Here is a 230,686-nt window from a genome sequence, read left to right as displayed (position 1 = left end):
GAGGCAATTGGCTATACGTCGCCGCTGACGAATGCACCGCTGTATCATGCGCGCGACATGGCGATTTTCTGCTACATCATCCATATCCTGCGTGACCTTCCCGAAGACATCAAAGGCCCCGACCGCCTCGTCACCATCCCGTCCGAAGTTTTGATTGCGGCCGATATTACAATTGGTGAAATTCGCAACGCTATCGGTCAGGGCCGATATAGCGATCTTGATCTTCTGGGCTCGATCCTGATGGAACATGCTTGGGAACATTTTGAAACCGGTCAGGCCCGCTCTGGCGAATTGCTGTCCGTTCTTGATGCTGACGAAGCCGACACCCTGTCGCGCCTGTTTACGGTTTATATCGAACTGGGTGGGGCGATGATGGAAAATGGATATGCCGCGTTTCTGTCGGACCGCGACGAGATTATGCAAATCACAGCCCAAAGCAGCCTGCCGGACGTTAACGAACAATAAGACGGGCTGTTGGCTCGAATTCACAAAGAGGCTCGACCTTCGAGCAAACCTCAACCATGATGTTTTTCGCCACAATTTAGCAAAATAACGGCCGCAACGAATTTGACTTTGCCAAACTCGTCCCAAATGTCGGAAACCAGACTAAAAGAGCCAAAATTCACGAAAAGACTTCCCTGCGGCCTCTCTCTCGTTCGCAAAAGAGGTTAATTGATGTTTCCGTTGCTAAAAAAGGTGGAATCCTGGATCCGCAACCAATGGGTCGATGCTACTGTTGGCTTCATATTACTGTTCACCGCCCTGAATGATACCGGCGACACACTTTTTGATGATGTCATGTCTGGAAATGTTGGCACATCACATGGCGTACTTGTTTTGGGGCTGGCCCACATCATTCGATCAGTCCCGCCAGTTTTGCGGAGCATCGGGCTCATTTTCTATCAAGAAAAAGCTGAATGACCACGGCAAACAAGCCGGAACGCTCCTGATCAGGCCTTTTGCGCCGACTTTGCTTCTGTCGAGCAATGCTGCACCGCTTTGGGATGCAAAAGAAAACCCCGCCAAATTGGCGAGGTTTATCATTTTGGTGTTCTGTGGTGCGACAGGGTTAACCGCGCAGGGCCGCAACACCCGGAAGAACCTTGCCTTCCAGCCACTCAAGGAAAGCACCGCCAGCCGTCGAGACATAGGAAAATGCCTGATCAGAATTGGCATGGCGCAGGGCTGCAACCGTATCACCACCGCCAGCAACCGAAAGAAGTTTGCCTTCCTTGGTCAGTTTGGCGGCATGCTGCGCAACCGAAACGGTTGCCGTGTCAAACGGGGTGATTTCAAACGCACCCAGAGGCCCGTTCCACACCAGCGTTTCGCACGATTCCAGACGCTTATTCAGGTCTTCGATCGTTTTTGGACCGGCATCAAGGATCATACCGTCATCCGCAACATCATTGATGTCAGAAACATCATGCGGCGCATTGGCAGCAAATTCCTTGGCCACAAGACCATCGACCGGCAACACAATCTCGCAATTGGCGGCTTCGGCCTTTTTGAAAATTTCGCGTGCTGTTTCAAGAAGATCATGCTCGCACAGCGATTTACCAACATTGACACCCTTGGCGGCCAGGAACGTATTGGCCATGCCGCCGCCAATCACCAACTGATCAACCTTGGCAACCAGATTGCCCAAAAGATCAAGTTTGGTCGAAATCTTGGCACCACCAACAATCGCCATCACAGGATGTTTCGGCGCTTCAAGCGCCTCGCTCAATGCTTCGAGTTCGACCTGCATCAAACGACCTGCATAAGACGGCAACGCGCGTGCCAGTCCCTCGGTTGAAGCATGTGCACGGTGCGCGCATGAAAAGGCATCATTGACATAAATATCGCCAAGCTTGGCCAGTTCGGCGGCAAATGCCGGATCGTTTTTTTCTTCTTCTGCGTGATAGCGCAGGTTTTCCAAAAGGGCGATCTCACCGTTTTCAAGACTGTTCACAACACCAGCTGCCATATCACCAATGCAATCATCAGCAAACTTCACCGGACGACCAAGTTGTTTGGCAAGTGCCTCTGCGACCGGTTTGAGCGACATTTCCGGTACACGTACACCTTTCGGACGGCCAAAATGGGTGATCACAACCAGTTTCGCACCGGCATCGGCCAGTTCGATCAGCCCGGGAACGGTTCGGTCGATACGGGTCGTATCCCCGACAACACCGTCTTTCATCGGGACGTTAAGATCAGCGCGCAGCAAAACGCGCTTGCCAGCGACATTGACACCGTCAAGCGTATTAAAGTCAGCCATTATCTGAACCTGCTTTTGAGTTTTACAAAAGACGGGATGGGGGATGTCCCGACATGGATTGGACCAAATCCTGATGCGCCCTGTTTTGCCCGATCAGCACAACCGACGCAAGGCCAGATGGGGTCCATAAGAATACCTGTCAAAAAACCGGCCTTCACAATTCGTGTGGGCCGGTTATCGAAACCTGATCAGTGATGGGCCAAAAGCGACGCATGCACAAAGCCCGAAAAACTGGTCGCAACCGGCCCGGTCATCAAAACATGATCATCGGGCAGCCATTCGATGGTTAAATTGCCACCATCCAGAATGATTTCGGTTTTGCGCCCGGTCAATCCACGTCGTGCCGCAGCAACACCGGCGGCACATGCCCCCGTGCCGCACGCGCGTGTCACACCGACACCGCGTTCCCAGACCCGCATGCGCAACTGGTTTTCACCAATGATGCTGCATACTTCGATGTTCGCCCGTTCCGGGAACATTTCATGATGCTCAAGAACCGGACCAAGCTTTTCAATATCAATCGCCTCGGCATCATCGACAAAGAAAACAGCGTGCGGATTACCAACATTTACCCCGACCGGGTCCGAAAGCGGCCCCAGCGACAGCGGAATATGGTTGCTATCAACCGCACTGCCCAACGGAATATCGCGCCAGTCCAGTTTGACCTGTCCCATATCAACCGTGATCTGCCCATCTGCCAAACCATTGGCATCAAGCAACCCAACCACGGTTTCGATGATCACGTCTTTGCGGCCAAGTTCACCCATCACAATATTGGCGACACAACGCGCCGCATTGCCACAGGCCTCGACCTCGCCGCCATCATTGTTGCGGATGCGCATAAACGCATCGGCCAGCTCGTCACGAGCGGGCTCAATAACAATCAACTGATCACAGCCAACACCGGTTTTACGATCCGCGATACGGGCAGCGGTTGCGTGATCAAGATCGAGCACAGCGGGATCACGTCGTCCGTCAAAGACAACGAAATCATTTCCAAGACCATGCATTTTGACAAAAGGAATACCGTTCATACCTGCCTTATAATCATGATTTCACCCTGCGTCCACATGCGGCTTATCACGACATATAAGCGCCCCACCTGTTGGTCAGGCAGAGATTGCCGGCTTGAAAGGTGTCGCTGGTGCGCAATAGCGTACTTTGCGCGGTGTGAAACCGGCCGCCTTGAAATAATCGCGTTGGCGTTTGTCCATTTCACCAAGCGAGACATAAACATTCCCACATTGATGTTCCGCTGCCAATCGGGTCATGGCTTCGCGCATGGCATCGAGCACATAGGGCCGTGAAACAATTTCCACCGTCATCACATTATCAAGATGAAGAACACGACCATCGGCCATGTCATCATGCACCTGATAGGAAAACAGCCCGTGGATATACCCACGCTCGTTAGCAACCACGATAATACCGCGCGACCGCAGCCAAAGAATGTCTTCGCATCCCTCGCCGGGCACGATCTCGGACGTGGGTGAACAACATTCGGCGACGAATTCACACCACCGATCAAACGTCAGATCAGCCTGCAACATCTGCACCAGCGGATACGTCATGTCGGCTGTGTGCGATGTAAGGGGACGTGCGTAATATGTTGCTGCCATGGCCCTAATCCTTGGGAATTTTCCCGATCATGGCGCAAATAATTCGGCCCAACCTTGATGTGCATCAACACCTTTGCCCGGCCAACCGCGCATAAACACTCTCAGCACTGAAGAGTCCTTAAATATGCAGGCCCATATTTTCTTATGATTGAGTAGCAGGAAGGTTTTAAGCGCATACATTGATGCACATCAATGGCGTGACCATCACAATCCCGCATAATCGCTCAAGACTTAAGAAAACCTCGCCTGTGACGATGTCGCCCATCCGGGACGACACCGTATGGGTGGGGCTTTTGGTGCAGGGGAATGGCAGCTTGTAAGCAGCATGCCGTTCACCGGGACAGATTGGAACCGGCCAGCCAAAGGTTGACCAGTTCCCCGAATACCTTGAACGGGAGTCGAGCATGAGCCAGGGGAGCATGGCACAGACAGCACCATCATCTGTTGCTGTTAATTACAATATGGACGTTGTGCGCTGGGGCGCACTGGCGACCGTATTTTGGGGTGTGATTGGTTTTTTGGTGGGCGATGTTCTCGCCTGGCAATTGGCGTTTCCGGCCCTCAACTTCGATATAGAATATCTCAACTTCGGGCGTTTGCGCCCGTTGCACACGTCTGCGGTGATTTTTGCCTTTGGCGGCAATGCGCTGTTGGCGACGTCATTCTATGTGGTTCAACGGACCTGCCGCGCCTCGCTTTATGGCGGAAAGGCGCTTCCGGCATTTGTATTCTGGGGATATCAGCTCTTTATCGTCATGGCGGCAATCGGCTATGTCACGGGCGTTACTCAGGGTCGTGAATATGCTGAACCAGAATGGTTTGTCGATCTTTGGCTGACCATCGTTTGGGTGTGCTATCTGGCTGTGTTTGTCGGCACGCTGCTCAAACGTCGCGAGCCGCATATTTATGTCGCGAACTGGTTCTATCTGGCATTCATCGTCACGATTGCGATGCTCCATCTGGGCAACAACCTTGCGATTCCGGTTTCGCTGTTTGGCACCAAATCCTATTCGATGTTTTCCGGCGTGCAGGATGCCTTGACCCAGTGGTGGTACGGCCATAACGCGGTTGGTTTCTTCCTGACGGCTGGCTTCCTTGGCATGATGTATTACTTCATCCCCAAACGTGCCGAACGTCCGGTCTATTCATACCGTCTGTCGATCATTCACTTCTGGGCGCTGATCTTCCTCTATATCTGGGCCGGTCCGCATCACTTGCATTACACCGCCCTTCCTGACTGGGCGCAGACCCTTGGCATGACCTTCTCGATCATGTTGTGGATGCCATCCTGGGGTGGAATGATCAACGGGTTGATGACCCTTTCAGGTGCATGGGACAAACTGCGCACTGATCCGGTCTTGCGGTTCATGGTGGCGGCTGTTGGCTTCTATGGCATGTCAACCTTCGAAGGTCCGGTTATGTCGATCAAGGCGGTTAACGGCCTGTCGCATTATACCGACTGGACCATTGGTCACGTGCATTCCGGCGCACTTGGCTGGGTCGCATTCGTATCCTTTGGGGCGATCTATCATTTGATCCCGGTCCTTTGGAACCGTGAACGCCTTTATTCCATGCGTCTTGTATCGCATCACTTCTGGCTCGGTACCATTGGCATCGTTCTTTACATCACCTCGATGTGGGTATCGGGGATCATGCAGGGTCTGATGTGGCGTGCTTACGATGAACTTGGCTTCCTTCAGTATTCCTTCATCGAAACGGTCGAGGCGATGCATCCCTACTACATCATTCGTGCAACCGGTGGGCTGCTGTTCCTGCTCGGCTCGTTCCTGATGGTCTGGAACGTTTACAAAACGATCCGTGGCGATCTGCGCAACGAAGCACCGATTGGCACACCCGCAACCGTTGCGGCCGAATAAGGGGGACGAAACATGCTTCTTAAGAAACACCATATTGTTGAAAAGAACGTCTTCGTTCTGATCCTTGGCATTTTCCTGACCATCATCATTGGCGGCATTGTCGAAATTGTGCCGCTGTTTACGATGGAACAGACCATTGAAAAAGTCGAAGGGGTGCGACCCTATTCGCCGCTCGAACAGGCGGGTCGCAACATCTATCTCCGCGAAGGGTGCTACAATTGCCATTCCCAGCAGATCCGTCCGTTCCGTGACGAGGTCGAACGCTATGGCCATTACAGCCTTGCGGCCGAATCGATGTATGACCATCCGTTCCAGTGGGGGTCAAAACGAACCGGTCCCGATCTGGCCCGTGTCGGTGCGAAATATTCCAATGCCTGGCATGTCGCCCATATGACCGATCCGCGTTCTGTGGTTCCGGAATCGATCATGCCGGGCTACCCGTTCCTTGCGAACCGTGCCTTGGAATTCGATGACGCCAAGGCGCATCTCGAAACGCTCAAAATGGTTGGGGTTCCCTATACCGACGAGATGATCGAGGCCGCCAAGGCAGACCTTTACCTGCAAGCAAGCGAGGACGCCGCCTATGACGACGATTTCCTTGCACGCTATCCGAAGGCGGCGACGGGTGATTTTGACGGAAATCCGCAAAAACTGACCGAGATGGATGCGCTGATTGCGTATCTGCAGGTGTTGGGCCGGATGGTCGACTTTACCACTTACAACCCGCAAATGAACCTGCGCTAGGGGAAGGAAAAGTCATGGAATTCTTTACGCAACTTGCTGACTTTTTCCGCCCTCTCTGGGGTTTGTGGCTGATGCTGCTGTTTAGCGCGATTATTGCCTGGGTCATGTGGCCAAGCAAAAAACGCAACAAAGACATGGAAGCGCATGCCCAGATTCCCTTGCGGGATCAGGATTAAGGGGAGAACAGAGCAATGCCGACAAACGTCGAAAAAGACCAAGTATCCGGGCGTGAAACAACCGGCCACGAATGGGATGGCATCAAGGAGCTGAATACGCCCCTGCCATCCTGGTGGGTTTACGTTTTCTGGGTCACCATCATCTGGTCTGTTGGCTATTGGGTTGTTTACCCATCATGGCCAACCGCGACCGACTATCTCAAGGGGACGTTTGGCACGACCAACCGCACCCAACTGCACGAAACCATGGCCAATGTTGCTGCCGAACGCGCCCCTTACATGGAACGTCTGGCTGCACTTGATGTCAGTGAAGTTGTCAATGATCCGGAACTTCTGAATTTCTCGATGGCCGGGGGTAAGGCAATCTTTGCTGATAACTGCGCGCCCTGTCATGGCACCGGTGGATCGGGCAATCCCGGTTTCCCGTCGCTTCAGGATGATGCATGGCTTTGGGGCGGTTCGCTTGATGCGATCAATGAAACGCTTCATGTCGGCATTCGCTGGGATGCAAACGAAGATACCCGCCTTAACGACATGCCTGCCTTTGGCCGTGATGGATTGCTTGAACGCGAAGACATCAACGACGTCGTGCAGTTTGTCATGGGCTATTCCAATCGGGCGACCGACGGGGATGCCGCCCAGCGTGGTGCGATTGTTTTTGAAGAAAACTGTGCTGCCTGTCATGGCGACAACGGCAAAGGTATTCAGGAACTCGGCGCGCCAAACCTAACCGACGCCATCTGGCTATATGGCGGCGATCAGGCAACCCTGACGGACACCGTGACAAATTCCAGGCGCGGCGTGATGCCGGCCTGGGGCGACCGACTGGACGAAGAAACCATCAAAATGCTGACCGTTTATGTCCACTCCCTTGGGGGTGGTCAGTAAGGCCCTCGCAAATAGAAAGCCCGTCGCCCCGTCACGTAAATGATCCTGTCAGCAATTGACGTGCATCATGGTGACAGCGGCGGGCTTTTTGTACTTTCAGTCTAAGATTTGAATAATTCGAGCCTGCCCCACAAAGCTGTCAGACACATCAAATGTGATGGCAGCGCCGCCGCAGAGCCCGGCTGGTGGTTCCACCACAGAGAGCAGTCGAAGTTGTGCGGCGTAAAATTCAGGTAGCGAACATGGCCATGTCCGATTTGCAGCATCCCGACCCCACCACGATCGCCACCGACGGTGAAGATGATCGTGACCAACCGCTTTATAAAACCCGCGACAAGGTCTACCCCAAACGTGTTTCCGGGTATTTCCGGAACCTCAAATGGTTTGCCCTGATTGCCCTTTTGGCAATCTACTGGGTTGTCCCGTGGCTGCGCTGGGATCGCGGGCCAACCGCCCCCGATCAGGCGGTTTTGATCGATATGGATCTGGGGCGCGCTTATTTCTTCTTTATCGAAATCTGGCCCCAGGAAGTCTATTACATCACCGGGCTTTTGATCCTGGCCGCCATCGGACTATTTTTGGCAACGTCACTGTTTGGTCGCATCTGGTGTGGCTATGGCTGCCCGCAAACAGTGTGGACCGATCTTTTCATGCTGGTCGAACGCCATATCCAAGGCGACCGCAATGCGCGTGTGCGTCTTGATAAATCAAAATGGACATTGGAAAAAATCTGGAAAATCGGCGCTACGCATTTGGCCTGGGTCGGCATTGCCATGGCAACCGGCGGCGCGTTTGTTTTGTATTTCAACGATGCGCCAACGGTTGTTGTCGATGTATTCACCGGCAATGCGTCTCTTGCGGTTTATGTCACCATCGCATCACTAACCTTTTCAACCTATCTTCTGGCTGGATGGGGCCGTGAGCAGGTCTGCACCTATATGTGCCCGTGGCCACGGTTCCAGTCTGCGATGCTCGATGATGAAAGCCTGATCGTCACCTACGAAGACTGGCGCGGCGAAACGCGCGGCCCGATCAAACGCAAAAACCTTGTCCGCGGCGAAGTCCCCGAAACCGGGCACTGCATTGATTGTCATGCCTGTGTCAATGTCTGCCCAACCGGAATTGATATTCGTGATGGTCTGCAGATGGAATGCATTGGCTGCGGGCTATGCATCGATGCCTGTAACGAGATGATGGACAAGGTCGGCTTCCCGCGCGATCTGGTCCGGTTTGAACTCGATCCAAAACACCCAGCTTCGCGCCGTGGGCAAAGCCACCCATACACGCCTCATACGTCCACGCACGATTTTCTATGCCGTCATTCTGACCCTTGTCGCATCGGTGATGATGTTTGGCTTGCTCAATCGTTCTGTCCTTGAGCTGAATGTCTTGCGTGATCGCAACCCGCTGTTTGTCCGTCTGTCGGACGGGGATGTACGCAACGGTTACACGATCAAGGTCCTGAACAAGGAACAGGCAACAAAAACCTATGCCCTGACGGTCACGGGCATCACCCCGACACAAATGCAGGTCATCGGACTTGAACCCAATCAGGACGGTAGTTTCGATCTTGATGTGGCACCCGACCGGGTGGGTAGTTTCCGCGTCTTTATTGCCGCTGCCCCCGACAGTCTGGACGGTGATGCAACCCCGTTTGAATTCAAAGTCACCGACCGAAAAGATGCCAATTCCATAACCTATGATACAGTATTTGCCGGCCCAAAGACCGCGCATTAGTGACACACCGCGTTCTTGGGCACAGGAGATAAACCCATGGCAACACAGATGACCTCACAATCGACAAACACAAACGGCCCGCGCAAATCGGACCGCTGGATCCCGTGGTACTTTGTTGGCGGTTTTGCTGTCATGCTGATTGCCAATATCTCGCTTATTACCTTTTCCATGACCAGCTGGAACGGGCTTGTCACCAAACACGCCTTTGAAGAAGGCAATAATTACAATGCCGCCATGTCCGGTGCAGCCCGCCAACAAGAACTTGGCTGGCGCAGCAAGCTATCGGTTGCAGGCGTCATAAACCAAAACGCGACCATTTCCGTACTGTTTCGCGATCGCGACTCCAATCCGATTACCGGGGCGAAAATGTCTGTCGTGCTGAACCGTTCAGACCGCGACGACCTTGATCAGACCGTACCGATGGTCGAAATCGCACCGGGCGAATATCGCGCCAGTGCCAATTTTCCGGTTTATGGCCGCTGGCAGTTGCGTACCATCGCACACGCCATGGGGGATGATTACCAAACAGTCGAGTATGTCGTCGTACAGCCATGAACCAATCTGCCACCTGTCGCCATTGCGGCGAACGCGTCACATCCATGTCCCCTGCCGCACCAGATTTTTGCTGCACGGGCTGTGAAGGTGCCTACGCGCTTTTGGGTGAATTGGGCCTGTCGTCCTATTACAAGCGCCGCGCGATTGATCCCAAAGCCAGGGCCCTTCGCCCGGACGAAGAGGATTTCGGCCATTTCGATTTCACCGATCTTGCCAGCACGGATGCCAACGGCACGCATCACCTGCATCTGATGGTGGATGGCATTCATTGTGCCGCCTGTGTCTGGCTGATTGAAACCCTTTTGCAACGAAATGCTTCCGTCGTGGCGGCACGGGTCAATATGACCACACGCCGGTTGCGCCTGTCTTGGACGGGCAAGATTGAAGATGTCGATGGCCTGCTGCGTCCTGTTCTTCAAATGGGCTACCGGGTTATTCCATTTGACCCGGCCGCCCTTGAACAGGCCACCCAGTCGCGTAACAAGGAACTGCTGCGCTGTCTCGCAGTTGCCGGTTTTGCCGCCAGCAACGTTATGCTGCTGTCTGTGTCTGTCTGGGCGGGATATTTTCAGGGCATGGGTGGGGCAACCCGTGATCTGTTTCATTGGATTTCCGCCCTGATTGCCGTGCCTGCTGCGACCTATGCCGGTATGCCGTTTTATCGGTCTGCCTTGGGGGCCATCCGCCATCGTCGGGTCAATATGGATGTACCAATCAGTCTGGGCGTGATCCTTACCTTGGGCATGAGCTTGGCACAAACCATTCAAAGCGCGCCACACGCCTATTATGATTCGGCCATTACACTTTTGTTCTTTTTGCTGATCGGGCGTTACCTTGATGGCCGTGCCCGCGGGCAGGCCAGATCCGCTGCCGAACATCTTTTATCCCTTGGCGCACGCTCAATCACAATCATTGAAGATAACGGCACCAGACGCCTTGTTTCTCCGGAAAAAGCAAAACCCGGTATGACCGTTCTGGTCGCGGCAGGCGAACGCATTGGCATTGACGGCGAAGTATCCGACGGCCAGTCAGATGTCGACACCAGTGTGATTACGGGCGAAAGCATCCCTGCCCAAATCAAGCCCGGCGCAACGGTTTTCGCCGGAACAACCAATATATCGGCCCCCTTGCGCATCCGTGTAACGGCAACAGGTAACAGCACGCTTCTGTCTGAAATCGTGCGCCTGATGGAAAATGCCGAACAGGGCCGGGCAAAATACGTCGCCATTGCCGACCGGGTGGCCAAGGCCTATGCCCCGGTGGTCCATCTATTGTCGCTCCTCACCTTTGTTGGCTGGTGGCTTGTGGGCGGCGTTACGTGGAATGACGCGCTGATGAATGCCATTGCAGTGTTGATCATCACCTGCCCCTGCGCACTGGCCTTGGCCGTCCCCGTGGTCCAAGTCATTGCCACGGGCCGCTTGCTCCGTGCCGGCATTCTTGTCAAATCGGCAACTGCACTGGAACGGCTGACAAAAATTACCGGGGTGATTTTCGATAAAACCGGCACACTGACCACCGGCAAACCCGAACTATATGGCACGGCTGATCCGGATGCATTGGCCCTTGCCGCCCAAATAGCTGCCAGCAGCAACCACCCGTTATCCCGTGCGCTGGTGCGCGCGGTCGGCGATGTTTCACCACTCAAAAATGTGGTTGAAAAGCCGGGTCTGGGTCTGGTGGTTGAAACACTTGCCGGTGAAATTCGTCTTGGCAGTTGACGTTTTTGCGATGTCGCCGAACAGGCCGATCTTCCCAGTGACATTTACGGACCTGAAATCTGGATGACGCAACCGGGCCAATCCCCGGTCCGCTTTGTGTTTCGCGATACCCCGCGCGCTGATGCCAGCGAGATCATCGAACATCTGCGCAACGACGGGTTTGACATCAGCCTTCTTTCCGGCGACCGCGAACAAACGGTGCGACAATTTGCCGAACGACTTGGCATTACCAAATGGCGTGCCCGCCTGACACCAACCGACAAGGCCGCCCATATTCAAAAACGACGTGACGCCGGTATGTTTGACCTGATGGTCGGTGACGGCATCAATGATGCCCCGGCCTTGGCGGCCGCCCACGCATCAATGTCCCCCGCCAGTGCGGCCGAAATTAGTCAGAATGCAGCTGACATTGTCTTTCAGGGCGACCGTCTTGGCACAGTGATCGAAGCCCTTGATATCGCGCGTAAAGCCGACCGGCTTGTCCGGCAAAATTTCGCCATCTCCTTTACCTATAACCTGATCACCATCCCGCTTGCGGTATCGGGATTGGTCACACCGTTGATTGCGGCAATTGCCATGTCATCGTCTTCGCTGGTGGTGATTGCCAATGCCTTACGCCTGCACGCAAATGGCAAACAAACCCGCAGTCCGTCGTACTCACAAACCTCGCCCGCCCCTCAACACGCCGGAGCCCCAATCACATGAGCAACCTTTTGCTGCTGATCCCGATTGCACTGTTTCTTGGCTTGCTTGGCTTGGGGGCATTTCTATGGGCGCTCAAATCCGGACAGTTCGACGATATGGAAGGGGCCGCCAATCGCATCCTGTTTGATGATGACGATGAAACCCCACCACATAAAAATCTCGATCAAACTACACAAGACAAGAGTTAGAATAGCTTGAAATATACCTGCCTAATCGCATAGATTGTCATTGCCTGAACGTCTTGGATTACGAGCAACGGAGTTTGCAATGGCAGTCCGCCCACAACTTTGCGAAGCCTGTTCTATTAAGGACCTGACGTTCTGCTCGTCTTTGCACGGATCAGAGCATGATCATTTGCGCCAAATTCTGACCCATGTTCAGTTTGACGGTCATAATACCATCTTCCACGAAGCCGAAGACGCTGACTATGTGTTCAACATCACGTCGGGCTCGGTAAAACTTTACAAGCTTCTTGGCGATGGCCGCCGTCAGATCACCGGTTTTCTGTTTGCCGGTGACTTTCTGGGTTTGGCACTCAATACAAATTACAGCTACACCGCCGAGGCGGTTGAGCCGGTAACCGCGTGCCGTTTTCCGCGTCAAAAGCTTGAAAAACTGTTTGATGACTTCCCGCAGCTTGAAAAACGCATGCTGGGAATGGCTGTCGATGAATTGGCTGCCGCACAGGACCAGATGCTTTTGCTCGGTCGTAAAACCGCCAAGGAAAAAGTAGCATCCTTCCTGTTAATGCTGGCCCGCCGTCAGGAACATCGCGGCGAAGACAGCGACATGATCAGCGTGCCCATGAGCCGTTCAGACATTGCCGATTATCTTGGCCTGACCATTGAAACCGTGTCGCGCACCCTGACCCAGCTGCGCAAGGAAGCCACGATTTCACTAAAAGACAACCGCCATATTGAAGCCGTCGGTCGCGAGATGCTCGAAGATCTTGCCGAAGGTCTGTAATTTTACTGTGCGCGTGCAACGCAATTTGTCCAAATCGGTCAATAACCTTCGAAAAGCACGGGTAAACATCGCTTAATTGCACGCTATTGGCCGAATTACTTATTTCGCGATTGCGAAAAAACATTTCCCGCAAATGGTCATCATATTGTAAACATGACCCCTCGCCTGACATAGATCGGGCAGCAAATTCCGGTAGGACCGGGGGAGAAACGTCATGAGTGCCACCAGCAAGAAGACGGGGCGGGTTTCCGTTCCACAACTCCGTGCCCGCAAGGGCCTTGAACCGATTGTCTGCCTGACGGCCTATACAACACCGATGGCTCAACGCCTTGATGAACATTGCGACCTGCTTTTGGTTGGCGATTCACTGGGCATGGTTGTTTACGGCATGGAAAGTACCCTTGCCGTCACCGTTAACATGATGGTCAACCATGGCAAAGCCGTCATGCGCGGATCACAAAACGCCTGCGTTGTTGTTGATCTGCCCTTTGGCAGCTATCAGGGTTCCAAGGAACAGGCGTTCCAGACAGCATCGCATATTCTGGCCGAGACCGGCTGTGCTGCGGTGAAGCTTGAAGGTGGGTCTGAAATGGCTGAAACCATCGAGTTTCTTAATGCACGCGGCGTTCCTGTCATGGCCCATATCGGCCTGATGCCCCAACAGGTCAATACCATGGGCGGGTTTAAAAGTCAGGGACGCGGCGATGATGCCGCCCAGAAAATGATCACCGATGCCAAGGCTGTTGCCAAGGCCGGTGCCTTTTGCGTCGTCGTCGAAGGAACGGTCGAAGGCGTCGCACGCCAGATCACCGAAACCATCGATATCCCGACCATCGGCATTGGAGCATCGGTTGCCTGTGACGGTCAGGTTTTGGTGACCGAAGATATCCTTGGGCTGTTTTCCGATTTCACCCCGAAATTCGTGAAACGCTATGCCAACCTTGGGGATTCCGTATCAGAAGCAGTTGGCAAATATGCCGAGGAAGTCCGTACCCGGAAATTCCCATCGGATGAACATTGCTTTGGCATTGCGAAAAAAGGTAACTTGCGCGCGGTTTAAGGGCTAAACCTGCCCATATGACCGCCGCAATTTCTGGAAATTTTCGGTTCGACGATAAAGATGTCCCTTACGACTGTTCACACTGTCGCTGATCTGCGCGCGACTGTCGCCAGTTGGCGCGCCGAAGGTCTTCGTGTTGCCTTGGTCCCGACCATGGGCGCGCTTCATGACGGCCATATCAGCCTGACGAAACTGGCCCTTGAACACGCTGACCGCGTGATCGTCAGCATCTTTGTCAATCCGACCCAGTTTTCCCCGGACGAGGATTTCGGTGCCTATCCACGCACCCTTCCTGATGATCAGAAATTGCTTGATGGCGCCGGGGTCGCCTTGTGTTTTGCGCCCTCGGTTGATGAAATGTACCCTGACGGCTTTGCCACCAAGGTGCATGTCGATGACGGCATGACCAACGTTTTATGTGGTGCGGCCCGGCCCGGCCACTTTGACGGGGTCGCCCAGATCGTCACCAAGCTTTTGCTGCAAGCCTTGCCTGATTGCGCAATTTTCGGCCAGAAGGACTATCAGCAACTGATGGTCATTCGCCGGTTTAGCGCCGACCTCAACATCCCGGTCGAGATCATAGGTGCAAAAATCCTGCGCGAAAAAGACGGCTTGGCCATGTCATCACGCAACCGATACCTGACACCCGATGAACGCGCGATTGCCCCGACACTGAACCGCGTTCTCGCCTCTATCACCGCTGCGGCGACCTCCGGGGCCGACATTGGCCCGCTTTTGGCCAAGGGGCGCGAAGATATTTTGTCGGCGGGTTTTGATCCGATTGACTATCTTGAAATCCGCGATGCGCAGACACTTGACCTTGTCACGCAAACCGTCACCAAACCGGCGCGAGTCTTCGTTGCCGCCCGTCTTGGCAAGGCCCGTTTGATTGACAATCACGCGATTGAGCCTTCTCATACTGCGGGTTAAACACCCGGTTGGGCTGGCAGAATCACTGATTGGGACGTAATTGACTCAAAAAGCGCGATGTTCTGCGCTTTTGCGCCCAATAGCGCTTGACTCCCGACAGCCGATCCCATAAACCCTGCCTACCAAAGGTCGCCCCAGAGGTGACTCCCCCAGTCCTCGAGTTTTCGAGCACTGGGTTTTAGTTTTTTGTGCGCACACGGTGGAAACACCAGCAACACAGACGGGATTTGGAATGTTTGAAGGACTAAGCGATCGCCTTGGCGGGGTTCTTGATAAGCTGCGCAAACGTGGCGCGCTCAAGGAATCCGACGTCAAGGAAGCCATGCGCGAAGTACGCGTCGCCTTGCTTGAGGCTGACGTGGCGCTGCCGGTCGTTAAAACCTTCATCTCCAATGCAACCGAACGTGCGATTGGCGCGGATGTTCTGCGCTCGGTCACACCGGGTCAGATGGTTGTTAAGATCGTCCATGACGAACTTAAAAACATGCTCGGCGAAGGCGAAGAGATAAATCTTGCTTCCACCCCGCCCGTTCCAATCTTGATGGTCGGTCTGCAGGGCTCGGGTAAAACCACCAGTTCCGCCAAAATCGCGCTGCACCTCACCAAAAAGCGCAATAAAAAAGTCCTTCTGGCATCACTCGATATTTACCGTCCAGCCGCCCAGCAGCAGCTGAAGGTTCTGGCCGACGATAATGGTTTGGGTATCCTTCCGATCGTTATGGGCGAAAAGCCGGTCTCGATTGCCAAGCGCGCCATGGATATGGGCCGCAAAGAAGGTTACGACGCGGTGATCCTTGATACCGCTGGTCGCCTGCATATCGACATGGAACTGATGAGCGAAGTCGCCCAGGTCCGTGATGCGGTCAACCCGGTTGAGACCCTGCTCGTCACCGATGCAATGACCGGTCAAGACTCGGTCAATGTCGCCAAGGAATTTGCCGAAAAAGTCGGCATCACCGGGATTGTTCTGACCCGTGTTGACGGCGATGCACGTGGTGGTGCAGCACTTTCGATGCGTCAGATTACCGGCTGCCCGATCAAGATGCTTGGTGTTGGCGAAAAAATCGACGAGATGGAGGCCTTCCATCCTGATCGTATTGCCAACCGCATTCTCGGCATGGGCGATGTTGTCAGCCTTGTTGAAAAAGCCGCTGAGAACATCAAGGCCGAAGACGCCGAAAAAATGGCCAAGAAGCTTCGTAAAGGTCAGTTTGACCTCAACGATCTTCTGTCCCAGCTCAAACAGCTTCAGAACATGGGTGATCTTTCGGGCATCATGGGAATGTTGCCGGGCATGGGCGCACTGAAAAAGCAGATGTCGCAGACCAAGCTCGATCCGAAACTTCTGCCCCACCAGGAAGCCATCATCCTGTCGATGACGCCCAAGGAACGTGAAAACCCGGCCCTGATCAAGGCATCACGCAAAAAGCGTATTGCCGCAGGTTGCGGACTATCCGTTCAGGATGTGAACAAGCTTCTGAAACAATACCAGACCATGTCCACCATGATCAAAAAGATGGGCAAGATGGGTAAAAAGGGTCTGTTTGGCGGCATGCCGAAAATGGACCCGGCAATGCTTGAAGGCGGGGACATGCCCGACCTGAATAATTTGCCAAAAGGATTAACCGGTAGCGGCGGCGGTTTACCGCCCGGCTTCCCGGGATTAGGGGGCGGCGGTGGCATGCCTCCTGGATTTCCGGGGTTCGGCAAGAAGAAATAGCCAGACCCCAGATACTCGAACGTGTTCCTGAAAGTGTTCGTACCGAATTCTGATCAGGAACCAAACCGGCCCGTAAAGCCGGCGCCCATAGACTAAATGAATAGGCCCCTCGGGGCCATGATGTAGAAGACTACAAACCCAAGCTGAAAGGAACTTATCCGAATGGCTGTTAAGATTCGTCTTTCCCGTGGCGGTGCCAAAAAGCGTCCGTACTACCGTATCGTAGTTGCTGACGTTCGTGCCCCGCGTGACGGCAGCTTCATCGAGCGTGTCGGTACTTACGACCCGATGCTCCCGAAGGATTCTGATACCCGCGTAACCTTCAAAGAAGAACGCATCAAATATTGGCTTTCAGTTGGCGCACAGCCGACCGAACGCGTTGCACGTTTCCTGGGCAAAGCTGGCCTGGCCGAAGCGTTCAAACCGACCGAACAGCCGCAGAAGTCTGCTCCAAAAGCGAAAGCTCAGGAACGTCTTCGCGAAAAAGCTGAAAAAGTTGAAGCTGCTGCTGCCGCTGCTGCGGAAGCCGCTGCCGAAGCAGCAGCACCTGCTGAAGAAGCTGCTGGCGAGTAATCGCTGAACGTACGCTTTGATCAGATACCGGAAACTTGTGAACCGAAATGGCTGATACCCGCAAATCCAAAAACGACGACGCTTATGTCTGCGTTGGCATGATCACCGCTCCACACGGGGTGCGTGGTGCTGTCCGCGTCAAAAGCTATACCGTTGACCCGGATAACCTTGTCGGTTACGGCCCGTTGTTCGATGCCAAGGGCCGCTTGAAATACAAGCTGTCCCCTGTCGGACATGTCCGCGACCAGTTGATCGCAAAGATCGAAGGTGTGGACGACCGGGACGCCGCCGAACGGCTGCGGGGAACCAAGCTACATGTACCGCGGACGGCACTGCCTGAAACGATAGACGAAGACGAATTTTATCTTGCTGACCTTGTTGGTCTGACGGCTTACCACATTGATGGTTCGCTGTTTGGCACCGTACGGGGTGTGGCTGATTTTGGCGCAGGCGATGTTATCGAAGTCGCGCTTGAAGAAGTCCGGGGCAAGGTTGTTGTTCTTCCGTTTACCAAGGAAGCTGTGCCAGAGGTGGTTCTGTCGGAACGCAAGCTGGTGGTAAATCCGCCCGAGGGGCTACTGCAAGATGAGGAAGGACCGGGCAATCGCGCACGTCGTCCGAACAAATCTCGCAAAGACTCTCAGGCCGACCGCGATTCTGATGCCGTCTCTGCTGATGCAGTAGGCGCGGAAAACGCGACCGGCAGCGGGAAGGAGGCCTGATCGATGTCTGTGTGGCAGGCAAAAGTTGCAACATTGTTCCCGGAAATGTTTCCGGGCGTTCTGGGTCAGTCCTTGGCTGGCCGGGCGCTCGAAAACGGGATCTGGTCGCTTGATGTCAAAGACATCCGCGATCATGCAACCGACCGCCACCGCACTGTAGACGACAATCCTTTTGGGGGCGGGGCCGGTATGGTCATGCGCCCGGATATTGTCAACGCCGCCCTGTCGGAATTGCGTGCATCTGCACCGCAGTTACCGCTGATTTACCTCAGCCCGCGGGGAAAAGTGCTGAACCAGAAACGTTGCCGTGAATTGGCAATGGGTCCGGGTGCCATCCTGCTTTGCGGTCGTTACGAAGGTATCGACCAACGGGTTCTGGATGCACATCAGGCCGAAGAGGTCAGCATCGGTGATTACATCCTCATGGGCGGCGAACTGCCGGCCATGGTCCTGATTGAATCGTGCATTCGCCTGATCGAGGGAACGGTCAATACGACCGCCTCCGTTGATGAGGAAAGCTTTGAAACCGGGTTGCTTGAATATCCGCATTACACGCGCCCGGCCAATTGGAACGGGCGTGACGTGCCGGAGATTTTGCTTTCCGGTCATCATGCCAAGGTACAAGCCTGGCGGCATGCTCAGGCAGAAGAAATTACCCGTGAGCGGCGACCCGACCTTTGGGACGCGTATGTTGCAAACGGGCACATCAAAGAGGGTTAAACCATGACCAATATCATCCAGCAGCTCGAGACCGAGCAGCTCGACAAAATCGCTGCAAAGCGCGAAGTCCCGGAATTCGACGCAGGTGATACCATTCGTGTACACCTGAAAGTCATTGAAGGTACCCGCGAGCGTATCCAGATGTTCGAAGGCGTATGCATTGCGCGTAAGAACCGCGGCCTGAACTCTTCCTTCACCGTGCGTAAAATCGCATCGGGCGAAGGTGTTGAGCGCGTATTCCAGAACTACTCCCCGGCCATCGACAAAATCGAAGTCGTTCGCCGCGGTGACGTTCGTCGCGCAAAACTTTACTACCTTCGTGGTCGTACCGGTAAATCTGCACGTATCGCCGAGCAGACCACCGGCCACAAAGGCAAACTGACCGCCGCAGAACGCACCAAAAACAAGAAGTAATTCTTGGCGTTCCGATGTGTCGGAAGAATAAGCGGGCTCACCTTCGGGTGGGCCCGTTTTATTTTGTCAGACCCACGGGCAAATCCGACCTGATGACGTGATCACCTGAAAGCCAAAGAGCCCCGGACCAGCTCACAAGTGATCAAGCACACAGAAATACATCCTATGCGTGCATTATACCGAATCGCATGATTTCCACCCGATTTCCCAATCCCGCAGAAACCATACGATATTTTCATCAGCTTTCATTATATCAGATATCCCTTATTTATCGCGATTCTGTCGCATTTAGCTACTATGGGATGCTGTTTTTCCCACGAATCCATTTAAGGGTGTGCCACACGGAAAAACACCCGCCCGGCGGCTTGCGATTTAAGGACCGAGGTGTATAAAGGCACTCCCGCGGCAAAAACGATCAAACCCGCGCGGTTCTGGATAATAATATTTCGCAAGCCGGGATAAACCCGGATGCCCGGAGGAACAGGCGACCAAGCGCGCCAAACCGTATCGCACCCCACGGGTGTTATTCGGTCGAAATCCCCGGTTTAATGTCCGATCTGCGCACCAAAGTCTGATCGTCGCTGCATATGAGATCGATTTTAAGAGGAGGTCGAGATGGGTGCGCCTAAAACCCTTTTTGACAAGATTTGGGAAAGCCATGTGGTCGACACGCAGGATGATGGAACCTGCCTGATTTATATTGACCGTCATCTTGTCCATGAAGTGACCAGCCCGCAGGCCTTTGAAGGCCTTCGTAATACCGGTCGCAAAGTGCGCCATCCTGAATTGACCCTTGCCGTGCCCGATCACAACGTTCCGACGTCTGATCGCTCCGAAGGCATCAAGGAAGAAGACAGCCGCATTCAGGTTGAAACCCTTGATAAAAATGCTGCCGACACCGGCATTCATTACTTCCCGATGTCTGACCTGCGTCAGGGCATTGTCCATATTGTCGGCCCCGAAGAAGGCTTCACCCTTCCTGGTGTGACAATGGTTTGCGGTGACTCGCACACCTCCACCCACGGTGCATTCGGCGCACTGGCCTTTGGCATCGGCACGTCCGAAGTCGAACATGTTCTCGCCACCCAGACGCTGGTTCAAAAACCGGCAAAGAACATGCTGGTCAAGGTCGAAGGCGATCTGCATCCGGGTGTGACCGCCAAGGACATCACCCTTGCCATCATCGGGCGCATCGGTACTGCTGGCGGTACCGGCTACGTCATCGAATATGCCGGTTCTGCCATCCGCGCCCTGTCGGTCGAAGGCCGCATGACGGTTTGCAACATGTCGATCGAAGGTGGCGCACGCGCTGGCCTGATCGCACCGGATGAAAAAACCTTTGAGTACATCAAAGGCCGTCCGATGGCGCCAAAGGGTGCCGCATACGAACAGGCCGTCGAATACTGGAAGACCCTGCCGTCTGACGAAGGTGCGCATTACGACAAGATTGTCGAACTTGATGCAGGCGATATCGTTCCGCAGGTCACTTGGGGCACCAGCCCGGAAGACGTCGTTCCGGTCACCGGCAAAGTCCCGGCTCCGACCGATGTTTCCGATCCGGGCAAACAAAAAGCCATTGCCCGTTCGCTGGAATACATGGGTCTGACTGCCGGAACGCCGATCGAAGACATCAAGATTGACCGTGTCTTTATCGGGTCGTGCACCAACGGTCGTATCGAAGATCTGCGTGCTGTTGCCGTTGTCGCGAAGGGCCGCAAGGTTTGCGAAACCGTCAACGCCATGATCGTCCCGGGTTCTGGTCTGGTCAAAGAACAGGCCGAGGCTGAAGGCCTGCATGAAATCTTTATCGAGGCTGGTTTTGACTGGCGTGAGCCGGGTTGTTCGATGTGTCTGGCGATGAACCCGGACCGTCTGGAACCGGGTGAGCGTTGTGCATCAACCTCGAACCGTAACTTCGAAGGCCGTCAGGGCCGTGGGGGTCGCACCCATCTGGTCAGCCCGGCGATGGCAGCAGCGGCTGCGATCACCGGTCATCTGACTGACATTCGTAAACTCGGTTAAAAACAGGTTCCCATGGCAGAACAAGCCCTCATCAATTTTCGTGAAAGCGCGCCCCGACTGGGACGCGCCCCGGTGCTCGAACATCTGTTGCCGCAACTAACGGGCATTAACCTGCCCGATTTTGTCGCACAGGAAATTGACGCAACCGAAGAATTGATCGAGGCACTTGGTCTCGCTTGGGAAACCGGAAGCAAGGGATAAGACAATGGATAAATTCACCACACTGACCGGCGTCGCCGCTCCGCTGCCGATGATCAATGTCGATACCGACATGATCATTCCCAAACAGTTTCTCAAAACCATCAAACGGTCCGGCCTTGGCAAGAACCTGTTTGATGAAATGCGCTTCGATAACAACGGCAACGAAATCCCTGATTTCGTTCTGAATAAGCCAGCCTATCGCAAAGCACAGATTCTGGTATCGGGTGACAACTTTGGCTGCGGCTCTTCGCGTGAACACGCCCCTTGGTCGCTGCTTGATTTTGGCATCCGCTGCGTAATCGCACCAAGCTTTGCCGACATTTTCTATAACAACTGCTTTAAGAACGGCATTCTTCCGATCCGTCTACCGCACGAAGATGTCAACAAGCTGATGTCCGATGCCGAACGTGGTTCCAACGCCACCGTGACCATTGACCTTGAAAAACAGGAAATCACCGGTCCGGACGGCGGCTGCATCAAGTTTGAAGTCGAAGCCTTCCGCAAGCATTGCCTGCTCAATGGCCTTGATGACATCGGACTGACCTTGCAAAAGGGCGACGCCATCAACGCATTCGAAGCCAAGCGTGCTGCAAGCCAGCCCTGGCTGTCGCTGTAATTCAAAAAGGGGTGGCAAGCCCGATGTTTGCCGCCCCTTTTTTATCTCTACGGGGTGAATGGCCCCGATATATTCTGGGAAGGATTCATTTATGACCATCACCAAAAAAGTATTGATGCTGCCGGGCGACGGTATCGGCCCGGAAGTCATGCGTCAGGTTCAGCGCGTCATGGACTGGATGGCGAAAAAGCGCGATGTCAATTTCGAAACCACCGAAGGCCTGATCGGCGGTGCTTCGATTGATGCGCATAACAATCCGCTGACCGACGAAACGCTTGCCAAAGCCATGGCCGCAGACGCCGTTCTGCTTGGCGCTGTTGGTGGTCCGAAATGGGATGATATTCCGTTTGATATCAAACCGGAACGCGGTCTTTTGAAAATCCGCAAGGAAATGGGCCTGTTTGCCAACCTGCGCCCCGCCCTTGTGTTTGATGCGCTTGTCGGTGCATCAACCCTTAAGGAAGACATCGTTAAGGGTCTTGATATCATGATCCTGCGCGAACTGACCGGCGGCATCTATTTCGGTCAGCCACGCGGCATCGAAGAACGCGATGGCGTTCGCTTTGGCTTTAACACGCTGGTCTATTCCGAACCCGAAGTCGAACGCATTGCACGCGTTGCTTTTGACATGGCGATGAAACGCAACAAGCGCATGTGTTCTGTTGATAAGGCCAACGTTCTCGAATCAACCGTTCTGTGGCGTGAAGTTGTCGAACGCGTTGCCAAAGACTTCCCGGAAGTCGAGGTCAGCCACATGTATGTCGATAACGCCGCCATGCAGCTGGTCCGCAATCCAAAACAGTTCGACGTGATGGTCACCACCAACATGTTCGGCGACATTCTGTCTGATTGTGCGGCCATGTTGACCGGATCGCTCGGTATGTTGCCATCCGCGTCCCTTGGTGCCGCCGATGATACCGGCGCGCGCAAAGCCCTTTACGAGCCGGTACACGGTTCCGCCCCGGACATCGCCGGGCAGGACATCGCCAACCCGCTGGCCACCATCCTGTCGTTTGCCATGATGCTGCGCTACTCGTTTGACATGGGTGATGATGCAACCATGATCGAAACCGCTGTTCAGAACGTGCTGAAAGGTGGTCTGCGCACCGCCGACATCATGCAGCCTGGCATGGCAAAAGTTTCGACCACGGTGATGGGCGAAGCCCTGATCAACGAACTCGACAAAATGGCCTGATCAACCGATCAAACTGCCACGATGATACCCACAGGCCGGGCTACTTTGTAGTCCGGCCTGTTTGCTGTCCTGTTCCTTAGGGTGGGTTGACACCGCATCGCGCACGCCAGAAGGTGTTGAAATACAATCATCCAAATAATGCATCTTCAAACGCACCCAGGCAGGGCCACATGAGCAAAACTAAAATCATTATTGGCGGCGTTGCTGTCGTTGCAATCGCGGCCACCGCTGCGCATTTCGCCGCCCCTTCTTTCTTTGAAAATCAGTTCCGCAGCTACCTGACCAATCCTAAATCAGAACTGCACGGCGAATTCGACAATTTCCAGCTATCGCTTTTTGGCGGTACCATATTCGCAACCGATGTGTCACTGCGCACCGCCGATGGCGTCAATCTGACCGGGGACGCGGTAAAATTCGTACAAGTCAACTGGCTGACCCTGCTTGGTGCCAATCCGTTTGACGACACGCTTGCCGGTATTGTCGCGGTCGATAACGGACAGATCGAAGACAAAGACGGGCGTCTATCGTCCCCGTCCCCGTTGTTAATTGATCTTCGCATGATCCAAAAGGATGGCGCCATTCACTACGCTGCCAAGGCCGCCGAACTGCCCGGAATTCACATCGAAGACGGTTTAGGCCGCACGGCAAAGGCCGATCTGATCGCGCTTGAGGATATTACCGAAAGCCGACTTGGGGGATTAACCTTACAAAACCTTAGTCTGGAGCTTCCGTCTGAAAAACAAAGCCTTTCTGTTGAAACAGCTTCATTTTCAGATTGCGACGTCACCCAATCGTTCGAAACAGCCTTCGACTTATCTGAAAAACCTTTCGATCTGTGCTCTGCCCTGTCAGGAACCGGCGTGCTGCTTGAACTGGCTGACAAAGAAAAAATCACCCTTGCCAGCTTTGGCTTTGATGGTCTGAGTTCATCTGGCGCACAGGCCATAAGCCTGACCGAAGTGACAGCCTCCAAAGACGACAAACCGCAAATCAGCTTTGGCGAAATTGCGCTGACCAATTTGAAACAATCCATTCGCTCTGACGCATTTGATAGCAACAATAAATTGGATGCCCGCGAATGGCAGCATCTGATTGATAACCTGTCGGTCGATGCTTTCTCTGTCACCGAAATGTCGAGTTCTCAGGACGAATTTACCACCAAACTTGGCAGCGTTACCGTCAACGGCCTGAAAGACGGCGAGGTTGCTAAACTGGCAGTTTCAGATTTTCAGTTCGACCTGATGGACCATGAAGACAAGCCGGTTTTCAAACTTGGCCATTTCGAAATATCGAAAGTGTCTTTAAACCGTATGCAACAAATTGCTGAAATGTACGGCACCCCGACAAGCAACGATCCGATGGCACAGATCGAAAAGGCTCAAAACCAGACACTTGGCGATCTTGGCGTTCTGCTGTCACCGATGGTCTATGAAAGCTTCCTGGTGTCCGACCTTTCGCTATCAGGCAACACTGATGCCAACAAGAACCTTAAGTTTGGCATTGATCGTGCGTCCGCCAGCATCGGTGATCCCGTCCGTTTTGACGGAAACGGCACCACCTTTGCCAAAAAGGGCCGCAGCGCCGTTCAGGGAATGTATATCGAACTACCCGACGCCTCACCGGTGAAAGACCTGATCGCCAGCATGACCGGCCTGGAAAACTTTGACCGTCTCAGCCTAAATGGCAAAATCAATGTCACGTGGGATGATCAAAGCGGTGTTTATACCTACGACATCGAAGAAACATCCATCGACGACATTGGCAGCATAAGTCTTTCGGCAAGTGTTGGTAATCTTACACCCGAAATCATGGGTGAACTGACTTCAACCCGCCTTGATCAGACCGAAAAACTACGCCAAATCGCCTTGACCAAAACAAGCTTCAACGGTGCCCGTCTTGAGGTTCAAGGCGAAAAACTGGTGAAAATATTCCTCAGGCTGGCGGCACAGGGCAATGGCCAAACCGCCGAGGACTTGCAACTGGTTGGCGCAATGGTCCTGATGCAGACGCAGGAAAAATTCGCGCAACATCCTCGTCTGTCAGACGCACTGACCGAGCTTGTCGATTGGTTTAGCAATCCACAGCACCTGATCATCACATTGGCACCCGATGCACCTGTTCCGTTTGGCGTGCTGGCGGCGGGCGGCATGCAACCACCTGCAACAGCCGATCTTTTGGGACTGACCATTCAGGCCAATGAAAACGCAAACTAGACTTTTACAAAGGCCGGGTTAAATCCCGGCCTTTGTATCTGGAACGGCAACGCCCACCTTATGACGGATCATCGGGGCAAAAAGCGCAAGTTTGTCAGGGTTGCGATGAACAAAAATATCAACCAGCAGACCATCGCGTTCTGATGCGCTGATTGCGGTGACAACCTCGGCCCCATCAGACATCAAAAGCCAGCATTCGTGTTGATTGGTCACATAATAAATTTGGGCATCCTCGCTGCGTTTACCCCAGACACCGGCAAAGAAGCGCGCAACGTTATCATTGCCAAAGACAGGATTAAGTGCGGCTGATGCCTTGCCCCCGCCATCGGAATGCATAATCACATCCGGGGCCAACTGGCTCATCAACTGTCCAACATCCCCCAGACTAAGGGCATTGATAAACGCCTCGATTTTCGACTGATCACAGGCTTTTGCCGCAACAAAGGGTGTCGGATCCCGATCATTTTCACGCGCCATCTTGCGCCGGGCACGAAACAGGATCTGACGGGTATTGTTGGCTGTGCGTTCAATCACCGGGGCAATGTCGTCATGGGTCCAGTCAAATACTTCGTGTAAAACAAGGGCAATCCGTTCAACCGGTGCCAGCCGTTCGAGCATCAGCAAATACGCCTGACCCAGACCATCCTGTTCGATTAGCATTTTTTCGGCTTGGGGTTGCTCGGGCGGCAACCACGGTTCGGGCAGCCATTGCCCGACGTATTTTTCACGTTGCCGTCGGGCGGACTTCAAAACATCCAGACAGATATTGCTGCAAACCCGCACCAGCCATCCGGTGGCATCGTTGATCACGTCATGATCCTGTGCACGCCATCGCAACCAGACGTCCTGTACCGCGTCCTCGGCATCGGCATGACTGCCCAGCATACGATAAGACAGGGCCATTAAACGGGGTCGATGTGCCTCGAAAATCTGATCTGCCATCTTGGGTCCATCAAACGCATGAAGCGATACGGGAAAATCCCGTATCGCCGATATGAATGTCATTTTGCCCGAAAGGGGACGGGGATGCAAAGGCGCAGGGTCACCCCCGTCCTCAGGATTTGCGCAAACGGATTTACGCAAACTCATGCTGCGCAATGCCCAACCGGTTCCAGGCATTCATGGTTGATATGATGCAGGTAAGTTCCGAAACTTCGTCTTCTTCGAAATGTTCAAGCAACGCACGGTGGCTTTGCGAAATACGCGACTGGCTCTCAACCTTGGTCAGGCATTCCGCCCAGTCAAGCGCCGCACGCTCCCCATCATCAAAGCCCTTTGAACTGCGCCACAGTGGCAGCATCGCAAGTTTGACCGGGTCGCCACCTTGCTCGCCATAGCTTTTTGAATGCATCCGGAGGCAATGAGCACATTCGTTGATGTGCGATACACGGCATTCGATCAAGCTGCGCAGTGCGGGCGAAATTTTCGCGTCTTCCGCAAGTTTGCTCGCAAGCTCAAACATGGCCTCAAACAGTTTCGGGCTGGTTTTGGGAAAGGTGAAACGGCTCATGATGGTTCTCCTTGAAAGCAGCAGTGAATTCGGCGGGCAAAATGCCCTTTCTGCAAACAAGGACGAAATAAGGGCGGGCCGTGTTACACAGCCCGCCCGATTATTTTCAAAAGGATCGATTTTTTCGAAACCTGACGCCTGTTGGCGTTAGATAACGCCTGCTTCTTTCAGCGCATCGGCCACCGCCTCATGCATCACCCATGTCCAGTCTTCACCGTCCGTCGGCTTCCCATCGGCAAGGGTAAAGATCGCGGCCAGATAATCGCTGACATCGCTGTCACACATTGGAAGTCCTGCGGCCTCGGATATCTTGCGGGCCAACCGGCCATATTTCTTATTGCCAATCCGCGCCCCAAAATGCCCCACCGTCTGGGCAAGCTTCAACCCGCTAATCTCACGCCCCGGTGCATTGGCATGGGCCCGCAGCATATCGCGTTCACAGCTCGACATCTCGATAGATGCAAGTGCGGTGACGTAATCTTCCACCTGACCAATATGGGGCGCATCACCGGCATTGATCTCAGCAGTGCGGTCCGTACCGTCGTCCCAGTTCAAAACTTTCAACATGCCGTTTCCTCCCGACAAAATGACCGGTTTAGAACCCTTTGCATGCGTCACATCTGACGTGCCGGTCGATCACGCGATGTGTATCTTTTTGGGCAACAATGCCATTTCTTGTTTTTGTCGCCTTTGGTGTTCCCCAATGTGTCGGTGTTCATCACCGATATTTTGCATATGGGGATTAAAATCAAACGGGGCGGGAAACTTTTGCTCCCCGCCCCGTCACATTACGCGTAGTCAAAACCCGGCTTGGTAAAGACAAACTGGCCAACCCGCATGCCACCGCCGCCCTCGGCCTCGTCAAAGGCATTGATGCAACCTGCCAGATAAAACTCCCACATCCGTTTGAACTCTGTGTCGTATTTTTCCGGATCAAGCTGATCGGCCACATCGCGAAACCGGTCGCGCCACGCCATCAGCGTCTGGGCATAGTTGCGCCCGGGATGGAAATGCGATGCGTCCACCATCAAACTGGCATGTTCGGCCGCTTCGATCACTTCATGCACTGCCGGTATATACCCGCCGGGGAAAATATATCGATCAATCCACGGCGAGGTAAATTCGGCACGTGGTTTGATGATCGTGTGGATCACCGCCCGACCACCCGTTTTCAGAAGCTCACCAACCTTTTCGAAATAGGTTTTGAACTGATGGCGGCCAACATGCTCAAACATGCCAACCGATACTACCCTGTCGTATTTTCCCGCATTGGCCTGGGAAAACACCCGGTAATCAAGCAGATGGTAGTCAAGGCCGCGACTGGCATTGTCGCCCAATTCCAGACGCTGTTGTTGCGCCCAGCTGTATTGTTCCGTTAACAGCGTAATACCGTGCACCTCGGCCCCGGTTTCACGCCGGATAAAACGGCTTAACCCGCCCCAGCCGCACCCGATATCAACCACCCGCAATCCGGGTTCATTGATGTTAAGCCGCTGGGTCGTCAGGCTCATTTTACGGTGCTGTGCTTCTTCAAGCGTTTGCGCACCATCATCCCAGAACGCACAGGAATACTGCATATCCGGATCAAGAAACCGGGTATAAAGATCATTGCCAATGTCATAGTGATGGCGCACCCGGCGTGATGCCGCCTTGATGCTGGTAAACTGGGCAATCTGGAATTTCAGGGCCTGCAGTTTTTCAATGAAACTGCCAAACCCGTTGGCGGAATGACCGCCTTCGAAATTCAGGCGCAACACTTTGATCAGATCTTCCAATTCGCCGGAAACAAGATCAAACCCACTGCGCATGAACGCTTCGCCAAAACCGGGATCGGGGCTTAACGCCATTTTCAGCGTATTGCCCCAGTCGGGTATGGTCATGGCGGCTTTTGGTTCCTGGCCGTCACCCAGAACCACCTCGTGTTTGTCATCAACGCGGAATATCAATGTTCCACGCGTCACATGTTCCCGGAAGAAATCGAGAACCTTTTTTTGTGTCCAATCCAAACTCATCGGGTACGTCATCGCCCTTCCTTCTTAAAAGTCGGAAAATTGATCGCCCCATGCGCGGTGCCACCCACGCATACGTACCTGTCCCTAGATCAGGCCAGACCCTAAATTAGGCAAAATCCTAAATCAGGATCATGTCTTAAAGACGTTCGGAAGGAAGCCAGAACATGACACCACATGACACGCACAACGCGTTACGCCCATGCCAAAAGCAGAAATCAACCAAGCAGGACGCCGAACGATTCTGATCTCGGGCTCAGTACGTGAACCCCGTAATAATTCTGCCAGAATTTTCTACGATCTCAAGTAGTAATCGTGGCTGCCCTGCCAAGGATACGCTTGCGCAATTGCCCCGAAAGCCTTACATCTCGCCGCAGATCATCGAAAACTATCCACAGGTATGTTTCTCGCGCCGTTTGCCCGGTCTTATGGTTTCCATAAGGTCAGCATTGGGGGCGCGACATGCCACACAGACTGAAAAGAGGCATCTGATGGGCTATAAAATCGCTGTTGTCGGTGCGACTGGTAATGTCGGGCGTGAAATGCTCAACACCCTTGCCGAGCGCAATTTCCCGGCTGACGAAATCTTTGCGCTGGCATCTTCAAAATCAATCGGCCGCACGGTTTCCTATGGCGATGACACCGATCTCAGCGTTCTGGATTCTGCGACCTTTGATTTTTCCAAGGTTGATATCGCGCTGTTTTCCGCTGGTGGCGAAGCGGCCAAGAAATTGGCGCCAAAGGCTGCCGAAGCCGGGTGTGTCGTGATTGACAATTCCAGCTACTGGCGCATGGAACCGGGCGTGCCACTCGTCGTGCCCGAGGTCAATGGCGCAGCACTTTCGGGCTACGCCAAAAAGAACATCATTGCCAACCCGAACTGCTCAACCATCCAGATGGTCATGGCGCTTAAGCCGCTGCAGGACATCGCCCCGATCAAACGCATCGTGGTGTTAACCTATCAGTCGGTATCGGGTGCGGGCCGGGCTGCAATGGACGAACTGTTCAATCAGACCAAGGGCATTTATGTGAACGATCTTCCGCAAAAGGAAGAATTCACCAAGCAGATCGCCTTTAACGTCATTCCCCATATCGATACCTTCATGGATGACGGTGCCACCCGTGAAGAATGGAAAATGGCGGTCGAGACGCGCAAAATCATGGCCCCGGCCGAAATTGCCGTTCACGCCACCTGTGTCCGTGTCCCGGTCTTTGTTGGTCATGGCGAAGCCGTGAACATCGAATTTGATGGCCCGATCACCGTCGAAGAAGCCCGCAAGGCAATGAAAGCCTTCCCCGGCGTTTCCGTGGTCGATTACCGTCAGGACGAAGGATATGTCACCCCGCAGGAAGTGCAGGGTGAGGACAATGTCTTTATCTCGCGCGTGCGCAAGGACCCGACAGTTGAAAACGGTCTGTCGCTGTGGTGTGTCGGGGATAACCTGCGCAAAGGGGCGGCCCTTAACGCGGTTCAGATCGCCGAAGCACTGGTCGCGGAATACCTGCCAAAGAAATAACGTTTCACGTCTTTCCACGATGCAAAACCCGCCTTCTCGAAGGCGGGTTTTGTCGTTTATGAAATCAAACATGCTGGTCAGATGCGCAAAAAGGCGCTAGGCAATCAGTCTAAGGGATGAAAAATTCCACCGCCTGCCCGGCACGTTACGAAGAAAAATAATTTCGGGGAAATCGGATGGTTAAACGCACACGCAAGGAAGCCGCACGTCTGGACGAAGCCGCCCGCGCGGGCTGGCTGTACTATTGTGCTGGCAATACACAGGACGAAATCGCCACCAAACTTGGCGTCTCGCGCCCGACCGCACAGCGTCTTGTGTCCGCTGCCGTCAGCGAAGGTCTGGTCAAGGTCCGCCTTGATCATCCGATTGCGCATTGCATGGAACTGGGCAAGGCGATTTGTGAAAAGTACGAACTTGCCGCCTGTGATGTTGTCCCGACCGACCCTGCCGCCCCCGAGGCGATGTTTGGCATGGCGCAGGCCGCAGCCACCTACCTTGAACGCGCCCTGCAATCACCCGATCCGCAAATCATAGCCCTGGGCACCGGGCGTGCCATGCGCGCCATGGTCGATGAGGTTGGCCGGATTGATGGCCGCCACCATAAGATCGTCTCGCTTGTCGGCACCATTGCCCATGATGGTGCTGCCAGTTTCTATGACGCGGTGATCGACCTTGCCGACCGCACCCGCGCACCGCATTATCCCTTGCCGATTCCGGTCATCATCGAAGATCCGCAAATGCGTCAACGCATGCAGCAACAGCCCCCGATGGATAATATCCTCAAACTCGCCGCCGAGGCCGACATTCGTTTTATCGGGGTCGGGCATCTTGGCGATGACGCGCCGCTTCATATTGACGGCTTCATCAGCAAGGATGAACTGACGTCGCTTCGCAAAAGTGGCGGCATTGGCGAAGTCATCAGTTGGTCATTTGATCAGGATGGCACCATCCTTGATCATGCGGTCAATCATTGCGTTACCAGTGCCCCGGCCCAGTCGCCGACCACCAATACCATCGCGGTTGCCAAGGGCACGAAAAAGGTCAAAGCGATTCGCGGTGCGATGCGTGGCAAACTGATCTCGACCCTGATCACCGACGAAGCCACCGCAGAATCTTTATTGCAGTAGCATCCGCAACAACCCCCGAAGAACCAAGACCGATCCCCCCTGTCAACCCGTTTGGCAGGGGTTGTTTTTGTGCACCGCAAGAACGATTTAATTTGACAAGAGACCCAGTAATTGAGTGAATGCTCACCACCTGAACAAATGATCAATACGAGCAAGAATTTGCTTACCGGGTACATAGTCCTTTAGGGAGGAAACATGAAACGCGTTATGGGAGCCGCGCTTTGCGCGCTACTAGCAGGCGGTGTTGCATTCACCGCCAATGCCGAAACCAAACTGACCATCGCAACCGTCAACAACGGTGACATGATCCGCATGCAGAAGCTGACGGATGATTTCACCTCACAGAATCCAGATATTTCGCTTGAGTGGGTCACCCTCGAAGAAAACACCCTGCGTCAGCGCGTCACCACCGACATCGCCACCAAGGGCGGTCAGTATGACATCATGACCATTGGCACCTACGAAGTGCCGATCTGGGCTGAAAAAGGCTGGCTGGCCCCGCTTGATAATCTCGGCGCCGACTATGACGTTGACGATCTGATGCCTGCCATCCGTGCGGCCGTCTCCAAGGATGATGCGCTTTATGCTGCACCGTTCTACGGCGAAAGCTCGATGATGATGTACCGCAAGGATCTGTTCGAAAAAGCCGGCATTGAAATCAACGGTCGCCTGACCTGGAATCAGACCCTTGATATCGCCAAAAAGCTGCATGACCCGGACAACGGCGTCTATGGCATCTGCCTGCGCGGCAAAGCCGGCTGGGGCGAAAACATGGCGCTGATCTCGACCATGGGCAATGCCTATGGCGCACGCTGGTTTGACGAAGAATGGAACCCGACCTTCGACGGGCCGGAATGGAAAGCCGCCCTGGACATGTATACCGATATCCTCGGCAATTACGGTCCTCCGGGTGCCACATCGAACGGGTTTAACGAAAACCTGTCGCTGTTCAACTCCGGTAAATGTGGCATGTGGATTGATGCAACCGTTGCAGCATCCTTTGTCACCAACCCCAAAGAATCCAAAGTTGCCGATCAGGTTGCCTTCACCGAGGCTCCTTGCGCTGTAACCTGCACCGGTGCCAACTGGCTCTGGGCTTGGAACCTTGGCATTCCGATGGGATCCCAGAACGTCGAAGCGGCTCAGAAATTCATCGCCTGGGCCACGTCCAAAGAATATCTCGAACTGGTTGCCTCCAAAGAAGGTTGGGCAAACGTTCCCCCGGGAACCCGTATTTCGCTGTACGAAAACCCGAAATATCTTGAGGCTGCACCCTTTGCAGACGAGACGCTTCTCGCCATCGACAGCGCAGATCCGATCAACTCGACCCTCAAACCGAAACCCTATGTTGGTGTTCAGTTCGCCGCGATCCCGGAATTCCAGGGTATCGGTACGACTGTAGGCCAGCAGTTCTTGGCAGCTCTTGCCGGTCAGTCCACGGTTGAAGAGGCCCTTTCGGCCGCACAAGCCAGCACCGACCGCACCATGCGCAAAGCCGGTTACTACTGATGCACTACAGGTCGGATTTCAGATCATCGCACATCATGAAATGATATCCGGCCTGACCTCCTTGACCTGATGAACTTGGGGTGGCGGCCACAGAGCAACCTGCTCTAACACCGCCACCCTCTTTCCATCCGGATCGGGACATCAACATCAATTTCGGGGAGCACATCATGTCAACACGTGCCTCGACCCTTACCGGGCGCATCATGTCCGCGCCATCGATCATCGTCCTGTTCTTATGGATGGCCGTCCCGCTGGGCATGACAATTTACTTTTCCTTCCTGCGCTACAATCTGTTGTCGCCAGGCACGGAAGAATGGATCGGCACTCTCAATTACGAATTTTTCCTGACCGACCCGGCGTTCTTTGCCTCCCTTGCAAACACGCTGCTGCTTGTCGGTTCGGTTCTGGTCATCACCGTGATTGGTGGCATCCTGCTGGGATTGCTGCTCGATCAACCGATTTTTGGGCGCGGCATCCTGCGACTTCTGGTGATTGCACCGTTCTTCATCATGCCGACCGTCAATGCACTGGTCTGGAAAAACCTTTTGATGGACCCGGTTTCGGGGATGTTTGCCTGGCTTGCCAGTTTACTTGGCCTGCCTGCAATTGACTGGTTTACCAATGCGCCGCTGACATCGATCATCATCATGGTGTCATGGCAATGGCTGCCCTTTGCCGTGCTGATCCTTCTGACCGCACTTCAGTCGCTTGACCGCGATCAAAAGGAAGCCGCCCAGATGGATGGTGCCGGTCCGGTATCGATCTTTTTCTATATCACCCTGCCTCACCTCAGCCGCGCGATTACTGTGGTTGTGCTGATTGAAACCATCTTCCTGCTGACTGTCTTTGCCGAAATCTTTGTCACCACAGGTGGTGGCCCGGGTCTGGCAACGACCAACATTGCCTTCCTTGTCTATACACAAGCACTGTTGCAGTACGACGTTGGCGGCGCATCAGCCGGCGGCATTGTCGCGGTCATTCTGGCCAATATCGTGGCGATCTTCCTGATCCGCCTCATCGGCAAGAACCTGGATAATTAGGGGCGCGATATGGAAAAGAAACAAACACCTCTTGGCTATATCAGCTTCTCGGCCTTTGCCTGGGTTGTCGGCCTTTTGATTTTCTTCCCGATCTTCTGGATGGTTTTAACCAGTTTCAAAAGCGAACTTGAAGCCGTCAGCATTCCGCCAAGCTTCATCTCCTTTGACTGGACGCTTGAAAACTATGTCGAGGTTCAGGAACGGTCGAACTATTTCAAGTTTGCCATGAACTCTGTCATTCTGGCGGTCGGCTCCACATTGGTTGGCTTGGTCTTTGCTGTCACCTGTGCATGGGCCATGGCCTTTAACCCGACCAAACGCACCAAGGACGCGCTTCTCTGGATGCTGTCGACCAAGATGATGCCCCCCGTTGGCGTTCTTGTGCCGATCTATCTGATGTTTCGCGACTGGGGGCTGCTTGATACCCGGTTCGGTCTGATCATGGTTCTGTTTTTGATGAACCTGCCGATCATGGTCTGGATGCTCTACACCTACTTTAAGGAAATCCCGACCGACATTCTCGAAGCCGCCCGCATGGATGGCGCAACCCTGCCCAAGGAAATCATCTTTGTGCTGTTGCCCATGGCCCTGCCCGGCATTGCATCGACCATGCTCTTGAATGTGATCCTTGCCTGGAACGAAGCCTTTTGGACACTCAATCTGACAACGTCCGATGCGGCACCGCTGACAGCTTTCATTGCCTCGTACTCAAGCCCCGAAGGGCTGTTCTGGGCAAAGCTTTCAGCCGCTTCAACTCTGGCAGTTGCACCAATTCTTGTCATTGGCTGGTTCTCGCAGAAACAGCTGGTTCGTGGTCTGACATTTGGCGCGGTCAAGTAACCGCTGCCCTATTGAAATCTAGAAAGAAGGAACACCGCAATGGGTGCTATCCGACTGGAGAAAGTCAAGAAAACCTTCGGAACGCTGGATGTGATTCCGGGTGTCGATCTTGACATCAATGATGGTGAGTTTGTCGTCTTTGTCGGCCCGTCGGGCTGTGGCAAATCAACCTTGCTGCGCCTGATTGCCGGGCTTGAAGATGTCACCGACGGTAAAATCATGATTGATGGTATCGACGTTGCCAACGAAGCCCCGGCCAAGCGCGGCCTGTCGATGGTCTTTCAGTCCTATGCGCTTTATCCGCATATGACCGTTTTTAACAACATTGCCTTTGGCCTGAAAATGGCCGGTGAAAGCAAGGAAGTTATCAACGAGAAAGTCCAGAGTGCGGCCAAAATCCTCAATCTGACCGACTATCTCGAACGGCGCCCCGGTGCCCTTTCGGGTGGTCAGCGTCAACGCGTTGCCATTGGCCGTGCGATTGTCCGGAACCCGGCGGCCTTCCTGTTTGATGAACCGTTATCGAACCTTGATGCCGCCCTTCGCGTCAACATGCGCCTTGAAATCACCGGTCTGCATCAGGACCTCAAAACCACGATGATCTATGTCACCCATGATCAGGTCGAAGCCATGACCATGGCCGACAAAATCGTCGTGTTGCAGGCGGGTCGTGTGGAGCAAGTCGGCAAACCGATGGACCTTTACAGCAAACCGGCCAACAAATTCGTCGCCGGTTTCATCGGCTCACCGAAAATGAACTTCCTGGGCGGCGAACTGGCGGCAAAACATGGTTGTCATGAAATCGGCGTTCGCCCTGAACACCTCGTGGTCAGCACCGAAAGCGGTGTGATCCCGGCCACGGTCAAAATCGCCGAACACTTGGGGGCGGAAACATACCTCCATGTGCAATCGGATGAATTTGGCGCGATGACGGTGCGGGCAACCGGCGAAATGCCACTGAGCGGGAATGACAAAATCTTCCTCACCCCGGAACAGGACCGCATCCATCGTTTTGACGCCCATGGTCTGGCCCTTGGATAATTTCTAAACCGTGCACACCGGGTCGCAATGCCACACACGCGTTGCGATCCCGCCTTACCAAATCAAGAAAACTGTGAGACCCAAATGTATCTTAAAAAGTTCGATCTTACCGGTCGCCGTGCCTATGTCACGGGCGGCGGTCGTGCAATCGGCCTGTCCTGCTGTGAAGCACTGGCAGAAGCAGGCGCACATGTCATCATTGGCGATATCAGCGAAGCTGTCGCCGAAGAAGGCCGTGATTACCTGAAATCCAAAGGGTACTCCGCCGACATCGACATCATGGATGTCACCAACACCGATCAGGTCCGCGCCAGTGCCGAAAAAATGGCCAAACAGGGTGGCATCGATATTCTTGTCAATAACGCCGGCATCGCACGGTCGGAAACCCCGGCCGAAGACGTTGCGGATGAACATTGGCTCAATGTCGTTGACGTCAATCTGAACGGCACATTCTGGTGCTGCCGCGAATTTGGCAAGCAGATGCTGGCCAAGAAAAATGGCGTCATCGTCAATGTCGGCTCGATGTCAGGCGTCATTGTCAACAAGCCACAGGAACAGGCCTATTATAACGCGTCCAAGGCGGCTGTGCATCAGTTGACCAAATCGCTGGCGGCTGAATGGGGCGGACGCGGCGTGCGTGTGAATGCGGTTGCACCGACCTATATCGCAACACCGTTAAATGAGTTCGTGAAATCCAAGCCGGAAATGTACGACGCATGGATTAATGGCACCCCGATGGCCCGCTTGGGCGAGACCGATGAAATCGGCTCGGTTGTGCTGTTCCTTGCCTCAGACGCATCCAGCTTGATGACCGGATCCATCGTTCTGGCTGATGGGGGTTACACCTGCTGGTAAGGCCAGGTGGAACTGTTGACTGTAATCTCCTGAAGCAAGGACCTGTACTCACCAAATTGACTGAAATGGCGTTGGAATAAACAAGATATGTAAGGATGGAGCCGCCAGCCGGGGCTTTCCCCCCGGCCAAGGGTTCAGACGCAACAGATCGCCTTTTATTCCAACGTCCTCTGGATCGGAGAGATTTGAACGGACTATGTCATCGCTTAACCTCGCAAGGTAAAGACCTTGCTTCGGCCAAGCTCTTCATATCCGACCAAATCTCTCGCGACCATTTAAGCCAATTTGGCGAGTACAGGTCCTCGTTGCAGTCAGGCTGGAATGATGGTTAAAACGGGGCGCGGTTGTGGGACCTGCGCCCCGTTTACCTTTTCAGGCCACGCGAACACTGGCCAGATACCGCGAAAACGCATTCGCGGGCATCACCACAACACCCGACAGGCCAAGGAACACCGACAGGCGTTCAAGATTGGCCATCAACGGCTCCGCCACATCACCTGCGGCAAAACCATCTTCAAGATACGCACTTTGCACCAAAAGCACCCCGGCTTGCCGGTCTGCTTTCAAATCGACACGCGCAACAAATTCGCCGTTTAACATAAACGGCAGGACGTAATAGCCGTACTGGCGCTTTTCGGCCGGAACATATATCTCGATCCGGTAGTTAAACCCGAAAATGCGTTCCACCCGGTCGCGTTCCCACATCACCGGATCAAATGGCACCATCAAGCATGTCGGCTTGGCCCGTGACCGTGGATTGACGTTCGGGCACATATAGCCCGGCTGCTTCCACCCCTGAACGTCCGCTGCCAACAACCGCCCTTCTTCGACAAGACGCACAAGGCATCCTTTCACGTCCGCTGTTGGCAGGCGGAAATACTTGCGCAGATCCGCCTCGGTCGCCACCCCCATCGCGGCAATCCCCTTGCAGATCAGATCACATTGCGCATCCTGCCTGTCGGGGGCGGCAAGATTGGCCGCATCGCCAATGATCCGTTCGGGCAAATCATAAACCCGCTCAAAACTGCTACGCCGCTTGCGCGACATGACCTGACCGCTCCAGAACAGATATTCCATCGCGGTTTTGGTATCCGACCATCCCCACCATGCCGAACTGTTGGCACGCTTGTCTTCAAGGTCACTCGCACCAATCGCACCTTCGCGCTCAATCCGGGCCAGAATGCCATTGATCAGATCGGGCTGTTCGCGCTGCATCCGGGCGATCCGCCCCCATGTCCCCTTGCCATTGCGCGCATCCTCCATCCGCCAGCGATACAGCGGGTAATCCTCAACCGGGATCATCGATGCTTCATGGCCCCAATATTCAAACAATTTGCGCTGCCGGTCCGTGCCCCAGACAACCTGATCAAGCAAGGCTGCGTCATACACCCCCAATCGGCTGAAAATCGGCATGTAATGCGCACGTGTCAAAACGTTGACACTATCGACCTGCAACATATTGGTTTGCCGGATCGCCTTGATGATCCGGCGTTTGGTCACCGGGCGATTGTCATTGCAATCAAACCCCTGCCCGACAAGCGCAAGGTTGCGCGCCTGCTTGATGGAAACGGCAACGGATTGCATCGGGATATGAACACTGTCATCTGGCATGGTTAAACATTCAAATTGGCAAATAAAAACAGCATGATGTTAGCATATCCCCCTGACAAATACGGCAGGAGGATTCCATATGTTTTCATGTATGATTTCTTGACGGGTCACACCGTCTGCCAAGTCTGCCAAGTCTGCCAAGGGTCTTTGCCCGGATGATCATCGCGCACACCGCAACACAGGACACGAACGCAAGATGGAAATCGAACAGATCATGATCCTGAGCGTCCTTGTCGGGACGGTTGCCCTGTTTTTATGGGGGCGTTGGCGTCATGACATGGTGGCGATGGCATCGTTATTGGCCTGCGTCGTCCTGGGGCTGGTGCCGACCGGCGATGCCTTTGTCGGGTTTGGCCATCCGGCCGTCATTACCGTGGCCTGCATTCTGATCCTGTCATCGGCCCTGCAAAAATCCGGGGCGGTCGATACATTAACCCGAACGGTTCTGCCGCAATCAGCCGGTCCCTTTGTCACCATGGCCGCCCTTAGTCTGCTGGCTGCCATCCTGTCGGCCTTTATGAACAATGTCGGGGCCTTGGCTTTGCTGATGCCAGTGGCGCTTCAAATTGCCCGAAAGCAGAATTTGCCCCCCGGAAAAATCCTGATGCCACTGGCCTTTGGCTCAATCTTGGGCGGCATGACCACCCTGATCGGGACGCCGCCCAACCTGATTGTTTCGGGCTTTCGCGCCGAACTGAACGGCTCGGGCTTTTCGATGTTTGATTTCAGCCCGGTTGGGATTGCGATTGCCGCATCCGGACTGGTGTTTGTCATTCTGCTGGGTCGATTTCTGGTCCCCACCCGCGAACGTGCCGGGGCCGAGGGATTTGAAACCGGCTCTTACCTGACCGAGGCCCGCATCACCGAGGGCAGCAAGGCCATCGGCATGCTGTTGCGCGACATCAACAATGAACTGGAAAAAACCGACGCACAGGTCATTGGGCTGATCCGCAATGAACGCCGTATCCCCGCGCCAAACCCCTTTCGCGAATTGCATCAGAACGACGTTCTTCTGATCGAAACCGAACCCGAAGGCCTCGCCGCTGCCCTTTCCGCTGTTGAGCTTACCCTTGAGGCCGAATGGAACGATGCGCAGGCCAAACTCAAGGCACTGGACAGCGACGAAGAAACCCTTTCCGACACCGAGACGTCCGACAACACAAAAACCGAAACCGCCGATGATACAGAAAACCCCTCTGATGCTGATCAGAATGATGCGCCCAAAGACGCCGATAAAACCGCCCTGCAATCGGATGATATTTCGCTGATTGAACTGGCTGTCCTGCCAAATTCCGCCTTTATCGGCCGGTCTGCGACCGACATACGGCTGCGCAACCGCTATGGCATCAACCTGCTCGCAGTTTCACGCCAGGGCCGCCGTTCGATGGCGCGTTTGCGCACCATGACGATGCAGGCCGGCGACGTTCTTTTGATGCAAGGCCCGCCAGAAGCCATCTATGACTTTGCCAGCCGGCTGGGCTGTGTGCCACTCGCCGAACGGTCCCTGCATCTGGCCGATAAGGCACAGGCGCTTAAAACCACCGTGATCATGGCCATCGCCATCCTGCTGGCCGCCTTTGGCATTCTACCCGCCGCCATTTCCTTTGCCCTTGGCGTTCTGGTCGCATTGCTGGTGCGCGTGGTATCACCCAGAACCCTGTATGATGCTGTGGACTGGCCGGTTGTCGTCCTGCTCGCGGCCCTCATACCCGTGGCCAATGCCATGGAAAGTACCGGCAGTGCCGATCTGATCGCGCGCTTCCTGCTGCAATCGGTGGCACAGGGCAACGCAACCATTGCCGTTGGCCTGATCCTCGTCGTCACCATGACCCTGTCGGACTTCATGAACAATGCCGCCACCGCGGCCGTGATGTGCCCGATTGCGATTGGCAGTGCCGCCCAGCTTGAGGCCAGCTCCGACCCGTTCCTGATGGCGGTCGCGATTGGCGCATCCTGCGCCTTCCTCACCCCGATCGGCCACCAGAACAACACACTCATCCTCGGCCCCGGCGGTTTCCGCTTTGGCGACTACTGGAAACTCGGCCTCCCGATTGAAATCATCGTGGTGGCGGTAGGTGTGCCGATGTTGCTGTGGGTTTGGCCGCTGTAAAGAATGGAATGTTACTTGAACCGCGTTAACACGGTTAGCTTAGGTAATGTTGACAAACTGGATTCCCTAAAGATCTGTAATGTGATTCAAGGTAACTTTTACGGAGGTTTCCTTGGCGCGATTGTTGATGGAAGAAGCGGAATGGGCGTTTTTTGAGCCTTTTCTCTTGGCGATACGTGGGCGTGGTGGCCGTCGAGCTTTAGATCATCGCCGCGTTCTGGACGCCATCTTCTGGATTGCGCGAACTGGTTCGCCGTGGCGGGATCTGCCCGAAGAATTCGGCAAATGGTCCAGTGTCTATCGTCAATTCAGAAGGTGGACGTTGGCGGGACTTTGGGAGTTGATGCTTGAAGCGCTTAATGAAAGTGGCTCCATGCCAGATCAGGTTCAAATGATCGATAGCACTGTGATCCGGGCTCATCACTTGGCCGCAGGCGCAAAAGGGGGACTCAAAAAGAAGGTTTTGGCCGCTCAAAAGGTGGCTTTACGACCAAGATCCACCTCATTGCCAACGCTCACGGACTGCCTGTCAGGGCGGAAATAACCGGCGGAGAAGTTTCTGATTTCAAGGGCTTCGATATTCTAGTGGATACTGACCTGCCGAAAGCCAAGGTTTTTCTGGCTGATAGAGGCTATGACAGCGACCATATTCGTAACGTGATCGATCTGCGGGGCGGCATCCCTGTTATTCCAGGTAAAACCAATCGAAAAGTGCCAATCGAGGTCGATGCTATAACCTATGCTTTGCGAAATCGCGTTGAGCGTTGCTTCAATAAGCTCAAATGCTCACGACGCTTGGCAACCCGGTACGATAAAACCGCAGAAAGCTATCTCGGCTTCATTCACATAAGTTCGGTTCGCTTGTGGCTCAGAAGTTTGTCAACATGACCTAGAGAGCAACAAAGGTTTAAGCGAAGCAACTTTAACATTCTGCCCGAAATTTTTTAGTCAAACGTCACCAGCTGTTGTCTCATTAGAGGGAATAGTTCCTCTTGCGGCATAACCTGCATTGCTTGCGGAACGATCTGATAGCTCACGACATGCTCACCTTGTGCTTTAGCCTGCATATAGGCTCTCACTTGCTCAAGACAAAGCAACCAAAAATCAAGCGCATTGTCTGTGGTCTCACAAATAGCATTGCCCAGACCTGATAACATTGATGCGTAATAAATAGTTCGCTCTGCGGTCATAGCGCTCTCGAGCGCCTGCTGAGCGATCAGATTGTTTCTAGCTCGAGCGTACTCGTTTAGCTCCTGAGTAAACGTCACAGCACGATGAACAAACAATGTTAATGCCGGCATATCTTTGCTTAAAGATGAATACTCCGAAAACGCTGGGGGATGCATAATGGAGGTTTCTGGCAGGGTCATGTAGAAATGAAGCATTGACTCGGAAAGAGTGACCAATTCGGAGACGCGCTTCGCACGTTCTTCACTCGGGGCTTCATGAATCTCATCGGATATTGCCTTTATCGCATCCACCTCCGGCTTCATATCCGCAATGAGATGTATCTTACTATTAGCCAGTGCTTCTATATTTGCACCAGCTGCCATAGTTAGACGATTGAGCGCATCAAGTGCTGATCTCCACTCATTTTTCTCTTGCTTAGAAAGCTGAGAACTCTGTTGCCAGTAGAAAGCTGCGATACCGAAAACGAAACCCATAGCGGAACCGATCATAGTTTGCAGCACACCTAACCAAAAATCGCCCGCCAATTTTCCCACTCCCGCATAGTAGTAGATTTGTTCTACATGGCTTCGTGCTTCAATCTCATATCGAGAACACAGCATGAAGCATGCTTCAGAATACCCAAAGCCGTTTTGTACTTCGCCACTGGTAACTGCAGAATTTCGAATACACTAAATAGCACTATTCGGGTTGGATCTTCTTTTAATTCCAAAGCATTCGAAGGCTGACAATCTGCTAGAAAAAACTGCCGATCACCTGATACCAAAAGCAAAAGGCGGCCCACTGAGCCTGTGTGAAAACAGGCTTCCCAAGCGTTGTCTGATTTGAGAAACTGCCCGGAGGATGAATTTCGGGCAGTTTTTTTATGTCAGGCTTTATCGAAGGAACCAGTCGCGAACAGGGAACACTTTTCCCGGACCGGCTTGATGATCTTGTTGCCGATGACAATGGGGTGCGGGTGATTGATGCCTTTGTCTCGGCCCTTGATCTACAGGCACTGGGTTTTGTCCGGGTGCAGCCAAAGGCGACAGGTCGTCCGGGCTATCATCCTTGCGTTCTTCTGAAATTGTATCTGTATGGCTATCTGAACCGTTTGCGTTCGAGCCGGGGGCTGGAACGCGAATGCCACCGCAATATCGAACTTTTGTGGCTGCTGGACCGTTTGGCCCCTGATTTCAAGACGATTGCCGATTTCCGCCGAACGAACCGGGAGGGGATAGGCCGGGTTTGTCGCAGTCTTGTGCTGTTTCTGCGCGGGGAAGGGCTGATCGCGGGTCAGTGCCTGGCCGTGGACGGATCGAAATTCCAGGCAGATACCAGTCCGCAAAAAGTCTGGACGAAGTCACAGCTTCAAAAGCGGATCGCCGATATTGACCGGCAAATATCGGACTATCTCGCAGAGATGGACGCCATTGACCATAGCCAGAATGCTACGGATGGCCCGTCGGACACCCCGTCGGACGTCCCGGGCGGCACAGGAGGTAAAACAGGTGATGTGCGTGCAACCCTTGCAAAGTTGCGCGCGCAGAAAGCCGATCTGGCCCAGTCGGTGCTTCTGATGGACGAGATGGGACAGACACAGGTGGTTATCGGAGATGGGGATGCCCGGATCATGCGATCAGGCAAAGGCCGGATTGTCGGCTACAATCTTCAGTCTGCGGTCGATGATGCCCACGGGCTGATCGCTCATCATGAAGTGACACAGGCGACATCGGACCAGAATGAATTGCATCGGGTCGCCAAAGCAGCAAAGGACGTGCTTGAGCGCACAAAGATAGATATTCTGGCCGATGCGGGCTATGCCGATGCAGAGCAGATCGCGGCCTGTGACGAAGATGGCATCACCGCTTTTGTTCCCCATCCTCGCTCACGTAACACGCATGGTGATTTCTTTGAAAAGTCCGACTTCGACTGGGATGCAGCCAAGCAGCATTATATCTGTCCGGCAGGAAATGTCCTGTCCTTCGAGAATGCCTCGCGCAAGAACCAGAGCGCCAATTACGTGGCCGATCCGAAGGATTGCGCCGCCTGTGCGCACAAATCCCGTTGCACCAAAGTCAACCGGCGACGGGTCAGCCGCCATTTGCTTGAGGGGCCCCTCGAGCAAACGGCCCAACGCATGGCGGACCATCCCGAGGCGATGACACGACGAAAATCCCTTGTCGAACATCCGTTTGGCATTCTCAAACACATGATGGGAACACCGAGGTTCCTGTGCCGGGGCTTGCCTGCGGTCAAGGCAGAAATGGCCTTATCCGTCACAGCTTTCAATCTCAAGCGCGCCATCAACATCCTCGGGGCAAAAAACATCTTCGAAAGGCTCTTGCTCGCCCCCGTATGAGGAAAACACACACAGTTTATGAAAAACCCCGCTACAGGAGCAGCGGGGTTTTGACACAGGCTCCACTGGACCGCCTTTTGCATTCGCTTATCTCCGAGAGCTTAGCCGCCAAACCCAAGCTTCGGCACCGCAACGCCATTGGCACGGCAGGCCGAAATCAGGGTGTTGTTGAGCAAGCACGCGATGGTCATCGGGCCGACACCGCCCGGCACCGGGGTAATCGCCCCGGCCACCTTGGACGCGGTTGCAAACTCGACATCGCCGACCAGTTTCATTTTGCCAGCATCGCCTTCAACCCGGTTGGTACCAACATCAATCACCGTCGCACCCGGTGCGATCCAGTCGCCCTTGATCATGTTCGGGCGAGCCATCTCGCTGTAATCGTGGAGAACATACGATCAAAGACACCCATTCTGCACCAGCTTACAAAGCGACGATAGATCATCTTATGTGGTCAGCATTCCCGCGAGGCACTACTCCAGCGAATACCGTTGCAAATAACAGGGATGATCCGGAAAACAACCCCAGTCATTAACATGCGAAACCCGGACGCTATGGCAAGCAGGCCTCAATATGTAGCAAGTTAGAACAGAAGAGCTAAAGCGTTTTGCTTTTAATATGGCACATATCCGGCAGCCCTGAAGAAGTTCCAGCATTCAATCTGTTGATAGAGGTCACAGATATTTCCGATTGCAGAGATGAGGTCTCCGTAGGTTCTGGCGCCTATCCGCCGGAGATGAGATTTCAGCTTTGAGAAGGCCAGTTCAATAGGATTGAGGTCGGGACTATAAGGCGGAAGGAAAAGAAACCAACAGCCTTGAGCTTTAAGGGTTGCAGCGGCACGCGGGCTTTTATGAGTACTGAGATTATCGAGAACAACGATGGTTCGCGGTTCGAGCAAGGGAGCAAGTTGAGTTTCAATGTAGGTATCAAATGCTGGACCATTCATCGCACCTTCTATGATCCAGGGCGCAATTAAAGCATCGCTGGTCAAGCCTGCGATAAACGTTTGCGTCCGCCATTTACCGAAGGGAGCCGGGCCATAGAGCCTCTCGCCGACGGGGGATCTGCCGCGCAACCGTGTCAGATTGGTTTTGACCGAGGTTTCGTCAATGAACACCAGTCGGTGCGGTTCATGTCGCATGCGAGGTTGGCGTCCGTTAATCCACAATCGCCTGTCTCTGACAATATCGGCACGTTCGCGCTCAATGGCGATCAGGCCTTTTTTTATATGAATAGTTGGCTCGTTTGAGGGCACGATGGATCGAGGAGAGGTGTACAGAAACGCCTTTATCCTCTCGCAACGCATCTGCCAACTCTTGCAAGGTGATATCTGGTTCGCTCTGAAGCCGCCCTATCATAAACGCCATATGTGCAGCCAGTTTTCCGACTGTACCAGGCATACGACCTTGTGGTTTTGGCCCGATCTTGCCGCCATCTCGAGAAGCAGCAGCAAAACGCACCGCTGTGCTCGGGGACACCCCAAAGACAACCGCCGCCGCCCGTGCCGAATGCCCCTGTTTCACGTAGCTTACAATCCGTTCGCGAAGATCCACTGAATAAGGTTTGCCCATCAAACACCTCCTACTGGAAGTGAATCACATAAAATCAAAAAGGGGAATACCCTCTCTGATTCCTATAAAAGACAAAACGCTTTAAAATAGATCCCCCATAGAGTGCTCGTCAGCAATCAGAGGAAACCACTTTCAACCAAAACGTAGACACAAATTTGACAGGTCCTGCAGCTAACTTTCCAAACACCTACTTATCGAGACTTACTCTGCTCACCGAGCGCAACCGTCCGACTAAACCATAAAGTCTTATTCTCACAAGGAAATGACACGTCTCTTTATTTCAAGGTAATCGACGGATGATCAATTTCAGTTCACGAGCCCAGCTTGCAATATTTTTGCCCCAAAGTAACGTTCCCCTGCAAATGTCCAATGATTATCATCATCATACAAAATACTTTTATCCTCATCGAGAACAGTGCATTCTTTTTTTTGCTTACTGCAGAGTAAAGAATAGAAATCAAAAAACCTTATTCCTTCTTTTTGAGCAGCCTTCTCAAGTAGCATATTCATGTATTTATGGTCGGACCTATCCAAACTATACATTTGTTTATTAATATCAGAAGAACCATTTTTAATAATAAACATAGTAGGCGGATCAAAAGGAAGGCGATTTATTCCAAATAAAATAATTTCAGATTTTTTTGCATGAGCACGATAAAAGGAGACTATGTTAGGTATTCTATCAACTTGGTTATCTCTCTCATCTTTTCCGAGCGCACTGGCAATGATTACAATATCTGCATTTTTTAAAAATTTTGATTTTTTAACAACTGCTTTGCTTGACGCACAACTTTCGCTAATATGCTGTGTATCTATTCCGAGAAATTTACGGGCGAAGGTAGGTTTAAAATAACTTCTAGAAAAGCATTTCTCGTCTAGATACATGTGATGTATATTATAGTTTTCAATACTGTTACTATTTAGTGCTAGAGCATTAAATACATCTCGTGAATGACTATCCCCAACAATTGCTATATTTTTTTTACCATTTATTTCCATATTTTGGTTTAAAACATTTTTCTCTTTATAGTAGGCGTCACTTAACTCTGTATTAGCTTCCATTTCTCTTTTTAGATTTTCTACTTTACTGTTAGAGAAACGCCAGTCCCAGCCGCCTGTTTTATACGCATGGAAAGAAATTCCAGCTAGAAAGACAAATGTAACGCACGTTATGGGGGCAAATTTTTTATAAAAAACATGCTTCTTTTGTCGTCTGAATGGTTTTTCAATACCGTAATACATGCCAATAGCAGAGATCATCGAGAAGACAAAAATCACATAATTCAGATAAGCCACATCACCAAGAGCAAGATAGTTTGCGTATACAAAAATAGGCCAGTGAACTAAGTACAAAGAATAACTTATCAAGCCAATCCCAACGAACAATCGGTTACTTAATATTTTCCCACTAATATTAGGATTATTACTATATATAACCAATGATGCCCCAATAGTGGGAATCAACGCTAAGTACGATGGGATCTCCATTTGAGTGTCAAACATGATCAATGCAGAAATAATAAACGCGATCCCTAATATAAATACAGCTTCCAAAACCCATTTACTTACACGAAATTGTGGAACAAAAACAAGAATCACACCAAGGAAAAACTCGTAAACACGGAATGGTGTGAAATAGAAACTAGATTTACTTTCTGAAAACAAGGATGCCATAATAACTGACAAAAAAAACAAGGTTATTATTGAGATAACTACAAAAAAATCTGCCTTTTCCTTCTTCACAGTCATGCAGCCGATCAATACAGCTGGCCAGATAATATAAAACTGTTCTTCGACCCCCAAAGACCATGTATGAAGGAGAGGTTGAAATTGAGATGAAATGCCAAAATAATCTGAGACGCCGATAAAGAAAAAATTTGATATTGAAAATAGTCCATACAACAATGAACCATTCATCTGTTCATAATGATTGGGTGATAGAATAAAAAAACCAGAAAAAATTGTTGCTACCATAGTAAATAGAAGCGCAGGTAAAAGCCTTCTAGCCCGGCGGATATAAAAAGAACGAAAAGAGAATCTTCCTTCTGATTTTTTCTTATAAATTATAAGAGTTATTAAATACCCACTGATTACAAAGAAAACATCAACCCCAATGAACCCACCACTGAAACCACTGAATCCCAAGTGAAAAAATACGACACTTAGAACAGATAAGGCACGAAGCCCGTCAATATCCGCCCGGTATTCAGGGAAATTTGAAGTCTTCACAGGATTTTCCTATAATCACATTGTTAAAATATTATTAAAAATATAGAGAAAATTGTTTTCTAGCAATAATTTTGTGCTATAGAAGCTAATATTTTAGCGAGCGAGGCACGTTAGAGAGGACATTTTCTCTGAGAAACGGCCCGAAGAACATTCTGATGATTTCAAAATAGCATCCGGATATTTAGCCACGACTAGGCTCAGGACCTATTAATTTGAAAGCATCGAGGTGACGGTCGATTTACCAGTGTTGCAGTAGGTTTTGCTTAGCTATCAAAACCAAGCTTCGGCACCGCAACGCCATTGGCACGGCAGGCCGATATCAGGGTGTTATTGAGCAAGCACGCGATGGTCATCGGGCCGACACCGCCCGGTACCGGGGTGATCGCACCGGCCACCTTGGACGCGGTTGCAAACTCGACATCGCCGACCAGTTTCATTTTGCCCGCATCGCCTTCGATCCGGTTGATGCCAACATCAATCACCGTGGCCCCCGGTGCGATCCAGTCGCCCTTGATCATGTTCGGGCGGCCCACAGCCGCAATCACGATATCGGCCCGGCGGACTTCATCGGGCAAATCGCGGGTGCGCGAATGGGCAATGGTGACGGTGCAGCTTTCTTTAAGCAACAGTTGCGCCATTGGTTTGCCGACGATGTTTGACCGTCCGACAACCACGGCGCGTTTGCCCGACAGATCGCCCAGCGTGTCTTTGAGCAACATCAGGCAGCCATACGGCGTGCAGGGCGCAAAACCTTCGCCGCCCGTTGCCAGCGCCCCGGCATTGACCACATGAAACCCATCCACATCCTTGGCCGGATCGATGGCGGCCAAAATGGCCTGCTCGTCAATATGATCAGGAACCGGCAACTGACACAGGATGCCATGCACATTCGGATCGGCATTCAGTTTGGCAATCAGCGCCAGAAGATCTGCCTGCGGGGTATCGGGGGACAGTTTGTGTTCATAGGAATTCATGCCGCATTCAAGGGTCTGTTTGCCCTTGTTGCGCACATAGACCTGACTGGCCGGGTCTTCACCAACCAGAATCACGGCCAGACCGGGGGTAACGCCGTGATCGGCTTTCAGCTTGGTTACTTCGGAAGTAATGTCTTCGCGCAGTTTGGCTGCGAAGGCTTTGCCGTCGATGATTTTTGCGTCACTCATCTGTCTGTCCGCCCCGTAAGTTGGGATATTTGCACCATCAGCTCGTCGGGATCGCCGTCTATCCGCAGCTTTTTGTTACGATCAGTCAGCCCGGAGACGATCCTGATCGAGGACTTAGGACATTTGGCCGCTTTTGCCAAAAGTTTTATCAGCGCCTGATTGGCTTTGCCGTTTTCCGGCACGGCGGTCACTGACACCCTAAGCTGCATTTGTCCGCTGGCGTCGGCCACCACATCACCAATCGCGTTGCGCGATGCCTTGGGTGTCAAACGGACAAACAGACTTATCCCTGTTTGATCAGAACCTATCACGCAGACAGCATCAGACATTGTCTAAATGAGACGAATGAATAGGCGAAATGAGACATCAATAGCCGACAAGCGCCATCCGGACATCGGTCTGGATCAGCATATTGGCAAATTGCAGCACCAAAATCAGGATGATCGGCGAAATATCAATACCGCCAAGATCGGGAATGATGCGCCGGATCGGCCGCAATGCGGGCTCGGTCACCCGGTACAGGAAATCACCGACCATATAGACAAACTTGTTGCTGGTATTGATCACATTAAACGCGACAAGCCACGACAGAATTGCCGACCCGATCAGCATGAAAATGTAGATACCCACAACCGTATCAATAAGCCAAAAAATCGCCAGCATTGCTGCTCCTTACCTGCCGCCGGGGGTGATGTGCAAAATCGGCCCCGAAATTATGTTTTTACGCAGCAAAACCTAGTCGGCAATGCCCCACAACGCAAGCGCAGAGCATTGATTTAACCGCCTATTGAGCCGATTTTGCCCGGTTTGTGATCGCAATCACGATGCGGCACACCCCAAATTTCCGCCTCACCCTATTCCTCATACTATTTAAAACGCCCAAATCGAGACCTGTGCATACATAAAACTGTCAGGAGATGTCAGTCTGCCTGTGATCATTCCTTGCCCATGCCGTCACTTCGCGCCACAACAGATCACTGGATCATCGGGAAAGGCAAAACATGACCAACAGCGTGCAAAACAGCGAAAAAAAACGATGCGGCTGGGCGCTAAGCCATGCCGATAAACCGTTTTACGTCGAATATCACGACGCCGAATGGGGTGTGCCCGTGCATGACGACCGGCTGTTTTTTGAAATGCTGATCCTTGAAGGGGCGCAGGCCGGGTTAAGCTGGCTGACCATTTTGGCCCGGCGTGAAACATATCGGGCCGCATTCGATGATTTCGATGTCCATAAGATCGCGGTTTATGACGCGGCGAAGCAAGAAGCCCTTTTGGCCGATCCGGGGATTATTCGAAATAAATTAAAAATAGCCGCGACTATTCAAAATGCGCGAATATTCATCGCCATCCAGAAAGAGTTCGGCAGCTTCGATTCCTACGTCTGGAATTTCGTCGGTGGCACCCCGATCATCAACCATTGGCCGACCATGGGCGACGTTCCAGTCTCCACCGATCTCAGCGACGCACTGTCCAAAGACCTTAAAAAACGCGGCATGAAATTCGTCGGCACCACCATCATCTATGCATTCCTGCAAGCCACCGGCCTTGTCATGGACCATACAGTTGACTGTTACCGGCACAAAGAACTGGTAAAATAGTCCTCTGTTCGGATGTCCCAAGGCCTGCTATAGCCTTGGTATGACAACGGTAATGCACATCATCAATGAACTTGATGCCGGGGGCGCAGAACGCGTTCTTACCCGGATTGCCTGCCATAATGTCCAAACAGGCGGCCCCAAACAAATCGTCGTCTCGCTGATGGGTGAAGGCGTTTATGGCACGGATTTGCGTGCCAACGGGATTGATCTGCACTGCCTTGGCATGACGTCAGGTCTGCGTGACCTACCCGGGGCAATCGTCAAACTTTCTGGCCTGATGCGCCGCGAAAAACCCGACGCCATCATGTCCTGGCTGTATCATTCCGACTTCATCAGTACGCTTGCGGCCATGCTTTCAGGACGCGGCACCAAACGGCTGGCATGGAATATCCGTTGCGCAGAAATGGACCTTGCGCAATATGGCCGGTCAACCCAAATTGTGCTGACGCTTTTGGCAAGGCTTTCGAGGTTTCCAGCCATTGTGGCCGCTAACTCCCATGCCGGGCAGCGTCATCATATTACATGTGGATATCACCCAAAAAAGTGGGCGTTTCTGCCCAACGGGTTTGATATCGATGAATGGCAACCCGACCCGGATGCAAAAACACGGCTGTGTAAAGAACTTGGCATCGCGCCGAGCAAACACGTGGTTGGCATGGTCGCACGCAAGGACCCGGCAAAGGATCATGCTACGCTGTTTGAGGCCATAAAGCATGTCCGCGAACAGGGACATGATATTCATCTGGTTCTTGTCGGTGGGGAGACTGAAACCCTGACTGTCCCGACCGACCTCAACGACCATGTAACCGCCCTTGGCTTGCGCCGCGATGTGGCCCAACTCGTGCCTGCATTTAACATCGCGGTTTTGTCATCAAGCTTTGGCGAAGGGTTTCCAAATGTCATTGGCGAAGCCATGGCATGTGGTGTGCCCGCCATTGGCAATGATGTCGGCGATGTGGCCGCCATTCTGGGCGGCACAGGCAAAACTGTTCCGTTGCATGCGCCCGAAAAACTCGCCACTGCGATTGTCGAGCTGCTGTCAGAAGACAGCGACAGCAAAACCTTCCGCAAGGCCACAACGCGCCAGCGCATTATCGATCATTACAGCCTTGCCGCGATGAACGAGCGTTACCTTGCCCTTTGGGATGGATTGGCAGGAAAGCGCGACTTGCCGGATTTTGATTTTCCAGAATAATCAGGCCATCTTGGTTGAGCCGCGTACCAGAAGGCCGGTTTCGAGGATGATGGTGCGACCGGTGTCTTCGCCAAGGGCCATTTCAGCGGCCAAGCGGCCCTTTTCGACCGAATCCTGACGTACTGATGACAATGGCGGGTCGGTGCGTTCACCGGCCACAATGCCGTCAATTCCGATGACTTTAAGGTCATCAGGTACCTTGCGGCCCAACTCGCGCGCAGCATCCAGCGCACCAATCGCAATCACATCGGACATGGCGAGAATACCGTCGATTTCAGGATGCTGAACCAGCATCTCAACCGTCATTTTGGCACTGTGTTCGGAATGGTTGTCACATTCGACATGGATGATGTCGGTCGGGACAATGCCCGCCGAGTGCAGGGCATCGTGATAGCCCGCCATCCGTTCACGCACGACACGGTGGCTTGCCGCACCGACACGGTTGGCATTCATCGGGCCGAAATGATCATGTTCGGTTGCCTGTAACGACAGAATGGCAAATTTGCGCGCCCCGCAATCGAGTAAATGGGTGGCAGCCGTTTTCGCCGCCGCATGATCGTCAAGCAATACGGTCCCCGCCGCACCGGCTATGTCGGTATCAATGCTGATCAGCGGCTGGTTGCGGCGCTGGATGGCGGAAATGATGTCGTTATTGTCCGAATAGCAATGCACCAAAAAGGCATCGACCGCGGCATTATTCACCGCGGCAATCGCCTGCTGCGGGTTTTCGGCCGAAATGATCATGACATTGATGCCATGGCGCGCACATTCGCGCCCGATCCCACGTAGCAGCTCAATCGCCACCGGATCGGAAAAGGCATATTCAAGATTATCGGGAAACACAACGCCAAGCGCCCCGGCCTTCCCCGTGCGCAACATCCGCGCCATGACATGCGGCCCGCGATAGCCAAGATCCTTGGCCGCAGCAAAAATGCGGTCGCGGACTTCGCTGCGGACAAGATCAGGTTTGCCAAACGCATTGGACGCCGTTCCTTGCGAAACCCCGGCCGCCTTGGCGACATCCAGAAGTTTTACGCGTTTTGCAGCCATTGCGTTTTGCTCTCCCAGTCCCTGCGTTTTTAAACTGCCCCGCCCAACGGCAACGACGGCAGATGTTTTTTCCTTAAAACCACTATAGCCAGAAGCGTCACTGTCTTGCCACAAGACATTGACGTTACAGAAAACCGCCCTTGGTTTTAACGGCTTTCGGGGCTGGTATTGCGGAAGGTCAGATTAATCCGTGGCCCAACCTGTTTGGCGGTTTTGGGCAGTTGATGCAGCCAGCAATGCTGGGTTTCGCCGCCCATGATCAGGGCTGAATTATGAGGCAGATCAATGCTGATGCGATCCCCGGTTTTCTTGTGACGCAGATGAAAACGGCGTTCCTCGCCAAAGGACAGGCTGGCGATTACCGGGTTCTGGCCCAGAACATCTTCGTCATCGGCATGCCAGGATACACTGTCGCGGCCATCGCGATACTGGTTGAGCAGCACCGTGTTAAAGGCCGTACCGGCAAGGTTTTCGGCCAGATCACGCAACGGGGCGACCTTTGCTGGAAAAGGGGATGCCGGGTGATACACACCGCTGTAACGATAGGCGACTTCGCCAAACCAAGCGGTCAGGCGTGGAACGGGGATTTCCTTACCAGCCATCCGGGCGGTTTCCTGTTGCCAGACAATTCCGCTGAGCAGCCGGTCAAAGGTCCGGTCGGCATCGTCATCAGGCATAATGCCGCGCAACAGCAAAACCTGCCCGTCAAAGGGTAGCAGATTGCGTGGTGGCTCGTTGGCAAACAGATCGCCGGTCATGATCATCCCCGGAAGTCATTCTGACAAACACCTAGGACGAACGTGGGTGAAACTCAAGACACAGTTCACTGATATAGTCGTTTCCACAGTGACTTGGCACACATCAGTTCAGACCCTAGCCGTTCACCAGATCTATCCCTTCCTGATCGGCATACCGTTCGACATCCTCAACGCTTAGGCCAACCGCGCTATAAAGATTGATGGTTTCAAGTTCGAGGTCGGTTTCCGCATCCGCAAGAGATTGCTGTGACGTTGTCAGGCTGCGTTGAGAATCAAGCACATCAAGAAAGTTCGAAAGCCCCTGAACGTAGCGTACCCGCGATTGTTCAAACGCATCGCTGTGATAGCGCACCGATGCAATCAGCGAATCACGTTGCTGCACGGCACCGACATAACCGTAAATCGCACTTTCGACTTCTTCAATCGCGGCCAACAGCGTCTTGCGATAGGTCAGAAAGGCCTGCTCGGCTTCTTCTTCGGCCACGGTTATGTTGGATCGGCGCAGCCCACCATCATAGAGCGTCGCATCAATCAGTGCGCCAATGGCTGCCATTGCAGTGCGTATAATCGGACCGGTGCCATACCCCGTCACGCCAAAGGCCAAAGAGCCATCGAGTGAGAGTTCAGGATAAAGGGTCGCGGTTTCGACCCCGATTTGCGCCGTGGCGGAAATCAAGGCCAGTTCGGCAGCACGCACATCGGGACGGCGGCGCAAAAGATCGGCTGGAATACCAATCGGCGGTGCACTTTGAAATTCCGGCAAGGGTGACACATCAAGCAACACATCACGATGGGTTCCCGGCTGCGCACCAACCAGAATGGAAATTGCATTGATTGACCGGTCTATGTCGGTTTGAAGAGCGGGCAAACTTGATTCTATATCGGACACTTCGGCACGCGCACGCGATAGATCAAGTTCGGACGCAAGACCGGTTTGCTGGCGGACCTGTACGATGTTGCTGGTCTGGCGTTGCAGATCAAGTGAGCTTCGCAACAGTTCCTGACGTTTTTGAGATCCGCGCAGTTCGATATAGTTGCGGATAATATCGCCGATCATCACGCGATAGACATCCTCGCGCAAATAAACCTGTTCAAGATAATCGGCCTCGGCAGCCTGTTCTTCGCGGGCTTCGCCACCCCAAACATCCGCCGTCCAGGAAAGGTCAATCCCCGCCCCGTATCCAAGATCATCAACCCGATTGCCATCTATCCGGCTGGACGTTCTGCGTTCAGCCGATCCATCGACGCTGGCACCGACTTCAAGACCATTTTCCCCGCGCACACCACGCGCGGTTGCTGCCGCTGCACGAATGCGGCTGATCGCGATCTTAAGATCAATATTGTTGGTGATACCTTCTTTGATCAGGGCATCCAAAACCGGATCGGTTGTGGTTTCCCACCAGCGGGCCTGATCGGCAGGGTTATTGGCGATAACCGGAATTTCCGGGGTATAGGCAGCGATCAGATCAAATTTCGGTGCGGCATAATCTGGCCCCACCGATTGGCACCCGGCCAACCCGATCAACATGACAGCGCAAGAAAGTGCCGAAAGTCGTTTCACCTGCATGTTATTTCGCACTTCCCTGAATCTTGCTGTCGTCCATTTCGCCGGTATCAGGAATGGCTTCGGCCGCACGCAACTGACTTTGCAACTTAAGCCCACCGTCCGCACGCGCGGAGACCAGTGGTGCCAGCAGCAGATATAGAACCGGGGTCAGAAACAGCGTAAAGACCGTGGCAAACCCAAGCCCGCCGAACACAACCCAGCCAATTGCCGCCCGGGCCTCGGCCCCAGCCCCCGACCCCAGCACCAGTGGCAACCCGCCAAGAACTGTTGAAATCATTGTCATCATGATTGGCCGCAACCGTACCATGGCCGCATCATGCACAGCATCACGGACCGATTTCCCGGAATCGCGGAGCTGATCGGCAAATTCGACAACCAGAATACCGTTTTTGGCCATCAGGCCGACCAGCATCACAAGCCCGATCTGGCTGTAAATATTGATTGATGTTCCACTTAAGCCCAACGCAAAGATCGCGGCGGCCAGACCAAATGGAACTGTCAGGACAACCACCAAAGCGGACATGAAACTTTCAAACTGGGCAGCAAGCACCAGCAACACCACCAGCACAGCAATCAGGAAAGTCAGCTGTACATCATTGTTGGTTTCGCCAAGGGTCGCAGCATCGCCGGTCATCAACACCCCGATCCCGGGGGAGAGAACCTTGTCGGCGGCTACGTTCACATCATCGACCGCCTGTTGCAAGGTATAGCCGGGTGCAAGATTGGCCGAGACCATCACAGCGCGCTGCTGACCTTCGCGTTCGAGCTCCGATGCGACCGCTTCTTCGCTTAAACTGATCACGGACGATAGCGGCAATACCCGTCCGTCCGTCCCGGTTACAAACAGATTTTCAAGATCGGACGGATCGTTGATGCTGCCAAGGCTTGAACGCAGCTTAACCGGAACGTTCTGGTCATCGACGTTGATTTCGGTAACTTCATATCCCTCGATCATCGTGCGCAGCGTCACATTGAGGCTTTCAACCGGAATGCCAAGGTCAAATGCCCGCTCGCGGTCGATATTGACCAGAAGCTGTGGCTGGGTCGTCTGATAGGAGATCCGTATCCCCAGCAAGTTGGGATAGTTTTCCTCGAATTCGCGCTGCATGTCGCGCGCCTGTGCGGCAAGCACGCGATAGCTGGTTCCGGTCAGGGCAAATTCCAGCCCCTCGCCACTGCCGCCGCGCAGACCAAGGCTGTTGGGCTGATAGACAAAGGCCTGCACACCGGGAAGAGCATTAAGCTGATCCTGGATTGTGGCGGTAATGTCCTGCTGGCTGCGGTCGCGTTCATCCCACGGAACCAATGGCGCAATGACCAAGGCCCGATTGGGGTCCCACAACCCAACAATGGTGTAAATATTATAGGCATCCCCGGACTCAACGACCGGACGCAAAATACTTTCAACCGTCTCAACCTGACGGTCCATGTAATCAATGCCGACCCCGTCGGGCCCGCGCAGCGATACAAGAATACGCCCACGGTCTTCGTCGGGCAGCAATTCCTTGGTGACGCTGTTGTAGACACCAAATGCCATTGTCCCGACAAGAATACAGCCGATCAGCGTGATATAGGGAAACCGCAAAACCCATTCGAGAATGCTTTTGTAAATATCGGCAAAGAAATAACCGACCCTTTCCAGCATATTGGGTTTGGCATTCGCATCCCCGTCATGCGGATCAATATGTTTCAGACGCGACGCCAGCATGGGACACAGGGTCAAGGCGACAAAAGAAGACACCGCCACCGAAAATGCCAACACAAAGCCAAATTCCCGGAACAGACTTCCGGCGGTACTTGGCAGGAAGGAAATCGGCAGGAAAACCGAGATCAGGGTCAATGTGGTGGCAATCACCGCAAAGAACACCTGACGTGAGCCAAGAACAGCCGCCGCCATCGACCCCAGCCCCTGATGTCGGCGGCGTTGAATGTTTTCAAGCACCACAATCGCATCATCCACAATCATGCCGGTGGCCAGAACAAGGGCCAGCAAGGTCAGGATATTGATCGAAAAGCCCATCGCCCAGATGGCCGCAACCGTGCCAATTAGCGCGATTGGAATGGTCACCGTCGGGATCAGGGTTGCGGTAAAGGAGCGCAAAAACAGATACAGCACCCCAATCACAATCACGATGGCAAGGGCGAGACTGTAGACCACCTCGCTTAAGGCACCTTCGATAAACACCGCATCATCAGAATTCACGAAGACATCGACATCATCATATTGCGCGTTCAGTTTTTCTGCTGCTTCGCGGATACCGTTTGAAATTGCGATGGTGTTTGATTGCGCCTGACGGGTGACACCCAGACCGATAACGGTGCGTCCATCAAGTCGGACATAGGAGGTCGCATCATCCGGGCCGTAATAGACATCGGCAACATCACCAAGCCGGATGCTGTCGCGGACCATCATCTGGTTCAGGCGCCCAACTTCCCAGACAGAGGCGTCGGCGCGGACAAACAGCTTTTGATCATTTGATTCAAAACTGCCCGCTGGAATATCGAACTGTGCCGTTTCCAAAACATCGGCCACGTCCTGAACCGACAGGCCATAGCTTGCCAGACGCAGTGGATCGACCCGGACATGAAGGACACGTTCACGGTCACCATTTATCGAAATTTCGGCAACGCCGGGGACGGCCAGCAAAGCAGGCTCAATCTGGTCTTCAACGATATTGGCGAGTTCTTCCTCGGTCAGACTTTTGCTGACCACGGCAAGGCGCATGATGGCACTGGCATCGGCGTCGGCCTTGACCACGCGAACGTCTTCGACGTTATCAGGCAGGCTGCGTGAAGCGCGACTGACGGCTTCGCGGATGTCATTGGCCGCATCATTGACCTCAACATCAGGATAGAACCGCACACGGACGCGCGCGCTGCCTTCTTCACTGTTGGAGCTGATTTCCTTAACACCGCTGACCCGTGATGCGGCAGCTTCGAGGATGCCGGTGACTTCCGAGTCCACCGTTTCGGGGGATGCCCCGTCATATGTGGCATAGACGGTTACAGTTGGTTGATCGACATTTGGCAGTTCACGGATTTCAACACCCAGCATGGCGGCAAGTCCGGCCAGAATGATCAACATCGCCGCGACGATGATTAAAACCGGGCGCCGGATGCTGAGCGACGCAAGATCATTATGGTTTTGATTGCCGGTTTCCATCGTCATGGTCAGGAACCTTCACCAATGCCATCGCGGGTGGCAACACCCGTATCGTTGTTGTCGCGGATGACAGTCGCAACCTTGCGACCGGGACGCAGGCGAAGGACACCTTCGACAACGATCAGATCGCCTTTTTCGATATCGCCATCCACAAGGATGCGCCCACTGGTCCGTTTGACAACGCGGACGGGTACGCGCGACACCGCATCATCCTTGATCCGCCAGATATAGGTTCCCTCGTCCCCCCAAAGGACCGAGATTTCGGGCACGGACGGGTATCTTTTGCCTTCGATATCGACATAAACCGCAAACGACATCCCGGCCAAAAGACGACCTTTTGGGTTGGGCACGCGGGCACGGACACTAAACGTCCGGCTGACCGGGTCAATGCGGCTGCCGATGGACTCAACCGTTCCTTCGAACAGCTCGCCCGGCAGGCTCCATGTTTCAACCCGGACCTTTTGGCCCGGCCTTACATTGTCAAACCGCGTTTCGGCGACTTCGAAATCAACCAGAATGCTTTCGATGTTATCAAGGGTGACGATCACGGTTGAACTGTCAACGCGGTCGCCTGCCTCAATTTCAGAAATACCGACGATGCCGTCAAACGGGGCCAAAATGGTGCGATCAGCCAGATTGACTTCGGCCTGATCGAGTTGAATTTTGGCTTCGGCCAATGCAGTGCGCGCCGTATCGACCTCGCTGTCGGCGACAGCCCCAAGGGGGCGGGCCTGTTCGTAACGGCCAAGAAGCTGCTGGGCATCTTTTACCTGTACGGCGGCAAGATTGCGCGCAAGGCGTTCGCGATCCGAATCAAGGATGACAAGAACCTGATCCTTGGTCACTTTATCACCAGCGCGAAACAGAACGTCTGACACTTCGCCCGACACCGCAGGATAGATCGTCACACCCAGTGCTGATTTGCCTGTTCCGACGGCCTGAACAACGGTTGTTTCATCCATCAGACTGGCATATTCGGCAATCACCGGAAGGCCGCGATCCCCGCCTTTTTCGCGCGCCTGCGGGGCTTGCTCACCGGGGGTGACAAGCGCCATGATGTCGTCTTTGGCAAAAATATATGCAGTTGCTGCCATCGCGATGATTGCCACACCTGCGATCAGAAGCGTTGTCTTACGCGTCATCACATCCATACTTCCAAGTCGGGGCAGGTTTCACCTACCACCCTGAGAGGCCTGTTCCCGTCCGGGAAACATTTTGTATTTCAATTCTTTACCCGGCACGGGTGATTGTTTTTTAGTGAAATACATTATGGGGCAAAAGCTACTGCAACCCGTCGGCCAGAACCACACAAAAAGTGTATCAGAAACGTCGCAGTTTGTATCAAGACACCAACAAAACCAGACGTTTCACAGCCATTCAATTTGCAAACGTAAACCGGCCTGCATACACGGTACGGTATGCAGGCCGGTTTCGTTCACAAAGAAACGATCAAATCGCCAGAAATTGTAGCTGTGCGGGGGTGCTTAAGCAGCCCCTAACATGCTTGATTGAGGAAAGCGCACAAGGTTGCCTGCGTCCCAGTTCTGCGTATCTGATGACGTTTGGTCCTTGTCCGGTCCGTCTTCGGTCGTATCCTCGTCACTTCCGGCAGAGGCCACCGCCCGATCCAGCGATGCGGTCAGTTCCGTGACATTTCGTTCAACCTCGTCAGCACGGCGGGTTAGATCGACGCTGAGTTTGCGGGTGGCTTCGATGTCGTTCGAGACTTCAAAGATGGCCGAACTGACGTTATGGGCCGCATCCCCGGCAAGGGCGATCGCGCCTGTGATTTCTTCGGTTTCAAGGCGTTGTTGTTCGACGTCACCGGCGACCTCATCGGAAATCGACATCATGTCGCGCACAGTCACACCGACGTCTTCCATGGATGCCACACACCGATCAGTTACAGCCCCCATGGCATTGACGTGTTCGGTGATCTGTTCGGTGGCCTTTTCGGTTTGCCCGGCAAGGTTTTTGACCTCGGCGGCGACCACCGCGAACCCTTTGCCGGCATCACCCGCACGGGCAGCCTCAATCGTCGCATTAAGGGCCAGAAGATTGGTTTGGCCGGCAATACCGCGGATCAGATCGACAATCTGTTCGATGCTGGTGGCGACTTCGCGTAGGTCATCGACCGCCTTTGCCGATTGCTGGGTCAACCCAACCGCATTTTGGGCAATACCGCGTTGACGTTCAACCCGGTTGGCGATCGAGCCGATGGCATTGGTCAGGCGCACGGCAGCATCGCCAATCGCGGTCGCATGCGACTGGCTTTGTTCGGCGGCATCGGTTGCGGTTTCGGTCTGGGTGGTGACACGTTCGGCGGCGGCTGCGACCTCGGTCACGGCTTCGCGCATGCGGGTGACCTGATGGCTGACCGATTGGACCAGACCGGTGGTTTCGCCTTCGATGGTGTTGGCCATCGCGCCAAGCGAGGATCTGCGTTTTTCTTCTTCGATGCGTTGCAGGGTAATGCGTTCTTCGGCCATGGTTTCAATCTTGAGCGCATTGTCGCGGAAGATCGAAACAGTGCGGGCCATGGCGCCAAACTCATCACGCCGGTTGATATCGACAAGATCAATATCGGTGTCGTTTTCACTTAAGCGGGTCATATCGCCGTTCACACGCTTAAGCGGACGCAGGATGCTCATGGTGATGCCAAACGCCAGTGTCAGCGCGATCAGCACGCCAATCGCCGCAACAATGATGTTGGTCAGTGCCGAATTGGTTGAGTCCGCATGAGCGGCATCGACCAGTGCGGCCTGACGGGCCATGGCTTCTTCGCGGATGTTCTGGGTGATGGCCTGTACACCGCGCACGGCCGTTTTAAAGTCATCCATTGATTGACGGAAACCGCCGATGGAGCCTTCAAGCTGATTGGCCCCTTGTTTGAGCAAATCATTGTCGCGTACGGCATAGGAGAACAGCTTTTTCTCGTTACGCTTAAGCCCGCCAAAGGCCGATTTGATTTCTTCCTGAAGGTCGGTGAGCTCGGAGGTTTTGGCGCGTGCGGCCTCAAGGGCCTCGGGCGTGCGCACAATGGGGTATTGCAGGCTATTGACGATGGCAGCCAGATTAAACACGCCCAGTTTATCGCCATATTTTTCAGCCATCACCGGATCGCGCTTGGCGATGAATTCTTCGAGTTTGGCCGCTGATTGTCCAAGCTGACTGGCACCCAGCAACATGGTATCGGACGCAGCCGTCAGGTTTTCGGCACGCAGGACAAGGGGTTCAAGCGTTGCGATGTAATCAGCCGTCAGGCTTTCGAGCGCGTCGGCACGATCCCCATTTCCGGCATCACGCAAAGCATCAACCAGTGTCGCGCCGCTTTGTTCGGCAGCAGCGCGAATGGTGGCGATGCCTTCGCGGTCCTGAATATCCACCGTTTGAGCAAACAGCAGGACCTGATTGGACAGGCGTTCAAGTTTGAGGGCGTAGTCATTGGCGAGGCCGACAAGGTTTGTGCTTTTGGCGATGCGATCAGCATGAGCGCCAAACCCCAGAAGATAGGTTGAGGACAGCGCGCTTAAGCCCACAAGCAGGACAACCAGAACAAAGAAACCGGCAAAGATGCGCGATCCGATGCGAATACGATCAAGGAACATGAGATATCCAAACAGATATATGAAGCGTTTGGCGCGATCCTTACCCCGTGCAGCCGGACCGTTTTGTAACACTTAGATGAAATCAGCATTCATCCAGTGTTTTTTGGTCGTGACGATGTTTTTGCAAACTCACATCAACAATAATTGCCCGATAAGATGTTCAAATGAACCTTTCCTATACAGAGATAGGGGGTCTTCCTGACCATTTGGAAAAGCCATAATCACACCAACTTGCCGTGACATTCCGCCCAATGGTGCGAATCGGCGATTTGGAATGCCAGATACGGATGTTGATCGCGCACGCGACACATGATGGGACAAGACAGATTAAAGGCCCTAACAGGCGGCTGATTGTCGCCATGACAATATTGTCCAAGCTGGAATGTTGTTTTAGCGATATAGTTGGCAAATGCATCAGGCTCCGCAACATGGCCGGGCAGAAGGCCGTTTATCAACGGTCGCGACGCGCCCGCGCAAAACAGCCCCCGAGACTGCCCGCCACTGGCGGGTGGCTGATGGCATTGATTTGTTTGAAGCTGATTACAAGCACTTCACCTTTCCCAAGCACAGCCATGATTACTATGCGTTTGGCACCATCCTGAACGGGGCGGAACGGTTCATGACGCGCGGGACAAACTATGTCGCATCGCGCGGGCAGCTTTTGATGATGAACCCGATGCAGGTCCATGATGGTGGCCCGGCGTCAGATGACGGTTATCATTACCAGATCATGTTTATCGCCCCGGAAATCTTTGGCAATCTGGTCAGTGAGATCTCGCCCAAGGATGTTGGTCTGCCATTTTTTAGCAATTGCGTGGCCAACGACCCGGATTTGCATTTGCAGCTTCAGGGGCTCCATCGCATGTTCCGGCCCGAATTTGAACAGACCACAAGCCTTTTGGAACGCGACAGCCAGATGCTTTATAGTGCGGCGCGTCTGGCACTGCGTCATGCGGATGCGCCCCCCTATGTCTATCACCCTGGATCGGAAGACAAACGCGTCAAGGCGGTGATTGACTATATGGCCGCCCATCTGGATGCCAACATATCGCTTGATGAACTGGCCATCTTGACCGGACTGAGCCGGTTTCACCTGCTGCGGGTATTTCGTGCGGCCACCGGCCAGCCACCGCATGCCTATTTCAACCACATGCGGTTGCGCCGCGCCAAACGGATGCTGTTTGACGGATCATCCATTGCCGATGCGGCAGCGGCCACCGGGTTTTCTGACCAAAGCCACTTGAACCGGCATTTCAAAGGCATGTGGGGCGTCAGTCCGGGGGCGTTTATTGCCAATCTTGATCAGACATCGTCCAAAATCCCGAAATAGCTTTCCGGCCGACGGTCGCGCAAATATGGAAATTCCTTGCGTGATTTTTCAAGTGCATCAAAGTCGAGATCGGCAATAATCAGGCAATCCTGATCGCCCGCACGGGCCAGATCGGACCACGGCGCACAAATCACACTTTTGCCGACATAATTCAATTCACCTTCCTGATCGCAGCGGTTGGCATAGGCCAGAAACAGCTGATTTTCCATCGCACGGACCGGCACCATCATTTCTGCAATCCGGTCAAACGGCGCCATCTGGGCGGTTGGTACCAGTAAAAGATCACATCCCTTAAGTGCGATGCTGCGCACCAATTCAGGAAATTCAACGTCATAGCAGATCAGCAACGCGACTTTGATGCCATTCCAGTCAATCACCAGCGGCATGTTGTTGCCCGGCGCAAAACAGGTGCGATCAAGCTCACCAAACAGCTGAATTTTCCGATGGAGCAACCGCCGTTTGCCGGTTTTGTCAAACAGGGCACAGGCATTGTAATTGCGCCCATCCTCGCCCAACTCGCCAAAGCCAACCACAATCGCAATGCCAATGTCCCGGGCCATATCGGCAACCGCCGACAGGCTTTCGCCCGACAACCGTTCGGATTGCTGGATTATCTGTTCGCGCCCGATGTTATAGCCGGTCAGATACATTTCCGGCGCAATGATCAACTCGGCCCCGGCATCGCGGGCCTCACGCGCACGTTGCGCAAGGCACGCAATCCGGGTCGGTTTATCAATGACTGCGTCAGAGCCTGACTGATAAACCGCGATTTTCATTGATTACGCCCCCGCCTTGCGCCGTTTGATCGCATCGGTGACAAGGCAAAGTTCCTCAAACAGAACTTGTGCACCGGCATGGGCGGTATTGGTGGTGGCGTCATATTGCGGGGCGACTTCGACCACGTCTGCCCCGACAAAATCAAGCCCCCGAAGACCGCGCAAAATCGCCAGTGCTTCACGTGATGTCAGACCACCGATCTCCGGCGTACCAGTCCCCGGCGCAAAGGATGGATCAAGGCAATCGACATCAAAGGACAGATAAACCGGACCATCGCCAATGACTTCGCGCGCCTTGGCAATGACGGCCTCAACCCCCATTTGCGGCACTTCTTCAGCGTGGATGACGGTCATGCCGCTGTCATAGGAAAATTCCCACAGATATTCCGCGCCACCACGAATGCCGATCTGGATCGTGCGTTCAGGGTCGAGTACCCCGTCCATAACCGATTGGCGGAACGGGCCGCCATGATGGAATTTAGCCCCTTCGTATTCGCCGCTGGTATCGCAATGGGCATCAAGATGGATCATGCCAACCGGACGATCCTTGCCCACCGCACGCTGGATCGAATAGGTGATGGAATGATCGCCGCCAATGGCAATCGGGATCACACCGGCATCAACGATTTTGGTAAAGTAATCCTCGATATCCTGATGGCAGCTTTCCAGCGAAAAACGGCTGCGAAACGGTACATCCCCAATATCGGCAACCTTGCATTGGGCACCGGGCACCATGCGCAACACATGCTCATACGGGCCAATGCGTTCGATATTACGCACCGCACGCGGGCCAAGCCGCGCCCCTGCCCGGTTGGTCACCCCCAAATCCATCGGCACCCCGACAAGTGCAACATCAAGACCGGCAAAGTCATTCTTGGCCGCGTCCGGCGCAAAGGGTGCATCAAGAAATGTCGGCACACCGGCAAACGGCCATTTGCGTTCGCCACTGGCGGAAAACTGGGTTTCGGCCACTTCCTTGAAGTGCGGGTCGAACATATCGCCGCCTTTGGCGTTGCCGTATTTTTCGCGCAGTTTTGCGAGTTTTTCAGTGTTGACCATGGTGGCCTCCTTGATCCGTATCGGACGTTATTGTTTATTGGGATGCGTGCATATTAACTGTCATCATCATGGCGCCACGCGCCAAGCAGGCGCGGCAAATCACCAAACCGGGCAATCAGGCCAAACACCACCACCGCGATGGCGACAAACAGAACGGTGACCGACGCCATGGTTGGCGTGTAGCCATACCGTAAGGAATTGAAAATCTTGATCGGCAGGGTTTCGACCGTGAAACCGACCGCCATATAGGCAACAATGTATTCATTGAGCGACAGCACGAACGCAAACGCCATGCCCGATATGATGTACGGCAGGATCAATGGCAGGATGATGGTGCGCAAAATGGTACGGTCATCGGCCCCCATGGTTGCGGCGGCTTCGACCAGACTGTCATCGACGGCCTCAAACCCCAGTGTCAGGGTCACCAGAGGCAAAGTCACAAAGAAAATCCCGTGGCTGATCACAACCGTCCATGCCTGACCATAGGCCCCGGCCGTGGTCCAGAAACTTAAAAACCCAAGGGCGGTAATCACCGGCGGCAAGATAAAGGGCGCCAACCCAAGAACCTGAACAATCCGGGCCCACGGGGCATGAAACCGCCACAGGAACCACGCCAGCGGAAAGGCAACCACCACCGCCAGACTGGACGCCCCAACTGCAACACCGACACTGTTGAAAAGCGCACTGCGCCAACTGTCTTCAGTAAAAATCTGCGCGTACCAGTCAAGCGAGAAGCCTTCTGGCGGGAACGACAGCGATTTGCGTTCATTAAACGAAACCCCGGCCACCACCGCCAAGGGGGCCGCCATAAACAGTGCAATCGTTCCAAGGAACAGCCGCAGGATAAAGGTGTTGATCATGCGGCGTTCTCCTTCTTGCCATAAAGAAGCGAGATCGCCACCAGCGACAGGCTGACCAGGACAAGAAACACCGCCATTGCGGCTGCAAACGGCATGTTCGATTGATAGATCGCCTGATCAGTGATCAGAACCGACAGCGTCCAGTGCGATGGTTTGCCCAACAGCTGCGGCAACAGATAACAGCCAAGTGCAAAGACAAACACCATGATCAGTGTCGAGACGATGCTGTTGCGCAAGGCTGGCACAACCACATTGAGGAAGCTGCGCACCGGCCCCGACCCCAGTGTCCGGGCGACTTCGACCAAGGATGGATCAAGACGCGACAGGGCCGGAAACAGCACAAGAACGGTGTAGGGAAACGTTTGATACACCATGCCTGTCATGACAGCACCGAAACTGGGCGATAACGACATGGGTTTATCGAGAATCCCAACCGCGACCAACAGGTTGCTTATGCCCGCTGTGCGCGACAGAAGCGTTGACCAGCCAAAGCCGATCAGAACTTCTGAAAGCGATAAGACCGACAGCAAAAACACCAGCCAGACCACCTGAGTGCGGCGGGCCATCCGGGTCAGGATATAGGTAAACGGGAAGGCCAGCAGAACGGAAACGACCGCAACCAGTGCCGCCAACCCGATCGAAAAACCCAAAATCCCGCCAAAGAACGATGTCAGGAACCGGGCATAGTTATCAAACACGAATGCCGGTTCATAAAAGGCCCCCTGAACGCGTTGGAAAAAGGACACCGCGATCATGATGCCAAACGGGATCACAAAGAAAACCATCAACATCCCTGCCGGAAAGCCGATAGTGGCGTAATCGGAAAACGTGCGCGGTTTGATTTTCATGCGTCCCCCAGCACCACACAGGCGTCTTTGGGGAAATGCACCGAAACGGCGTCACCCGCGGCAATGTCGGGACGGTCCGACGGGGTGGTTATCGCTGTGATCTGCTGACCGGCGACCGACAAATACATCTCGATACTCGCGCCGAGGTCACGGATGTAAGACACCTCACCGGCCAAACATCCCGGTATATTGTCTCCACTACCAGCTGTTACCCGGATGTTTTCCGGTCGCACCGACACTGTCACATCCCCGCTAGCGGGCAGGTCATCGGCCAGCAATGTGCCCCCGGCCACGGCGAGTTTCCCCGAACCACTGATACGCCCGGAGATTAAATTGGTTGAGCCGATAAAATCGGCGACGAAGGCATCCTTGGGTTTGCGGTAAATTTCGACCGGCGGGGCAACCTGATGGACTTTACCCTGAGACATGACGACGACAAGATCGGCCATAGTCATGGCTTCGCGCTGGTCATGGGTAACAACAATGGTCGTGATACCCAGTTTTTGTTGCAGTTGCTTAAGCTCAATCTGCATGCTTTCGCGCAGCTTGGCGTCAAGGGCCGAGAGCGGCTCATCCAGCAGAAACAGTTTTGGCTCCAGCGCCAAAGCCCTGGCAATGGCCACCCGTTGTTTTTGTCCGCCAGAAAGTTTTGAAACCGGACGACCCGCCATATCAGGCAACTGAACCAGATCAAGCAATCGCTTGACCGCTGCCAAGCAGTCAGCCTTGGACACACCCCGAATGCGCAGCGGATAGGCGATGTTTTCGCCAACCGTCAAATGCGGGAAAAGGGCCAAGTTCTGGAACACCATCCCGAAATCGCGTTTGTGGGTTGGAATGCGCGTCACATCATCCCCATCCAGCAAGATACGACCCGCTGTCGCGGCGTCGAGCCCGGCAATCATCCGAAGCAAGGTTGTCTTGCCACAGCCCGACGGACCCAACAGACAAACAAACTTGCCCTGCGGGATTGTAAGACTGGTTTCGTGAACGGCGGTGAATTCGCCGAACTTTTTAACAATGGACTCAAAGACCAGACCGGACATTGGCGATCCTGTATGTGACGAAAGACGGGGCAACTAGGAAAATGTCAGACAGCATGCCGGTGCAAGACCATGCACAGTGCAACAGGTGACATGCTGCCTGACAAAATCAGCGATACGCGCGCCGAACCTGTGTCAGGTTCAGCTTACGATCAGTTCGGTCCATTTCTGCGACAGCCAGTCAGCACGCTGCTGATACATGTCGTACCGCGGAATTATCGGTTCGATTTCCGAAGAAACAGATGCGAATTCAGCATCGGTAAGGCTGGTTTTCGCCCGCGCCACGGTTGGAGAGGTCCCGACCTTGCGTGACAGAAGTGTTTGAATTTCTGGCTGGCTCATGAAATCGATAAAGACATGTGCCAGATCAAGCTTTTCGGATGCCTTGGAAACGGCCCAACTGCCGGAATCGTTGATGCCACCTTCTTTGGGGAAGGTCGAACGCACCGGATACCCATCCGCCGCGGCAAGACCGGCAACATCGTGGTAATACTGACCCATCGGGATTTCACCCGATTTAAGTGCCTGTTCAAACTGGGCTTCGTCCCGGTACCAGAGCTGGACGTTGTCCTTGAGCTCGGCCAGCTTATCCATGACCTTCATGATACCTTCTTCGGTGTCGAGGATTTCCTGACCCCCGAAATAGGTCTTGGCCGTCACATCAAGCAGGAAGGAATTTGTCACCAGTGCGAGCAATCCAAGCTGCCCGGCGCGGTCAGGCTTCCAAAGCTCTTCCCAGCTGGATGGTGCCTGTGCAATCACATCGGAGTTGGAAACAAGGGTGATGTACCAGGTTACGGCACCAACGCCACAAACGCTGCCATCGTCATATTTATTAATGAAGGACGGCATGACGTTTTCGATATTCGGCATTTTTGCCGGATCAAGTTTTGCCCAGATGCCTGCGGCCGAACCACGCAGCATACTAACTTGCGAAATCATCGACACATCAGCAGGTGCCTGACCTGCACGGGCCGCCTGTTCGAGCTGAACCAACCATGCCTCACCTGTCGGTTGGGCAATTGATTCAACCGAAATACCGGTCGCCTTGGTGAATTCCGGAAAGATGTGTTTATCGAAACTGTCTTTGAAATAGCCGCCATACGCACCGATTTTCAGGCTTTTTTCCTGTGCGCGCACAATACCGGGGAAACCGGCAATACCCGCCATCGCCACCGCCGAACCGCCTGCAATCCCGGCTAAAACAGAACGGCGACTGATGCCCTTTTTGATGTCGTCCATGTGATCCACCTCTGATATTTTTGAACGCTGATTGGGCGCCCGTTTTTGATTTTTCCCGTCGTCGTTTTCCAAATCCGCGACGTCGTATCAGCAGCAGATCAAATTGCGGATGATTGAAAAATCACGTATTGCTGAAACTTACTTTGGGAATCTTCAAAGTAATGCAAATGGAGCACCCACCACATGGCAATGGACCAAACCGATCTGAAGCTGCTTCGGATCTTCCTGACGATTGTCGAAGTGGGGGGATTTGCCGCCGCACAAAGTGAACTCAACCTGTCGCTTTCAACGATTTCAAGTTATGTCACCACCCTTGAAACCCGGCTTGGCTTCACGCTTTGCAAACGCGGGCGCAGTGGATTTTCGCTAACCCGTGAAGGTCAGATTGTCTTTGAGGAAGCCCACCGCCTGTTTAAATCGGTTGGGCAATATGAAACCAAGATGCGGTCACTGCGCGACAAACTCAACGGCACATTGACCATTGGCCTGACTGACAACACCATCACCGATCCCGGTGCGCGCAAGATTGAAAAAACCATTGCGCGTTTTGTTAAGCAGGCCCCGGATGTGACGTTGAATGTTGTGACCTATCCGCCCAATGATTTGTTGCGTGAAATTGTCACCGGGGCGGTTCAGGTCGGCATTTGTGCCTTTCCGAAAACCGTACTGGGGTTAAGTTACGTCTCACTCTATCCTGAAATGCACCGGTTTTATTGCAGTTCCGACCATCCGCTATTTAACCAATCCGATGACGGAATTGATATCGACGAAGTAAGACGATATCGCATTGTTGGGCGCAAATTCTGGCTCGGTCGGGACCTTAAGGATTTTGCCATCGCCAAGCCGCATGCGATGGTTTCCGACATGGAGGCCGAAGCACGCCTGATCCTGTCAGGTGCGTTTTTGGGATATCTGCCCGAACATTATGCCAAACAGTTCGTTGAGACAGGCCGCATGCGCCCGATCCGCCCGGATCAATTTTATGTCGAGGCAACCTTTCAGGCCAGCTTTGACGACAGCAAGCAACTTGATCCGGTGGCCGAGCTGTTCCTTGATATCCTGATTGATGATTTTGGCGCCAAACGCGATTGAGCATTGCGTAACAGCAATATTGTCCAATATTTCCCGTTTGATTTCCCCCATGATCGGTGCAGGCTCCTCGCCCACCACATAAGCGTCAGGTCAACTGACACACAAATGAACAAAATTTGGAAACGTTGGAAATGTCACGCCCCACACCTGCCCCACCCCCAACAACGATGGGGCACTTCGCCCCAGAAACCATAAGGCGCGGTGCAATCGCCTGTTTGCCGCTTCTGCCCAGCACCATCATTTTTGGTGCGGTGCTTGGTGTGCTTGCGTCCCAGCGCGGATTGTCACTTGGTGAACTTTTGTTCATGAGCCTGACGGTGTTTGCCGGATCAGCACAATTTGTGTCGGTCGATCTGTGGCGTGAAACGGTGCCTGCGGCGACAATCATCATCGCAACGGCGGTGATCAATATGCGCTATATCCTGATCGGCGCGTCGCTGCGCCCAGTGTTTCGCGGCCGTCCACTGTGGGTCAAGGTGTGCGGCATGCATATGGTCGCCGATGAAAACTGGGCCGTCACCATGACCCAGGAAAACCTTGCCAATCCGGGATTTTTGCTTGGTGGTGGTATCTTCCTTGGGGTCGTTTGGGCGACGGGCAACAGTGTTGGTTACCTTTTGGGCGGCGGCATTCCCGACCCGGAAGTTTATGCGCTTGATTTTGCCTTCACCGCTGTTTTCGCAGCCCTGACCATTGGCATGTGGAAAGGCAAGGTCGATTTACTGCCATGGGTGGCAGCCGCCATCGGGTCGATCATCGGGCATTACCTTTTGCCCGGCACATGGTCGATTTTGGCTGGTGCCGGGGCCGGGGTTGTCACCGCCGCCCTGACATGGCGCGATGATATGGATGACACCAGCCCCGAGGCCGAATATGCCGTTGATGGCCGACAAGCCTATGGTGCGCCCGAAGGCACGCTTAACCCGGAGGTTGGCAAATGAACAGCTTTCCTGATTTGACCAGCTTTAGCCTTGAGTCTGTCCTGACCATCCTTGGCATGGCTGCCGTTACATATGGCATGCGTCTGGGGGGCCTTATGATGGCCGATCGTTTACCCCAACATGGCCGCTGGGCACATGTTCTTGAACGGTTGCCCGGTGCGGTTTTGATTTCCGTCTGGGTGCCAAGTGCGCTTTCGGCCGGTGCAATTGGCATTGCCGGGGCTGCTGCCACCGTGATCACCATGGCACTGGCCCGCAATCTGTTTGCCGCCATGGCGGTTGGGATGATTTTGGTGGGGGTTGGGCGGTATTTTATCGGTCATTAGAACGGACTGATCAGACTGATTGACAGGCCAACCGATCCAGTTTCAAGGCGGCAAAAATCCGTTCGAACAATCGGTTGGCCAACCTGCGGATCGTCCGGTTTTCAAATGCCACATAAAGCATTGCCGAAAATCCAAACGTTCCGACAACGGCCGCGCCAATGGCAGCAGCATCGCCAAATCCCGCACCTGTGAGGCCGCGAATAATCAAAAGTCCGATATTCTGGTGCAATAAGTACCAACTATATGAAACCAGCCCAAGCGGCCAGAGGGCACTAAACACTGGCAATTTGCGTGATGCGATGACCGCCATCCCCGCCAGCAATACCACAGCAGCATAGGGCATCACTCCATCATAAGCACCTGTGGCAAAGCTTGCCACAAAGCCCGCAGACGCAATGGCATAATAGCGTTTTCCTGTCACCGTATTGGCATGGGCGAAAAACAGCGCAGCCCCAATCAGAAACAGGATGATGTGTTCAGGCCGAATGATAAGGTCAAAATGATCAATTCCGATCCACCGCAATCCCAGACCAACGACAAATAGTCCTGCCATCCCGGTCAGGACAAAATCTGAGCGGCGGCTGATGCACAGCAACAGTCCATAGATGCAGTAGAATTTCAGCTCTACAATCAGGCTCCAATACACGCCGTCCACTGGCGGAAAGCCCACCGCATTCAAAAACACCAAATTTCCGGCTGCCTGAAGGGCACTGACTTCCTTGCCCGGCAGGCCAATTGTGCTCACCAACGCAAAGGTCAGGATCACACCAGCAACATAGGCTGGATAAATCCGCCCGAAACGCCGGCCCCAAAATGTTGCAAGCGATACGGCCCGCGATGCCGTCATGGCAATACAATACCCACTGATGACAAAAAACAGGTCAACGCCCAACCAGCCAAATTCAAACATTGGCGGGATTGAAAGCCCGGTATAATCGTTGGGCCATCGTCCCAGATAATGAAAAGCCACAACCATCAAAACAGCAATGGCGCGCAACCCATCGATTGCCGCCATTCTGTTTTGTTCAGTCTGACCGGGCATTTTCATGCCTAGGTGACAACCATATTCTGTTCGCGGGTGGATTCGAACCGCAGGTTCGGCCAGTCGCGTTGTGCGGTTTCAAGATGCCAAGCGTTACGCGCGATGAAAACCAGCGTTTCGTCGTGATCTTCAAACAACGCCGACTGATTGGTATCGCGGAATTTTTTGATTTCGAGCGGGTCATCGCCCATCACCCAACGTGCGGCATAGGCCGGGGTTTGTTCGAAATGCACCTTGATGCCGTATTCCGCCGAAATGCGTTCCTTGAGAACTTCAAACTGAAGTTGCCCAACCACGCCAACAATCCAGTCGGCCCCCATCATCGGTTTAAACACCTGCGATGCGCCTTCTTCGGCGAGCTGTTCAAGGGCACGCTGAAGATGTTTGCCCTTCAGCGGATCATCAAGGCGGACCTTTTGCAGCAATTCCGGTGCAAAGGCCGGAACACCGCGGAAGCGAAGGTCTTCGCCTTCGGTCAGGGTATCGCCAATGCGCAAGGTGCCGTGGTTTGGAATGCCGATGATATCGCCCGGCCAGGCTTCTTCGGCAATGTCACGTTCATTGGCAAAGAACAGCATCGGGTTATGCACCGCCATCTGTTTGCCTGCACGCACATGTTTCAACTTCATGCCACGTTTGAAATGACCGGAACACAGACGGATGAAGGCAATGCGGTCGCGATGGTTCGGGTCGATATTGGCCTGAACCTTAAATACAAAGCCCGACACCTTGGTTTCAGACGACTCAACCGTTCGCGTGGCGGCTTCTTGCGGGCGCGGGGTCGGCGCATTTTCGCCAATACCGCGCAGCAATTCACGCACACCAAAGTTGTTAATCGCCGAACCAAAGAATACCGGGGTCAGATGCCCTTCGCGGTAGCTTTCAAGATCAAACTCCGGGCACATCGCGCGGACCATTTCGATGTCTTCGCGCAGCTGTGCGACGAGGTAATCTGGGACCAACTCATCAAGTTTCGGATCATTCAGACCATTGATCTGGATCGAATCCTTAACAACATTACCGCCCTTTTCCATGAACAGGATGCGGTCATTGATCAGATCGTAGCAGCCCTTAAAATCACGGCCCGAGCCAATCGGCCAGGTGACCGGCGACACATCAAGGGCGAGATCCTGTTCGATCTGGTCGATCAGTTCAAAGAAATCACGGGTTTCACGGTCGATTTTGTTCACAAACGTCGTGATTGGCACATCGCGCATCCGGCAAACTTCAAACAGTTTGCGCGTCTGGGTTTCAATCCCCTTGGCGGCATCGATGACCATGACGGCGGAATCAACTGCGGTCAGAACCCGATAGGTATCTTCGGAAAAATCTTCGTGGCCCGGCGTATCAAGCAGGTTGTAGATGTTATCTTCAAACTCGAACGTCATCACGGCCGAAGACACGGAAATACCACGGTCCTGTTCGATCTTCATAAAGTCCGAACGTGCGCCGCGCTGTTCCTTTTTCGCCTTAACCGCACCGGCCATCTGAATCGCACCCCCGAAAAGCAACAGCTTTTCCGTCAGGGTCGTTTTACCCGCATCCGGGTGCGAAATGATGGCGAAGGTACGGCGACGCGATACCTGATGGTCAATCGTCGACATTCTTGATCCACTAATACTGATTTCGATTTGGCGCGCACTGTACCGATTTTTTGCCTGCGCGCCATCCCGAAATCGTCATGACGGGTATGAATTCTGCCCGTCACGACCGGTTCAGTGCACAATCTGGAACACCAGCCCGACAGCGAATGACCCGATCAGGGCATAGGCAAGATACAGCGCGAAAACCGGTTTCTTGACGAGTGCGAAGACCGCAATCGCAGCAGGAAGGGAGGATACACCACCCGCAACCAGAAATGCCATACCGGCACCGGCCTGCATACCCTGTCCGATTAATCCACCGACCAGCGGCAGAGCGGCATACCCGTTCAGGTAAGCAGGAACACCGACAAGGGTCGCAATCAGGACGGGCAGAACGCCATCCCCGCCAACAGCAGCCGAAACTGTTTCAGCAGGAATATAGGTAACCATCAGGCTTTCCAACAGAAACGCCAGAGCCAGCCACTTACCCAGAAACAGGGTAGTTTTGATGGCATCCCGGCGAAATCTGTCCGTACGGTCCGGTTCCTGCCAGAAACGCCATACCGGCGGCGTCGGGGACCGCATCTTACCCCCGCCGCAGCCACCGTTTCCAATCCCTTCGCGCAAGGGGTCGGTCAGGAAACCAAGCCGGGTCAGCCAAAGCGTGGCAAAGCCGCCAATCAAGCCAAGTGCAATCGCAGCAAGCAATTTTCCGACCGCAAATTCCATCCCAATGGTGCCGACAGTCAGCATGAACATTGCCGGATCAATCACCGGGGAAGCCAACCAGAACGCCATCACCGGCGCCAATGGAACGCCCATCGACAACAGGGCAGCAATCAACGGGATCACACCGCACGAACAGAAGGGCGACAATGCGCCAAATGCAGACGCCATCAGGACCATTTTCACAGGATGACCACTGAAAGCGCGCGCAATCAGGCTATCTGCCCCGGTTGCACCTGCCCAAGCGGCAATCATCACCGACAACAGCAGGAACGGCGCAACCGACGCGAGCTGCTGCCCGGTAAAGACCAGACTGCCGGGTAATTGAGCAGGCACGACCACGGTCAGTGCCAACAATATTGCGGCAATGGTGACCCAAACCCGGTCAAGGGACCTGCCGGTTTGGGCAAACCGGCGAAGTTTCAATGCAATATCTGTCATATCCATATCCCTAGTATATTAGTTATGTTTAGGCAAAAAAGGGGATGGCTCAGACCACCTCTTCCTCCTTCCCGACATCAACCCCGATACAACATTCATCAATCAGTGTTCCCAGCACGTTGCGCACTGCCAGGATCTCGGCGTGATTAACGACCTCGCGACCGTGTTTTTCCTGCCGAACCAGCCCAACCTGAACAAGCGCACCCAAATGGTGGGCCAATGTCGAGGCCGGAAGACCAGTATGGCGACCGATTTCACCGATATTCAATCCGGTTTCTCCCGCCCGCACCAGCAGACGGAAAATGCTCAGACGGGCCGAATGGCCCAATGCGGCCAGGATAGGGGCAATGTCTGTTTCCTTCATGCCGCCAATTATAACTATATTTCTAGTTATTTAAAGATATTTTTCCCTCTCCATCAAGATGCTGATAATATTGAACATTCTGAAGGATCACGTCCCAGAACCCACTTTGAAACAGAATTGTCACTTGTCAGATAACAATTGTGTCGATATTTCTAGACATATGGACACAAATAATGCAATTGCCGCCCTTGGGGCTCTGGCACAGGAACACAGACTTTCGGCTTTTCGCTTGCTTGCCCAAATGGGTGAAACCGGCATGGCTGCAGGCGAACTTGCCCGCAAGGTCGGCATTCCGCACAACACCATGTCGTCGCATCTGGCAACATTGAGCAATGCAGGATTAATCAGCGCAACCCGTGAAGGTCGATCCATGATCTATCGCATCGTGCCCGAAGTGATGCGCGGCCTGCTTGGGTTCCTGACAGATGATTGCTGCCATGGTCGTCCGGAATTATGTGGACTGACCGCCCCCTCCAAGGACTGCTGTTAATTCATTCTTTCCCTGCAAAGGACAAAGCGACATGTCTGGTGGAACCTATAACGTACTTTTTCTGTGCCGAGCCAATTCCGCGCGCAGCATCATGGCCGAAGCCATCCTGAAAAAAGAGGGGCATGACCACTTTTTCGGGTTTAGCGCAGGTTCCCACCCGCGTGGCGAAATTCATCCCTATACATCAGATCTTCTGCAATCGCTTGATCATGACCCGTCAGAATTTTCATCCAAGGAAATGGAAGTTTATTCCCAGAAAAACGAAGTCAAATTCGATTTCGTTTTTACCGTGTGTGACACCATGAATAACGAGGATTGCCCGATCTTTCCGGGATCGCCGATGACTGCCCACTGGGGTGTTCCTGACCCGGCAGCCGTTACCGGCACCGAAGCCGAAAAGCGTCTGGCCTTTGCCGATGCCTATCGGATGTTGCGCAATCGTATTTCGATTTTTACCAGTCTTCCGTTCCAGTCACTCGATCGGCTGTCATTGCAGCACAAGCTCGATGAAATCGGCCAGACCACATCAAGCGAGGACGCATGACCACCAAAGAAGATACCCCGATGAACCTGTTTGAACGCTACTTAACCGTCTGGGTTGCGGCGAGCATCGTGGTTGGGATTGCCCTTGGTGAAATGCTCCCTGACCTGTTTCAGACCATTGGCAATCTGACCGCCTATGAAATCAATCTGCCGGTCACCATCCTGATCTGGTTGATGATTGTGCCGATGTTGATGAAGGTTGATTTCAAGGCCCTTCATGAAGTCGGCACGCAATGGCGTGGCATTGGCGTCACCCTTGGGGTGAACTGGCTGATCAAGCCCTTTACCATGGCCGCCCTTGGCTGGTTATTTATCGGGGTTCTGTTCCGCCCACTTCTGCCAGAAGCCGAAATTGAAAGTTATATCGCCGGTCTGATCTTGTTAGGTGCGGCCCCCTGTACGGCCATGGTGTTTGTCTGGTCCAACCTGACCAAGGGGGATGCGAATTTCACGCTCAGCCAGGTTGCACTGAATGACACCATCATGATTTTCGCCTTTGCACCGATTGTCGCACTTTTGCTGGGGATTTCAGCGATCACCATCCCGTGGGAAACGCTGACCATCTCTGTCGTTGCCTTCATCGTGATCCCGGTCATCGTTGGTCAGTTTTTGCGACAATTCGTCATATCAAAGGGCGTAACTGCGTTCGAGAAATTTGACGCACAGCTCAAACCTGTTTCGATGATCGCTCTTCTGACGACACTGGTTTTGCTATTTGCCTTTCAGGGACAGCAGATCCTTGCCCAGCCCGTGATTATTGTGCTGCTGGCGGTCCCGATCATTCTGCAAACCTATTTCATTGCTGCAATTGCCTATGTCGCCAACAAGGTTCTGGGCGTTGAGCATAAAATTGCGGCCCCATCAGCGATGATTGGCGCATCCAACTTCTTTGAACTGGCTGTTGCCACCGCCATTGGTTTGTTCGGGTTCTCATCGGGTGCGGCATTGGCCACCGTGGTTGGCGTGCTTGTCGAAGTGCCGGTGATGCTGTCGCTTGTCGCGATTGCCAACCGGTCACGTCATTGGTTTGCGGATGCAAAAACCACCACACCCCAAACTTCCGAGGTTTCAAAATGACCAGGAAAATGCGCATTGGTATCAATGGATTTGGCCGCATGGGCCGCCTGGCTCTGCGCGCTGGTTTCGGGCATCCGGACCTTGAATTTGTCCATATCAACGAAATCAATGGCGGGGCGGAAACCGCCGTCCATCTTCTGGAATTTGATTCCGTGCATGGCCGCTGGAGCAACCGGGTGGCGTGCATTGACGACCATGTAGTAATTGATCAAACCCACAAGATATCGTTTAGCGACGCCGCCGCACCGGGTGATACAGACTGGGCCGCATTTGGCTGTGACATTGTTTTGGAATGCACCGGAAAGTTCAAAACGCCAGAGACCATCCAGCCCTATTTCGATCAGGGGATCAAAAAGGTCATCGTTGCCGCCCCGGTCAAGGAAGGTGCGCTTAATATTGTCTATGGCGTGAATGACGATCTGTATGATCCGGCACAGCATGACCTTTTGACGGCGGCAAGTTGCACGACCAACTGTCTTGCACCGGTGGTCAAGGTCATTCACGAAAATCTTGGCATTGTGCATGGTTCAATCACGACCATTCATGATGTCACCAACACCCAGACCATTGTCGATTTACCACACAAGGATTTGCGCCGTGCGCGGTCCTGCCTGCAGTCACTGATCCCGACCAGCACCGGATCAGCAACCGCCATCACGATGATTTACCCCGAACTTAAGGGCAAATTGAATGGCCTTGCGGTGCGTGTACCACTTTTGAATGCATCGCTTACCGATTGCGTGTTTGAAGTGGCCCACGACACCGATGTTGAAACGGTGAACCGCTTGATGCGCGACGCATCGGAAACCTATCTGGCGGGCATTCTCGGCTATGAAGAACGCCCGCTTGTCAGTGCTGATTACCTCAATGATTCGCGGTCTTCGATCATTGATGCCGGATCAACCATGGTGATCGACAAACGTCAGGTCAAAGTTCTGGCGTGGTATGACAATGAATGGGGATATGTCTGCCGCATGGTCGATCTTGCCGCCAAAGTTGCCCAAAGCATGCCCAGCCATAGCACCAGTGGAGCATAAAATGTCATCCGCGATCCGAAATTATGCACTGGTTACGGGTGCCTATTGGGGTTTCACCCTAACCGACGGTGCATTGCGAATGCTGGTTCTGTTGCATTTTTACGCACTGGGCTATTCGGCATTCGAGATCGCGCTTTTGTTTGTTCTCTATGAATTTGCCGGAATCATCACCAATCTGGTGGGTGGGTGGCTGGCACAGGCGCGTGGATTGCGCTTTACACTATTTGCCGGATTGATCTTGCAAATCGCATCGCTAACCGCACTGTCGTTTACCAACCCTGACTGGCTTCCTGCTGTTTCGGTCGCCTATGTCATGGGACTTCAGGCGGCATCGGGCGTTGCCAAGGATCTAACCAAAATGTCGAGCAAGTCGGCAATCAAGGTTCTTGTCCCGACCGAGGCAAAAGGTGCGCTGTTTCGCTGGGTAGCACTTTTGACCGGATCGAAAAACGCGTTGAAGGGCGTTGGCTTCTTTTTGGGCGGCGCGCTTTTATCGTGGTTGGGATTTTCGGGGGCGCTTTTGGCCATGGCTGCCGGACTTTGCATCACGCTGATTGCCGTTGCTCTATCTCTTGGCGCGGAAATGTCGGGTCCGACCAACGCCCTCAAACCCAAATTTCGCGACGTCTTTTCCCCGGACCGCAAGATCAACATTCTTTCAGCTGCACGTTTGTTTTTGTTTGGCTCACGCGATATCTGGTTCGTTGTCGGTTTACCGGTATTTTTGGCGGCTGAACTTGGCTGGAGCCACATTGAAGTCGGGACCTATATGGCAGCATGGGTGATCGGGTATGGTTTCATCCAGGCAATTGCCCCCAAGATGCTCCGCGCACAAAACCATGAACCCGATGGCCGAACCGCACGGCTGTGGATTGTTGCCCTGATCGCTGTCACGGTCGCGATTGCAAGTGCCGTTCAACAAGGTTTCGCTCCGGAATTTGCGGTTCTGGCCGGGCTCTTGGTCTTCGGGGTTGTCTTTGCGGTAAATTCATCGCTGCATTCCTATTTAATTCTGGCCTATGCCGATGGCGACAAGGTCGCGATGAATGTCGGGTTTTACTATATGTCCAATGCCATGGGACGCCTTGTCGGAACGATCCTGTCCGGGGCGGCTTACTTTTATGGCGGGCTGGTTGGATGTCTTGTGACCTCAATTGCGTTTTTAACCATCAGTTGGATCATCAGTGTTGCTCTACCGAGCCATCAGACACCCGCACCGCAGAGTTGAATAAAAATCTTCTTCGCAGATGCAAGATAAGCATATGAAAAGACTCATTTTCCAAATTCATCGAAATTTCATCATACAAAAACCCGTGACAAGACACTGCATATAGGGGTACGATTCCAATTAACGGTCAAGAACTAGACCGCAGGAGGAGTTCCCGAGTGCCGCGAGAAAGCGTCTTAAAACGAGAATTTTCGCCCCCCGGATCGCACATGCAACATGATGTGTCCGGCGGAAACTCCTGCCGCCACTTCCATCTGAATATGAAAATTGATTGCGCGCCCTTCCATGATGGAACGGCGCGTTTTGCTTTTTTGGCACAATTGATGAGGTGATCGTAATGGGTAAACGCGCAGCACGCCGTCGTAATCGTCCGCAACAGTCAGACAACAATGTCCATGACCTGTTTGATGAAAAAAACGCCGATTGGCACCCTCTCGAAACTTCCGAAGAGAAAGGACAACGCGACCAAAGTTTCCGTCGTCACATCCGGCCAAAAAGTGAAAACCAAGCAGCCCTGATGACGGCAATCGATGACTTTAACCTTGTGCTGGCACTTGGCCCTGCGGGAACGGGCAAAACCTATATCGCGGTATCCAAAGCAGTTGAAGCACTTGATAAAGGCGAAATCGGCCGCATCGTTCTGGCCCGCCCGGCAGTTGAGGCGGGCGAAAACATCGGGTTCCTGCCCGGTGATGTTGAAGCCAAAATGGCACCTTATCTGCGCCCGCTTTATGACGCGCTGAATGATCGTCTCGGCACCAAACGGCTTCGCACCTATATCTCGGACGGCACAATTGAAATCGCCCCGATCGGCTACATGCGTGGCCGGACACTCAACAATGCCTTCGTCGTGATTGATGAGGCACAAAACTGCACATACGGGCAGCTTAAGATGCTGGTGACCCGCCTTGGCTGGAATGCAACCATGATCCTGACCGGCGACCCGGACCAGACCGACCTTTTGCCGGAAATGTCGGGCCTGTCGGAAATGTCAGACCGTCTGGAAAATGTCGAAGACATTGCCTGCGTTCGACTGCGTGACAAGGACATTGTCCGTCACCCACTGGTCGCAAGCATGTTGACCGTTCTTTAACAAGATCCGACGCAGCAAACCAAAGAAGAAAAGGCGGGCCCGAAAGGGTCCGCCACTTTTTTGGAGAATATCAGACCGGCTTTATCGGCCCATCGCAGCAATTTCACCGCTGTTTGATACCGGAATGCCATCCTGCCCGGCGCGTTTTGCGCGACCGGTGTGCCAAAATTCAGGGTCTTCGGTATATCCACTGAACTCATCAAGGTGGATGTCTTCGGGGGGTTCCGGGTGGATGGTGATATCAAGATCGGGATATTCCGCGCGGATGCTGTCCATCACCTGATGGCAAATGGTGTGCGATTCGCGCATCAACATGCCGCCATCCATGATTAGTTCAATCTCGGCAAAGCGATGTACACCTGATGAACGGGTCCGCAGACGGTGAATGCCGATCACGGATGCATTTTTCATCGTCAGGTCAATGATCCGCTGACTATCGGATTCGGGCAGTTCCGCATCCATCAGAACCTTGATCGAATGTCTGCCCACCTTGATCGCCGATACGACAAGGAACCCGGCAACCAGAACACCAATCACCGGGTCGGCCCACAGGAAGCCCGACATGCCCAGAACAAGGGCAAGAATCACCGCCGCATTGGCCAGAATGTCGCTGGTATATTGCAACGAATCGGCTTCAACCGCGACCGAGCCCGAAACGCGGGCTGCCTTGCGCTGGAGCAATACCAGCCCAAAAGTCATGACCATCGATACCGCCATCATCCAGATGCCTTCGGTGGCAAAGCGAATCGGCTGGGGTTCGAACACGCGCGAAGATGCTTCGGCAACGACAAAAACCGCAGCCCCAATCATAAAGGCACATTGAAAAAGTCCGGCAAGCGGTTCGGCCTTGCCATGACCAAAGCGATGATCATGGTCGGCCGGACGCCACGCGGATCGCACAGCCATGAAGTTAACAACAGCGGTGCCAACATCAAGCATGCTGTCGACCATTGATGACAGGAGGCTAACAGAATCGGTCAGGAACCAGCCAACGGCCTTAATCCCGATCAGTGTTGCAGCAATTACAATGGAGGCCGTCGTTGCACGACGCGCCCACATTTCTTTTTGTGCAATGTCAATGACGGGACATTGACTCATATAAACTGACCTTTAGCATTCAATTTCCGCAGCCTAACAGGCATTTTATAGCCTGTTTGGACGCAATATGTAATGTCTATTGCCATATTTTCCGAGGTCACTGTGCCGCAAATAGCGCATATTTGATATTCCGCAAGGTTTCCAAGCCACATTCAAGCGATTATATCTCGCGTTCAGGCACATAAAACACAACCATAGGCCAACTGATGATTGTAGAGATCGGACATTACGCGCTGATACTGTCCCTTGTGATGGCAGTTGCCCAGTTGACCATCCCGTTTATCGCGGCATCACGCCGTGATCCAGTGTTGTTAATGGTTGCCCCGCGTCTGGCCATCACATGTTTTGCACTCGTCGCGGCAAGCTTTGTTGCGCTGACCTATGCCTATGTGACCTCCGACTTTTCTGTTTTGAACGTTCTGGCCAACAGCCATACGTCCAAACCAATGATCTATAAAATCACCGGAGTCTGGGCCAATCACGAAGGGTCGATGTTGCTTTGGGTGATGATCCTGACCCTGTTTGGCGGCGCGGTTGCCGCCTTTGGCCGGAATTTACCGCCGACATTGCTTGCGCGTGTTCTGGGCGTTATGGGGCTGATCGCGGCCGGGTTTATTTTATTCATCGTTCTGACCTCCAACCCGTTTGAGCGCGTTTTGAACCCGCCGCTTGATGGGGAAGGCATGAACCCGCTTTTGCAAGATCCGGGCATCGCCATCCATCCGCCCTTCCTGTATCTCGGCTATGTCGGGTTTTCGGTGGCCTTTGCCTTTGCCGTTGCCGCCCTTATTGAAGGCCGGGTTGATCCGGCGTGGGCGCGCTGGGTACGGCCGTGGACACTGGCGGCATGGGTCTTCCTGACCGCAGGTATTGGTCTTGGATCGTGGTGGGCCTATTACGAGCTTGGCTGGGGCGGCTGGTGGTTCTGGGACCCGGTCGAAAACGCATCCTTCATGCCATGGTTGGCTGGAACCGCGTTGCTGCATTCCGCCATCGTTGTTGAAAAGCGCGATGCGTTGAAAAGCTGGACGATCTTTCTGGCAATTCTGGCGTTTTCCTTCTCGCTGCTTGGCACCTTCCTTGTGCGGTCGGGTGCGCTGACATCGGTGCATGCCTTTGCCACCGACCCAACGCGCGGCGTGTTTATCCTGTTCTTGCTGTGTATCGCCGTTGGGGGGTCGTTAACCCTTTATGCGTGGCGGGCACCGACCCTTAAGGGGGGCGGGTTGTTTCAGCCGATTTCGCGCGAAGGGGCCTTGATTTTCAACAACGTGTTGCTGTCGATTGCCGCGGCCATGGTGTTGCTTGGCACGTTGTATCCGCTGTTGCTCGAAACCCTTACCGGTGAAAAGATTTCGGTTGGCGCGCCGTTCTTTAATGCGACATTCGTTCCGATCATGACGCCGGTGATTATTGCCATGGCATTTGGTCCGATGATGCCATGGAAACGGGCCGATCTGTTTGCCGTGATGGGCAAACTCAAGATTGCCTTGTCGGTTGCTGCCGTGGTCGTACTGGTTACGCTTTGGCTTTCGGGTGGTCCGGCCTTTGCGCTGTTTGGCATGGGGTTGGCCGCGTGGTTGTTTGTTGGCTCCATCCTTGAATGGGCGGGACGGATCAAACTGTTCCGGGCACCTTTTGCCACCAGTCTGCGCCGCATGCGCGATTTGCCGCGCTCTGCCCATGGCACCATGCTGGCCCATGCCGGGGTCGCGATTGTGGTTGCGGGGATCACCGGATCACAGGCATGGACGCAAGAATCGGTGCAATCGCTTGGCATTGGGGAAAGTGCCCATATTGCCGATCATCGCTTTACACTGTCTGATATTCGCGAATATCAGGGACCGAACTTTGTCGCCCGTGAAGCCACGGTGACCATTACCACACCGGGCGAACGCACCATCACCCTGACCCCGGAAAAGCGTGTTTACACCGTCGAAGGCATGCCAACCACTGAGGCCGGAATCCGGTCCGGATTTACCGGTGATATCTATGCCGTGATCGGTGATCAGGATGAAAGTGGCAAATGGATCACCCGGTTTTACGTAAAACCGATGATCCCATGGATGTGGGCCGGTGGCCTTGTCATGGTGTTTGGCGGATTGATGTCATTGTCTGACCGGCGCTATCGCATTGGTGCGCCGGTCCGATCCCACAAAGCATCCCCCAAACCAGCCCCCGCAGAATAAGCGTCACGACAGGAAATATTTATGACCATCGCAGTTGTTCTTGGCGCAGTTACCCTGCTGGTGGCGGGTTTTGTCTTGTGGCCGATCTGGATAAACAGAAAACAGACCCAGTCCGTTCGCAGTGACGCGAAAGAAAATCCGAGCGACACGAACATCGACAGCAAACCGGATACTGCACCCGACATACTCGGGGCTGATGATGAGATTCAGCGCGATCTGGCAGTTTATCAGGATCAGCTGTCTGAAATTGATCGCGATATCGATCGTGGTGTTCTCACGACCGAGCAGGCCAGTGCGGCACGCATCGAAGTGCAACGACGTATCCTGAACGCAGATCAGCGCATAAAGAAACAATCCGCCGCCCAGATAAACATCAAAGGATCGCCCCGCCTGCGTCCATTGATTGCCGGGCTCGTCGCACTGTTTTTGATCGGCGGGGTTGGACTTTATCTTGATCTTGGCAGCCCTGCCTTGCCCGATCGCCCGATTGCCAGTCGAACGGCAGAAATCAATGCTGTCCGTCAGGCCGAGGCCATGGACCAGGACAGAAACGACGTCCTTAACCGGGCCGTAAGCGATCTTTCGCAAAAGCTTCTGGAAAACCCGGACAACATTCAAGGATGGGAATTGCTCGGTGCCAGCCTGATGGCGCTTGGCCGACCGGCGGAGGCCCAAACCGCCTTTCTTGAAGCGGTCAAGCTTTCAGGCCGGGATGGTGATTATCTGGCGATGTATGCCGAAAGTGTCATTCGCGCCGATAACGGCCAGATTAATGCCATCGCACGCGGCGCGTTGACCGAGGCGGCACAGACAGATAGCACCGACCCCAGAATTCAGTATTATCTTGGCCTTGGCGATATTCAGGACGGCAATTACCCCGCGGCCATTGACCGGTGGGTCGTCCTTGCCAACAACGCACCAGCCGATGCGGGATGGCTTCCAATGGTGGTATCGCGCATACAAGATGCCGCATTGGCGCAAGGCATTGATATTGAAGGACGGCTTGATGTCAAACCATCTCCCCCGATGATGGCCGGGCCAACCGAGGATGACGTCAAAGCTGCCGAGGAAATGACGCCGCAAGAACGTCAGGAAATGATCGCCTCCATGGTCAACAATCTGGCCGAACGCCTTGAAGCCGAGCCAGAAAATCCGGAAGGCTGGGCGCGTCTGATACGGGCCTATAGCGTGATCGGGGACATGGATGCAGCGCAGGCCGCCTATACCCGCGCGACCACCCAATTTGCGGACCGTTCGGAACTGGTTGCACGCTTCACAACACTGGCAGACGAGCTTGGCCTTCGCACCAACTAGCGGTTTATGAGGGGGTACAATTTGATCATAAAAATTTTCAAATCCCCCTTCTAACCGCCCTTAATGGATATTATGTATCATACTCACGAATAGGGATTTATACCCATACAGCACCCAAGCGCATTGATTTTCGCGTAAAAATGTGAGAATGAAACTTAACACCAGCCCCAACCTAAATTAGGCACTGCACATACATGAGCCAATTATTGCCAGAAACTGGTGGTTTTTAGTTGTTTCATTGACTAAAAAAACAATCGTAATATGCCGTAGAGATGGGATTTTCTTTGAAAAAACCCCTCCAAAAGGATAATCGGGACAATGTCACCTGCGACAAGCGGTAAGGCAAATAACCTGCTTCTGATTGAAGACAATCCGGGCGACGCACGGCTTGTTCGCGAAGCACTAAGGGAATTCAAACACCCGGTCGAATTGCACCACGTTAAGGATGCAATGACAGCGCTGCAATTCCTGCAACAAGACGGCCCATACCGCAATGCCCCGCGCCCACGGCTCATCCTGCTTGATCTGAATATGCCGCGTAAAGACGGGCGCGAAATGCTGCACGATATCCGCAATGATCCAAACTCTGCGTCCATCCCTGTGATCGTACTCACAACATCCGGGGCGGAACACGATGTCAACCTATGTTATGCTGCTGGCGCAAACTGCTATTTGCGCAAACCTGTCGATGTGACAGAGTTCATTGATCTTATGAAAATGATCGAATCATTCTGGCTGGGACTTGCCTTAACCCCCACGCCGTAAACCACGCGTGCCAGCGAGACTGCCTTGTCCCTGCAGACTTCTCAATATTCCCGACATATCCCGGCAAGCTTACGCTTTTGCTTTCGCGAGTTGCGCCACCCCGGCGTCGGGCTTTGGTCGTTATTCGCGACATTGGTCTTTGCCATCACGGTTCTTGCTGTTTGCACCAACCTGACCCAGACCATCCGCGATGCCACCTTGCAATCGGCTCAGCAAACCATCGGCGGGGATATTTCACTGCGGCTGTTTCACCGCGCACCAACCCCGGAAGAAATTTCTTTTCTTGAACGTTTTGGTCAGCTTAGCCTGACGGCAGAACAACGGATCATGGTTGCCTCCGAAAACGAAGGCACGTCAATCCTTGCCGAGATGAAGGCAGTTGACAGCACATATCCGCTGTATGGTGATCTGGTGCTGTCGTCAAATTCATCGATCAAGACGACACTCGCGGTGCAAGATGGTATGCCCGGTACGATCGTCGCCAGCAGCCTCCTAGACACATTGCATCTGCGCCTTGGTGATCAGGTTACGCTTGGCGGGCAGGCTTTCATCATTCGCGATGTGATCAAAACCGAACCTGAACGCAGCTTCCGGATTTTCTCACTCGGCCCGCGGATCATCATTTCAAGTAACGCCTTTCAGACTACCAACCTTGGCACGACACAAAGCCAAGTTTACTGGTATGCGCGGCTGCGCCTTGATCCAAACAAACACGCCCAAAGCGGTCAGATCATTGAGGCAATAGAAACAAAATTCCCCGATGCAGGATGGCGAATTGTCAATGCAGCCAATGGAATTCCGGGGATTGAGCGCATCAATGATTTCGCGATGGCGTTTGTCAGTTTGATTGGCATTGCCATCTTTGTGATTTGCGCAACGGCGATGCAAAATGCCCTGCGTGCTGATCTTGACCAACGCCAGCCGCGCTTTGCCGTGTTGCGCAGCATGGGTGCAACACGCCAACAGGTGTTAGGTGCCATTGCCGCGCAGATCGGGTGCGTTACCATCATCGCCTTGGTCACTGGCGGCGTGCTTTCGCTGATGATTGAATATTTTGCTGTGCCTGTTTTTGCAAATATGGCGGAGCTTGATATTGCGGTTTCTATGCCCGCATCCCTAATCCGCTTTGGCGCAGTGGCGTTGTTTGTTGTCCTTCTCATCACTCTGATATCCATAAGCCCGCTAACCAAGGCCAGCATCACATCGCCAAGCGCATTGTTTCGCCATCAGGTGGCGCGACACATGGCATCGCCCCAAACCAGCACCAAACCCCGTCAAACAGCGATTAGCGCACTGCTTTATGGCGGCATCCTCACTGCACTGCTGTCGATTTCCACCAAACTAATCGGGTTTGGCTGGTTTTCGGTTGTCCTGATCGTTGGACTGATCTGTTGCCTGATGCTTTTTGCGGTGATTTCTGTCGGGCTACGTCGGGGCTGCCGATATCTTTCGACCCGACCTTACAACCTGCTGCCGTCAGTTCGATTGGCGTTGCGCAATATTGCGAGGCCCGGCGCGCCGACATTGACCGTCATGACATCCATCGGGCTGTCCGTGACCTGCCTGATGGCGGTCGTTTTATTTGCTATTCAGGCTGGCCATCATCTGACGTCAACACTGCCAAGTGACACACCTGATCTGGTGTTTTTTGATCTGCCGCCAGAAGACGGACCGTCTTTTCGCGCGACAGCAGAAGCCATGGCAGCGGTCACTGGCGTTGATCAAATGCCGTTTATGCATGGACGGGTCACCCATATCAATCAAACCCCGATCAGCCAGATTAATGTTCCCCGGCGATACCAGTGGTTCGTACGGGGTGACCGTGGTCTTTCATGGACAGATCATCCGCATAAGGCAGCACAGGACAATCGCTTAGTCACAGGTGAATGGTGGCGCACGGGGCATGATGCAGGGCGTCTCGCATCACTGGATGCGGATATAGCGCATACCCTTGGCATTACCGTCGGCGATCAGATCACCCTTAATATGCTGGGCAAACCACAACAGGTCACGATTGCAAATCTTCGTAAGATCGACTGGACACGTCTTGCGCTTGATTTCCCGATCGTCCTCTCACCACCGACGAAACCAATACCGCACGGGTTGATCAGTACCCTTGACCTGAGAAAGGTCGCCGATACCGGGCTAGACAAAGCCAAGACAGTCGCATCTGTTCAAAGCGCGCTACAGCAACAGTTTCCAAATGTGCCGACGATCCGGGTGCAAGACGTTCTTGTTAAGCTTGAAACGCTTTTTGATCAGGTGGTCATCACGATGATGGCGTTGACCCTACTCGCAACGGCGGGGGCATGTCTGGTGGTGGTCAGTGGCCTTATTGCGCTACGCCAAGGCACGGCACAGGAACTTGCAATGCTGCGTGCCCTTGGTGTGCGACCGCGTCAAATAAACAGTATTGCCGCATGGGAAACCGGCATTTCGGTGGCTGGCAGTGGCTTTGTCGGCATTTTACTGGGCGGGGGGATCGCGACGTTGGCTGCACATGCCATTGGGGCAGAGGTCATTGCGTTTCCGGGCATGGCGGCAGGGGGTGCTATGCTAATGGTCACGCTGCTCGGCTTTGGTGCCGGGGGGCTTTTGCAACGTTTGGCGCTGCGCAGGCAACAAGGTTGGCGCGGTTAATCAACCGCCCGCTTATCTTGCAATGCTCATTACGAGCACCAACAAACAAAAAGGCCGCCTGCAAAAACAGGCGGCCTTTTTAAAATCGTAGAACCGACGCTTAGTTCGACAGGGCAGAAATCTGTGCCCGCGCAATTTCGAGCTCACGCTCGGCATTGGCTTTGTCGTGTGCCGTGCTGGCGGCCTTAAGAGCAGCATCTGCTGCTTCAAGACGTGCCTGCGCGTCGTCGGCTTTCAAATCGGAAACCGCAACCGCTTCTTCCGCCAGAATGGTGCAACGCTCGGGATTAACCTCTGCAACACCACCTGCGACGAAGATACGCTCGGAAACCTTACCACCTGCATAGATGTCGATGACACCCGGACGAATGGTCGAGATCATTGGTGCATGCTTTGGCAGCACACCAAAATTCCCTTCCATGCCCGGAACAACGACCATCTCGACCGGCTCGGATTTGAGCAGGGCAGACGGCGAAACAAGTTCCAGTACAGTCGTATCAGTCATGACAATCCTCGCTCCTTAGCCGGAGGGGGACCGAAACTGCCTTAGGCAGCTTCGGCCATCTTCTTGGCTTTTTCGATGGCTTCTTCGATGGTGCCAACCATGTAGAATGCCTGTTCAGGCATATGGTCGTATTCACCAGCGCAGATCGCCGCGAAAGCTTTGATGGTGTCTTCGAGCTGAACAAACACGCCCGGGCTACCAGTAAAGACTTCTGCAACGTGGAAAGGCTGCGAAAGGAAACGCTGGATTTTACGGGCACGTGCCACGACCAGTTTGTCTTCTTCCGAAAGCTCGTCCATGCCAAGGATGGCGATGATGTCCTGAAGACCTTTGTAGGTCTGCAGAATACGCTGAACTTCACGTGCGGTTTCGTAGTGTTCCTTGCCAATGACACCCGGATCGAGTGCACGCGAGGTAGAATCGAGCGGATCAACTGCCGGATAGATGCCGAGCTCGGCAATCTGACGGTTGAGCGTCGTAGTCGCGTCAAGGTGAGCAAACGAAGTTGCAGGTGCCGGATCGGTCAAGTCATCGGCCGGTACGTAAATTGCCTGAACCGAGGTAATAGAACCTTTTTTGGTCGAGGTAATACGTTCCTGCAGCGCACCCATGTCGGTTGCCAGCGTCGGCTGATAACCCACAGCAGACGGGATACGACCGAGAAGGGCTGACACTTCCGAACCAGCCTGGGTAAAGCGGAAGATGTTATCCACGAAGAACAGAACGTCCTGGCCTTCTTCGTCACGGAAGTATTCCGCCAAAGTCAGACCGGTCAGAGCAACACGTGCACGTGCTCCCGGGGGTTCGTTCATCTGGCCATAAACCAGTGCAGCTTTTGAATCGCCTTCGAGATTGATAACGCCTGATTCCATCATCTCGTGATAGAGGTCGTTACCTTCACGGGTACGTTCGCCAACACCGGCAAAGACCGAATAACCACCATGGCCTTTGGCCACGTTGTTGATCAGTTCCATGATAAGGACGGTTTTACCAACGCCCGCACCACCGAACAGACCAATTTTACCACCCTTGGTGTACGGTGCGATAAGGTCGATGACCTTAATGCCGGTAACCAGGATTTCGGTGTCGGTTGACTGATCGATGAAAGCCGGAGCTTCGCGGTGGATCGGGGACCGTTTCTTGGTGTTCACCGGACCACGTTCATCAACCGGCTCGCCGATCACGTTCAGGATACGACCCAGGGTTTCCGGACCAACCGGAACCGAGATCGCGTCACCGGTATCGGTGACTTCCTGACCGCGCTGCAGACCTTCGGTGGTGTCCATCGCGATCGTACGGACCGCGCTTTCACCAAGATGCTGTGCAACTTCAAGAACCAGACGCTGACCGTTGTTGTCAACATGCAGCGCATTCAGAATGGGAGGCAGTTCGCCGTCGAATTTAACGTCAACGACGGCGCCCATTACCTGGGAAATTTTCCCCGCCTTCTTGTTCGCCATAGGTATTGTCTCCTGCTCGGACAAAACTATCCGTTAACTTCCTGCGACCCGCTTACAAAGCCTCGGCGCCGGAAATGATTTCAATCAGTTCATTGGTGATCTGAGCCTGACGTGAGCGGTTGTATTGGATGCTCAGTCGGTCGATCATGTCGCCGGCATTGCGGGTTGCGTTATCCATCGCGGACATACGCGCACCGTGCTCGGATGCACTGCTTTCCAGCATGGCACCGAAAATCTGGACGCCAACATTACGCGGCAGCAAATCAGCCAAGATTGCTTCTTCGGACGGCTCATACTCATAAACCGCAGAAGAACCAGTGACTTCTTCTTCCTGCTCTTCAACATCTGCTCCCGCGAACGGAACCAGCTGCTGCGCTGTAACAACTTGCGAAATAGCCGACACGAACTTGTTGTAGAAGATCGTGCAGACGTCAAATTCGCCTTCTTCGTAAAGCGCCAGAACCTTGTCAGCAACTTCGGAAGCCGAAGAGAAATTAATCCCCTTCTTACCTTCGATGCCGATATACCGGGCGACGATGTCGCCACCAAATTCACGCTTAAGCGCATCTGCGCCTTTACGGCCAACACAGATCAGCTTCACGGTTTTGCCTTCGGCCTTAAGGGCACGAATTTTAAGACGTGATGCTTTTACGATCGATGCGTTGAAACCACCGCAAAGGCCGCGGTCCGCGGTGAAGACGACGAGCAGATGCACGTCATCCTTACCAGTACCGGCCAGAAGCTTTGGTGCCCCTTGCACTCCACCTACCGCAGCTGCGAGGCGGCCCAGCATCGTCCCCATGCGATCAGCATAGGGACGCGCTGCTTCCGCTGCATCCTGCGAACGGCGGAGCTTGGAGGCAGCCACCATCTTCATCGCCGAAGTAATTTTCTTCGTCGATTTGACGCTGGCAATGCGCGAGCGCAGATCCTTCAAACTAGCCATTGCGTTTCCTCCTTCGCCTAAAGTTCAAACTTACGCGAAGGTTTTCGCGAACTTGCTGAGGAACGCTTTAAGCTTGGTTTCGCTGTCATCAGACAGAACCTTCTCGGTGCGGATCGCATCAAGGATGTCAGCGCCACTCGAACGGATGTCCGACAGGAACTGCTCTTCGAAGGCGCGAATCTTGTTGATTGCAACACCGTCAAGGTAGCCTTTAACACCAGCGTAGATCACCACAACCTGCTCTTCGACTTTAAGCGGCGAGTACTGCGGCTGCTTGAGCAGCTCGGTCAGACGTGCGCCACGGGCCAGAAGTTTCTGGGTTGCCGGATCAAGATCCGATGCGAACTGTGCGAATGCTTCCATCTCACGATACTGAGCGAGTTCCAGCTTGATCGAGCCAGCAACCTGCTTCATCGCTTTGATCTGTGCGGACGAACCAACACGCGAAACCGACAGACCAACGTTCACAGCCGGGCGTACACCCTTATAGAACAGGTCGGTTTCAAGGAAGATCTGACCATCGGTGATCGAAATCACGTTGGTCGGAATAAACGCGGAAACGTCGTTGCCCTGGGTTTCAATAACCGGAAGTGCGGTCAGCGAGCCAGCGCCGTTTTCGTCGTTCATTTTCGCAGCACGTTCGAGCAAACGAGAGTGCAGATAGAAAACGTCACCCGGGAATGCTTCACGTCCCGGCGGACGGCGCAGCAGGAGCGACATCTGACGATATGCAACTGCCTGTTTGGACAGATCATCGTAGAAGATCGTTGCGTGCATGCCGTTGTCACGGAAGTACTCGCCCATTGCGCAAGCAACGAACGGTGCAAGGAACTGCATCGGTGCCGGATCAGAAGCGGTCGCAGCAACAATGATGGTGTTTTCCATCGCGCCACGTTCTTCAAGGACCTTAACAACCTGTGCAACGGTCGAACGTTTCTGACCAACAGCAACATAGATGCAGAACATCTTTTCGCTGTCGTTTTTCGCAGCATCGTTCACCGGCTTCTGGTTCAGAATGGTGTCGATGATGATGGCGGTTTTACCGGTCTGACGGTCACCAATGATCAGCTCACGCTGGCCACGGCCAATCGGGATCAGGGAGTCAATTGACTTGATACCGGTCTGTACTGGCTCGTGAACCGATTTACGCGGGATGATGCCCGGTGCTTTGACGTCAGCAAGGCGACGTTCTTTTGCACCCAGATCACCTTTGCCGTCGATCGGGTTACCCAGTGCGTCAACGACGCGACCGAGAAGTTCTTTACCAACCGGAACGTCAACGATGGCGCCAGTACGTTTAACCTGGTCACCTTCCTTGATCGTACGGTCAGAACCGAAGATCACGACACCAACGTTGTCTTCTTCGAGGTTAAGGGCCATGCCCTTAATACCACCTGGGAAGTCAACAAGCTCACCAGCCTGAACATTGTCCAGACCGTAAACACGGGCAATACCATCACCGACGGACAGAACCTGACCGACTTCGGCGACTTCGGCATCAGCACCAAAATTGGCAATCTGATCCTTAAGAATAGCGGAGATTTCCGCGGCGCGGATTTCCATCACGCAACCCCTTTCATAGCGAGCTCGAGCTTCTGAAGTTTAGTCCGAAGCGAGGCATCAAAAACCCGGGAGCCGACCTTGACGATAAGACCGCCAAGAACCGCCGGATCAATTTTAAGGTCCACTTTTACAGTGGCGCCGACAACTTCTTTGAGAGCGCCGGTAACGGCTTCGATTTGCTCTTTCTTCAGCTCGGCTGCCGAGGTCACCTGAGCGGTCACTTCGCCATTATGAGCTGAGAGCATGGAAAGGTAGGAATTGATTACGCCCGGCAGGACAAACAGACGACGCTTCTGACATAGAAGCCCAACTGTCTTCTTGGTCACCTCGGAAACACCGAGCTTATCAAGAAGAGCAGCCATCGCCTTGGCCTGCATATCCCGGGAAATCACGGGACTACGGAGAACATTCCGGAGCTCATCGCTTGTTGCGATGGCTTGGTCGAGCAATTCAAGATCACTTTTGACAGCATCAAGCTGCTTGGCGGATTTGGCCAAGTCAAATAGTGCTGTGGCATAGCGCCCTTGGAGCCCGGTCGCGGCAGTATTTTGGGACACCGGTGAAAGCCCTCAATTCTGGTTATGAGAACAACTCGGATACGTATAAAAAAATGGTTCCACGAAAGGGTTTCCTTCCGAGAAGCGAGCGTTTGGTATCACATGTCCTTTGCATGGGCAACCCCCGCGCAACCCCATTTGGACGGACTTTCTCATTCTTGCCTAAAGTTGTGGCAAAACCGCGCCTAATCACTGACGTTTCGCGACTTCTTACGACTATTTTATAACAAGCCGTTTCCCGCACTCCGTGGATTTCCTCTTGGCAAAATCGCTTTTTAGGTACAATTCCCCCGACTTTCTGATGGGGGCTCCCGACATCCGCCTTACTTAAAAGGTCAGATTCCCCCAAAAATGTGTAATCGACTTCACATTTTAACGGGCAAAGCGTCTGTTTTGCGGATCGAGGTCCTTCCTCCGGGATCAAAATGAAGACGCCCAGATGAATAGGCCAACTGGTTTGCGGCCTCGCCGACCACGTCCACCGGAATACAAATGCCGTTAGCTTGGCCATCCCGAAAGACCTTCGCGTTCATTCACCTCAATATAAGACGGCAGCGCGCAGATGTGATTGATGTAGCTGCGCAGCACCGGTCGGGCAGTCGCAGTACATCCCATATGACGCGACCACCGCATTAACATGATCGCGAACATGTCAACCGTGCCAAATGTCGGCCCCATCAAATATGTTTGGCCCCGCAAAAGCCGTGCTTCGAAATCGTCCCACACCGAACTGATCCGTTTTTCAGCCAATGCTTTGACCGCAGCGGCCCCTTTGGGGTCGCCATCCTTGGCCGCATATAGCCAGTCACGCATCGCTGGCATCAATGTATTGGCAATATAAAGTGTCAGCTGCAACCATTCGGCGCGTTGCGCGGTTTCTGGTTCTGGCAACAAGCCCGACCCCGGATGCCGTTCGGCCAGCAACATCATCAAGGCAACGGATTCACCGTATGGTGTTTCATCTACGACAAGGGTCGGTACTCGACCCGTCGGATTGAGACGCAGATAGTCCTGATTGCGTTGCTGATTGCTGTCAATGTCTACCAGTACCGCCTCAAACGGCATATCCAGCTCAATTAACATCCAGTGCACTGCCATGCTCGCAGCACCCGGTGCATAAAAAAGCGTGTAACTCATAATGTCTGCCTGAAGGTGATAAGGAAGGTTGGGCTCAGATATGTGACCCGGTACCGTCACCCTTTTGCACCCATGTCCGCGACCGATTGATCGCCATTTTTCCGGCGACCTCCTGATCAAGATCAAGGCCAAACTGATCGGCAAGCCGATAGAGTAGAATTAAGACGTCGGCAGCTTCCTTGCCAATCTCGGCGTGATCTTGCACGACAACGGCTTCTTTAAGCTCTTCCATCTCAAGCATTGCACGATCAACCAGTGAGACCGGTGCGCTGACCGGACCAAACGTTGCTTCGGCCCAGTCGCACATGCTGCGCTGCGTTTCTGCCTTCGATGAATTTGTTTTGTAATTATTCACAAGAATTCATCCCATATAAAGTAAGTTGGCTGACGATGCTTTTAGCATGATTAATGAGAAGCACATGATCCATAGGCAGGACAGCAAAACCCATTGGCCGCTTCGCCGGGCGGTGCAGCTGCTTGCCGTCATCGCGGGATTGATCATGGCCCAAATACCCGCACACGCCCGCACGCTGCTGATTGAAGGACTATCAGAGCCGCCGCTTAAATGGCTTTCGGGTAAGAACCCACGCGGCATTGATGTCGATATCATGCGCGAAGTCTTGCGCGAAATGGACATCAAGGATTACGAGTTCCGCTTTGTCGATAGCGGCAAACGGCTGCTTCACAATGCCAGGCTCGGTTACTCCGACATCGTTCTGACACTGTCACAGAATGACGAACGGTCAGCCTATCTGCTGTACCCTGATGAAAATCATCTGCTGCTGGATTGGCGCTTTGCCATTCGCGCCGACGACGTGCGCACCATTCACTTTGATCAATATTCCGATTTGCGCGCCTATCGGGTTGGGGCCGCTGCGGGCTATTCATATACCCCGACATTTTGGAATTCAGATCTGGATATCGAAACGGTTGCCCGAAATGACCTTTTAATTCCCATGCTGCTCGAGAACCGGTTTGATATTGTCCCGGTCAATTATCTCAGTACTATCTATGAGACGATCCAAAACGGATCCCGCACCAAAATCGCCTTTTTGAACAATCCACTTCGGCGGGCTGCTTATTACAATCCGTTTTCGCGCGCATCCGACTATCCGGACAAAGAGGTCTTTCTGGCTCAGTATGACGAAATCCTGCGTGACATGCGCCATGATGGCAGGCTGCTGACGATCTTTCGTCGATATCTTGGCCCGGACGGGGTCAACTGGTGGAAATCGCAATACGGCAACTAGGCAACCGTAATAGAAGACATCTCCCCACATTAAGTCCCGGCTACATGAAGCTATAGGGATCGATGTCAACCTGCACGCGCACACTGCCGGGTGTTTTGACCTTCGACAGCCACTCATGGATCAATGCCTGCATTTTCACCGTTTTATCCGCACGGATCAAAAAGCGCCGGCGATAGCGCCCACGCAGCAAGGATAACGGGGCGGGGGCAGGCCCCAGTACCATCAAACCATCCCCGCGCGGGGCCGCACGCCCGATCCGCCATGCGGCTTCATCGACTTCGTTTTCTTTTTTGCCACTTATAATAAGTGCTGCCAGTCGCCCATGTGGCGGCATGCCATGGGTCATGCGTTGCGATAGCTCAACCTCGTTAAAGGCATTGCGATCACCCGCGGCAATTGCCTTGATCACGCGGTTGGCCGGATCGGCGGTTTGCAGCATCACCGTACCCGGACGATCGCCCCGTCCGGCACGCCCTGCCACCTGGGTTAGCAACTGATAGCTGCGTTCGGCTGCGCGCAAATCCCCACCCGCCAAGCCTAGGTCCGCATCAACCACCCCAACCAAGGTGAGCATCGGAAAGTGATACCCCTTGGCCAAAATCTGGGTGCCGATCAAAAGATCAACCTCGTGATTGTGAACCCTTTGGACCAGCTCGGCTGCCGCCTTTGGCCCCATGATATTGTCCGATGTCGCAACCTCGATCCGGATATTGGGGAATGTTTCGACCGCTTCTTCATAAAGCCGCTCAACCCCCGGCCCACAGGGCGCAAGCTTGCCCTCCGCGCCACAGGCCGGGCAGGCATCAGGTGCCTTTGCCTGATATCCGCAATGGTGACATTGCAATTTGCCCCATGCACGATGCTCCACCAGCCAAGCGGTGCAGTTGGGGCATTGGAACCGATGCCCACAAGCCCGGCATAGGGTCAACGGCGCATAGCCACGCCGGTTCAAAAACAGCATCGCCTGTTCGCCATTGGCGAATGTTTCCGCCAATCGCTTTTTTAAGGTCGGCGTAATCCAGCGCAGACGTTCAGGTTTGTCTTGGCGAATGTCGATGACTTCAACACTTGGCAAAACGGCCGCCCCATGACGGCTGCCCAGTTCGACCCGGTAATAGCGCCCCGCATCAACATTGGCCAAGGTTTCAAGCGACGGGGTTGCCGATGCCAGAACAATCGGAATATTGCCCAGATGCGCACGGGTGACTGCCATGTCGCGGGCGTGATAAATCACTCCGTCTTCCTGCTTAAACGCATGTTCGTGTTCTTCGTCGACCACAATAAGGACAAGATCGCGAAAGGGCAGGAAAAGTGCCGACCGCGCACCAACAACCAGTTGCACAGAACCATCTGCCACCGCGCGCCATGTATCACGACGGCGCGCCTGACCGACTTCGGAATGCCAAAGGGCCGGGACAACGCCAAACCGGTCGCGGAAACGTTGCAACCATTGGGCCGACAGGGCGATTTCCGGCAGCAGAACAACCACCTGCTTACCTTCGGCCAAGGCCGCACGGATCGGTTCAAAATAAACTTCGGTTTTGCCCGACCCTGTGATGCCATCAAGCAATGTGCAGGAAAATCCCCCCGCATCGACCCGGTCACATAATGCATCGGCCGCGATCGTTTGTTCATCGGACAGGTTCGGGCGCGGGATGGACAAATCAGGCAGATCAAATGGCGATGGTGGTTTGACCATCAGGCGTCGCACAGCCCCAGCTTCGACCAGCCCCTTAATCACGCTTGCCCCGGCCCCGGTTTCGCGCAGGATATCCCCTTGCTCCATCGCCGGATTTTCACCCAGAAACGCCAGAACACGTTTGCGCGGCGGGGTCATGCGCAAACCTGATGCGTCGAAATCGGCGTTCAGCGTAAAACGGAAAATCGGTTTGGGTTGTTCCAGCGCGTCAGGCACGCTCATGGCCATGCGCAGCACCGCGCCTTGGGGTGCCATGGTATAGGCCGACACCCAGTCAATGAACTTCCGGGTGACGTCGGGCATGGGCTCGGCGGGAAGAACACCATAAATTTCGCGCAGCTTACTTGGTTCGACGTCGCCCTTGGCTTCGCCCCAGACCACCCCGCGCTGAGTTTGACGGCCGAGCGGGATTTCCACAAAATCGCCAAATTGCACCGATATGCCTTCGGGCACGATGTAGTCATACGGCCCGGCAAGCGGCAACGGCGGAAGCACACTTATGGTCTGGGCAGTCACCTGAAAGGCCGGATCATCAGCAAACAGATTTCCAGATGTGGCCTTTGCCGCGCTCATATATTATAAACCCCGTCGGAATGCCTTTCGGGCTGCTCGAAAAAACACCCTCGATGGCCCATGGCATAATAGAAAACGGTCCCACAGCTTGGATCTGGAACCGTCCATTGGATGGAGCCCGAACCTAGCAGCTAACCGCATCATCGAACAACGATCTTCAAACGACGATCTTCAAAAGGTCCGAATAGGAAATCCAATGAAGTTTTTCATCGATACTGCTGACATTGACGCAATCCGCGAAATCGCCATGTCTGGCCTCGTGGATGGTGTCACCACCAACCCCTCGCTGGTAGCAAAAACAGGCCGACCGTTTCTCGAACTGATCAAGGAAATTTGTGACGTCGTCAACGGCCCGGTCAGCGCAGAAGTTGCTGCGACCGATTACGGCACCATGGTCGCAGAAGGCCGCAAGCTGGCAAAGATCGCCGACAATGTCGTCGTCAAACTGCCGCTGACCTCTGATGGCCTTAAAGCTTGCCGTACCTTTACCGACGAAGGCATTAAAACCAACGTTACACTTTGCTTCTCGGTTGGTCAGGCCATTCTGGCGGCCAAAGCCGGTGCAACCTATGTTTCGCCGTTCGTTGGCCGTCTGGATGATATTTCGTCCGATGGTATGCAACTGATTGCTGACATCGTTGACGTTTATGGCAACTACCCGAACTGGACCACCGAAGTCCTCGTTGCTTCGGCACGTGGCCCGCAGCATGTTGTCGAACTCGGCCCGTCTTGGTGCCGATGTTGTCACCATCCCGCCGCAGGTTCTGACCCAGTTGACCAAGCATCCGCTGACCGACAAGGGCCTTGAAACGTTCCTTGCTGACTGGGAAAAAACTGGCCAGTCGATTCTGTAATCTGGCCTGTCATCCGCCTGTTATCAGGTCATTGTCCTGATGGGCGGATAAAAGCCGACATTGCGTTCGGTTTTTAACATGCATTTAACCCGGCTGCCCGCATTGTGGCAGCCGGGTTTTTTATTTCTCACTGTACAAGCCGGAACCGATGGAAAAGACAGCACTGCGCGCCGACGATGTCGCGACCTTTCTCGCCGAACATCCTGATTTCTTCACTTCGCGCCCTGACTTGCTTGAAAGTCTTGCGTTGCCTGTCCGGGAAATGGGATCAGGTGTCGCCGATATGCAGCAATATGTCGTCGCGCGGTTGCGCGATGAACGCGAAAAGCTGCGCGGTGCCACCAGCGAACTGATCAATATTTCCAAATCCAACCTTGAAACCCAAAGCCGCATCCACCGCGCTGTTTTGGCCATTTTGAATGCACGCGGGTTTGAAACCTTTGTCGAAGCACTTCAGGACCTTGTGCCCGAACTGCTTGATCTTGATGCCATCGCATTGTGCTTTGAAGAATGCGACGAAGCGCCGGTGCCAAGCTGTGATGGCCGCGTGCGCCGCCTTGTTAAAGGGGCGGTTGATCAGGTTCTGGGCGACGAGCAGGACGTCTGGCTTTTGCCCGACGATGCCGGGGATGAGGCCATTTTTGGCCCGAAAGCATCCGAAATACGGTCGGCTGCCATTGTGCGACTTGCGCCGTTTTATGGCGATCCGGTTGGCATTGTTGCCTTTGGCGTTAAAGAGCCGGGATATTTCAGCCCGGCACAGGCCAATGACCTGATCATGTTTTTGGCGTCCGTGATTGAATTTGGTGTGCGTCGATGGCTCACCCAAACGGTTTAACCGCCCTCACCCTCCCGAGCGATGTGCGCGAAGCCATCGCAGATTGGCGCACGTGGCTTTCTGATGAGCGACGTGCGTCCGATCACACGACCGAAAACTATCTGGCCGATCTTTATGCTTTTCTCGGCTTTATCGGTGGCCATCTTGGCGATGTCCCAGACCTGAAGGCGCTTCTGCGCTTAAACCCGCGTGATTTTCGAAGCTGGCTGGCGCGCCGCAGCATGGATGGCATGGCCAAAACATCCACCGCCCGCGCCCTGTCATCGTTACGCAATTTCTATCGGTTTCTTGATCGGTCAGGACGCGGACAGAATGCCGCCGTCAGTTCCATCCGCAATCCACGCCTACCCCAAACAGCCCCCAAACCACTGTCACCGGTCGATGCGTTGGCCGTTCTTGAAAATGCGGGTGTCTGGCAAGATGAACCATGGCTTGCCAAGCGTAACCTTGCACTTTTCACGCTTTTATACGGCTGTGGCTTGCGTATTTCCGAAGCCCTTGATCTGAACGCCAATCAAAGCCCAACAGGGGACTCGATGGTCATCACGGGCAAAGGCAACAAACAACGCCTTGTCCCGGTTTTGCCGATTATCCGCGATGCGATTGAAGATTACCTGCGTGCTTGTCCCTATGCACCGCATGGCAATGACGCACTTTTTGTCGGCGCGCGTGGCAAACGATTGGTCGCCCAGGTCGCCCAACGCGAAATGCGCAAGGTTCGCGATCTTTTACAATTGCCTGATACCGCAACTCCGCATGCGCTCCGCCATTCCTTTGCCACCCATCTTTTGGCAGGCGGCGGTGATTTACGCACCATTCAGGATCTTTTGGGTCACGCATCGCTTTCAACGACCCAACGCTATACGGCCGTGGATAGTGAACAATTGATGGCGGTCTACAACGGCACCCATCCACGCGCCCGGCGATAATTTCGGCACATTATCGTCGAATGGAAACCATCCTACTTCCGATGCGTTGGGACAATCATCACACAAAGCAGCAAGGACACCTTATGGCCCTAAACCCGATGAAACTATTTCGAACTCGCCGCTTTGATGCCAGTCCCAAACACCGGTCGGTCTACAGCGCCTATGAGATTGCCTATTCAGTGATCGACCTTCTGGCGGCGGTTTTATTCATTGTTGGCAGTATCCTGTTTTTGGATGACGCAACAGTTTACGCAGGCACGTGGCTATTTATCATTGGTTCGGTGTTTTTTGCAGCACGTCCAGCCGTAAGGCTGGCGCGCGAACTTCATCTTGCCGGGCTTGATGATAACGATGAAAGCCAAGGCTCCCATAAAAACATCCCTGCCAAAACCGCGACGGATCAGGCCCGCAACCCCGCCGGGTAGAAGGGTGAAGACGCTGAACGACCTGATTTGGGAAAAATTCACTTCGTCTTGCCGTTCTTTCCCCCTTACACTGCGCGCAAACAGTTAAAATACCCGGAGAAAAATCATGATCCTGCGATCCAGCGACCCGTCGCCTTTTGGCCGGAAAGTCAAAATTGTTGCCAAGATGCTTGGTGTTTACGACCAATTGTCGGTCGAACTGTCAAACACCAACGATCCGGCCGACAGCCTTCGCACGCAGAACCCGCTGGGGAAAATCCCGATCCTTATTCTCGATGATGGTCGCAAGATTTTTGATTCACGTGTGATTTGTGAATACTTGGATGCGCAGGCCGATGGCGTGACCCTGCATCCGACCGAAAGTGATGCCCGCTGGGATGCCCTTACCTTACAGGCACTGGGCGACGGCATTATTGATGCCTCAATCCTGCAGGTCTATGAAACCCGCATGCGTACCGAAGACAAACGCGATGACGGCTGGATGTCCTATCAGGCGGACAAGGTCAAACGTGCACTGGATCAAATTGACGCAAACCCACCGGCATTTGGTGCTGACCTTCATATCGGCCATGTCGGCATTGCCTGCGCATTGGGGTATCTTGACCTGCGATTTGACGGAAAATGGCGACAAACATACGGCAACCTCGTCACATGGCTGGATGAATTCCGGTCGCGAGTGCCTGCATTTGATGCGACCCAGTTCAAAGGCTGACTTTGCAAATCAACGCCGGGCGTCATGGCGCTCGGCGTTTTTAGTGCCACATACGACCCATTGACCATCTTGATCCAACAAGCCCCGGAGATCCGATTAAATGTCACGTCTAAACAGTGTTATCCGCCGCCTGCAGGCCCAACGCGATTGCCTGAATGCAGCGGCTGAAATGATCAAGGATCAGGACGGGATCGTGCTAGAAGTTGGCCTGGGTAATGGTCGCACATTCGATCATTTGCGCGAAATCATGCCAGACCGGGAAATCTTTGTGTTTGACCGGCAAATTGCCGCACACCCGAAATGCATTCCCGATGATGACCATCTTTTCCTTGGCGATATTTTTGAAACACTGCCAATGGCCGTAGAGCGTTTCAAAGGCAAAGTTGCCCTTGTGCATTCCGATGTTGGCACCGGGGACGAAGACCTGAACGCCAAGATCGCAGCCTTTATCGGCCAGACCCTGCCGACGGCCCTTATGACTGGTGCCATTGTTGCGTCTGATCAGAAAATTGATGTGCCCAACACCATCGCAGAACCGCTGCCCGAAGGGGTCCCTAAAGACCGCTATTTCTTCCGCCGGTATCAAGGTTAATCCTTTAATGGGGGCATGACAGATCAAATGGACAAGTATCAGCTCTTTGAGCAATTGCATCTGCGTACCGGGGCGTTTGTCATCCCCAACCCATGGGATGCAGGGTCCGCCCGCATCCTTGCCGCACTTGGGTATGAAGCATTGGCAACCTCCAGCGCCGGGCTGGCCTTTTCCATTGGCCAACAAGATTCTGCGGCATGTATTTCACGCGAAGCCATCTTGCAGAATGCACAAGATATCGTCAACGCAACCAACTTGCCTGTTTCCGCCGACTTGGAAAACGGTTTTGGTCCTGATCCAGAATCCTGCGCAAAGACGATTTCACTCGCAGCAAAAGCCGGACTTGTCGGTGGTTCAATCGAAGACGCAACAGGTGATCCCAACAACCCGATTTTTGATTTCAACCTTGCTGTAGAACGCATTGCCGCCGCCGTCGAAGAATCCCGTAAACATCCTTTTATGTTAACCGCGCGCGCAGAAAACTTCCTGCATGGTAAACACGATCTGGATGATACAATTCTTCGTCTTCAGGCCTTCGAAAAGGCCGGCGCAGATGTTCTTTATGCACCGGGTCTGCCTGATATCGCGGCAATACGCACGGTTTGTGCATCTGTCACCCGCCCGGTTAATGTTGTGATGGGGCTTTCCGGTCCGACCTACAGCGTCAGCGAACTAGAACAGGCAGGCGTTAAACGCATCAGTGTTGGCGGGTCCTTTGCCCGGGCGGCACTTGGCGGCCTCATGCGTGCCGCGCGCGAGGTAAAAGACCATGGGACTTTTACTTACGCCAAAGATGCGCTGTCTTCGTCAGAAGCTGAAAAATACATATTTACCCCACCCAAAAATTGAATAACCCCTTCCTCCACACGGGGCATAGCGTTCAAGGCAAACAATGAGCACTCCAGAAACACTTTCGCCAAGCGGTTCACAAATTTCCGAAGCCGAGGCCTTCCTTGCCAAATATCCTGATGTTGAGGCCATCGACATCATCCTGACCGATTTTCACGGCATTGGCCGGGGAAAGACAATCCGGCGTCATGAACTTGAATCCATTTATAAATCCGGACGCGGATTGCCAAGTTCAATCTTTGGACAGGATGTGACCGGCGAGGATGTTGATGATTGCGGGTTGGTGCAAACTGGCGGAGGCGGTGACGGTCGGTGCTGGCCTGTACCCGGGACGCTTGGTTATTTACCCCATACGGGGCGCGGGCAACTTTTGATCAGCATGTATGACGAAGACCGCACGCCGCATGATGTGGACCCGCGCAATGTATTTGCAGCACAGGTAACCCGTGCCCGGAAACTCGGCTTCACCCCGATGGGGGCGTTTGAGCTGGAATTTTATTTGGTTGATCACGAAGCCGACGCAGACGGGCTTTATCACCCGGCGTCCTATGCCCTGACCAAACGCCGCAGCACCTTGCGCAACACCATGTCAGTCGATGAAATTGATGAGATGTCACCGCTGTTTGATGCGATATATGAAGGGGCAAAGCATCTTGATCTGACACTCGAAACCCTGATTTCGGAATATGGCCCCGGCCAGTATGAAATGACGATCCGCTATCGCAATCTGATGCGGGCGGCTGATGACGTCATCATTGCCAAACGCCTGATCCGCACCGTCGCGCGCCGGTTTGGCACAGAAGCCGTGTTTATGCCAAAACCGTTTGGCACTGAAGCCGGATCGGGCATGCATTTGCATCTGTCACTGGCCGATGATACGGGCAATAACCTGTTTGCCGATCAGGCGGATGGATCGTTAAGCCCGCTTATGCTGAATGCAATTGGCGGCATTCGCGGCACGATTGGCGAGACGATGTTGCTTTTGGCCCCGTTCATGAATTCATGGCGCCGGTTTGCGTCGGCGATGTATTCACCAGCATCCGATGACTGGGGTGTTGAAAACCGCACTGTGGCATTACGAGTTCCCGGCACGCCGGGCAAAACCCGCCATTTTGAACATCGCATTGCCGGTGTGGATGCCAACCCGTATCTGGTGGCAGCCGTCACGCTGGGCGCAGCCCTTGACGGTATTGAAAGTAAAATCGATCCGGGCACGCCATGTACCGATGAAATCGGTCAGGCCAAAGCCCCAAATGACCTGCCGCGACACTGGCTGGACGCGATTGATCAGTTTGGCGCCTCTGACTTCAACAAGCGTACGCTTGGCCCACGCTTCCATACCGCCTTTACCAAAATCAAGCAGGCGGAATATGAACATATGGCACTTAAGGTATCAGCCGCAGAATGGGAATATTACGGATTTTCGATCTAACCTAATGTTCCCAGAAAGATAGATCTGTCCCCATTTCCCATTTTGGGTGTCTTTGCGATGCGATCATCAGTAGCTCAGGTTCAAACCGAGCGCCCTGCTAAGGAAGAATGTAACGAACCCCAGGCATAGTAGTGCTAGCACGAAGATTGCGGCAACTTTGGCACCCGCGAGCATTACCGCGCGCGTCCCGCCCTTCTCGCCTTGATCGTAATGCCACTTGATGGCGAAGAACATGGCCGTCAGCAGTGCGACAACTTTAAACGTACCAAAGACGATAGGGACCCAATCCATATTAAAGACTCTCATGTGCATCAGCTTGATGCGTTATGATCTCATCTTGGGCAAACGTATATTTCTCATTCTGCAACGCTGATATGTAACAGCAGGAGGCAGCTTTCTGGCCTGTGTGTTTGGTTCGGGAATGACCACCGAGGGACGATTCCGAAAGGCCACGGGAACGAGAAATGCGAACTGAAGACTGAGGCGGGAGTGGTAATACTACGGTTTTACGATTTGACCACCGTTCCGGTCAGGGTGCCCTGACCGGGAACAGGATCATCGGGAAACCCGATTAAAAGACGCGCTTGGCCCGGGTGTTTGATCCTCTGGCCGAAAAGGCGACTTTGGGGCGGGCATCGATCATTTTCTGATCACGCAAATACGCCACTTCCAGATCACGGGGATCGACGGTCATAAGACGTGCGTCGTCGGAGCGATCCGAATTGGTGTTCAAATGCATCTGTGTGGAAACCCACTGCCACGTCGGGTATGTGACTTTTTCGTCCTGCATTTCTTCGGTCATGACTTTATAAGACCCGGCAGGCAGAACTTCGGCCAGACCGCGCAAGCTAAACGGTCTTACAAAATTCAGAATTTTAGATGTTGTACGGTTTGTCAAAGTAGCTCCTACCGCGCAAAAGCGCGTTGGTTAGAAAAAACGGAAATAATTATTTCCGTCATTAATCAGGCGGGATTTCATTTCAGCCATGTGCAAGTCCGCGTCACCTTTTAGGTGCTTTAAAAAGGATGCTTTATTCCGCGACGATCAAAATAAAAATATCTTCTCACATGTGAAATACTAAAAAAATATCCAGTATTCACTATATGAATATTTATCGATATTTTACAACGAACATATTTTTATATTTTGTTGCGTTGCGAAATTTATCAACGTTTCTGCCGAAAAGCCCAAATACATCCCAAGCACCAGAACAATGCAAACAGGGCCATGCACCTTTTAAAGTTCGGGAATCCGTGCGCGACGCCCCATTTCCTTGCTATCGCGGTCTAATGGCGATATTCAGGTTTCAAACTGTCATTAACTTGCAATGCCGGGCCCCACTTCTTATCTCCGGCTTGCAACAGGCGAGATGAGACGACGCCATGAATGAAATGATTACAATTGCCGAAGCTTCGGTGGACGCAATGTCGGAAATGCAGATTGATCCGACTTTGGATCTTGAGGCGGAAATTGCCCGCCTTAAGAAAGAAAAGAACGCGATTATTCTGGCCCATTACTACCAGGATGGGGAAATTCAGGATCTTGCCGATTTTGTCGGCGATAGCCTTGATCTGTCGCGCAAGGCCGCCGAAACCGATGCAGATGTCATCGTGTTTTGTGGCGTGCGCTTCATGGCCGAGGTTGCCAAGATTCTGAGCCCGAATAAAACCGTTCTGCTACCCGATTCCAAAGCGGGTTGCTCGCTCGAAGACTCGTGCCAGCCAGAGCCGTTCCGCAAGTTCCGCGAACAGCATCCCGATCATGTGTCGATCACCTATATCAACTGCTCGGCCGAGGTAAAGGCAGCATCGGACATTATCGTGACCTCGTCCAATGCCGCCGAGATCATTGATCAAATCCCGGCGGACAAACCGATCCTTTGGGCGCCTGACCGCCATCTTGGGGCATATCTTGCCAAGAAGACCGGGCGTGACATGACGCTGTGGAATGGATCATGCATCGTGCATGAACAGTTTTCAGAACGCGAACTGATCCGTTTGCAAACGCAAAACCCGGACGCCAAGGTTGCCGCCCACCCGGAATGCCATGATGGCATTCTCAAACATGCCGATCATATCGGGTCCACCCGTGCCATTCTGGAATATGTGATCAACGGTCCGGATCAGAAATATCTGATCGCGACTGAGCCACACATCATCCACCAGATGGAAAAAGCCGCCCCGCACAAGGAATTCATTCCGGTACCGGGTGCCGACGGATCGTGTGCGTGCAACAATTGCCCGTTCATGGAGCTTAATACGCTTGAAAAACTGTATCTGTGTCTGGTCAACAATGGCCCGCAGATCGTCATGCCGGAACATTTGCGCGTCGCAGCCGTCAAACCGCTTGAACGGATGCTGGAAATGTCAAAAGGCATTCCGCTGAAAAAAGACGACGCGGCCTAAGCCGAACCCTTTCACAGCCCCGCACATTTTGCGGGGCTGTTTTCATTCCCACACGACTTCAAAACGGCTGCCCATCATGACCGTCCTGACCCAAGCTGAAATTTCAGAATTCATCGACCGCGCCTTTGCCGAAGACATCGGCCCCGGTGACATCACATCGGATAATGTCGTACCCGAAAATGCGCGCCTGCGTGTCGCGCTTGAAACCCGCGAAGATATCGTCGTCGCAGGGCTTGATATTGCGCTGGACTGTTTTCGTAAACTGGTCCCGGATGCCAAAATCACAAAACACTGCGAAGACGGCGATGCCATCAAGGCAAAGGACGTTTTGGCTGTCGTTGAGGGCAATGCCCGTGGCATCCTGACGGCGGAGCGCACAGCTCTTAACACCCTGCAGCACCTGTCTGGAATTGCCACCACCACGCGCAGCTATGTTGTTGCTATGGGTGACACGACGACAAAGCTGCTTGATACCCGCAAAACATTGCCGGGCTGGCGCAAGCTTGAAAAATATGCAACCCGTATGGGTGGGGCCCAGAACCACCGCATGGGGCTTTATGACGGGGTGATGATCAAGGACAACCATATCGGCGTTGTCGGATCGATTACCAAATGTGTTGAGGCCGCACGGGCCGCCAACCTGCCGAAAATCGAAGTCGAATGCGACACGCTTGATCAGGTCCACGAAGCAGCGAATGCCGGGGCAGACATCATCCTTCTTGATAACATGGGCCCGGATATGCTGCGCAAAGCCGTTACGATTGTCGATGGCCGCTGCAAGACCGAAGCATCGGGCGGTGTGAACCTACAAACCATTGGCGCCATTGCCGCCACCGGGGTTGATTATGTATCGGTCGGTCGGATCACCCAATCGGCCCCGGCGGTTGATATCGGACTTGATGTCGCGATCCTGTAAATCACGCGAGATGCTGGAATGACAAAACCGGACATCGTTAAAGTCATTGAAACGGCAAACTGGATTTTGCGCGACGGGGCAAAAATCCTGTCGGTACGCAGTAATGGTCGGGATCGGTTTTACCTGCCGGGTGGCAAAATTGATCCGGGCGAAACCGCACGGGATGCGATCATGCGCGAAATCAACGAAGAACTTGGCGTTGATCTAATCCCCGAAACCATCCGCGAACTCGGCACCTTTGCCGGACAGGGCCACAAACAGCCCGACGGGGCAATTGTGCGCATGACATGCTTTGTCGCCGACTATCACGGCACACTTTCCCCGGCACGCGAAATTGCCGAGCTGCGCTGGCTCACCCCGCGTGAACGGAATCTCATGGCACCAATGGGCCAAAAGATCACCGCTGCACTGTTTGATATCTAGGTTTTCAACCTGACAAGCCAAGCGCGCCCACTAACGCGGCGCATCGCCGTCGGGTTCTCCGCCCGCATCGGGGATTGACCGACCAGCCGCATCGGCATCGCGCGAAACATCCTTTGCCGCAGATGGCGGGGTGGCCTTCTTTTCAGCCCCTTCGCCAATCTCGCCCGTATCATTGCCGCCATCCGATGATGGCGTTAACGGCGCAGGCTCATCACGTTTTGGGGCCTCAGGTTCGGACTTCTTGCGTCCTTGGCCAGCTTCGCGGATGGCGTCGGTTAATTTGTCGATATCACGCAGATTAAGATCACGTTGCGGGAACGGCACCTCGACACCTTCGTCGCGGAACCGCTGCACCAGTTCAAAGCGGATCGAACTGGCAACCGCAAGGACATCACCAATATCGCGCAAGAAGTAACGCAGTTCGAAATCAAGCGAACTGTGCCCGAAATCCATAAACACCACCTGTGGTGCCGGATAACTCAGGATTTCACGGCGCTTGTCAGCCATTTCCAAAAGGATTTCACGGACCTTCTCGACATCCGAGCCGTAGGACACCCCAATCTTGATGATCCCACGCCCTGACCGCTCCTTAAGCGTCCAGTTCAGAACACGGTTGGAAATCAATTCAGAGTTCGGGATCACGATGGAGGATCGGTCAAAGGTTTCGATCTCGGTCGCGCGCACCCGGATGTCTTTGACAAACCCTTGATCAGCCCCAACCACAATCCAGTCACCGACCTTGATCGGGCGTTCGACCAGCAAGATAAGGCCAGACACAAAGTTATTTACGATACTTTGCATGCCAAAACCGATACCGACCGAAATCGCACCGGCAATGATCGCAAGATTGGATAAATCCATGCCAGCCGCCGAAATCGCCATCAGTACCGCAAGGCAAATACCGGCATAGCCAAAGATCGCCGAGACAGAATGCTGCAAACCCTGATCAAGCTTGGTGTTGGGCAAAACCCGTGTTGAAAGCATCCGCTGGAAAAACCGCATCAGCCCCAGCACGATGACAAACATCAGAACCGCCAGCAGGATGGCACGTAGCGAGAAGTTGATCCCGCCGACCTGAATGCCGATAAATGCCTGCTCACCAGCACTGAGCAAATCAACCCAGGCAATGTCAGTAAAGACCATCACGGCCGCGGGAATTGCAATGGTGACCATCACGACATCAATCATCACCCGGAGCCAGAAATACAGCGTGCCGTGAACCGTATCGGGTGCCGTGTCATCAACGGTTTCTTCCGGCTTAACCAGATAGGTGTGCATCAAGGCCCGGAAAAGTCCGCGCAGCAGCCAGTAACAGGTCAGAAACGCCGACGCCAACATCAGGTTTTCAAGGATGAAGCGGGCCAGCGCGACATAGCCAAGAACCATCAGGACAGGCAAAAGGATCGCGACTGATTTCATGCCCCGACGACTGCGCCGCTCCAGCTTGGCCCAAAATTCATGCCGCACGCGTTCGTCATGCACCCAAAACACACCAAGCGAGCAAACATACAGCAGGATCGAAATGATCAGGACGTTGGTAATACTCTGAATCAATGCGACATTTAACGAGGTGCCCAATGTGGTCGCACCCTGAAGCAAGATCATGTCCACCGCGAAGATCAATGCAATCGCAAGTGATGAAATCCCGACAACCCGCGCACCGCGTTTGGTCGTCCCTGACCGACGCAAGGTTGGGGCAAACGGCGAATGCACACTGCGTACCGCAGCGCCGACAAACAACAGGAACAAGGCGGCAGCAAAACATTGATGGACAAAATCGCCCATGCTGCCTTTAAGCAGGGCCTCCTGAGAATCAAGAATGCTGTAGGCAATCAAAAGCGCAATGCCCGGCACCAGTGCGGTAAAGACAAAACGCGTACCCGACACCAGCGCAATCCGGTCTTCTTTGGGCGTTTCTTTCCAGCGCGAGGGGATGTATCGCAGGACGATCACTTCCCCGCCGATCAATGCCGCCAGCACGATCATCGCCAGAAAAACCAGCCCCGGTGCAATCTCGCTCAGTTCATCGGCAACTTTGCCGTCAAGTTCCAGATTGGCATAGCGGGCCTGAACCATGCTTGGAAAGGCCAGAACTTCGCCGCCAGATTCCAGCCAAACCGACGGATCAAGCGGCAGATCTACCCGGCCAAGAATTCGGCGGGTAAACCGTTCACGCGCCAAACTTGCCAAACGATCTGACAATTCAGCGGCCTGAAAATCGATCAATTCGATCTGTTTGATCAGTCCGCTTACTTTTGCAATGTCCTGATTAAGCCGGTCGCGTTCATGCGCAACTGCGGGGACTTCATCCTGCCCTTCGGCAGGGGGATCGCCCAGCTTACCCTTGGCGGCCTGAAAACGTTTCAGGCGGTCGGCGGCCAGCCCCCGTAGAGCCGTTGTCGCATTTAGGATCTGCTCGGTTGTTTTTCGGCCATCCGCAATAACACGGCCAGCAACTTCACTGCTATCAAGGCTATCTTCAAGTTCACCAAGCTGGCCGTCCCATTCCGCAATGCGTTTCTGGGCATTTTCCAGTTCAATTTTTTGAACCGCTTCCTGTCCCGGACGGTTGCCCTCGCCTGTGTCGGCATTCTGAGCCTGCAGTTCGGCGGTTGCCGCAAATGCAAAAATGCAAACAACAAACCCGACACATAAACGACGCATTAAACTCATGCCTGATGTTCCATCATGATTTTTGACCAACGGCATTTGACCGTTTTTCCCAATTTGTAAACAGGTTACACTGAAGCCCATAACGAATCACGAAACGTTTCGTTCCCGGTCACGACCAACCACCATTCAATGTTCCACGCCATACCCCGCGAAGGAAAACAAGATGACCACATCGGGCCTGATCAACGCATTCGATATCGCCTCAAATGGAACAGGCGTGGCGATGGGCTGGGAAGACATTTCAACCAGAATTCCCAGTCTCGACGATGGTCATTATCTTTGGGTTCATCTCGACTGGATGACCGATGGCGTTCATGATTGGCTGATGAATATTGCCGGAATCGACCCGACGATTGCCACCAACCTGGCCACACGTGGCACACGTCCGTCTGTGTTCTTCTACGATCATGGTTTTTCCATGAACCTGCGCGGGGTGAACCTGAATGCGGAAAACGATCCGGCGGACATGATTTCGGTGCGTTTCTGGTTGTCGGGAAACATCGTCATCACACTGCGCAACCAGTCGCTCAAGGCCTTTGACGATATCCGCACTGCAATTGCGGCTGGCAAAGCCCCCCATAGCCCCGATGATTTCATTCTCACGGTTGCCGAGCGGCTGGCGTATCGGGTTGAAAATGTCGTACGTGGCCTGGAAGAAAACGTCGAAGCGATTGAGGATGACCAGGAAGGTGTGACCGAGGGCAAAACATTGCCACTGCGCATGCGCGGCTCAGACATTCGCAACCAGCTATCCCGACTGCGACGACATCTGGCACCGCAACGTGATGCGCTTGTTATGTTTGTCGAACAGAAACCAAGCTGGGCCGACAAACGGTTTAAACGCCGTGCGCGTGCGCTGACCGACAAAACAATGCGACTGGTCGAAGATTTCGATTCCTTGCGCGAACGCATTCAGATCGTGAATGAAAACCTGATGGCGCTTGAAACCGAACGGATGAACAGGACCATGTATTGGTTGACCGTCATTGCCGGGCTTTTCCTGCCGATCAGTTTTGTGACCGGGTTGCTTGGCATCAATGTTGGCGGGATCCCGGCGGCAGACAGCCCGTGGGGATTTGCGACAGTCGCCGTTATTCTGGCCGCGATTGTTGGATTTGAAATCTGGCTGTTTAAAAAAATGCGCCTGATTTAACGACGAAAACCAGGGCCGCCACGCACAGAACGCCAAACAGTCCTGCAAAGCAGCTTGTTGCAATGCGGCACTGCTTGGCGCTATGACTTTGCCAACGCCCGCGTTTTTTTTCACTGTAATCGAGATATGTTGATGACTGACGGCCCACTTTCACGTTACCGCGCGAAAATCACCAATGGTGAGCTGTCCCATGACCCGATGCAGGAACTCTGCGCGGAAAAACTACAGAGCCTCAAAAACGCCCTGTCAAACTATGAACCGGCAACCGGATCAGGGGGCTGGCGCGAACGGTTTGGCCTGACGCGCCGCCGCGATGAACCCACCCCGCCGTCCGGGCTTTATATCTACGGCGAAGTCGGGCGGGGCAAATCCATGCTGATGGATCTGTTCTATGAAACCATCGACATTGAACAAAAACGCCGCGTTCATTTTCATGACTTCATGCAAGACGTCCATAACCGCATGCACCGGTATCGTCAGCAAAAGAAAGAAGATGACGCTGACGCCGACCCCATCCCGCCGATCGCAAAAGATCTGGCAAATGACGCGTGGCTGTTGTGTTTCGATGAAATGCAGGTCACCGATATTACCGATGCGATGATTCTCGGTCGTCTGTTTGAACATCTGTTCGAACATGGTGTGGTGATCGTTACCACATCAAACCGGCAACCTGATGACCTTTATAAAGATGGCCTGCAGCGTCAGAATTTCTTGCCGTTTATTGAGATGATCAAGCAGAAGCTTGATGTCCTAGAACTGGCCAGCGCGACCGATTATCGCATGCGCAACCTGACGGCGGCGGACGTTTTCGTCTATCCGATATCGCACGATGATGCCCTGCCCAAAATCGACGCGATGTTCACCACCCTGACCGAAGGTGCACGCGTCGCCCCCGATAGCCTGACCGTCAAAGGTCGCAAGATCGAAATCTCGGCCGTCGGGGCCGGTGTTGCCAAGTTCAGCTTTGAAGAACTGTGTACGCGGCCGCTTGGGCCGGGCGACTACATTGCACTGGCAACCCATTTCCATACCATTGTCATCGACTTTATCCCGAAATTGCCTGATGCGCGCCGGGACTGGGCAAAGCGTTTTGGCACCCTGATCGACGCGATGTATGAACATAAAACCAAATTGATCTGTGCGATTGAATGCGACCCCACCGAGATTTATACCGATGGCGATTATTCGTTTGAATTTCAGCGCACTGTGTCGCGGATGACCGAAATGCGCAGCCAGGAATACCTCGATATGGCGCATCTGACCTGATCTGGCGCGCTTGGCAATCACACATGCGCACAGGTGCAAAGTTGATGAGCAGCATCCCCTGCTTTACCGGACAGTTTCATTGGGCAGTTCCACGGGGAAATCACAACGGACTAGCCAGCCCCGCGCCATGATCGGACACCATATTTTCGTATGGGAAAAACGACTCCACCCACCTGAGTTTAAAACGATTGCAATTATTCGCCACGCAGTAGCTTTTCGGGCGGCGATTCTTGCGTGAGCACGATCACAAACGCACAAATGCGCAAAATTCACCGAACGCGCGATTTTTCGAATACAGCATCACCGCATGGCAGATAGCAGTTTCATGCAATGCTACGCGGATCAGAACATCATCTCGCGCCCGAATTCGCGGCAAAAGCCCGCACTGCCTTTCCTTTAGGCATCGCGCAATCGCAAACTGGCTTTGGTTTTGCTGCATATTCTGCCTTGTTCGCAATTGCAGCATGACCGGTTTTTGAGCGTTTAGACCATAGTTGCAACAAACCGGGAACCGGCGGTTTTCCTCGTAAAAACAGCGGCGTTTCCCCTTGTAAATCAGGACAAATCAGTTTACGACACTTGATGTTTACGAACGAATATTTCGCGTTCGCAGGTTTAAATTTTCAATCGCGCTCCCAACTTGAGTTTCGACCCCCAGGAAGTGCAATAGGGAAGAAGGTAACGGAATGGCCCGCAACAAGATCGCGCTCGTCGGTGCTGGCAATATTGGTGGCACGCTTGCTCACCTCGTCGGACTGAAAGAGCTTGGCGACGTCGTCCTTTTCGACATCGTTGATGGCATGCCACAGGGCAAGTCGCTCGACATTGCTGAATCCTCCCCCGTTGACATGTTTGATGCCGACCTCAAGGGTACCAGTGACTACAAAGACATTGCAGGCGCGGATGTCGTCATCGTCACCGCAGGTGTCGCCCGCAAGCCGGGCATGAGCCGTGATGATCTCATCGGCATCAACACCAAAGTCATGACCCAGGTTGGTCAGGGCATCAAGGAACATGCTCCAAACGCATTCGTCATTGTCATCACCAACCCGCTTGATGCGATGGTTTGGGTGATGCAGCAGGCAACTGGCTTCGATCCGAAGAAAGTTGTTGGCATGGCAGGCGTTCTGGATTCAGCACGCTTCCGTTACTTCCTCGCAGAAGAATTCAAAGTATCGGTCAAGGACGTCACCGCGTTCGTTCTTGGCGGTCACGGCGACACCATGGTCCCGTCGATCCGCTATTCGACCGTTGCAGGCATCCCAGTTCCTGACCTGATCAAAATGGGTTGGACCACGCAGGAAAAGATCGACGAGATCGTTCAGCGTACCCGTGATGGTGGTGCCGAAATCGTTGCCCTTCTGAAAACAGGCTCTGCATTCTATGCCCCGGCGGCTTCGGCAATCGCGATGGCAGAAAGCTACCTGAAAGATCAGAAACGCGTCATGCCGGTTGCTGCTTATCTGAGCGGTGAATACGGCGTTGATGGTATTTACGTTGGTGTCCCGGTTGTTCTGGGCGCTGGCGGTGTCGAACGCATCGTCGAGATCAATCTCGACGAGTCCGAAAAGGCAAACTTCGAGAGTTCCGTGGCAGCTGTCCGCGGCCTCGTCGAAGCTGCCAAGGGCATGCTCTAAGAACGCGAAGCGGGCTGGTCACTGACCGGCCCGTTTTTCAATCATTGTTGTTTTTCAAACTTCAATGATCGCGGGCCTCGCAATAAAGTCCCTCCCGCAAGTTACGGGGACATTGAAATCCCGATTTCTGACCCACAGGAAATCGTACGGAAGGCAAGAAAGCGACCTAACATGAATATTCATGAGTACCAGGCGAAAGAAATTCTTCGCAAATACGGTGTGACCGTGCCGAACGGCAAAGTCGCCTACACCGCCGAAGAAGCCACTGAAGCTGCCCAGTCACAGGCTGGTCCGGTTTATGTGGTTAAATCACAGATCCATGCAGGTGGCCGCGGTAAGGGCACCTTCAAGGAAGAAAAAGCCGGCGACAAAGGCGGCGTTCGCGTTGTCAAAAGCGTCGAAGAAGTCGGCACCAACGCTGAACAGATGCTCGGTTCGACCCTGGTTACCCACCAGACCGGTCCGGACGGCAAAGAAGTCAAACGCGTTTACATCGAAGAAGGCTGCGATATCGCACGCGAACTGTATCTTTCGGTTCTCGTCGACCGCGCCTCCTCACGCGTGATCTTCATGGCATCCACCGAAGGTGGCATGGACATTGAAGAAGTTGCAGAAGCAACCCCGGAAAAGATCGTCACCGTTGACATCGACCCGGCTGCTGGCTTCTCGGGCTTCCATGGCCGTAAACTGGCGTTTGCGCTTGGTCTTGAAGGCAAGCAGGTTTCCAAAGCTGTCAAGTTCATGTCAGCAATGTACCAGTGCTTCCTCGATACCGATGCTGCAATGGTTGAAATCAACCCGCTGGTCGTGACCGGCGATGGTGACATCATTGCGCTTGATTGCAAAATGAGCTTCGACGACAACGCGCTGTTCCGTCATCAGGACATCGAAGATCTGCGCGACGAAGACGAAGAAAACCCCGCCGAACTTGAAGCTGCCAAGCACAGCCTCAACTACATCAAGCTTGATGGCACCATCGGCTGCATGGTCAATGGCGCAGGCCTTGCCATGGCAACCATGGACATCATCAAACTTTATGGTGGTGCACCGGCAAACTTCCTCGACGTTGGTGGCGGCGCAACCAAAGAACGTGTTACCACGGCCTTCAAACTGATCTTGTCTGATCCGAATGTCGAAGGCATTCTGGTCAACATCTTTGGTGGCATCATGCGGTGTGACGTGATTGCAGACGGCGTTGTGGCAGCAGCCCGCGAAGTCAGCCTGAACGTCCCGCTGGTTGTTCGCCTCGAAGGTACCAATGTCGAACTTGGCAAGAAGATTCTCGAAGAATCGGGTCTGCCGATTGTTTCGGCCGATAACCTTGCCGATGCCGCCGAGAAGGTGGTCAAAGCTGTGAAGGAGGCCGCGTAACTATGGCTGTTCTCGTCGATAAAAACACCAAAGTTATCTGCCAGGGTTTCACTGGTTCGCAGGGTACCTTCCACAGCGAACAGGCTATTGCCTATGGCACGAAAATGGTTGGCGGTGTTACCCCGGGTAAAGGCGGCACCAAGCACCTTGACCTGCCGGTTTTCAACACCGTTGCCGAAGCGAAACACGTTACCGAAGCAAATGCCTCGGTCATCTATGTTCCGCCGCCCTTTGCTGCTGATGCAATTCTTGAAGCCATCGATGCGAAAATCGAACTGGCTGTCTGCATCACCGAAGGCATTCCGGTTGCCGACATGGTCCGCGTCAAGCGTGCGCTAGAAGGTTCTTCGACCCGCCTGATCGGTCCGAACTGCCCGGGTGTCATCACCCCGGATGAATGCAAAATCGGCATTATGCCCGGTCACATTCACCGCCGCGGTAAAATCGGTATCGTGTCGCGTTCAGGGACCCTCACCTACGAAGCAGTTGCTCAGACCACGGCCGCTGGCCTGGGTCAGTCAACCTGTATCGGTATTGGTGGTGACCCGGTCAACGGCACCAACTTCATTGATTGCCTCGACCTGTTCCTGCGGGATCCGGAAACCGAAGGCATCATCATGATTGGTGAGATCGGTGGTACTGCAGAAGAAGAAGCATGTGAGTTCCTGAAAGCTTCGGCTGTCAAGAAACCGGTTGCTGGCTTCATCGCGGGTGTTACCGCACCTCCGGGTAAACGCATGGGCCATGCCGGTGCGATCATCTCCGGCGGTCAGGGCACTGCGGATGCGAAAATGGAAGCAATGCGCAGTGCTGGCGTACTTGTAGCTGATTTGCCTGCGAGCCTCGGTTCGACCATGCTCAAGGCGTTGAAGGGCTAATCTGGGTAGTCAGAGGAAAGGCAAGGGGGGGCGTGGTCCTTCTTGGGGACCATGCCTTCCAAGACCACAAATGAAACCTCAAGATCTCGACACGATTCTGAACGAGTTGAACGCAACCTACATCGCTGAACTTTATGCGCGCTATACGGAAAGCCCGACTGCGGTTGACCAAAGCTGGGCAGAGTTCTTTGACGGGTTGCAGGACGACGCCTCCGCACTCCTCGCAGAAATGCGTGGGCCAAGCTGGCAACCACGGGAAACCACGGTTGTCGGCGGCATGGAGGGATACGACGTCTCACAAGGGTATGCCGAACGTCCGGTCCAAGCGGCCTATGCGCCGGCAGCCTATTCCGCACCTGCTGGTGGGTCGGTTAATTCCGACGCCATTCGTGCGGCAGCCAATGACTCTATTCGCGCACTGATGCTGATCCGATCCTTCCGTGTGCGCGGACATCTGGAAGCAAATCTTGATCCGCTGGGCCTTGCCCCGCGTGAACCACATCCGGAACTTGATCCCAAGACCTATGGCTTTACCGAGGCCGATCTGGACCGTCCGATTTTCATTGCCAATGTACTTGGCCTTGAGACCGCGACAATCCGTCAGATCGTATCGATGGCACGCAAAACCTATTGCGGGTCGATCGGTATTGAATTCATGCACATTCAGGAACCTGACCAGAAAGCATGGATTCAGCAGCGTATCGAAAGCATCGGCAACCAGACGCAGTTTACTGCACGTGGCAAGGAAGCCATCCTTGACCGCCTGATTGCTGCCGAAGGGTTCGAAAACTATCTGCACACCAAATATGTCGGTACCAAGCGTTTTGGTATTGATGGTGGTGAATCCCTGATGCCGGCAATGGAACAGATCCTCAAACGCGGGAGCCAGCTTGGCATTCGCGAGGTTGTGTTCGGTATGCCGCACCGTGGTCGCCTGAACGTTCTTGCCAACGTTATGAGCAAGCCGTTCCGTGCGATTTTCTCGGAATTCATGGGCAATCCGTCCAAGCCGGACGACGTGATGGGCTCGGGGGATGTTAAATATCACCTTGGGACATCTGCCGACCGCGAATTTGATGGCAATGTTGTTCACCTCTCGTTGACGGCGAACCCGTCACACCTTGAGGCGGTCAACACGGTTGTCCTTGGTAAAGTCCGCGCTAAACAGTCCCAGCGTAAAGACACCGAACGTGAGCAGGTTATGGGTATCCTCCTGCATGGCGATGCGGCCTTTGCCGGTCAGGGGCTTGTTGCTGAAACCTTCGATCTGTCGCACCTCAAAGGCTATCGTACCGGCGGTACGATCCACTTTGTGGTCAATAACCAGATTGGTTTCACAACCAAACCAACAGATTCACGTTCTTCGCCTTATTGCTCGGACATTGCCAAAGTCGTTCAGGCTCCGATCCTGCACGTCAATGGCGACGATCCCGAAGCAGTGGTCCATGCGGCACGTATCGCGACTGAATTCCGTCAGGAGTTCAAACAGGACGTCGTCATCGACATGTTCTGCTATCGCCGCTTTGGCCATAACGAAAGTGACGAACCGGCATTCACCCAGCCTAAGATGTATGACGTGATCGGCAAACATCCGACCACCAAGGACATCTATGCCAAACAGCTGATCAAGGAAGGTCTTCTGACCGAAGATCGCATCAAGGAACTGGATAAATCATTCCAGGATTATCTTGATGACGAATTCAAGGCGTCGGAAAACTACCGTCCGAACAAGGCTGACTGGCTTGAAGGTAAATGGTCGGGTCTTGCATCCTCGCACGGCGAAGATGCGGACTGGTCCGGTGATACCGGCGTTGCCGACGATCTGCTGGCCGAAGTTGGTCGTGCATTGTCGACCGCCCCTGCTGATTACGACATCAACCGCAAAATCCTTCGTCAGTTGAAGGCAAAAGCCAAGATGTTTGAAACCGGCGAAGGTATCGACTGGGCAACTGCCGAAGCCATGGCATTCGGAACTTTGATGTGCGAAGGCACACCGGTTCGTCTGTCTGGTCAGGATTGCCAGCGCGGGACATTCTCGCAACGTCATGCCAAGCTGATTGATCAGACCAACGAAGCAAAATACACCCCGCTCAATAACATCCGCACCGGTCAGGCCGAGCTTGAGGTTCTCAACTCGCCGCTGTCCGAAGCAGGTGTTCTTGGCTTTGAATATGGCATCACCCTTGCAGAACCGCATTCATTGGTTCTCTGGGAAGCCCAGTTCGGTGATTTTGCCAACGGCGCACAGGTCATCATTGACCAGTTCATCAGCTCGGGCGAAGCCAAATGGCTGCGTATGTCGGGTCTGGTGATGCTTCTGCCGCACGGTTACGAGGGCCAGGGTCCGGAACATAGTTCCGCACGTCTGGAACGTTACCTGCAGCTTTGTGGTGAAAATAACATGCAGGTGGCGAACGTCACGACACCGGCAAACTATTACCACATCCTGCGCCGTCAGATCCGCCGTTCGTTCCGTAAACCGTTGATCCTGATGACGCCGAAATCGCTTCTGCGTCACAAACAGGCTGTATCCTCGCTGTCCGAATTCGGCACGGGGACCAAATTCCTGCCGGTGATCAGCGAAAGCGGAAAAATGGTCGCTGACAGCAAGGTCAAACGTGTCGTTCTGTCGTCGGGTAAGGTCTATTACGATCTTCTCGCCGAACGTGAAAACCGTGGCATCGAAGATGTTGCGCTTGTGCGTGTTGAACAGCTTTATCCGTGGCCGGAACAAGAACTTGCCACGGAACTGGCCAAATATCCGAATGCTGATGTTGTCTGGTGTCAGGAAGAATCCGAAAACATGGGTTCGTGGTACTACGTTGATCGTCGTATCGAAGGCACACTTGCCAGCATCAAACACAAGACGGGTCGTCCCGTCTATGTCGGTCGTGCAGCATCCGCTTCGCCGGCAACGGGTCTTCTTAAGGCTCACTTGCGTGAACAGGCCGAACTTGTCGATGCGGCATTAAGCGTCAAATAACTTTACCGGACGGGCGAGCAATCGCCCGTCCGATACGTTCATTTAGAATTCATTCGCATCACGGCAGGCCCACACTGCCTGATTGAAAAAACGGTCGAGGAAAAAATGGCGACTGAAGTTAAAGTTCCCGCACTGGGCGAGTCTGTATCCGAAGCCACAGTGGCGAAATGGTACAAAAAAGTTGGTGATGCTGTTGCAGCCGATGAACCGATTGTCGAACTTGAAACCGACAAAGTGACGGTTGAAGTCAACTCACCGGTTGCCGGCGCGATTGCCGAACTGGTTGTTGGCGAAGGCGACGAGGTTGAAGTTGGCGCCCTGATCGCCATGATCACCGAAGGCGCTGAAGGTTCGGCTGCGGCGGAACCAGCCAAGGACGAGGCACCAGCCGAGAAAAAAGAAGAAGCACCGGCGAAGAAAGAAGAAGCCAAACCGGCTCCTGCTGCTGCGCCTGCTTCGACGACCGCATCAAACAGCGACCACCCGTTGGCCCCTGCTGTTCGTAAACTGGTCGAAGACAAAAATCTTGATCCGTCAAAAATTCCGGCTTCGGGTAAAGACGGTCGCCTGACCAAGGGCGATGTTCTGAACTTCCTTGAAGGCGGCGGATCGGCTTCGCGTTCTGCAGCCCCGGCGGCGGCTCCTGCCCCGGCGGCACCGAAGCCTGAGCGTGACCTGCGCGACGGTGAAGAACGTGTCAAAATGTCCAAGCTGCGCCAGACCATCGCGCGCCGCTTGAAAGAAGCCCAGAACACCGCGGCCATGCTGACCACTTATAACGAAGTGGACATGACCAACCTTCTGGCATGCCGTAACAAATACAAAGAAGGCTTCGAGAAGAAACACGGTGTGAAGCTTGGCTTCATGTCCTTCTTCATCAAAGCCTGCACCACGGCACTCAAAGAATGGCCTGCTGTTAATGCCGAAATCGACGGCACCAGCTTCATCTATAAAAACTACTGCGATATCGGCGTTGCTGTCGGCACCCCGCAGGGTCTTGTTGTTCCGGTTATCCGTTCGGCAGAAGAAAAGAACTTTGCTGATCTGGAAAGCACCATTGTCGATTTCGGCAAGCGTGCGCGTGACGGCAAACTCGGCATGGATGAAATGAGCGGCGGTTCGTTCACCATCTCGAACGGTGGTGTGTTTGGATCGCTTCTGTCGTCCCCGATCCTCAATGCACCGCAGTCGGGTATCCTTGGCATGCATAAAACCCAGATGCGCCCGGTCGCAATCGACGGCAAAGTCGAAATTCGTCCGATGATGTATCTGGCACTGTCCTATGACCACCGTGTCATTGACGGCCGCGAAGCGGTTTCGTTCCTGGTACGCGTCAAGGAATGCATCGAGAACCCAGAACGCATCCTGCTCGACATCTGATCAGACAAAAGGATCAAAGAACTCATGAGTGAGAACTACGACGTTGTCGTGATCGGTGGCGGTCCTGGCGGTTACGTTTGCGCCATCCGCGCCGCACAGCTTGGTCTTAAGGTTGCCTGCGTTGAAAAACGCGGCACCCTTGGCGGCACCTGCTTGAATGTAGGGTGCATTCCATCCAAAGCCCTGCTGCATTCCTCGCACCTGTTTGAGGAAGCAACCGAGCATTTCGATACCCATGGCATCGAAGTCAGCAAGCCGAAGGTCAACATCGAAAAGATGATGGCCCGTAAGGACAAGGTTGTTGACGGAAATGTCAAAGGCATCGAGTTCCTGTTCAAAAAGAACAAGATTACCTATGTCAAAGGTGCTGGCGAAATTACGTCGCCGACCACCGTTAAGGTTGCTCTTCTCGATGGTGGCGAAGAAACCATCACCGCCAAGAACATCGTGATCGCCACGGGTTCGGAAGTTACCCCGTTGCCAGGTGTTGAAATCGATGAGAAAAACATCGTTTCGTCGACCGGTGCACTGGTTCTTCCGAAAGTGCCGAAAAAGATGGTTGTCATCGGTGCTGGCGTGATCGGGCTTGAGCTTGGTTCTGTCTGGCGTCGTCTTGGTACCGAAGTGACCGTGATCGAATTCCTTGATCGTATCCTGCCGGGCATGGATGGTGAGTTGGTCAAACAGACACAGCGCATCTTTGCCAAACAGGGTCTTGAATTCAAACTGGGCCACAAGGTTACCGGTGCGAAATCAACCAAGTCTGGTGTGACTTTGACTGTTGAACCATCCAAGGGTGGCGACGCAGAAGAAATCAAAACCGATGTCGTTCTGGTCGCGATTGGTCGCCGTCCGTTTATCACTGGCCTTGGTCTTGATAAAGCTGGCGTCGAGCTTGACGAACGTGGTCGGGTTAAAACCGACGAACACTTCCAGACCAATGTTGGTGGCATCTTTGCCATCGGCGATGCAATCGCCGGTCCGATGCTGGCTCATAAGGCCGAAGAAGACGGTGTTGCACTTGCCGAAATGCTGGCAGGCGAAGAAGGCCATGTCGATTACGGCAAGGTCCCGGGTGTTGTTTACACCTGGCCGGAAGTTGCAGCCGTTGGCAAAACCGAAGAGCAGCTGAAGGAAGAAGGCGTTGACTATAAAGTCGGCAAATTCCCCTTCACCGCCAATGGCCGCGCCAAGGCTATGGAAAGCACGGAAGGTTTCGTCAAAATCCTGGAAGACAAGAAAACGCACCGTGTTGTCGGCGCGCATATTGTCGGCCCGGCTGCTGGTGACCTGATTGCCGAAGTGGTTCTGGCGATGGAATACGGCGCATCCGCCGAAGACATCGCACGTACTTGCCACGCCCACCCGGCTCTTGGCGAATCCGTCAAGGAAGCGGCGCTGGACGCGGACAAACGCGCAATCCACATGTAATCTATCCGTCATCGGATGATCGAAACGGTCGCCCTTGCGGGCGGCCGTTTTATTTTGTCTGATGGATAAATTGGCCCTGCCAAACACTGGCTTATTTTGTATGATGATTTAACTTTTCCAGCCTGAGGATCGCATCCCATGACTTTATCGATCGGACTTGTTGCCCACGACCGTCGAAAACGCGAAATGGCAGATTGGCTGGAAACCCATAAGGCACAGTTCGCGGGCTCACGGATTTTTGCAACCGGCACCACGGGTCGCGTTCTTCAGGAACGGTTTCCCGATCTTGATATTGTCGCATTGAAAAGCGGGCCTTTTGGCGGGGATCAGCAACTTGGATCGATGATTGCACATGGCGAATTGCAAGCAATGTTCTTTTTCACCGACCCGATGACGCCCCAACCCCATGATGTCGATGTGCGCGCTTTGATCCGGCTTGCCAACATGTATGAAGTTCCGATTGCGTGTAACCGCAGTACAGCCGACCTTCTGATCAGCAATCCGAATTTTGAAGAAATCTGCGAACAATATCGCGGTCATTCCCCAGAACAGGCCTTTGCCGATTACACAAATCGTAAGGTCTGATTGATTCCAACAGATTTTCGCAAAGCGCCGCGCCACCCGCTGCACAACAGCAAACAACTGTGACCGCCCCATGCAAGTCGCCTATGAACTGATCGCCGCCATCTTTCCGATCTTTGCCGCCATTCTGGTTGGGGCGGCACTAAAACGCTATCTGATCACCGGGGCGGATATCTGGGCCGGAATTGATCGGCTGACCTATTATCTATTGCTGCCGTCGCTTTTGATTGTCGAGATTTACCGGGCGGATTTCTCGAGCGGTAATGCTGGTACAGCTGTTACCGTCACTCTGTTTGCGACCCTTGGTCTGTCAGCAGTATTGTTGCTGTTGCGCCCCGTGATTACACGCAATACGCCGCTGTTCACGTCGATTTTCCAAGGATCAGTTCGCTATAACAGCTATGTGCTTCTCGCTGTTGCCGATGCGTTTTACGGCAGTGCGGGGCTTGCACTGGCCATTGTCTTTATCGCGGTGATGGTGATTGCCACCAATATGCTCGGCGTTGTGGTTCTAAGCGCGTTTAGCGGGGGCAAAAGCAACCTGAAACGCATCTTGGGCGGGATTGTCAAAAACCCGATCATTCTGGCTGCCGGGGCCGGGGCCCTCCTGAATATCAGTGATATTCACGTGCCGGTTCCAATCGAGAATACGGCGGCTCTGTTCAAGACCGCAGCCTTGCCGCTTAGCCTGCTGTCCGTTGGGGCCGGCTTGCGCTTTGTGCTGGACAAGCAGGCGTTAGGCGCAATTGCATTGGCCACCACCATCAAGCTTGCCGTCCTGCCGGTGATTACCGGCGTTTGCCTGTATCTGGCCGGTATAGATGGCATGGTTCTGGCCATGGGGGTTCTGTACGCCGGGATGCCGTGTGCTGGGAATGCCTATATCCTCGCACGTCAGCTGAATGGCGACCCTGATGCCATGGCGTCCATCATCACGCTTGAGACGTTACTCTCCGCCTTCAGCGTCGCTGTCATCGCCGGTGTATTGAGCATCAATTGAGGCCGCATGCGCGGCATACTCGCCGTCATAGCCACACGCCGCCAAACCAGCCCGCATCAATTCCGGCGGTGGGGCATCGACAATCACCGGATCACGTTCCACATGGAACGGCACGATGATCTGACGCGACAGCAGCATAAGCGTTGGGGGTTCACCAAAGATTGGCGGTTCATCCCCACGACCATAAAACGGGTCGCCAATCACCGGATGACCGATGTGGTCGAGGTGGACGCGCAGCTGATGGGTACGCCCGGTATGGGGTACAAGTTCCAACCATGTGATATCGGCCCCATCGGCATCCTTGCCCCGCCCCAGCACCTTGTACTCGGTCTTTGACGGTTGGCCGTCTTCGTGGACCAGCATGGTCCAGCCGCTTTCATCGTTGGTTTTCCCAATCGGGGCATCAATGAAACCATGATCATCGGCCAGCGCACCACGCACCACCGCCCAATAGGATTTACCGATCAGTTTCTCGGTAAACAGGCGGGTGATTTTTTTCGATGATTTTGGATGACGGCACAGCAACAGGCAGCCCGCCGTATCACGGTCCAGCCGATGGGCCAAAGTTGGTTCGGGCTGAATGCCAAATTTCAAATCAGGCAAATAGGCATCGACATGGAAATAGGTCTTCGGCCCACCATGAGACGCCAGTCCCGGCGGCTTGTTCAACACAATGATGTTTGAATCACGATGCAATACATGCGCGATGAGGTCTTCGGCGATCGGGTGAAGCATGGCGTGGCCTTTCATATCTGCCCCTGCTTACCCCATCCAGACATTTGCAGCAATGATCATGACGTTTGATCCACACTCCCCTGATGTGCGTAACAAGAAGAGATCACCAATACCGTGTGACACCAACATTTGTCGGGAAACGCCATGATTGCGGTCCGAAAAACTTTGCCTGCCTCTTTGACTGTTGCCACGATCAGTCTCCTGACCGGGCTGCTGATCAGCGCCAATGCCCGTGCTGATGACATTGCCGGGCCAAACGCAACAGGGAAGGTTGCGGAAATCTCGGCACTGACGTCTGCATTTGACAGTCCACAGACCTGTCGGAACTTTGACCCGATTGAGCGCTACGGCAATGAACTGCGGTTTCAAATCAGACGTAATGATTCCCCGGTCGGCAGTCACATCGTCCAATTCCATCGCGGCACCGACGGCATTCAGGTCGTCGCCCAAAGTAACATCGATATCTCGTTCCTTGGCTTTAACGCATACAGTTTCCGCTACCGATCTGAAAGCCTGTGGCAGGATGGCAAACTTGCAGCACTTTCGGTAAAGGTTGACGATGATGGCGAACAGACAACAATCAACGCGAAACAAGACAACGGACAGTTGCTGGTAACCGGCCCTGACGGTGAAAAGGATCTTCCCGCCGGGATTTTCCCAACAGACCACTGGAACTGTGGTGTTTTAAACAGCACATCTGTTCTCAACACGCTGACCGGCAATGCCAACGATGTGACAATTCAGGCCAAAGACCGCGAACAATTGCGCACGACCAGCGGGACGCTCATGGCAACGCATTTCACCTATAGCGGCGATCTCATCACCAACGCGTGGTATGATCAGGACGGGCGCTGGGTCGGGTTGCAGTTTGAGGCAAATGATGGATCGACCATCATCTATCGCTGTATGAATTGTATGACCAGAACCGGACAAAAGGATCGGGGATGATAAAAAGCTTCAAAACCATCTGGATTGTCGGCGCATCTGCTGGCATTGGCGCGACCTTGGCGGAAAAGTTCCAGAATTCCCCAACAGATTCCGACCAAAAGGTCATTGTTTCGGCACGAAATGCAGAACTCCTTGCAAAAACTGGCCGACGGCAAACCTGACATGAAAGCCGTGCCACTAGACATCACGGACGTCGATGCAGTCAAGGCGACCGTGGAGGCAATCGAAGATGAGTTTGGTCTGCCCGACTTGGTCGTTCTGGCAGCGGGCATCTATTCGCCTATGGCGGTTGACGCATTTAGTGCGGCAACCATCCGGGATCATGTTGAAACCAACTATATGGGCATCGTGAATTGTCTGGAGCCGTTACTGGCCAAAATGCGTGCCCGCAAATCGGGTGAAATTGCGGTTATGGCATCTGTTGCCGGATATCGTGGGCTGCCAAATGCCGGGGCCTATGGCCCGACCAAGGCGGCATTGATCAATTTATGTGAAACACTGCATGCCGAGCTGGAGGGAAGTGGCGTTTTATTGCGTCTGGTCAATCCGGGTTTTGTCAAAACGCGCCTGACCGAAAAGAATGATTTCGACATGCCTCATTTACAAACACCGCAGCAGGCCGCCGATTTCATGTATCGTGAGCTCTGTGAAAACAATGATTTTGAAATCGCCTTTCCACCGGCTTTTGTGCGTCAGTTAAAACTTGCGCGTATTTTGCCCTATCGGATCTATTTCAAACTGATGCGCAAAATGGTGAAAAAATGACCGACACAACCGACCGTCAACGCCACCTAGTCGCGGCCTATAGTGCCTATTATGAAAATCTGTCACCTGATACTGTCGATCAGTTATCAAGCATGGTGACGGCCGATTTCGCGTTCACAGATCCATTTACGACCGTGATCGGCCCCGACAAGGTTTGTGCCTATTTGGCCAAAACCTTTAGCGAAACCGAAAACCCGAAATTTGACGTCACGCACACGGCCTTTGACGGCGACATGGCCTTTCTGCGCTGGACATTCAGCGCAAGAATGCCGGTGATTGGTCAGTGGGACATTACCGGGATGACAGCGCTAACATTCAATGAAGACAAGAGCTTACTAACATCGCATGTCGATCATTGGGATGCCTCGCAAAATTTCTATGCCAAAATCCCGGTACTGGGCTGGTTTATTCGGCGGCTTGCACGGCGGGTTGCGGCTTTGTAAAGAACAGCGTTACTTCGCCGATCTCAAACCCCCACTTTTTCACCCGGGCGCGGTTCACCAGAACGCCGTCGGGCTGCAAGAACATCCAGTCATCAAAACTGACCCGCCACGCCCCGTCACCGACTTTTAAATCCATGTCATATGACCAGTTAAGCGCATTGCCATACTGACTGCCGATGGCATCGCCAATAATGTCGTCAGCCTGACCCTGATAGGAATGATCGCCTGTTTTGCGAATGGTCCAGACGCGCCGGTCTTTTTCGCCGTCGTCATAGAGAAACCGCTCGTCGAGTGTCAGAACATCGTTTTCGATGGTCCCGGTGATGTCAACGGTAAATTGACGGCGCAATTTCCCAAACCGATCCTCAAAAATCCCCCAGGCCCGGCTTTCGCCTTCGAAATAGTCGAACACATCGAAGCGGGGTTGTTTTTGCGCAAAGTCCTGCGGTTTCATCGACCCACATCCGGTTAGCACCACGATAAAAAACAGCACCATAGAATTTCGCAGCATCAGCTTGCTCCTGTTGTTTTTAAAGACCCAAGATCAAACGTTGCGGCGTAACAGGCGCCGACGAATGGCAACCTGATGTGATGCGTCCAACGGAAAACCCCACATCATCCCGATTGCTCCTGCTTTCAATACGATAGGGATCACCGCATAGATCAGCACCAGAACAATCAATGCCAAAGAATTATCAGAACGCCCCTCGGTCAAACCAAACGCCCCCAAAATGGGCAGGGCAATGCCCGCAGCCAACGCCATGGCAAGCTTGTTGGTCATATTCCAAAGTGCGAACAAAAGGGCCGTGCGGCGCTTACCAAACCGGAAGCGATCCCAGTCATCAACATCCGCCTGAATGGCGGGTGGCAAGGCAAGATCTGCCCCCAATGCCGCACCGGTAAAAATACAAATCACGGCAAAGCCAATCGCATCACCGGCATCAAGCATAGGGACAAACATAAACGCCACGATCGCAAGCACCATAGCCGCACACCAGATGCGGTGTTTCCCCATCCGGGCGGCCAAGACCACCCACAGCGGAATGGAAAAGATGGCAGCAGCAAAATAAAGCAGGATCAGAAGGTTTTCGGTTTCCTGATCAAGTTTGAGGTAGTAGCGCACAAAAAGCGGGAAGCAGACCGCAGGCAACCCGGCCGCCAGACCATTGATCATCCATGCAGACAAAAGACGTACGAACAAACCGTTCTGACGCAGGCTTCTGATGCCAAGGCGCACTGTAGCCTGAAGGCTGTCAGGGTTGCCGCCATCAGATGTTCTATGCTGCGCAACACGGTCAGGAACCCGCCAGATCATAAGGGCAATAAAGATCGCCCCAAGAATGATTGTCACGATGGCAAGCGTTTCTATTTCACCCGCCCGACTGGAATGGGTCATCACAACGGGTATTCCGCCTGCAAGGACAATGCCCAGCAATCCCGCCCCTTCGCGCATGGCGGTTATCGAGGTCCGTTTTTTATAATCTCCGGAAAGATCCGCCCCCCATGCAAGATAGGGCACCTGAAACAAAGTCCAGCCAAGAAACAGGATGCTGGCCCATAAGAACAAGTAACCCGCACTCGGGCTTGGCGGCGGTGTAAACAGGAACCAAAGCCCGATGCCCGCAACCACCGCACCAATACCGACCCATATTTTACGTTGGCCACTACGGTCCGAAAGCCACCCCGCCAGCGGATCTGTCATCATGTCGATAATGCGCACCAACAACAAAACAGCGCCCGTGATGCCAAGCCCAAGACCAAGATCGTCGCCATAGTAGCTTGGCAACAACACATACGCCGGAATTGTCGGCACGGCCGCCGCCATCGCCGGAAGTGCATATAAAACCGATGAAAGTCTGCTGGTATCAGGATGGGGCATTGTTGGGGTGCTCAATCACAAACAAACCAACGTTGATCGAACCCTGCTCGAACCCGGTTTCGCAGTAGGCGAGGTAATATTCCCACATGCGTTTGAACCGCTCGTCAAACCCCTGTTTGGAGATATCCTGCCATGCGTGTTGGAAACGGCGCTGCCATTCCGCCAAGGTGCGGGCATAGGACTGGCCAAAGAATTCAGAATGTTGCAAATACAGACCGGCATCATTCACCGCTTTTACCAGTGCGGTCGGGGACGGCAACATGCCGCCGGGGAAGATATAGCGCTGAATGAAATCAGCCCCCTTGCGATAGGTTTCAAACCGGTCATCATCAATTGTGATGATCTGCAAAACCGCCTTGCCGCCGGGGCGCAATCGTTTTCGGATCATGTCGAAATAGTTTGGCCAGTGTTCTTCGCCTACGGCCTCGAACATCTCAATCGAAACGATTTTATCGAATTTTCCGTCCTGCTCGCGGTAGTCGCGCAGGACAATGTTTGTGCGATCATTAAGCCCCTGCATCAAAAGACGGCGGCGGGCATAGGCATGCTGTTCGTTCGATAAGGTCAAACCGGTCACATTGCAGCGGTATTTCGCCGCTGCCAGTTCGGCAAACCCACCCCAGCCGCATCCAACTTCAAGTACAGTTTCACCCGGTTGAAGACGTGCCAAATCGCAAATACGTTCGTATTTCGCATCCTGGGATGCTTCAAGCGTCACGTCGGATTTCGTGCAATAGCCAGACGAATAGGTCATGCCCGGATCAAGCCACGCCTCATAAAACCGGTTGCCCAGATCGTAGTGATAGGAAATGTTGCGTTTTGAGCCTTCAAGCGTGTTGCTGTTGCGTAAATGGCCTAGGCGGGCAATCGTACGCGACAAGAAACCACCCGCGAGCCGGGCCTGAACGATGGCCTCATTGAGCATCGCAACACGCATCAGACGGGTAATGTCCGGGCTGCTCCAGCCACCATCCATGTAAGCTTCGGCAAAGGCAACGTCCCCACCCGTTGCCAACCGGCGCAGAGCATCCCAACGGTGGACCTGAATAACGGCCTGAAGGTCGGTTTTCTGTTCGCCGGTAAAATGCAGACTTTCGCCATCTGGCAAAATGGTCGTCAGTCGACCGTAATGCAGATGCGCAAGAACATGGCGTAGCATCGATTTCAAAATACTGCGACTGCCCGTCATGCTGCCAAGCATCGGGACGAGACGATCACGCAGGGGATTACCAAAAACAGAAGCAGTACGATTGCGGTTGGGCATTTCTTGTTATCTCTTTCCTGCTTGGGCCGCCTTCGTCCCAGTTGCCAGCACGTATGTCACCGGATGTGATGGTGGGGCTGGTCGTTTGTGGAATGTCATCCCTTTGCGCCACAGAAGGAGGGCCTCCCAATGGATTCCCGCGACAACTTTTAATGTCATCAGCGGATAACGGATGAACGCTCCTAATAGTTTACGGTCAGACAATTCATTTCGATCACCCGCAAACACCGCATTTAGAAACGCCCCCTTGGCATCGGTTTCGCGAATGCCCAGCGCCACATTGTCGCCCGGCATACGAATGCGGAAATGATAATCGGCCTCCATATCGATAAAGGGCGATACATAAAATCCCTTGGCACAGGACTGACGAAGCACACCTTTTTTATCGATATCGTTTTCCCCGACCGGGATCAGATAGCTATGACGATCACCAAAGGTGTTTGACACTTCATAGATCACCGCCCCCACCGATCCATCAGACCGGTGACAAAAGTAAACAGACAGCGGATTAAACACGAACCCCAGCAATCGCGGATAACACAGCAACTCGATCTTGTGCGCGCAATCGCCCAGATCATTGGCGGTTAAAACCGTCTCAAGCCGGGTACGCAAATCGGTTTTTGCGCCTGCTGCTATGCCGCCGCCTTTGATGCTGCCATGATCGCTATCGTGAAATGAAAACAGGTTGAACCGATTGCGGCTGAACAATCGAAGTCGTGCCGCGATATCGTCGATTTCATCAAGATCAAGCAGGAAGGAAAACACCCGATACCGCAATTTATGCTTTTTGGGGCGCAGGCGATGATGGGTGACGACACCCTCATATAAGGCAGAGGCGAATTTTTGCGTCATGCGGCCTCGCTGCCTTCCACAGGGGCACGTTCGGTAACGTGAATGCGCCCGCTTTCATTTTCGACCGTCCATGGTCGGCGGACGTTACCAAGGGCCTCGGCAACCGCAAGGCCCGACTGAAGGCCATCTTCATGGAAGCCATAGCCAAAGTAACTGCCGCAATACCAGATGTTATCCACCCCCTGTATCGACCAAAGGTCTTTCTGGGCGGCCATCGCACCGGCATCAAACAACGGATGATCATACAGGAAAGACCGGATGACACTTCCGTCACGCGGATGCTGGGCCGGGTTCAGTGTGACGAAAAGCGGTTTTGCATCATCAAGGTGTTGCAAACGGTTCATCCAATAGGTCACGCAGACTTTTTGTTCACCATCCTGTTCTTCAGCCAGATAGTTCCAGCTTGACCAAACCTTGTGATTTTTTGGCATCAGGCTTTCATCATCATGCAGGATCGCCAGATTGCGTTCGTACTTGAAGGCCGACAGCAACCCACGCACCCGAGGGTCCGGGGCATCTTGCAGTGCCAGCGCCTGGTCGCCGTGGCAGGCCAGAACAACGTGGTCATATTCATCACGTTTGCCGTATCGGTCTTCGACATATGCCCCGCCCGATGCGGTGCGCCCGACCTTTGCAATCCCACGATCAAGAACAACACCGCCGGAAATACCCGCCGTCATGCGTTTTACATATTCACGCGATCCACCAATAACCGTACGCCATTGCGGTCGGTCCTTGATTTGCAGAAGCCCGTGATTTTGGCAAAACCGAACAAAAGCCGCGAGCGGATAGGCCATCATGGTATCAACCGGGGTTGACCAGATCGCGGCCCCCATTGGCAAAAGGTGATCGTTGATGAAGGACTGCGAGTACTTATTGTCACGCAGATAATCGCCAAGACTGGTTGCTTCTGCGGTGCCATCCTTGAGCGCGGCCGGGGCTTCACGGTAAAACCGTAAAATGTCACGCACCATTTTCCAGAAACGCGGGCGCAGAATGTTGCGTTTTTGCGCAAACAGGGCGGCCAAATCTGCCCCGCCATATTCAAGGCCACCATTATCCATGGAGGCGGCAAACGACATATCGGTTTCTGTCGTTTTCACATCAAGATAATCAAACAATGCGCAAAGATTGGGATAGCAACGGGTGTTATAAACAATAAAACCGGTATCAACCGGCGTATCCCCGGCATCAACAGTGTTGGAATGGCCGCCGGGGCGGTCGTCCTTTTCATATAACGTCACATTGTGGGACTGGCTTAACAGCCACGCGGCGGAAAGCCCGGATATACCCGACCCGACAACCGCTATATTTAGTTTCCCCGACGTGACGTTGTTCATATGCGTTTGGCCCGCTTGCAGTGTTATAATTAAAACTACATATAATTACGCAAGACACCAAGTTCTGGATCACTTGTGCGTTTGCCTCAACCAAGTTTGTAAGTGACTGGCAAAAACATATAATTAGCAGTGATCCGATAGTTCACGGCCGTCGTAAGATTTTGCATGATGAACATGATCTTGGCGCGGCCCCAAGGGGGACCAGAAACCAGAATGAGCGGCACCTTTACCAAACGCCCCGGTCCGGTTGACCCGGTCGAGGCAAAGAAATGTGCCGATTGGATCGTTTCCGTTGCGGCAACACGGAACCGGGAGGCGTTTGCGCGTCTGTTTGCGCATTTTGCCCCACGGGTTAAGGCGTATATGTTCCGGTTTGGTGGCAATTCTGAAACCGCCGAAGAACTGGCACAGGAAGCAATGATGCAGGTTTGGCGTAAAGCACATCTGTTTGATCCTTCAAAGGCCGCCGCAAGTACATGGATCTTCACAATCGCCAGGAACCTTCGCATTGACAGGTTCCGGCAACGCAAACATATCGAGGTTGATGATTCTGACACGGCATTGATTGTTGATACGGACCCGCTGGCAGACGAAGTTGTCAGCCGTGATGAGCACGCGGTCCTTGTTAAAGCTGCAATGGAAGAATTACCAACCGACCAAAAGATCGTTGTTGAATTGTCGTTTTTTGAAGATTGCTCGCACAGCGAAATTGCGGAGCGCCTTGATATCCCGCTCGGAACGGTAAAATCCCGATTGCGGTTGGCTCTTGGCAAGATGCGTGGCGGACTGGAAGATCTCGCATGAATATTAAACATCATCCAACAGACCAAACCTTGATGGATTACGCCAGTGGCACGATGTCGCAGGCGATGGAACTTCTTGTGGCAACGCACATGACCGTATGTCCGCACTGCCGCGACAAAGTTGCCGAATTTGAAACCATGGGCGGGGCTGTTCTTGAAAATGTGACCCGCATGGAAATGGCCGATCATTCGCTTGATCACGTGATGGCAATGCTCGAACGTGAAACCGCCAATGAAAACCCGGCAGTGCAAGAATTACCAATGACGCGCAGGATTGCCGTCGGGGAAAGCATCACTGGAAGTGCCATGCCGTCGATACCCACTCCGTTGGTCAAATTTTTGCCCGACAACGTGCTGTCACTTGAAGATGTGCCGTGGAAGACGCTTGCACCGGGTGTTAAGCATTTTCAGCTGAAGTCGGTCGAAAGCAAAGGCACGGTACGCCTGATGAAAATCGCACCCGGCGTTTCGATCCCCGACCATGGCCATCACGGTCATGAGATGACCTTGCTGCTTAAAGGGTCCTATATCGATGATATCGGGCGGTTCCGGGCGGGTGATGTGGCCGATCTGGATGATGATGTTGATCATCAACCGATTGCCGATACTGCCGAAGAATGCATTTGCCTGATTGCCACCGATGCCCCGATGAAATTCAGCGGGTTTTTGCCAAAATTGCTGCAACCTTTCTTTGGCATTTAAGGCACGATTACCAAATCCAACTGCGTCCCAACGCAGAAAGCCCCGTTGGCAAACTTGCCAACGGGGCTTTTGTTTTAAAGCATGTTTGCGATTTTATTCCGCAGGCACCAGCCAGCGTATTGTGTGATGCCCCGGTCCCGGCAGTTTGCATGTTTTTGCCAGCCAGCTTCCGATGACATCAAGGTCCTGATCGAACTGCCACGGCGGATTGATCACCAAAAGTCCGGCCCCGCGCATGCGTCCTTTGGCCCCACCATGGTCGGCGGCCAGTTCGGCACATAAAACCCCGCCTTGCGATTTGATCGCGCCAATCGATTTGCGAAGGTCTGCATCAAAGCCATCTTCAAGGATCGGGTACCACAGCATAAAGGTGCCCGTCGGCCATTTATCCCATGCGCTTTGCAGGGAATGAGCCGACCGTTGATAATCCTGTTTTACGTCGTAACTCGGATCCATCAGAACCAAACCACGCCGGATGGCGGGCGGCATCATGGCAACCAGTCCTTCGTATCCATCGCGTTTATGCAGATGAATGCGCGGATCACGTTTCACCCGGTGATACAGGGTTTCGTTTTCACGTGGATGGAGTTCCATCAGAACCAGTTCGTCTTCATCACGCAGCATTTCGCGCACAATAAACGGTGATCCCGGATAGAACGGACCGGCATATTCATCCGTGTCCCGCACACCATACTCGCGCCCGTTGGCAACAGGATCAAAGCGGCTGACATGATCCATGTAGTCTTGCAGCATTTCAGGCGCGTTTTTGCCCGCCTGTGCAGCACCAATACCACCATGCCACTCGCCGGTTTTTGCGGCCTGGTCGCTGCCAAGGTCGTACCATCCCGAACCGGCATGTGTATCAATCACGCAGAACGGTTTTTTCTTTTTGCGCAGATGCGTCAAAATCAACCAAAGGGCCGCGTGCTTGTGCAGATCGGCAAAATTTCCGGCGTGATAGCCATGCAGATAACTCAGCATCGCGGCTTATCCTTTCTTCGGACGTGACCGGTGGCGGCCGGGTTTCTGGGGTTTGGATTTGTTTGGCACGGCATCCGCCTTGCCACCCGATTGATGTTTACGCGGCGGCTTGGCCGATCCGGGGGACAGGCGGCGATGGGTTGCGGGCGGTGCATCAACCTCGATCACGCGATGTTCGCCTGGCGCAATGCCTTCAAGCGTCCAGTCGCCAATTGCATGGCGGATCAGGCGCAAGGTCGGAAAACCAACCGCTGCGGTCATGCGGCGCACCTGACGGTTGCGGCCCTCGGTAATGGTCAGCTCAATCCAGCTTGTCGGGATTTCTCTGCGATAGCGCACCGGTGGATCGCGTTCCCAAAGATTTGCCGGTTCATCAATCCGGCGCACCTTTGCCGGAAGTGTCATGCCATCTTTAAGCTCGACCCCGTCGCGCAGCGCATCAAGCGCCTCATCGGTCGGCTCCCCATCGACCTGCACCAGATAGGTTTTCGGCTTTTTGTATTTGGGGTGGGCAATCTGCGCATTGAGCGGCCCATTGTCCGTCAGCAACAGTAACCCTTCGCTATCGCGGTCAAGCCGACCAGCGGCATAGACACCGGGCTGTTTGATATAGTCAGCCAGCGTCGCCCGACCGTTTTCACGGTCGGTAAACTGGGTCAGAACGCCATACGGCTTGTTCAAAAGGATCAGTTGCGCCACGGCGCGCATAAAACCAGCTTTGCGGCAGCTGTCAACACATCCCCATATGCCAAATGCCATTTTGTCGGCAAAGGATCACGTTCCAGTCCACCGCGCGACGCATAAACATCAGTCGCGGATCAGATATTCCATGGTGGTCACAACCCGAACGGTTTTATTGATCTGGCTGGCTTCATTCATATTCGGTGCACCGTCCGCTGCCAAAATCTGAAACAGTCCTTGTGTCGCGCGGCGGATCCCACCCAACTGACCACCGGAGTCGGCGGCGAACTGCAAGGCAGCTTCGCGGGCATTGGCCGTCGCGGCAGCAATCATTTCGGGTTTGATGTCATTCAGTCCAGTGAACATATAACTTGGGCCGGGGTTATAGCCCTGCCCACCCAGAACGATCCCGCCCTGAAGCAGTTTGCCGATATCCTGTGATGCGGCAACAACCGCCTTCACGTCGTCGGTTCGGACCTGAATGGTCTGATTGACGATATAGCGGCTTTCAATTGGGCCAGAACGATATGATTGGGCGAGCTGATCGGTGACCTGAAGGTTTTGCAGTTCGGTCATTTCCTTTGAAATGCCGTGGCTTGCCAGAAAATCGATCAGCGTCTTGGTATCGGCCTCAGTTTTGGCCTGTGCTGTTTGCAATACATCATCGGTTGCAACAAAGGTGATCGGCCACACCGCCCGGTCTGCCTGCACATTCTGCTCGGCCAATCCCTTAACAGTGACATAGCGATCAAGCGATCGCATGTTTGCGATACCGTTACCAACAAACCACCCTGCCCCGGCAATTGCCACACCGACGATTACGGCGGCGGCGACCTTGACCAAACCAGACGACTGAACCATGACTTTGCCTCTTCCCAATCCAATGCGCGCCGAAATGAATTATATCTGCGCAAATCATACCTTTAATTACGATCTATCAACATAAAAAGCGGCAACAGAGAGGCAGTGTATTCGCAGGAAATTCATCATCAAAGCAGACTTTGAATGCATTCAAAAACTGTCGCATTCTGATATCACCCATGATAAAAGCCCCGCATACAGAAAGGGGCAGGGTATACTGCTTCGTCACAATTAAATGTCACAAGAGGTCATCATGCTGCGTTCGGAAATCAACGCCTGCATCGAGCATGCAAAAGAACTTTACGCGTCCATTTCCTTTAAACTTCCTGTTTGGGGCCATTACAGCCCGGACCAGTGGGCCGCAGAATCCGATCTGGCAAAATGGTGCCGCGGGCATCAGATGGGCTGGGATGTGACGGATTATGGCGAAGGTAATTTTGCCAAGCGCGGTTTGATCCTGTTTTGCCTGCGCAACGGCATTCTGCGTCAGCCCGGCGAGGTTCCTTATGCCGAAAAGATCATGATTGTCGGCGAGGATCAGGAATGCCCATGGCATTACCACAAGGTCAAAATGGAAGACATCATTGTGCGCGGCGGCGGCAACCTTGTGATTGAGCTTTGCAACCTGACCGAAGATGATCAGATGGACCGGGTCAATGACGTACATGTCCGTACCGACGGCAAGCTCAACATCCTGCCTGCTGGCGGCAAGGTTGTGCTCGAACCGGGGCAAAGCGTCACCCTGCCGCGAACCCTTGTGCACCGCTTTTACGGCGAAGTTGGCAAAGGTCCGGTTATTGTCGGCGAAGTTTCACAGGTTAATGATGATCTTGCCGATAACTATTTCTTTGATTGTGATGCGCGCTTTACCAAGATCGAAGAAGACGTCGCTCCAATCCACCCACTTTGGAATGAACTGCCTGCGCAGTAAGACCGCCTCATAGAGCAAGCAAACAAAAGCCCCGCAATTTTTCTTTGCGGGGCTTTTGCATTTTCAATCGGTTCGATGGCGTCCTAAGCCCTTGCTTATTCAGCGGGCGGAAGGTCATTTTTGTCGCCAAGAATTTCGGTAAACTCCGGCATGTCACGCAGAGGTTCGAATTCTTCTTCTGTCCAGGCCGGTTGACGCATGGATTCAGAAAGTTCGATCGCACGTTGCAAATCGGCAAGGGCGGCTTCGCGGAACCCAAGCCCAGCATTTGCGCAGGCCCGTTGATAGTGACCATTGGCACTTCCGGGTTCTTCAGCCAGCAGCCGATTGCACAGGCTTAGCGCCCAGTCGCGATCTCCAAGTTGAAGGGCGGCATCCGCCTTATAGGCCATGACTTCCGGGTCACCCGGTGCCAGTTCAAGAATCTTGTCATAAGTTTCGATTTTTGAACGCGGGTTCGTGACCTGATTGGCTTGCAGCCACAGTGCGTGGATTTCCTGAGTGCGTTCGATTTCGTGCTGATGCTCGTTGATCACCTTGGATTTCAAACGCAATTCATCCTCAAGCGAAGTCAGGCGTCGTTCGAATTCTTCGGACAAACGTTGCAATTCCGTATTGGCAAGATTGCGCACGCTTGACTTCAACTCACGCAATGACTGCCAGCCCAGCATGGTCAGAAGCGCACCGACAGCGGCCACGAAATAAAAGAAATACGTCACGGTATTGGATGAATAGGAAATCGCCTTGTCGATGGCTTCAAGCTGCCGGTTGACGACTTCGCGCATCAATTCCGCGCGCATACCCTGCATTTCAGTACGCAGGCTTTTCAGTTCATCAAGAACATAACGTTCCATCAATGGCGGCATGTTGGTGCGTTCTTTGGCATCCACCGGGCTAAAATCGACATCTGGCACCGCATCGAATGCATCACCCGACTTGGTATCCTGACGGATTTCAGGCTCCGACGTTTGGGCAAACCCCGGTTGTGCGGCGAAAATACCTGCCAATATCAAAAGTGCCGCAACAAAAGTTGCGCGTCGCAAAGCCCATCGCAAAGACAGTGTCACCATCCCCGTGTTCCTCTTTTTATGATTTGGTCACGTTACCCGCGTAACGCTTAGAATCCCATAGAAAGCGTTTCAAAAATGCAAACAGGTGTAGTCAAACAACCAAACTATGTTGCAGCATGATTGCAGCCTTGCATGTATGCGCACTGACAAAGGGCACGTTTATCCGTATAAGCGGTTCGGTATTTAAAAATTCAAACGGGTCGGTTCTGCGTGAAAAATATTGATGTTCTTGTAATCGGTGCAGGTGCTGCGGGCCTGATGTGTGCCATCGAAGCTGGCAAGCGCGGCCGGTCTGTTGTGGTGGTCGATCATTCCGACAAACCCGCCGAGAAAATCCGTATTTCGGGCGGCGGGCGATGCAACTTCACAAACATCCACACCAGCCCGGAAAACTTCCTGTCGCAGAACAAGCGGTTCTGTGTATCCGCCCTGAAACGCTATACCCAGCATGATTTCATCGAAATGGTGAACCATCATGAAATCAGCTGGCATGAAAAAACGCTGGGCCAGTTGTTCTGTGATGAGAGTTCGTTTCAGATCATCGATATGTTGCTTGATGAATGTGATGCTGCAGATGTCACCATTCGCCTGAACACGGAAATTTCCAATATTATCCGTCGCGACGATGGCGGGTTTGACGTAACGACACGCACGGGCGCACAATGGACGTGTGCATCGCTTGTGGTGGCATGTGGCGGGCTTTCAATCCCGAAAATCGGGGCAACCGGATTTGGCTATCAGATTGCACGTCAGTTCGGATTAAACATCATCCCGACCCGGGCGGCTTTGGTGCCGCTGACGTTTGATCCTGAGTTGCGCGCGCAAATGGGTCAGTTATCGGGCATTTCGGTTGATGCGGTGGTTCAATGCAACAAAAAGCAATTCCGCGAAGGATTGCTGTTCACCCATCGTGGTCTTTCAGGCCCATCCATTTTGCAGATTTCATCTTATTGCGATGAAGGCGACGGCATTGTGGTGAACCTCAACCCCGAAGAAGACGCCTTTGATCTTTTAAAATCGGCCAAAAGTGAAGCCCCAAAACAAGCCGTTCACACAGTACTGTCACGCATTCTGCCCAACCGGTTGGCGCAGATGATCACGGCACGTCATGACCTTGAACGCCCGATTGGCGAAACCGGTGACAAGGCGCTTCGCAAGCTGGCGATGGATGTCAATCAATGGGCCGTCATGCCAAACGGAACCGAAGGATACCGTACTGCCGAGGTGACGATTGGCGGGGTAGATACCAACGAGCTGTCATCAAAAACCATGGAATGCAGAAGCGTTCCCGGGCTGTATTTCATCGGAGAAGTTCTTGATGTGACAGGACATCTTGGCGGATTTAATTTCCAGTGGGCCTGGTCATCTGGCTGGTCTGCCGGGCAAGTTGTCTAAGGTCGAAATTCGTTTACACACCCCAACCATTAGGCGCATATATAATGTGTGTGTTTCCTCATGTGGGAACAAATAGAGTCCTTGGCCGTTTCATGATCAAGCGCGGTGTTAAATGCCGCAGCAACAAATAATGAGGTTTGGACATGTTTGAATATGGTGGGATACTTGGTTTAATCATTTTGATCGCCGATATCTGGGCGGTCATTAATATTTTGGGCAGTGGTGCGAGCACCGGGTCGAAAGTTCTTTGGATTGTACTTGTTCTTGTTCTGCCGGTCTTGGGCCTGATCATCTGGCTGTTTGCCGGTCCGCGTAGCGGGCGCGCCTAAGCCCGAAAGATTTCAGCTGGAAACAAAAGCCAGCATCTAAAACAACAAAGCCCGACAGCAAGCTGTCGGGCTTTGTGCATTTTCAAATACCTGCCGCGAAAATCGCAATCGCACCAGCCATCGCAAGCCCAATCCGCACAATCAATGGCCGTGGTGATATCAGGCCATACGATATGGCGGTCAAACCAACAGCAACCTTCAGTCCTGCTGCAATCGCCCATACAGGGTCTGACCCAAGATCAATCAGGGATGCATTGGCCACCATCGCCAACGGCACGATATACAGCCCAATACCCAACGCCATTGCAGTGCCCGCAACCTTGAGCCAGTTTTCTTCGACCATGCCCGCAGCAATGAAAACCGCGCCACAAACCGGAGGTGTGATAGTCGAGAGAAGTGCGAACCAGAAAACAAACAGATGTGCCTGCAAAGGATCAAGGCCAAGCTCGATCAAGGCAGGACCGGCAACCGACACGCAGATCACATAGGCCGCTGTTGTTGGCACTTCCATGCCCAAAATCAAACAGGCCAATGCGGTCAGAAGCAAAGCTGGCCAGAGCATCCCGCCCGAACCGGATAAAAGCAGCGATGTGATTTTCACCCCAAGTCCGGTTAGCCCAAGCACACCAATCACAATCGATGCACATAGAATGATCGAGCCGATCATCGCCACCTGACGCCCCGCATTCAAGCAGACATCGGTGAAACGGTCCTTGGTGCGCGCCAGATCAAACGACAGATTTCCATCCAAGAACAGCAATACCGCCCCGACAACAAGGGCCAAACAGGCCGAATATTGCGGCGTATAGCCCCCACCAAACATGCCCCAAAGCAGAATGGTGAAGGGGACAAGGAAAAAGCACGACGTGATGATAACCACGCGCATGGTTGGTCGATCTTCCTTTGGCACACCGGGAAGATCAAACCGCATGGCAAAGGCGTTAATCCCGACCCATACCGCAAGGAAATAAAGGAATGCCGGCAAGGTCGCGGCAACCATGATATCGACATAGGGTCGCCCGGTGAGTTCAACCATGACAAAGGCACCTGCTCCCATCAAAGGTGGCATGATCTGCCCGCCAGATGAGGCCACCGCCTCAACCGCAGCCGCAAGACGTTTGGGATACCCAAGCCGCGTCATGGCGGGTAAAGTAATCGCACCGGTCGATGCGACGTTGGCCGATGCCGATCCCGAAATGGAGCCAAACAGAGCAGATGAAATAACCGATACTTTTGCCGCACCGCCCTTAAGACGCCCTGCAGCCGCACCGGCAACATTCATAAAGCCCTGCCCGGCTTCGCCAGCATTTAGAACCGCACCGAAAATCACAAAAATCGCAACAATACTGACCGATACACCGGTCAGGCTGCCCCAAAGGCCGCCTTCGGCAATGGTCAATGTGCCCAGCATGCTTTCAACCGGAAGCCCCGCATGGCCAAATTCGCCCGGAACATATTCGCCAAACAGCGCATAAAGCAAGGCAATGCCCGCAACCATCGGCAAGGGCCAGCCAATGGCGCGGCGCGCCATTTCCAGAACAATCCCCAAAAGGGCGACGGCAATGGCGATCTGGTCATTGCCCATCAGAAAACCATACTGATCAGCAAGACTGCCATGATTTAAAACAATCCAGCCACACCCGATCAGGCCAATCACAGTCAGGATCGCGCCAGATATATTTTGCGCCCGTGTTTTGGCAACAAAGATCAGTGCCCATGGCAAAGCAAGCGCCATATGGATCGGACGGCTGACAAGATTGGGGACGAGGCCGGAAAAAATCAGCCAAAGGTGAAATGCAATCGAAATTGCACCAAGCATAATCCAGATGGGGCGAGAAATGGCCGACATGTTTATTCAGTTTGTTGGATAAAGAAGGGCCCGGCAGGTACGCCGGGCCTGTTATGTTTTATGGGCAATCAGGTGTTAGCGCTGATCATCGCGGACCGGGAAACCGGCCTCGGCATAATAACGCAATGCACCGGGATGAATTTTGCCCGCGATATTGCCCAGCATGTCTGGGGAAACACCATTCCACCAAGACGAGCTTTCACCCATTTTGGCTTTTTGCTCCCAGAATGTCTTGGTCAACTGATAGGCGGTTTCGTCATCCATCTCGGTCGTTGCAAAGGCCACAACCGACAGCGAAGCGGTTGTGATGTCTTCGTCCTGACCGCTATAGGTTCCTGCAGGAATAACCGTTTTGTCGCGTTTGGTCAGCGCAAGCTGCTCATCGGAAAGTGACAGGACATTGACGTCCGTTCCGGCCGCTGCTTCGATCACGTTCGGCGCAGGCCAGGAGCCCGCGGTAACGAAACCATCAATCTGACCGTTTTTAAGCGCGGCAACCGCGTTGGAAAGTTCGGCATCGGCCAGCTCAACCTTACCGCCAAGACCAAACAGATCGAGGTATTTTTCACCTTCTTTTGCCCCGAAGGACCCTTTGCCCAGAAGGATGGTTTTGCCTTCAAGGCTGGCGAAGTCCGTCGCACCGGAATCACTGCGCATTACAAAATGCATGGTCAGGGACGGGATCGGGAACAGGGCACGAACGGCTTCGAATTTTTCCGTCGGGCGCCCTTCAAACGGGCCTTTGCTGTTTTGGGCCAATCCGACCAAACCGGGCGGGGAGGTAAACACGTAGTTGCCCGAACGAACCATGGCTTCCATGACGTTCTGAACCGATCCCTGGCTTTCTTCGACCGTAACAATCACGTCACCATTGGTGCCGGTTTTCATCGCTTCGGAAAGCTGTGCAGCCATCTGGTAATAGGATGACGCAGCTTTGGCTGATTTCAGGGTGACACGGGTTTCGGCCTGTGCGACAGACGCCGCAGACAGTGCCATGATACCGGCGGTAATTACGCCAAGTGTACGCAGAATATTCAAGGCTTCCTCCCCTTGCATGAGCGATCCGCTTGTCGGCTTTGAATGCCGAACTTCGCAGCGAACCTTTCGTTGGTGGCAATAAGCGCAAAATACAGCCCCGTTTCAGGAGCGTTTTGGCAAAAATGACCCAAATTCACGGCCATAGAAAGCATGAAGTACATGAAGGTCAAGCTGCTTATGCGATTTCACAGCCTGTCAGAGATGTAAACCTTACGCCAAACGGGTCAGTTTTCACATGGCAGTTGTGCAAAACCGACGCTATTCGCGGCCAGGCTTCACGCTTAAAGGGACACAAGCATTCCCAAGGGAACATAACGCACAGAGCAGCGTTGATCTCGGGAACGGTTGTAAATCGTTTTAGCTCAGTACGTTGTAATGATTGACAGCTTTCCCACCCTTGCCGCAGGGTAGTTCCTGCATCACCAGAATTCAGTTGAGGATTCCATGCCGCGTTCGCCGGTTGCCCTGATTATTGCATTGTCTGCGACGTTGTTTGCCGCCTTTGCGCTTAACAGCGGGTCATCTTTGCAATCATCCCTGTTGGCGCTACGCGCTTCGGCAGAAGGATTCTCTCCGGTTTATACTGGTATCATCATGGCATCCTACTATATCGGCTTTGTCGCCGGGATTGTCTGGGGTGCCAGCCTTGTGAACCGGGTGGGTCACATCCGGACCTTTGCCGCCCTTGCATCCGCAGGTTCGGCGATCACGTTGCTCCATGCTGTGTATGTTGATCCGCTGACATGGTCGCTGTTTCGTGCCATGACCGGTCTTTGTCTTTCCGGCCTCTATCTGGTGGTGGAAAGCTGGTTGAATGCGCAGTCCGACAACACGTCACGCGGCAGCACAATTGCGATTTATATGACGGTGTCACTCGGTGGTCTGGCAATTGGCCAATTGCTGCTGAACATGTCACCAATCAGCAGCTTTGAGCTATTTACCGTTGCGTCGGTCTTGCTGTCGCTGTCGCTTGTTCCACTTGCTTTAACCCGTCAGCCACCGCCTTCTGCGGTTAGTGGCGAACGCATGACGTTTCGTCGTCTTTACAAGATATCACCACTGGGATTTGTCGCCGCATCCGGTGCCGGGGTCTTGTCCGGGGCGATTTACGGTGTTGGGCCGGTCTTTGCCGCCGAACTGGGTTTAAGCACGCAAAACGTCGCCTATTTCATGTTTTTTGTCATTCTGGGCGGCATGATCATGCAGTTCCCGATCGGCAAGCTTTCTGACATTGTGCCGCGCCAATACGTGATGATTGTTGTCTTACTTGGTCTTGCTGTTTGCGGGCTGATCCCGCTTGTCATCCCCGACGTGATCAAAGACAACCTGACACTTTGGGGCGGGATCACCGGGGTCTTCATCATGCCGATCTATGGATTGGCTGTGGCCTATGTAAATGATTACCTCGAACCCGAAGACATCGTGCCTGCATCGGGCGGCCTTTTGATTATTTATGGTGGCTCAGCCGCAGCGGGTCCATTGCTAGGGTCGAGCGCAATCGGGTACTTTGGCCCCTGGGCGCTGCCATTCCTGTTTTCCGTCATCGGGATTCTGGTTGCCGGATTTGCCATTTACCGTGCTGGGTTCGGTCGTCGCATCTCCCTCGAGGAGCAAGGTCAGTTCGTGGCGGTTCCGCGCACAACCCCTATGGCGTTTGAGCTGTCATCGATTACCGATGAAGTTCCCGACGAAAGCGCGGACAGCTCCACAAAAGACTCTTCGCAAGAGACCTATGAGGTCAGCGACCTTTTGACGCCGGATGGCACAGCACATCCCGACGACTATGGGCATGTCGCAGTCGATGAGGATGACGAAAGCGCGAAACCAGAAGCGAAATAAGAACGAGATTTATCAGGCTGCAGTCCCAAATCGGGATGCAGCCTGAATTATAATTGGGCATCACCGCTATTTGGTGTTCACACAACCATATGTAATGGCATGTTTAATACGTGCCCGGCTGCCGTTCGATCATGGCGCACCACAGGCCGTGCCCTGCTTTTTGCGCGAGAACACGTCGGCCTTTTTGGGCCAATGTCAGGAAAATCAACGTTCTTTCGCCACTGCCGCATCTTATGGACAGCATTCCATAATGCGGAAAACATCCCAAAATAATAAAACCTGCTGTGGACCCACTGCGGTTTGAGACCATATGTTGTCTCAAACGTTATCGCGGGGTTCAGGATTTTCATGCCGGTTCCCGTGACGGTTCCAAGTCTGGTGAGAGTAAACATGACCCAACGCATCCAAAAAGGTGGCCTTCAGATCGCATCGGTTTTGCATGATCTGATTGCCAACGAAGTCATTCCGGGAACGGGGATCAGTTCTGATCAGTTCTGGGCGTCGTTTGAAAAACTCGTCACTGAACTGGGGCCACGCAACAAAGCACTTTTGGCAAAGCGTGATGAGCTGCAGGCCAAGATCGACGAATGGCATGTGTCGCGTCAGGATCAGGCACGTGATCCGGTTGCCTATAAGAACTTTTTGATCGACATCGGCTACCTTCTGCCGGAAGGCGATGATTTTTACATCAGCACCACCAATGTTGATCCGGAAATTGCCCGTGTTGCCGGGCCGCAGCTTGTTGTGCCTGTGATGAATGCACGGTATGCGCTTAATGCGGCCAATGCCCGTTGGGGCAGCCTTTATGACGCGCTCTATGGCACAGACGTCATCGACGATGCCGATGGCAAAGAAAAGACCAAGGGCTTTAACCCCAAGCGTGGGGCTGCTGTTGTGGCCTATGCGGCGAACTTCCTTGATGAAGCCGCCCCGCTTGCAACCGGCCATCATGCGGACGTTACAAAATATGAAGTACGCGATGATGGATCGGGCTGGTGGACACTGGTGGTGACCCTGTCTGATGGCAGTGAAAGCGCGCTTGCTCAGCCATCCCAGTTTATTGGCTACAACGAAAAGAACGGCGCACTTTCCGAAATTCTGCTGCGCAAGCACAGCCTGCACATCGAAATCTGCATTGATCCCACCCACCCGATTGGCAAAGAACATGCCGCAGGTGTCTCTGACGTGATCATGGAATCGGCGGTCACAACCATTCAGGATTGCGAAGATTCTGTTGCTGCCGTTGATGCAGAAGACAAGACCCTTGCCTACCGTAACTGGCTTGGCCTCATGAAGGGTACTCTTGAGGAAAAGTTCGAAAAGGGTGGCAAGACGGTAACCCGTCGCCTGAACCCGGACCGGACCTATAAGGGTGTTGACGGTCACGAAGTCGTTCTGCCGGGCCGTAGTTTGATGCTGGTGCGTAATGTCGGCCATCTGATGACGTCCGACGCGGTTCTTGATGCCAACGGCAATGAAGTTCCCGAAGGCTTCCTTGATGCCATGATCACAGGCCTGATTGCCAAGCATGACGTTGAAGGCAAGAACGAATTGGCCAATTCACGCCATGGCAGTGTCTATATCGTGAAACCGAAAATGCACGGCCCAGAAGAAGTCGCCTTGACCAGCGACCTGTTTGCCTTTGTCGAAAATGCGATTGATGTGCCCGAACACACGCTTAAGGTCGGCATCATGGATGAGGAACGCCGCACAACGGTAAACCTTAAGGAGTGCATCCGGGCTGCCAAAGACCGTGTTGTCTTCATCAATACCGGTTTCCTTGATCGAACCGGTGATGAAATCCACACCAGCATGGAAGCTGGTCCTATGGTTCGTAAGGACGCGATGAAAGATCAATACTGGATCGCGGCCTATGAAAACTGGAACGTGGATGTTGGTCTTCAGTGCGGCATGAAAGGCGTTGCGCAGATCGGCAAAGGCATGTGGGCCAAACCTGATCGCATGGCCGAAATGATGGACGCCAAAATTGGCCATCCCAAGGCCGGTGCAAAATGCGCATGGGTTCCTTCACCGACCGCCGCCACCCTGCACGCCATTCACTATCATCAGGTTGATGTTCGGGCAGTACAGGATGAAATCGGCAAACGTGAACGGGCCAACCTTGATGATATCCTGGCGATCCCGCGTCTTGGCGACATTAAACCAATGCCAAGCGAAATTCAGGAAGAGCTTGATAACAACGCGCAAGGCATTCTGGGCTATGTCGTTCGCTGGATCGACAGTGGTGTTGGCTGTTCCAAAGTGCCTGACATCAATGATGTTGGCCTGATGGAAGACCGGGCCACTTTACGTATTTCGAGCCAGCATATCGCCAACTGGATGCACCATGAGCTGTGCACCAAAGAACAGGTCATGGAAACCCTCAAACGTATGGCTGCGGTCGTTGACAAGCAGAACGCCGGGGACCCGACCTATCGCAATATGGCACCGAACTTTGATGACAGCGTTGCCTTTGCAGCAGCCTGTGATCTGGTCTTCAAAGGCCGTGAACAGCCAAATGGCTACACCGAGCCGGTTCTTCATGCCCGTCGCCGCGAAGCCAAAGCGAAATACGGCGCATAAACACCGCCTTTACAATCGATCCCAAAACAAAGCCGCCCACATCGTTGGGCGGCTTTTTATTGCACAAAGTTCTGCAGCATAAATTGCAGCATTTTAATCTCTATGCACCCAGTGTCATGATCTCATAGCCTTTGTCGGTGACGACAAGCGTGTGTTCATATTGCACCGTGGCATCGCCAGTATCAGAAAACAGCGTCCAGCCATCATCACAATCCACCGCCCATTTTGCCCCAAGAGACAGGAACGGCTCGATGGTGATCACCTGCCCTTTTTTAAGGGTCCGGCGTTCTTTGGGATCATCCCATGTCGGGATGGTATGAGGATGTTCGTGTAGTGATTTACCAATACCGTGGCTCGCGAGATTGCGGATCAGGGTATAGCCGCCCTTACGCGCGAAGTTTTCGACCTTAAGCCCGATTTCGCGGATGGGTGCCTTGTCGCGGACAACCTTGATCCCGGCCCACATGGCTTTTTTGCCATCGTCGCACAGTTTGATCAGTTCGGGTTTTGCCGCACCACAGATAAAGCTAGCCCCGGTATCGGAAAAATACCCATCAAGGGACGCGGAAACATCAATGTTAACCAAGTCGCCATCCGCAAGAACCTGATCCCCGGGAATGCCATGGGCAACGGCTTCGTTGACACTGATGCAAGTCGCACCGGGAAACTTATATTCGCTTTCCGGGGCTGAAACGGCCCCTGCATCTTCAAGAACCTTTCGCCCGATGAGGTCAAGTTCCGCGGTGGTGATGCCGGGTACTGCCGCAGCCCCCATAACGTCCCGCGCGCGCGCACAAATGCGGCCAATACGACGCAGATGATCGAGTTCTTTATCCGATGAAATTGTCATGAGTTGGTTATTACGATGCCGTGCTGCGAAGTCAAGAAAACCCGTTTTCGACAAGCCACATAAATGCAGATGTGGCTACTTCGCGATATCTTCAGCATTAGCCACGCCCTTGCACTTCACCAGATATTTCATGACCGGACGGCATATCCCGCAAGACAGAATGGTTCATTGTACCCTGCCCATTCCATAACCATTCGATACAACAATAACACTATACTTAAATTTGATAGTATATTTGAAAATCAGGATGTTGATGGCCACAATGCACGACGAAAACCAACCAAACACCAACATGTACAACCCGCAACCAAATAGGGTGCTATGACCATTACCCAAATTATCTATTGGCTTGAACTGGCGGGCGTTGCGGTGTTTGCGATCACAGGCGCACTTGAAGCATCCCGACGCCAGATGGATGTTGTCGGCTTTGTCCTAATCGCGACCTTTACCGGCATTGGTGGTGGGACAGTGCGTGATGTGATTACCGGGGAAACGCCGGTTTTCTGGATCAAGGATCCGGCCTGGATCATTACCTGTATTGCCGCGGCGATCTTTACCTATTTTACGGCCCATCTTGTCGAGCGGCGCTATGTCGCGCTGATCTGGCTTGATGCACTCGGGCTTGCACTTTTTGGCGTCACCGGGGCGGCCATTGGATTGAACCTTGGTGTTTCGCCACTTGTTGCCATCATCCTTGGCATGATCACCGCAACATTTGGCGGCATGGTCCGCGACGTGGTTTGTAATGAAATCCCGCTTATCCTGCGCCCAGAAATTTACATCAGCTGTGCTTTTATGGGCGCCAGTATTTATGTGGTTGGCACAGATATTCTTGAACTTCCCCGTGGCCCGATTGCTTTCATCGCATTCTTTGCCGCCTTTATCCTGCGCGCTGCCGCAATCAAGTTCAAACTGGGGTTCCCGGTCTATAAAGCACGTCCGGGGCGGGAGTATTGATCAGCGTCATTTTGGTTTTTACGAAACATGCGCTTTGTAAACCCAAACGAAAGACGTTGGAAAATAAACTTGTCTTCGGCAGACATTCAAAATAGGCAAAAAATGTCCAATCCGGTTCAGGGTATATTGCAAACAGCAGACGATTTTTTTGCGAAAGGCAACTTTCGTGAGGCTTCACGGAAGTATCTTGAGGTGTTACGCATACAATCTGATCACCCAGTTGCCCTGCATCACCTTGGACTATGTTGCTACCGGACGGGTTCGCACGAACAGGCAAGAAATCTGATATTCCAATCCGTTTCTATTCAGCAAAACAATGCAGTAGCCCACGACCATCTCGGCGTTGTTTTGGTTGCCTTAAACGATTTTATACACGCAGAGGCCAGCTTCAAAAGCGCTATCGCTATTCAACCAAGCTATGTTGATGCCTATCATAATCTGGGTGCGCTTTTGATAAAGCAGAAACACTATTCGCGCGCGCTTGCGATACTCGAAAGCAGCCCAAGCACGCCCAAAGGTGCGTTAAGTAGACACAAACTTCTCGGCCAAACGCACTTGCTTCTTGGTAACACGGATCAGGCGTTAACCCACCTAGAACAGGCACTGATGCAGAGATCATCAGATCCTGACGTATTGTCTGACATCGCAACCGCGCTCGAAAAACAAAGTTGACACTCCGAGGCCTTAAAGTTTCACAGCCTCGCCATTGGCCGCCGACCCGGCGAAAATCGTCACTGGCAACTATTTTGTGACTGTCTGAAAATATTGACCGCGTTGACACCATCCTCTGCGGGCGTCGAAATTAGGCTACAATATCTGATTCGCTCCGAAACTCTGCCGATGCAGGACCTTGTGCAAACCGTGATTGTCGCAGCAGAGCACGATACGCAAATCGCCGAAGTACTCAGCCGCTGGGCCAAGCCCGATGCGGTTGGTATTTCAGATCCTTGGTCAGACATGATTACGTTGGCAAAATGCACATCCCTGATGATGCTGATGTCTGCAACCCCGATCGACAACATTGCTCTTGAGAGAATTCTGACACGCTGCCGCAGGGAAATGCTGACATCGGATACGTCACGTGATGATGAAATATTACCCCTTGCGATCAGCCTTGCTCTGCAGTGCTTTAATAACGAGTATGCTTATGTCGTTTCCGAAGCAGAAAAGCAGGCCATAAGCCAACTTGAAAATAAACTGGCAAAAATTGTCGCGGATGGCGCCACCCCGAACCCGGTGGAATTGACGATACTAGCTGCCTATGCACCACTATCTCATTATGCGTGGGCAAACATACTGACAGCACAAAATTGGCCCAGTTCGCTCCCGCCAGTTATAGAAAGGCAGATAAAAGAGCCGCTGGAAGAAAACGAGATTCGACCGACTATCGGCCAACTGACAAAAATCTCAGATGGCGTGTCTTCTTCTGTACGCGACATGTATGAGCAGAACCCATACCCAAGGTGGATAAACGCAGCAGTTCGCAGATACGATCTGTCAATCGCCGACGTCCTGACATCCCCCCCTATTTTACTTGAACTTGGCGATTATGTTGCGCCAGACGCGCCAGAAATACTGGTTGCCGGCTGTGGGACCGGGCAACATTCTATCCAACCTGCCACACGCTACAAAGCATCGAAGGTAACCGCAGTTGACCTTAGTCTTGCCAGCCTAGCTTATGCGAAACGGCAATCTGCAAAACTCAACATAGACAACATTTCCTTTTTCCAAGCCGATATTCTACAACTTGATGAAATAGAGAAGCAGTTTGATGTTGTTGAATGTGTCGGCGTTTTACACCATCTCGAAAACCCGCTTTTGGGATGGGAAACTCTTGTACGACGCGTCAAACCCGGCGGCCTCATGAAGATTGGTCTGTATAGCGAGGCAGCCCGACAGGACGTTCTGGCAGGGCGCAAAGTTGTTGCCGAACAAAATTTCGAACCAACCGCGGACGGCATTCGTACGTGCCGACAATATATTATCAACGCAGCCGCAAAAGGTGATACGGTCTTAGCCCAACTATGCCGCAGATCAGACTTTCATAGTTTGAGTGCTTGTCGCGACCTGATCTTTCATATTCAGGAACACCGCTTCACCTTGCCGGAAATCAAAGAATATTTGAAAACCCTTAATCTGGAATTTCTCGATTTCGAAATGAATTTCGCAGGTCAACTCAGTAATTTCCGGAAAGAACTAAACGGATTTTCTGCTGAAAAACGTCTTGATAAATGGCACGCGTATGAACTTGATAACCCCGATACATTCAGAGCAATGTATCAGTTCTGGTGTCGAAAGCCTGCCCAGTAAACGTATCTGCACTATTCGACAATCAGCTGCACCCGGTCACCGGAAAAGGCGGTAACGCCGAACTCGATTGGCACACCGGCCGAATCGACATCGATGCTTTCGGTCGAGATTACCGGACGGTTTTTCGCCTGCTTTAGCAGGCTTGCGACACGTGACGAGGGCAGTGCTGCTGAAATGCGGGTGGTTTTGCGGCTGTAATCGTCAATCCCGAACCGTTTGAACGCTTCGGTCAGCGATTTTGTTTCGACGAAAATCTCGACAATGCCTTCAAATCGCGCGGCTGGCAGGTAACTTGTCGCCACCGCCAGCGGCACACCGTCGGCTTCGGACACTGAAAACAGTTCAATCACCCGTGTGCCCAGCTTTACGTCCAGACATTGCGCGACCGTTGCAGTTGCCTTGAGCACCTCGGACGATACCAAGCGTTTGTCAGGCAAGCGATGACGCCCGGATACAATCTGGGAAAACCGGGTCTTAGCGCCCAGAGGGTAATCAAGGATCTGTTCCTGAACAAAGGCCCCGCGTCCTTGTTCCACCCGGACGACATTGGTATCGACGAGGGCCGCGATCGCACGGCGTACGGTATGGCGATTCACACCGAAACGGCGCACCAGTTCCATTTCGGTCGGCATTTTATCCCCTGGGGAAAACACCCCGTCAGCAATATCGCTGAGAAGCTGTTTTTCGATTTGCTTCCAGATAGATAGCCCCGGCTCCCAATCCATAACTTTTCCCGTTCACAAAACTTTCACCGCAAGACCTTTGCCAAGGTCGATAGATCGGCTTATAACGTAAATATGTATAGACGTCTAGACAAATTTTGAATTTGTTGACATCCATGAAAAAGGATCAGACATATGACGGCCCAAGCCGCCCCGACCGCAGCACCAGACACCGCGAAGACGGACGACAGCGCGATAGCTGCGCGTCAACGCTGGATGGCAGTTCTTGCCCGCACTGACCGTAAGACCCTTGAAACCGAATGGTCCGACAAATACGGCGCGACCACGTGGAGCCATCTGCGCGAGCCACAAGTCGGCATGGTGATGGTGCGCGGTCGCGCAGGCGGTGGAGGACAGCGGTTCAACCTTGGCGAAATGACGGTTACACGCTGCGCTGTAAACCTTTCAGACGGAACTGTTGGTCACTCATACGTCAAGGGACGTGATCGGGTTCAGGCACAATATGCCGCCCTGTTTGATGCCGTTATGTTGCGCGATCAGACCGCCAGCGCCTTTATCGACATCCTTGCCCAACAACAAGCCGCTGCCAAACGCGACCATGCCCATAAGGTTGCCGCAACCAAAGTCGATTTCTTTACCCTTGTCCGCGGAGAAGACGAATGATCCTGCAATCCCAGACAAGCGATTTGCTGCCTGGTTTTGATCATGCAGCATTTGATTCGAACGCTGTTTTCCGCGTGTTACTTGACGCCATGTCGCGTCCCGGTCGCATTTACGACCTGCCGGTTAATATCGCTGCACCAGACGACTTGAACATATCCGTGACCGCGACACTCCTTGCAATGGCGGATATGGACACCGCGGTTTGGTTGTCGCCCGCTTGTGCGACCAACGCGGCCAACACGCATTTGAAATTCCATTGTGGCAGCCCGATCACAACAGACGTCTCGCAGGCCGATTTCGCCGTTGCGCAAAGCGATGAAGACCTGTCCTTTATCACCCAGCTTCCGGTTGGCACTGCCGAATACCCTGATCAGTCGGCAACATTGATCCTGATGGTCGATGACATCACCGACAGCCCGGAAATGCATCTTCGGGGCCCAGGGATCAAGGATACCCATAGCTTGGATATCAAAGGTCTTCCGGCGGCGTTTCATACGTGGCGAACCGAGAACCATCATCTTTTCCCATGCGGAGTGGATGTCATTTTCGCGTCCAGCACCAAAATCGCCGCGCTTTCACGCACCACCCGGATTGAGGTCAAGTAACCATGTATGTTGCTGTAAAAGGTGGTGAACGCGCCATCAACAATGCCCACCGGCTTCTGGCAGAACAGCGCCGTGGCAACAAAGACATCGCCGAAATCGAAACCGACCAGATCGAACAGCAATTGTCGCTGTCGGTGACCCGTGTCATGGCAGAAGGATCGCTTTATGACCGCGATCTGGCCGCTATTGCCATCAAACAGGGCCGCGGTGATTTGATCGAAGCCATTTTCCTGATGCGTGCCTATCGCACGACCTTGCCGCGCTTTGCTTTTTCCAAACCAATCAAAACAGCAGAAATGGACGTATCGCGCCGTATTTCTGCAACGTTTAAAGATCTTCCGGGTGGGCAAATTCTTGGCCCGACGTTTGATTATACGCACCGACTTTTGGATTTCACCCTGATGGCCAATGGCGAAGAACCCGCCGATGCGCCAAGTGGTGAAACCCCGGTTGATGATCATATGCCGCGCGTTCTGGATGACATCCTGAATTACGAAGGCCTTATTCAAGATGAACCAACCCCAGTTGATGAAAATGCCCCGGTTGCCGATTTAACCCGCGAGCCGATCAAATTCCCGGCCGGGCGTGACTTGCGTTTGCAAAACCTGTCACGCGGGGATGAAGGTTTTGTTCTGGCCCTTGGCTATTCCACCCAGCGTGGATATGCCAACAGTCACGCCTTTGTTGGTGAAATTCGCTATGGCACCGTATCGGTTGAAATCGAACCCGAGGAACTCGGCTTTGCCATTGATATCGGCGATATTGAACTGACCGAATGCGAAACGGTCAACAAGTTCAAAGGATCGAAAACCAAGCTGCCACAGTTTACCCGCGGCTATGGCCTTGTGTTTGGTCAGAACGAACGCAAGTCAATTTCAATGGCACTGGTGGATCGCGCGATGCGCGCCAATGAAATGGGCGAACAGATTATGGGCCCAGCACAAGACAGCGAGTTCGTGATGGAACATAGCGACAATGTCCAGTCCACCGGCTTTGTCGAACATATCAAACTGCCCCATTACGTCGATTTCCAAGGTGAACTGGAACTGGTGCGCCGCATGCGGGCCGAAGTCGAAGCCCGCCTTGCCAAGCGAGATGCCGACGAAGGTAAATCCCAACCCAAAGCTGCGGAGTAATCGCCATGGAACAGACTGTTAATAATCCGGCAGATAACACCTCGGCCTATAATTTTGCCTATTTGGATGAACAAACCAAGCGCATGATCCGCCGTGCTTTGCTTAAGGCCGTTGCGATTCCGGGCTATCAGGTGCCCTTTGCCGGACGTGAAATGCCAATGCCCTATGGCTGGGGCACCGGCGGGGTTCAGGTAACGGCCGCCGTCATTGGCCCCAAAGATACCCTGAAAGTCATTGATCAGGGAGCGGATGACACCACCAATGCAGTCTCCATTCGCCAGTTCTTTGCCAAGACGGCCAATGTGGCGACCACGGAAAAAACCGCCGAGGCATCAATTATTCAAACCCGGCACCGCATTCCCGAAAAGGAACTGCGCGAGGATCAGGTGCTTGTCTATCAGGTGCCGATCCCCGAACCGCTCCGCTTCCTCGAGCCACGTGAAACCGAAACCCGGAAAATGCACGCGCTTGAAGAATACGGCCTGATGCATGTGAAGCTGTATGAAGACATCGCACGTCATGGCCATATTGCCACAACCTATGCCTATCCGGTGATGGTCGATGATCGCTACGTGATGGATCCGTCCCCAACCCCGAAATTTGACAATCCGAAAATGGATAATATGGCCGCACTTCAGCTGTTTGGAGCCGGTCGTGAGAAACGTATCTATGCCCTGCCACCCTACACCAAGGTCAAGAGCCTTGATTTCGAAGATCACCCGTTTGAAGTGCAATCATGGGACGACGAATGCGGCATGTGCGGTTCGCGTGAAAGTTACCTTGATGAAGTCATCCTCGATGACAAGGGCAACCGGATGTTTGTTTGCTCTGACACCGATTATTGCAGCGAACGACAGGACGCCGGCCATCGTGGCCCGCAACATCATGACCAGCCGCTTGGCGGCCCCAAAAGCGGCCCAAGCAGCGAAAAGGCAGCAGAGTAATGACCAAGATGAATGATCCGCTTCTGCGCGTTGATAACCTGACCATGATGTATGGCGACCGGGTTGGCTGCAAGGATGTCAGCTTTGAACTCCGCCCGGGCGAGGTTCTTGGCATCGTTGGTGAATCCGGCTCGGGGAAGTCCACTTTGCTGCGCAGCATTTCCGCACAACAAGAACCGACAAAGGGAACCGTACAATACCAAACCCGGATTGACGGCACCCGCGACGTTTATGAAATGTCCGAAGCCCGGCGCCGGTTGTTGATGCGCACCGATTGGGCCTTTGTCCATCAGAACCCGCGGGATGGTCTGCGCATGAATGTCAGTGCCGGTGCGAACATTGGCGAACGCCTGATGGCGGTGGGTGATCGCCATTATGGCAACATTCGCAGTTCTGCCGACAACTGGCTGGGCAAAGTCGAAATTGCGTCCGAGCGCCTTGATGATTTGCCATCAACCTTTTCGGGCGGCATGCAGCAACGTTTGCAGATTGCCCGCAACCTCGTAACCAGCCCGCGCCTCGTCTTTATGGACGAACCCACGGGTGGTCTGGACGTTTCGGTTCAGGCGCGTTTGCTCGATCTGCTGCGCGGGCTGGTTCACGACCTTAATCTCGCAGTGATTATCGTCACCCACGATCTCGCAGTGGCCCGTTTGCTGTCTCACCGTTTGATGGTGATGCAACAGGGCAAGGTGATTGAAAGCGGCCTGACCGATCAGGTTCTTGATGATCCGCAGCATGCCTATACCCAGTTGCTTGTTTCTTCCATCCTTCAGAACTGAACCCGGGGCGAAAAAATGTCTGAAATGCTTCATGCTCAAAACGTCTCAAAAAGCTTTACGTTGCACACGCAAGGCAGCGTAACGATCCCGGTTTTTAATGACATAGAGTTTAGTTTATCGGCAGGGGACTGTATTGCGCTGACCGGCGAGTCTGGTTCCGGGAAAAGTACATTCATGCGCATGCTTTACGCCAATTACACATGTTCAAGCGGATCAATCAACGTCATGCACGACGGCGACTGGATGGATATAACAACCGCCAGCCCCCATGCCATCCTTGACATGCGCAAACGTACGATGGGCTATGTCAGCCAGTTTTTGCGTGTTATTCCGCGTGTGCCGACGCTGGAAATTGTTGCCGAACCACTGGTCGCACTTGGCACGTCGCGGGCCGATGCCATGGAAAAGGCACGCGGTCTTTTGACCCGCCTGCGTATTCCTGAACGTCTTTGGCAGCTTTCGCCATTGACCTTTTCGGGCGGCGAACAGCAAAGAGTGAATATTGCCCGTGGCTTTATTGCCGATTATCCGGTCATGTTGCTTGACGAACCGACCGCATCGCTTGATGTCAACAATCGTACAACGGTTCTGGCATTGATCGAAGAAGCCAAATCCCGTGGGGCAGCAATTGCCGGTATTTTCCACGACCATGAAACCCGTGATGCGGTCTGCACCGGGTCGTTTGATGTGACATCGTTTAAAGTTGGGGCCAATGACTGAACAGATTTTTACAAACGCCAAAATTGTGCTGGCGAACGATGTCATTGACGGTGCCGTGCAGATAAAGGATGGGATCATTACCGATGTGTCAGATCGGGCATCCAACTTGCCCGGCGCCGAAGATATGGGTGGGGACTACCTGATGCCCGGTCTTGTCGAACTGCACACAGACAATCTCGACAAACATCTGACCCCACGCCCGAAAACCCGCTGGCCGGCCACCGCCGCGGTCATTGCGCATGACAATCAGGTTGCAAGTGCCGGGATTACGACTGTTTTTGACGCCGTATCGATTGGCGACGTCAATGAAGGCTCAGAACGTATTGTCAGGCTGGTTGAATCGGTCGAGGCCCTTGCCCACGCGCAAGATAACAATCTTTTGCGTGCTGATCACAAATTGCATCTGCGCTGCGAAACGTCGTTTCCCGGCATGATTGACGCCCTCGGTACCTTGGTTGAGATGCCACTGGTGAAAATGTTGTCGGTCATGGATCATACACCGGGCCAGCGCCAATTCGTTAGTCTCGAGGCCTATTACACCTATTATCAGGGGAAATATGGCCTGAATGACGAGGAAATGCGCAAATTTGTCGCAACACGCAAACGCGATTCCGAACTCTATTCCGCAAAGCATCGCCGTCATGTGGTTGAAACGGCGCATGTCAAGGGGCTTGCGCTGGCAAGCCACGATGACGCCACCAATGCCCATGTGGCCGAAGCCGTCGCGGACAAAATGACGGTCGCTGAATTCCCGACCACGCTTGAGGCCGCCAAGGCATCACACGAAGCGGGACTTGGCGTGATGATGGGTGGCCCCAACCTTGTGCGCGGCGGATCGCATAACGGCAATGTCGCCGCGGGGGATCTCGCCAAGAATGGTTATCTTGATATTATTTCCAGCGACTATGTCCCGCACAGTCTGCTGCATGGGGCGATGAAGCTGTTTGATGATTTCAACGAATATGATCTGCCACGTGCCATTCGCACCGTTTCGCTTAACCCGGCAACCCAGGTCGATCTTACCGACCGTGGTGAAATCGCAGTTGGCAAACGCGGTGACCTGATCCGTGTGCATCACTCCCCCCATCATCCGATCGTGCGCGGTGTCTGGCGCGAAGGCGTACGGGTATCATGACCGAACATGACGACTGGCATCATCCGTTGGATGATGCCCCCAAACGCGGGCTGTTGATTCTTGTTGTCGGTCCCAGCGGTGTTGGAAAAGACAGCCTTCTTGACGGTGCCCGTGACCGACTTTCCAAAGAAACGCATTGCTGCTTTCCACGACGCTGTATTACCCGCCCGGCCGGGACCATTGGTGAAAATCATATTCCGGTGCGCCCGGATGATTTCCCGTCAATGGCCAAACAGGGCGCCTTCCTTCTGAGTTGGCAGGCGCATGATATGTGTTATGGCGTGCCACGCCACGTACAAGATGATGTGACCAATGGCAAAACGGTAATCGTCAATGTGTCGCGCAGCGTGATTGACGATGCACGCGCACTTGTCGGCGAAGATCATGTACGTGTCATCAGCATCTGCGCCAATTCAGATGTTTTGCGTCAACGTCTTGAAGCACGGGGACGCGAAGACCGGTATGAAGTTGAAAAACGTCTGGCGCGCGCATCGGCCTACCAAGTTAATGGGCCAAACGCCATGCAGGTGCATAACGACGCAGATTTGGAAACCGGGATCAGCCGATTTATTGAGGCGATCCGTGCACCTCAGCTAAACTCAGAACCTGTCTCAAGCAATATTGAAGAAACTATTCCATGAGAAATGCTGCAATAAACTCTGCAGCATTTTCTTATCCGGCCAAAGCGAAACGCTTTAACAAACGAAACGGCTTTCCGTTTCCGGGATCGCCAAAAAGACAGACATCATCAATCTGAAACGGCGCATCACAGAACGGTGCGACAATTGACCTGAGGGATTCTTCAAACCTTGCCAATTGCTCAGGGGCCAGTTTGTTGCTGAGCGTCAGGTGGAAGCGAAATTCTTCCATGACATAGGGATAGCCCCAAGCGACAAGGTAGCCTTCCTGACGTTCTGTCAGCCCGGCAGCACGGCGCTTGTTCATGGCCGTCATATCTTCAGACTTACGAAAAACATCAAGACTACGCACCAGCATTCCGGCCAGATTTTCAAGTGGTGCAACCGGCTCGGTCGGCACCAATGCTAAAAACAGACCAATGGATTTCAATGTCAGCGGACCACATGTAATCGGCGCAGTCTCTGTACAAAGACTTTCAACCGCGGCCTCAAGCTCAGCACGACTTTGCCCGTTCTTTAACGCAAAAGGCGGTTTAAGCGTGCCGTGAAACCCGTATCGTGTCGGTGAGGTCGTGGCAGAAATTATGTCGTTCGCATTAAGTCCCGCAACTTCAGGACGGGGCAAATCGACATCCTGCACCGGGTCACGGCCAAGCCAGCCATTGCCAAAAGTCCCAAGGTCACTTTCGGCATGGGGTGCGAAATAAAGTGCATAACGTTGATAGTCGGTCATGGGATATCTGGGTCAATCTTACTGACGGTAGGGGCTGGCATTTTGGGAAAGCAACCAATGCTGCGCAACAAGGAAGTTACATAAAGATGCGCCGGAGGAAGAATAGCCTTCGGCAAGGATCAATTATTGCACGAGACCAAATTGATAGCGATCAGACCGTGTCGAATTTCAGACAGAAATCACGCACCGGAAGTGTTCGGAAATCATTCAGGTTTTCCGCAAGCATATCATGACACCAGTCCCACCAACGGATGCGCAACAAGGCTTCGACAATGTCGGCTTCAAATCGTGGACGCAGGGGCGTAGCCGGTATGCCTGTCACAATCGTATAGGGCGCAACGTCCTTGGTCACCACCGCCCCCGACCCAACAACGGAGCCGATCCCGATGGTGACACCACCCTGAACGATGGCGCCATGACCGATCCAGACATCATGTTCAAGTTTGACCCGCTTTTCACGACGCCAGTCAAAAAATGCCGGATCATCCTCGCCCAGTTCATAGGCACTGGATCGATACTGGAAATGATGCATGGACGCACGATCCATCGGGTGCTGCCCCGGATTGATGCGCGTATGGGCCGCGATATTGACGAATTTCCCGATGTCTGAATAGATGATTTCACTGTCATTGACGACATAGGAATAATCACCCATCACCGTTTCGCGTATGCTGGTCCGCGGGCCAATTTCGGTCCAAGCCCCCAGTTCGCAATCAACGACGACGGCAGTTTCATCAAGGGTCGGCTGTTCGGATAACTTCTTCATCGCCGGTTTGGTTTGCGTAATCTTGTATCCCATTGATCAAGTCACAAGCTTACGAAGACGCTGCGATACGATATCGAGCAGGCTGACAGAAATAATGATGATGATCATGACGGCTGCTGTTTCGGCGTAATAAAACGCCCGGATATATTCCCACAGAACCATCCCGATCCCGCCGGCACCGACAATACCAAGCACCGTGGCAGACCGCACATTTGATTCAAAACGGTATAACGAATAGGAAATCCAAAGCGGAAGAACCTGCGGGATCACACCGAAAATAACTTCTTGCAAACCATTGGCACCGGTTGCCCGAATGCCTTCGACCGGCTCAGGATCAATGGCCTCAACCGCCTCGGAAAACAGTTTTGCCAACACACCGGTTGTGTGGATCCACAGCGCCAACACACCGGCAAACGGCCCAAGACCCACGGCAACAACGAATAACATGGCAAAAACCATTTCGTTGATCGCGCGGAAGGAATCCATCAGACGGCGCACCGGCTGATACACCCAGAACGGCACAATATTTTCAGAACACAGAATGCCAAACGGGATCGAACAGACAATCGCAAGCGCGGTTCCCCAGATCGCAATCTGGATCGTGATCCACATTTCACTGACATAGGTTTTCCACATCAGAAAATCTGGCGGGAAAAATCCATCTGCGAAATCGACCATGTTGCCACTGTTTTCGATCAGGGCCATCGGGCGCATATCAGCCCCCTCCCACGACCATGCCAAAAGACCAAAAATAAAGGCCCAAAGAAGCATACTTCCCATCGACCGTTTAAGGTCGCGCGGCGGCAAGTCCGGTGCGGCAAGTGATGTCGAAGAAATGCTGCTGTTCATCGTGTTAATCCCGGATGGTAAATGCAAACAGGGAGCGCACTTTTGCTGCGCTCCCTGCCAAAAGGCCGATTACTCGTAAGAAACAAGAATGTCGAGTTCAGCGAGTTTCTTGTCGATGAAAGCAACACGTTCTGCTTTTTCGTCAGCAGACAGTTCTTCGGTGTTCTGGATTTTCAGCTTGTCTTTAAACAGAGCGAGCTGACGGATCGGGTAAAGCTGCGCGTTGGAGCTTTCCATGAATTTGCCCATGCCGTCCTGAATACCACCAAGAACCTTGTTGGCTTCTTCAACATTGCCAAGACGACCGTAGCCCAAGAAGAAGGCCTTGATTTCAGATTTCAGTTCACGCGACAGGTCTTTACGATACACCATCGGGTCAGACGGGATCAACGGCGAGGTCCAGATTACTTTGACCTTGTCGGTGATTTCAGGCTTGACCATGTTGGTCCGTGCAAGCTGCTCAGAGTTGTTGGCAGCAACATCAACCTGTTTGTTGGCAGTCGCCATCAGGTTGGTTTCATGGTTCGCATTACGAACGGTCTTAAAGCAATCTTTCGGGTCAACGCCGTTCTGTGCAAAGACATAATAAGACGGCACGAGGAAGCCCGAAGTCGAGTTCGGATCGCCAATACCAAAGTTCAGTGAACCATCGCATTTAAGCATGTCGGCAAGCGTGTTGAGCTTGTCGTTATCGGCCTGCGTGATGATGTGGGAATAATACCCGTTCGTGCCATCGCTTTTGGACGTCTGAACGAAGACTTCACCGCCTGCACGGTCAACAGCTTCCATTGCGGATTTGTTACCAAACCAGCCAACGTGAACCTTACCAAAACGCATGCCTTCGATGATACCGGCATAATCCGGGGCAAAGAATGCGTTGACTTTTTTGCCAAGCACTTCTTCCATATCATCGATCATCGGCTGCCACTGAGCTTTCAGGTTGGAACTCGACTCAGTCGAGATAAAACCAAAAACGATGGTCTCCGGATCATTTTCAAGCGGTTTGAAGTCAACATCGGCCTGGGCGAAGCCCGAAGCAAGCATGCTTGCTGCAAGTGCAACAGACGCAATTGTTTTACGGATCATAAGAAGTCCCCTGTCATATTTGATTTAGACATGAATTCAAAAAGGTAAGGCAGTTCACATCAGTGACCCGGCTAGCTTGTCGCCACAGCCAGATCCTTTTTCGCAACCGGCTCGGCCACGGGCTTTGCCGTGTCATCAGAACCATCTGCAAAAAGCTCGGAAGAATATTCACCATAGAGTTCTTGGAGGAACGCCGGTGTCAGTTGGCTTGACGGTCCGTCAAACACAACTTCACCATCGCGCATGGCGATGGTCCGTTTGCAATAATCCTTGGCGTAATCGACCTGATGAAGAGATACGATCACAGTCACGTTGTCTTCGCGGTTTACGCGATCAAGCGTGTTCATCACCTTGCGCGATGATGCCGGATCAAGCGACGCAATCGGTTCGTCAGCCAGAATAAGGCGTGCACCCTGTGTAATCGTGCGTGCAATTGCCGCACGCTGTTGCTGACCACCGGAAAGATGGCGGGCTTTTTTAGTGGCATGACCATCGATGCCAACACGGGCCAAGGCACTCATGGCGCGCATGCGTTCGGATTTTGTAAACATGCACAACGACCCGCGCCATGCTGGCACGCGTCCCAGCATCCCCATCAGAACGTTGGTCAAAACCGTCAAGCGGCTCACAAGGTTGAATTGCTGGAAGATCACACCGATGTCGGCACGCACTTTGCGCGCACCACGGGAAATCTTGCCATTTTCCTGAATGGTCTCGCCAAAGACGGAAATCTTTCCACCGTCACGGTCCCCGCGCAGCAAACCGGCAATATGGCGAATAAGAGTGGATTTTCCCGAACCGGATGCGCCAATCAGCGCCACCATTTCACCTTCCCGAACCTGGAGCCTGACATTATTCAGAGCACACTTGTCACGGGAAAAGCTTTTGTTCAGTCCGGATATATCTACAACCAGCATCAAAGATTCGCCTGCATATGTTTCGCTGGAAGCTGAACCTACGCATGAACGGCGACTCTATGGTGACACTGATGTTACAGTTCGATGATTACGGGGGGCCAATTCCCCCAACAACAATTAAACTTGTCTATACATCAAGTAATTTTGAAATTAAAAATCAGCCATTAAAAAATGGACACTGTCATATTCGTATCTCTGCGCGAATGTGAACATAGAAAATTGCAGAGTACAAAAATAATGACCTGAACAAACCACGTAAGCATAAATAAAATTCACATTCCTGCTGCAAACATGACTGACTTCTACAATCTATTGATTGCATCCATGACGTCTTCTTCAACTTCCATGCCGTCGACTTCGGCTTTCAGTCTAATGGACTTACCGCGCCGCCCCGGAAGTCGTACACCTTCTTCGGCGGCAATTTCATTGGCAATGCTGGCAAGGTGATCTGCAATATCGGGCCCACCGGTTGCTACTGGATCAATGGCAATGATCATTTGTCCCAATGCAGGTGGCTTGCCCTTATCATCAAACAGCGATGATGACTGATGACCAAACTGTGCACCGGTAAGGCCCGCTGCCAAAAGTTCAACCATCATGGCAAGTGCCGCACCCTTTACCCCGCCAGCAGGAACCATGGTGCCCTCAAGGGCCTTCGCCGCATCGGTTGTCGGATTGCCATCTGTATCGACCGCCCAATCATGGGGAATTGAAACACCCTTTTGTTTGGCCGCCATGATCTTGCCGCGCGCGACTTTGGACAAGGCAAGGTCAATCACAATCGGGGCACCAGCATTTCCAACCGGCACACCAAAAGCAATCGGGTTGGTTCCAAACATTGGGCGACGCCCACCCCATGCCGCCATCGCAGCCGGCGCATTGGCAAACATCATCGCCGCCAGACCCTGCTCGGCCAGTCGTTCAACCGTCAGCCCCATAACACCCGCATGATGTGATTTATGGATCGATGCAATCGCAATACCCTGACGACGTGCCATTTCGGGTAGGTGTGCGACCATCAAATCCAATGCCGGATAGGCAAAACCAAACTGCGCATCAATCAGCAAGACACCCGGTGTCGGCATTTGCATTGTCGGTGTGGCAAAGCCATCAACCTTGCCAGCAAGTGACTGAGCGCAATAGGCAGGCACACGACGAAATCCATGCCCGCCCTGCCCGGATGCCTCGGCGGCTACCAGTGCTGTTGCGACGGATGCTGCGTTGTCTTTACTGACCTTTGATCGGATCAATGTATCACTGACGAGCGCATGCGCATCGGACAGGGAGATTTTCATAATGAGGTGACCTTGGACTTGGATGTTCTGTCATGATCGGCAGGATCCATATCATAGCCAAATCCATCCATAGTGCGCAAAAGCGTTTTTCATTTCAGTATATGGATGATGACGATGAAGGTTGGGCCTTGCGCTAAAATATTGCCTTAAACATATGCGACTGTGTCACTGAGAATAGGGAACAGTCTGGCCATACGTGTGCGGTATCGGCCGGGACAGAGATAAAAACGGAAAATCATCATGCTTACTGTCAAATCGACGACGCTTTCTTCCTTTGCTATGGCAAGTGCCCTGTTGCTGGCAGCCTGCAACACCACCAGCAAATCCGAACAGCCCGAAATGGTAAGTAACTGGTCGGCAATAACGGGCAAGAATTGGCAACTCTCAATGGTCGTGGACGGGAACGAAACACTGGCCCCAATGTCACCCGTTCTAGCCAGTGCAAATTTCACCGCAGACAGCAAAGTTGTCGGGTCGACCGGCTGTAACCGTTACTTTGGTACATATGAAGAAAACGATGGCAAACTGAAATTATCGCCGCTTGGCGCCACGCAAATGATGTGTGTTGAAGATGCCATGGCGATCGAAAACGCATTTAATAATGCGATGGAAATGGTCAGCGATTGGCAGCTTACCAAAGATGCGCTGGTGCTAAGCGACACCAACGGAAAACCGATCATGGAGTTTGTCCCGATCACGCCGTAAAGACCTCAACACAAAAATCGCACGTCAACCCTGCCAAACGTAAGAAGGGGTGCAAATTTGCACCCCTTCTTTTCTAAGATTGTCTTGTCCTGCAATTCGCAGGGCAGGCATCAGTCGCTGTCAACAGTTGCCTCGGAATTTGCACCGACTGCCTTGGGTTCCGTACGCAATCCTTGAATGATTGAGTAACATGCCAGTAGCAGAACAATTGCAAACGGGAAGCCGGTAGAAACCGCCATCGCCTGCAACGATCCAAGACCACCGCCCAGAAGCAGTGCAATTGCCACCAGTCCTTCGAACGTGCACCAGAACACACGCTGCGGCACTGGCGCATCCACCTTACCACCGGCCGTGATTGTATCGATCACAAGCGAACCGGAATCCGACGAGGTCACAAAGAATACAATCACCAGAACGATACCAAGGAAGGATGTAATTGCCTGCAATGGCAACTGTTCAAGCATCGTAAACAGCTTGATTGGAAGGCCGGCCTCGGCAATCGCAGTAACGCCTTCAGTCACCATGTGAACGGCAGTTCCGCCAAATGCAGTCATCCACAGAATGCAGACCAGTGACGGAATGATCAGGACACAAGTGATGAACTCACGCACAGTGCGACCACGCGAAACACGCGCAATGAACATGCCGACAAACGGTGACCAGGAAATCCACCAGGCCCAGTAGAACGATGTCCAGCCTTGGCTAAAATTGGTATCGGCACGCCCAACCGGATTGGAAAGTGCCGGCAGATATTCAACATAGGCTACCAGACTGGTGAAGAAGCCCGTGATGATGTCCACCGTCGGCCCAACCAGCACAACAAACAGCAAAAGTAATGCCGCCAGTACCATATTGATTTCCGAAAGGCGTTTGACCCCGGCATCAAGCCCGGCCAGCACCGAAATCAAGGCCACACCGGTAATCGCAATGATCAAGAAAACTTTTGATCCATCGCTGACCGGAATATCAAACAGGAAGTTAAGACCGGCGTTGGCTTGTTCCGCACCAAAACCAAGTGACGTCGCCAAGCCAAACAGCGTGGCGAAAACCGCCAAAATATCAATGCAATGACCAGTCCAGCCCCAAACGCGTTCACCAAAGATCGGATAGAAAACCGAACGCATGGTGAGCGGTAATCCCTTGTTAAAGGAAAACAGCGCAAGTGCCAGTGCCACCGTGGCATAGATTGCCCAAGGATGAAGTCCCCAATGGAAAATCGTTGCCGCCATACCAAGATCGAATGCGGCATCTGCATCACCGGCCGCAGCACCAAGCGGTGCCCAGTCGGTCCGCATGCCGTCATCCCCGAACGCAGTCCCACCAAACGAGGACGTGAAATGCGAAATCGGCTCAGACACACCGTAGAACATAAGGCCGATGCCCATGCCTGCAGCAAATAGCATCGCGAACCAACCCGAATAAGAGTAATCCGGGGTCGCATCGGCACCACCAAGACGCACACGGCCAAGCGGCGAGACAATTAAGAACAGGCACAACACAACAAAGACATTGGCAACCGATAGGAAGAACCAATCAAAAGTGGATGTCAGCCAACCGCGGAGGTCGTTAAACATCGGCCCGACACTTTCCTGAAAGGCCAGTGTGAGGAAGACGAAAGCAACAATAGACAATCCTGAAATCAAAAAGACCGGATTGTGTACATCAAGGCCAAAAGGCCCTATCTCTTTTTGGAAGTTGTCTTGCCCGATTTCATAATCCGTCTTGATCGGGTTTGCCGCACCATCGGGGCTTTCAATGCCCGTGTCAGCTTCTGACCCCATTTTAAACTCCCTAAGTTTATTTGATTTACAGCTACCCCTAGCCGAAAATTCGATAAAGCAGTTGCTTAACGCACAAGGAACACTGAAAGATCCGAGTGAGATGCAACATATCCGCCGTGAGAAGCAAAAATATGGTCCGCAACGCCGGGGACATGCGTTGCCATCACGATCAGATCAGCACTAAGTTCGTCGGCCTTGGCAACGAGTGCCTTACTCAGGTCAACAGCTGGGTCGTGCGAGATATGCGCACTTGCTGTCGCAGTAACGCCAAATTTTGCGCTACAGGATTTCGCAAACTCAGACAGTTTCTGTTCAAATTCCTTCGGGTTATGCGCCACATCCGAAGGTGTATTTACCCCCACACCGAGGAAACAGATTTCCGCCTTGTAATGCAGAGCTAGATCGACGGCCGTTTGAATTGCCTTTTCCAATTTGTCAACGTGGGCCAAATCGACAGGCACGAGCATCTTTTGATACATCTATTCCTCCGTTATGTGCACCACCCTTACAACCAGATCGCTTACGATCAACAGGACAGTTTCAAAAGCGTAACACCGACAGGCATCTAAATCAAAATCACCATTTACAAAGTCTGTCTTTCGCATACGCGAAATAGTCGAGGAAAACTAGGAACCTGTCGTTTGACAGTAGTTGTTCATGAGACCTGTCTGGATAGGGTTGGGTTTCTGCAATCCATTTCGAATCGCAGTTTCGAATATTTTTTGATCAACCCAACTGACTTTTGTCAGTTGGGTTTGGTCTTTTTCCTGTTCGAACGTGAAATTTTCAATTTTTTTTTAATCCGATAATTCACGCATATACCAATTGGCACTCGCACGGCATCAACCCCTTATTCTGCAAGGTGTTTCAAAGAATAACATATCGATTTTCTATGCTATTTTTTCGCGAAGATTATTGGTCAAATATCTATTTTCAGGTGCGAAAATCCTCTGACACTTCCTGCCAACGACTTGATGCATACAAGGCACCCATGTCACGATGTGGCAGATTTGTGCACTGTCTGTCCCACACAACACGTGCTGCCACGCCGAAACATTAATTGGTTTCGGTGAGGTTGAGCTGTTGGGTGCTTTTCCTTTTTAGGAGCTGCATCCATGGTAGTGCACACACCCATAGGGGATAAATTTTGTGGCCAAAGGGGGGCTCATCAACTGCACAAAAGCAGAGGCATGACAAAACTAGCAGAATTCAGAACTGCGCCATGCCCGATGTGCCGAAACGGTACCAAGACCGGCCTTGAAGAACCAAGACCAATCAAGAGGCCGGAACTGCCACAGCAATACATAATTCAACAAGTTTATGACATATCAGAGAAGGAACTGGGATGACTGATCCTATCAAGTATTTTGCGTCACGTGTCAGTGCACACGAAATGAACCGTCGTGAATTCATTGGCCGTTCCATGGCCGCGGGTCTGACCCTTGCGGCAGCGACCAGCCTTTATGGCAAATCTGCCATGGCGCAGGAACCCAAGCGCGGCGGACACCTGAAGCTCGGCCTGCAGGGCGGCTCTTCAACCGACGTCATTGATCCGGCGAAATCTTCTTCGCAGTTCACCTTTGCCATGAACCGTAACTGGGGCGACACGCTTGTCGAATCGCACCCAACAAGCGGCTTGGCTGTACCGGCACTTGCTGAATCCTGGGAACCGAATGCCGACGCATCGGTGTGGACTTTTAAAATCCGCAAGGGCGTTGAATTCCACAATGGTTCCGAACTGACCATTGATGACGTTATCAAAACCCTGAACCGTCACACCGATGAAAAATCGGAATCCGGTGCTCTGGGTGTTCTCGGTTCGATCAAAGGTATCGAAAACAAGGGTGGCGACTTGGTCATCACCCTTTCTGAAGGCAACGCTGATCTACCGCTGCTGCTGAGCGATTATCACCTCGTGATCCAGCCGGGCGGCGGGTATGATGATCCAAGCTCTGGCATCGGTACCGGTCCGTTCAAAGTCGACAACTTCGAAGCCGGTGTCCGCGCGACATTTGTTAAAAACGAAAACGACTGGCGCAGTGACCGCGGCTATGTTGATTCCGTTGAAATGATCGTGATGAACGATGCCACCGCCCGTATGGCAGCCCTGTCATCGGGCCAGGTTCACTTCATCAACCGCGTTGATCCAAAAACCGTCAGCCTGCTCAAGCGTGCACCGAATGTTGATATCCAGACTACATCCGGTCGGGGGCACTATGTCTTCATCATGCATTGCAACACCGCACCGTTCGATAATAACGACCTGCGCCTGGCGCTGAAACATGCGATGGACCGTGAAACCATGGTTGAAAAGATTCTTGGCGGTTACGGCAAAGTCGGTAACGACTTCCCGATCAACGAAACATACGCCCTGTTCCCGGAAGGCATCGAACAGCGTTCGTACGACCCGGATAAGGCCGCATTCCACTTCAAGAAATCCGGTCATGACGGATCGGTTCTCTTGCGCACATCCGACGTTGCATTCCCAGGGGCTGTTGATGCAGCCGTTCTGTATCAGGAAAGTGCGAAAAAAGCCGGTATCGACATCGAAATCAAACGCGAGCCGGGTGACGGTTACTGGTCAAACGTCTGGAACGTTCAACCGTTCAGTACTTCTTACTGGGGTGGCCGTCCGACCCAGGATCAGATGTATTCAACAGCATATCTATCCTCGGCTGACTGGAATGACACCCGTTTCTTCAACACTGATTTCGATAAAGTGTTGCTCGAAGCGCGTGCCGAACTGGATCAGAACAAGCGTAAAGAAATGTACCACGACATGGCACTGATGGTCCGTGATACCGGCGGTTTAATCCTGCCGATGTTTAACGACTTTGTGAATGCGACGACGACGAATGTTTCTGGTTTTGTTCAGGACATTGGTAACGACATGTCAAACGGCTATGTCGCAACACGTCTGTGGCTCAATAGCTAAGATCGAGATCGGGATTTATCCCAATTACGATTATGCGGGATCACGGTTTTCACCGTGATCCCCATCTCGTTGTTGGCTCACGTGATTGAATGACGGTCTGATCGAAAATTCCAGATTGGTTACGAAGATGGTTCTTCGTTGTCCCACCCGTCTTGAATTTCCGCTCAGGCCCATACAGGGAGAATGTGTTTATGGCCAATCCCTTGGCCGGCGTGTACGCCGCGCGACACAGACTAAAAGAAAGCCATCCGCTGACGGTCTTGATCGTTGAACGGCTGGGTTTGAGTTTGCTGTTGCTTTGGGCTGTTTCAGTCCTGATCTTTGCAGGGATCGAAGCCTTGCCGGGTGATTTCGCCCAAACTTACCTTGGTCAATCGGCCACACCACAGTCCATTGCAAATATCCGCGCCGATCTTGGTCTGGATCGTCCGATCACAACGCGCTATTTCGAATGGCTTGGCGGGGTTGTGCAGGGTGATTTTGGTAACAGCTGGGCCAGTGGTGCCCCAGTAACTGAACAAATCACCAAGCGCCTTGGTAACTCGTTATTCCTGGCGTTCTTTGCGGCAGCCATATCCGTACCGCTGGCCGTTGGCCTTGGCATGGTTGCGGTCCATTATCGCAACCGTATTCCCGACCGTGTGATTAACATCCTTTCACTGGCAGCAATTTCATTGCCTGAATTCTTTATCGGCTATCTGCTGATTGTCTTCTTTGCTGTTCAGCTGGGTGTCGCGACATTTCCATCAACCGTCTATGACGGCATGCCGTGGTCTGAACGCATGGCGGCCATAGCTTTGCCAACGGCAACACTGGTTATGGTGGTCTTGGCCCATATGATGCGCATGACGCGTGCGGCCATCATCAGTGTGATGTCATCGGCCTACATGGAAACCGCAGAGCTCAAAGGCCTTGGCGCGTTTAAGGCAATTGTCAAACATGCCGCACCAAACGCCATTGCCCCAATCGTCAACGTGGTTGCACTGAACCTTGCCTATCTAGTGGTCGGTGTTGTCGTGGTGGAGGTTGTCTTTGTCTATCCCGGCATGGGGCAATATATGGTCGATGCCGTTACGGTACGCGACATGCCCGTGGTACAGGCCTGCGGCCTAATCTTTGCTGCGGTTTATATCCTTTTGAACATGGTGGCCGATCTTGTCGCCATTATCGCCAATCCGAGACTGAGGCATCCGCGATGAGATTACGTGAAATCCCGCTGACCGCCTGGATCGGTATTCTGGGCATTCTATTTGCATTTTTCTGTGCTGTTTTTGCATCCCTTATTGCACCCTTTGGCGAACGTGAAATTGTTGCCGGCGTTTGGGAACCCGCCAATGAGCTTTACCTACTGGGGACAGACAACCTTGGACGCGATCTGTTATCGCGGTTGATTTACGGTGCACAAACAACGCTGTTTGTATCGCTTGCGGCATCCATCCTGTCGTTTTCGATCGGTATTTTCCTGAGCTTCACAGCCGCCGTATCGGGCGGTCCGATTGATCAGGGGCTCTCACGCCTGAACGATTTGATGATGTCGATCCCGACATTGATCTTTGCCCTCGTGGTTTTGGCCGTCCTGCCGCAAAACATCTTTATACTGATTGCCGTTATGGCAATTTTGGATTCCACGCGTGTCTATCGTCTGGGTCGTGCCGTGGCGCTTGATATTGCGGTTATGGAATTTGTCGAAGCCGCCAAGCTGCGCGGTGAAGGCCGGATGTGGATCATTTTCCGCGAAATTCTGCCCAATGCGCTCTCTCCATTACTTGCTGAATTTGGCCTTCGTTTTGCCTTCTCGATCCTGTTCCTATCAACCCTTTCGTTCCTTGGGCTTGGCATTCAGCCGCCTGCGGCGGACTGGGGCGGCATGGTCAAAGACAACAAGGACGGTATCATTTTCGGCATTCAGGCCGCCCTTATTCCCGGCGGGGCAATTGCAGCATTGGCCGTCTGTGTGAATATGGTCGTCGACTGGTTGTTAAAACGTACGTCCAGCCTGAAAGGAGGACGCGGTGATGCCTGATCTTTTATCGGTACGCGATCTGCGCATTGGCGCGACCATTTTTCCACCGGGTGAAGACCCGCAGGATATCGACATTGTTCACGGGATTTCCTTTGACCTGCAAAAGGGCAAAGTCCTTGGTCTGATCGGGGAATCTGGTGCAGGTAAATCCACCATTGGTCTGGCTGCCCTTGCCTATGGCCGCGGTGGTGTCCGCATCACTGGTGGGGAAGTTTTGCTTGATGGCGAAGACATCCTGTCGATGAACAAAAAAGGCATTCGCAGCATCCGCGGTGCACGTGTTTGCTACGTTGCGCAATCGGCCGCAGCATCCTTTAACCCGGCACATAAGCTGGGTGATCAGGTGATTGAAAGTTCGATTGAACACGGGTTGATGACACGCGAGGAAGCACGAAAGCGCGCAGATTACCTGTTTGAAATCCTTGGCCTTCCCGATCCCCACAACTTTGGGGACCGGTATCCCCATCAGGTTTCCGGCGGTCAGCTCCAACGTGCCATGACGGCGATGGCGCTTTGTTCCAACCCAGAACTAATCGTCTTTGACGAACCGACAACCGCCCTTGATGTCACAACCCAGATTGATGTTCTGGCTGCGATTAAAAACGCGATTGAGAAAACTGGAACAGCAGCACTTTACATCACGCATGATCTTGCCGTCGTCGCGCAGATTTCTGATGACATCATGGTCTTGCGCAATGGCGATACGGTTGAATACGGTCCGGTCAAACAGATCATTGAAAACCCGCGTCAGGACTATACCAAGGCGCTGGTTAATGTCCGTCAGACCAAACTAGCCGAAGCCCGCGATCAATCCGATGCGTTGCTAAAGGTTGAAAACATCTCGGCGGCGTATGGAAATGGCGTGCAGGTTCTCCACGATGTGTCACTGCATGTGCCACGTGGCCAAACCCTGGCCGTCGTCGGGGAATCTGGTTCGGGAAAATCGACACTGGCACGTGTCATCACCGGCCTTTTGCCTCCGTTTGAAGGCAAGGTCACCTTCTTCGACGAAGAACTTTCTGCCGAACAAAAGAAACGGTCACGCGACCATTTACGCCGTATTCAGCTGATCTATCAAATGGCCGATACGGCAATGAACCCGCGCCAGACAGTGGGGCAGATTATCGGCCGTCCACTGCAATTCTATTTCGGCATGCGCGGTGCCGCACGCAAGGCAAAAGTCATCGAACTTCTTGATGAAATCGAGATGGGCGAAACATTCTATGATCGTTATCCAGCGGAACTTTCCGGTGGCCAGAAACAGCGCGTTGCAATTGCGCGCGCGCTTGCGGCCAAACCGGAATTGATCTTGTGTGATGAGCCAACCTCGGCCCTTGATCCACTGGTAGCCGAGGGGATTTTGGATCTTCTGATGCGTTTGCAGAAAGAACGCCAGGTATCCTATCTGTTCATCACCCATGACATTGCGATTGTACGCGCGATTGCCGATTCCGTTGCCGTCATGCTGCAAGGCAAGCTGGTCGATTTCGGGCCAAGGTCAGAAGTCCTGAACCCGCCATTTGATGATTACACCGACCTCCTGTTGAAGTCGGTTCCGGAAATGAAGCTGGGTTGGCTGGAAAATGTCCTTGCCACACGTAAAATGGAAAGTGCTGGTCACTGACAAGTCGTTCAGAACATGCAACAAAAGGCGGATCGTATCAAACGGTCCGCCTTTTGTCATAAGCCATCCCGTAAACCAAAACTTCAAGCCCCAAAGGACGCCCCACAATGTCCGATCGCAAATTCACTGTTATTGAAAACACCTTTATCACTTTGGACGATGGCACCCGACTTGCCGCGCGCATGTGGATGCCCGATGGCACCGATGCCGATCCGGTCCCCGCCGTGTTTGAATTCCTGCCCTATCGCAAAGGCGATGGCACCTGTTCGCGCGATGAGGCGACCTATCCAGAATTTGCCAAGGCCGGGATCGCCGGCGTCCGGGTTGATATCCGGGGATCGGGTGAATCTGATGGCGTAATTGACGGCGAATATACCGAACTTGAACTGGCCAACGCGGTTGAGCTGATTGCATGGATTGCCAAACAATCCTGGTGCAATGGATCGGTCGGCATGATGGGGATTTCATGGGGCGGGTTTAACTGCCTTCAGGTCGCGGCCCTTAATCCTCCGGCGCTTAAGGCCGTGATTTCTATTGCCTCTACCGTTGATCGATATAACGACGACATTCACTATAAAAACGGTTGTCATCTGGCTGTGCAACTTTCATGGGCTGCGACCATGCTGGCCTATCAATCACGCACACCTGACCCGGCATTGGTCGGCGACGAGTGGCGGAAAATGTGGCTGCATCGCCTTGAAGAAGAACCCTTCTTTATGGAGGAATGGCTGGCCCATCAGACCCGTGATGACTTCTGGAAACATGCGTCAATCTGCGAAGATTTCGATGCGGTCAAAATCCCGTCCATAGTGTTAGCCGGATGGGCCGATGGCTATCGCAACACCCCAATCCGGGCGATTGAAGGCATGCCTGACCGGTCCAAGGCGCTGATTGGTCCATGGGTGCACAAATATCCGCATTTCGCATGGCCAAAACCGCGTGCCGATTTTATCGGCGAGGCAATCAATTGGTGGAACAAATGGCTGCGCGATGAAGATAATGGTGCCGATACCCTGCCACAGATGCGTGCCTATATCCTTGAGGGGGTAAAACCCGCCCCGCGTCGGGACTTTGATCCGGGGTTCTGGATTGCCAAGGACAGTTGGTCCACACCTGAAACCCGTTCGATGTTTGTGGCAGACGGAAAACTATCGTTTGAGGCTGGCGACGATGAAATTCCTGCTGCCGATATCTATTTGAAATCACCGCTCGATACCGGGACGGCGTCAGGAGAATATTTCACCCTGAAACCCGACGCGGAAATGGCGATTGATCAGCGTGGTGATGATGCCGGATCGCTGGTGTTTGAAACCACCCCGCTTGACGTTGAGGTCAACCTTTTGGGGCGCCCGGTGCTGAACGTTGATCTTGAATGCGACGCAGATTGGTCAAACCTGTGCGCGCGTCTTGTTGATGTTCATCCTGACGGCACGGCAACCCGGGTTTCGTTTGGCGTGTTAAACTTGGCGCATCGCGATCCAGCGGCGAATTACGACAATCCGCAACCGATGCCGCGCGATAAGAAAGTCACAATCACGCTGACACTCGATGCATGTGGGTATCGTTTCAAACCCGGCCATCGTATTCGTATGGCACTTTCGACATCCTACTGGCCGATGATTTTGCCGCCGCCCTTTGATGCCGGGCTTACCATTGCACCATCATCAATCAAATTTGATCTGCCGCTTTTGGGCGATCATGAAAAAATTACGGTTAAGCAACCCGACAACCCCAATCCGTTACCGACCTATATCGAACATAAGCCAAGCCGCACTGAACGCAGTGTGCAGCGTAACCTCACACAGAACGAAACACGATACCGCATCTATGAAGATACCGGTTTATTCGAACATCCAGATTCCCGTCTTGCCACCCGTTCAGTACGCAGCGAAACTTGGACCATCAATCCGCTTGATCCCAATAGCATGCGCGGCGAGGCGGCATGGACATGCGATTTGAAGCGTGATGAATGGTCGGTACGCACAGATTGTCATGCCGAACTCAGTTGTGATCGCGACAACTGGTTTGTCAGCGCATGGGTGATCGCCTGCGAGGATGATCAACAAATATTTGAAAAGAAATGGGAAAAAACCATTCCCCGCAATTTCATGTAAACACGAAAAGGGCCGGTTATCCGGCCCTTTTAAACGTTCCATCTAAATCTGTATTTGCCCGACCATCATCTTTTTTCAGCCCACCATTTGCGCAATTGCTGCGCACAAATGTGAAAACCCGGCTTTTGCCGCGTCACTCATGTGCCGCGCCCGCAGCCACCCGTGGATTAATTGCGGTTCTTCGCGATACTGCACATCAATCCCGGCACGGGCCAATTGGGCCGTGAATTCACGCCCGTCATCACGCAGCGGATCAAAATAGGCTGCCGTGATATAGGTTGGCGGAAGCCCACGTAAATCTTCAACCGACAGCGCATGGGCAAATGGATCATCCATTGGGGCCTTAAGCACATCCCGGTAATAAATCACGTCATCCGTACTTAATCCCGGCGCATTGGCCATCTGACCATAACTTGGCCAGTTCAAATCACCGCCAAGAGCCGGATAAATCAATACTTGGCCCAAAATCCGGTCGCCAAAGCCCTCTTCACGCGCGCGCACCGCAAGACCCGCGGCCAACATGCCACCGGCACTGTCCCCGACCAAAACAAGCTTCCGCCCCGCTGACAGAAGGCTTTGCGCCACACGATAACAATCATCGTGCTGGGCGGGCCACACATGTTCCGGTGCAAGGCGATAGTCTATGGCGATTAACTCAGCACCGGCAGCTTGCGCAATTTCAGCGCAGATCGAATCATGGCTATCCCGCGACCCCACAACAAACCCGCCGCCATGCATATAAACAATCTTATGGTTCGTGGTTACCATTGCCGGGCGATAATGGCGCACGGGCACATCACCGATCACATCATCTTCGACCCCCATCCCGTCGGGATGGGGAAAGGTAAATTCTGCACAGAGTGCATCGTACCATTTGCGCTGCTGGTCAATGCCCGCCGCGACCGCGTCTGGCGGAAAGAAACCATCGCATTTGGCAATAAAGGACCGAATACCTTCTTCATCCGGCATTGGGTCATACACAAGATCGGAAGAAACCTGATCAGAACGCGACATCAACGGGACCTCATTGGAGAAAACGTGCAATAGCGTAACGCGGATACCCCCGCAGTTAAAGACTGCAGGGGCTATCACGACATTATTGTTGCCCGTCTTAAACTGTTTTGAGGTTACCCAATGGCACGACCAAGCTGTTCAGGCTTGGCCAAACCATCGTGCTCGGCCGCGATTTCAGCCAGATTTGTCGCGACAATCCCACCCGGCTCAGACGTCCGACGCGTTTTAAGGTCAACATGTAGCAACATGGTCTCAACCGTTGCAGCAATCTGTCCATCTACCGTCATCAGGCGATGGAACAGATGTAATTTTTTGCCCAGCCCCTTAATCAACTGCGTCGTCACAGAGATACGATCCCCAGCAGTGATTTCCTGCACATAGCAAACATGGTTTTCAACCGTGAAATAGCTGCTTCCCGAGGCTATATACTCGGCATCTGCGCCAATGAGCTCCATGAAACGGTCGCTCGCCTGTGCACTGATTTCAACATAATGAGCTTCGTTCATATGCCCATTATAATCGGTCCAGCTTTGTGGAATTTGGCGATCTACTGTGACGGGAAGGTGATCAATTGACCCATGATCTTGCAGGGATGCTTCGTGATCATTAATCGTGCCGCCCGCACCGCTGCCAGATTTCTTAAGCGCACGCATCATGCCGACAAGATTGTCATCGCGCAGGCGTTCAAGCTCGCGGATCGTCATATGACCGGACTGATCGTCCGATTGCTGGGCAATCCGGGTGGTCAGCTCAGGGGTCAGTTCAGGCACATCCATCAATTTAGTCCAGGGCCATTTCAATGCCGGGCCAAACTGCCCAATGAAATGTTCCATACCGGCTTCGCCCCCGGCAATGCGATAGGTTTCAAAAAGCCCCATCTGTGCCCAACGCAAACCAAAGCCAAACCGGATGGCATCATCAATTTCCTGCGTTGTTGCCACGCCGTCATGCACCAACCAAAGACCTTCGCGCCAAACCGCTTCAAGCAATCGGTCGGCAATATGCGCATCAATCTCCTTGCGCACGACAAGTGGCTTCAAGCCAACGGATCGCAGTATTTCACACCCGGCATCAACAGCTGCGGCATCTGTCGCCTTGGACGGTACAACTTCGATCAACGGCAACAGATAAACCGGGTTAAACGGATGAGCGACAACGATTTGACCGGGATTGCTCGACCCTTCCTGTAACTCACTTGGCTTGAAACCAGATGTCAACGAACCGATCAGGCAACTCTTTGGCGCATGGGCCTGTATATCCGCCAGAATTTTGTGTTTTAGCGCCAGTTGTTCAGGCGCACTTTCCTGAATCCAATCCGCATCTGCGACAGCACTCGCCATGTCATCATGAAAAGTAAGCATCCCTTCTGCTGGCAGTGTGCGGTCATAAAGTGCGGGCAAGCTACGGCGCGCATTTTCAATAACTTCGCCGATTTTGCGTTCTGCTTGCGGATCCGGGTCAAACACAGAAACGTTCCAGCCATTCAAAAGGAAACGCGCGACCCAGCCGCCACCGATAACGCCGCCGCCAACAACTGCTGCTTTTTTGGGATTTGGGTTGGTACTGGACATTAGCGTGGCTCCCGCTTGGTCAGACCAAGCCTTTTGCGTACCGCATCCGGACCAATCACCTTTGCGCCCATGCCCTCAACAATACCAACTGCACGCTCAACCAGTTGGGCATTGCTCGCAAGAACGCCCTTGGACAAATAGATATTGTCCTCCAGTCCAACGCGAACATTCCCGCCCGCCAGAACCGATGCCGCAACATAGGGCATCTGATCACGGCCAATCGAAAAGGCCGACCAATCCCAGTCAGACGGCACATTGTTGACCATCGCCATGAAGGTATTCAGATCATTTGGTGCCCCCCATGGAATACCCATGCAAAGCTGCACCAATGCCGGGCTGGTCAGGATACCTTCAGAGACGAGTTGTTTGGCAAACCACAGATGTCCGGTATCAAAGGCTTCGATCTCCGGTTTGACACCAAGATCAGTCATCATCTGCCCCATGGCACGTAACATGCCCGGTGTATTGGTCATGACGTAGTCGGCTTCGGCAAAGTTCATTGTCCCGCAATCAAGGGTGCAGATTTCCGGCAAACAGTCCGCAATATGGGCCATACGCTCCGTAGCGCCGATCATATCGGTGGCATCTTTGTTGACGGGCAGCGGTGCCTCAGTTGATCCAAAAACAATATCCCCGCCCATACCTGCCGTCAGGTTCAAGACAACATCAACGTCCGCCGCCCTGACACGTTCGGTCAATTCACGGTAATGCCCCAGATCACGCGACGGCGCGCCCGTTTCAGGATCGCGCACATGACAATGCACAACAGCCGCCCCCGCCTTGGCAGCATCAATCGCGCTGGCGGCGATTTGTGCCGGCGATCTTGGCACATGGTGGGATTTGTCCTGTGTCGCACCCGCTCCGGTAACGGCAGCAGTGATGAAAACCTCGCGGTTCATGGTAAGGGGCATGACGGTCTCTCTTGCTGATCAAAATGATGAATTTAGCTTATCGAACCACATCCCATTTGATTTTGCTTATTCCGTCACTTATTTTGCATTTTATGCCAAATAAGTTTCATAGATTTGTTTTCGTCCTGTTTGACGGATTTTCCAACATGGTGCTGGCCAGTGCGCTCGAACCGCTTCGCGCCGCCAACGGCCTGCCCAATGGTCCGGCCATAAATTGGGAGATCTGCACAATTGACGGGGCACCTGTCACAAGTTCCAGTGGCCTTACGATCACCCCGCAAGCATCTCTGCCTGACACAGTCACCAAAGCAGATATTGACTATCTGGTGGTCGTTTCCGGTTATGGCATGCGCGATCACACCACACCTAAAATCCGCGCGCGACTTCAGAATGCTGCGCACCATGCCCGCAACATTATTGGCCTTGATACAGCCGCCTGGCTTCTTGGCTGTTGCCATATGCTCAGTGGAAAAACCGCGACCATTCACTGGCAGGAACTTGATCAGTTCCAGGAACAATTTCCAGATATTTCTGTCCGTTCAGATCGCTTTATTAAAGATGGTCGGATGATCACATCGGGCGGCGCTTCAACCGTGATGGAATTGATGCTGCATATTCTGGCACAACAATTTGGCCCTGCCGTCGCCTTTGATGTCAGCAATCTGTTTGTCTATGACGCGGAAAATCAATATCACCTGACCCGCGGTGCAGACCGGTTACAGGGGGCCGGTGGGGACGATTTACGCCGCGCAGTTGGCGCAATGATGTCACGTATCGAAACACCGATACCGCTTAAGGATATTGCAAAACAGGCGGGATGTTCAGTGCGTAGCCTCGACCGCGTGTTTCAGGACAACTTACAAATATCACCGGGAAAATACTATCAAATGCTACGCCTTGGTCGGGCACGTGACCTCGCGCGGGGAACCGACTTTGCACTTAGCATCATCGCCCTTAAAACAGGTTTCACAAGCAGTGCAACACTAAGTCGGGCCTTTTCCAAAACCTTTGGTACCACCATCCGCACGATCAGAAAAAGCCGTGTCTCCGGTAGCAGTTAACCGACCGAACTTCGCACCGTCTCCGAATCGACAATGCCAACCTTCATTACACCGACCCTTAATGTTGTGTTCGCGATCAAGGCGAACATGGTCGAGGCCCTAAAAAAGAAGGGCGGAGTTTCAAGTCCCAACCTTTTAATTAAAGTCTCAAAACGCTTAGTTTAACAGCTAGTCGCGCAAACACCGCTAACGTCAAACTCCATGGTCTTGCCACTCAGCAGCACATGAACCGGAACATTAACGGCTTTGATGAAGGTTTCTGAGCATGTACCATCACGAACCGTCACATCTTTTGTCGCCATGAGATGGAGTAACCGCTGCCGGTTTAACCATGTCATTGACAACACAGCCCCCGTTATTTTGAGCCGGTTATGTAAGTAGCGCCAATATTCGTCACGGCAAGTTTCACACCATAATGTTGGCGGACCATAAGGTCCTGCACTGCTGTCAGTCCGGTATCACCCGAAAGAGTGACCGAAAGACCATTAGAAAAGTCAAATCATAACCGGTTAGTGAACCTGTATAGGCGAGTAATCCTCGCCTGTTCAAGCTGCGCACCAAGCGGTGTTACCTTGACCGTTTGCGCATACGTAGATATACCAAACACTAAACGTGCTGCCAGAACGACGCTAGTAAAGTCTCATGATTTCCCTGTCATCTTTATGATTTTTCCTAGGCTGTATTCTTACATTAAGTCTATGTTGGCCACTTATCATATGGACACAAATCACTTTGAACCCACCCGTAGGCAATTGATGGGCTCGATTTCCTCATCACGGGACAAGATGGAGTGAGGGCGAGCGGATGGGTTGGCTGATACGGCACGACGCAGTCTACGCGATCTCATCGTGCTCGATCTTCTGCTTAGAGGCACTCCATTTGAGCGATTCCTTAACTTACTTTGCCCGGACTTGCGGGCATTCACTGGGAACCAATATCGTCAGAATCATAATGCATGAGAACAGACTCAGAATACCGGAAAGTTGCGGATCCGAATACTGCACCAAGAGACTCGAATCACCAGAAAATCCCAGCTTCACCACGTATTTATCAGCCAAGATTCTTGTTCAACGCTCTTTTGAAAAAAACCAAAACAAAGAACCTAAAACTGCTTGCAAAGACGAAATTCAGCGCACGGTAAAATTGTCGCTTACTGACATGTTGTCACGGAACTAAATAAGTATCAGAAAGTTTAGACTGGAATCCTTCGAGTGCAATAAATCGCGTATCACTTTCAATGCCGGTAATCGCAGAAAACTATCGACACCAAGTATTTGTTAACAAAAAAAGATAAGCAGATATAAATTTTATCAACAATTGGAAACCTAGGGTCAGCACTCATTAACATTTAACTGATTCAATACCTTAAATATCCATTTGGGAGGTTTAAGGTATGAAGCGTGGATTTTGGTTGTCGGATGAACAGTGGGCATTGATCGAACCACACCTTCCGTATCGTGCCGCCGGACGGCGGCGGGTTGATGACCGGCGGGTGATCTCAGCGATTATTCATGTTCTTCAATCGGGTTGCCGGTGGCAGGATTGCCCCGCCGAATACGGCCCGCATACGACGGTTTACAATCGCTATAATCGCTGGTCTCAAAAAGGCATCTGGCAGTACATGTTTGCGGAGCTGACGTCGGCGTTGGCCCGGGTCCCGGAAGAGATTTCCATCGACAGTACACACGTCAAGGCACACCGTTCTGCGGCAGGCGGGAAAGGGGGGCTTCTGTTCAGGCCATCGGGCATACAAAGGGCGGGCGCAACACCAAGGTTCACGCCATAAGCGACAGCCTCTGCCGACCGCTTGCCTTCTGCCTGACGCCCGGCCAGGTCGCTGATATCTCCGGCCCCGTGATGCTTGCGGGGCATTTGCCCAACGCCCGTTATCTGCTCGCCGACAAGGGGTACGATGCGGACCATTGGCGTGACTGGTTGGTGGGATTAAACATTCAGCCGGTGATCCCGAACCGTTCAAACCGCAAAGCACCACATGCCTTTGACGCAAAGCGTTACAAGAATCGCAATGTCATCGAGCGCATGTTCGGTCGCCTCAAGGACTTTCGCCGTATCGCCACCCGCTACGACAAAAAGGCCGAAAACTTCCTGGCCGCCTTATGTCTCGCCGCACTCGTCTGCTTCTGGATTTGAATGAGTCTGGAGCCTAGACATACTTAGATTTTTATAAAACTGGCAGAAGATAATTTGATGTTGAGATCCAGTAAAGTCAAGATACACGATATGCGCTTACCTGTTATCACTTCGATAATAGAGCAGTAATTGATTCATCATAAGATTTTTACCTACTTCATTCAGATGAGTTAGATCGGCAAATTTTTCAGTCTGGGAAACCGAATTTTCCAACGACAAAATGCGAACCCAGGGAGCTTGTTTCGAAATCCACGCTTTGAGTTGCTCAACGCCATATTCTGTTTGAATATCCCGAAATTTTGGATACAGAGGCGTAAATACAATATCCAGCGCAATACCATACCTTCTGCTTAAACTCGCCAAATGCTCAAGAGCTTCGCGCCCTTCAACGCTAGGCTTCAAATAGCTTTTATTGGAAGGTATCTCAACATCATCGGCGACAACCCCGTGCCGGAAACTATGGCGGTATGGAGATACCACCTTGTGCAGGCAATTCAGAAAAGACAGGCTGTTCATATCAACCAAATTAAAAATCTTGCCAGCCCACCACAATTTCTCGTCAGCTTTATACAATGCTGCGTCAAAGTTGTCAGACATATGCCGGAACCAGCGATGAGAAACCAACTGATCGTCATCATACGCCAGAGCGCTCGGCTCAAAGATTACCCGCTCAGGCACCCCGTAGTGGCTAATGTAATCTTCCAGCACAGTAATCAGGAAGCGACCACCAGCCGCTGGCATAGCGTAATTGCGAACGCTTTTGCCTGTGGCCTTCGCTAGCATTTTTTCGTCAATATGCCGATAGGCTCGGGAATTGCCAAGGATTAGAATATCCCCCTCTCCCTTGCCATTATAAAGGCCGATATGAGGCATGGTTGATTGCAAGACAGTGAACTGTCCGAGACGAACTGCCAACCGGTCGCCGACCAACGCGATAAACACCAAGACCAGAATGCCTATCAAGGGATTTCGTTTTAGCCAGTTCATCATTTTGCATCCCGCCTCTAAAACTGGAAATAGATAAACCGGGTTCCTTCATAGGCCCCAAACAGGGAAATCATCCAGACCGCTACAATGGCCGACACCGCACGAATATGCAGCGGAATGATCGAGCGAAGAGGCGTTCCCTTACCCCCATTTTTTCTGCATTGCCACTCCAGCCAGGTCTCCCCCAATACCAGCAAGGCAACCATCATCAGGGATTTCAACATTTCATATGGGTTGTCTACAAGACCTGCGGTGCCGTCACGCACGAAAGCAATCGAACGGACAATCTCCAAAGCCAGATCAAGGCTGTCAGCCCGGAAGAAAATCCAAGCCAGATTGACAAGGGCAAAGACCAGCAGAACCCGCACCAGCCGGGTTAATAGGTTCTCGGGCATGATCTGAGAAAATTTTGCCCCGATAGTATTTTGCAGAACAAGATAACTACCATGCAGCCCCCCCCAGATCACAAATGTCCAGGCCGCTCCGTGCCACAAACCACCCAGCAACATGGTCAACATCAGATTGCGCAGGGTTTTGCTCTTGCCCGCCCGGTTGCCGCCAAGGGAAATATACAAGTAATCCCGTAACCAACTGGACAGGGAAATATGCCACCGCTGCCAAAAATCGCTAAGATTTGTCGCAAAGTAAGGCCGGATAAAATTAATCGGAAAGTCGAAGCCCATCAAACGCCCAAGACCAATCGCAATTAGGCTGTAGCCCGCGAAGTCCCCGTAAATCTGGAAAGCAAAAAAGATCGTTGCCAGCAACAAAGAAACACCGCCATATTGCTCGGGATTGGCAAAGCGGGGGTCAACATAAAAACCCAGATTATCCGCAACTGCCATCTTCAGAAAAAAGCCCCAGATAATGATTTCGGTGCCATGCAGCAGTTGTGCGATATCAAATGGATGATCCTGTCGCAACTGCGGCAGCAATGACTGGGCTCGCACAATAGGTCCTGCAACTAATTGCGGAAATAACGATACAAAAGCAGAAAACCTTAAAAAGTCCGGTTCCGGTTGGCATTGGCCGCGATAAATGTCGATCGAATAACTAAGGGTCTGAAAGGTATAAAATGATATACCAACCGGCAGAATTAAATTCAGCAGCGGTAAATTGGCCTCAACCCCGATTCCAGCAAGGGATGCCACCATAGAAGTGATGAAAAAGTCGTAATATTTGAAAACTGCCAGTAGACCCAAGTTAAACCCAAGGCTGGCCATCAACAACAATTTACGTCTAGCCGCTTCCGAGGCCTCGACCATCGCGCGACCAATCAAGAAATCCACAATGGTCAACGCCATGATCAGCGACAAAAACCGCCAATCCCACCAGCCATAAAAAACATAGGAAGCAGCCAGCATCCACAATACGCGTAACCGTCCACGTACCAGAAAAAAAACCGGCAAGAAAATCAGGATAAAAAACAGAAAATCGGTGGAGTTGAAAATCATACTGCCATCCAAAATCGGCGGCAATATTGCTGTGCAACATCCCCACAACCAGACAAACTTTTAAATTCCATCAGGGACATAGCAGTATCAAGTTGCAATTTTCTTATCCAGTGTTGCCGCAACATATTTTTGAGCAGAAAGCAAAAAAATATTTTTTTGTCCCGCGTTGAAAAAGTAATTAAACCCAATACTAGGGAAAACACAGAATAGTAGAAATATATTCTGATTGAGATCATTTACTTATTGTATTGAATATGTTTTTGAACAAACTTGCCAAGTTCATCTGCAACCACCTCATGCCCATAATCATTTAGGTGACCGCCATCAACAAACAAATTCTTATTTCGGTGCTTCACGAACTGATCATATAGTCGAACAAATGCAATGTTTTCATTTGCCGTAAATGTTTTGATCCAGTCGTGAACACGAGCTGGATCACAAACCTTGTCGTTTTGATAATCTCGAAGTTCTGCTTCTATCGGGACCAGTGTGAGAACAAGCCGCTCGCCCAGTATCTGCTTCATCTCCTAAATCAGGGCAGACACTAGAAGTAACTTTTCTTCCTCCACCGTACCGGTTAAGGGACACGAATGATGCTCTGCTCTAGCATCTTGTTTCCCTTTGACGGAAAAATGGAACTTTATTCTGTTCAATAATTTGTCCCGGATCAGTTGCAGGTTTTGCAAACCAATTCGCGCCAACCAGAACGGGCGTATCCAGCCAAGTAACCGCCTTTTAAGTGTTTCATATCTGCTTAGCGGAATTACAGAACGAATGACTTTTTGATCTTTAATGGAATAGTCGATACGGAGGCCATCCCGAATCGTTTGTTGTTCTGTAGCGGTAAAATCGTCTCCACTGGACAACACAACAAAAACAAGATCAGGTGCAAAATTTTTATTGGTATAATGAACCTGATCCAGATAGTTGATGACCTGCTGACCTCCAATTCCCATATTCATAACCTGCATACGACCTGATGAATCTCTTGAAATATTTTGTTCCAGCAGTTCGGTAAAGCGACGAGGTTCACGCGTGTCCAATGCCGCGACAACACTATCTCCGATAACAGCGATGTTATGTGAAGAATCCTTCAATGTGTCCTTCCAGTCACCATCGCGAAAACCATCCGCATTGATATTGACCGGGACAAGAGTATTGCTAAGTCGATCAAGCTTTGTGAAGCTGGTATGCGGCACGTAACGATAGCCTGCATTTTCAACAAAAACCACATTCGGAGCCCCCGCCCCCCCGACCAGCGTTAGCAACACTTCGGCCACGATAAAAACGCCAAGCATCGCCACAAGGGTTTTTCCTAAAATATTACCGAGCCGAGGCAGAGTTTTTCTCAACATATGGGCCATTGATTAAAACTGGAAATAAAGAAAAGGGCTTGTACCGAACGTAAGCGGCAGGCACAGAAAAAAGATAATTGCAACAGTTACAAACCAAAAGGGGATCGCTCGCCACTGACATAGCTTTTCCACAATGCCCGCATCAGAAGGTATGACTTCCAGAACCGGTTGATGTTTCCTAAACAATTCGATTGTGTTGGGAAGTCCCCATACTATTCCCGCCCCAATCGTCAACCATAACAGTTGGTGGGTATATCCACTTCTCGAAAGTCCATCTATGACAAGTGGTTCAAAAACGGGCACGTCTATCATAGCTGTCAACACTGCGAATGCCCCATTGAAGCTCTCTGCGCGGAAAAACACCCAGGCCACGACAACCGCAATATATGTGAGCCCCCAGGAACAGAAAGCATAGAAAGGCGATCTGGATACGTGAAAGTCAAAATGGCGCCATAGATGGTTAACACATAAGTACGCCCCGTGAAGGCAGCCCCAAACAACGAAAGTCCAACCCGCTCCGTGCCACACCCCCCCATGAGCATGACGATAAAAAGGTTCCGATATCTCAGAACGGACCCTAGGCGATTACCGCCAAGGGGAAAATACAAATAGTCCCGCAAAAAAGTCGAAAGGGTAATATGCCATCGCCGCCAAAATTCTATGATTGATCCGGCTTTATACGGCGAGAAAAAGTTCATGGGCAATTTCAGGCCGAATATTCTGGCCAGACCGACGGCCATGTCTGAATATCCGGAAAAATCGAAATATATCTGGAAGCTGTACGCAAAAGCCGCGCCCCAAGCCTCTATAAAATGAATGTCCTCACCCTGTTCTGCCGCAGCAAAAACCGGGGTAGCAAAAATCTCGAAATTGTCGGCCAGAATGACCTTTTTGAACAGGCCAAAGACAAAAATTGATACACCGACGGATGTATTGGACAGTTGCCACTGCCCGAACAACCTCGAATTGAGTTGGTGCATAACAGGATGATGATGGACGATTGGTCCTGCTATTAATTGGGGAAAAAAGCTTACAAAAAGGGCATATTTTGCAAAGCTGTAATCGTGGCACTCGCCGCGCCGACAATCAACGAGAAACGCAATCTGCTGAAAAGTGTAGAATGATATCCCAATGGGCAAGGCTATTTCAAAATGCGGGAAAATATCATCAGACGACCATGCCAGCGACTCAACAAAAAAATTGGCATATTTGAACCACCCAAGCACGGCCAGATTGGCGGCTATGCCCACAATCAATAAAAACCTTGACCCGCTTTTACCAATATGTCGGCCAATTAGAAAATTACCGACAATCGACGTCACCAGAATGGCCAACCATTGCGGCAACTCCCAGCTGTAAAAAAATAAAGAGCAGACAAGCAACCCCCAAACAGCGGCAGAAACACCAATCTTCGCCAATCCGTAGAACAGGATCAATGTTAGCGGAAGAAAGACCAGAATAAACTCTGGTGAATTGAATAGCATGTCAAGGAGACCGATCTGATTTGAATTGAATAATCAGCAGTTTTTCCATGAAAATTCATTGTTATAGAATCCCAAAAGAAGTGTTTCAATTTTCATCGACGCCTCAATATCCGATTCTCAGCCACAATAAAGTTCAACGGAACTTCCTTATCCAAGACAATTTCATTCAAAATATCACTTGGAGTTAGCACTACAGGCTTTTCATGTATATTCAAAGAAGTATTCAGCACAGCACCGATACCACTAACAGACTCAAATTTCTTGATAATTTGATAGTATTCCGGATTATCTTCTTCTGTTACCCATTGGGCTCGCACTGTACTGTCATAAGCATGAATAGCTGAAGATAAATGCTTCCGTCCCAATTCTTTCGTATTAAAACACAATGTCATGAAATGTGGCGCCACATCACACCAGTCTTCGATCCCGCTTGGACGTTCCATATAATCGTCAAACCGCTCTGCCAGTACTGATGGAGCAAAAGGCATCCAGAAATCCCGCTTTTTGATCATATCATTAAGATTCCGCAAAGCTATTTGACTGGAAGGATTCGCAATAAAGGATCGGGCTCCAAGAGCCCGTGGCCCAAATTCCATACCTCCACGGCAGATTGCAACAACCTCATCATCAAGCAATGCTTGGCTGATCACATCCATGTCAAATCCATCGAGCACCTCATAATGTTCTTGGACAGAAGCAATATCTAGTAATGCCCGAACATCGTCGTCTGAAACAACACGACCAAAATATGCATTTTGAGGGCGACTTTGTTCCAGAACAAACGATTCAAAACCAAGGTTTTCTTTATATGCTTTATATGCTGCGCCAATTGCCAACCCTTCGTCGCCCGGGCCGGCCGGAACGAATAAGGAAGACAAAAAATCCTGGTTCATCAGTGCCAAGTTTGCCTTGGTATTATTTGCCACACCACCGGAGAATACAAAGTCACATGTACCCGTTTGATCAGCGATGTTACCGAACCATTCTACCAGCCGATCTTCAACAAAATCCTGCAGTCCACCAGCAATACCATCAAAACGAAACAACTTCAGACGATCTTTGAAATAATCATAGAAGTTTGTCAGTTCTGGGTCTCGACCAAAGGCCAATCCCTCCACCCAATGAGCATCCTTGAATACTTGTCTTGGGCCCTTTTTGTTATGCTCGGCAGCATAAGGAGCAAGCCCCATGACTTTATACAAATGACGATGAGGATCCATTCTCAATTGTAGGGTAATGGAGGCATATATCTTACCGATTAGACTGGTACGGCCTCTGTGGAAACATTCCCATGTTCCATTTTCCACCACATGGACGGTTTCATATACACCGTCTCCGCCGCCATCCGAGGTTACAACAGCGGTTCTCTTTTTACGATTAATCGCTGTATGGTAGCCATGCCAGGCATGTGCTGTGTGATGGTCATGGAAACTAAGCTGTTCATCGTCAACGCCAATGTCTTCGAGAATTTTTTCCCGTCGAACAGATTGCATTAATTCCAGTTCTCCCGGCGCCAATTCTGCGTTTGATGCAAATGGAACCCGAGACAAATCATATGGTTGATTTCCATTAATCTTATAGTTAGGAAAAATACTGGCTAATGGAGGAAAAGATTCACCCTTGGTTTGGGGAGAAAAATATTCCTCATGCATCCGCGTGTGATCAGCAACAGAAAAGGTTCCAACGAGGTTGTGCAGGTTTGTCGGAACCAGTTTCTCCGTCGCGACAGCAACATGATCGATGTCTTTTCGGGTTAAACCTGCTTGGTCGAGAACGGCATTGATCGCTTGCAAGGGGTAAGCCGATATACCCTTTATGCGCTGATGGCGTTCTTCCATTGAAGCCGCAACCAAAACACCGTCCTGTAAAATACAAGCAGAAGAATCGTGTGAGTTATGAATTCCCAAAACAATCATATTAGCCAACCATTATCCGAAGTCTGAAATTGAGAAATTACCTATCACGAAAAAAACAGGCTGACTACGCGCTACTGGGTCAAATCGGCCCTCTCAGTCATTTCGCTACTGCTTGTTTCAACTATATGCCCGTTATCAAGACAAATTATCCAATCAGCGATGGAATGAACATAAGGCTGGTGCGAAATGGCGATTACCAAGCGGTCTTCTGACAGCTGTTTAACGGTATCACAGATCTCTTTTTCCGTTTCCTTGTCCAACGCCGTAGTCGCTTCATCCAGGATCAGCAAGTCCAGGTCCCTTACCATCGCTCGCGCAAGCATCAACCGCTGTCTTTGGCCGCCAGACAGCATGCTACCAGCGTTACCCCGCCACCGATCAAGGCTCTGGATTTAACTCGCCTCTCGACCATCGTCCAATCATCTTCCGTTTGCAAACTGCCATCAACTGCTACAGCGGAGGGGAAGAGATCATTGGTAAACATAACCCCATGCCCGATGAACACGCCGTCTTCAATCGTTACACCATCGCAGACAAAGCTATGCGACGAAATCTTGCAGTCTTGTCCGATCACGACACCACCCTGGACCTCAACAAAAGTACCAATTTTGGTGCGGTCACCAATTTCACAACCATATAGGTTCACAAGGGAATCATGAGGAATCGAGACATTTTCTCCAAGCGAAACATTGTCAGCGACAGACATTCCAAAAGTCATTCTGATCAGTAAGTGGGTTGGCAAAGCAATTTGTGTAACGGGTCGTCGATTTTGTCGAATAACTTGCGACCATCCTCGCCCCGGCAAGAACCAGGCATTTTCCCCACAGGTTCCCTATGTACATTATAAGGGACATATTGAATCATCATAACGAGCCGTTCCTTGTCCGTGACCCGACTGCCCATGTGAATACAATTACTGGTATCGACAACGAAACCTTGGCCTCTGGGCGCAACTGCCAACCTTTTTTTGTGCAAGAACCCTGCTTCTTCGATTTGCTCGTCAGAAATTCTTCCGGATTCATAGGAAATCTTTCGGCGAATCTGATCGGATTCAGATTTAGAGAAAAAGGTCAGGGGACCTGTATCCTCATCCACATCCGTTAAATAAACGAAGAACTTCAACTGCCTGTCATCTTCTAAGTCACAGTGGAACTGCTGACTGCCAGCAAGAGAGTCCGCCCCATGTCCGGGCTCCTCAACAGCTGGCGACCACCATATTTCAACACAACTCAAAACCGGAACAGATTTCAGATAAGCGGTCGCCGTTTCCACGAAAACTGGGTTCGTAAGAAACTGAATTAGATTTTCATTATCTGCGATGTCGCTTTCCAGCAGGCAGTTTCTCAAAAAAGATGTCTTCTCCGGTTCCTTGCTCCAAGAATAGCGAGGATCCAAATCACCAGACTTGCATCGCGCAACCCACATGCTGGACAATTCATCAAGCAAGTCTAACGCACCGGGCAATTGCAGAAAATCAATTGGGGCAAAACCCTCTTCAAGACTTATTGCATGGGTGGCCTGATCATTGATTTTCTTGGCTTGTAGAAGACGTTCAATAGTAGAGACCGGCCGGCGCAGAAACTTAAATGTATGAACAACCGCTCTACTTGCAGCAAAGGAAACCCCCCTGCGCGAGAGCCAGTGTGTAATTTCCCGCCCTAGATAGAAGTCCTCACCCGAACTTCTAAACAGTCGAGCAAAGGTAGATGTAATTGTCACTTCGCCTAACTCCAATCAATCTGGAAAATCACTTATGCACGAGAATGGCTATCATTCGGAATTTGCGGTTCAGCTTCCCAATGAAAGGAAAAACACGCACCAGTGGTGCAAGCTTCCGTAACCGGCCAGGCCAGAACATAAACAATTCAGCATCCAAGAAAGTCACCTCTCCGAAGTGCTCGCCAAACTTTTGCAGGATCACATTGTGCGGCAAATAATTGGTATGCTCCTTGAGCCATGTAAACTTACGAAGAGCAATATCATCTCCTGACCCAATTGATTCTCCGTCCTCACCGGCGCCTCGGCCATCCATCCAGCAAGCAAAAGGCAACCAAAGCTTAATCCACCAGTATCTCTGAATATAACCGGCCAAAGGAACATTAATGTGTCCTTCCATCAGCGCTGTACCAGAGGGAAACAAATGCACCCCATATCCGTCTGGACGTGTAACCCTTGCCAGCTCTGCCAAGACGGCGTCAAAATCCTGAACATGCTCAAAGACATTCTGAGACACAATCAGATCAAAGCACTCGTTTTCATGAGGGATTGCGTATGGTGTACCAACGACAGACTTGAACTGATCAGCTTCGAGCATTTCCTTAAATGCTTCCTTGCCTTCATAAAAATCCACCCCACAAGCATTATATCCTTCAGAACGCAACCAACGCACAAGTTTTCCGCCGCCCGAACCAAAATCCAAGATCTTGGTTTCAAGGGTCACATCCCTTCCACGTTGTTTTAGCAGGCTGCCCGCAAAATCGAGGATTTTCTGAAACTGCTGAGGTATCTTTCCATTTTCGAGCTTCATGTGATCGTTGCTAACCTGACAAAGGTTGTAAAACCAGTCTTTTGCCCTGAAAACGCCTGAATTACAAGAAGGATCAATTCGATAAACAGTCCTTGTTCACCTGCATTTATTCGACTATGCAAGACAATCTCTTTAATCGTAACGTGACTGTAAATCATGACCAGATTTCTTCCCTACGGGAAACAGGAAATCACTTTCGAAGATATGGATGCTGTCAGTCGCGTTTTGTCTTCGGATTTCCTAACAGCAGGCCCTATCGTTCCAGAGTTTGAGGACGCGCTCGCCACTCGGTTGATGGCGCGTTGCGTTACGGTAGTCAACAGTGGAACAGCCGCCCTGCATTTAGCCATCCTTGCTTCACAAATCGGCCTTGGCGACGCAGTCATCGTTCCTTCAATTTCCTTCCTTGCAACAGCCAATGCCGTTCTGCAGGCTGGTGCTGATGTTGTATTTTCTGATGTCGATCCTCTGTCCGGATTAATGACGGCAGAAACATTGAAAGAAGCGTTACAACGCATCCCCTCCGAAAAGAAGCTCAAAGCCGTAATACCTGTAGCCATGTCAGGGTTTTCGCCCCTGACGGAAGACTTAATGTCCGTTGCAAGGCAAAACGGGCTAATTGTTATTGAAGATGCGTGCCATGCGCTGGGCAGCGAATTGTCCTATAATGGCGATGTAATGCCGGTCGGCTGCGCCCGCATCGCAGATTTTCATGTGTTTTCTTTCCATCCCGTAAAAAACATTGCCATGGGAGAAGGTGGGGCAATCACAACAAATAATGTGCTCGCTGATAGTCGTATAAAACAACTTCGAAACCATGGTATAACAAGAAATCCCGAGGATTTTCTTCGTGTTGATATGGCTATGGAAGACAAGGGCAGCCGGGAAATAAACCCCTGGTATTACGAAATGCAGTCACTAGGCTGGAATTATCGGGCTCCGGATATTCTTTGCGCCTTGGGACTTTCTCAATTAAAACGCCTAGACAGCATTGTAGAGCGAAGAAAACAGCTTGTTGATTTATACAAGAACTACATTTTGAACATTGAAAGCCCACTGAGAGTAGTATCCCCGAAAAACAGTGACTTGGCGTGCCAGCATTTGTTCGCCTGTTTGATACCCTTCGACGAACTTGGCGTCACACGAGCTTGGGTAATGGGACAGTTGAAAGATAAAGGCATTGGTAGCCAGGTTCACTATATACCAATTCATCTACAGCCATTTTATGTCAAACGATATGGTGCCCTCGATCTACCCGGTGCTGATCATTGGTATGCTGAAGAACTATCACTGCCACTCTTTCCTCAAATGGCTGCCAATGACGTCAAATATATCGTGGATTCCCTGGCTGAAACATTGTCCTCAGCAGGTAATGGCAAATGATTGAACTCCCCGCCCTCACACCCGAAATTCCATTGGGAAATGGGTTGTTGTTGCGGCCAATGACAACAGAATTAGTAACCGATGCCTATACTAGCTGGATGCAAGACCCTCAGGTAAATCGCTTTCTGGAAACACGCTGGCATGAACAAAACACCGAGACTGTTTTGGCTTTCGTTGATGCCATGGTCAGGTGCAAGAATCAGTTTTTCTGGGGGATTTTTCTTGAAGATGGCACCCTCCATGTGGGCACAGTGAAACTTGGCCCGGTGGATATATATAACTCATACGCAGACGTAAGTTTCCTGATTGGCTCGATGAAAGCCCGAGGCAAAGGCATTGCGACACAAGCAGTTCAAGCCGTTTGCCAATTCGGCTTCGCGAAGCTGAAGCTGCATCGCATACGAGCAGGATATATTGACGGAAACGAAGGTAGCGCACGGCTTTTCAAACGGCTCGGTTTCCGTATTGAAGGATGCCGAATCGAACAGGCCGCGACTGGATCAGGCGAATGGGCTGATGTTATTGAAGTAGGCATACTGGCAAGAAGTTTTAAAAAAAATCCGATTGATTGAGAAACGCACTTTGACTTGTTGTTATCGCAAAAGCGGTTCCAACTCGCCGGGCTCAACTCTTAGTTCGTGGAATTCCAAATCCACGGGCAGAGCTAAGATTTCTTTATATTCAATATCGTGCACACCGCAATGCGCCGCCATCAAATTACTGCGAGGCAAGTAGAAACCTTTAGGCATTAAATTGATCATCCGTGTCCCTGGCGACATATATACCGCGTTTGCGAGGCCCGCTCCATGGACACCAATCAATATCTTTGTTTCCATGATTAACTTGATTTGCGCCTCAATGCTCAACCCGCCAAATTTTACAAACTCGATCTGTGGAAAAAGTTCTTGCAGCTCTGCCAGATTTGACAGTTGGCGCCCCCTATTGGTTTCTCCACGCCGGTCAACGCAAACAATACGATAAGGCTTTCTCAAAGGAGCGGACTTTGTCCGCAGCTTTTCAAGGAAGACCTCAACAGCTTTAGCCCCTGTTCGTGACGGAAGCAACTTCACATCGTCGTTCTTATAGCGCCGATTACCACTTGAAACATCACGCTCCACCCAGAAAGCTGGGATGGGAGACAGTCTGTAAATTGGGTCATACCCCCCCTCCCCTTTCAAAGACTTCGTTTCGTCCTGAAAACGCGTCATATTGTTCTTCAATGCCGAATCGAAATCCTGAAACCACGGCTTTTGAACATAATCCATCACATAGACTTCTGAAGTGATCTTTACGATATCACCGTCCGGATACGTCTGAAACTCGACATCATAAAGCTCAGACACAAGAGAAAACAGATCCTGTACATATTTGGGAACGCCTGGATTATGTAAAACCACACAAGGGCGCTCCACCTTTCCAAGAAAGACGAGCAACCTCATGAAATTATCAATAGTAAAGTGATAATAATTATTTTTACGTGATAATATTTCAAAAATAAAGATTGGCTTATCGTAGGACAATGAAATACATCTATCATTATTAAAATGACGAATTCCAGAATACAATGGAAGTTTTACTATTAGAGAATCGATATCGTCAATATTGGATTCCCGTATCAGTGTTGAACGGATACTCCCAACAGGTCTGTAAATTAAAACTCCTGTCCCTGTATGCAAAAAAACCCCATGGAAACAGTATATCCCTGCTAACTCCTTGTGCACTATGCCCAATTCGGAGTTCCCATAATCTACCGAAAACTGTTTGAAAGGAAAAGCAAGATCACGGCAGGCCATAATCCTGCTATGGCCGACATATTTGTTACGAAGCAGATGCACAAAGTCTACAATAAGCCTAGACGGGCCATGGTTTAACACAGCCTTCAACAGGCGAAGTAATTTGGAGATAAAGAACATCAAGTTGAGTTTCCCGCTGGCTTATCCCATGGCCTCAAACGGCCTTTGTCCATCTCCAGAACCAAATCTGCCAATGATAACATGTACTTTTGATGAGAGACGGCAATCACCAGCATATCTTCCGACAGCTTCTTGATCATGTTTGAAATCTTGATTTCGGCGTTCTCATCAAGTGCCGCCGTAGCCTCATCCAAGATCAACACAGAAGGTCTCCCAACAAGCGCCCGCGCGATCATAAGTCTTTGACGCTGACCACCTGAGAACAATGCGCCGCGCTCCCCCACCTGCTGCTCTAAGCTTTCAACAAAGGACCACCCGTCAATCTGCTCGATAGCATCATTGAGATCTTCATCCACTATCCCTGAATCACCGAGCGTCAAGTTACTCCTAATACTGTCGTTAAACAGAAGCACTTCCTGCGGAACGTAACCAATACGAGCCCTCCAGGTTGCCATGTTTAAAGACGATAGTCCCTTTTCACCAATCAAAATCTCTCCGGAAGAAGGGCGGACAAGACCCGTTATCAAATCGATTACTGTGGTTTTACCGCCTCCCGAAGGTCCTGTAATTGCCACCAAACCTGTCTCGGGAAAGTCCACAGACAAATTGTGCAACAACATAGGACTATTGGCGTATGCAAAGGACAAGTTCCTAAAAGTTATTCTTGTATTCTCGATAAGCTTATCCGTGCCACTAATATTTGATTTCACACTATGTTTGGCTTCCTCAATACTATCGAACATCGACCAATACGCGCTTTCAACAGTGTAATAGGCTTGCAGAGTCCGCTGTAATTCTGAAATTTTTCCGATCATCCTGTTAAAAAACACGATCATGACAAGTAACTCTGAGAACTCAGTGTCGGCATACTCCAATGCAACATACAAACCCAAAGCAATGATTGCCGTAAGCAGTGGTTCTGGCAATGAGGTTTGAGCAGCAACAGCGACCCCTTGGCTTCTATGGGCGCGCCATAGTTGCTCAACATCAAATTTTAAATAGTCACGGACCAGATGTTCCCGTCCCATGGCTTTCAGGGCCTTCATGCCTTGCAACTTGTCCGTCATAGCCGACATCAGCGACTTGCTAGATCTTGTTTCATCACCACCTGCGCGCTTGGCAAGCTTTTGGGCTGGAAGCAAAATAAACCAAATAAGGCCACCCAACACAAAAGCGCCCAGCAAGACTTCGATGGGAAAGAACAAAGAAACTGCCGTTAAAATTGCCAACTGAATTGCCGTCGCAAGCAATGTCCACAAAGCGAGATAACTAGTAGCACTTCGAATCGATTCCGCACTGATCGAATTCGTGAAACCACCGTTAGCGTTGAGCATAAAGTAAGACCAGTTTGCATTAAACATATGCTCAAGAAAAGACAGCCGCATATCTCTCACTAAGTTGGCCGCGACAAGACGAAGTGAGTATCCTGTAATAAAAGTACATACCCCTTTGAAAACAATTATCAAAACAATCAGTATCAATACACTTGGCAAAGTCATCTCCAAACCCAACCAAGAAAATGCTGACTTGTAATACTCATATATCTGTATAGCCCCAGTCCCTGATCCTTGATTTTGAACATCGGATTCGGGGAGCACTGTTGCTAGTAACGGCAGCAATGAGATCAAACTGAACGCTTCCAGCAATCCTCCAAAAACAGTTGCAACCAATACAATTATATAAGCGAGAGGAAATTGCTTGATACTTATGGAAAATATACGGAACATTCTCTTTATGGAGCTTAGGTCCATCAAAGCAATATCCTTTAAGATTTATTGAAAAATTTTCGATTAAAATAGATGGCATTCATCCATGACACATGCCCGACCATAAAATCATCATTGACCTTGGGACTGTTCTTTTGAGGAATTTGCTCACCAACTTTTGGTGAATAATTCACTTTCTTTGTAATATCGAAAAGCTGGAAACCATCCAGACAAATCTCTATATCCTTAATGCTTGTATTGTGACCATAGGTATCGCCAACCAATACTTCAATTTCGACAACAGATGTGTTTTGAAGCACCCGTTCCCCCCCCTTTAAAACCGAAACATCATTCCCTTGGGTATCGGATTTCAGCAGGTCGATGTGGTCGATCCCGTTTCGCATGCAGTATCCGTCTAAAGTCTCTACAGCCACTTCTTTCCGTTCATTCTCGCCTCCGAGCATAGGGTAAATTGAATTGAAGTTGCCTCGTCTCTGCTCGTAGAAAAATGCTTTCCCCTGAAAATCTGAAAGAGCCAAATTGTTTATTTGTATGTTGCTGTGTTGAGCAAACTTTGTCGCCAGATTTTGACAAGCAACCTCTGTTGGTTCGAACGAATGGATGGTTGGATTAAGGAAAAAAGACTGCCATGCTTCCATTGTTTCTCCTTTGTGCGCCCCAATATCAAAACAAACTGGCTGCCTCCGCTTCACCAAGTACTTGAGAGCGTCCGCCTCTATCTTGTCTGATTTCCACAGCCTCCTGTCATTTTCCGATAACAATACATACCCGGCTTTCCTCATTGCTTCCAAAAATCGTAATTTAAAAAAACCGGCCATCAGATGAAAATACCTTAACAATTATGGGGCGACATCGCTCTGTCGCAATCGGATCATCGTTATTCAATATTAAAAAAAAAACGTCAAGCGCACTCCGGGGCTACTGTCGGATAACGCACTTCAAGCCAAAAGCTGACAAATAGAGGTTGATTCCCGGCCCATTTCAAGGCTAGTCCTGTAGCATTGATATGGGAATATGTCATTCTCAGCTTGTTTATGGTTCTTTCTATCCGGGCTCTTTAAAATGAAAAATATTGCATTAAAAGCTGGCAAAAAATGAAGAATATTATCTTAAAAACCTTCAAGAAACTCGGTTACAAAATTGAAAAGATCACAGAGAACCCTACCCATGTGAAAATCCAGAACCAAATTCTCAGGAAGTTGATTGATAACCCAACCCCGGTAATTTTGGATGTCGGTGGGCACAAAGGTGAGTTTGTTATTCATTTTCGAGATAGCCTGCCTAGATCAGTCATACACTCGTTTGAACCAGAACCGAACAGCTTTCAACTGCTGAAGGAAAATACTGCCAGCTTCAAAAACGTTCACCTAAACAACTTGGGCATCACTAATGACAAGTCAGTAGGCATTGCTACTTTTTTTAAGCACAGTCATTCCAAACTGAATAGCCTGAACAAAATAAATGTAAACAGCAGGGTAATTCAAGATTCTCTGAAGATTCAAGACAACACAGCAGATGACCATAACAAAGAAATAAAAGTTCACCTTACAAGTCTAAATAAATACTGCAAAAAAAACAATATTGAATCCGTAGATTTATTAAAAATGGACACACAGGGGCACGAAAGAGAGTGCCTTGAAGGATGTTCTGATATTCTGCAAAATATAAAAATTATCTACACTGAGATAAATTTCTTTGATATGTATGAAGTAAGGTACAACTTCTTCGATTTGGAGAAGATTCTAATTCCAGCAGGATTTACTCTTTACGCCCTGCCACGCCTGAACAAAGAAAAAGGCTGCAACAAAATCAGTTGGGTTGAAGCAGTCTACGTCAACAAACGCTTTTTCCCGAACGCCTAACTAACTATCTTTTGTTGGCTGGCTTGCCTGACAGGGAACAACACCCACTTTTGATATTTGAACCTTGATCTGAACCCAGTAGGTCGCTAAACAGAGCGATACTCAAGGGCTTGGGAAGATACGTTACCAAGTCAAGTTTCCCGATTACGCAGGACATCTTACCATGGGGAAAACTTCATTCTGGTCGGGCCAAAAAATTCTGGTTACCGGTGCCTGTGGTACGATTGGTCAAAGACTGGTTTCCAGATTGCTAGAAGAAGACGTCGATGAAGTCGTTGCTTTTGACACCAATGAATTCGGCATTTTCTCCCTGCAACAACATTATCGCGATGAAAGCCGCTTCGATGTTGTTGTTGGCGACATTCGCAGTAGCTCCAGTATCAAGGATGCTTTGGCTGATATTAATATTGTCTTTCATGGCGCTGCACAGAAGCATGTTCATTTAAGCGAACGATATCCTGACCAAGCCGTAGCAACAAATATCACCGGTGTACAAAACCTGATATCAGCCGCTATTGAGAACGGTATCAATCGGGTTATTTTCATGAGTTCCGACAAGGCTGTGAACCCCACCAACGTTATGGGAACGTCAAAACTAATGGGCGAACGGCTAATTACGTCGGCTAATTTCTTAAAACAAAATCAGGGTACTATCTTTTCCTCTACCCGTTTTGGCAATGTTCTGGGCTCCCGCGGGTCTGCAGTGCCACTGTTCCTGAAGCAAATGCGGGACGGCAAGAATATCACACTGACAGATCCCGATATGACCCGCTTTGTCATGACCATCTCAGAAAGTGTCGAATTGCTCTTGAAGGCTGCATGCCATTCGTCCGGGGGAGAGATTTTTGTGACAAAAATGCCCGTCCAAAAGATCGTGGATATGATTGAGGCTCTTAAAAAAATCTATGCGCCCCAAATCAACCGAAATCCCGAAGACATCAAGATCTCGGTAATTGGCACCCGCCCGGGTGAAAAGCAGTACGAAGAACTTTTGAGTACGGAAGAGTTGCACCGCACCACCGAAACTCAGGATTTCTTTGTCGTCCGACCGACTTTGCATAAGGCCATGGATCAACTGGCGAAAAAGCCGGAAAGAGAGTATCGTTCTGACTTGGAGCCCGTCCAGACGGTTGAAGAAATTGTCAGTTATTTCCTTGATCACGATTTACTAAACCAAATAGATTATTGACAATTCCTAGGCGCGGTCATTTGACCTGACGAACTAGCCTTGTTTTCAAAGGACACAATTCCATGCGTATCATGATTTTAGGCGGAGACGGTTTCCTTGGCTGGCCGACAGCCATGTATCTCAGCAACAAGGGTCATGACGTTTTGGTCGCAGACAATTATCTGCGTCGAACAGCGTGTATAGAAAAAGACACGCCGCCCCTATTCCAGTTACCAAATTTGCTAGAGCGCCAGCGCTTATGGGAACAAAAATCCGGTAGAAAGATTGATGTTGAAATCGCTGATATTTGCGATTTTAGAACTCTTGCAGATATGCTCCGGAAGTTTCAACCAGATACAATTATCCATTATGCTGAGCAGCCTTCAGCTCCCTATTCCATGGCGGGATATGAAGAAGCCCGGTTGACCCTAACCAATAACTTGATTGGGACTTTTAATGTTGCTCAAGCCGTAAATGAAGTGAACCCAGCTATACACATTATCAAACTGGGCACAATGGGCGAGTACGGCACCCCAAATATCGATATCGAGGAGGGATTCATTGATATCGAACATAAAGGCCGAAAAGATCGCGTTCTCTTCCCTCGCCAAGCTGGATCTTTGTATCATACAACAAAGATCCAGGATACAGATCTACTATATTTCTATGTGCGGGCGTGGGGACTGAAAGTAACTGATCTGATGCAGGGCCCTGTTTATGGCATGTTTACCGATGAAATGGGAGACGATGCTAATCTGTTTACCTGTTTCAATTACGATGAAATTTTTGGCACCGTCCTGAACCGTTTTCTAGTGCAGGCCGTGGCAGGGATTCCTCTCACCGTCTATGGGAAAGGTGGGCAAACACGCGGCTATCTGAATATCAGGGATACACTGCAATGCTTGGAACTGGCTGCAAAAAACCCTGCCGGAAAAGGGGAAATGAGAATTTTCAACCAATTCACAGAAACCTTCTCCGTAAATGATCTTGCCCGTAAAGTTCAACAAGCGGGAAAACTGCTCGATCTTGATGTGAAAGTCCAGCAACTACCCAATCCTCGTGTTGAACTTGAAGAGCATTACTACAATCCAACACATACGGGGCTGAAGGATCTGGGTCTTGAGCCACATCTGCTGACAGACCAAGTTTTAACCGAGATACTGCAGCAAATCAGTAAGGTAAAAGACCGAATTCGCAATGACATCATCCTGCCGAAAACGGAATGGCGGAAATGACTGTCCCTTCTTTCCGTTTGAAACAGGAATTTCTCATTGGTAATAAACTGGTAGGACAAAGTTCACCTTGCTTTGTTATTGCCGAAGCCGGTGTTTCCCATTTTGGCGATTTTCAAAAAGCGCTGAAACTTGTTGAACATGGCGGTAGAGGCCCAAGCAGACGCAGTCAAATTCCAGATATTCAATGTTGATCGCATGATATCTAAAGCGGCAAATGATTGGAAGCTGCGTCTAGGGAATCGAGCCCTTCCTTATGAAGATTTTGCCCGCTTGAAAGAGTACTGTGATAGCAAATGTATCATGTTCACGGCAACAGCCCATGAAGAACAGAGCCTAGAATATTTGCATGAGCTTGACGTTCCCTTCTACAAAATTGGTTCTGGTGAGAGAAACAATGTACCCTACTTGCGCGATGTCGGCGCACAGGGAAAGCCGGTAATTTATTCAACGGGCATGCATGAAATCGCAGATATCGATACAGGATTGGTCGCCTTGACAGAAACAGGTAATACGGAAATTTCCCTATTACACTGCGTAACTGCCTACCCGACGCCCCCCGGCCAAGTCAATCTTGGTGCAATGCTGGACATTAGGAAGACATTTCAAGCTGTCACTGGCTATTCAGATCATACCGAAGGGGTCGATATCCCGCTGGCAGCAGTTGCCATGGGCGCCAAAATCATCGAAAAACACATTACGCTTGAATACAACATTCCTGACGCCCAGGATTGGAAGGTCTCCTGCGGACCGGAGAACCTAACAACCTTTGTTTCGTCAATTCGTAAAATCGAACAGGCAATGGGCTCTGGCAAAAAAATGGTATCGGCTACAGAAAAGAAAAGTCTCGGCTGGGCAACAAAATCTTTGGTTGCCTGTAGAAATTTACCTGCCGGGCATATCCTTCAAAAAGATGATCTGATCGCCAAGCGGCCAGGTACCGGTATATCGCCTAGAGACCTAGATAATGTCATTGGCAAAACCCTAATTGCAGATCTGAAAGAAGACGGAATATTGACCTCGGAAATATTGTCATGAAAAGAAAAGTCTGTCTTGTCCTGACGTCACGCGGAAACTACGGGAAAACCAAGTCCATAATTGAAGCTGCCAAGAGACAGCATGACATTCAATTACAGATCATAATTGGCGGATCCTTAGTTCTGGAGAAATATGGCAAAATTTTTGATTCGGAATATACCGACAGTTTCCATGTTGATGCTAAAATCCACTTTCTAGTGGAGGGGGAGACGCCTTTGACCATGGCGAAGTCTGCGGGCCTTGCCGTGTCAGACTTTGCAACGGCATTTGGGAACCTAGAACCTGATCTGGTAGTTGTAATTGCCGACCGTTTCGAATGCTTGCCTGTGGCCATGGTCGCCACCTACATGAACATTCCGGTTGCTCATATCGAGGGTGGAGAAATCTCCGGATCAATTGATGAATCCATTCGTCATGCAATTACAAAAATGTCCTACTTGCATTTTCCATGCTCCGAAGAAGCCCGTGATCGGATTATCCGGATGGGCGAAGATGCCCATCGCGTCCATTTGGTTGGCTCCACCAGTTTTGATGTTCTGTCAAAAATCAACCTCGACGACCTTTCCCCGTTTGACCGTTTGCAAGAAGAGAAGGGTGTTGGGCAACACGTTCGCGCGGAAAAAGGAAAGTACCTGATCGTCATCCAACATCCAGTGACAACTGAATATGAACATAACCGTGACTATATTCAGGAAACTGTCGATGCAATTGATGAACTGGCAATCCCTACGTTTTGGCTATGGCCCAATATGGACGCTGGGTCTGATGGCATATCAAAGGGTATTCGGCAATATCGGGAGTCCAGAAAATCCCGATCATGTTCATTTTTTCAAGAGCCTTCCGATCGAGCTTTTCGGCCCTCTGCTAAAAAATGCTAGCTGTATCGTCGGCAACTCCTCCAGCGGCATTCGTGAAGCAGCTTTTCTGGGAACACCTACCGTTAACATAGGAAATCGCCAAACTGGTCGGGACCGGGGTAAGAATGTCATAGACGTCCCCAATCAGCGCGAGGCTATAGTCTCCGCAGTACGGCAGCAACTTGGCCACGGCTCCTACGCACCAGACCATCTCTATGGTGACGGTAATGCAGGGCCCAAAATTGTCGATATTCTGGCGAAGGCCGGTTTGCAATCTCAAAAAATCAACAGCTATTAAACCCTCACTGCAAGATTGATATGACCAAGCCCGTCGCCATTTATTATTCTATGCTGCAATACCAGCCGGAAAGCCTGGAAAAACTGCATGAGCATTTCGATGTCGTTACTTTGCCGTCGCCGGAAGAAGACAATGGTGAAATACTGGCTAGGGCAAATGTCTTATTTGCCCCATTGGGTTATCAGGTTGACAAAAAAAAGATAGATTTATGCCCTTTGCTGCGAGTAGTCGCCTCCAACACGACAGGGCATCCCCATATTGATGTCAGCTATTGTGAGCAACGCAAAATTGGTGTCGCTTGTTTGAAGTTTTCCCCTGATTTTCTGCAGAATATTACACCAACAGCTGAACTTGCATTCGGACAGATTATTGCCCTGACACGCAATGTGGTGAATGCTCATGAATCCTGCCTTGCTGGCAAATGGAACCGGCGCCCTTTTGGTGCATCAAGTATGCTATCTAGAAAACGGCTCGGTATTATTGGCCTAGGTCGGCTTGGCAGTTTGGTCGCGCGCTATGGGAACGCGTTCGGCATGAATATTGGCTGGTTTGATCCATATGTCGAATCCACGGCCTATCATCGCTATTCTTCACTGCAGGAGCTGGCAGCAAACAGTGACATCCTTAGTCTGCATGTTCCTCATGAAAAGAACACGGAGAGCATGATTGATCAGATCATATTCGATGCCATGCCAAGGGGAAGCTATTTTATAAATACTGCCCGTGGGGAACTTGTTGATTGGTCTGCATTGCTGGGTGCGCTGAAATCCGGCCATCTGGCAGGCGCGGCTCTGGACGTCTTTGAAGGCGAATTTGTCCCAGGTTTTGCCGACACTTTCAATGATCACCCGCTACTGGATTATGCGAGAAAGAACAGTAATGTTCTATTGACCCCGCATATCGGCGGTTCCACCATTGACGCTTGGCGCGAAACTGAAATGAAGACCATTGAAATGTCATTGGACATTCTGAAAAGTTCTGGACAATGATGGAACAACGATTTGAGATAGAGAATGGGCGGGCAATTGGCCTAATTCCGGCCCGGGGAGGATCCAAGTCCATCCCATTGAAAAACCTGCATCCCCTTGGCGGAAAACCACTGATAGAATGGTCAATTGACGCAGCAAAGGGAGCTGGTACAACCCTTTCAGAATTACTATGCAGTACAGACCATCCCGGCATAACAGAGTTCTGCGAAAGTAGAGGCGTCAGACCGATCCCGCGTCCAGATGCTCTTTCTGGAGATGATGCACCTGTGACAGATGCCATACGGCATTGTTTGCAGGTACTAGCAGCGCAGAATAATAGACGTATCCCTGAAATTGTGGTCCTACTCCAGCCGACAAGTCCCTTTGTCCGGTCAAAAGACATTGTCGGTTTGGTGGATTTGTTGCGCGAAGATTCCCAAGCGCTTTCCGCGCAAACCATTATGCCCGTTTATCACAACAGCCATGCTTTCAATCAGCGAACACTAAGTGAAGTTGGCCAAGTGTCTTTTCATTTTAAGAACGAGCGAGCAACCGCCTACAACAAACAGCGAAAACCGGCACTGTATCTGTTTGGTAATCTTGTTGCCACTCGCAGTACGGCACTGCTGGACGGACAAGACTGTTTCGCCCAACCGTCTCGCGGGAAAGTCATTGATCGCTTTCATGCGATGGATGTGGATAGTGACGATGACTTCAAAATGGCGGAACTTTTGATTGCTGGAAATTTGGTCCAGACAGGAAAACACCATGATTGATATCGCTTTGCCTGATGAAAAATTTCTGCTGGATTGGTGGGCTAAAAATGATCTCGAAGATCTATTTGCTGCGGTCACCGAAAGTGCAAAGGCCCTTGCACCGAAAGGACAAAAACCTTTTCCTCCTCACAAAGCGGACTTGGCACGGTTACACTATCTAATCCATCACTACCGATTCCTGACCAGTCTGGAATTTGGTGTCGGATATTCTACGATTGTTCTTGCCGACGCCCATCGCAAGAATCGCTTAGACTATGAACAGTCTAAAGGCCAAAAACGTAAACTGCGAAACAGCCATCTATTCGAACACACCACGGTTGATACCGAGACGGTGTGGCTGGACTACACTGAAAAACTCTTGCCCAATGATTGCCGTACAGGAATATCATTTCACCAATCAGGTAGTACTATTGGTTTGTGGCAGGACCAGATTTGTCATTATTATGATCAGTTGCCAGATGTTTGCCCGGATTTTATATATTTGGACGGACCTGATCCAGACGCGGTGAAAGGTAGCATTAATGGCATCACATTCCGGCAAGAAGAGCGTACACCAATGGCAGCTGACCTGTTGCGACTGGAAGCAATTTTATTGCCCGGTACAGCTATTCTGGTTGATGGAAGAACAAATAACGCCCGTTTCCTTGCACAGAACTTCAGTAGACACTGGTCCATCGACTGGGACAAGAATGGTGACGTAACCCTGTTCATTCTGAGAGAAGACCCGCTAGGAAAACACAATATCAGCGGAAAAGCAGTTTTTGAAGAGTTGAGGTAATGCATCCTGTATTACGTGAACCGGCAATACGGCTGGTTGAAATTCTCCCTGTAACTTGGATTGTGAATAAGATTGTCCGGGACTGCGAAATACTGGAGGCTCCGGTTTCAAATGCCTCGACACGCACTATTCTGGCCGTAAATGCAACCAGGTTTCGTGGTGAGCTAGAACTTTTGCAACAGCATGGCAACTTCCGTATTGTAAAGATCCCGATAGGATGGCAAACCCGGTTCTATGGATGGTATTATCCTTATAACGAAGCCTGGCTGGATGCGGACAAAGATGCCGCAATTGGAAAACGTCGCGCACGATATCGTAAACTGTTAGAACGCATCTTTTCTCTCTTATTTAAGCGTTTGCAAGTCGATATGGTGATCGGTGCATCATTATTTTATCGTCACGACAACGATTGGGGTGTTGTTGCCCGCCAGATGGGAAGGCCTTATTATGTCTTTCATAGGGAATCAAATGTATCATCTAGACATGCAAAAAAATGGAACATCCAGCGCGCTCAACAGTTAAATAAGTTCCAAGGAACCATGGCTGTCTTCCAAAACAGTCTACAGCGTGACATTTATCTGGCTGAGGGTGCTGTTGATGAGAGCAATTCAACTGTTATTGGTGCCCTTCGCATGGATAGTCTGTTGGAGCGTATCGACACAATTACAGCCAAACGTGATCTGATACTGCAAAAAGAGAGAAAGAAGGTTGTTCTCTTCAGTTTTGGCCGTGCTACCGGTATTATCGGTGCGGCGCCGCCAAACTGGCCCAATGACAACAAGACCTATCTGGACAAGTTTTGTGAACAAACACATGTTGTTGTAGCACGCATTGCTGCGGAAAATCCCGACATTGAAGTTATCGTAAAGCCGAAATACGGTGGCACATGGACAAACAATATTACTGCATACATGACCCATGCAGGGTTTGATCCCGAAACCCTGCCGAATTTATTCATCGACGATGAGCTGGATGTGCATCAACTGCTCGAGGAAGCCGATGTTGTTATTGGTTTTGGGTCGACTACGCTTTTGGAAGCCGGCATTTGCGCCCTTCCCGTGATAATGCCTTGGTTTGCCGAGGCCCGAGATGAGAAATGGGAAGATTACATTCTGTATGGTGAAGAGAAAGAGGCCTTTGATCTTGCTATATCTGCAGATGATCTCCATCACAAAATCATTCAAGCCTTAAAAAATCCGAATGTGCCAACAGAACTCTTAGAACGACGCCGGGATCTCTTTGCAAAATATCTAGGCCAGTCAAGCATAGGGTCTGTTGACGCAGCGATCACGCTACTCAACCAAACTAAAATCTAATGAAAGGCTTGTTGATGGAAGACATAGGAAGAACTGTCTGTATCATCATTCAGGCACGCATGACATCCAGCCGGTTGCCTGGCAAAGTATTGATGCCACTAGGGCATCAGCCTGCCTTAGAACTCATGATTTCGCGCCTCAATAGATGCAAGCGAGTGTCAACAGTTATTGTTGCAACAACCTCAAACCATACAGATGATCCTCTGGCCAACCTCTGCGAAAAACTTCAAATTCCCTGCTTTCGCGGGGATGAATTTGATGTGTTGGGCCGCATGTATAAAGCCACGGAAATCCATCCTGCAGATTATTATGTTCGCTTAACCGCAGACTGTCCCTTTGTTGACCCTACCATTGTCGATCACGTCATAGAAGATACACTCTCACAGAATGCGGGATATGGGTCAAACATTTTGCCCCGAACATATCCGGATGGACTTGATGTAGAGATTATGTCAGCTTTTCTGTTCAATAAGTGCGCGCAAAATGCAACTACGATGCGGGACCGGGAGCATGTGACAACCTGGATCCGTGAACAAATTTCTTCAGGTTTAAACAGCTTTGTAACAAGCAATACTAAACATGATCGAGATTTGGGGTGGCTGCGCTGGACGTTAGACACAAAGGACGACTATAAAAAACTCCAACGCCTTGCAAGCGTTGTTCCATCCGATGCGCCCTGGACCGATTTTTTGCAATTCGACAGTGATTATCTAAGTGCAGATGAGAGCGGAAACAATAATTGACATGACAAATCCGAAATTCCGAAACTCCCATGACTTGCTAGAAAAGGCGTCAGCGGTTATCCCTTTGGCCACCCAAACCTTTTCGAAATCTATTTTGAATTTGGTTGTGGGAGAGTCCCCTTTGTTCTTGGAAAGCGGAAAGGGTGCTTATGTCCATGACATAGATGGTAACAGATTCCTTGATCTCATCCTTGGACTGTTGCCTGTTGTTCTTGGTCATGCCGACGACGATGTTAATGCTGCCATCACCCGCCAATTAGAAAAAGGAATAAGCTTCTCATTAGCTACGCCCTTGGAAGAGGAACTAGCATCCCTCCTATGCAAAGAAATTCCCTGCGCTGAAATGGTGCGCTTTGGCAAAAATGGATCAGACGCAACTTCAGCGGCAATTCGTCTCTCCCGTGCAGTTACAGGACGGGACAAAATAATCTGTATGGGCTATCACGGCTGGCATGACTGGTATATAGGCACCACAACCCGGGAACTCGGTGTTCCAAAATCGGTTGCAGAGCTCTCAGTCGCTGTGAACTTTAATGAGCCAGATCAGGTTGAAGACATTCTGCGATCTTCCCCGGACAGCTTTGCCGCCATCATTCTCGAGCCCGATGGCCATCAAACGCCAGCACCCGGATTTCTAGAAGCCCTTCGTCTTCTTTGTGATCAATACGGCGTAATTCTCATATTCGACGAAATTGTCACGGGCTTCCGTTGCAACATGGGCGGTGCTCAGAAACAATATTCGGTTACACCTGATCTGGCCTGTTTTGGGAAAGCCATGGGTAACGGTATGCCAATATCTGCCTTGGTCGGGCGACGCACTATCATGAAATCGGTCGAAGACATTTTCTTCTCTGGCACATTCGGCGGAGAGACCCTATCGCTGTCAGCTTCTATCGCAACCATTAACAAAATGAACAAGATCAACGGCGTTGAACAAATTCGCCGCACCGGCAAACGACTGATAAAAGCTCTCAACGATTCCAGTTTGCAAAACGGTTTGGATCAGCATCTTTCATTTGTCGGCCCAGATTGGGGCCCAGGCATACATATTTCCGATTGTGGAACAGGCGACTTGTTACTAACAAAATCTCTGTTGCGCCAATCACTTGTAGAGCAAGACATACTTTGTGGCGGGGGCATCAATTTGTGTGTTGCGCATGCAAAAGAAGATGTAGTCTCTGATATTGAGAACAATTGGAAAAACGCTATCACGGTCTTTTCGGATGCCGTACGCAGCCCTGCCCCGGCAACCCGACTTCGTGGCAAAAAGTTGGAGCCAATTTTTCAAATAAGACGCTGAAGACCTACTAAATGAAAGATAGAGTTAATAGTTTGGATAATTGACATTAGCCAAATCCGAGACAGTAAATCACAACAACCGATTTCGCACGCTTTGTCGCAAAACTCTTACTGCTTCAAGGCTTAGGTCAGAATCGAAAGAAGACTCAATTAAACTCAATATTCCATTCCCACAAACAACCGAGACATTGTCTAATTCTGTATCGATAATAATTTGGCCCGGAACTGCAAGAACCTTATTCGGAAAATCCATCGATTTTGCTTTCCATCTTCGCAAAACAGAACAGTTTCCACTCTTGAAGTCTTTGTAGGAACAAAACGCTCCGGTTAGCGGTTTAGTTGAAGCACGAATTAGGCGCTCTATTTGATCTGCATTTTGCCGCCAGTCAATGCGACCATCTTCCGGATGCCTTGGAAAACAACGAATAATTGAATCGCCTCCAACGTCGATAGAAAAGCTTTTGGGGTTGTCTCTAGGCGGTGTTTACATTCAGGATTCCCATTTAGCCGAGAATATGATTCAAGACTCTGGCTATATGGAGGTCAGCATGAATGGATCGACAGGAACTAAGTGATGCGCTTTGGGATCGGATGGCTCCACTGTTACCGGGCAAAGCAACAGACCCCGGACGCACGGGGCAGGATAACCGCCTGTTCGTGGAGGCGGTCCTGTGGCTAGCGCGCTCAGGAGCACATTGGCGTGTTCTACCCAAGGAGTTTGGCCGCTGGCACACGGTCTACCAGCGTTTCAATCGCTGGTGTCGCAAAGGGGTTTGGGAGAACCTTTTCAAAGCGTTGAGCGATGACGCCGACTTTGAGTATATCCTCATCGACAGCACCATCGTGCGCGCCCACCAGCACAGCGCAGGTGCCCCAAAAAAAGCGATCAATCCGAAGGTCGGTTTGAAGCTCACGCTCTGGGACGGTCCAAAGGAGGACTGAGTACCAAGGACCATGCCGCTACCGATGCCTTGGGCAATCCAGTACGCTTCATCCTGACGGGAGGCGAGCGTAACGACATCACCCAGACCGAAGGTCTTCTTGAGGGTTTTAAGGCAAATTATGTGCTGGCGGACAAAGGTTATGACGGTCAACGCGCTATGAACGCTATCGCCACGACCGGAGCAAAACCTGTCGTACCCCGTCGAACCACAACAGCACAATGGAGGCCTTTCGACCGAGAACTCTACAAAGAGCGCAACATGATTGAACGTTTCTTCTGCCGTATGAAGGATATGAGGCGGCTGACCATCCGATACGAAAAGTCCGCAGAAAACTTCCTTAATATGGTCCGGATTTTTGCAATCAGATGTTGGGCCAATTGAGTCCAGACCCTAGGTAATGTTGACAAACTGGATTCCCTAAAGATCTGTAATGTGATTCAAGGTAACTTTTACGGAGGTTTCCTTGGCGCGATTGTTGATGGAAGAAGCGGAATGGGCGTTTTTTGAGCCTTTTCTCTTGGCGATACGTGGGCGTGGTGGCCGTCGAGCTTTAGATCATCGCCGCGTTCTGGACGCCATCTTCTGGATTGCGCGAACTGGTTCGCCGTGGCGGGATCTGCCCGAAGAATTCGGCAAATGGTCCAGTGTCTATCGTCAATTCAGAAGGTGGACGTTGGCGGGACTTTGGGAGTTGATGCTTGAAGCGCTTAATGAAAGTGGCTCCATGCCAGATCAGGTTCAAATGATCGATAGCACTGTGATCCGGGCTCATCACTTGGCCGCAGGCGCAAAAGGGGGACTCAAAAAGAAGGTTTTGGCCGCTCAAAAGGTGGCTTTACGACCAAGATCCACCTCATTGCCAACGCTCACGGACTGCCTGTCAGGGCGGAAATAACCGGCGGAGAAGTTTCTGATTTCAAGGGCTTCGATATTCTAGTGGATACTGACCTGCCGAAAGCCAAGGTTTTTCTGGCTGATAGAGGCTATGACAGCGACCATATTCGTAACGTGATCGATCTGCGGGGCGGCATCCCTGTTATTCCAGGTAAAACCAATCGAAAAGTGCCAATCGAGGTCGATGCTATAACCTATGCTTTGCGAAATCGCGTTGAGCGTTGCTTCAATAAGCTCAAATGCTCACGACGCTTGGCAACCCGGTACGATAAAACCGCAGAAAGCTATCTCGGCTTCATTCACATAAGTTCGGTTCGCTTGTGGCTCAGAAGTTTGTCAACATGACCTAGATCAATATCTTCTCTGATACAAGTGTCTCTCCGCAAAGTTCATTTATGACGATATTGAAGCCATTTATTGGAATGTAGGATAGACTGCTGTAAGGATCAGCAAGGCTTTACAGAGGCGAACCTTCCCATGTTTTCCAAAAGCAACAAATATCGGTTTATTTTGCGCTGTGATGCTGGTCGTGACCATGGTTATGGTCACCTTGCACGCTGCAAGGCCATCTATTCAGCATTAATAGTGGAAGGTCATGATTGCCATATACTCCTCAATCCAGAAGGGGCTGAAACAGCTCTGGCCAGCGATTTACCCGCAGAGAAGATGCATACAAATACTCTTAAGTTCGAAAATATCTGCCGAACAAACTTCGATGCAGTGATTATTGATCACTACACTCTCGATAGCCCGTCTCTTCCGAATGCTACACTAATCCGCCTGAATGACATTCCGGCCAATGCACCTGTTTGTGATATTCTGATCGATACCAATTTCGGGCGTTCTGAACTGGATTATACGCACTGGGCAATCAACAATCGAAAAGTACTTGCTGGCCATCAGTATGCCCTGCTGGACAACCGCTTCCAGCAACTACGAAAACACCTAAGCATACAAGATTTTCTTTCCAGACAACGTCTGTTTATCAATTTTGGTGGAATTGATAGCAAAAACCTGACCCTTGAAACACTCCGGGCATTGGAAATCTGGGCACCGTCAAATATTGGGGTCGACATTGTTGTTGGCAAGCATCATCACGATCTGGAGAATATAGTTTCACATGCTGACAGGTTGAAGAAAGCTGGTTTATCAATCAATCTGGAAATTGACAGCAACAATGTTCCGCACCTATTGGCACAGGCAGGATTTGCTGTCGGTACAGCAGGAAACAGTATGTGGGAGAGATGCAGTCTCTCTGTCCCAGCACTGGTATTTGCCGTCGCAGAGAATCAAAAGGCCATGATCGGCTTTGCTGTTTCAGAAGGTATTGCGAGCAAACAAAACCTCCCCTGTCCGGCATCACAGCTTGCCGACTTATTGCAGACATACTGGGAAGATGCAGAATTACGCTACAAAATGGCCCTGGCCGGGCCAACATTATGTGATGGTAAGGGTGCAAACAGAGTTGTTGACTATCTCGTCAGACAGTTGGCAAGCCACAAATCCGCCGGGCTTCAATAGCCCATGACAAGGAAACTAGCGCTTCACTGACCGAACATACCGGTTCGGCCCTTCCTTCAATCAGCTGCAAAAAGTTTTCCATAACAGCTAGATATTCCTGATTGGCGTCCAGCACTTCTGACCCTTGACTAAGAATTTGGCCCTGTGCGTCATATAAACAATATGACGCTAGAGATGTTTCTACCTCTAGTCGGGCTTTCTCAAACGCGATCACAAAATGGCGACATTTAGGCCGACTTAGATAATCCAGATGGATGTGGCTGCGGCACCCGTTGTCATGCCTGACATCAATCGTAGCCAATTCCTCGGACAGCAGTCCAAGAAAGCCATCTGATCGGGCAGCAGCATTCACAACAGCCCCATCACCCAAGAAATAGCATGCCAGATCAAGTTCATGGATATTATCGAATATGACCCCGCCATGAACTGGATCGGCAGCATAACCCTTACGGTAGTCCTGACCAGGTCGCCAGGCAGGCAAATAACTCCCACAGACGAAGTGGGCCCAAACCGGTTGTCCAAGATCATGTTCGCGGCATGCTAACCAGGCTTCACGCACCATATTTCGCTGACGCAAATTAAACATGGCTACAACAGGAATGCGTTTCTGCTCGGCCAGTACTGATAATTCCCGGGCAGATTTCAATGAGGTCACCAGTGGCTTTTCAACAAGCATGGGAAGGGAATGAGCGATGCCAAAGATCATATCATCGGCATGCGATACACCGGGAGAAGCTATAACCAACCCATTGCAGCCAGACAATGCATCTCGGTCTGAAACATACCCTACAGCACTATTAAATTTCGGGTTCGATAAACCAGGATCATAAACAATGACCTGTTGTCCCAGTTTCTCTAGATTCGCTGTATGTCGGCGGCCGATCGAGCCATAACCTATAACCCCAATGCTCATCAGTGCTCCCGAGAGAAAGGGAAATCCCTTACAATATGGAATGCTTCAGCAAAATCATATCCGCATTGACTACCTCTTAATGCCGCCTGATGTTGAATACCTTCTAGCGAGCGAGGATGAGGCCAATTCCGGATTTCACCTTCGTAACAAGCCATGGCCTGTTTCTTTGCCTCAAGCGCATCAGAATCAACAGGAACAAAAGAATTTGGCAGAAACCTTGGCAAACCAGTCCCCGACCATTCTGTCGAAGACAGTACTTCACAAGCATATAGCGCCACCAGCTTGACGCCCGGCAATGGTCTGAAAGCCGTCAATACCGCGTCATGTGTCACTCGATGATCAATATTCAAGTCACCACAATGCTGCGTGAACACAATGTCAGGCTTAAGTTTCTCAGAAACTTTTTCGATGAAGTGAACAATATCGAGCAAGGCAATACTATCCATCCGGTTGTCGGGAAACTCTCCAAAAACCACGCTCTGGGCCCCAAGACATTTTGCTGCTTTATGGGACGACACCTGCAATTGGCCAATCTCTAGTTTTGCATCAGAGACTGATATATCTACCCTCGACGTTGCCCCGGTTGCAAGAATGCAAATGTGGACTTCATGGCCCAAATTCGCGAGTTTCGACAATGTCGCACCACAACCAAGTACCTCATCGTCAGGGTGACTGAAAATAGCCAAAACCTTCATATCACAGGATACTCCAAGCATTTTTCTTATATAAAAGGCCCCCGGGGCGCATCATATCACGAAGCCGCTTCCCCGTTTTTTTGATACCCTTGTGCCCATCGATGCACAAATACGTTTCCCAAAACACTCTACGCGCAGTTGCTTTTTTGTCCCATTCGCGTTGAATGTCGTCAAAGTCCTTGTACATTATCTCTCGGAAGCTATCCCAACTGCTTTCAGCTTCTTCAAAATCAATCACAAAAACGGCATCACGCAGAAGATCAAGAAACTCTGGCAACTCATGCATGCCGCCATGCGGCCGTAGATAAAAAACCGGTCTCCCCGAGGCCAACGCCCAACCCAACGTGGAGGTAGGCCCCATACAGATTAACGCCCTGACATGCCCTGCCAATTGGTGTACCAATAATCCCCCATCATAGTAATGAACATTAGGTTTATTCTTGGCATAGTCCCGGCCAAGATACCGCTCAGCAAGCCCATCACTTGGGTAATTTTTATAAAGAACTGTGCGCTCTTCCGATGCAAAAACTTCTTCTAGGACCTTTTGTTCAAAATTGAAAAACGCCTGATCACTGGCAAAGCCCAACATATGGCTGCCGCTGATACTACGCTGCCCAACGCTAATATACATATAATCCAGAAGACCTACCCCTTCCAGAACTTGCTGGTGCTTTGCGTGATAACTTATTGGTAATCCTGCAGCAGCAATCTTGGCAATTCCGTAGGGGTTTCTGCTGGCATGTTCTAATGAAGCCCGATCATAAGACAGCAAAATATCACTTCGCACTTCTTCCATAATACCAAGACGGTTTTTGCTGTGCTTTTGGGATAACCCTCTGGAATGCCCGTGCTGAGCACTAATAAATTTAATCCCACGCCGATGACACTCAGCGGTCAAGGCAACCCAATAAGGACTTGCCACGAAGCCTGTCAGAACAAAATCCGGTAATCGAGCGGCTTCATTCAGATAATTGTCCCACCAATGCCTATAAAAGCGATATTCCTGCGCAGCTTTGGTTACCAAGTGTCGGTATTCGGCTTCGACCATCGGCAATGAAACAGACGAAAAATTCGCTCCAAATACAGTGACGAAAGAATCGATGATTTTATCTAGAAATGGCTGTAGATCAGCAATATTTTCAGGTTGGGCAGTCGGTGGCTTCATTGGAAGCTTCAATATTTTTTTGCCCCCACCAACAACAAAATTACTCGCCGTTTCTTTCATCAAATCGTTCTCACGGGCAAGCCAGACCGTGCCGCTTGACAAGTTATCCGGCCAATATCGTAGGAATCGCTTAAAAAGGGAATATAAAACGACATTTGAACGGCTGATTTTCAGCAGCTGTTGTCTGCTTACTGCTGTCGGATGTGAAATCTCTTCGACAATCCCCACATCGACAGAACAAGTTTCGTCTAAAGCCAAGTATTCGGCAATAATAGGTTTAAGAACTTTCCCCCCGCACGTCTGTCCACATAACACGAGGATCGCTTTGTCCGCTAAAACCAGATCTTGTGCAAGGCTAGCCCAAACATATTTCCCGAGTGCCATAAAAGTCTGCAGGACAATTTCGCCAACTAAAAAATGCAGTTCAAATTCGTTCTCAACTAGGGCAAATGTTTGCCTTGTCCATTCGGCATATTTGTCCTCAATGGCTTCCCAAGCAGGTTGGCGTTCCGGTTCTAAGCATGAGATATCACATGCGTCTCTATATTGACGTGCAAGAACCTCTTGGGATGTAACCAACGTAAAGGAATTATCAATATTCAACACCCCCTTAAGAAGGGCGTATTGAAATACCTGTGGGTGATCGCAAAAGACCAGCCTGCCAGTCCCGCTTTCATCCATTTTTTTGCTGGTCTAGTGCGCGCCGAACTCGACTCAATGTTGCTAGACCTTGATCGCAGTTTAATGGCGGCTGGCTTTCCAAATGCAATAGTTGACGCTGTTTAGTCGTCATTTCAGCAACTTTTTCTCTGTCAAACATCTGAGGAAAATCAAAATACGGCTTCATAAACCAAGGGCCGTACATATTAAACACTCCCCAGCGGGAATTTGTAGAAAAAGGCCCAACTGCATGCCAAATGGCAGCATCAAAAAAGGCGACAGAACCCGCTTTCCCGGTCATCAACTTAGTACTGTCTTCTTTCATCGCACCAGTGGAAATCAGTTCATTACTATCCCTACTTGCAGGGCGTTGATAGCGTGAATGCGAGCCCGGCAAAACATGCGTTGCGCCATTTTCAGGCGTAAAGTCATCCAGCATGATCACCGAATAGAAATTCAGTGACGGCTTGAATGCAGTAACTCCATCACCAGCTAGACGAGCGTCAATATGCCACCCGAGGCCAGAGGTCGCTTGTGATTGCTTCATATCTTCATACAAGCGAGGGTTTCGTGCGGAAGGTGAAATCAAGACAACGTCCTGATCTACTAGTTTTTCCATTACAGCCATCACATCCGGCTGGGTAATTAGATCCATCAAATCAAAATCATCTGAAAAATAGTGATACAGGACCTGATAACTATCACTGCCAGCATAACGCCCCGACTGCAGGCGAAGGGCTAGAACCGTTTCCAGTTTTTCCTGATAGTTCTCACATTCAGCTGGTGAAAAAACGTTCGGGACAACGGAAAAACCGTTCTGACGAACTTCTTCGACTACAGAATCAACCTTCATTTACAGACACCTTCGTCAAACTCTCAAACATGGTCCTAACCCGGATTACTCCGCCATCATTCGGACCAACTCTTCTTCTGTCAGCCATTCCATATTGTTGTCACTGGTATAGGAAAAATCTTCGTTGACTGGCTTAGCACTGCTTAGTTCTCCGCGTAATTGCGTCCAAGAAGGCATTGTCGGTTCAATCACAAACCGATCTGCCAATTCCAATGACAGACGAGCATCATCACGAGTGATCATTGCTTCATGCAGCTTTTCACCAGGACGTATCCCAACCACACGCTGTTCCAGCCCCGGCCCCATGGCCGTCGCCAGATCTGTAACCCGCATACTTGGAATTTTAGGGACAAATATCTCTCCCCCACGCATCAGGCCAAAGTTGGAGAGTACAAAATCGACACCTTGTTGCAGGGTGATCCAGAAACGCGTCATGCGCGTGTCTGTAATTGGCAAATGATCGGTACCTTCTGACAACAGTTGCTTGAAAAATGGTACGACACTGCCACGTGAGCCAACGACATTGCCATAGCGAACCGCACAGAACACTGTTCCACCGTGACCTGACAAACTCCCCGCTGCCTGAAAAATCTTGTCCGATGCCAATTTTGAAGCGCCATATAAATTTACCGGGCTACAAGCCTTATCCGTTGACAAAGCAATAACTTTTTTTACTTGGTTGGCAATCGCTGCATTGACGACCTGTTCCGCGCCAATAACATTGGTCTTGATGCACTCGAAGGGATTGTATTCAGCAATAGAAACATGCTTCATGGCCGCAGCGTGAATAACAAAATCTACCCCCCGCATGGCCATATTAAGTCGATCACCATCCCGTACGTCACCGATAAAGAATCGCATACGGTTACGGTATTCTGGAAATTCCGCCGACATATCATACTGTTTGTGCTCATCACGGGAGAAAATAATCAGCCGAGCTACATTTGTCTTCTCCAACAATGTACGCGCAAATTTGTGCCCAAAAGAACCAGTACCGCCAGTGATAAGAACCGAAGCTCCATCAAATTCATCAACATTCCAACTATAATCAGGCATTTAGTATCTTTCTGGAAAATATTGTCTGAAACCGAGCAGCTACAAACTTTTCAATCAGCGCTTTATAAATTTGAAACTTACAAAATGCAAACAGGTTGCTTCTATTTCAAACTTGCATCTCCACGGCCCTGATCAACCTGCATGCCAAAGTAGGCTAGCACAACTTCACTTCTCCCCAACCAATCGGATAGCTGAGTTACGCCTTCAAGCGTCAAGTGTTGGTCATCACTGTACCATGGACGATTGCCGTTTCGGTCGGAAAAGCGGCATATCCCTTCGCTGCAAAACGCATCAATTTTTGGAACAAAAAACCAGTCATTACGTGTCGCTGCACGACCCTCAAGATATTTGTCAGCCTCGGGAGTATCCATATAGAACCATACCGAATCAAAAGGCAGGGTTATTTGGCCATTTCCAATCGTCTGCCCCGTACGGATCATGGCAAAAGCCAACTGGCGCTTCAAGGTCGGCGTCGCCCCAATCATAAGTACAGGCCAATTGTATTTCTTGAAAAGTTGTAAACTGTAGCCCGTTTCATGCCACGCTTGATTGGCAAAACGGGACGCAAGAATAACACCATCCGGAGGAGAACGCTTAGCAACCTTCTCCAGAATCGAACTTAATCCACCAAAGCAACCCTCATATTCGGCCGGGGCACAACCTGAATACATCAGAAAGGCAAAATTATAATGAGGAAATGCTATCTGAAGAGCTTCGAAAACGTTTTTGCCATTGCTGTCGCCAACAAGAAGATACCTCTTCCCAACCTCGCCATTTTCCAGATTCCCAATAACGCAATCTGCAGCCAGTTTCAGACCGCTTCCCTGGCGCTCTATCTTGTCCAGCAGGCAACCCAAACCGGCATGTTTGGCCAGCTTCCAGTCAGTTTCATTTTCCAACGGGAATATACGACCATATGATTCATGATAACGGCTTCTTTCTAAACTGAAAAATGCCATGGTTTCTTGAGCAGAATCCGAAAACCGCCAAGCCCACCCATCGGCTATCCATATTGAAAGGCCTAGTGGTACAGCCAAAGCCGACGGGATCAAAAAACGAGCAGAAATGATTCGTCGGCCAGCCCGAACTGGGGTTTCAACAAATGAAAAGCTAAGCTGGGCAAGTATCAGGCTAACAAGAAACAGGACGGCAATCATAAGTCCGTCAGGCTCGGACTCCGCTAAATTTAGGACTAGAATGTAGAGAGGCCAATGCCACAAGTACAAAGAATAGGATATTTCACCCAGCCACTTGACCACGCGGAAACGCGCCAAATTTAATAGCGGCATCGGTCGGACAATCAATAGGCAGGCTGTTCCGGCAACAGTAAAAACCTTAGCCATCCACAAATTCAGTGGAGACATTGTGAAGGGAACGAACAACCCAATTGCCAATATCACAGCTGACAGTAATCCAAGACAAAAACGATAGTGGAAATTTTCCTGAATTTTCAGCCCATATCCCGCAAACAATCTACAGGCAATTACACCTGCGAGAAACTCCCAGGCACGGGTTGGCATTAGGTAAAAAACAAAATTCGAGTGCGAGGAAAATATCAGCGAAAGAGCAAGGGACAAGGCCGTTACCACTAAAATCAGCACAATTGTTAAACGCTCACGCCAATAAAAAAGCACCAGAGCGAATGGCCAGAAAAGGTAAAACTGCCATTCAACGGACAATGACCAAGTATGCAACAGCGGCTTAAAATCCTTCGAAGCGTCAAAATATCCAGCTTCACGCCAAAAGCCGAAATTCGATACAAACCCAGAGGACAAAACGCCATGTAACCCTGTCCGGGCTAAATCTTCGGGAAACAGGATGAAGGCAGATCCGATAAATGTCACAGTGACAGTAACTGCCAACGCCGGATATAGCCTTAGTAGTCTGGCACGGAAGAAACGGACTACAGAAATCCGTCCATTAGTCATATACCGATCAGCAACCGCCATCATGACAAAGCCCGATAGGACAAAAAAGATGTCTACACCCAAGAATCCTCTTGAAAGGCCGAGAACGCCAAAATGAAACAAAACAACTAAAACAACTGCAAAGGCTCGAAAACCGTTTAAGAATTTATCATAACCGTTTTCAATTCCCCGGCCGTCCACAGTAAGGACATTTATCAATCCGCTTATTCCTTGCCTGTACCAACCAGTCGATTCTCCGAAGCAACAGTGATTCCTATCTGTGGCGGAGCGAATTCGGCCTTTTCGCCATTAGCCAAAGCCAACAGGTGAGCAAACATATTGACCCCAAGGCTCCCGAGAATAGATACGGATCCACTCATACGCGGGTTAATTTCAAGCAACCTCCATTCTCCCTGACCATTTTTCATCAGGTCAATATCGTAAAGCCAGGATAACTTAAACTGCCTGACTATTTCCTTGCCCATAGCGATCAATTCTGGTGCATCAATAACTTCGATCCCATTTTCAAGATTAGGAAACTGGTGCCACTTTCTAGGCACGATACCGATTGCCTCACCTTGCCAAGCCAAGAGATCAAGGTCATGGTGTGGCGGATATAGCCGCTCCATGACTATCATTGGAAAATCTTCCTTCGGCATTACGCCTGATAAATGTAGAAAAGAGGAGTGATTGCAGAATATCTCGCGGCCACCAACACGAGTATCCAATGCGGGACCGTCACGATCAACAACAAAAACCCCACGTCCACCACGAGCACCTGTAGGTTTGACGACAACACTTCCAAAACGTGCCATCATATCATCGACGACATCGCACATGATGTCGCGGTCGTTCACTTCGTGCCATTCGGCAAGCCCTACGCCAGTGTCAGCCAGCGCCTTGTATGTCTGACCTTTATCATTCAATATCTCCAATGTTTCGGTATCCACACAAGCAATGATAGCCCCTTCGTGTTCGAACATTGGTTTGTGGCGGGACAGGACCAATGCCTCTTCATCAGAACCTGGGATAATCAGATCAACACCAAAATTGCGAACGAGTTCAAACATACGCTCAGCATAGTCTGGTTCCGTGCCTCCCGGTACCAATGCAAATTCATCCGCTATCTGTGCCGCCTTGCAAGAAGAAGCATTAACTCCAATTACCCGAGCGCCAGCCTCCTGGCACAAGCGAACATTTTCGCCTCCAAGATTCCCGCCAATACACGTAAGTATCACCGTGATAGTCATTTTTTGTTTCCTATCAAGGCTTCCGTATCTCGCAGAACAACACCATCGAAAGCTTTCACCGGCTTTAGAAGAGCGTTCCCTATCAACTTACTCATTTCTGCAGGCGATGCGCCTCTGTTACCTGGATTTGGTCGCCGGATTCCAATACAGTCTTCGTCCAACAATGTCCCAGCAGGCAGGTCTGTCAGTGCGACAACACACCGCGAATACAAAGCCTTGTTTGGTTCCAACGAAGCGGTTAACGCCAAACTGCCATTCCCTTTAAGAACTGCTATGCGACGGATCTGTTGTACCATTTCTCCAAAAGCAGCCGGTTCCGCAGAAATAGCATGATCAAACCCGGGCCGTTGCTGGTCCAAGGTGAAGTGCTTTTCAACAATTGCCGCCCCTTCCATAACTGAAAGAACGGATGCCAAGCAATCTTGCGTGTGATCCGAATACCCAGCCACACAAGACCATTTTTTAGCCAAATGTCGAATGGCCGACAAATTTACTTCCTCATCGGGACAAGGATAGAGTGAAGTACATTGTAGCAAGGCAAATGGAGAGTAGCTCTCGATTTCGGAAAGCGCTGCATCAATGTCTTCAATGTCTCCCAAACCTGTGGAGAGAATCACAGGCTTCCCTTCTAAGGCCAAACTGCGAATAAAAGGGACATTGGAAAGCAAGCCTGAAGAAACCTTGAAACAATCAGGATTGAGCTTCTTCACCCAATTCAACGTTGGTTCATCAACGATTGTAGTAAGAGGCACCATCCCCAAGTCACGTGCCAGCAAGAACATGGTGGTTGTTTCTTCCCTACTCAACGCAGATTGCTTGAACAACTCATAACTAGGAGAATTTGGTGCATAGGCGTTACTGGCATCAACTGTTTGCAATTTAATCGCATCAGCACCAGCCATACTCGCGGCACGGATCATTTCAGCGCATTTTTCTGCTGAACCTTCATGGTTTATACCGATTTCCGCAATAACGAACACCGGTGCGCTGGGACCAACCGCCCGGCTTCCTATCATAAAATAGTTACACATTTCCCATTCCGCCAGTTCACCAATACGTCATCATCATACTGCCGATATCCAGCATTTTCGAAGATCTTTCTTGAAGCAAGATTGTACTTATCAATCATGGCAAACAAATCATCGTCCGGTATTTTCTCGCGAAGAGCATTGAGCAAAAGCACCCCATATCCATACCCTCGCATTTTGGGAGCGACAACAATACTGACGAACAAAACGCTATCTTCACGCTCCAGCCTCACAAAACCTACTGGATCGGAAACAGCAGCATCTATCCCTAGCCAAAAGTTCAGCGGATTGACCTGCAAGCGTTGATTATACCAAGCCTCATGCTCTTCAGGGGATGGAACAGCCGTATCGCGAAAATATTTCCTTGTAGAGGAGTCTTTTTGCCAAGAGTAAATCAACGCGCTGTCTGCCTGTGTGACAGGACGAATTTTCAGTATCATTAATTTTCTTCTTTCATAGGACCTTCCAAAGCAGCCACTTTTTCTCAACTAGTTGTAAAGCTCAGCGCATGGAGCAAACTCCGAACTGTAAATCGATATCCTACTTTCGTTCGACAACTCAAAGTTTGTGGAATTTTACACCCGGTCTTTATCCTCTTTAGGACAGGTCCTTACATACATCCCAATTGCTGGATATCTCCACAACACTGGATCTTTCGCTATAGTATTGTTCGGTGCGGTTTCAATAGCTTACTCTGCCATTTTCCTATAAATTTGGACCACATTGGCTGCATGACGGGTTGGGGAAAATCGTTTGAATGCCATATCGCTCGCTTTGCCAAGAACACGCTGTCTTTCAGACTTGGGCAAGCCAATAACTTTTCCAATTTCCGCGGCACAGGATGCAGGATTATCGGCCTCGAACAGCCAACCCGTTTCGTCAGGAAAAACAAAGTCAAGATGACCACCTGAAGCCGACGCAATGACAGGAACCTTGCACATCATCGCCTCCGCTGGCGTCCGGCCGAAACCTTCGTTGACACCTGCAGCCAATAAAATGTCAGCCAGAGACAATAGGTCATAAACCGGCTGGCGTCCTACATAAAACACCTGCCGTTTCAACCCCAAATCCTCGACTTCATCCATTAATTTTCTTCGGTTCTCGTCGGAAGCTGGACCAGCAAAGATCAATTTTAAATTCAGAAATCCATTGTCAATTAGGACACGCAGTGCTTGAAGAGCAAGAGATTGTCTTTTTTGGAGAAGAACAGACCCCACCAGCAAGATAACAATATCTCCCGAACGCTCTGGCGACAGAATCCCTCCTTTTCTTTTCTGCGCAAAAGAGCGATCTAAATCGGAAACCTCAGGTGAATCCACAGGTTCATCAATCACGACCGCCTTGTTTTGCAGATAATCTGGTAATGATTGGTGGGCAAACTCACTAACAGCCAGAATTCCTGACGACAATCTGTACAACAAACTGGTTAATCTTGAGCGCGGAAAAAAGGTCCGTTGATGAATAAGCAGACTTCTCCGTGTAAGCCAGACTGGAATAGCCCAGGTAAGCACCATTCTTCCGTCGTTGACATGAACAATATCTATTTCAGGCTGATGACGTATCCACTGCCAGTTTTGCCAAACCGCCTTCAGCCAATGCCTGCCAAAACCCCACCATGAATCATTCGTAGCTTTTATCAAGCTGCACCATTCGGTGTGCAACATTTCATGTTCAATTGCACGTTCTGACAACCATTCGGCCAACACACCATTTTCGTGCAACCCTATACGACAGTTCACCCTTTCACCGTAATCTGTTCTGATCAACTGTATTAGCGATAACGCAGAAACATAGCTGCCTCCGATGGAATCTCCTGTAAAAGGAAACAAAACATGTAAATGCCTCTGACCGTTAGGTCGGGTTCGCTGATTTTCATTCATCAGACCAATTTCCAAAAGGTCCTACCCTCAACCATTTTTCAACAACTTCATTGCACCATTGCCAGCAGAAAATTCATCAAACAACTTATTTGTTGGCCTTAGGTATTGCAATCAAAAGCAGTTTGAGTTCCTGTTACGGGTTTGCAAAGTAGACACTCTCTCTTTCTTATGGGCTGGTTAGCATTATGAATCGATCAAATTTTTGCGCTGTAGGCACCCAAAAATCAGCTACTACATGGCTGTTTGAAGTCCTGAATGAACATCCAGAGGTCTTTGTCCCCGCGCGAAAAGAGTTGCACTTTCATTGTCCCGATGAAAAATGCCGACACTCAACACGCAGCAAAGGCGACGAATGGTATGATGCACAATTTGATGAAGCGCCAGCTACCGCGCAGGCGATTGGAGAAATGACTACAAACTATATGTATTTCCCGGAAAGTGCTGAATGGTTGCACAAACAGAATCCGAAGTTGAAGATCATTATATTGCTTCGCCACCCTGTGGAAAGGGCCTACTCCGCATACTGGATGTGGAAAAGACATACCCCAGAGTTAGCCCCGTTTGATGAAATTGCACAACGTGACAGTTCAACAATGATCCAGCGTGGGTACTATGTCGATCAAATTGAGAGATACAAAACGTTATTCGGGAGAGAAAATATTGGTATCTGGTTTCAGGAAGACATCAAATCAGATCCCGTAAAGATTTTGAGGGAAATATTTTCGTTTCTGAATATCGATGCCGATTTCACACCTTCTGTTTTACACCAAAAGGTTGGTGAAACAAAGAAATTACCTGGATTTAGCGGGTTTGTTTTTTACAAGCTCCTGTCGCCTGTTATCAATGCACGCATTATTCGCGACATCTGGCGCTTTGCGCGCAGAAAAACAAATATTAAACAATATGTTAACACCCTTCTCGGGCAAAAGGTTACCGCGGAGAACTACCCATCGCTAGAACAGGAATCTCGCAAACGGTGGATTGAACATTATCGCCCTTGGAATGAGCGCCTGTTCAAAGCATTAGGCCGGCGCATGGATAGTTGGTACTCCTGAGCTCACATCTCCCTAAAGCGTTTTGTCTTTTATAGGAATCAGAGAGGGTATTCCCCTTTTTGATTTTATGTGATTCACTTCCAGTAGGAGGTGTTTGATGGGCAAACCTTATTCAGTGGATCTTCGCGAACGGATTGTAAGCTACGTGAAACAGGGGCATTCGGCACGGGCGGCGGCGGTTGTCTTTGGGGTGTCCCCGAGCACAGCGGTGCGTTTTGCTGCTGCTTCTCGAGATGGCGGCAAGATCGGGCCAAAACCACAAGGTCGTATGCCTGGTACAGTCGGAAAACTGGCTGCACATATGGCGTTTATGATAGGGCGGCTTCAGAGCGAACCAGATATCACCTTGCAAGAGTTGGCAGATGCGTTGCGAGAGGATAAAGGCGTTTCTGTACACCTCTCCTCGATCCATCGTGCCCTCAAACGAGCCAACTATTCATATAAAAAAAGGCCTGATCGCCATTGAGCGCGAACGTGCCGATATTGTCAGAGACAGGCGATTGTGGATTAACGGACGCCAACCTCGCATGCGACATGAACCGCACCGACTGGTGTTCATTGACGAAACCTCGGTCAAAACCAATCTGACACGGTTGCGCGGCAGATCCCCCGTCGGCGAGAGGCTCTATGGCCCGGCTCCCTTCGGTAAATGGCGGACGCAAACGTTTATCGCAGGCTTGACCAGCGATGCTTTAATTGCGCCCTGGATCATAGAAGGTGCGATGAATGGTCCAGCATTTGATACCTACATTGAAACTCAACTTGCTCCCTTGCTCGAACCGCGAACCATCGTTGTTCTCGATAATCTCAGTACTCATAAAAGCCCGCGTGCCGCTGCAACCCTTAAAGCTCAAGGCTGTTGGTTTCTTTTCCTTCCGCCTTATAGTCCCGACCTCAATCCTATTGAACTGGCCTTCTCAAAGCTGAAATCTCATCTCCGGCGGATAGGCGCCAGAACCTACGGAGACCTCATCTCTGCAATCGGAAATATCTGTGACCTCTATCAACAGATTGAATGCTGGAACTTCTTCAGGGCTGCCGGATATGTGCCATATTAAAAGCAAAACGCTTTAGTGCAACAAAGCTCGAACGACATATTTGGAATCATGTCAACGCTTCCCACCGAGCAGCAATATCTGGCAGTGCAAGACGGCGGATATCTTGGCGAGCTTGGTCCCCTAATACCCTCTGCTGATCAGGCTGCTCAAGAAGCGTCTTTAAAGCCTTAGACAACGACTTGTCATCATCAACCGGCACTAATTGACCGTTCTCGCCATGTTCAATCAACTCCGCAGGCCCAGAAGGACAATCGCTACTGATTACAGCGCATCCCGCTGCCATTGCTTCAACCAACGCATTTGGAAATCCTTCAAACCGGGACGATATGACAAAAATACCCGTATACCCCAGTTCTTTGGCAATGTCGGTTGTAATCCCCGGCAGGCTAACAATAGCTCCCAACCCCAAGGCACTGATCTGCTCTTCAAGTGCCGCACGCTGGCTGCCTTCGCCATAAATAACCAACTGGCATGCATCCCGTAGTTGAGGCGGCAAGGAGGCAAGGGCTGCTAAAGTCACGTCATGCCCCTTCTGCCGCTCAAGGCGACCAATCGACAGAATGCGTTTCGGATTCCGATTCGGATCCTCATAAACAAAGCTATCAAGATCGACCGGGTTAGCAATGACAGCAACACGGGCAGCGAGCCAGGGGCCAAAATAGAGTGCCGCCTTGTCCGTCTGCACCACCAGCTTTGCCGCCAGCGGATATAACAATCTACGCAACACGCGCCAAATAAAGGGTAGTTCATCCCATTCCGGGTCAATCCGCTCGGAGACAACTGGCTTGTTCGGAGTGAACATACAAGCCAGCAGCACTAAGATATTCACATAGGTCATCATTCCTATGATCAGATCAGGTTCTTGCTGGCGCAAAAATTGTCTTATGCCCTTTATTCGAGCTAGATTTCGGCCCATAAAGCCCTGTTTACTGCCAGGAAGCGATACTAAAGTGACCCCCGGGTCAGGTTTGTAGAATCGTCCCTTCTCAGAGCCCGCAAACAGTAAAAGGGATACCTTTTTGCCCTGCCCCGCCCAATAATTAGCCAGCAATGCCGTTACCCTCTCGGCCCCGCCAGCAGCAAGATCGGGAATCACTATGGCAATATGCTGTGGCATTATAAAACCTGATCCGATGCAAATAAAACGAATAGCCAAGATATACCCGCAGCTTTCGAGCCTGACAAACAGCAAATTTACGCTGGCGACAAGTCCTTTTGCAGCCTATAATGATCTTGCTCATTTTGCTCTGTCGTGCTCGGATACTGTATGCGCCGAATCTTGCTGATCACTCCACTAGCAGGTCCTGCTAACTCTTCCGCGCTGCAATTTCCTTTTCTGGCATGGAAAACGGAAATTCGTGCTCGCGGGCTCAATGTGCAGTTGCAGTTAAAACCCTGCAAGCCTGAAGACTTACCCGACACACAGGTAATAGCTCTGGATTCGCGCAGCTTTTCCGCTAGTTATGGCTTTGATCTGCCTGCCAACCAGTTGTATTGGTTGCGTGTCCTGCGCAAAAAGTGTGATCAACTTATCTGGTTTGATACATCGGACAGCAGCGGTACAGTTAACCCAGATGCATTGGATATCTGCGATATTTATTTGAAACATCAGGCGCTTGTGAACCGAACATTATATGAAGAGCCTTTATATGGCCTACGCCTGCATAGTGACTTCGCCCATCGCCATTATGGCATCACCGATGAACAACCGATAAGAAGTGTCCCACTATCCCCAGAGCAAGCCACCAAAATCGGAGTTTTCTGGAACAGTTTCGCCCAAAACTTTGGTCCTTGGGCTCGGCATATCAAAAAGCTGCGCCATTATTTGCATGCCGCCATGCTGCATCGCTTTTCAACGTTTGAGCGTTCGGTAGACGCGCCACGCCCACATGATCTGTTTGCTCGCATGAGCAAAAATTACGCCCGCGCCACCATTTCCTGGCAACGGACGGAAACCCTGCGCCGAATCGACGTGCCTTCCAATCAACTCAGCCATAAGGCTTACATGCAGGAAATGGCCGAAAGCCGGGCGGTTCTGTCACCCTTTGGCTGGGGCGAGATCAACTTGCGCGATTATGAAACCTTTATGGCTGGAGCGGCTCTAGTTAAACCGTCCATGAACCATCTAGAAACCTGGCCTAATTTCTGGATCACCGGAGAAAGCTATCTACCGTGGGCTTGGGATTTCAGCGATTTTCAGGATGTTCTGAACCGGGTGCACCACGACAACCAAATGATCCGACAAATCGCCATGACCGGCCAAGAACTGTGGCGACACCATACCTCAGGCCCTGACGCAAAAACACTTTTCCTTGACCGCATTGATGCTGTTTTCAAAGGAATCACATGATAGGCATCAACGAACCATTACAAACTAAACGTATCAGTCTGGTAATTGCTGATTTGGGCAAGGGCGGCGCCCAGAAAGTGGCGCTTGATTTATGCGATTATCTGCAAAACACTGCGTGCTGCATGGTGCAAATTGTCACTTTCTCGAGCTCAACCAATGATCAATTGCCGGTCCCCATTGGCGTAAAACGGGTGGCGCTGGATCTTCAAAAAGAAACGATCGGAGGGTTGGCTAAATTACAGGGCTTTGGGAAGAGACTGAAAAAGTTGCGCCGTACCATTATCGATTTTGACAGCGATCTGATAATTGCGTTCACCGG

215 protein-coding genes and 4 pseudogenes (2 of these 219 only partly in view) are annotated in these 230,686 nt (G+C 51.9%); 125 read left to right on the top strand and 94 right to left on the bottom strand.

The window, feature by feature from the left end; genetic code table 11:
• On the top strand, positions 1-465 hold the 3' end of the coding sequence (locus AC0VXT_RS01960; protein ID WP_475547282.1) for a squalene/phytoene synthase family protein. The gene continues 522 nt to the left of window position 1, outside the view; only the last 465 of its 987 coding nucleotides appear in the window; its start codon lies beyond the left edge, outside the window; the stop codon is at positions 463-465.
• 207 nt (positions 466-672) lie between these two features.
• The gene (locus AC0VXT_RS01955) at positions 673-921 is read left to right on the top strand and encodes a hypothetical protein (RefSeq protein ID WP_475547281.1); all 249 of its coding nucleotides are present in this window, start codon (positions 673-675) and stop codon (positions 919-921) included.
• Between the two features lie 148 nt (positions 922-1,069).
• Here AC0VXT_RS01955 and AC0VXT_RS01950 read toward each other — a convergent pair whose 3' ends face one another.
• The 3 genes from AC0VXT_RS01950 to AC0VXT_RS01940 form a co-directional block, all read right to left on the bottom strand.
• Positions 1,070-2,263: a phosphoglycerate kinase gene (locus AC0VXT_RS01950; RefSeq protein ID WP_475547280.1), complete on the bottom strand. Its 1,194-nt coding sequence runs from the start codon at positions 2,261-2,263 to the stop codon at positions 1,070-1,072.
• Positions 2,264-2,451: 188 nt separating this feature from the next.
• A complete protein-coding gene (dapF, locus tag AC0VXT_RS01945) occupies positions 2,452-3,297 on the bottom strand; it encodes a diaminopimelate epimerase (protein WP_022731637.1) in 846 nt (281 codons plus the stop codon).
• Positions 3,298-3,372: 75 nt separating this feature from the next.
• Entirely contained in the window at positions 3,373-3,882 is a 510-nt protein-coding gene (locus AC0VXT_RS01940; protein WP_475547279.1) for a hypothetical protein, read from the bottom strand.
• Positions 3,883-4,301: 419 nt separating this feature from the next.
• Here AC0VXT_RS01940 and ccoN point away from each other — a divergent pair, with 419 nt between their 5' ends.
• The 22 genes from ccoN (at position 4,302) to leuB (ending at position 23,424) form a co-directional block, all read left to right on the top strand.
• Positions 4,302-5,759: a cytochrome-c oxidase, cbb3-type subunit I gene (gene ccoN / locus AC0VXT_RS01935; protein ID WP_022731639.1), complete on the top strand. Its 1,458-nt coding sequence runs from the start codon at positions 4,302-4,304 to the stop codon at positions 5,757-5,759.
• Positions 5,760-5,771: 12 nt separating this feature from the next.
• Positions 5,772-6,503 carry a cytochrome-c oxidase, cbb3-type subunit II gene (ccoO, locus tag AC0VXT_RS01930; RefSeq protein ID WP_022731640.1) on the top strand — a complete coding sequence of 244 codons (732 nt, stop codon included), beginning with the start codon at positions 5,772-5,774 and terminating at the stop codon, positions 6,501-6,503.
• Positions 6,504-6,517: 14 nt separating this feature from the next.
• Entirely contained in the window at positions 6,518-6,679 is a 162-nt protein-coding gene (locus tag AC0VXT_RS01925; RefSeq protein ID WP_022731641.1) for a cbb3-type cytochrome c oxidase subunit 3, read from the top strand.
• 15 nt (positions 6,680-6,694) lie between these two features.
• Positions 6,695-7,567: a cytochrome-c oxidase, cbb3-type subunit III gene (ccoP, locus tag AC0VXT_RS01920; protein WP_475547278.1), complete on the top strand. Its 873-nt coding sequence runs from the start codon at positions 6,695-6,697 to the stop codon at positions 7,565-7,567.
• A gap of 242 nt (positions 7,568-7,809) precedes the next feature.
• Entirely contained in the window at positions 7,810-8,946 is a 1,137-nt protein-coding gene (gene ccoG, locus AC0VXT_RS01915) for a cytochrome c oxidase accessory protein CcoG (protein ID WP_475547277.1), read from the top strand.
• Positions 8,924-9,304 (top strand): FixG Ig-like domain-containing protein, encoded by a 381-nt coding sequence (locus AC0VXT_RS01910; protein ID WP_475547276.1) that lies wholly within the window; start codon positions 8,924-8,926, stop codon positions 9,302-9,304. The genes ccoG and AC0VXT_RS01910 overlap by 23 nt, the downstream gene beginning before the upstream one ends.
• Before the next feature lie 36 nt (positions 9,305-9,340).
• Positions 9,341-9,859, top strand: a complete 519-nt coding sequence (locus tag AC0VXT_RS01905) for a FixH family protein (RefSeq protein WP_022731644.1) — start codon at positions 9,341-9,343, stop codon at positions 9,857-9,859.
• Positions 9,856-11,580 (top strand): heavy metal translocating P-type ATPase metal-binding domain-containing protein, encoded by a 1,725-nt coding sequence (locus tag AC0VXT_RS01900; RefSeq protein WP_475547275.1) that lies wholly within the window; start codon positions 9,856-9,858, stop codon positions 11,578-11,580. Before AC0VXT_RS01905 ends, AC0VXT_RS01900 begins: the two co-directional genes overlap by 4 nt.
• A 63-nt stretch (positions 11,581-11,643) precedes the next feature.
• Entirely contained in the window at positions 11,644-12,285 is a 642-nt protein-coding gene (locus AC0VXT_RS01895; protein ID WP_475547274.1) for an HAD-IC family P-type ATPase, read from the top strand.
• Positions 12,282-12,473, top strand: coding sequence for a cbb3-type cytochrome oxidase assembly protein CcoS (gene ccoS / locus AC0VXT_RS01890; protein ID WP_475547273.1), 192 nt, complete (start codon positions 12,282-12,284; stop codon positions 12,471-12,473). Before AC0VXT_RS01895 ends, ccoS begins: the two co-directional genes overlap by 4 nt.
• A gap of 79 nt (positions 12,474-12,552) precedes the next feature.
• Positions 12,553-13,251, top strand: a complete 699-nt coding sequence (locus tag AC0VXT_RS01885; RefSeq protein ID WP_475547272.1) for a cyclic nucleotide-binding domain-containing protein — start codon at positions 12,553-12,555, stop codon at positions 13,249-13,251.
• A gap of 214 nt (positions 13,252-13,465) precedes the next feature.
• Positions 13,466-14,311, top strand: coding sequence for a 3-methyl-2-oxobutanoate hydroxymethyltransferase (gene panB, locus AC0VXT_RS01880; protein WP_475547271.1), 846 nt, complete (start codon positions 13,466-13,468; stop codon positions 14,309-14,311).
• Between the two features lie 60 nt (positions 14,312-14,371).
• Positions 14,372-15,241, top strand: a complete 870-nt coding sequence (panC, locus tag AC0VXT_RS01875; protein ID WP_475547270.1) for a pantoate--beta-alanine ligase — start codon at positions 14,372-14,374, stop codon at positions 15,239-15,241.
• Between the two features lie 232 nt (positions 15,242-15,473).
• Entirely contained in the window at positions 15,474-16,961 is a 1,488-nt protein-coding gene (gene ffh, locus AC0VXT_RS01870) for a signal recognition particle protein (RefSeq protein WP_475547269.1), read from the top strand.
• Positions 16,962-17,123: 162 nt separating this feature from the next.
• Positions 17,124-17,534: a 30S ribosomal protein S16 gene (gene rpsP, locus AC0VXT_RS01865; RefSeq protein WP_022731651.1), complete on the top strand. Its 411-nt coding sequence runs from the start codon at positions 17,124-17,126 to the stop codon at positions 17,532-17,534.
• Between the two features lie 47 nt (positions 17,535-17,581).
• Positions 17,582-18,256, top strand: coding sequence for a ribosome maturation factor RimM (rimM, locus tag AC0VXT_RS01860; RefSeq protein ID WP_022731652.1), 675 nt, complete (start codon positions 17,582-17,584; stop codon positions 18,254-18,256).
• Positions 18,257-18,259: 3 nt separating this feature from the next.
• Positions 18,260-18,976, top strand: a complete 717-nt coding sequence (trmD, locus tag AC0VXT_RS01855) for a tRNA (guanosine(37)-N1)-methyltransferase TrmD (RefSeq protein ID WP_475547268.1) — start codon at positions 18,260-18,262, stop codon at positions 18,974-18,976.
• 3 nt (positions 18,977-18,979) lie between these two features.
• Complete coding sequence (gene rplS, locus AC0VXT_RS01850) at positions 18,980-19,390, top strand: 50S ribosomal protein L19 (RefSeq protein ID WP_022731654.1); 411 nt, start codon at positions 18,980-18,982, stop codon at positions 19,388-19,390.
• Between the two features lie 615 nt (positions 19,391-20,005).
• Positions 20,006-21,412: a 3-isopropylmalate dehydratase large subunit gene (gene leuC, locus AC0VXT_RS01845; RefSeq protein WP_101303114.1), complete on the top strand. Its 1,407-nt coding sequence runs from the start codon at positions 20,006-20,008 to the stop codon at positions 21,410-21,412.
• 12 nt (positions 21,413-21,424) lie between these two features.
• Positions 21,425-21,613 (top strand): hypothetical protein, encoded by a 189-nt coding sequence (locus tag AC0VXT_RS01840; RefSeq protein ID WP_101303116.1) that lies wholly within the window; start codon positions 21,425-21,427, stop codon positions 21,611-21,613.
• 4 nt (positions 21,614-21,617) lie between these two features.
• Positions 21,618-22,229 (top strand): 3-isopropylmalate dehydratase small subunit, encoded by a 612-nt coding sequence (gene leuD / locus AC0VXT_RS01835; protein ID WP_475547267.1) that lies wholly within the window; start codon positions 21,618-21,620, stop codon positions 22,227-22,229.
• A 91-nt stretch (positions 22,230-22,320) separates the two neighbouring features.
• Positions 22,321-23,424: a 3-isopropylmalate dehydrogenase gene (leuB, locus tag AC0VXT_RS01830; RefSeq protein WP_022731658.1), complete on the top strand. Its 1,104-nt coding sequence runs from the start codon at positions 22,321-22,323 to the stop codon at positions 23,422-23,424.
• On the opposite strand, the gene AC0VXT_RS01825 is transcribed toward leuB, so the two are convergent.
• A complete protein-coding gene (locus AC0VXT_RS01825; protein ID WP_475547266.1) occupies positions 23,425-23,568 on the bottom strand; it encodes a hypothetical protein in 144 nt (47 codons plus the stop codon).
• A gap of 26 nt (positions 23,569-23,594) precedes the next feature.
• Between AC0VXT_RS01825 and AC0VXT_RS01820 the strand changes: the two genes are divergently transcribed.
• A complete protein-coding gene (locus AC0VXT_RS01820) occupies positions 23,595-25,637 on the top strand; it encodes a hypothetical protein (protein WP_475547265.1) in 2,043 nt (680 codons plus the stop codon).
• Between the two features lie 18 nt (positions 25,638-25,655).
• Here AC0VXT_RS01820 and sigJ read toward each other — a convergent pair whose 3' ends face one another.
• From sigJ to AC0VXT_RS01800, 4 genes are all read right to left on the bottom strand, one after another.
• The gene (gene sigJ, locus AC0VXT_RS01815) at positions 25,656-26,579 is read right to left on the bottom strand and encodes an RNA polymerase sigma factor SigJ (RefSeq protein WP_475547264.1); all 924 of its coding nucleotides are present in this window, start codon (positions 26,577-26,579) and stop codon (positions 25,656-25,658) included.
• A 133-nt stretch (positions 26,580-26,712) separates the two neighbouring features.
• Positions 26,713-27,147: a carboxymuconolactone decarboxylase family protein gene (locus tag AC0VXT_RS01810; RefSeq protein ID WP_475547263.1), complete on the bottom strand. Its 435-nt coding sequence runs from the start codon at positions 27,145-27,147 to the stop codon at positions 26,713-26,715.
• 147 nt (positions 27,148-27,294) lie between these two features.
• Positions 27,295-27,714, bottom strand: coding sequence for a hypothetical protein (locus tag AC0VXT_RS01805; RefSeq protein ID WP_475547262.1), 420 nt, complete (start codon positions 27,712-27,714; stop codon positions 27,295-27,297).
• Positions 27,715-27,935: 221 nt separating this feature from the next.
• Entirely contained in the window at positions 27,936-29,159 is a 1,224-nt protein-coding gene (locus AC0VXT_RS01800; RefSeq protein ID WP_475547261.1) for a class I SAM-dependent methyltransferase, read from the bottom strand.
• 488 nt (positions 29,160-29,647) lie between these two features.
• Here AC0VXT_RS01800 and AC0VXT_RS01795 point away from each other — a divergent pair, with 488 nt between their 5' ends.
• The 7 genes from AC0VXT_RS01795 to AC0VXT_RS01765 all read left to right on the top strand — a co-directional run bounded on the left by AC0VXT_RS01795 (position 29,648) and on the right by AC0VXT_RS01765 (position 37,085).
• Positions 29,648-30,673: an aspartate-semialdehyde dehydrogenase gene (locus tag AC0VXT_RS01795; protein ID WP_475547260.1), complete on the top strand. Its 1,026-nt coding sequence runs from the start codon at positions 29,648-29,650 to the stop codon at positions 30,671-30,673.
• Between the two features lie 176 nt (positions 30,674-30,849).
• Positions 30,850-31,800 (top strand): sugar-binding transcriptional regulator, encoded by a 951-nt coding sequence (locus tag AC0VXT_RS01790; protein ID WP_101303130.1) that lies wholly within the window; start codon positions 30,850-30,852, stop codon positions 31,798-31,800.
• Positions 31,801-31,995: 195 nt separating this feature from the next.
• Positions 31,996-33,309 carry an ABC transporter substrate-binding protein gene (locus AC0VXT_RS01785; protein ID WP_475547259.1) on the top strand — a complete coding sequence of 438 codons (1,314 nt, stop codon included), beginning with the start codon at positions 31,996-31,998 and terminating at the stop codon, positions 33,307-33,309.
• A 167-nt stretch (positions 33,310-33,476) separates the two neighbouring features.
• Positions 33,477-34,349, top strand: a complete 873-nt coding sequence (locus AC0VXT_RS01780) for a carbohydrate ABC transporter permease (protein WP_022731668.1) — start codon at positions 33,477-33,479, stop codon at positions 34,347-34,349.
• Between the two features lie 9 nt (positions 34,350-34,358).
• A complete protein-coding gene (locus AC0VXT_RS01775) occupies positions 34,359-35,189 on the top strand; it encodes a carbohydrate ABC transporter permease (RefSeq protein ID WP_022731669.1) in 831 nt (276 codons plus the stop codon).
• A gap of 39 nt (positions 35,190-35,228) precedes the next feature.
• Positions 35,229-36,230: an ABC transporter ATP-binding protein gene (locus AC0VXT_RS01770; RefSeq protein WP_022731670.1), complete on the top strand. Its 1,002-nt coding sequence runs from the start codon at positions 35,229-35,231 to the stop codon at positions 36,228-36,230.
• An 84-nt stretch (positions 36,231-36,314) separates the two neighbouring features.
• Complete coding sequence (locus tag AC0VXT_RS01765; RefSeq protein ID WP_475547258.1) at positions 36,315-37,085, top strand: SDR family NAD(P)-dependent oxidoreductase; 771 nt, start codon at positions 36,315-36,317, stop codon at positions 37,083-37,085.
• A gap of 372 nt (positions 37,086-37,457) precedes the next feature.
• Here AC0VXT_RS01765 and AC0VXT_RS01760 read toward each other — a convergent pair whose 3' ends face one another.
• Positions 37,458-38,696 carry a winged helix-turn-helix domain-containing protein gene (locus tag AC0VXT_RS01760; protein ID WP_475547257.1) on the bottom strand — a complete coding sequence of 413 codons (1,239 nt, stop codon included), beginning with the start codon at positions 38,694-38,696 and terminating at the stop codon, positions 37,458-37,460.
• 196 nt (positions 38,697-38,892) lie between these two features.
• On the opposite strand from AC0VXT_RS01760, the gene AC0VXT_RS01755 reads away from it, so the two are divergent.
• Both AC0VXT_RS01755 and AC0VXT_RS01750 read left to right on the top strand, forming a co-directional pair.
• Entirely contained in the window at positions 38,893-40,806 is a 1,914-nt protein-coding gene (locus AC0VXT_RS01755) for an SLC13 family permease (protein WP_475547256.1), read from the top strand.
• A 127-nt stretch (positions 40,807-40,933) separates the two neighbouring features.
• Positions 40,934-41,694: pseudogene (locus tag AC0VXT_RS01750) on the top strand (IS5 family transposase).
• Between the two features lie 56 nt (positions 41,695-41,750).
• Here the strand turns inward: AC0VXT_RS01750 and AC0VXT_RS01745 are convergent.
• Positions 41,751-42,521: a hypothetical protein gene (locus AC0VXT_RS01745; RefSeq protein WP_475547255.1), complete on the bottom strand. Its 771-nt coding sequence runs from the start codon at positions 42,519-42,521 to the stop codon at positions 41,751-41,753.
• 338 nt (positions 42,522-42,859) lie between these two features.
• On the opposite strand from AC0VXT_RS01745, the gene AC0VXT_RS01740 reads away from it, so the two are divergent.
• Positions 42,860-44,335: an IS1182 family transposase gene (locus AC0VXT_RS01740; RefSeq protein WP_475547254.1), complete on the top strand. Its 1,476-nt coding sequence runs from the start codon at positions 42,860-42,862 to the stop codon at positions 44,333-44,335.
• Between the two features lie 101 nt (positions 44,336-44,436).
• Here AC0VXT_RS01740 and AC0VXT_RS01735 read toward each other — a convergent pair.
• From AC0VXT_RS01735 to AC0VXT_RS01710, 6 genes and pseudogenes are all read right to left on the bottom strand, one after another.
• Positions 44,437-44,706 (bottom strand): annotated as a pseudogene (locus tag AC0VXT_RS01735) (bifunctional methylenetetrahydrofolate dehydrogenase/methenyltetrahydrofolate cyclohydrolase); the annotation flags it as partial.
• A gap of 242 nt (positions 44,707-44,948) precedes the next feature.
• Positions 44,949-45,909, bottom strand: a protein-coding gene (locus AC0VXT_RS01730) for an IS630 family transposase (protein ID WP_475545441.1) whose coding sequence is annotated in 2 segments (ribosomal slippage) — positions 44,949-45,563 and positions 45,565-45,909 — 960 coding nt in all. Because the reading frame shifts where the segments join, the coding sequence is not laid out codon by codon here.
• 306 nt (positions 45,910-46,215) lie between these two features.
• Positions 46,216-48,138: an acyltransferase family protein gene (locus AC0VXT_RS01725; RefSeq protein ID WP_475547253.1), complete on the bottom strand. Its 1,923-nt coding sequence runs from the start codon at positions 48,136-48,138 to the stop codon at positions 46,216-46,218.
• Between the two features lie 263 nt (positions 48,139-48,401).
• Positions 48,402-49,301: a bifunctional methylenetetrahydrofolate dehydrogenase/methenyltetrahydrofolate cyclohydrolase FolD gene (gene folD, locus AC0VXT_RS01720; protein ID WP_430471311.1), complete on the bottom strand. Its 900-nt coding sequence runs from the start codon at positions 49,299-49,301 to the stop codon at positions 48,402-48,404.
• Positions 49,298-49,630: a DUF167 family protein gene (locus tag AC0VXT_RS01715; RefSeq protein ID WP_101303144.1), complete on the bottom strand. Its 333-nt coding sequence runs from the start codon at positions 49,628-49,630 to the stop codon at positions 49,298-49,300. The genes folD and AC0VXT_RS01715 overlap by 4 nt, the downstream gene beginning before the upstream one ends.
• A gap of 37 nt (positions 49,631-49,667) precedes the next feature.
• Positions 49,668-49,964, bottom strand: a complete 297-nt coding sequence (locus tag AC0VXT_RS01710) for a YggT family protein (RefSeq protein ID WP_022731678.1) — start codon at positions 49,962-49,964, stop codon at positions 49,668-49,670.
• Between the two features lie 338 nt (positions 49,965-50,302).
• Between AC0VXT_RS01710 and AC0VXT_RS01705 the strand changes: the two genes are divergently transcribed.
• On the top strand, positions 50,303-50,902 hold the full coding sequence (locus tag AC0VXT_RS01705; RefSeq protein WP_475547252.1) for a DNA-3-methyladenine glycosylase I: 600 nt from the start codon (positions 50,303-50,305) through the stop codon (positions 50,900-50,902).
• Positions 50,903-50,954: 52 nt separating this feature from the next.
• Positions 50,955-52,097, top strand: a complete 1,143-nt coding sequence (locus tag AC0VXT_RS01700; protein ID WP_475547251.1) for a glycosyltransferase — start codon at positions 50,955-50,957, stop codon at positions 52,095-52,097.
• Here the strand turns inward: AC0VXT_RS01700 and AC0VXT_RS01695 are convergent, their stop codons facing one another.
• From AC0VXT_RS01695 to AC0VXT_RS01670, 6 genes are all read right to left on the bottom strand, one after another.
• The gene (locus AC0VXT_RS01695) at positions 52,098-53,147 is read right to left on the bottom strand and encodes a LacI family DNA-binding transcriptional regulator (RefSeq protein WP_475547250.1); all 1,050 of its coding nucleotides are present in this window, start codon (positions 53,145-53,147) and stop codon (positions 52,098-52,100) included.
• 146 nt (positions 53,148-53,293) lie between these two features.
• The gene (locus AC0VXT_RS01690) at positions 53,294-53,905 is read right to left on the bottom strand and encodes an alpha-ketoglutarate-dependent dioxygenase AlkB family protein (RefSeq protein WP_475547249.1); all 612 of its coding nucleotides are present in this window, start codon (positions 53,903-53,905) and stop codon (positions 53,294-53,296) included.
• 115 nt (positions 53,906-54,020) lie between these two features.
• Positions 54,021-55,472, bottom strand: coding sequence for an efflux transporter outer membrane subunit (locus AC0VXT_RS01685; RefSeq protein WP_475547248.1), 1,452 nt, complete (start codon positions 55,470-55,472; stop codon positions 54,021-54,023).
• A gap of 1 nt (position 55,473) precedes the next feature.
• Positions 55,474-58,641, bottom strand: a complete 3,168-nt coding sequence (locus AC0VXT_RS01680) for an efflux RND transporter permease subunit (RefSeq protein ID WP_475547247.1) — start codon at positions 58,639-58,641, stop codon at positions 55,474-55,476.
• A 2-nt stretch (positions 58,642-58,643) separates the two neighbouring features.
• Positions 58,644-59,777: an efflux RND transporter periplasmic adaptor subunit gene (locus AC0VXT_RS01675; protein WP_475547246.1), complete on the bottom strand. Its 1,134-nt coding sequence runs from the start codon at positions 59,775-59,777 to the stop codon at positions 58,644-58,646.
• 342 nt (positions 59,778-60,119) lie between these two features.
• Entirely contained in the window at positions 60,120-62,243 is a 2,124-nt protein-coding gene (locus AC0VXT_RS01670; protein ID WP_475547245.1) for a methyl-accepting chemotaxis protein, read from the bottom strand.
• Positions 62,244-62,652: 409 nt separating this feature from the next.
• Between AC0VXT_RS01670 and AC0VXT_RS01665 the strand changes: the two genes are divergently transcribed.
• On the top strand, positions 62,653-63,573 hold the full coding sequence (locus AC0VXT_RS01665) for a helix-turn-helix domain-containing protein (protein ID WP_475547244.1): 921 nt from the start codon (positions 62,653-62,655) through the stop codon (positions 63,571-63,573).
• Here the strand turns inward: AC0VXT_RS01665 and AC0VXT_RS01660 are convergent.
• The 6 genes from AC0VXT_RS01660 to AC0VXT_RS01635 all read right to left on the bottom strand — a co-directional run bounded on the left by AC0VXT_RS01660 (position 63,546) and on the right by AC0VXT_RS01635 (position 69,401).
• Complete coding sequence (locus tag AC0VXT_RS01660) at positions 63,546-64,349, bottom strand: carbon-nitrogen hydrolase family protein (RefSeq protein WP_475547243.1); 804 nt, start codon at positions 64,347-64,349, stop codon at positions 63,546-63,548. The genes AC0VXT_RS01665 and AC0VXT_RS01660 overlap by 28 nt on opposite strands.
• Positions 64,350-64,352: 3 nt before the next feature.
• Entirely contained in the window at positions 64,353-65,408 is a 1,056-nt protein-coding gene (gene speB, locus AC0VXT_RS01655; RefSeq protein WP_475547242.1) for an agmatinase, read from the bottom strand.
• Between the two features lie 53 nt (positions 65,409-65,461).
• Positions 65,462-66,268, bottom strand: coding sequence for an ABC transporter permease (locus AC0VXT_RS01650; RefSeq protein WP_101303160.1), 807 nt, complete (start codon positions 66,266-66,268; stop codon positions 65,462-65,464).
• Positions 66,265-67,116 (bottom strand): ABC transporter permease, encoded by an 852-nt coding sequence (locus AC0VXT_RS01645; protein WP_475547241.1) that lies wholly within the window; start codon positions 67,114-67,116, stop codon positions 66,265-66,267. Before AC0VXT_RS01645 ends, AC0VXT_RS01650 begins: the two co-directional genes overlap by 4 nt.
• Positions 67,113-68,162 (bottom strand): ABC transporter ATP-binding protein, encoded by a 1,050-nt coding sequence (locus AC0VXT_RS01640; protein ID WP_475547240.1) that lies wholly within the window; start codon positions 68,160-68,162, stop codon positions 67,113-67,115. Before AC0VXT_RS01640 ends, AC0VXT_RS01645 begins: the two co-directional genes overlap by 4 nt.
• Before the next feature lie 138 nt (positions 68,163-68,300).
• Positions 68,301-69,401 (bottom strand): ABC transporter substrate-binding protein, encoded by a 1,101-nt coding sequence (locus tag AC0VXT_RS01635; protein ID WP_475547239.1) that lies wholly within the window; start codon positions 69,399-69,401, stop codon positions 68,301-68,303.
• A gap of 183 nt (positions 69,402-69,584) precedes the next feature.
• On the opposite strand from AC0VXT_RS01635, the gene AC0VXT_RS01630 reads away from it, so the two are divergent.
• The 3 genes from AC0VXT_RS01630 to AC0VXT_RS01620 all read left to right on the top strand — a co-directional run bounded on the left by AC0VXT_RS01630 (position 69,585) and on the right by AC0VXT_RS01620 (position 71,760).
• A complete protein-coding gene (locus AC0VXT_RS01630) occupies positions 69,585-70,493 on the top strand; it encodes a LysR family transcriptional regulator (protein WP_475547238.1) in 909 nt (302 codons plus the stop codon).
• Between the two features lie 131 nt (positions 70,494-70,624).
• Positions 70,625-71,434 (top strand): AzlC family ABC transporter permease, encoded by an 810-nt coding sequence (locus AC0VXT_RS01625; protein WP_430471324.1) that lies wholly within the window; start codon positions 70,625-70,627, stop codon positions 71,432-71,434.
• Entirely contained in the window at positions 71,431-71,760 is a 330-nt protein-coding gene (locus AC0VXT_RS01620) for an AzlD family protein (RefSeq protein WP_475547237.1), read from the top strand. Before AC0VXT_RS01625 ends, AC0VXT_RS01620 begins: the two co-directional genes overlap by 4 nt.
• Positions 71,761-71,770: 10 nt before the next feature.
• Here the strand turns inward: AC0VXT_RS01620 and AC0VXT_RS01615 are convergent, their stop codons facing one another.
• From AC0VXT_RS01615 to AC0VXT_RS01600, 4 genes are all read right to left on the bottom strand, one after another.
• Complete coding sequence (locus AC0VXT_RS01615) at positions 71,771-72,802, bottom strand: acyltransferase family protein (RefSeq protein WP_475547236.1); 1,032 nt, start codon at positions 72,800-72,802, stop codon at positions 71,771-71,773.
• 8 nt (positions 72,803-72,810) lie between these two features.
• Positions 72,811-74,406 (bottom strand): peptide chain release factor 3, encoded by a 1,596-nt coding sequence (locus AC0VXT_RS01610; RefSeq protein WP_022731697.1) that lies wholly within the window; start codon positions 74,404-74,406, stop codon positions 72,811-72,813.
• A gap of 111 nt (positions 74,407-74,517) precedes the next feature.
• Positions 74,518-75,552 (bottom strand): permease, encoded by a 1,035-nt coding sequence (locus AC0VXT_RS01605; RefSeq protein WP_475547235.1) that lies wholly within the window; start codon positions 75,550-75,552, stop codon positions 74,518-74,520.
• 49 nt (positions 75,553-75,601) lie between these two features.
• Entirely contained in the window at positions 75,602-75,916 is a 315-nt protein-coding gene (locus AC0VXT_RS01600) for an ArsR/SmtB family transcription factor (RefSeq protein ID WP_475547234.1), read from the bottom strand.
• A gap of 160 nt (positions 75,917-76,076) precedes the next feature.
• Between AC0VXT_RS01600 and AC0VXT_RS01595 the strand changes: the two genes are divergently transcribed.
• The 6 genes from AC0VXT_RS01595 to AC0VXT_RS01570 all read left to right on the top strand — a co-directional run bounded on the left by AC0VXT_RS01595 (position 76,077) and on the right by AC0VXT_RS01570 (position 81,384).
• Entirely contained in the window at positions 76,077-76,406 is a 330-nt protein-coding gene (locus AC0VXT_RS01595) for an ArsR/SmtB family transcription factor (RefSeq protein WP_475547233.1), read from the top strand.
• Between the two features lie 31 nt (positions 76,407-76,437).
• The gene (locus AC0VXT_RS01590; protein ID WP_475547232.1) at positions 76,438-76,950 is read left to right on the top strand and encodes an arsenate reductase ArsC; all 513 of its coding nucleotides are present in this window, start codon (positions 76,438-76,440) and stop codon (positions 76,948-76,950) included.
• Between the two features lie 20 nt (positions 76,951-76,970).
• Positions 76,971-78,026 carry an ACR3 family arsenite efflux transporter gene (gene arsB, locus AC0VXT_RS01585; RefSeq protein ID WP_475548555.1) on the top strand — a complete coding sequence of 352 codons (1,056 nt, stop codon included), beginning with the start codon at positions 76,971-76,973 and terminating at the stop codon, positions 78,024-78,026.
• A complete protein-coding gene (locus AC0VXT_RS01580) occupies positions 78,023-79,063 on the top strand; it encodes an ArsJ-associated glyceraldehyde-3-phosphate dehydrogenase (protein ID WP_475547231.1) in 1,041 nt (346 codons plus the stop codon). Before arsB ends, AC0VXT_RS01580 begins: the two co-directional genes overlap by 4 nt.
• Position 79,064: 1 nt before the next feature.
• Positions 79,065-80,291: an organoarsenical effux MFS transporter ArsJ gene (arsJ, locus tag AC0VXT_RS01575; RefSeq protein WP_475547230.1), complete on the top strand. Its 1,227-nt coding sequence runs from the start codon at positions 79,065-79,067 to the stop codon at positions 80,289-80,291.
• A 337-nt stretch (positions 80,292-80,628) separates the two neighbouring features.
• Complete coding sequence (locus tag AC0VXT_RS01570) at positions 80,629-81,384, top strand: PhoH family protein (protein ID WP_022731705.1); 756 nt, start codon at positions 80,629-80,631, stop codon at positions 81,382-81,384.
• Between the two features lie 81 nt (positions 81,385-81,465).
• Here AC0VXT_RS01570 and AC0VXT_RS01565 read toward each other — a convergent pair whose 3' ends face one another.
• On the bottom strand, positions 81,466-82,482 hold the full coding sequence (locus tag AC0VXT_RS01565) for a cation diffusion facilitator family transporter (RefSeq protein ID WP_022731708.1): 1,017 nt from the start codon (positions 82,480-82,482) through the stop codon (positions 81,466-81,468).
• A gap of 206 nt (positions 82,483-82,688) precedes the next feature.
• Here AC0VXT_RS01565 and AC0VXT_RS01560 point away from each other — a divergent pair, with 206 nt between their 5' ends.
• The 4 genes from AC0VXT_RS01560 to AC0VXT_RS01545 all read left to right on the top strand — a co-directional run bounded on the left by AC0VXT_RS01560 (position 82,689) and on the right by AC0VXT_RS01545 (position 89,390).
• Complete coding sequence (locus AC0VXT_RS01560; RefSeq protein ID WP_475547229.1) at positions 82,689-84,671, top strand: heme lyase CcmF/NrfE family subunit; 1,983 nt, start codon at positions 82,689-82,691, stop codon at positions 84,669-84,671.
• A 21-nt stretch (positions 84,672-84,692) separates the two neighbouring features.
• Positions 84,693-85,985 (top strand): c-type cytochrome biogenesis protein CcmI, encoded by a 1,293-nt coding sequence (gene ccmI / locus AC0VXT_RS01555; protein ID WP_475547228.1) that lies wholly within the window; start codon positions 84,693-84,695, stop codon positions 85,983-85,985.
• A gap of 318 nt (positions 85,986-86,303) precedes the next feature.
• On the top strand, positions 86,304-86,750 hold the full coding sequence (locus AC0VXT_RS01550) for a response regulator (RefSeq protein WP_475547227.1): 447 nt from the start codon (positions 86,304-86,306) through the stop codon (positions 86,748-86,750).
• A gap of 24 nt (positions 86,751-86,774) precedes the next feature.
• Positions 86,775-89,390, top strand: a complete 2,616-nt coding sequence (locus AC0VXT_RS01545; RefSeq protein ID WP_475547226.1) for an ABC transporter permease — start codon at positions 86,775-86,777, stop codon at positions 89,388-89,390.
• A gap of 100 nt (positions 89,391-89,490) precedes the next feature.
• On the opposite strand, the gene atpC is transcribed toward AC0VXT_RS01545, so the two are convergent.
• The 7 genes from atpC to AC0VXT_RS01510 all read right to left on the bottom strand — a co-directional run bounded on the left by atpC (position 89,491) and on the right by AC0VXT_RS01510 (position 95,913).
• A complete protein-coding gene (gene atpC / locus AC0VXT_RS01540) occupies positions 89,491-89,895 on the bottom strand; it encodes an ATP synthase F1 subunit epsilon (protein ID WP_022731713.1) in 405 nt (134 codons plus the stop codon).
• Between the two features lie 41 nt (positions 89,896-89,936).
• Positions 89,937-91,355 carry a F0F1 ATP synthase subunit beta gene (gene atpD, locus AC0VXT_RS01535; protein ID WP_102784437.1) on the bottom strand — a complete coding sequence of 473 codons (1,419 nt, stop codon included), beginning with the start codon at positions 91,353-91,355 and terminating at the stop codon, positions 89,937-89,939.
• 52 nt (positions 91,356-91,407) lie between these two features.
• Positions 91,408-92,301, bottom strand: a complete 894-nt coding sequence (locus AC0VXT_RS01530) for a F0F1 ATP synthase subunit gamma (protein WP_022731715.1) — start codon at positions 92,299-92,301, stop codon at positions 91,408-91,410.
• A 30-nt stretch (positions 92,302-92,331) separates the two neighbouring features.
• Positions 92,332-93,864, bottom strand: a complete 1,533-nt coding sequence (atpA, locus tag AC0VXT_RS01525) for a F0F1 ATP synthase subunit alpha (protein ID WP_101303197.1) — start codon at positions 93,862-93,864, stop codon at positions 92,332-92,334.
• Entirely contained in the window at positions 93,864-94,421 is a 558-nt protein-coding gene (locus AC0VXT_RS01520; protein WP_022731717.1) for a F0F1 ATP synthase subunit delta, read from the bottom strand. Before AC0VXT_RS01520 ends, atpA begins: the two co-directional genes overlap by 1 nt.
• A 498-nt stretch (positions 94,422-94,919) precedes the next feature.
• Positions 94,920-95,558, bottom strand: a complete 639-nt coding sequence (locus AC0VXT_RS01515) for a glutathione S-transferase family protein (protein WP_475547225.1) — start codon at positions 95,556-95,558, stop codon at positions 94,920-94,922.
• Between the two features lie 34 nt (positions 95,559-95,592).
• Positions 95,593-95,913 (bottom strand): MazG-like family protein, encoded by a 321-nt coding sequence (locus AC0VXT_RS01510; RefSeq protein ID WP_475547224.1) that lies wholly within the window; start codon positions 95,911-95,913, stop codon positions 95,593-95,595.
• 64 nt (positions 95,914-95,977) lie between these two features.
• Between AC0VXT_RS01510 and AC0VXT_RS01505 the strand changes: the two genes are divergently transcribed.
• On the top strand, positions 95,978-96,808 hold the full coding sequence (locus AC0VXT_RS01505) for a substrate-binding periplasmic protein (protein WP_475547223.1): 831 nt from the start codon (positions 95,978-95,980) through the stop codon (positions 96,806-96,808).
• Between the two features lie 40 nt (positions 96,809-96,848).
• Here AC0VXT_RS01505 and AC0VXT_RS01500 read toward each other — a convergent pair whose 3' ends face one another.
• On the bottom strand, positions 96,849-99,080 hold the full coding sequence (locus AC0VXT_RS01500; RefSeq protein WP_475547222.1) for a primosomal protein N': 2,232 nt from the start codon (positions 99,078-99,080) through the stop codon (positions 96,849-96,851).
• Positions 99,081-99,276: 196 nt separating this feature from the next.
• On the opposite strand from AC0VXT_RS01500, the pseudogene fsa reads away from it, so the two are divergent.
• The 8 genes and pseudogenes from fsa (at position 99,277) to AC0VXT_RS01460 (ending at position 105,711) form a co-directional block, all read left to right on the top strand.
• Positions 99,277-99,934, top strand: a pseudogene (gene fsa, locus AC0VXT_RS01495) (fructose-6-phosphate aldolase).
• Positions 99,935-100,082: 148 nt separating this feature from the next.
• Positions 100,083-100,772 (top strand): DUF484 family protein, encoded by a 690-nt coding sequence (locus AC0VXT_RS01490; protein ID WP_022731723.1) that lies wholly within the window; start codon positions 100,083-100,085, stop codon positions 100,770-100,772.
• Positions 100,751-101,701, top strand: a complete 951-nt coding sequence (locus AC0VXT_RS01485) for a tyrosine recombinase XerC (protein WP_475547221.1) — start codon at positions 100,751-100,753, stop codon at positions 101,699-101,701. Before AC0VXT_RS01490 ends, AC0VXT_RS01485 begins: the two co-directional genes overlap by 22 nt.
• Positions 101,702-101,784: 83 nt before the next feature.
• On the top strand, positions 101,785-102,126 hold the full coding sequence (locus AC0VXT_RS01480) for a YrhK family protein (RefSeq protein WP_430471332.1): 342 nt from the start codon (positions 101,785-101,787) through the stop codon (positions 102,124-102,126).
• A 106-nt stretch (positions 102,127-102,232) separates the two neighbouring features.
• Positions 102,233-102,838 (top strand): glutathione S-transferase family protein, encoded by a 606-nt coding sequence (locus AC0VXT_RS01475; RefSeq protein ID WP_022731726.1) that lies wholly within the window; start codon positions 102,233-102,235, stop codon positions 102,836-102,838.
• Positions 102,839-102,938: 100 nt separating this feature from the next.
• Positions 102,939-103,430 (top strand): class I SAM-dependent methyltransferase, encoded by a 492-nt coding sequence (locus AC0VXT_RS01470; RefSeq protein ID WP_475547220.1) that lies wholly within the window; start codon positions 102,939-102,941, stop codon positions 103,428-103,430.
• 15 nt (positions 103,431-103,445) lie between these two features.
• Positions 103,446-104,279 carry an isocitrate lyase/PEP mutase family protein gene (locus AC0VXT_RS01465; protein ID WP_475547219.1) on the top strand — a complete coding sequence of 278 codons (834 nt, stop codon included), beginning with the start codon at positions 103,446-103,448 and terminating at the stop codon, positions 104,277-104,279.
• A gap of 43 nt (positions 104,280-104,322) precedes the next feature.
• Positions 104,323-105,711: a glutamine synthetase family protein gene (locus tag AC0VXT_RS01460; RefSeq protein ID WP_475547218.1), complete on the top strand. Its 1,389-nt coding sequence runs from the start codon at positions 104,323-104,325 to the stop codon at positions 105,709-105,711.
• A 66-nt stretch (positions 105,712-105,777) separates the two neighbouring features.
• Here the strand turns inward: AC0VXT_RS01460 and AC0VXT_RS01455 are convergent, their stop codons facing one another.
• Complete coding sequence (locus AC0VXT_RS01455) at positions 105,778-106,002, bottom strand: hypothetical protein (RefSeq protein WP_022731730.1); 225 nt, start codon at positions 106,000-106,002, stop codon at positions 105,778-105,780.
• A gap of 280 nt (positions 106,003-106,282) precedes the next feature.
• Positions 106,283-106,609 carry a hypothetical protein gene (locus tag AC0VXT_RS01450; protein ID WP_022731731.1) on the bottom strand — a complete coding sequence of 109 codons (327 nt, stop codon included), beginning with the start codon at positions 106,607-106,609 and terminating at the stop codon, positions 106,283-106,285.
• Positions 106,610-107,094: 485 nt separating this feature from the next.
• Here AC0VXT_RS01450 and nadA point away from each other — a divergent pair, with 485 nt between their 5' ends.
• The 3 genes from nadA (at position 107,095) to AC0VXT_RS01435 (ending at position 109,456) form a co-directional block, all read left to right on the top strand.
• Positions 107,095-108,117, top strand: a complete 1,023-nt coding sequence (nadA, locus tag AC0VXT_RS01445) for a quinolinate synthase NadA (RefSeq protein WP_475547217.1) — start codon at positions 107,095-107,097, stop codon at positions 108,115-108,117.
• A gap of 76 nt (positions 108,118-108,193) precedes the next feature.
• The gene (gene nadC, locus AC0VXT_RS01440) at positions 108,194-109,033 is read left to right on the top strand and encodes a carboxylating nicotinate-nucleotide diphosphorylase (RefSeq protein WP_475547216.1); all 840 of its coding nucleotides are present in this window, start codon (positions 108,194-108,196) and stop codon (positions 109,031-109,033) included.
• Positions 109,034-109,051: 18 nt separating this feature from the next.
• A complete protein-coding gene (locus AC0VXT_RS01435; RefSeq protein WP_475547215.1) occupies positions 109,052-109,456 on the top strand; it encodes an NUDIX hydrolase in 405 nt (134 codons plus the stop codon).
• Between the two features lie 30 nt (positions 109,457-109,486).
• Here the strand turns inward: AC0VXT_RS01435 and AC0VXT_RS01430 are convergent, their stop codons facing one another.
• Positions 109,487-112,129 (bottom strand): DUF3772 domain-containing protein, encoded by a 2,643-nt coding sequence (locus AC0VXT_RS01430; RefSeq protein ID WP_475547214.1) that lies wholly within the window; start codon positions 112,127-112,129, stop codon positions 109,487-109,489.
• A gap of 163 nt (positions 112,130-112,292) precedes the next feature.
• Between AC0VXT_RS01430 and AC0VXT_RS01425 the strand changes: the two genes are divergently transcribed.
• The 10 genes from AC0VXT_RS01425 to AC0VXT_RS01380 all read left to right on the top strand — a co-directional run bounded on the left by AC0VXT_RS01425 (position 112,293) and on the right by AC0VXT_RS01380 (position 125,810).
• Positions 112,293-113,282 carry a zinc transporter ZntB gene (locus AC0VXT_RS01425; RefSeq protein ID WP_475547213.1) on the top strand — a complete coding sequence of 330 codons (990 nt, stop codon included), beginning with the start codon at positions 112,293-112,295 and terminating at the stop codon, positions 113,280-113,282.
• A gap of 132 nt (positions 113,283-113,414) precedes the next feature.
• Positions 113,415-114,548, top strand: a complete 1,134-nt coding sequence (gene zapE, locus AC0VXT_RS01420) for a cell division protein ZapE (protein ID WP_475547212.1) — start codon at positions 113,415-113,417, stop codon at positions 114,546-114,548.
• 686 nt (positions 114,549-115,234) lie between these two features.
• Positions 115,235-116,185, top strand: coding sequence for a malate dehydrogenase (gene mdh, locus AC0VXT_RS01415; RefSeq protein WP_102784450.1), 951 nt, complete (start codon positions 115,235-115,237; stop codon positions 116,183-116,185).
• Between the two features lie 171 nt (positions 116,186-116,356).
• On the top strand, positions 116,357-117,556 hold the full coding sequence (gene sucC, locus AC0VXT_RS01410) for an ADP-forming succinate--CoA ligase subunit beta (protein WP_475547211.1): 1,200 nt from the start codon (positions 116,357-116,359) through the stop codon (positions 117,554-117,556).
• Between the two features lie 2 nt (positions 117,557-117,558).
• A complete protein-coding gene (gene sucD, locus AC0VXT_RS01405) occupies positions 117,559-118,434 on the top strand; it encodes a succinate--CoA ligase subunit alpha (RefSeq protein ID WP_475547210.1) in 876 nt (291 codons plus the stop codon).
• 70 nt (positions 118,435-118,504) lie between these two features.
• Positions 118,505-121,417, top strand: coding sequence for a 2-oxoglutarate dehydrogenase E1 component (locus tag AC0VXT_RS01400; RefSeq protein WP_475547209.1), 2,913 nt, complete (start codon positions 118,505-118,507; stop codon positions 121,415-121,417).
• A gap of 105 nt (positions 121,418-121,522) precedes the next feature.
• Complete coding sequence (gene odhB, locus AC0VXT_RS01395) at positions 121,523-122,797, top strand: 2-oxoglutarate dehydrogenase complex dihydrolipoyllysine-residue succinyltransferase (protein WP_022731743.1); 1,275 nt, start codon at positions 121,523-121,525, stop codon at positions 122,795-122,797.
• Between the two features lie 24 nt (positions 122,798-122,821).
• On the top strand, positions 122,822-124,228 hold the full coding sequence (gene lpdA, locus AC0VXT_RS01390) for a dihydrolipoyl dehydrogenase (protein WP_102784452.1): 1,407 nt from the start codon (positions 122,822-122,824) through the stop codon (positions 124,226-124,228).
• 138 nt (positions 124,229-124,366) lie between these two features.
• Positions 124,367-124,813, top strand: a complete 447-nt coding sequence (locus tag AC0VXT_RS01385) for a methylglyoxal synthase (protein ID WP_276652968.1) — start codon at positions 124,367-124,369, stop codon at positions 124,811-124,813.
• A gap of 70 nt (positions 124,814-124,883) precedes the next feature.
• Positions 124,884-125,810 carry an AEC family transporter gene (locus tag AC0VXT_RS01380; protein WP_475547208.1) on the top strand — a complete coding sequence of 309 codons (927 nt, stop codon included), beginning with the start codon at positions 124,884-124,886 and terminating at the stop codon, positions 125,808-125,810.
• On the opposite strand, the gene AC0VXT_RS01375 is transcribed toward AC0VXT_RS01380, so the two are convergent.
• Entirely contained in the window at positions 125,757-126,545 is a 789-nt protein-coding gene (locus AC0VXT_RS01375) for an RluA family pseudouridine synthase (protein ID WP_475547207.1), read from the bottom strand. The genes AC0VXT_RS01380 and AC0VXT_RS01375 overlap by 54 nt on opposite strands.
• A gap of 144 nt (positions 126,546-126,689) precedes the next feature.
• Here AC0VXT_RS01375 and AC0VXT_RS01370 point away from each other — a divergent pair, with 144 nt between their 5' ends.
• From AC0VXT_RS01370 to AC0VXT_RS01355, 4 genes are read left to right on the top strand one after another with little or no spacing between them, the layout of a single operon-like run.
• Positions 126,690-127,493: a DUF6134 family protein gene (locus AC0VXT_RS01370; protein ID WP_475547206.1), complete on the top strand. Its 804-nt coding sequence runs from the start codon at positions 126,690-126,692 to the stop codon at positions 127,491-127,493.
• Positions 127,490-127,654, top strand: coding sequence for a hypothetical protein (locus AC0VXT_RS01365; protein WP_475547205.1), 165 nt, complete (start codon positions 127,490-127,492; stop codon positions 127,652-127,654). Before AC0VXT_RS01370 ends, AC0VXT_RS01365 begins: the two co-directional genes overlap by 4 nt.
• Positions 127,626-128,258, top strand: a complete 633-nt coding sequence (locus tag AC0VXT_RS01360; RefSeq protein ID WP_475547204.1) for an SDR family NAD(P)-dependent oxidoreductase — start codon at positions 127,626-127,628, stop codon at positions 128,256-128,258. The genes AC0VXT_RS01365 and AC0VXT_RS01360 overlap by 29 nt, the downstream gene beginning before the upstream one ends.
• Positions 128,255-128,701, top strand: a complete 447-nt coding sequence (locus AC0VXT_RS01355; protein ID WP_475547203.1) for a nuclear transport factor 2 family protein — start codon at positions 128,255-128,257, stop codon at positions 128,699-128,701. Before AC0VXT_RS01360 ends, AC0VXT_RS01355 begins: the two co-directional genes overlap by 4 nt.
• Here AC0VXT_RS01355 and AC0VXT_RS01350 read toward each other — a convergent pair.
• The 5 genes from AC0VXT_RS01350 to AC0VXT_RS01330 are packed head-to-tail and all read right to left on the bottom strand — an operon-like array spanning position 128,664 to position 134,036.
• The gene (locus tag AC0VXT_RS01350) at positions 128,664-129,212 is read right to left on the bottom strand and encodes a DUF3833 domain-containing protein (protein WP_475547202.1); all 549 of its coding nucleotides are present in this window, start codon (positions 129,210-129,212) and stop codon (positions 128,664-128,666) included. The genes AC0VXT_RS01355 and AC0VXT_RS01350 overlap by 38 nt on opposite strands.
• A 33-nt stretch (positions 129,213-129,245) precedes the next feature.
• Positions 129,246-130,580, bottom strand: coding sequence for an MFS transporter (locus AC0VXT_RS01345; protein WP_475547201.1), 1,335 nt, complete (start codon positions 130,578-130,580; stop codon positions 129,246-129,248).
• Positions 130,567-131,844 (bottom strand): class I SAM-dependent methyltransferase, encoded by a 1,278-nt coding sequence (locus tag AC0VXT_RS01340; protein ID WP_475547200.1) that lies wholly within the window; start codon positions 131,842-131,844, stop codon positions 130,567-130,569. The genes AC0VXT_RS01345 and AC0VXT_RS01340 overlap by 14 nt, the downstream gene beginning before the upstream one ends.
• Before the next feature lie 6 nt (positions 131,845-131,850).
• Positions 131,851-132,696 (bottom strand): DUF1365 domain-containing protein, encoded by an 846-nt coding sequence (locus tag AC0VXT_RS01335; protein WP_475547199.1) that lies wholly within the window; start codon positions 132,694-132,696, stop codon positions 131,851-131,853.
• Positions 132,693-134,036 carry an NAD(P)/FAD-dependent oxidoreductase gene (locus AC0VXT_RS01330; protein ID WP_475547198.1) on the bottom strand — a complete coding sequence of 448 codons (1,344 nt, stop codon included), beginning with the start codon at positions 134,034-134,036 and terminating at the stop codon, positions 132,693-132,695. The genes AC0VXT_RS01335 and AC0VXT_RS01330 overlap by 4 nt, the downstream gene beginning before the upstream one ends.
• A 165-nt stretch (positions 134,037-134,201) precedes the next feature.
• Here AC0VXT_RS01330 and AC0VXT_RS01325 point away from each other — a divergent pair, with 165 nt between their 5' ends.
• Positions 134,202-134,840: a sigma-70 family RNA polymerase sigma factor gene (locus tag AC0VXT_RS01325; protein ID WP_475547197.1), complete on the top strand. Its 639-nt coding sequence runs from the start codon at positions 134,202-134,204 to the stop codon at positions 134,838-134,840.
• Complete coding sequence (locus tag AC0VXT_RS01320; protein WP_022731759.1) at positions 134,837-135,541, top strand: ChrR family anti-sigma-E factor; 705 nt, start codon at positions 134,837-134,839, stop codon at positions 135,539-135,541. The genes AC0VXT_RS01325 and AC0VXT_RS01320 overlap by 4 nt, the downstream gene beginning before the upstream one ends.
• Positions 135,542-135,634: 93 nt before the next feature.
• On the opposite strand, the gene AC0VXT_RS01315 is transcribed toward AC0VXT_RS01320, so the two are convergent.
• The 3 genes from AC0VXT_RS01315 to AC0VXT_RS01305 form a co-directional block, all read right to left on the bottom strand.
• Positions 135,635-136,522 carry a 23S rRNA (adenine(2030)-N(6))-methyltransferase RlmJ gene (locus AC0VXT_RS01315; RefSeq protein WP_475547196.1) on the bottom strand — a complete coding sequence of 296 codons (888 nt, stop codon included), beginning with the start codon at positions 136,520-136,522 and terminating at the stop codon, positions 135,635-135,637.
• Positions 136,523-136,528: 6 nt separating this feature from the next.
• Entirely contained in the window at positions 136,529-137,221 is a 693-nt protein-coding gene (locus AC0VXT_RS01310) for an rRNA large subunit pseudouridine synthase E (RefSeq protein WP_475547195.1), read from the bottom strand.
• A 108-nt stretch (positions 137,222-137,329) separates the two neighbouring features.
• Entirely contained in the window at positions 137,330-138,064 is a 735-nt protein-coding gene (locus AC0VXT_RS01305; protein ID WP_475547194.1) for an SIMPL domain-containing protein, read from the bottom strand.
• A 253-nt stretch (positions 138,065-138,317) separates the two neighbouring features.
• On the opposite strand from AC0VXT_RS01305, the gene AC0VXT_RS01300 reads away from it, so the two are divergent.
• Complete coding sequence (locus AC0VXT_RS01300) at positions 138,318-138,995, top strand: D-lyxose/D-mannose family sugar isomerase (protein ID WP_475547193.1); 678 nt, start codon at positions 138,318-138,320, stop codon at positions 138,993-138,995.
• Positions 138,996-139,090: 95 nt separating this feature from the next.
• On the opposite strand, the gene AC0VXT_RS01295 is transcribed toward AC0VXT_RS01300, so the two are convergent.
• Complete coding sequence (locus tag AC0VXT_RS01295; RefSeq protein WP_475547192.1) at positions 139,091-140,065, bottom strand: tetratricopeptide repeat protein; 975 nt, start codon at positions 140,063-140,065, stop codon at positions 139,091-139,093.
• A gap of 210 nt (positions 140,066-140,275) precedes the next feature.
• Between AC0VXT_RS01295 and AC0VXT_RS01290 the strand changes: the two genes are divergently transcribed.
• Together AC0VXT_RS01290 and AC0VXT_RS01285 are read left to right on the top strand one after the other, a co-directional pair.
• Positions 140,276-141,460, top strand: a complete 1,185-nt coding sequence (locus AC0VXT_RS01290; RefSeq protein ID WP_475547191.1) for a BaiN/RdsA family NAD(P)/FAD-dependent oxidoreductase — start codon at positions 140,276-140,278, stop codon at positions 141,458-141,460.
• A 143-nt stretch (positions 141,461-141,603) separates the two neighbouring features.
• The gene (locus AC0VXT_RS01285; RefSeq protein WP_022731766.1) at positions 141,604-141,789 is read left to right on the top strand and encodes a PLDc N-terminal domain-containing protein; all 186 of its coding nucleotides are present in this window, start codon (positions 141,604-141,606) and stop codon (positions 141,787-141,789) included.
• 82 nt (positions 141,790-141,871) lie between these two features.
• On the opposite strand, the gene AC0VXT_RS01280 is transcribed toward AC0VXT_RS01285, so the two are convergent.
• Both AC0VXT_RS01280 and AC0VXT_RS01275 read right to left on the bottom strand, forming a co-directional pair.
• A complete protein-coding gene (locus tag AC0VXT_RS01280; RefSeq protein WP_475547190.1) occupies positions 141,872-143,638 on the bottom strand; it encodes a TRAP transporter permease in 1,767 nt (588 codons plus the stop codon).
• A gap of 75 nt (positions 143,639-143,713) precedes the next feature.
• Complete coding sequence (locus tag AC0VXT_RS01275) at positions 143,714-144,676, bottom strand: TAXI family TRAP transporter solute-binding subunit (protein WP_475547189.1); 963 nt, start codon at positions 144,674-144,676, stop codon at positions 143,714-143,716.
• Positions 144,677-145,120: 444 nt separating this feature from the next.
• Here AC0VXT_RS01275 and AC0VXT_RS01270 point away from each other — a divergent pair, with 444 nt between their 5' ends.
• Positions 145,121-146,515, top strand: coding sequence for an MFS transporter (locus tag AC0VXT_RS01270; protein WP_475547188.1), 1,395 nt, complete (start codon positions 145,121-145,123; stop codon positions 146,513-146,515).
• Positions 146,516-146,905: 390 nt separating this feature from the next.
• Positions 146,906-149,098 (top strand): malate synthase G, encoded by a 2,193-nt coding sequence (locus AC0VXT_RS01265; protein WP_475547187.1) that lies wholly within the window; start codon positions 146,906-146,908, stop codon positions 149,096-149,098.
• 100 nt (positions 149,099-149,198) lie between these two features.
• Here AC0VXT_RS01265 and map read toward each other — a convergent pair whose 3' ends face one another.
• Entirely contained in the window at positions 149,199-149,948 is a 750-nt protein-coding gene (gene map, locus AC0VXT_RS01260) for a type I methionyl aminopeptidase (RefSeq protein WP_475547186.1), read from the bottom strand.
• A 321-nt stretch (positions 149,949-150,269) separates the two neighbouring features.
• Here map and AC0VXT_RS01255 point away from each other — a divergent pair, with 321 nt between their 5' ends.
• From AC0VXT_RS01255 to AC0VXT_RS01245, 3 genes are all read left to right on the top strand, one after another.
• The gene (locus AC0VXT_RS01255; RefSeq protein ID WP_022731774.1) at positions 150,270-150,905 is read left to right on the top strand and encodes a trimeric intracellular cation channel family protein; all 636 of its coding nucleotides are present in this window, start codon (positions 150,270-150,272) and stop codon (positions 150,903-150,905) included.
• A gap of 69 nt (positions 150,906-150,974) precedes the next feature.
• Positions 150,975-151,577, top strand: a complete 603-nt coding sequence (locus AC0VXT_RS01250) for a tetratricopeptide repeat protein (RefSeq protein WP_475547185.1) — start codon at positions 150,975-150,977, stop codon at positions 151,575-151,577.
• 168 nt (positions 151,578-151,745) lie between these two features.
• Entirely contained in the window at positions 151,746-153,215 is a 1,470-nt protein-coding gene (locus tag AC0VXT_RS01245) for a class I SAM-dependent methyltransferase (protein WP_475547184.1), read from the top strand.
• 11 nt (positions 153,216-153,226) lie between these two features.
• Here AC0VXT_RS01245 and phnF read toward each other — a convergent pair whose 3' ends face one another.
• Complete coding sequence (gene phnF, locus AC0VXT_RS01240) at positions 153,227-153,940, bottom strand: phosphonate metabolism transcriptional regulator PhnF (RefSeq protein ID WP_475547183.1); 714 nt, start codon at positions 153,938-153,940, stop codon at positions 153,227-153,229.
• Positions 153,941-154,072: 132 nt separating this feature from the next.
• On the opposite strand from phnF, the gene phnG reads away from it, so the two are divergent.
• Genes phnG through phnN form a run of 8 tightly spaced genes read left to right on the top strand, consistent with a single transcriptional unit; the run spans position 154,073 to position 160,524 of the window.
• The gene (phnG, locus tag AC0VXT_RS01235) at positions 154,073-154,561 is read left to right on the top strand and encodes a phosphonate C-P lyase system protein PhnG (protein WP_475547182.1); all 489 of its coding nucleotides are present in this window, start codon (positions 154,073-154,075) and stop codon (positions 154,559-154,561) included.
• Positions 154,558-155,166 carry a phosphonate C-P lyase system protein PhnH gene (phnH, locus tag AC0VXT_RS01230; RefSeq protein WP_475547181.1) on the top strand — a complete coding sequence of 203 codons (609 nt, stop codon included), beginning with the start codon at positions 154,558-154,560 and terminating at the stop codon, positions 155,164-155,166. Before phnG ends, phnH begins: the two co-directional genes overlap by 4 nt.
• Before the next feature lie 2 nt (positions 155,167-155,168).
• On the top strand, positions 155,169-156,302 hold the full coding sequence (locus AC0VXT_RS01225; RefSeq protein WP_475547180.1) for a carbon-phosphorus lyase complex subunit: 1,134 nt from the start codon (positions 155,169-155,171) through the stop codon (positions 156,300-156,302).
• 5 nt (positions 156,303-156,307) lie between these two features.
• Positions 156,308-157,246, top strand: a complete 939-nt coding sequence (locus tag AC0VXT_RS01220) for an alpha-D-ribose 1-methylphosphonate 5-phosphate C-P-lyase PhnJ (RefSeq protein WP_475547179.1) — start codon at positions 156,308-156,310, stop codon at positions 157,244-157,246.
• Complete coding sequence (gene phnK, locus AC0VXT_RS01215; RefSeq protein ID WP_475547178.1) at positions 157,246-158,028, top strand: phosphonate C-P lyase system protein PhnK; 783 nt, start codon at positions 157,246-157,248, stop codon at positions 158,026-158,028. The genes AC0VXT_RS01220 and phnK overlap by 1 nt, the downstream gene beginning before the upstream one ends.
• A gap of 15 nt (positions 158,029-158,043) precedes the next feature.
• Complete coding sequence (gene phnL / locus AC0VXT_RS01210) at positions 158,044-158,748, top strand: phosphonate C-P lyase system protein PhnL (protein WP_475547177.1); 705 nt, start codon at positions 158,044-158,046, stop codon at positions 158,746-158,748.
• Positions 158,741-159,883, top strand: coding sequence for an alpha-D-ribose 1-methylphosphonate 5-triphosphate diphosphatase (locus AC0VXT_RS01205; RefSeq protein WP_475547176.1), 1,143 nt, complete (start codon positions 158,741-158,743; stop codon positions 159,881-159,883). Before phnL ends, AC0VXT_RS01205 begins: the two co-directional genes overlap by 8 nt.
• The gene (phnN, locus tag AC0VXT_RS01200; RefSeq protein ID WP_475547175.1) at positions 159,880-160,524 is read left to right on the top strand and encodes a phosphonate metabolism protein/1,5-bisphosphokinase (PRPP-forming) PhnN; all 645 of its coding nucleotides are present in this window, start codon (positions 159,880-159,882) and stop codon (positions 160,522-160,524) included. Before AC0VXT_RS01205 ends, phnN begins: the two co-directional genes overlap by 4 nt.
• A 31-nt stretch (positions 160,525-160,555) precedes the next feature.
• Here the strand turns inward: phnN and AC0VXT_RS01195 are convergent, their stop codons facing one another.
• From AC0VXT_RS01195 to AC0VXT_RS01170, 6 genes are all read right to left on the bottom strand, one after another.
• On the bottom strand, positions 160,556-161,254 hold the full coding sequence (locus tag AC0VXT_RS01195) for a DUF1045 domain-containing protein (protein ID WP_475547174.1): 699 nt from the start codon (positions 161,252-161,254) through the stop codon (positions 160,556-160,558).
• Between the two features lie 151 nt (positions 161,255-161,405).
• On the bottom strand, positions 161,406-162,053 hold the full coding sequence (locus tag AC0VXT_RS01190; RefSeq protein WP_475547173.1) for an LbetaH domain-containing protein: 648 nt from the start codon (positions 162,051-162,053) through the stop codon (positions 161,406-161,408).
• A 3-nt stretch (positions 162,054-162,056) separates the two neighbouring features.
• Entirely contained in the window at positions 162,057-162,869 is an 813-nt protein-coding gene (gene phnE / locus AC0VXT_RS01185) for a phosphonate ABC transporter, permease protein PhnE (protein WP_102784479.1), read from the bottom strand.
• A gap of 69 nt (positions 162,870-162,938) precedes the next feature.
• The gene (phnD, locus tag AC0VXT_RS01180) at positions 162,939-163,955 is read right to left on the bottom strand and encodes a phosphonate ABC transporter substrate-binding protein (protein ID WP_475547172.1); all 1,017 of its coding nucleotides are present in this window, start codon (positions 163,953-163,955) and stop codon (positions 162,939-162,941) included.
• A gap of 71 nt (positions 163,956-164,026) precedes the next feature.
• Complete coding sequence (gene phnC, locus AC0VXT_RS01175; RefSeq protein ID WP_475547171.1) at positions 164,027-164,872, bottom strand: phosphonate ABC transporter ATP-binding protein; 846 nt, start codon at positions 164,870-164,872, stop codon at positions 164,027-164,029.
• 302 nt (positions 164,873-165,174) lie between these two features.
• Positions 165,175-166,167 (bottom strand): Ldh family oxidoreductase, encoded by a 993-nt coding sequence (locus AC0VXT_RS01170; protein WP_475547170.1) that lies wholly within the window; start codon positions 166,165-166,167, stop codon positions 165,175-165,177.
• Positions 166,168-166,407: 240 nt separating this feature from the next.
• Here AC0VXT_RS01170 and AC0VXT_RS01165 point away from each other — a divergent pair, with 240 nt between their 5' ends.
• The gene (locus tag AC0VXT_RS01165; RefSeq protein WP_475547169.1) at positions 166,408-166,872 is read left to right on the top strand and encodes an META domain-containing protein; all 465 of its coding nucleotides are present in this window, start codon (positions 166,408-166,410) and stop codon (positions 166,870-166,872) included.
• A 110-nt stretch (positions 166,873-166,982) separates the two neighbouring features.
• On the opposite strand, the gene AC0VXT_RS01160 is transcribed toward AC0VXT_RS01165, so the two are convergent.
• Together AC0VXT_RS01160 and AC0VXT_RS01155 are read right to left on the bottom strand one after the other, a co-directional pair.
• The gene (locus AC0VXT_RS01160; RefSeq protein ID WP_475547168.1) at positions 166,983-168,653 is read right to left on the bottom strand and encodes a BCCT family transporter; all 1,671 of its coding nucleotides are present in this window, start codon (positions 168,651-168,653) and stop codon (positions 166,983-166,985) included.
• A 65-nt stretch (positions 168,654-168,718) separates the two neighbouring features.
• Positions 168,719-169,132: a universal stress protein gene (locus AC0VXT_RS01155; RefSeq protein ID WP_276651519.1), complete on the bottom strand. Its 414-nt coding sequence runs from the start codon at positions 169,130-169,132 to the stop codon at positions 168,719-168,721.
• An 866-nt stretch (positions 169,133-169,998) separates the two neighbouring features.
• Here AC0VXT_RS01155 and AC0VXT_RS01150 point away from each other — a divergent pair.
• From AC0VXT_RS01150 to AC0VXT_RS01130, 5 genes are all read left to right on the top strand, one after another.
• Positions 169,999-171,588, top strand: a complete 1,590-nt coding sequence (locus AC0VXT_RS01150) for an ABC transporter substrate-binding protein (protein WP_022731797.1) — start codon at positions 169,999-170,001, stop codon at positions 171,586-171,588.
• A 191-nt stretch (positions 171,589-171,779) separates the two neighbouring features.
• Positions 171,780-172,787 carry an ABC transporter permease gene (locus AC0VXT_RS01145; RefSeq protein WP_022731798.1) on the top strand — a complete coding sequence of 336 codons (1,008 nt, stop codon included), beginning with the start codon at positions 171,780-171,782 and terminating at the stop codon, positions 172,785-172,787.
• A complete protein-coding gene (locus AC0VXT_RS01140; RefSeq protein ID WP_101303301.1) occupies positions 172,784-173,611 on the top strand; it encodes an ABC transporter permease in 828 nt (275 codons plus the stop codon). Before AC0VXT_RS01145 ends, AC0VXT_RS01140 begins: the two co-directional genes overlap by 4 nt.
• Positions 173,604-175,235, top strand: coding sequence for an ABC transporter ATP-binding protein (locus tag AC0VXT_RS01135; RefSeq protein ID WP_475547167.1), 1,632 nt, complete (start codon positions 173,604-173,606; stop codon positions 175,233-175,235). Before AC0VXT_RS01140 ends, AC0VXT_RS01135 begins: the two co-directional genes overlap by 8 nt.
• A 107-nt stretch (positions 175,236-175,342) precedes the next feature.
• The gene (locus AC0VXT_RS01130) at positions 175,343-177,349 is read left to right on the top strand and encodes a CocE/NonD family hydrolase (protein WP_475547166.1); all 2,007 of its coding nucleotides are present in this window, start codon (positions 175,343-175,345) and stop codon (positions 177,347-177,349) included.
• 75 nt (positions 177,350-177,424) lie between these two features.
• On the opposite strand, the gene AC0VXT_RS01125 is transcribed toward AC0VXT_RS01130, so the two are convergent.
• From AC0VXT_RS01125 to bcoG, 3 genes are all read right to left on the bottom strand, one after another.
• A complete protein-coding gene (locus AC0VXT_RS01125; RefSeq protein ID WP_475547165.1) occupies positions 177,425-178,363 on the bottom strand; it encodes an alpha/beta hydrolase in 939 nt (312 codons plus the stop codon).
• 113 nt (positions 178,364-178,476) lie between these two features.
• Positions 178,477-179,934: a carnitine 3-dehydrogenase gene (locus AC0VXT_RS01120; protein WP_475547164.1), complete on the bottom strand. Its 1,458-nt coding sequence runs from the start codon at positions 179,932-179,934 to the stop codon at positions 178,477-178,479.
• On the bottom strand, positions 179,934-180,845 hold the full coding sequence (gene bcoG / locus AC0VXT_RS01115; RefSeq protein ID WP_475547163.1) for a 3-dehydrocarnitine:acetyl-CoA trimethylamine transferase BcoG: 912 nt from the start codon (positions 180,843-180,845) through the stop codon (positions 179,934-179,936). The genes AC0VXT_RS01120 and bcoG overlap by 1 nt, the downstream gene beginning before the upstream one ends.
• A gap of 146 nt (positions 180,846-180,991) precedes the next feature.
• Here bcoG and AC0VXT_RS01110 point away from each other — a divergent pair, with 146 nt between their 5' ends.
• Positions 180,992-181,906 carry a GlxA family transcriptional regulator gene (locus AC0VXT_RS01110; protein WP_475547162.1) on the top strand — a complete coding sequence of 305 codons (915 nt, stop codon included), beginning with the start codon at positions 180,992-180,994 and terminating at the stop codon, positions 181,904-181,906.
• Positions 181,907-183,299: 1,393 nt separating this feature from the next.
• A protein-coding gene (locus AC0VXT_RS01105) for an IS5 family transposase (RefSeq protein ID WP_475547161.1) occupies positions 183,300-184,057 on the top strand; the annotation gives its coding sequence in 2 pieces (ribosomal slippage) (positions 183,300-183,632 and positions 183,635-184,057; 756 coding nt in all).
• A 96-nt stretch (positions 184,058-184,153) separates the two neighbouring features.
• On the opposite strand, the gene AC0VXT_RS01100 is transcribed toward AC0VXT_RS01105, so the two are convergent.
• From AC0VXT_RS01100 to AC0VXT_RS01055, 10 genes are all read right to left on the bottom strand, one after another.
• Positions 184,154-185,047, bottom strand: coding sequence for a hypothetical protein (locus AC0VXT_RS01100; protein WP_475547160.1), 894 nt, complete (start codon positions 185,045-185,047; stop codon positions 184,154-184,156).
• Positions 185,048-185,061: 14 nt separating this feature from the next.
• On the bottom strand, positions 185,062-186,498 hold the full coding sequence (locus AC0VXT_RS01095; RefSeq protein WP_475547159.1) for an MBOAT family O-acyltransferase: 1,437 nt from the start codon (positions 186,496-186,498) through the stop codon (positions 185,062-185,064).
• Positions 186,499-186,734: 236 nt separating this feature from the next.
• Positions 186,735-187,022 (bottom strand): hypothetical protein, encoded by a 288-nt coding sequence (locus AC0VXT_RS01090; RefSeq protein ID WP_475547158.1) that lies wholly within the window; start codon positions 187,020-187,022, stop codon positions 186,735-186,737.
• Between the two features lie 3 nt (positions 187,023-187,025).
• Positions 187,026-187,802, bottom strand: coding sequence for a hypothetical protein (locus AC0VXT_RS01085; protein WP_475547157.1), 777 nt, complete (start codon positions 187,800-187,802; stop codon positions 187,026-187,028).
• 368 nt (positions 187,803-188,170) lie between these two features.
• Positions 188,171-189,337, bottom strand: coding sequence for an MBOAT family O-acyltransferase (locus tag AC0VXT_RS01080; protein ID WP_475547156.1), 1,167 nt, complete (start codon positions 189,335-189,337; stop codon positions 188,171-188,173).
• A 92-nt stretch (positions 189,338-189,429) separates the two neighbouring features.
• Positions 189,430-191,253: a carbamoyltransferase C-terminal domain-containing protein gene (locus AC0VXT_RS01075; protein ID WP_475548554.1), complete on the bottom strand. Its 1,824-nt coding sequence runs from the start codon at positions 191,251-191,253 to the stop codon at positions 189,430-189,432.
• 71 nt (positions 191,254-191,324) lie between these two features.
• Positions 191,325-191,576: a hypothetical protein gene (locus AC0VXT_RS01070; RefSeq protein WP_475547155.1), complete on the bottom strand. Its 252-nt coding sequence runs from the start codon at positions 191,574-191,576 to the stop codon at positions 191,325-191,327.
• A complete protein-coding gene (locus AC0VXT_RS01065) occupies positions 191,576-191,959 on the bottom strand; it encodes an LbetaH domain-containing protein (protein ID WP_475547154.1) in 384 nt (127 codons plus the stop codon). Before AC0VXT_RS01065 ends, AC0VXT_RS01070 begins: the two co-directional genes overlap by 1 nt.
• Before the next feature lie 17 nt (positions 191,960-191,976).
• Entirely contained in the window at positions 191,977-192,972 is a 996-nt protein-coding gene (locus AC0VXT_RS01060) for a phytanoyl-CoA dioxygenase family protein (RefSeq protein WP_475547153.1), read from the bottom strand.
• Between the two features lie 28 nt (positions 192,973-193,000).
• Positions 193,001-193,780, bottom strand: coding sequence for a class I SAM-dependent methyltransferase (locus tag AC0VXT_RS01055; protein ID WP_475547152.1), 780 nt, complete (start codon positions 193,778-193,780; stop codon positions 193,001-193,003).
• 156 nt (positions 193,781-193,936) lie between these two features.
• Here AC0VXT_RS01055 and pseC point away from each other — a divergent pair, with 156 nt between their 5' ends.
• Positions 193,937-195,163, top strand: coding sequence for a UDP-4-amino-4,6-dideoxy-N-acetyl-beta-L-altrosamine transaminase (gene pseC / locus AC0VXT_RS01050; RefSeq protein ID WP_475547151.1), 1,227 nt, complete (start codon positions 193,937-193,939; stop codon positions 195,161-195,163).
• Complete coding sequence (locus tag AC0VXT_RS01045; RefSeq protein ID WP_475547150.1) at positions 195,160-195,735, top strand: GNAT family N-acetyltransferase; 576 nt, start codon at positions 195,160-195,162, stop codon at positions 195,733-195,735. The genes pseC and AC0VXT_RS01045 overlap by 4 nt, the downstream gene beginning before the upstream one ends.
• A gap of 21 nt (positions 195,736-195,756) precedes the next feature.
• Here the strand turns inward: AC0VXT_RS01045 and AC0VXT_RS01040 are convergent, their stop codons facing one another.
• From AC0VXT_RS01040 to AC0VXT_RS01030, 3 genes are read right to left on the bottom strand one after another with little or no spacing between them, the layout of a single operon-like run.
• Complete coding sequence (locus tag AC0VXT_RS01040) at positions 195,757-197,076, bottom strand: glycosyltransferase 61 family protein (protein WP_475548553.1); 1,320 nt, start codon at positions 197,074-197,076, stop codon at positions 195,757-195,759.
• Entirely contained in the window at positions 197,076-198,827 is a 1,752-nt protein-coding gene (locus tag AC0VXT_RS01035; RefSeq protein WP_475547149.1) for an ABC transporter ATP-binding protein, read from the bottom strand. Before AC0VXT_RS01035 ends, AC0VXT_RS01040 begins: the two co-directional genes overlap by 1 nt.
• Positions 198,828-198,841: 14 nt before the next feature.
• A complete protein-coding gene (locus AC0VXT_RS01030) occupies positions 198,842-199,621 on the bottom strand; it encodes an FkbM family methyltransferase (protein WP_475547148.1) in 780 nt (259 codons plus the stop codon).
• A gap of 276 nt (positions 199,622-199,897) precedes the next feature.
• On the opposite strand from AC0VXT_RS01030, the gene AC0VXT_RS01025 reads away from it, so the two are divergent.
• The 13 genes from AC0VXT_RS01025 (at position 199,898) to AC0VXT_RS00965 (ending at position 211,139) form a co-directional block, all read left to right on the top strand.
• On the top strand, positions 199,898-200,665 hold the full coding sequence (locus AC0VXT_RS01025) for an FkbM family methyltransferase (protein WP_475547147.1): 768 nt from the start codon (positions 199,898-199,900) through the stop codon (positions 200,663-200,665).
• 163 nt (positions 200,666-200,828) lie between these two features.
• Positions 200,829-201,854, top strand: coding sequence for an SDR family NAD(P)-dependent oxidoreductase (locus AC0VXT_RS01020; RefSeq protein WP_475547146.1), 1,026 nt, complete (start codon positions 200,829-200,831; stop codon positions 201,852-201,854).
• A 62-nt stretch (positions 201,855-201,916) separates the two neighbouring features.
• Positions 201,917-203,068 carry an NAD-dependent epimerase/dehydratase family protein gene (locus AC0VXT_RS01015; RefSeq protein ID WP_475547145.1) on the top strand — a complete coding sequence of 384 codons (1,152 nt, stop codon included), beginning with the start codon at positions 201,917-201,919 and terminating at the stop codon, positions 203,066-203,068.
• Entirely contained in the window at positions 203,056-203,259 is a 204-nt protein-coding gene (locus AC0VXT_RS01010) for a hypothetical protein (protein ID WP_475547144.1), read from the top strand. The genes AC0VXT_RS01015 and AC0VXT_RS01010 overlap by 13 nt, the downstream gene beginning before the upstream one ends.
• Complete coding sequence (locus AC0VXT_RS01005) at positions 203,207-204,103, top strand: N-acetylneuraminate synthase family protein (protein ID WP_475547143.1); 897 nt, start codon at positions 203,207-203,209, stop codon at positions 204,101-204,103. Before AC0VXT_RS01010 ends, AC0VXT_RS01005 begins: the two co-directional genes overlap by 53 nt.
• Complete coding sequence (gene neuC / locus AC0VXT_RS01000; RefSeq protein WP_475547142.1) at positions 204,100-204,981, top strand: UDP-N-acetylglucosamine 2-epimerase; 882 nt, start codon at positions 204,100-204,102, stop codon at positions 204,979-204,981. Before AC0VXT_RS01005 ends, neuC begins: the two co-directional genes overlap by 4 nt.
• Positions 204,869-205,258 (top strand): UDP-N-acetylglucosamine 2-epimerase, encoded by a 390-nt coding sequence (locus AC0VXT_RS00995; RefSeq protein ID WP_475547141.1) that lies wholly within the window; start codon positions 204,869-204,871, stop codon positions 205,256-205,258. The genes neuC and AC0VXT_RS00995 overlap by 113 nt, the downstream gene beginning before the upstream one ends.
• 20 nt (positions 205,259-205,278) lie before the next feature.
• Complete coding sequence (locus AC0VXT_RS00990) at positions 205,279-206,247, top strand: 2-hydroxyacid dehydrogenase (RefSeq protein WP_475547140.1); 969 nt, start codon at positions 205,279-205,281, stop codon at positions 206,245-206,247.
• Positions 206,244-207,002, top strand: coding sequence for an acylneuraminate cytidylyltransferase family protein (locus AC0VXT_RS00985; RefSeq protein WP_475547139.1), 759 nt, complete (start codon positions 206,244-206,246; stop codon positions 207,000-207,002). The genes AC0VXT_RS00990 and AC0VXT_RS00985 overlap by 4 nt, the downstream gene beginning before the upstream one ends.
• Positions 206,995-207,780 carry a hypothetical protein gene (locus tag AC0VXT_RS00980; protein ID WP_475547138.1) on the top strand — a complete coding sequence of 262 codons (786 nt, stop codon included), beginning with the start codon at positions 206,995-206,997 and terminating at the stop codon, positions 207,778-207,780. Before AC0VXT_RS00985 ends, AC0VXT_RS00980 begins: the two co-directional genes overlap by 8 nt.
• The gene (locus tag AC0VXT_RS00975; protein WP_475547137.1) at positions 207,780-209,096 is read left to right on the top strand and encodes a hypothetical protein; all 1,317 of its coding nucleotides are present in this window, start codon (positions 207,780-207,782) and stop codon (positions 209,094-209,096) included. The genes AC0VXT_RS00980 and AC0VXT_RS00975 overlap by 1 nt, the downstream gene beginning before the upstream one ends.
• A 14-nt stretch (positions 209,097-209,110) precedes the next feature.
• The gene (locus AC0VXT_RS00970; RefSeq protein WP_475547136.1) at positions 209,111-209,839 is read left to right on the top strand and encodes a cytidylyltransferase domain-containing protein; all 729 of its coding nucleotides are present in this window, start codon (positions 209,111-209,113) and stop codon (positions 209,837-209,839) included.
• Between the two features lies 1 nt (position 209,840).
• Complete coding sequence (locus AC0VXT_RS00965) at positions 209,841-211,139, top strand: aspartate aminotransferase family protein (protein WP_475547135.1); 1,299 nt, start codon at positions 209,841-209,843, stop codon at positions 211,137-211,139.
• A 69-nt stretch (positions 211,140-211,208) separates the two neighbouring features.
• Here AC0VXT_RS00965 and AC0VXT_RS00960 read toward each other — a convergent pair whose 3' ends face one another.
• On the bottom strand, positions 211,209-211,490 hold the full coding sequence (locus tag AC0VXT_RS00960; RefSeq protein ID WP_475548552.1) for a DNA-3-methyladenine glycosylase: 282 nt from the start codon (positions 211,488-211,490) through the stop codon (positions 211,209-211,211).
• Positions 211,491-211,690: 200 nt separating this feature from the next.
• On the opposite strand from AC0VXT_RS00960, the pseudogene AC0VXT_RS00955 reads away from it, so the two are divergent.
• The 3 genes and pseudogenes from AC0VXT_RS00955 to pseG all read left to right on the top strand — a co-directional run bounded on the left by AC0VXT_RS00955 (position 211,691) and on the right by pseG (position 214,497).
• A pseudogene (locus AC0VXT_RS00955) lies at positions 211,691-212,463 on the top strand (IS5 family transposase).
• A 97-nt stretch (positions 212,464-212,560) separates the two neighbouring features.
• Positions 212,561-213,321, top strand: a protein-coding gene (locus AC0VXT_RS00950) for an IS5 family transposase (protein ID WP_475548551.1) whose coding sequence is annotated in 2 segments (ribosomal slippage) — positions 212,561-212,870 and positions 212,870-213,321 — 762 coding nt in all. Because the reading frame shifts where the segments join, the coding sequence is not laid out codon by codon here.
• A gap of 132 nt (positions 213,322-213,453) precedes the next feature.
• Complete coding sequence (gene pseG / locus AC0VXT_RS00945; RefSeq protein ID WP_475547134.1) at positions 213,454-214,497, top strand: UDP-2,4-diacetamido-2,4,6-trideoxy-beta-L-altropyranose hydrolase; 1,044 nt, start codon at positions 213,454-213,456, stop codon at positions 214,495-214,497.
• Here pseG and AC0VXT_RS00940 read toward each other — a convergent pair.
• The 10 genes from AC0VXT_RS00940 to AC0VXT_RS00895 all read right to left on the bottom strand — a co-directional run bounded on the left by AC0VXT_RS00940 (position 214,457) and on the right by AC0VXT_RS00895 (position 225,904).
• Complete coding sequence (locus AC0VXT_RS00940) at positions 214,457-215,410, bottom strand: Gfo/Idh/MocA family protein (protein WP_475547133.1); 954 nt, start codon at positions 215,408-215,410, stop codon at positions 214,457-214,459. The two genes, pseG and AC0VXT_RS00940, sit on opposite strands and share 41 nt — an antisense overlap.
• Positions 215,410-216,105 carry a PIG-L deacetylase family protein gene (locus tag AC0VXT_RS00935; RefSeq protein WP_475547132.1) on the bottom strand — a complete coding sequence of 232 codons (696 nt, stop codon included), beginning with the start codon at positions 216,103-216,105 and terminating at the stop codon, positions 215,410-215,412. Before AC0VXT_RS00935 ends, AC0VXT_RS00940 begins: the two co-directional genes overlap by 1 nt.
• Before the next feature lies 1 nt (position 216,106).
• Positions 216,107-217,951, bottom strand: coding sequence for a hypothetical protein (locus AC0VXT_RS00930; RefSeq protein ID WP_475547131.1), 1,845 nt, complete (start codon positions 217,949-217,951; stop codon positions 216,107-216,109).
• A complete protein-coding gene (locus AC0VXT_RS00925) occupies positions 217,944-218,783 on the bottom strand; it encodes a phytanoyl-CoA dioxygenase family protein (RefSeq protein WP_475547130.1) in 840 nt (279 codons plus the stop codon). The genes AC0VXT_RS00930 and AC0VXT_RS00925 overlap by 8 nt, the downstream gene beginning before the upstream one ends.
• Before the next feature lie 45 nt (positions 218,784-218,828).
• Positions 218,829-219,839 carry a UDP-N-acetylglucosamine 4,6-dehydratase (inverting) gene (gene pseB, locus AC0VXT_RS00920; RefSeq protein WP_475547129.1) on the bottom strand — a complete coding sequence of 337 codons (1,011 nt, stop codon included), beginning with the start codon at positions 219,837-219,839 and terminating at the stop codon, positions 218,829-218,831.
• Positions 219,840-219,940: 101 nt separating this feature from the next.
• Entirely contained in the window at positions 219,941-221,965 is a 2,025-nt protein-coding gene (locus AC0VXT_RS00915; RefSeq protein WP_475547128.1) for an acyltransferase family protein, read from the bottom strand.
• A 5-nt stretch (positions 221,966-221,970) separates the two neighbouring features.
• Entirely contained in the window at positions 221,971-222,996 is a 1,026-nt protein-coding gene (locus AC0VXT_RS00910; protein WP_475547127.1) for an ATP-grasp domain-containing protein, read from the bottom strand.
• Positions 222,993-224,027 (bottom strand): N-acetylneuraminate synthase family protein, encoded by a 1,035-nt coding sequence (locus tag AC0VXT_RS00905; RefSeq protein WP_475547126.1) that lies wholly within the window; start codon positions 224,025-224,027, stop codon positions 222,993-222,995. Before AC0VXT_RS00905 ends, AC0VXT_RS00910 begins: the two co-directional genes overlap by 4 nt.
• On the bottom strand, positions 224,009-224,464 hold the full coding sequence (locus AC0VXT_RS00900) for a GNAT family N-acetyltransferase (protein ID WP_475547125.1): 456 nt from the start codon (positions 224,462-224,464) through the stop codon (positions 224,009-224,011). The genes AC0VXT_RS00905 and AC0VXT_RS00900 overlap by 19 nt, the downstream gene beginning before the upstream one ends.
• Before the next feature lie 249 nt (positions 224,465-224,713).
• On the bottom strand, positions 224,714-225,904 hold the full coding sequence (locus AC0VXT_RS00895; protein ID WP_475547124.1) for a glycosyltransferase family 4 protein: 1,191 nt from the start codon (positions 225,902-225,904) through the stop codon (positions 224,714-224,716).
• Positions 225,905-226,089: 185 nt separating this feature from the next.
• On the opposite strand from AC0VXT_RS00895, the gene AC0VXT_RS00890 reads away from it, so the two are divergent.
• Positions 226,090-226,959 carry a sulfotransferase domain-containing protein gene (locus AC0VXT_RS00890; RefSeq protein WP_475547123.1) on the top strand — a complete coding sequence of 290 codons (870 nt, stop codon included), beginning with the start codon at positions 226,090-226,092 and terminating at the stop codon, positions 226,957-226,959.
• Positions 226,960-227,056: 97 nt separating this feature from the next.
• A protein-coding gene (locus AC0VXT_RS00885; protein ID WP_475545441.1) for an IS630 family transposase occupies positions 227,057-228,017 on the top strand; the annotation gives its coding sequence in 2 pieces (ribosomal slippage) (positions 227,057-227,401 and positions 227,403-228,017; 960 coding nt in all).
• A gap of 46 nt (positions 228,018-228,063) precedes the next feature.
• Here AC0VXT_RS00885 and AC0VXT_RS00880 read toward each other — a convergent pair.
• On the bottom strand, positions 228,064-229,173 hold the full coding sequence (locus tag AC0VXT_RS00880) for a glycosyltransferase family 4 protein (protein ID WP_475547122.1): 1,110 nt from the start codon (positions 229,171-229,173) through the stop codon (positions 228,064-228,066).
• A gap of 111 nt (positions 229,174-229,284) precedes the next feature.
• Here AC0VXT_RS00880 and AC0VXT_RS00875 point away from each other — a divergent pair, with 111 nt between their 5' ends.
• Complete coding sequence (locus AC0VXT_RS00875) at positions 229,285-230,367, top strand: hypothetical protein (RefSeq protein WP_475547121.1); 1,083 nt, start codon at positions 229,285-229,287, stop codon at positions 230,365-230,367.
• Positions 230,364-230,686, top strand: partial view of a glycosyltransferase gene (locus AC0VXT_RS00870; protein WP_475547120.1) — the beginning only. It continues 790 nt past the right edge of the window; the window shows 323 of its 1,113 coding nt (coding positions 1-323); it begins with the start codon at positions 230,364-230,366; its stop codon lies off the right edge, out of view. The genes AC0VXT_RS00875 and AC0VXT_RS00870 overlap by 4 nt, the downstream gene beginning before the upstream one ends.

It is taken from the genome of Thalassospira sp. Z349TD_5 (assembly GCF_056173045.1).
The sequence above is the reverse complement of the archived record's forward strand: the minus strand, read 5'-3'. Positions and strand labels throughout refer to the sequence as shown.

Bases quoted from the DNA above. Each gene is read 5' to 3' on its own strand.
- AC0VXT_RS01950 (WP_475547280.1), bottom strand. From the start codon at position 2,263: ATGGCTGACTTTAATACGCTTGACGGTGTCAATGTCGCTGGCAAGCGC.
- dapF (WP_022731637.1), bottom strand. From the start codon at position 3,297: ATGAACGGTATTCCTTTTGTCAAAATGCATGGTCTTGGAAATGATTTC.
- AC0VXT_RS01940 (WP_475547279.1), bottom strand. From the start codon at position 3,882: ATGGCAGCAACATATTACGCACGTCCCCTTACATCGCACACAGCCGAC.
- ccoN (WP_022731639.1), top strand. From the start codon at position 4,302: ATGGCACAGACAGCACCATCATCTGTTGCTGTTAATTACAATATGGAC.
- ccoO (WP_022731640.1), top strand. From the start codon at position 5,772: ATGCTTCTTAAGAAACACCATATTGTTGAAAAGAACGTCTTCGTTCTG.
- AC0VXT_RS01925 (WP_022731641.1), top strand. From the start codon at position 6,518: ATGGAATTCTTTACGCAACTTGCTGACTTTTTCCGCCCTCTCTGGGGT.
- ccoP (WP_475547278.1), top strand. From the start codon at position 6,695: ATGCCGACAAACGTCGAAAAAGACCAAGTATCCGGGCGTGAAACAACC.
- ccoG (WP_475547277.1), top strand. From the start codon at position 7,810: ATGGCCATGTCCGATTTGCAGCATCCCGACCCCACCACGATCGCCACC.
- AC0VXT_RS01905 (WP_022731644.1), top strand. From the start codon at position 9,341: ATGGCAACACAGATGACCTCACAATCGACAAACACAAACGGCCCGCGC.
- AC0VXT_RS01900 (WP_475547275.1), top strand. From the start codon at position 9,856: ATGAACCAATCTGCCACCTGTCGCCATTGCGGCGAACGCGTCACATCC.
- AC0VXT_RS01895 (WP_475547274.1), top strand. From the start codon at position 11,644: ATGACGCAACCGGGCCAATCCCCGGTCCGCTTTGTGTTTCGCGATACC.
- ccoS (WP_475547273.1), top strand. From the start codon at position 12,282: ATGAGCAACCTTTTGCTGCTGATCCCGATTGCACTGTTTCTTGGCTTG.
- AC0VXT_RS01885 (WP_475547272.1), top strand. From the start codon at position 12,553: ATGGCAGTCCGCCCACAACTTTGCGAAGCCTGTTCTATTAAGGACCTG.
- panB (WP_475547271.1), top strand. From the start codon at position 13,466: ATGAGTGCCACCAGCAAGAAGACGGGGCGGGTTTCCGTTCCACAACTC.
- panC (WP_475547270.1), top strand. From the start codon at position 14,372: ATGTCCCTTACGACTGTTCACACTGTCGCTGATCTGCGCGCGACTGTC.
- ffh (WP_475547269.1), top strand. From the start codon at position 15,474: ATGTTTGAAGGACTAAGCGATCGCCTTGGCGGGGTTCTTGATAAGCTG.
- rpsP (WP_022731651.1), top strand. From the start codon at position 17,124: ATGGCTGTTAAGATTCGTCTTTCCCGTGGCGGTGCCAAAAAGCGTCCG.
- rimM (WP_022731652.1), top strand. From the start codon at position 17,582: ATGGCTGATACCCGCAAATCCAAAAACGACGACGCTTATGTCTGCGTT.
- trmD (WP_475547268.1), top strand. From the start codon at position 18,260: ATGTCTGTGTGGCAGGCAAAAGTTGCAACATTGTTCCCGGAAATGTTT.
- rplS (WP_022731654.1), top strand. From the start codon at position 18,980: ATGACCAATATCATCCAGCAGCTCGAGACCGAGCAGCTCGACAAAATC.
- leuC (WP_101303114.1), top strand. From the start codon at position 20,006: ATGGGTGCGCCTAAAACCCTTTTTGACAAGATTTGGGAAAGCCATGTG.
- AC0VXT_RS01840 (WP_101303116.1), top strand. From the start codon at position 21,425: ATGGCAGAACAAGCCCTCATCAATTTTCGTGAAAGCGCGCCCCGACTG.
- leuD (WP_475547267.1), top strand. From the start codon at position 21,618: ATGGATAAATTCACCACACTGACCGGCGTCGCCGCTCCGCTGCCGATG.
- leuB (WP_022731658.1), top strand. From the start codon at position 22,321: ATGACCATCACCAAAAAAGTATTGATGCTGCCGGGCGACGGTATCGGC.
- AC0VXT_RS01825 (WP_475547266.1), bottom strand. From the start codon at position 23,568: ATGCATTATTTGGATGATTGTATTTCAACACCTTCTGGCGTGCGCGAT.
- AC0VXT_RS01820 (WP_475547265.1), top strand. From the start codon at position 23,595: ATGAGCAAAACTAAAATCATTATTGGCGGCGTTGCTGTCGTTGCAATC.
- sigJ (WP_475547264.1), bottom strand. From the start codon at position 26,579: ATGGCAGATCAGATTTTCGAGGCACATCGACCCCGTTTAATGGCCCTG.
- AC0VXT_RS01810 (WP_475547263.1), bottom strand. From the start codon at position 27,147: ATGAGCCGTTTCACCTTTCCCAAAACCAGCCCGAAACTGTTTGAGGCC.
- AC0VXT_RS01805 (WP_475547262.1), bottom strand. From the start codon at position 27,714: ATGTTGAAAGTTTTGAACTGGGACGACGGTACGGACCGCACTGCTGAG.
- AC0VXT_RS01800 (WP_475547261.1), bottom strand. From the start codon at position 29,159: ATGAGTTTGGATTGGACACAAAAAAAGGTTCTCGATTTCTTCCGGGAA.
- AC0VXT_RS01795 (WP_475547260.1), top strand. From the start codon at position 29,648: ATGGGCTATAAAATCGCTGTTGTCGGTGCGACTGGTAATGTCGGGCGT.
- AC0VXT_RS01790 (WP_101303130.1), top strand. From the start codon at position 30,850: ATGGTTAAACGCACACGCAAGGAAGCCGCACGTCTGGACGAAGCCGCC.
- AC0VXT_RS01785 (WP_475547259.1), top strand. From the start codon at position 31,996: ATGAAACGCGTTATGGGAGCCGCGCTTTGCGCGCTACTAGCAGGCGGT.
- AC0VXT_RS01780 (WP_022731668.1), top strand. From the start codon at position 33,477: ATGTCAACACGTGCCTCGACCCTTACCGGGCGCATCATGTCCGCGCCA.
- AC0VXT_RS01775 (WP_022731669.1), top strand. From the start codon at position 34,359: ATGGAAAAGAAACAAACACCTCTTGGCTATATCAGCTTCTCGGCCTTT.
- AC0VXT_RS01770 (WP_022731670.1), top strand. From the start codon at position 35,229: ATGGGTGCTATCCGACTGGAGAAAGTCAAGAAAACCTTCGGAACGCTG.
- AC0VXT_RS01765 (WP_475547258.1), top strand. From the start codon at position 36,315: ATGTATCTTAAAAAGTTCGATCTTACCGGTCGCCGTGCCTATGTCACG.
- AC0VXT_RS01760 (WP_475547257.1), bottom strand. From the start codon at position 38,696: ATGCCAGATGACAGTGTTCATATCCCGATGCAATCCGTTGCCGTTTCC.
- AC0VXT_RS01755 (WP_475547256.1), top strand. From the start codon at position 38,893: ATGGAAATCGAACAGATCATGATCCTGAGCGTCCTTGTCGGGACGGTT.
- AC0VXT_RS01740 (WP_475547254.1), top strand. From the start codon at position 42,860: ATGTCAGGCTTTATCGAAGGAACCAGTCGCGAACAGGGAACACTTTTC.
- folD (WP_430471311.1), bottom strand. From the start codon at position 49,301: ATGAGTGACGCAAAAATCATCGACGGCAAAGCCTTCGCAGCCAAACTG.
- AC0VXT_RS01715 (WP_101303144.1), bottom strand. From the start codon at position 49,630: ATGTCTGATGCTGTCTGCGTGATAGGTTCTGATCAAACAGGGATAAGT.
- AC0VXT_RS01710 (WP_022731678.1), bottom strand. From the start codon at position 49,964: ATGCTGGCGATTTTTTGGCTTATTGATACGGTTGTGGGTATCTACATT.
- AC0VXT_RS01705 (WP_475547252.1), top strand. From the start codon at position 50,303: ATGACCAACAGCGTGCAAAACAGCGAAAAAAAACGATGCGGCTGGGCG.
- AC0VXT_RS01700 (WP_475547251.1), top strand. From the start codon at position 50,955: ATGCACATCATCAATGAACTTGATGCCGGGGGCGCAGAACGCGTTCTT.
- AC0VXT_RS01695 (WP_475547250.1), bottom strand. From the start codon at position 53,147: ATGGCTGCAAAACGCGTAAAACTTCTGGATGTCGCCAAGGCGGCCGGG.
- AC0VXT_RS01690 (WP_475547249.1), bottom strand. From the start codon at position 53,905: ATGACCGGCGATCTGTTTGCCAACGAGCCACCACGCAATCTGCTACCC.
- AC0VXT_RS01685 (WP_475547248.1), bottom strand. From the start codon at position 55,472: ATGCAGGTGAAACGACTTTCGGCACTTTCTTGCGCTGTCATGTTGATC.
- AC0VXT_RS01680 (WP_475547247.1), bottom strand. From the start codon at position 58,641: ATGACGATGGAAACCGGCAATCAAAACCATAATGATCTTGCGTCGCTC.
- AC0VXT_RS01675 (WP_475547246.1), bottom strand. From the start codon at position 59,777: ATGACGCGTAAGACAACGCTTCTGATCGCAGGTGTGGCAATCATCGCG.
- AC0VXT_RS01670 (WP_475547245.1), bottom strand. From the start codon at position 62,243: ATGTTCCTTGATCGTATTCGCATCGGATCGCGCATCTTTGCCGGTTTC.
- AC0VXT_RS01665 (WP_475547244.1), top strand. From the start codon at position 62,653: ATGCATCAGGCTCCGCAACATGGCCGGGCAGAAGGCCGTTTATCAACG.
- AC0VXT_RS01660 (WP_475547243.1), bottom strand. From the start codon at position 64,349: ATGAAAATCGCGGTTTATCAGTCAGGCTCTGACGCAGTCATTGATAAA.
- speB (WP_475547242.1), bottom strand. From the start codon at position 65,408: ATGGTCAACACTGAAAAACTCGCAAAACTGCGCGAAAAATACGGCAAC.
- AC0VXT_RS01650 (WP_101303160.1), bottom strand. From the start codon at position 66,268: ATGATCAACACCTTTATCCTGCGGCTGTTCCTTGGAACGATTGCACTG.
- AC0VXT_RS01645 (WP_475547241.1), bottom strand. From the start codon at position 67,116: ATGAAAATCAAACCGCGCACGTTTTCCGATTACGCCACTATCGGCTTT.
- AC0VXT_RS01640 (WP_475547240.1), bottom strand. From the start codon at position 68,162: ATGTCCGGTCTGGTCTTTGAGTCCATTGTTAAAAAGTTCGGCGAATTC.
- AC0VXT_RS01635 (WP_475547239.1), bottom strand. From the start codon at position 69,401: ATGGACGACATCAAAAAGGGCATCAGTCGCCGTTCTGTTTTAGCCGGG.
- AC0VXT_RS01630 (WP_475547238.1), top strand. From the start codon at position 69,585: ATGGCAATGGACCAAACCGATCTGAAGCTGCTTCGGATCTTCCTGACG.
- AC0VXT_RS01625 (WP_430471324.1), top strand. From the start codon at position 70,625: ATGTCACGCCCCACACCTGCCCCACCCCCAACAACGATGGGGCACTTC.
- AC0VXT_RS01620 (WP_475547237.1), top strand. From the start codon at position 71,431: ATGAACAGCTTTCCTGATTTGACCAGCTTTAGCCTTGAGTCTGTCCTG.
- AC0VXT_RS01615 (WP_475547236.1), bottom strand. From the start codon at position 72,802: ATGCCCGGTCAGACTGAACAAAACAGAATGGCGGCAATCGATGGGTTG.
- AC0VXT_RS01610 (WP_022731697.1), bottom strand. From the start codon at position 74,406: ATGTCGACGATTGACCATCAGGTATCGCGTCGCCGTACCTTCGCCATC.
- AC0VXT_RS01605 (WP_475547235.1), bottom strand. From the start codon at position 75,552: ATGACAGATATTGCATTGAAACTTCGCCGGTTTGCCCAAACCGGCAGG.
- AC0VXT_RS01600 (WP_475547234.1), bottom strand. From the start codon at position 75,916: ATGAAGGAAACAGACATTGCCCCTATCCTGGCCGCATTGGGCCATTCG.
- AC0VXT_RS01595 (WP_475547233.1), top strand. From the start codon at position 76,077: ATGGACACAAATAATGCAATTGCCGCCCTTGGGGCTCTGGCACAGGAA.
- AC0VXT_RS01590 (WP_475547232.1), top strand. From the start codon at position 76,438: ATGTCTGGTGGAACCTATAACGTACTTTTTCTGTGCCGAGCCAATTCC.
- arsB (WP_475548555.1), top strand. From the start codon at position 76,971: ATGAACCTGTTTGAACGCTACTTAACCGTCTGGGTTGCGGCGAGCATC.
- AC0VXT_RS01580 (WP_475547231.1), top strand. From the start codon at position 78,023: ATGACCAGGAAAATGCGCATTGGTATCAATGGATTTGGCCGCATGGGC.
- arsJ (WP_475547230.1), top strand. From the start codon at position 79,065: ATGTCATCCGCGATCCGAAATTATGCACTGGTTACGGGTGCCTATTGG.
- AC0VXT_RS01570 (WP_022731705.1), top strand. From the start codon at position 80,629: ATGGGTAAACGCGCAGCACGCCGTCGTAATCGTCCGCAACAGTCAGAC.
- AC0VXT_RS01565 (WP_022731708.1), bottom strand. From the start codon at position 82,482: ATGAGTCAATGTCCCGTCATTGACATTGCACAAAAAGAAATGTGGGCG.
- AC0VXT_RS01560 (WP_475547229.1), top strand. From the start codon at position 82,689: ATGATTGTAGAGATCGGACATTACGCGCTGATACTGTCCCTTGTGATG.
- ccmI (WP_475547228.1), top strand. From the start codon at position 84,693: ATGACCATCGCAGTTGTTCTTGGCGCAGTTACCCTGCTGGTGGCGGGT.
- AC0VXT_RS01550 (WP_475547227.1), top strand. From the start codon at position 86,304: ATGTCACCTGCGACAAGCGGTAAGGCAAATAACCTGCTTCTGATTGAA.
- atpC (WP_022731713.1), bottom strand. From the start codon at position 89,895: ATGACTGATACGACTGTACTGGAACTTGTTTCGCCGTCTGCCCTGCTC.
- atpD (WP_102784437.1), bottom strand. From the start codon at position 91,355: ATGGCGAACAAGAAGGCGGGGAAAATTTCCCAGGTAATGGGCGCCGTC.
- AC0VXT_RS01530 (WP_022731715.1), bottom strand. From the start codon at position 92,301: ATGGCTAGTTTGAAGGATCTGCGCTCGCGCATTGCCAGCGTCAAATCG.
- atpA (WP_101303197.1), bottom strand. From the start codon at position 93,864: ATGGAAATCCGCGCCGCGGAAATCTCCGCTATTCTTAAGGATCAGATT.
- AC0VXT_RS01515 (WP_475547225.1), bottom strand. From the start codon at position 95,558: ATGAGTTACACGCTTTTTTATGCACCGGGTGCTGCGAGCATGGCAGTG.
- AC0VXT_RS01505 (WP_475547223.1), top strand. From the start codon at position 95,978: ATGATCCATAGGCAGGACAGCAAAACCCATTGGCCGCTTCGCCGGGCG.
- AC0VXT_RS01500 (WP_475547222.1), bottom strand. From the start codon at position 99,080: ATGAGCGCGGCAAAGGCCACATCTGGAAATCTGTTTGCTGATGATCCG.
- AC0VXT_RS01490 (WP_022731723.1), top strand. From the start codon at position 100,083: ATGGAAAAGACAGCACTGCGCGCCGACGATGTCGCGACCTTTCTCGCC.
- AC0VXT_RS01485 (WP_475547221.1), top strand. From the start codon at position 100,751: ATGGCTCACCCAAACGGTTTAACCGCCCTCACCCTCCCGAGCGATGTG.
- AC0VXT_RS01480 (WP_430471332.1), top strand. From the start codon at position 101,785: ATGGCCCTAAACCCGATGAAACTATTTCGAACTCGCCGCTTTGATGCC.
- AC0VXT_RS01475 (WP_022731726.1), top strand. From the start codon at position 102,233: ATGATCCTGCGATCCAGCGACCCGTCGCCTTTTGGCCGGAAAGTCAAA.
- AC0VXT_RS01470 (WP_475547220.1), top strand. From the start codon at position 102,939: ATGTCACGTCTAAACAGTGTTATCCGCCGCCTGCAGGCCCAACGCGAT.
- AC0VXT_RS01465 (WP_475547219.1), top strand. From the start codon at position 103,446: ATGACAGATCAAATGGACAAGTATCAGCTCTTTGAGCAATTGCATCTG.
- AC0VXT_RS01460 (WP_475547218.1), top strand. From the start codon at position 104,323: ATGAGCACTCCAGAAACACTTTCGCCAAGCGGTTCACAAATTTCCGAA.
- AC0VXT_RS01455 (WP_022731730.1), bottom strand. From the start codon at position 106,002: ATGGATTGGGTCCCTATCGTCTTTGGTACGTTTAAAGTTGTCGCACTG.
- nadA (WP_475547217.1), top strand. From the start codon at position 107,095: ATGAATGAAATGATTACAATTGCCGAAGCTTCGGTGGACGCAATGTCG.
- nadC (WP_475547216.1), top strand. From the start codon at position 108,194: ATGACCGTCCTGACCCAAGCTGAAATTTCAGAATTCATCGACCGCGCC.
- AC0VXT_RS01435 (WP_475547215.1), top strand. From the start codon at position 109,052: ATGACAAAACCGGACATCGTTAAAGTCATTGAAACGGCAAACTGGATT.
- AC0VXT_RS01430 (WP_475547214.1), bottom strand. From the start codon at position 112,129: ATGAGTTTAATGCGTCGTTTATGTGTCGGGTTTGTTGTTTGCATTTTT.
- AC0VXT_RS01425 (WP_475547213.1), top strand. From the start codon at position 112,293: ATGACCACATCGGGCCTGATCAACGCATTCGATATCGCCTCAAATGGA.
- zapE (WP_475547212.1), top strand. From the start codon at position 113,415: ATGACTGACGGCCCACTTTCACGTTACCGCGCGAAAATCACCAATGGT.
- mdh (WP_102784450.1), top strand. From the start codon at position 115,235: ATGGCCCGCAACAAGATCGCGCTCGTCGGTGCTGGCAATATTGGTGGC.
- sucC (WP_475547211.1), top strand. From the start codon at position 116,357: ATGAATATTCATGAGTACCAGGCGAAAGAAATTCTTCGCAAATACGGT.
- sucD (WP_475547210.1), top strand. From the start codon at position 117,559: ATGGCTGTTCTCGTCGATAAAAACACCAAAGTTATCTGCCAGGGTTTC.
- AC0VXT_RS01400 (WP_475547209.1), top strand. From the start codon at position 118,505: ATGAAACCTCAAGATCTCGACACGATTCTGAACGAGTTGAACGCAACC.
- odhB (WP_022731743.1), top strand. From the start codon at position 121,523: ATGGCGACTGAAGTTAAAGTTCCCGCACTGGGCGAGTCTGTATCCGAA.
- lpdA (WP_102784452.1), top strand. From the start codon at position 122,822: ATGAGTGAGAACTACGACGTTGTCGTGATCGGTGGCGGTCCTGGCGGT.
- AC0VXT_RS01385 (WP_276652968.1), top strand. From the start codon at position 124,367: ATGACTTTATCGATCGGACTTGTTGCCCACGACCGTCGAAAACGCGAA.
- AC0VXT_RS01380 (WP_475547208.1), top strand. From the start codon at position 124,884: ATGCAAGTCGCCTATGAACTGATCGCCGCCATCTTTCCGATCTTTGCC.
- AC0VXT_RS01375 (WP_475547207.1), bottom strand. From the start codon at position 126,545: ATGCTTCACCCGATCGCCGAAGACCTCATCGCGCATGTATTGCATCGT.
- AC0VXT_RS01370 (WP_475547206.1), top strand. From the start codon at position 126,690: ATGATTGCGGTCCGAAAAACTTTGCCTGCCTCTTTGACTGTTGCCACG.
- AC0VXT_RS01365 (WP_475547205.1), top strand. From the start codon at position 127,490: ATGATAAAAAGCTTCAAAACCATCTGGATTGTCGGCGCATCTGCTGGC.
- AC0VXT_RS01355 (WP_475547203.1), top strand. From the start codon at position 128,255: ATGACCGACACAACCGACCGTCAACGCCACCTAGTCGCGGCCTATAGT.
- AC0VXT_RS01350 (WP_475547202.1), bottom strand. From the start codon at position 129,212: ATGCTGCGAAATTCTATGGTGCTGTTTTTTATCGTGGTGCTAACCGGA.
- AC0VXT_RS01345 (WP_475547201.1), bottom strand. From the start codon at position 130,580: ATGCCCCATCCTGATACCAGCAGACTTTCATCGGTTTTATATGCACTT.
- AC0VXT_RS01340 (WP_475547200.1), bottom strand. From the start codon at position 131,844: ATGCCCAACCGCAATCGTACTGCTTCTGTTTTTGGTAATCCCCTGCGT.
- AC0VXT_RS01335 (WP_475547199.1), bottom strand. From the start codon at position 132,696: ATGACGCAAAAATTCGCCTCTGCCTTATATGAGGGTGTCGTCACCCAT.
- AC0VXT_RS01330 (WP_475547198.1), bottom strand. From the start codon at position 134,036: ATGAACAACGTCACGTCGGGGAAACTAAATATAGCGGTTGTCGGGTCG.
- AC0VXT_RS01325 (WP_475547197.1), top strand. From the start codon at position 134,202: ATGATGAACATGATCTTGGCGCGGCCCCAAGGGGGACCAGAAACCAGA.
- AC0VXT_RS01320 (WP_022731759.1), top strand. From the start codon at position 134,837: ATGAATATTAAACATCATCCAACAGACCAAACCTTGATGGATTACGCC.
- AC0VXT_RS01315 (WP_475547196.1), bottom strand. From the start codon at position 136,522: ATGCTGAGTTATCTGCATGGCTATCACGCCGGAAATTTTGCCGATCTG.
- AC0VXT_RS01305 (WP_475547194.1), bottom strand. From the start codon at position 138,064: ATGGTTCAGTCGTCTGGTTTGGTCAAGGTCGCCGCCGCCGTAATCGTC.
- AC0VXT_RS01300 (WP_475547193.1), top strand. From the start codon at position 138,318: ATGCTGCGTTCGGAAATCAACGCCTGCATCGAGCATGCAAAAGAACTT.
- AC0VXT_RS01295 (WP_475547192.1), bottom strand. From the start codon at position 140,065: ATGGTGACACTGTCTTTGCGATGGGCTTTGCGACGCGCAACTTTTGTT.
- AC0VXT_RS01285 (WP_022731766.1), top strand. From the start codon at position 141,604: ATGTTTGAATATGGTGGGATACTTGGTTTAATCATTTTGATCGCCGAT.
- AC0VXT_RS01280 (WP_475547190.1), bottom strand. From the start codon at position 143,638: ATGTCGGCCATTTCTCGCCCCATCTGGATTATGCTTGGTGCAATTTCG.
- AC0VXT_RS01270 (WP_475547188.1), top strand. From the start codon at position 145,121: ATGCCGCGTTCGCCGGTTGCCCTGATTATTGCATTGTCTGCGACGTTG.
- AC0VXT_RS01265 (WP_475547187.1), top strand. From the start codon at position 146,906: ATGACCCAACGCATCCAAAAAGGTGGCCTTCAGATCGCATCGGTTTTG.
- map (WP_475547186.1), bottom strand. From the start codon at position 149,948: ATGACAATTTCATCGGATAAAGAACTCGATCATCTGCGTCGTATTGGC.
- AC0VXT_RS01255 (WP_022731774.1), top strand. From the start codon at position 150,270: ATGACCATTACCCAAATTATCTATTGGCTTGAACTGGCGGGCGTTGCG.
- AC0VXT_RS01245 (WP_475547184.1), top strand. From the start codon at position 151,746: ATGCAGGACCTTGTGCAAACCGTGATTGTCGCAGCAGAGCACGATACG.
- phnF (WP_475547183.1), bottom strand. From the start codon at position 153,940: ATGGATTGGGAGCCGGGGCTATCTATCTGGAAGCAAATCGAAAAACAG.
- phnG (WP_475547182.1), top strand. From the start codon at position 154,073: ATGACGGCCCAAGCCGCCCCGACCGCAGCACCAGACACCGCGAAGACG.
- phnH (WP_475547181.1), top strand. From the start codon at position 154,558: ATGATCCTGCAATCCCAGACAAGCGATTTGCTGCCTGGTTTTGATCAT.
- AC0VXT_RS01225 (WP_475547180.1), top strand. From the start codon at position 155,169: ATGTATGTTGCTGTAAAAGGTGGTGAACGCGCCATCAACAATGCCCAC.
- AC0VXT_RS01220 (WP_475547179.1), top strand. From the start codon at position 156,308: ATGGAACAGACTGTTAATAATCCGGCAGATAACACCTCGGCCTATAAT.
- phnK (WP_475547178.1), top strand. From the start codon at position 157,246: ATGACCAAGATGAATGATCCGCTTCTGCGCGTTGATAACCTGACCATG.
- phnL (WP_475547177.1), top strand. From the start codon at position 158,044: ATGTCTGAAATGCTTCATGCTCAAAACGTCTCAAAAAGCTTTACGTTG.
- AC0VXT_RS01205 (WP_475547176.1), top strand. From the start codon at position 158,741: ATGACTGAACAGATTTTTACAAACGCCAAAATTGTGCTGGCGAACGAT.
- phnN (WP_475547175.1), top strand. From the start codon at position 159,880: ATGACCGAACATGACGACTGGCATCATCCGTTGGATGATGCCCCCAAA.
- AC0VXT_RS01195 (WP_475547174.1), bottom strand. From the start codon at position 161,254: ATGACCGACTATCAACGTTATGCACTTTATTTCGCACCCCATGCCGAA.
- AC0VXT_RS01190 (WP_475547173.1), bottom strand. From the start codon at position 162,053: ATGGGATACAAGATTACGCAAACCAAACCGGCGATGAAGAAGTTATCC.
- phnE (WP_102784479.1), bottom strand. From the start codon at position 162,869: ATGAACAGCAGCATTTCTTCGACATCACTTGCCGCACCGGACTTGCCG.
- phnD (WP_475547172.1), bottom strand. From the start codon at position 163,955: ATGATCCGTAAAACAATTGCGTCTGTTGCACTTGCAGCAAGCATGCTT.
- phnC (WP_475547171.1), bottom strand. From the start codon at position 164,872: ATGCTGGTTGTAGATATATCCGGACTGAACAAAAGCTTTTCCCGTGAC.
- AC0VXT_RS01170 (WP_475547170.1), bottom strand. From the start codon at position 166,167: ATGAAAATCTCCCTGTCCGATGCGCATGCGCTCGTCAGTGATACATTG.
- AC0VXT_RS01165 (WP_475547169.1), top strand. From the start codon at position 166,408: ATGCTTACTGTCAAATCGACGACGCTTTCTTCCTTTGCTATGGCAAGT.
- AC0VXT_RS01160 (WP_475547168.1), bottom strand. From the start codon at position 168,653: ATGGGGTCAGAAGCTGACACGGGCATTGAAAGCCCCGATGGTGCGGCA.
- AC0VXT_RS01155 (WP_276651519.1), bottom strand. From the start codon at position 169,132: ATGTATCAAAAGATGCTCGTGCCTGTCGATTTGGCCCACGTTGACAAA.
- AC0VXT_RS01150 (WP_022731797.1), top strand. From the start codon at position 169,999: ATGACTGATCCTATCAAGTATTTTGCGTCACGTGTCAGTGCACACGAA.
- AC0VXT_RS01145 (WP_022731798.1), top strand. From the start codon at position 171,780: ATGGCCAATCCCTTGGCCGGCGTGTACGCCGCGCGACACAGACTAAAA.
- AC0VXT_RS01140 (WP_101303301.1), top strand. From the start codon at position 172,784: ATGAGATTACGTGAAATCCCGCTGACCGCCTGGATCGGTATTCTGGGC.
- AC0VXT_RS01135 (WP_475547167.1), top strand. From the start codon at position 173,604: ATGCCTGATCTTTTATCGGTACGCGATCTGCGCATTGGCGCGACCATT.
- AC0VXT_RS01130 (WP_475547166.1), top strand. From the start codon at position 175,343: ATGTCCGATCGCAAATTCACTGTTATTGAAAACACCTTTATCACTTTG.
- AC0VXT_RS01125 (WP_475547165.1), bottom strand. From the start codon at position 178,363: ATGTCGCGTTCTGATCAGGTTTCTTCCGATCTTGTGTATGACCCAATG.
- AC0VXT_RS01120 (WP_475547164.1), bottom strand. From the start codon at position 179,934: ATGTCCAGTACCAACCCAAATCCCAAAAAAGCAGCAGTTGTTGGCGGC.
- bcoG (WP_475547163.1), bottom strand. From the start codon at position 180,845: ATGCCCCTTACCATGAACCGCGAGGTTTTCATCACTGCTGCCGTTACC.
- AC0VXT_RS01110 (WP_475547162.1), top strand. From the start codon at position 180,992: ATGGTGCTGGCCAGTGCGCTCGAACCGCTTCGCGCCGCCAACGGCCTG.
- AC0VXT_RS01100 (WP_475547160.1), bottom strand. From the start codon at position 185,047: ATGATGAACTGGCTAAAACGAAATCCCTTGATAGGCATTCTGGTCTTG.
- AC0VXT_RS01095 (WP_475547159.1), bottom strand. From the start codon at position 186,498: ATGATTTTCAACTCCACCGATTTTCTGTTTTTTATCCTGATTTTCTTG.
- AC0VXT_RS01090 (WP_475547158.1), bottom strand. From the start codon at position 187,022: ATGAAGCAGATACTGGGCGAGCGGCTTGTTCTCACACTGGTCCCGATA.
- AC0VXT_RS01080 (WP_475547156.1), bottom strand. From the start codon at position 189,337: ATGCTATTCAATTCACCAGAGTTTATTCTGGTCTTTCTTCCGCTAACA.
- AC0VXT_RS01075 (WP_475548554.1), bottom strand. From the start codon at position 191,253: ATGATTGTTTTGGGAATTCATAACTCACACGATTCTTCTGCTTGTATT.
- AC0VXT_RS01070 (WP_475547155.1), bottom strand. From the start codon at position 191,576: ATGCTTGCGCGAGCGATGGTAAGGGACCTGGACTTGCTGATCCTGGAT.
- AC0VXT_RS01065 (WP_475547154.1), bottom strand. From the start codon at position 191,959: ATGTCTGTCGCTGACAATGTTTCGCTTGGAGAAAATGTCTCGATTCCT.
- AC0VXT_RS01055 (WP_475547152.1), bottom strand. From the start codon at position 193,780: ATGAAGCTCGAAAATGGAAAGATACCTCAGCAGTTTCAGAAAATCCTC.
- pseC (WP_475547151.1), top strand. From the start codon at position 193,937: ATGACCAGATTTCTTCCCTACGGGAAACAGGAAATCACTTTCGAAGAT.
- AC0VXT_RS01045 (WP_475547150.1), top strand. From the start codon at position 195,160: ATGATTGAACTCCCCGCCCTCACACCCGAAATTCCATTGGGAAATGGG.
- AC0VXT_RS01040 (WP_475548553.1), bottom strand. From the start codon at position 197,076: ATGTTCTTTATCTCCAAATTACTTCGCCTGTTGAAGGCTGTGTTAAAC.
- AC0VXT_RS01035 (WP_475547149.1), bottom strand. From the start codon at position 198,827: ATGGACCTAAGCTCCATAAAGAGAATGTTCCGTATATTTTCCATAAGT.
- AC0VXT_RS01030 (WP_475547148.1), bottom strand. From the start codon at position 199,621: ATGGCCGGTTTTTTTAAATTACGATTTTTGGAAGCAATGAGGAAAGCC.
- AC0VXT_RS01025 (WP_475547147.1), top strand. From the start codon at position 199,898: ATGAAGAATATTATCTTAAAAACCTTCAAGAAACTCGGTTACAAAATT.
- AC0VXT_RS01020 (WP_475547146.1), top strand. From the start codon at position 200,829: ATGGGGAAAACTTCATTCTGGTCGGGCCAAAAAATTCTGGTTACCGGT.
- AC0VXT_RS01015 (WP_475547145.1), top strand. From the start codon at position 201,917: ATGCGTATCATGATTTTAGGCGGAGACGGTTTCCTTGGCTGGCCGACA.
- AC0VXT_RS01010 (WP_475547144.1), top strand. From the start codon at position 203,056: ATGGCGGAAATGACTGTCCCTTCTTTCCGTTTGAAACAGGAATTTCTC.
- AC0VXT_RS01005 (WP_475547143.1), top strand. From the start codon at position 203,207: ATGGCGGTAGAGGCCCAAGCAGACGCAGTCAAATTCCAGATATTCAAT.
- neuC (WP_475547142.1), top strand. From the start codon at position 204,100: ATGAAAAGAAAAGTCTGTCTTGTCCTGACGTCACGCGGAAACTACGGG.
- AC0VXT_RS00995 (WP_475547141.1), top strand. From the start codon at position 204,869: ATGGCATATCAAAGGGTATTCGGCAATATCGGGAGTCCAGAAAATCCC.
- AC0VXT_RS00990 (WP_475547140.1), top strand. From the start codon at position 205,279: ATGACCAAGCCCGTCGCCATTTATTATTCTATGCTGCAATACCAGCCG.
- AC0VXT_RS00985 (WP_475547139.1), top strand. From the start codon at position 206,244: ATGATGGAACAACGATTTGAGATAGAGAATGGGCGGGCAATTGGCCTA.
- AC0VXT_RS00980 (WP_475547138.1), top strand. From the start codon at position 206,995: ATGATTGATATCGCTTTGCCTGATGAAAAATTTCTGCTGGATTGGTGG.
- AC0VXT_RS00975 (WP_475547137.1), top strand. From the start codon at position 207,780: ATGCATCCTGTATTACGTGAACCGGCAATACGGCTGGTTGAAATTCTC.
- AC0VXT_RS00970 (WP_475547136.1), top strand. From the start codon at position 209,111: ATGGAAGACATAGGAAGAACTGTCTGTATCATCATTCAGGCACGCATG.
- AC0VXT_RS00965 (WP_475547135.1), top strand. From the start codon at position 209,841: ATGACAAATCCGAAATTCCGAAACTCCCATGACTTGCTAGAAAAGGCG.
- pseG (WP_475547134.1), top strand. From the start codon at position 213,454: ATGTTTTCCAAAAGCAACAAATATCGGTTTATTTTGCGCTGTGATGCT.
- AC0VXT_RS00940 (WP_475547133.1), bottom strand. From the start codon at position 215,410: ATGAGCATTGGGGTTATAGGTTATGGCTCGATCGGCCGCCGACATACA.
- AC0VXT_RS00935 (WP_475547132.1), bottom strand. From the start codon at position 216,105: ATGAAGGTTTTGGCTATTTTCAGTCACCCTGACGATGAGGTACTTGGT.
- AC0VXT_RS00930 (WP_475547131.1), bottom strand. From the start codon at position 217,951: ATGGATGAAAGCGGGACTGGCAGGCTGGTCTTTTGCGATCACCCACAG.
- AC0VXT_RS00925 (WP_475547130.1), bottom strand. From the start codon at position 218,783: ATGAAGGTTGATTCTGTAGTCGAAGAAGTTCGTCAGAACGGTTTTTCC.
- pseB (WP_475547129.1), bottom strand. From the start codon at position 219,839: ATGCCTGATTATAGTTGGAATGTTGATGAATTTGATGGAGCTTCGGTT.
- AC0VXT_RS00910 (WP_475547127.1), bottom strand. From the start codon at position 222,996: ATGACTATCACGGTGATACTTACGTGTATTGGCGGGAATCTTGGAGGC.
- AC0VXT_RS00905 (WP_475547126.1), bottom strand. From the start codon at position 224,027: ATGTGTAACTATTTTATGATAGGAAGCCGGGCGGTTGGTCCCAGCGCA.
- AC0VXT_RS00900 (WP_475547125.1), bottom strand. From the start codon at position 224,464: ATGATACTGAAAATTCGTCCTGTCACACAGGCAGACAGCGCGTTGATT.
- AC0VXT_RS00895 (WP_475547124.1), bottom strand. From the start codon at position 225,904: ATGAATGAAAATCAGCGAACCCGACCTAACGGTCAGAGGCATTTACAT.
- AC0VXT_RS00890 (WP_475547123.1), top strand. From the start codon at position 226,090: ATGAATCGATCAAATTTTTGCGCTGTAGGCACCCAAAAATCAGCTACT.
- AC0VXT_RS00875 (WP_475547121.1), top strand. From the start codon at position 229,285: ATGCGCCGAATCTTGCTGATCACTCCACTAGCAGGTCCTGCTAACTCT.